The organism is Paenibacillus sp. FSL R7-0048, from assembly GCF_038004505.1.
Lineage (GTDB): Bacteria > Bacillota > Bacilli > Paenibacillales > Paenibacillaceae > Paenibacillus_AQ > Paenibacillus_AQ odorifer.
Map to the genome: position 1 here is coordinate 2,592,946 of NZ_JBBORF010000001.1, position 230,686 is coordinate 2,823,631.

Annotated in this window: 199 protein-coding genes, 5 pseudogenes and 1 riboswitch (2 of these 205 running past the window's edge); of the genes and pseudogenes, 159 read left to right on the forward strand and 45 right to left on the reverse strand. The window is 44.0% G+C overall.

Annotation, left to right across the window (positions count from 1 at the left end):
- On the reverse strand, positions 1 to 1,006 hold the 5' portion of the coding sequence (locus NSQ91_RS11290) for an SGNH/GDSL hydrolase family protein (RefSeq protein ID WP_076129987.1). It extends 737 nt beyond the left edge of the window; only the first 1,006 of its 1,743 coding nucleotides appear in the window; the start codon lies at positions 1,004 to 1,006; its stop codon lies beyond the left edge, outside the window.
- A 241-nt stretch (positions 1,007 to 1,247) separates the two neighbouring features.
- Between NSQ91_RS11290 and NSQ91_RS11295 the strand changes: the two genes are divergently transcribed.
- Positions 1,248 to 4,115, forward strand: a complete 2,868-nt coding sequence (locus NSQ91_RS11295; protein WP_076129988.1) for a glycosyl hydrolase 115 family protein — start codon at positions 1,248 to 1,250, stop codon at positions 4,113 to 4,115.
- Positions 4,116 to 4,159: 44 nt separating this feature from the next.
- Here the strand turns inward: NSQ91_RS11295 and NSQ91_RS11300 are convergent, their stop codons facing one another.
- The gene (locus NSQ91_RS11300; RefSeq protein WP_340012333.1) at positions 4,160 to 4,939 is read right to left on the reverse strand and encodes an AraC family transcriptional regulator; all 780 of its coding nucleotides are present in this window, start codon (positions 4,937 to 4,939) and stop codon (positions 4,160 to 4,162) included.
- 129 nt (positions 4,940 to 5,068) lie between these two features.
- Between NSQ91_RS11300 and NSQ91_RS11305 the strand changes: the two genes are divergently transcribed.
- Entirely contained in the window at positions 5,069 to 5,365 is a 297-nt protein-coding gene (locus NSQ91_RS11305; protein WP_038569940.1) for an ArsR/SmtB family transcription factor, read from the forward strand.
- Positions 5,366 to 5,492: 127 nt separating this feature from the next.
- Positions 5,493 to 6,515 (forward strand): NADP-dependent oxidoreductase, encoded by a 1,023-nt coding sequence (locus NSQ91_RS11310; protein WP_076129990.1) that lies wholly within the window; start codon positions 5,493 to 5,495, stop codon positions 6,513 to 6,515.
- Between the two features lie 71 nt (positions 6,516 to 6,586).
- Here NSQ91_RS11310 and NSQ91_RS11315 read toward each other — a convergent pair whose 3' ends face one another.
- On the reverse strand, positions 6,587 to 7,396 hold the full coding sequence (locus tag NSQ91_RS11315; protein WP_076129991.1) for a YheC/YheD family protein: 810 nt from the start codon (positions 7,394 to 7,396) through the stop codon (positions 6,587 to 6,589).
- Between the two features lie 162 nt (positions 7,397 to 7,558).
- Here NSQ91_RS11315 and sbnA point away from each other — a divergent pair, with 162 nt between their 5' ends.
- The 5 genes from sbnA to NSQ91_RS11340 all read left to right on the forward strand — a co-directional run bounded on the left by sbnA (position 7,559) and on the right by NSQ91_RS11340 (position 15,017).
- Positions 7,559 to 9,766, forward strand: a complete 2,208-nt coding sequence (gene sbnA / locus NSQ91_RS11320) for a 2,3-diaminopropionate biosynthesis protein SbnA (RefSeq protein WP_340917831.1) — start codon at positions 7,559 to 7,561, stop codon at positions 9,764 to 9,766.
- 24 nt (positions 9,767 to 9,790) lie between these two features.
- Positions 9,791 to 10,756 (forward strand): 2,3-diaminopropionate biosynthesis protein SbnB, encoded by a 966-nt coding sequence (locus tag NSQ91_RS11325; protein ID WP_076280921.1) that lies wholly within the window; start codon positions 9,791 to 9,793, stop codon positions 10,754 to 10,756.
- 201 nt (positions 10,757 to 10,957) lie between these two features.
- Positions 10,958 to 12,931 carry a serine hydrolase domain-containing protein gene (locus tag NSQ91_RS11330; RefSeq protein WP_256716553.1) on the forward strand — a complete coding sequence of 658 codons (1,974 nt, stop codon included), beginning with the start codon at positions 10,958 to 10,960 and terminating at the stop codon, positions 12,929 to 12,931.
- A gap of 59 nt (positions 12,932 to 12,990) precedes the next feature.
- Positions 12,991 to 13,668 carry a response regulator transcription factor gene (locus NSQ91_RS11335; protein WP_076100805.1) on the forward strand — a complete coding sequence of 226 codons (678 nt, stop codon included), beginning with the start codon at positions 12,991 to 12,993 and terminating at the stop codon, positions 13,666 to 13,668.
- A complete protein-coding gene (locus tag NSQ91_RS11340) occupies positions 13,665 to 15,017 on the forward strand; it encodes a HAMP domain-containing sensor histidine kinase (RefSeq protein ID WP_076129993.1) in 1,353 nt (450 codons plus the stop codon). Before NSQ91_RS11335 ends, NSQ91_RS11340 begins: the two co-directional genes overlap by 4 nt.
- 2 nt (positions 15,018 to 15,019) lie before the next feature.
- Here NSQ91_RS11340 and NSQ91_RS11345 read toward each other — a convergent pair whose 3' ends face one another.
- From NSQ91_RS11345 to NSQ91_RS11355, 3 genes are all read right to left on the reverse strand, one after another.
- Positions 15,020 to 15,655, reverse strand: coding sequence for a TetR/AcrR family transcriptional regulator (locus NSQ91_RS11345; RefSeq protein WP_076129994.1), 636 nt, complete (start codon positions 15,653 to 15,655; stop codon positions 15,020 to 15,022).
- A 46-nt stretch (positions 15,656 to 15,701) separates the two neighbouring features.
- A complete protein-coding gene (locus tag NSQ91_RS11350; RefSeq protein WP_175620030.1) occupies positions 15,702 to 16,901 on the reverse strand; it encodes a pectin acetylesterase-family hydrolase in 1,200 nt (399 codons plus the stop codon).
- A 150-nt stretch (positions 16,902 to 17,051) separates the two neighbouring features.
- Complete coding sequence (locus NSQ91_RS11355) at positions 17,052 to 20,198, reverse strand: alpha-mannosidase (RefSeq protein WP_076129996.1); 3,147 nt, start codon at positions 20,196 to 20,198, stop codon at positions 17,052 to 17,054.
- 250 nt (positions 20,199 to 20,448) lie between these two features.
- Here NSQ91_RS11355 and NSQ91_RS11360 point away from each other — a divergent pair, with 250 nt between their 5' ends.
- From NSQ91_RS11360 to NSQ91_RS11395, 8 genes are all read left to right on the forward strand, one after another.
- Positions 20,449 to 22,287 carry a cache domain-containing sensor histidine kinase gene (locus tag NSQ91_RS11360; protein ID WP_175617386.1) on the forward strand — a complete coding sequence of 613 codons (1,839 nt, stop codon included), beginning with the start codon at positions 20,449 to 20,451 and terminating at the stop codon, positions 22,285 to 22,287.
- Positions 22,262 to 23,836 carry a response regulator transcription factor gene (locus tag NSQ91_RS11365; protein ID WP_340917839.1) on the forward strand — a complete coding sequence of 525 codons (1,575 nt, stop codon included), beginning with the start codon at positions 22,262 to 22,264 and terminating at the stop codon, positions 23,834 to 23,836. Before NSQ91_RS11360 ends, NSQ91_RS11365 begins: the two co-directional genes overlap by 26 nt.
- Positions 23,837 to 24,118: 282 nt before the next feature.
- On the forward strand, positions 24,119 to 25,048 hold the full coding sequence (locus NSQ91_RS11370) for an ABC transporter permease (protein ID WP_076129998.1): 930 nt from the start codon (positions 24,119 to 24,121) through the stop codon (positions 25,046 to 25,048).
- 18 nt (positions 25,049 to 25,066) lie between these two features.
- Positions 25,067 to 25,990, forward strand: coding sequence for a carbohydrate ABC transporter permease (locus NSQ91_RS11375; RefSeq protein ID WP_038569957.1), 924 nt, complete (start codon positions 25,067 to 25,069; stop codon positions 25,988 to 25,990).
- Between the two features lie 85 nt (positions 25,991 to 26,075).
- Positions 26,076 to 27,593 carry an ABC transporter substrate-binding protein gene (locus NSQ91_RS11380; RefSeq protein WP_076129999.1) on the forward strand — a complete coding sequence of 506 codons (1,518 nt, stop codon included), beginning with the start codon at positions 26,076 to 26,078 and terminating at the stop codon, positions 27,591 to 27,593.
- A 122-nt stretch (positions 27,594 to 27,715) separates the two neighbouring features.
- Positions 27,716 to 29,035 carry a glycoside hydrolase family 125 protein gene (locus NSQ91_RS11385; RefSeq protein ID WP_076130000.1) on the forward strand — a complete coding sequence of 440 codons (1,320 nt, stop codon included), beginning with the start codon at positions 27,716 to 27,718 and terminating at the stop codon, positions 29,033 to 29,035.
- On the forward strand, positions 29,032 to 32,184 hold the full coding sequence (locus tag NSQ91_RS11390; RefSeq protein ID WP_076304832.1) for a beta-galactosidase: 3,153 nt from the start codon (positions 29,032 to 29,034) through the stop codon (positions 32,182 to 32,184). Before NSQ91_RS11385 ends, NSQ91_RS11390 begins: the two co-directional genes overlap by 4 nt.
- Positions 32,185 to 32,229: 45 nt before the next feature.
- The gene (locus NSQ91_RS11395) at positions 32,230 to 34,983 is read left to right on the forward strand and encodes an alpha-mannosidase (RefSeq protein WP_256716554.1); all 2,754 of its coding nucleotides are present in this window, start codon (positions 32,230 to 32,232) and stop codon (positions 34,981 to 34,983) included.
- Between the two features lie 70 nt (positions 34,984 to 35,053).
- Here the strand turns inward: NSQ91_RS11395 and NSQ91_RS11400 are convergent, their stop codons facing one another.
- Entirely contained in the window at positions 35,054 to 35,491 is a 438-nt protein-coding gene (locus tag NSQ91_RS11400) for a MarR family transcriptional regulator (RefSeq protein ID WP_076277474.1), read from the reverse strand.
- A 257-nt stretch (positions 35,492 to 35,748) separates the two neighbouring features.
- On the opposite strand from NSQ91_RS11400, the gene uvrA (NSQ91_RS11405) reads away from it, so the two are divergent.
- The 6 genes from uvrA (NSQ91_RS11405) to NSQ91_RS11430 all read left to right on the forward strand — a co-directional run bounded on the left by uvrA (NSQ91_RS11405) (position 35,749) and on the right by NSQ91_RS11430 (position 40,788).
- Positions 35,749 to 38,253 carry an excinuclease ABC subunit UvrA gene (gene uvrA, locus NSQ91_RS11405; protein ID WP_340917843.1) on the forward strand — a complete coding sequence of 835 codons (2,505 nt, stop codon included), beginning with the start codon at positions 35,749 to 35,751 and terminating at the stop codon, positions 38,251 to 38,253.
- 798 nt (positions 38,254 to 39,051) lie between these two features.
- A complete protein-coding gene (locus tag NSQ91_RS11410) occupies positions 39,052 to 39,186 on the forward strand; it encodes a hypothetical protein (RefSeq protein ID WP_256716556.1) in 135 nt (44 codons plus the stop codon).
- 128 nt (positions 39,187 to 39,314) lie between these two features.
- The gene (locus NSQ91_RS11415; RefSeq protein WP_076305695.1) at positions 39,315 to 39,632 is read left to right on the forward strand and encodes a transposase; all 318 of its coding nucleotides are present in this window, start codon (positions 39,315 to 39,317) and stop codon (positions 39,630 to 39,632) included.
- A 53-nt stretch (positions 39,633 to 39,685) separates the two neighbouring features.
- Positions 39,686 to 39,997 (forward strand): IS3 family transposase, encoded by a 312-nt coding sequence (locus NSQ91_RS11420; RefSeq protein WP_340917848.1) that lies wholly within the window; start codon positions 39,686 to 39,688, stop codon positions 39,995 to 39,997.
- Positions 39,998 to 40,507 carry an IS3 family transposase gene (locus NSQ91_RS11425; RefSeq protein ID WP_340921450.1) on the forward strand — a complete coding sequence of 170 codons (510 nt, stop codon included), beginning with the start codon at positions 39,998 to 40,000 and terminating at the stop codon, positions 40,505 to 40,507.
- 104 nt (positions 40,508 to 40,611) lie between these two features.
- A complete protein-coding gene (locus NSQ91_RS11430; protein ID WP_340917851.1) occupies positions 40,612 to 40,788 on the forward strand; it encodes a hypothetical protein in 177 nt (58 codons plus the stop codon).
- Between the two features lie 150 nt (positions 40,789 to 40,938).
- Here NSQ91_RS11430 and NSQ91_RS11435 read toward each other — a convergent pair whose 3' ends face one another.
- The 6 genes from NSQ91_RS11435 to NSQ91_RS11460 form a co-directional block, all read right to left on the reverse strand.
- Positions 40,939 to 41,508: a YdeI/OmpD-associated family protein gene (locus NSQ91_RS11435; RefSeq protein WP_076305560.1), complete on the reverse strand. Its 570-nt coding sequence runs from the start codon at positions 41,506 to 41,508 to the stop codon at positions 40,939 to 40,941.
- Positions 41,509 to 41,564: 56 nt separating this feature from the next.
- On the reverse strand, positions 41,565 to 42,080 hold the full coding sequence (locus NSQ91_RS11440) for a DinB family protein (RefSeq protein ID WP_076305559.1): 516 nt from the start codon (positions 42,078 to 42,080) through the stop codon (positions 41,565 to 41,567).
- Positions 42,081 to 42,163: 83 nt separating this feature from the next.
- Positions 42,164 to 43,075: a helix-turn-helix transcriptional regulator gene (locus NSQ91_RS11445; RefSeq protein ID WP_076305558.1), complete on the reverse strand. Its 912-nt coding sequence runs from the start codon at positions 43,073 to 43,075 to the stop codon at positions 42,164 to 42,166.
- A gap of 133 nt (positions 43,076 to 43,208) precedes the next feature.
- Positions 43,209 to 44,384, reverse strand: a complete 1,176-nt coding sequence (locus NSQ91_RS11450; protein ID WP_370510815.1) for a KamA family radical SAM protein — start codon at positions 44,382 to 44,384, stop codon at positions 43,209 to 43,211.
- A 131-nt stretch (positions 44,385 to 44,515) separates the two neighbouring features.
- A riboswitch (cyclic di-AMP (ydaO/yuaA leader) is annotated at positions 44,516 to 44,659 on the reverse strand.
- Positions 44,660 to 44,707: 48 nt separating this feature from the next.
- Positions 44,708 to 46,375 carry an AraC family transcriptional regulator gene (locus NSQ91_RS11455; RefSeq protein ID WP_076305557.1) on the reverse strand — a complete coding sequence of 556 codons (1,668 nt, stop codon included), beginning with the start codon at positions 46,373 to 46,375 and terminating at the stop codon, positions 44,708 to 44,710.
- Between the two features lie 139 nt (positions 46,376 to 46,514).
- Entirely contained in the window at positions 46,515 to 47,540 is a 1,026-nt protein-coding gene (locus NSQ91_RS11460) for an ABC transporter substrate-binding protein (RefSeq protein WP_076193795.1), read from the reverse strand.
- Between the two features lie 526 nt (positions 47,541 to 48,066).
- Between NSQ91_RS11460 and NSQ91_RS11465 the strand changes: the two genes are divergently transcribed.
- The gene (locus NSQ91_RS11465) at positions 48,067 to 48,729 is read left to right on the forward strand and encodes an HAD family hydrolase (RefSeq protein WP_076305556.1); all 663 of its coding nucleotides are present in this window, start codon (positions 48,067 to 48,069) and stop codon (positions 48,727 to 48,729) included.
- Between the two features lie 42 nt (positions 48,730 to 48,771).
- Positions 48,772 to 49,977: a mannitol-1-phosphate 5-dehydrogenase gene (locus tag NSQ91_RS11470; RefSeq protein WP_076305555.1), complete on the forward strand. Its 1,206-nt coding sequence runs from the start codon at positions 48,772 to 48,774 to the stop codon at positions 49,975 to 49,977.
- A gap of 93 nt (positions 49,978 to 50,070) precedes the next feature.
- Here the strand turns inward: NSQ91_RS11470 and NSQ91_RS11475 are convergent, their stop codons facing one another.
- Positions 50,071 to 51,531, reverse strand: a complete 1,461-nt coding sequence (locus NSQ91_RS11475; RefSeq protein ID WP_076305554.1) for an alpha-L-fucosidase — start codon at positions 51,529 to 51,531, stop codon at positions 50,071 to 50,073.
- Positions 51,532 to 51,651: 120 nt separating this feature from the next.
- Between NSQ91_RS11475 and NSQ91_RS11480 the strand changes: the two genes are divergently transcribed.
- Positions 51,652 to 52,482 carry an AraC family transcriptional regulator gene (locus NSQ91_RS11480; RefSeq protein ID WP_076193801.1) on the forward strand — a complete coding sequence of 277 codons (831 nt, stop codon included), beginning with the start codon at positions 51,652 to 51,654 and terminating at the stop codon, positions 52,480 to 52,482.
- A 66-nt stretch (positions 52,483 to 52,548) separates the two neighbouring features.
- Here NSQ91_RS11480 and NSQ91_RS11485 read toward each other — a convergent pair whose 3' ends face one another.
- Positions 52,549 to 55,659 (reverse strand): glycoside hydrolase family 2 TIM barrel-domain containing protein, encoded by a 3,111-nt coding sequence (locus NSQ91_RS11485; protein ID WP_340917863.1) that lies wholly within the window; start codon positions 55,657 to 55,659, stop codon positions 52,549 to 52,551.
- A gap of 120 nt (positions 55,660 to 55,779) precedes the next feature.
- Between NSQ91_RS11485 and NSQ91_RS11490 the strand changes: the two genes are divergently transcribed.
- On the forward strand, positions 55,780 to 56,604 hold the full coding sequence (locus NSQ91_RS11490) for an AraC family transcriptional regulator (protein WP_340012346.1): 825 nt from the start codon (positions 55,780 to 55,782) through the stop codon (positions 56,602 to 56,604).
- A 167-nt stretch (positions 56,605 to 56,771) separates the two neighbouring features.
- The gene (locus NSQ91_RS11495; RefSeq protein WP_076133480.1) at positions 56,772 to 57,677 is read left to right on the forward strand and encodes a hypothetical protein; all 906 of its coding nucleotides are present in this window, start codon (positions 56,772 to 56,774) and stop codon (positions 57,675 to 57,677) included.
- 47 nt (positions 57,678 to 57,724) lie between these two features.
- On the opposite strand, the gene NSQ91_RS11500 is transcribed toward NSQ91_RS11495, so the two are convergent.
- Positions 57,725 to 58,594 (reverse strand): AraC family transcriptional regulator, encoded by an 870-nt coding sequence (locus NSQ91_RS11500; RefSeq protein WP_076130584.1) that lies wholly within the window; start codon positions 58,592 to 58,594, stop codon positions 57,725 to 57,727.
- A gap of 137 nt (positions 58,595 to 58,731) precedes the next feature.
- Here NSQ91_RS11500 and NSQ91_RS11505 point away from each other — a divergent pair, with 137 nt between their 5' ends.
- Both NSQ91_RS11505 and NSQ91_RS11510 read left to right on the forward strand, forming a co-directional pair.
- Positions 58,732 to 61,398, forward strand: coding sequence for a family 78 glycoside hydrolase catalytic domain (locus NSQ91_RS11505; protein WP_340917868.1), 2,667 nt, complete (start codon positions 58,732 to 58,734; stop codon positions 61,396 to 61,398).
- Between the two features lie 172 nt (positions 61,399 to 61,570).
- Positions 61,571 to 63,952, forward strand: a complete 2,382-nt coding sequence (locus NSQ91_RS11510) for an alpha-L-arabinofuranosidase C-terminal domain-containing protein (RefSeq protein ID WP_076193808.1) — start codon at positions 61,571 to 61,573, stop codon at positions 63,950 to 63,952.
- Positions 63,953 to 64,024: 72 nt separating this feature from the next.
- Here NSQ91_RS11510 and arfA read toward each other — a convergent pair whose 3' ends face one another.
- On the reverse strand, positions 64,025 to 65,530 hold the full coding sequence (arfA, locus tag NSQ91_RS11515; protein WP_076187265.1) for an arabinosylfuranosidase ArfA: 1,506 nt from the start codon (positions 65,528 to 65,530) through the stop codon (positions 64,025 to 64,027).
- 150 nt (positions 65,531 to 65,680) lie between these two features.
- On the opposite strand from arfA, the gene NSQ91_RS11520 reads away from it, so the two are divergent.
- The 6 genes from NSQ91_RS11520 (at position 65,681) to NSQ91_RS11545 (ending at position 72,885) form a co-directional block, all read left to right on the forward strand.
- Entirely contained in the window at positions 65,681 to 66,583 is a 903-nt protein-coding gene (locus NSQ91_RS11520) for an ArsR/SmtB family transcription factor (protein WP_076130581.1), read from the forward strand.
- A 171-nt stretch (positions 66,584 to 66,754) separates the two neighbouring features.
- On the forward strand, positions 66,755 to 67,762 hold the full coding sequence (locus NSQ91_RS11525; protein WP_036689737.1) for a LacI family DNA-binding transcriptional regulator: 1,008 nt from the start codon (positions 66,755 to 66,757) through the stop codon (positions 67,760 to 67,762).
- Positions 67,763 to 67,941: 179 nt separating this feature from the next.
- Complete coding sequence (locus tag NSQ91_RS11530) at positions 67,942 to 68,883, forward strand: ABC transporter permease (protein ID WP_036689816.1); 942 nt, start codon at positions 67,942 to 67,944, stop codon at positions 68,881 to 68,883.
- 14 nt (positions 68,884 to 68,897) lie between these two features.
- Positions 68,898 to 69,785 (forward strand): carbohydrate ABC transporter permease, encoded by an 888-nt coding sequence (locus NSQ91_RS11535; RefSeq protein WP_036689738.1) that lies wholly within the window; start codon positions 68,898 to 68,900, stop codon positions 69,783 to 69,785.
- A gap of 55 nt (positions 69,786 to 69,840) precedes the next feature.
- Entirely contained in the window at positions 69,841 to 71,478 is a 1,638-nt protein-coding gene (locus NSQ91_RS11540) for a sugar ABC transporter substrate-binding protein (RefSeq protein WP_038569996.1), read from the forward strand.
- Positions 71,479 to 71,541: 63 nt separating this feature from the next.
- Positions 71,542 to 72,885 carry a glycoside hydrolase family 30 protein gene (locus NSQ91_RS11545; RefSeq protein WP_036689741.1) on the forward strand — a complete coding sequence of 448 codons (1,344 nt, stop codon included), beginning with the start codon at positions 71,542 to 71,544 and terminating at the stop codon, positions 72,883 to 72,885.
- Positions 72,886 to 73,084: 199 nt separating this feature from the next.
- On the opposite strand, the gene thiD is transcribed toward NSQ91_RS11545, so the two are convergent.
- Entirely contained in the window at positions 73,085 to 73,897 is an 813-nt protein-coding gene (gene thiD, locus NSQ91_RS11550) for a bifunctional hydroxymethylpyrimidine kinase/phosphomethylpyrimidine kinase (protein ID WP_038570000.1), read from the reverse strand.
- A gap of 131 nt (positions 73,898 to 74,028) precedes the next feature.
- Positions 74,029 to 74,910: a DUF4850 domain-containing protein gene (locus tag NSQ91_RS11555; RefSeq protein WP_248547999.1), complete on the reverse strand. Its 882-nt coding sequence runs from the start codon at positions 74,908 to 74,910 to the stop codon at positions 74,029 to 74,031.
- A gap of 181 nt (positions 74,911 to 75,091) precedes the next feature.
- Here NSQ91_RS11555 and NSQ91_RS11560 point away from each other — a divergent pair, with 181 nt between their 5' ends.
- On the forward strand, positions 75,092 to 76,186 hold the full coding sequence (locus NSQ91_RS11560; RefSeq protein WP_076280902.1) for a glycosyltransferase: 1,095 nt from the start codon (positions 75,092 to 75,094) through the stop codon (positions 76,184 to 76,186).
- Between the two features lie 2,028 nt (positions 76,187 to 78,214).
- On the opposite strand, the gene NSQ91_RS11565 is transcribed toward NSQ91_RS11560, so the two are convergent.
- Complete coding sequence (locus NSQ91_RS11565) at positions 78,215 to 79,825, reverse strand: response regulator transcription factor (protein WP_076305632.1); 1,611 nt, start codon at positions 79,823 to 79,825, stop codon at positions 78,215 to 78,217.
- Between the two features lie 14 nt (positions 79,826 to 79,839).
- On the reverse strand, positions 79,840 to 81,564 hold the full coding sequence (locus NSQ91_RS11570; RefSeq protein ID WP_076130368.1) for a sensor histidine kinase: 1,725 nt from the start codon (positions 81,562 to 81,564) through the stop codon (positions 79,840 to 79,842).
- A 256-nt stretch (positions 81,565 to 81,820) separates the two neighbouring features.
- Here NSQ91_RS11570 and NSQ91_RS11575 point away from each other — a divergent pair, with 256 nt between their 5' ends.
- The 5 genes from NSQ91_RS11575 (at position 81,821) to NSQ91_RS11595 (ending at position 89,465) form a co-directional block, all read left to right on the forward strand.
- Positions 81,821 to 83,425 carry an extracellular solute-binding protein gene (locus NSQ91_RS11575; RefSeq protein ID WP_076130367.1) on the forward strand — a complete coding sequence of 535 codons (1,605 nt, stop codon included), beginning with the start codon at positions 81,821 to 81,823 and terminating at the stop codon, positions 83,423 to 83,425.
- An 82-nt stretch (positions 83,426 to 83,507) separates the two neighbouring features.
- A complete protein-coding gene (locus tag NSQ91_RS11580; RefSeq protein WP_076130366.1) occupies positions 83,508 to 84,431 on the forward strand; it encodes an ABC transporter permease in 924 nt (307 codons plus the stop codon).
- A 17-nt stretch (positions 84,432 to 84,448) separates the two neighbouring features.
- On the forward strand, positions 84,449 to 85,372 hold the full coding sequence (locus NSQ91_RS11585; protein WP_076130365.1) for a carbohydrate ABC transporter permease: 924 nt from the start codon (positions 84,449 to 84,451) through the stop codon (positions 85,370 to 85,372).
- Positions 85,373 to 85,420: 48 nt separating this feature from the next.
- The gene (locus NSQ91_RS11590) at positions 85,421 to 87,025 is read left to right on the forward strand and encodes an extracellular solute-binding protein (RefSeq protein WP_076305633.1); all 1,605 of its coding nucleotides are present in this window, start codon (positions 85,421 to 85,423) and stop codon (positions 87,023 to 87,025) included.
- Positions 87,026 to 87,047: 22 nt separating this feature from the next.
- Positions 87,048 to 89,465: a glycoside hydrolase family 31 protein gene (locus NSQ91_RS11595; RefSeq protein WP_256716678.1), complete on the forward strand. Its 2,418-nt coding sequence runs from the start codon at positions 87,048 to 87,050 to the stop codon at positions 89,463 to 89,465.
- 89 nt (positions 89,466 to 89,554) lie between these two features.
- Here NSQ91_RS11595 and NSQ91_RS11600 read toward each other — a convergent pair whose 3' ends face one another.
- Positions 89,555 to 90,898: a glycoside hydrolase family 30 protein gene (locus NSQ91_RS11600; RefSeq protein WP_076130363.1), complete on the reverse strand. Its 1,344-nt coding sequence runs from the start codon at positions 90,896 to 90,898 to the stop codon at positions 89,555 to 89,557.
- Positions 90,899 to 91,031: 133 nt separating this feature from the next.
- On the opposite strand from NSQ91_RS11600, the gene NSQ91_RS11605 reads away from it, so the two are divergent.
- Positions 91,032 to 91,826: an AraC family transcriptional regulator gene (locus NSQ91_RS11605; protein WP_076130362.1), complete on the forward strand. Its 795-nt coding sequence runs from the start codon at positions 91,032 to 91,034 to the stop codon at positions 91,824 to 91,826.
- 73 nt (positions 91,827 to 91,899) lie between these two features.
- Here the strand turns inward: NSQ91_RS11605 and NSQ91_RS11610 are convergent, their stop codons facing one another.
- Both NSQ91_RS11610 and NSQ91_RS11615 read right to left on the reverse strand, forming a co-directional pair.
- Positions 91,900 to 92,868, reverse strand: coding sequence for a glycoside hydrolase family 43 protein (locus tag NSQ91_RS11610; protein ID WP_076130361.1), 969 nt, complete (start codon positions 92,866 to 92,868; stop codon positions 91,900 to 91,902).
- A gap of 157 nt (positions 92,869 to 93,025) precedes the next feature.
- Entirely contained in the window at positions 93,026 to 94,054 is a 1,029-nt protein-coding gene (locus tag NSQ91_RS11615; protein ID WP_076280331.1) for a glycosyltransferase family 4 protein, read from the reverse strand.
- A 142-nt stretch (positions 94,055 to 94,196) separates the two neighbouring features.
- Between NSQ91_RS11615 and NSQ91_RS11620 the strand changes: the two genes are divergently transcribed.
- Positions 94,197 to 94,706, forward strand: a complete 510-nt coding sequence (locus NSQ91_RS11620) for a DinB family protein (RefSeq protein WP_076305634.1) — start codon at positions 94,197 to 94,199, stop codon at positions 94,704 to 94,706.
- A 63-nt stretch (positions 94,707 to 94,769) separates the two neighbouring features.
- Here the strand turns inward: NSQ91_RS11620 and NSQ91_RS11625 are convergent, their stop codons facing one another.
- The gene (locus tag NSQ91_RS11625) at positions 94,770 to 95,570 is read right to left on the reverse strand and encodes a sugar phosphate isomerase/epimerase family protein (protein ID WP_256716679.1); all 801 of its coding nucleotides are present in this window, start codon (positions 95,568 to 95,570) and stop codon (positions 94,770 to 94,772) included.
- 95 nt (positions 95,571 to 95,665) lie between these two features.
- Positions 95,666 to 96,574 carry an alpha/beta fold hydrolase gene (locus tag NSQ91_RS11630; protein WP_076305636.1) on the reverse strand — a complete coding sequence of 303 codons (909 nt, stop codon included), beginning with the start codon at positions 96,572 to 96,574 and terminating at the stop codon, positions 95,666 to 95,668.
- A 381-nt stretch (positions 96,575 to 96,955) separates the two neighbouring features.
- Between NSQ91_RS11630 and NSQ91_RS11635 the strand changes: the two genes are divergently transcribed.
- The 10 genes from NSQ91_RS11635 (at position 96,956) to NSQ91_RS11680 (ending at position 108,140) form a co-directional block, all read left to right on the forward strand.
- Positions 96,956 to 97,456, forward strand: coding sequence for a GNAT family N-acetyltransferase (locus NSQ91_RS11635; protein WP_076130357.1), 501 nt, complete (start codon positions 96,956 to 96,958; stop codon positions 97,454 to 97,456).
- 216 nt (positions 97,457 to 97,672) lie between these two features.
- Entirely contained in the window at positions 97,673 to 99,742 is a 2,070-nt protein-coding gene (locus NSQ91_RS11640; RefSeq protein ID WP_076305638.1) for a bifunctional aldolase/short-chain dehydrogenase, read from the forward strand.
- A 40-nt stretch (positions 99,743 to 99,782) separates the two neighbouring features.
- A complete protein-coding gene (locus NSQ91_RS11645; protein WP_076305639.1) occupies positions 99,783 to 100,541 on the forward strand; it encodes a DeoR/GlpR family DNA-binding transcription regulator in 759 nt (252 codons plus the stop codon).
- 26 nt (positions 100,542 to 100,567) lie between these two features.
- Positions 100,568 to 101,296, forward strand: coding sequence for a (Fe-S)-binding protein (locus NSQ91_RS11650; protein ID WP_076305640.1), 729 nt, complete (start codon positions 100,568 to 100,570; stop codon positions 101,294 to 101,296).
- On the forward strand, positions 101,293 to 102,846 hold the full coding sequence (locus NSQ91_RS11655; protein ID WP_076305641.1) for a LutB/LldF family L-lactate oxidation iron-sulfur protein: 1,554 nt from the start codon (positions 101,293 to 101,295) through the stop codon (positions 102,844 to 102,846). The genes NSQ91_RS11650 and NSQ91_RS11655 overlap by 4 nt, the downstream gene beginning before the upstream one ends.
- Positions 102,839 to 103,567, forward strand: a complete 729-nt coding sequence (locus NSQ91_RS11660) for a LutC/YkgG family protein (RefSeq protein ID WP_076218753.1) — start codon at positions 102,839 to 102,841, stop codon at positions 103,565 to 103,567. The genes NSQ91_RS11655 and NSQ91_RS11660 overlap by 8 nt, the downstream gene beginning before the upstream one ends.
- Positions 103,568 to 103,593: 26 nt before the next feature.
- Positions 103,594 to 105,084, forward strand: coding sequence for a rhamnulokinase (gene rhaB / locus NSQ91_RS11665; RefSeq protein ID WP_256716680.1), 1,491 nt, complete (start codon positions 103,594 to 103,596; stop codon positions 105,082 to 105,084).
- Between the two features lie 494 nt (positions 105,085 to 105,578).
- Entirely contained in the window at positions 105,579 to 106,853 is a 1,275-nt protein-coding gene (gene rhaA / locus NSQ91_RS11670; RefSeq protein WP_076305408.1) for an L-rhamnose isomerase, read from the forward strand.
- Positions 106,854 to 107,013: 160 nt separating this feature from the next.
- A complete protein-coding gene (locus NSQ91_RS11675; RefSeq protein ID WP_076280339.1) occupies positions 107,014 to 107,652 on the forward strand; it encodes a Vat family streptogramin A O-acetyltransferase in 639 nt (212 codons plus the stop codon).
- A gap of 110 nt (positions 107,653 to 107,762) precedes the next feature.
- The gene (locus tag NSQ91_RS11680; protein WP_081383451.1) at positions 107,763 to 108,140 is read left to right on the forward strand and encodes a YkvA family protein; all 378 of its coding nucleotides are present in this window, start codon (positions 107,763 to 107,765) and stop codon (positions 108,138 to 108,140) included.
- 16 nt (positions 108,141 to 108,156) lie between these two features.
- Here NSQ91_RS11680 and NSQ91_RS11685 read toward each other — a convergent pair whose 3' ends face one another.
- Complete coding sequence (locus NSQ91_RS11685; RefSeq protein WP_076130348.1) at positions 108,157 to 108,549, reverse strand: winged helix-turn-helix transcriptional regulator; 393 nt, start codon at positions 108,547 to 108,549, stop codon at positions 108,157 to 108,159.
- Between the two features lie 150 nt (positions 108,550 to 108,699).
- Between NSQ91_RS11685 and NSQ91_RS11690 the strand changes: the two genes are divergently transcribed.
- From NSQ91_RS11690 to NSQ91_RS11755, 14 genes are all read left to right on the forward strand, one after another.
- Positions 108,700 to 109,374: an NAD(P)H-dependent oxidoreductase gene (locus tag NSQ91_RS11690; protein WP_076218750.1), complete on the forward strand. Its 675-nt coding sequence runs from the start codon at positions 108,700 to 108,702 to the stop codon at positions 109,372 to 109,374.
- Positions 109,375 to 109,561: 187 nt separating this feature from the next.
- Positions 109,562 to 109,972: a CidA/LrgA family holin-like protein gene (locus tag NSQ91_RS11695; protein WP_036689778.1), complete on the forward strand. Its 411-nt coding sequence runs from the start codon at positions 109,562 to 109,564 to the stop codon at positions 109,970 to 109,972.
- Entirely contained in the window at positions 109,972 to 110,658 is a 687-nt protein-coding gene (locus NSQ91_RS11700; protein WP_036689780.1) for an LrgB family protein, read from the forward strand. The genes NSQ91_RS11695 and NSQ91_RS11700 overlap by 1 nt, the downstream gene beginning before the upstream one ends.
- Positions 110,659 to 110,752: 94 nt before the next feature.
- Positions 110,753 to 110,932: a hypothetical protein gene (locus NSQ91_RS11705; RefSeq protein ID WP_076305409.1), complete on the forward strand. Its 180-nt coding sequence runs from the start codon at positions 110,753 to 110,755 to the stop codon at positions 110,930 to 110,932.
- Positions 110,933 to 111,098: 166 nt separating this feature from the next.
- Positions 111,099 to 111,278, forward strand: coding sequence for a hypothetical protein (locus NSQ91_RS11710; protein WP_076218748.1), 180 nt, complete (start codon positions 111,099 to 111,101; stop codon positions 111,276 to 111,278).
- A gap of 165 nt (positions 111,279 to 111,443) precedes the next feature.
- The gene (locus NSQ91_RS11715; protein ID WP_036689784.1) at positions 111,444 to 112,010 is read left to right on the forward strand and encodes a putative ABC transporter permease; all 567 of its coding nucleotides are present in this window, start codon (positions 111,444 to 111,446) and stop codon (positions 112,008 to 112,010) included.
- 146 nt (positions 112,011 to 112,156) lie between these two features.
- Positions 112,157 to 112,633, forward strand: a complete 477-nt coding sequence (locus NSQ91_RS11720; protein ID WP_076218746.1) for a DUF523 domain-containing protein — start codon at positions 112,157 to 112,159, stop codon at positions 112,631 to 112,633.
- Between the two features lie 49 nt (positions 112,634 to 112,682).
- Positions 112,683 to 112,829, forward strand: coding sequence for a hypothetical protein (locus NSQ91_RS11725; protein WP_155288116.1), 147 nt, complete (start codon positions 112,683 to 112,685; stop codon positions 112,827 to 112,829).
- Positions 112,830 to 112,997: 168 nt separating this feature from the next.
- Positions 112,998 to 113,447: a DUF4362 domain-containing protein gene (locus NSQ91_RS11730; RefSeq protein ID WP_076303035.1), complete on the forward strand. Its 450-nt coding sequence runs from the start codon at positions 112,998 to 113,000 to the stop codon at positions 113,445 to 113,447.
- A 30-nt stretch (positions 113,448 to 113,477) separates the two neighbouring features.
- Complete coding sequence (locus NSQ91_RS11735; RefSeq protein ID WP_076130372.1) at positions 113,478 to 113,951, forward strand: NUDIX domain-containing protein; 474 nt, start codon at positions 113,478 to 113,480, stop codon at positions 113,949 to 113,951.
- A gap of 16 nt (positions 113,952 to 113,967) precedes the next feature.
- Positions 113,968 to 114,555 (forward strand): histidine phosphatase family protein, encoded by a 588-nt coding sequence (locus NSQ91_RS11740; protein ID WP_076130342.1) that lies wholly within the window; start codon positions 113,968 to 113,970, stop codon positions 114,553 to 114,555.
- Entirely contained in the window at positions 114,552 to 114,977 is a 426-nt protein-coding gene (locus tag NSQ91_RS11745) for a hypothetical protein (RefSeq protein WP_076305410.1), read from the forward strand. Before NSQ91_RS11740 ends, NSQ91_RS11745 begins: the two co-directional genes overlap by 4 nt.
- Before the next feature lie 9 nt (positions 114,978 to 114,986).
- Positions 114,987 to 115,397 (forward strand): ribosomal maturation YjgA family protein, encoded by a 411-nt coding sequence (locus NSQ91_RS11750; RefSeq protein WP_076193850.1) that lies wholly within the window; start codon positions 114,987 to 114,989, stop codon positions 115,395 to 115,397.
- Between the two features lie 24 nt (positions 115,398 to 115,421).
- Positions 115,422 to 116,213: a lipid II flippase Amj family protein gene (locus NSQ91_RS11755; protein ID WP_036689792.1), complete on the forward strand. Its 792-nt coding sequence runs from the start codon at positions 115,422 to 115,424 to the stop codon at positions 116,211 to 116,213.
- A gap of 24 nt (positions 116,214 to 116,237) precedes the next feature.
- Here NSQ91_RS11755 and NSQ91_RS11760 read toward each other — a convergent pair whose 3' ends face one another.
- Positions 116,238 to 117,047, reverse strand: a complete 810-nt coding sequence (locus NSQ91_RS11760) for a hypothetical protein (RefSeq protein ID WP_143763945.1) — start codon at positions 117,045 to 117,047, stop codon at positions 116,238 to 116,240.
- 201 nt (positions 117,048 to 117,248) lie between these two features.
- Here NSQ91_RS11760 and NSQ91_RS11765 point away from each other — a divergent pair, with 201 nt between their 5' ends.
- Together NSQ91_RS11765 and NSQ91_RS11770 are read left to right on the forward strand one after the other, a co-directional pair.
- Positions 117,249 to 118,106: an SDR family oxidoreductase gene (locus NSQ91_RS11765; protein WP_076305411.1), complete on the forward strand. Its 858-nt coding sequence runs from the start codon at positions 117,249 to 117,251 to the stop codon at positions 118,104 to 118,106.
- A 369-nt stretch (positions 118,107 to 118,475) separates the two neighbouring features.
- Entirely contained in the window at positions 118,476 to 118,877 is a 402-nt protein-coding gene (locus tag NSQ91_RS11770; RefSeq protein ID WP_076130337.1) for a DUF4265 domain-containing protein, read from the forward strand.
- Positions 118,878 to 118,961: 84 nt separating this feature from the next.
- Here the strand turns inward: NSQ91_RS11770 and NSQ91_RS11775 are convergent, their stop codons facing one another.
- Positions 118,962 to 119,939: an alpha/beta hydrolase gene (locus NSQ91_RS11775; protein ID WP_076187003.1), complete on the reverse strand. Its 978-nt coding sequence runs from the start codon at positions 119,937 to 119,939 to the stop codon at positions 118,962 to 118,964.
- A gap of 155 nt (positions 119,940 to 120,094) precedes the next feature.
- Between NSQ91_RS11775 and lepB the strand changes: the two genes are divergently transcribed.
- The 3 genes from lepB (at position 120,095) to NSQ91_RS11790 (ending at position 122,938) form a co-directional block, all read left to right on the forward strand.
- Entirely contained in the window at positions 120,095 to 120,592 is a 498-nt protein-coding gene (gene lepB, locus NSQ91_RS11780) for a signal peptidase I (RefSeq protein ID WP_076130335.1), read from the forward strand.
- A gap of 184 nt (positions 120,593 to 120,776) precedes the next feature.
- Complete coding sequence (locus NSQ91_RS11785) at positions 120,777 to 121,814, forward strand: HD-GYP domain-containing protein (protein ID WP_076193856.1); 1,038 nt, start codon at positions 120,777 to 120,779, stop codon at positions 121,812 to 121,814.
- A 263-nt stretch (positions 121,815 to 122,077) separates the two neighbouring features.
- Positions 122,078 to 122,938 (forward strand): alpha/beta fold hydrolase, encoded by an 861-nt coding sequence (locus tag NSQ91_RS11790; protein WP_076303031.1) that lies wholly within the window; start codon positions 122,078 to 122,080, stop codon positions 122,936 to 122,938.
- Between the two features lie 82 nt (positions 122,939 to 123,020).
- Here the strand turns inward: NSQ91_RS11790 and NSQ91_RS11795 are convergent, their stop codons facing one another.
- Positions 123,021 to 123,338 (reverse strand): MazG nucleotide pyrophosphohydrolase domain-containing protein, encoded by a 318-nt coding sequence (locus NSQ91_RS11795; RefSeq protein WP_076130332.1) that lies wholly within the window; start codon positions 123,336 to 123,338, stop codon positions 123,021 to 123,023.
- Between the two features lie 97 nt (positions 123,339 to 123,435).
- Between NSQ91_RS11795 and NSQ91_RS11800 the strand changes: the two genes are divergently transcribed.
- From NSQ91_RS11800 to NSQ91_RS11820, 5 genes are all read left to right on the forward strand, one after another.
- Positions 123,436 to 124,014: an LOG family protein gene (locus NSQ91_RS11800; protein WP_076193859.1), complete on the forward strand. Its 579-nt coding sequence runs from the start codon at positions 123,436 to 123,438 to the stop codon at positions 124,012 to 124,014.
- A 764-nt stretch (positions 124,015 to 124,778) separates the two neighbouring features.
- On the forward strand, positions 124,779 to 125,528 hold the full coding sequence (locus NSQ91_RS11805; RefSeq protein ID WP_076130330.1) for a GTP pyrophosphokinase: 750 nt from the start codon (positions 124,779 to 124,781) through the stop codon (positions 125,526 to 125,528).
- A 157-nt stretch (positions 125,529 to 125,685) separates the two neighbouring features.
- Positions 125,686 to 127,311 (forward strand): glycoside hydrolase family 9 protein, encoded by a 1,626-nt coding sequence (locus tag NSQ91_RS11810; protein ID WP_076305414.1) that lies wholly within the window; start codon positions 125,686 to 125,688, stop codon positions 127,309 to 127,311.
- A 122-nt stretch (positions 127,312 to 127,433) separates the two neighbouring features.
- Complete coding sequence (locus NSQ91_RS11815; protein WP_256716632.1) at positions 127,434 to 128,183, forward strand: ABC transporter ATP-binding protein; 750 nt, start codon at positions 127,434 to 127,436, stop codon at positions 128,181 to 128,183.
- Positions 128,180 to 128,941: an ABC transporter permease gene (locus tag NSQ91_RS11820; protein WP_076193865.1), complete on the forward strand. Its 762-nt coding sequence runs from the start codon at positions 128,180 to 128,182 to the stop codon at positions 128,939 to 128,941. The genes NSQ91_RS11815 and NSQ91_RS11820 overlap by 4 nt, the downstream gene beginning before the upstream one ends.
- A 2-nt stretch (positions 128,942 to 128,943) precedes the next feature.
- Here the strand turns inward: NSQ91_RS11820 and NSQ91_RS11825 are convergent, their stop codons facing one another.
- Positions 128,944 to 129,213, reverse strand: coding sequence for an excalibur calcium-binding domain-containing protein (locus NSQ91_RS11825; protein ID WP_076187014.1), 270 nt, complete (start codon positions 129,211 to 129,213; stop codon positions 128,944 to 128,946).
- A gap of 201 nt (positions 129,214 to 129,414) precedes the next feature.
- Here NSQ91_RS11825 and NSQ91_RS11830 point away from each other — a divergent pair, with 201 nt between their 5' ends.
- A complete protein-coding gene (locus NSQ91_RS11830) occupies positions 129,415 to 129,921 on the forward strand; it encodes a hypothetical protein (RefSeq protein WP_036689814.1) in 507 nt (168 codons plus the stop codon).
- 143 nt (positions 129,922 to 130,064) lie between these two features.
- Entirely contained in the window at positions 130,065 to 130,292 is a 228-nt protein-coding gene (locus NSQ91_RS11835; RefSeq protein ID WP_143763946.1) for a hypothetical protein, read from the forward strand.
- 882 nt (positions 130,293 to 131,174) lie between these two features.
- Here the strand turns inward: NSQ91_RS11835 and NSQ91_RS11840 are convergent.
- A complete protein-coding gene (locus NSQ91_RS11840; protein WP_081391977.1) occupies positions 131,175 to 132,032 on the reverse strand; it encodes an alpha/beta hydrolase in 858 nt (285 codons plus the stop codon).
- A gap of 171 nt (positions 132,033 to 132,203) precedes the next feature.
- Between NSQ91_RS11840 and NSQ91_RS11845 the strand changes: the two are divergent.
- Positions 132,204 to 132,791: pseudogene (locus NSQ91_RS11845) on the forward strand (cupin domain-containing protein); the annotation flags it as partial.
- A 300-nt stretch (positions 132,792 to 133,091) separates the two neighbouring features.
- Here NSQ91_RS11845 and NSQ91_RS11850 read toward each other — a convergent pair.
- Complete coding sequence (locus NSQ91_RS11850; protein WP_076305417.1) at positions 133,092 to 134,087, reverse strand: acrylyl-CoA reductase family protein; 996 nt, start codon at positions 134,085 to 134,087, stop codon at positions 133,092 to 133,094.
- 139 nt (positions 134,088 to 134,226) lie between these two features.
- On the opposite strand from NSQ91_RS11850, the gene NSQ91_RS11855 reads away from it, so the two are divergent.
- The 7 genes and pseudogenes from NSQ91_RS11855 (at position 134,227) to NSQ91_RS11885 (ending at position 140,871) form a co-directional block, all read left to right on the forward strand.
- On the forward strand, positions 134,227 to 134,802 hold the full coding sequence (locus tag NSQ91_RS11855; protein WP_076305418.1) for a hypothetical protein: 576 nt from the start codon (positions 134,227 to 134,229) through the stop codon (positions 134,800 to 134,802).
- A 323-nt stretch (positions 134,803 to 135,125) separates the two neighbouring features.
- Positions 135,126 to 136,544, forward strand: a complete 1,419-nt coding sequence (locus NSQ91_RS11860; protein ID WP_340917915.1) for an NAD-dependent malic enzyme — start codon at positions 135,126 to 135,128, stop codon at positions 136,542 to 136,544.
- A gap of 116 nt (positions 136,545 to 136,660) precedes the next feature.
- On the forward strand, positions 136,661 to 137,206 hold the full coding sequence (locus tag NSQ91_RS11865) for an AAA family ATPase (RefSeq protein ID WP_076303026.1): 546 nt from the start codon (positions 136,661 to 136,663) through the stop codon (positions 137,204 to 137,206).
- Positions 137,207 to 137,252: 46 nt separating this feature from the next.
- Positions 137,253 to 137,798 carry a histidine phosphatase family protein gene (locus tag NSQ91_RS11870; RefSeq protein ID WP_076305420.1) on the forward strand — a complete coding sequence of 182 codons (546 nt, stop codon included), beginning with the start codon at positions 137,253 to 137,255 and terminating at the stop codon, positions 137,796 to 137,798.
- A 26-nt stretch (positions 137,799 to 137,824) separates the two neighbouring features.
- Positions 137,825 to 138,268, forward strand: coding sequence for a GNAT family N-acetyltransferase (locus NSQ91_RS11875; protein ID WP_076305421.1), 444 nt, complete (start codon positions 137,825 to 137,827; stop codon positions 138,266 to 138,268).
- A gap of 31 nt (positions 138,269 to 138,299) precedes the next feature.
- A pseudogene (locus NSQ91_RS11880) lies at positions 138,300 to 138,791 on the forward strand (DinB family protein).
- Positions 138,792 to 138,879: 88 nt separating this feature from the next.
- Positions 138,880 to 140,871 carry a CotH kinase family protein gene (locus NSQ91_RS11885; protein ID WP_076187352.1) on the forward strand — a complete coding sequence of 664 codons (1,992 nt, stop codon included), beginning with the start codon at positions 138,880 to 138,882 and terminating at the stop codon, positions 140,869 to 140,871.
- A gap of 68 nt (positions 140,872 to 140,939) precedes the next feature.
- Here the strand turns inward: NSQ91_RS11885 and NSQ91_RS11890 are convergent, their stop codons facing one another.
- Positions 140,940 to 142,634, reverse strand: coding sequence for an ABC transporter substrate-binding protein (locus NSQ91_RS11890; RefSeq protein WP_076305423.1), 1,695 nt, complete (start codon positions 142,632 to 142,634; stop codon positions 140,940 to 140,942).
- A 112-nt stretch (positions 142,635 to 142,746) separates the two neighbouring features.
- Between NSQ91_RS11890 and NSQ91_RS11895 the strand changes: the two genes are divergently transcribed.
- From NSQ91_RS11895 to NSQ91_RS11940, 10 genes are all read left to right on the forward strand, one after another.
- On the forward strand, positions 142,747 to 144,258 hold the full coding sequence (locus NSQ91_RS11895) for a DUF4153 domain-containing protein (protein ID WP_076280880.1): 1,512 nt from the start codon (positions 142,747 to 142,749) through the stop codon (positions 144,256 to 144,258).
- Positions 144,259 to 144,282: 24 nt separating this feature from the next.
- Positions 144,283 to 144,807, forward strand: coding sequence for a hypothetical protein (locus tag NSQ91_RS11900; protein ID WP_076130648.1), 525 nt, complete (start codon positions 144,283 to 144,285; stop codon positions 144,805 to 144,807).
- Between the two features lie 94 nt (positions 144,808 to 144,901).
- Positions 144,902 to 145,600 carry a Crp/Fnr family transcriptional regulator gene (locus tag NSQ91_RS11905; RefSeq protein WP_036683474.1) on the forward strand — a complete coding sequence of 233 codons (699 nt, stop codon included), beginning with the start codon at positions 144,902 to 144,904 and terminating at the stop codon, positions 145,598 to 145,600.
- Between the two features lie 160 nt (positions 145,601 to 145,760).
- A complete protein-coding gene (locus NSQ91_RS11910; protein WP_076305424.1) occupies positions 145,761 to 147,455 on the forward strand; it encodes a methyl-accepting chemotaxis protein in 1,695 nt (564 codons plus the stop codon).
- Between the two features lie 267 nt (positions 147,456 to 147,722).
- Positions 147,723 to 151,649, forward strand: coding sequence for a galactose-binding domain-containing protein (locus NSQ91_RS11915; RefSeq protein WP_340917924.1), 3,927 nt, complete (start codon positions 147,723 to 147,725; stop codon positions 151,647 to 151,649).
- Positions 151,650 to 151,796: 147 nt separating this feature from the next.
- Complete coding sequence (gene cysK / locus NSQ91_RS11920) at positions 151,797 to 152,717, forward strand: cysteine synthase A (protein WP_076187365.1); 921 nt, start codon at positions 151,797 to 151,799, stop codon at positions 152,715 to 152,717.
- Between the two features lie 20 nt (positions 152,718 to 152,737).
- The gene (locus NSQ91_RS11925) at positions 152,738 to 153,631 is read left to right on the forward strand and encodes a hypothetical protein (protein ID WP_076193885.1); all 894 of its coding nucleotides are present in this window, start codon (positions 152,738 to 152,740) and stop codon (positions 153,629 to 153,631) included.
- Positions 153,632 to 153,917: 286 nt separating this feature from the next.
- On the forward strand, positions 153,918 to 154,691 hold the full coding sequence (locus NSQ91_RS11930) for a sensor histidine kinase (protein WP_254857126.1): 774 nt from the start codon (positions 153,918 to 153,920) through the stop codon (positions 154,689 to 154,691).
- Entirely contained in the window at positions 154,688 to 155,347 is a 660-nt protein-coding gene (locus NSQ91_RS11935) for a response regulator (protein ID WP_076130654.1), read from the forward strand. Before NSQ91_RS11930 ends, NSQ91_RS11935 begins: the two co-directional genes overlap by 4 nt.
- A 63-nt stretch (positions 155,348 to 155,410) precedes the next feature.
- Complete coding sequence (locus tag NSQ91_RS11940) at positions 155,411 to 156,052, forward strand: DUF1775 domain-containing protein (protein ID WP_076130655.1); 642 nt, start codon at positions 155,411 to 155,413, stop codon at positions 156,050 to 156,052.
- A 112-nt stretch (positions 156,053 to 156,164) separates the two neighbouring features.
- On the opposite strand, the gene NSQ91_RS11945 is transcribed toward NSQ91_RS11940, so the two are convergent.
- Genes NSQ91_RS11945 through NSQ91_RS11955 form a run of 3 tightly spaced genes read right to left on the reverse strand, consistent with a single transcriptional unit; the run spans position 156,165 to position 159,573 of the window.
- Complete coding sequence (locus tag NSQ91_RS11945; RefSeq protein ID WP_076305425.1) at positions 156,165 to 158,099, reverse strand: CotH kinase family protein; 1,935 nt, start codon at positions 158,097 to 158,099, stop codon at positions 156,165 to 156,167.
- 29 nt (positions 158,100 to 158,128) lie between these two features.
- A complete protein-coding gene (locus NSQ91_RS11950; RefSeq protein WP_076219841.1) occupies positions 158,129 to 158,857 on the reverse strand; it encodes a DUF4956 domain-containing protein in 729 nt (242 codons plus the stop codon).
- 2 nt (positions 158,858 to 158,859) lie between these two features.
- Positions 158,860 to 159,573 carry a polyphosphate polymerase domain-containing protein gene (locus NSQ91_RS11955; protein ID WP_036683495.1) on the reverse strand — a complete coding sequence of 238 codons (714 nt, stop codon included), beginning with the start codon at positions 159,571 to 159,573 and terminating at the stop codon, positions 158,860 to 158,862.
- Positions 159,574 to 159,799: 226 nt separating this feature from the next.
- Here NSQ91_RS11955 and NSQ91_RS11960 point away from each other — a divergent pair, with 226 nt between their 5' ends.
- The 4 genes and pseudogenes from NSQ91_RS11960 (at position 159,800) to NSQ91_RS32020 (ending at position 165,991) form a co-directional block, all read left to right on the forward strand.
- On the forward strand, positions 159,800 to 161,041 hold the full coding sequence (locus tag NSQ91_RS11960; protein WP_076305426.1) for a purple acid phosphatase family protein: 1,242 nt from the start codon (positions 159,800 to 159,802) through the stop codon (positions 161,039 to 161,041).
- A gap of 220 nt (positions 161,042 to 161,261) precedes the next feature.
- The gene (locus tag NSQ91_RS11965; protein WP_076278106.1) at positions 161,262 to 162,020 is read left to right on the forward strand and encodes a DUF6612 family protein; all 759 of its coding nucleotides are present in this window, start codon (positions 161,262 to 161,264) and stop codon (positions 162,018 to 162,020) included.
- A 350-nt stretch (positions 162,021 to 162,370) separates the two neighbouring features.
- Positions 162,371 to 165,256: pseudogene (locus NSQ91_RS11970) on the forward strand (X2-like carbohydrate binding domain-containing protein); the annotation flags it as partial.
- Positions 165,257 to 165,991: a X2-like carbohydrate binding domain-containing protein gene (locus tag NSQ91_RS32020; protein ID WP_445670809.1), complete on the forward strand. Its 735-nt coding sequence runs from the start codon at positions 165,257 to 165,259 to the stop codon at positions 165,989 to 165,991.
- Positions 165,992 to 166,455: 464 nt separating this feature from the next.
- On the opposite strand, the gene NSQ91_RS11975 is transcribed toward NSQ91_RS32020, so the two are convergent.
- On the reverse strand, positions 166,456 to 167,196 hold the full coding sequence (locus NSQ91_RS11975) for an SDR family NAD(P)-dependent oxidoreductase (protein ID WP_076305297.1): 741 nt from the start codon (positions 167,194 to 167,196) through the stop codon (positions 166,456 to 166,458).
- A 128-nt stretch (positions 167,197 to 167,324) separates the two neighbouring features.
- On the opposite strand from NSQ91_RS11975, the gene NSQ91_RS11980 reads away from it, so the two are divergent.
- From NSQ91_RS11980 to NSQ91_RS11990, 3 genes are read left to right on the forward strand one after another with little or no spacing between them, the layout of a single operon-like run.
- Positions 167,325 to 168,218, forward strand: coding sequence for a LysR family transcriptional regulator (locus NSQ91_RS11980; protein WP_076305296.1), 894 nt, complete (start codon positions 167,325 to 167,327; stop codon positions 168,216 to 168,218).
- Positions 168,219 to 168,268: 50 nt separating this feature from the next.
- Positions 168,269 to 168,568: a hypothetical protein gene (locus NSQ91_RS11985; protein ID WP_076129917.1), complete on the forward strand. Its 300-nt coding sequence runs from the start codon at positions 168,269 to 168,271 to the stop codon at positions 168,566 to 168,568.
- 38 nt (positions 168,569 to 168,606) lie between these two features.
- Entirely contained in the window at positions 168,607 to 169,317 is a 711-nt protein-coding gene (locus NSQ91_RS11990; protein ID WP_076305295.1) for an SAM-dependent methyltransferase, read from the forward strand.
- Between the two features lie 77 nt (positions 169,318 to 169,394).
- Here NSQ91_RS11990 and NSQ91_RS11995 read toward each other — a convergent pair whose 3' ends face one another.
- Positions 169,395 to 170,609 carry an MFS transporter gene (locus tag NSQ91_RS11995; RefSeq protein ID WP_076305302.1) on the reverse strand — a complete coding sequence of 405 codons (1,215 nt, stop codon included), beginning with the start codon at positions 170,607 to 170,609 and terminating at the stop codon, positions 169,395 to 169,397.
- A 174-nt stretch (positions 170,610 to 170,783) separates the two neighbouring features.
- Here NSQ91_RS11995 and NSQ91_RS12000 point away from each other — a divergent pair, with 174 nt between their 5' ends.
- From NSQ91_RS12000 to NSQ91_RS12030, 7 genes are all read left to right on the forward strand, one after another.
- The gene (locus NSQ91_RS12000) at positions 170,784 to 170,945 is read left to right on the forward strand and encodes a hypothetical protein (RefSeq protein WP_175618940.1); all 162 of its coding nucleotides are present in this window, start codon (positions 170,784 to 170,786) and stop codon (positions 170,943 to 170,945) included.
- The gene (locus tag NSQ91_RS12005) at positions 170,942 to 171,904 is read left to right on the forward strand and encodes a phosphotransferase enzyme family protein (RefSeq protein ID WP_076305294.1); all 963 of its coding nucleotides are present in this window, start codon (positions 170,942 to 170,944) and stop codon (positions 171,902 to 171,904) included. The genes NSQ91_RS12000 and NSQ91_RS12005 overlap by 4 nt, the downstream gene beginning before the upstream one ends.
- 60 nt (positions 171,905 to 171,964) lie before the next feature.
- The gene (locus NSQ91_RS12010; protein ID WP_256716614.1) at positions 171,965 to 172,450 is read left to right on the forward strand and encodes a DUF3888 domain-containing protein; all 486 of its coding nucleotides are present in this window, start codon (positions 171,965 to 171,967) and stop codon (positions 172,448 to 172,450) included.
- Positions 172,451 to 173,239: 789 nt separating this feature from the next.
- Positions 173,240 to 173,575: a hypothetical protein gene (locus NSQ91_RS12015; protein WP_235219526.1), complete on the forward strand. Its 336-nt coding sequence runs from the start codon at positions 173,240 to 173,242 to the stop codon at positions 173,573 to 173,575.
- Positions 173,576 to 174,718, forward strand: coding sequence for a DNA polymerase III subunit beta (gene dnaN, locus NSQ91_RS12020; protein WP_076305293.1), 1,143 nt, complete (start codon positions 173,576 to 173,578; stop codon positions 174,716 to 174,718).
- 1,143 nt (positions 174,719 to 175,861) lie between these two features.
- Complete coding sequence (locus NSQ91_RS12025; RefSeq protein ID WP_076305291.1) at positions 175,862 to 176,746, forward strand: EFR1 family ferrodoxin; 885 nt, start codon at positions 175,862 to 175,864, stop codon at positions 176,744 to 176,746.
- Positions 176,747 to 176,749: 3 nt separating this feature from the next.
- Positions 176,750 to 177,370 carry a hypothetical protein gene (locus tag NSQ91_RS12030; protein ID WP_076305290.1) on the forward strand — a complete coding sequence of 207 codons (621 nt, stop codon included), beginning with the start codon at positions 176,750 to 176,752 and terminating at the stop codon, positions 177,368 to 177,370.
- Positions 177,371 to 177,480: 110 nt separating this feature from the next.
- Here the strand turns inward: NSQ91_RS12030 and NSQ91_RS12035 are convergent, their stop codons facing one another.
- A complete protein-coding gene (locus tag NSQ91_RS12035) occupies positions 177,481 to 178,098 on the reverse strand; it encodes a nitroreductase family protein (RefSeq protein ID WP_076129923.1) in 618 nt (205 codons plus the stop codon).
- Positions 178,099 to 178,319: 221 nt separating this feature from the next.
- Here NSQ91_RS12035 and NSQ91_RS12040 point away from each other — a divergent pair, with 221 nt between their 5' ends.
- From NSQ91_RS12040 to map, 6 genes are all read left to right on the forward strand, one after another.
- Positions 178,320 to 179,162, forward strand: a complete 843-nt coding sequence (locus NSQ91_RS12040) for a DUF2785 domain-containing protein (protein ID WP_076305300.1) — start codon at positions 178,320 to 178,322, stop codon at positions 179,160 to 179,162.
- Positions 179,163 to 179,362: 200 nt separating this feature from the next.
- The gene (locus NSQ91_RS12045; protein ID WP_036685888.1) at positions 179,363 to 179,806 is read left to right on the forward strand and encodes a DUF1641 domain-containing protein; all 444 of its coding nucleotides are present in this window, start codon (positions 179,363 to 179,365) and stop codon (positions 179,804 to 179,806) included.
- A gap of 40 nt (positions 179,807 to 179,846) precedes the next feature.
- Positions 179,847 to 181,025 carry an NAD(P)/FAD-dependent oxidoreductase gene (locus tag NSQ91_RS12050; RefSeq protein WP_036685891.1) on the forward strand — a complete coding sequence of 393 codons (1,179 nt, stop codon included), beginning with the start codon at positions 179,847 to 179,849 and terminating at the stop codon, positions 181,023 to 181,025.
- Positions 181,026 to 181,189: 164 nt separating this feature from the next.
- A complete protein-coding gene (locus NSQ91_RS12055; RefSeq protein ID WP_076278065.1) occupies positions 181,190 to 181,816 on the forward strand; it encodes an SGNH/GDSL hydrolase family protein in 627 nt (208 codons plus the stop codon).
- Positions 181,817 to 181,984: 168 nt separating this feature from the next.
- Positions 181,985 to 182,971 (forward strand): hypothetical protein, encoded by a 987-nt coding sequence (locus NSQ91_RS12060; protein ID WP_143761996.1) that lies wholly within the window; start codon positions 181,985 to 181,987, stop codon positions 182,969 to 182,971.
- Between the two features lie 32 nt (positions 182,972 to 183,003).
- A complete protein-coding gene (gene map / locus NSQ91_RS12065; protein ID WP_076183207.1) occupies positions 183,004 to 183,750 on the forward strand; it encodes a type I methionyl aminopeptidase in 747 nt (248 codons plus the stop codon).
- A gap of 196 nt (positions 183,751 to 183,946) precedes the next feature.
- Here map and NSQ91_RS12070 read toward each other — a convergent pair whose 3' ends face one another.
- Together NSQ91_RS12070 and NSQ91_RS12075 are read right to left on the reverse strand one after the other, a co-directional pair.
- Positions 183,947 to 185,035 (reverse strand): hypothetical protein, encoded by a 1,089-nt coding sequence (locus tag NSQ91_RS12070; protein ID WP_076183209.1) that lies wholly within the window; start codon positions 185,033 to 185,035, stop codon positions 183,947 to 183,949.
- Positions 185,036 to 185,068: 33 nt separating this feature from the next.
- A complete protein-coding gene (locus NSQ91_RS12075) occupies positions 185,069 to 186,055 on the reverse strand; it encodes a hypothetical protein (protein WP_076183212.1) in 987 nt (328 codons plus the stop codon).
- 221 nt (positions 186,056 to 186,276) lie between these two features.
- Here NSQ91_RS12075 and NSQ91_RS12080 point away from each other — a divergent pair, with 221 nt between their 5' ends.
- From NSQ91_RS12080 to NSQ91_RS12260, 38 genes and pseudogenes are all read left to right on the forward strand, one after another.
- The gene (locus NSQ91_RS12080; RefSeq protein ID WP_256715848.1) at positions 186,277 to 187,080 is read left to right on the forward strand and encodes an electron transfer flavoprotein subunit beta/FixA family protein; all 804 of its coding nucleotides are present in this window, start codon (positions 186,277 to 186,279) and stop codon (positions 187,078 to 187,080) included.
- Positions 187,077 to 187,163: pseudogene (locus NSQ91_RS32025) on the forward strand (4Fe-4S binding protein); the annotation flags it as partial. The gene NSQ91_RS12080 and the pseudogene NSQ91_RS32025, both read left to right, overlap by 4 nt.
- A 3-nt stretch (positions 187,164 to 187,166) precedes the next feature.
- Positions 187,167 to 188,279, forward strand: coding sequence for an FAD-binding protein (locus NSQ91_RS12085; RefSeq protein ID WP_438357257.1), 1,113 nt, complete (start codon positions 187,167 to 187,169; stop codon positions 188,277 to 188,279).
- Complete coding sequence (locus NSQ91_RS12090; protein WP_036685905.1) at positions 188,276 to 188,971, forward strand: hypothetical protein; 696 nt, start codon at positions 188,276 to 188,278, stop codon at positions 188,969 to 188,971. The genes NSQ91_RS12085 and NSQ91_RS12090 overlap by 4 nt, the downstream gene beginning before the upstream one ends.
- Positions 188,972 to 188,997: 26 nt before the next feature.
- Positions 188,998 to 189,855, forward strand: a complete 858-nt coding sequence (locus tag NSQ91_RS12095) for a hypothetical protein (protein ID WP_076129929.1) — start codon at positions 188,998 to 189,000, stop codon at positions 189,853 to 189,855.
- 12 nt (positions 189,856 to 189,867) lie between these two features.
- The gene (locus NSQ91_RS12100) at positions 189,868 to 191,016 is read left to right on the forward strand and encodes a DegT/DnrJ/EryC1/StrS family aminotransferase (protein WP_218641646.1); all 1,149 of its coding nucleotides are present in this window, start codon (positions 189,868 to 189,870) and stop codon (positions 191,014 to 191,016) included.
- The gene (locus NSQ91_RS12105; protein ID WP_076129930.1) at positions 191,013 to 192,020 is read left to right on the forward strand and encodes an ABC transporter ATP-binding protein; all 1,008 of its coding nucleotides are present in this window, start codon (positions 191,013 to 191,015) and stop codon (positions 192,018 to 192,020) included. The genes NSQ91_RS12100 and NSQ91_RS12105 overlap by 4 nt, the downstream gene beginning before the upstream one ends.
- The gene (locus NSQ91_RS12110) at positions 192,017 to 192,808 is read left to right on the forward strand and encodes an ABC transporter permease (RefSeq protein ID WP_038570104.1); all 792 of its coding nucleotides are present in this window, start codon (positions 192,017 to 192,019) and stop codon (positions 192,806 to 192,808) included. The genes NSQ91_RS12105 and NSQ91_RS12110 overlap by 4 nt, the downstream gene beginning before the upstream one ends.
- Before the next feature lie 5 nt (positions 192,809 to 192,813).
- Positions 192,814 to 193,608: an ABC transporter permease gene (locus NSQ91_RS12115; protein WP_036685913.1), complete on the forward strand. Its 795-nt coding sequence runs from the start codon at positions 192,814 to 192,816 to the stop codon at positions 193,606 to 193,608.
- Positions 193,609 to 193,620: 12 nt separating this feature from the next.
- A complete protein-coding gene (locus tag NSQ91_RS12120) occupies positions 193,621 to 195,102 on the forward strand; it encodes a class I adenylate-forming enzyme family protein (protein WP_076129931.1) in 1,482 nt (493 codons plus the stop codon).
- 8 nt (positions 195,103 to 195,110) lie between these two features.
- Complete coding sequence (locus NSQ91_RS12125) at positions 195,111 to 196,025, forward strand: NAD-dependent epimerase/dehydratase family protein (protein WP_179088803.1); 915 nt, start codon at positions 195,111 to 195,113, stop codon at positions 196,023 to 196,025.
- Positions 196,022 to 197,218 carry a glycosyltransferase gene (locus tag NSQ91_RS12130; RefSeq protein ID WP_076129933.1) on the forward strand — a complete coding sequence of 399 codons (1,197 nt, stop codon included), beginning with the start codon at positions 196,022 to 196,024 and terminating at the stop codon, positions 197,216 to 197,218. The genes NSQ91_RS12125 and NSQ91_RS12130 overlap by 4 nt, the downstream gene beginning before the upstream one ends.
- Positions 197,219 to 197,221: 3 nt before the next feature.
- Positions 197,222 to 198,391, forward strand: coding sequence for a peptidase U32 family protein (locus tag NSQ91_RS12135; protein WP_076129934.1), 1,170 nt, complete (start codon positions 197,222 to 197,224; stop codon positions 198,389 to 198,391).
- 14 nt (positions 198,392 to 198,405) lie between these two features.
- Positions 198,406 to 198,672, forward strand: a complete 267-nt coding sequence (locus NSQ91_RS12140) for an acyl carrier protein (RefSeq protein ID WP_036685924.1) — start codon at positions 198,406 to 198,408, stop codon at positions 198,670 to 198,672.
- A gap of 2 nt (positions 198,673 to 198,674) precedes the next feature.
- Complete coding sequence (locus tag NSQ91_RS12145; RefSeq protein ID WP_076305289.1) at positions 198,675 to 199,868, forward strand: glycosyltransferase; 1,194 nt, start codon at positions 198,675 to 198,677, stop codon at positions 199,866 to 199,868.
- 10 nt (positions 199,869 to 199,878) lie between these two features.
- Positions 199,879 to 201,612, forward strand: coding sequence for a hypothetical protein (locus tag NSQ91_RS12150; protein WP_143763938.1), 1,734 nt, complete (start codon positions 199,879 to 199,881; stop codon positions 201,610 to 201,612).
- Positions 201,605 to 204,190 (forward strand): excinuclease ABC subunit UvrA, encoded by a 2,586-nt coding sequence (gene uvrA, locus NSQ91_RS12155; protein ID WP_076305287.1) that lies wholly within the window; start codon positions 201,605 to 201,607, stop codon positions 204,188 to 204,190. The genes NSQ91_RS12150 and uvrA (NSQ91_RS12155) overlap by 8 nt, the downstream gene beginning before the upstream one ends.
- Positions 204,184 to 205,836 carry a carbamoyltransferase family protein gene (locus NSQ91_RS12160; protein WP_076129938.1) on the forward strand — a complete coding sequence of 551 codons (1,653 nt, stop codon included), beginning with the start codon at positions 204,184 to 204,186 and terminating at the stop codon, positions 205,834 to 205,836. The genes uvrA (NSQ91_RS12155) and NSQ91_RS12160 overlap by 7 nt, the downstream gene beginning before the upstream one ends.
- Before the next feature lie 27 nt (positions 205,837 to 205,863).
- A complete protein-coding gene (locus tag NSQ91_RS12165; protein WP_076129939.1) occupies positions 205,864 to 206,151 on the forward strand; it encodes a hypothetical protein in 288 nt (95 codons plus the stop codon).
- 38 nt (positions 206,152 to 206,189) lie between these two features.
- Complete coding sequence (locus tag NSQ91_RS12170) at positions 206,190 to 209,531, forward strand: non-ribosomal peptide synthetase (protein WP_076305286.1); 3,342 nt, start codon at positions 206,190 to 206,192, stop codon at positions 209,529 to 209,531.
- A gap of 18 nt (positions 209,532 to 209,549) precedes the next feature.
- Positions 209,550 to 209,810, forward strand: a complete 261-nt coding sequence (locus tag NSQ91_RS12175; protein WP_175617289.1) for an acyl carrier protein — start codon at positions 209,550 to 209,552, stop codon at positions 209,808 to 209,810.
- Positions 209,803 to 210,810 (forward strand): hypothetical protein, encoded by a 1,008-nt coding sequence (locus tag NSQ91_RS12180; RefSeq protein ID WP_076189799.1) that lies wholly within the window; start codon positions 209,803 to 209,805, stop codon positions 210,808 to 210,810. The genes NSQ91_RS12175 and NSQ91_RS12180 overlap by 8 nt, the downstream gene beginning before the upstream one ends.
- Positions 210,807 to 211,979 (forward strand): NAD(P)/FAD-dependent oxidoreductase, encoded by a 1,173-nt coding sequence (locus tag NSQ91_RS12185; RefSeq protein ID WP_076129943.1) that lies wholly within the window; start codon positions 210,807 to 210,809, stop codon positions 211,977 to 211,979. The genes NSQ91_RS12180 and NSQ91_RS12185 overlap by 4 nt, the downstream gene beginning before the upstream one ends.
- A 21-nt stretch (positions 211,980 to 212,000) precedes the next feature.
- On the forward strand, positions 212,001 to 212,744 hold the full coding sequence (locus NSQ91_RS12190; RefSeq protein ID WP_036685943.1) for a hypothetical protein: 744 nt from the start codon (positions 212,001 to 212,003) through the stop codon (positions 212,742 to 212,744).
- Between the two features lie 18 nt (positions 212,745 to 212,762).
- Positions 212,763 to 214,187, forward strand: coding sequence for a B12-binding domain-containing radical SAM protein (locus tag NSQ91_RS12195; protein ID WP_076305285.1), 1,425 nt, complete (start codon positions 212,763 to 212,765; stop codon positions 214,185 to 214,187).
- A 56-nt stretch (positions 214,188 to 214,243) separates the two neighbouring features.
- Positions 214,244 to 214,834: pseudogene (locus NSQ91_RS12200) on the forward strand (4'-phosphopantetheinyl transferase family protein); the annotation flags it as partial.
- A gap of 377 nt (positions 214,835 to 215,211) precedes the next feature.
- Positions 215,212 to 216,039: a hypothetical protein gene (locus NSQ91_RS12205; protein ID WP_076305284.1), complete on the forward strand. Its 828-nt coding sequence runs from the start codon at positions 215,212 to 215,214 to the stop codon at positions 216,037 to 216,039.
- A 349-nt stretch (positions 216,040 to 216,388) separates the two neighbouring features.
- The gene (locus NSQ91_RS12210) at positions 216,389 to 216,811 is read left to right on the forward strand and encodes an Rrf2 family transcriptional regulator (RefSeq protein WP_076100677.1); all 423 of its coding nucleotides are present in this window, start codon (positions 216,389 to 216,391) and stop codon (positions 216,809 to 216,811) included.
- Between the two features lie 175 nt (positions 216,812 to 216,986).
- Entirely contained in the window at positions 216,987 to 217,511 is a 525-nt protein-coding gene (locus tag NSQ91_RS12215) for a hypothetical protein (protein ID WP_076279845.1), read from the forward strand.
- A gap of 494 nt (positions 217,512 to 218,005) precedes the next feature.
- Positions 218,006 to 218,740 (forward strand): metallophosphoesterase family protein, encoded by a 735-nt coding sequence (locus tag NSQ91_RS12220; protein ID WP_076279843.1) that lies wholly within the window; start codon positions 218,006 to 218,008, stop codon positions 218,738 to 218,740.
- An 81-nt stretch (positions 218,741 to 218,821) separates the two neighbouring features.
- Entirely contained in the window at positions 218,822 to 219,424 is a 603-nt protein-coding gene (locus NSQ91_RS12225; protein ID WP_051491425.1) for a GNAT family N-acetyltransferase, read from the forward strand.
- A gap of 5 nt (positions 219,425 to 219,429) precedes the next feature.
- The gene (locus NSQ91_RS12230) at positions 219,430 to 220,188 is read left to right on the forward strand and encodes a Type 1 glutamine amidotransferase-like domain-containing protein (RefSeq protein ID WP_081387708.1); all 759 of its coding nucleotides are present in this window, start codon (positions 219,430 to 219,432) and stop codon (positions 220,186 to 220,188) included.
- Positions 220,185 to 220,736, forward strand: a complete 552-nt coding sequence (locus NSQ91_RS12235; RefSeq protein ID WP_076129949.1) for a GNAT family N-acetyltransferase — start codon at positions 220,185 to 220,187, stop codon at positions 220,734 to 220,736. The genes NSQ91_RS12230 and NSQ91_RS12235 overlap by 4 nt, the downstream gene beginning before the upstream one ends.
- Before the next feature lie 36 nt (positions 220,737 to 220,772).
- Complete coding sequence (locus NSQ91_RS32030; RefSeq protein WP_076279842.1) at positions 220,773 to 221,117, forward strand: low molecular weight protein tyrosine phosphatase family protein; 345 nt, start codon at positions 220,773 to 220,775, stop codon at positions 221,115 to 221,117.
- 68 nt (positions 221,118 to 221,185) lie between these two features.
- Positions 221,186 to 221,467, forward strand: a complete 282-nt coding sequence (locus tag NSQ91_RS12245) for a GNAT family N-acetyltransferase (RefSeq protein ID WP_256715847.1) — start codon at positions 221,186 to 221,188, stop codon at positions 221,465 to 221,467.
- A gap of 154 nt (positions 221,468 to 221,621) precedes the next feature.
- The gene (locus tag NSQ91_RS12250; RefSeq protein WP_076129951.1) at positions 221,622 to 222,488 is read left to right on the forward strand and encodes a VOC family protein; all 867 of its coding nucleotides are present in this window, start codon (positions 221,622 to 221,624) and stop codon (positions 222,486 to 222,488) included.
- 67 nt (positions 222,489 to 222,555) lie between these two features.
- A complete protein-coding gene (locus NSQ91_RS12255) occupies positions 222,556 to 223,449 on the forward strand; it encodes a beta-1,6-N-acetylglucosaminyltransferase (RefSeq protein WP_139329833.1) in 894 nt (297 codons plus the stop codon).
- Between the two features lie 18 nt (positions 223,450 to 223,467).
- A complete protein-coding gene (locus NSQ91_RS12260; RefSeq protein ID WP_076305283.1) occupies positions 223,468 to 224,103 on the forward strand; it encodes an NAD(P)-dependent oxidoreductase in 636 nt (211 codons plus the stop codon).
- 77 nt (positions 224,104 to 224,180) lie between these two features.
- On the opposite strand, the gene NSQ91_RS12265 is transcribed toward NSQ91_RS12260, so the two are convergent.
- Complete coding sequence (locus NSQ91_RS12265) at positions 224,181 to 224,942, reverse strand: MBL fold metallo-hydrolase (protein ID WP_076305282.1); 762 nt, start codon at positions 224,940 to 224,942, stop codon at positions 224,181 to 224,183.
- 249 nt (positions 224,943 to 225,191) lie between these two features.
- On the opposite strand from NSQ91_RS12265, the gene NSQ91_RS12270 reads away from it, so the two are divergent.
- The 4 genes from NSQ91_RS12270 (at position 225,192) to NSQ91_RS12285 (ending at position 229,614) form a co-directional block, all read left to right on the forward strand.
- Entirely contained in the window at positions 225,192 to 227,210 is a 2,019-nt protein-coding gene (locus tag NSQ91_RS12270; RefSeq protein ID WP_076129954.1) for a Na+/H+ antiporter, read from the forward strand.
- Positions 227,211 to 227,212: 2 nt separating this feature from the next.
- Positions 227,213 to 227,737 carry a GNAT family N-acetyltransferase gene (locus tag NSQ91_RS12275; RefSeq protein WP_256716609.1) on the forward strand — a complete coding sequence of 175 codons (525 nt, stop codon included), beginning with the start codon at positions 227,213 to 227,215 and terminating at the stop codon, positions 227,735 to 227,737.
- 2 nt (positions 227,738 to 227,739) lie between these two features.
- The gene (locus tag NSQ91_RS12280) at positions 227,740 to 228,201 is read left to right on the forward strand and encodes a DIP1984 family protein (protein ID WP_076280857.1); all 462 of its coding nucleotides are present in this window, start codon (positions 227,740 to 227,742) and stop codon (positions 228,199 to 228,201) included.
- A 528-nt stretch (positions 228,202 to 228,729) separates the two neighbouring features.
- Positions 228,730 to 229,614, forward strand: coding sequence for a DegV family protein (locus tag NSQ91_RS12285; protein ID WP_076189809.1), 885 nt, complete (start codon positions 228,730 to 228,732; stop codon positions 229,612 to 229,614).
- Between the two features lie 108 nt (positions 229,615 to 229,722).
- Here the strand turns inward: NSQ91_RS12285 and NSQ91_RS12290 are convergent, their stop codons facing one another.
- Positions 229,723 to 230,151 carry a threonine/serine exporter family protein gene (locus NSQ91_RS12290; protein ID WP_036685970.1) on the reverse strand — a complete coding sequence of 143 codons (429 nt, stop codon included), beginning with the start codon at positions 230,149 to 230,151 and terminating at the stop codon, positions 229,723 to 229,725.
- 28 nt (positions 230,152 to 230,179) lie between these two features.
- Positions 230,180 to 230,686, reverse strand: partial view of a threonine/serine exporter family protein gene (locus NSQ91_RS12295; protein WP_076129956.1) — the 3' portion only. 258 nt of this gene lie beyond the right edge of the window; only the last 507 of its 765 coding nucleotides appear in the window; its start codon lies off the right edge, out of view; it ends in the stop codon at positions 230,180 to 230,182.

Sequence of the window (230,686 nt, forward strand, 5' to 3'; positions counted from 1 at the left end):
CTACTGCCGGTCTATTATCGGCGGAAAGTATTTTTAGGCATAAGCTTTCAAAACAGTTGCCTTTCGTTTCATCCCCTTCGTCGTTTACCGCAAATTCTACCACCACGATATCAGGTGTTACAGAACCTTCCCGGAGAATATCCCTTTCATAACGGATGACCCCAAGCTCGGACGGTGTTCCACCTACCCCAGCCTTCACAAAATGGATGTTCTCACCACCATTCGTACCGAATAATTCCTTAAATCTCAGATACGATTGGTAGGCATAACATTCTGTATGGATCGGCTTAGCACCTGCTCCCTGAGTAATGGAACCCCCAATATAAGCAATCGTGACATCCTCACCTTTTATAGCCTTATGGATGGCCGTTTTTAATCTTTTATTATTGCCCGGATGAAGCAAGGATTGGGTAATGATCTCCCGGTATTCGTTAGAATCAAACGCTACAGGCGGTTCAATGATTAGCTCTGGTACAGAATAACCGTCATGCAAATAAAAAATTATACTCGCGATGGCCAGTTCGCCTTCATGTTTAAATTCAAAAGCGAATTTGCCGAGCACCGCATCCTCTTCAGACCATTCCAAATCCTCTAACTTCAAGAGGACTTCGGAACCGTCGGAGGGACAGGGCACACGTATGCTGCTGCCTGTTTCGTATTTGCTGGTTTTGCCCCAGTTCTGCAATAGAAAAGAGATGGGCTCGTTCTGCTCAGGATCCCTTCTCACAGACACTCCGATACTATGGACTAATTTGCGAAATCCAACGCAGTTTCCTAGCAGCTCCAGTATTGTCTCATCAGTGACGCCGCCAATATATCTGGCCTTGTCGATTAGATAGTTACCTTCCAGATAAACTTCCTGTGAAGGTGGACCTTCGGCCCGGGCTGTCGCCTCAATCGCGGTTTCGTAGACCACAAAAAAACCGTTCCTGCGTTCAGCCGGATCCTTGGGCGCCTTTGGACCTTCAATCTTGCCTCCTGTAATGATCCCGTTATTGTTTTTCATATTGATCATCCTCGCTTTTTGTATAAGCTTTTCTTGTTATGGATGCGCTTGCAAAAAACATATTTTTATTAGAAGGAATACCTGTTAACAGTAACACCAAATATCCAGATTGTTCAACCGATAAACAAAGTTTCATTTAATAATTACAAAAAGTTGCTAGTTTACACATGGATGTTGAAATCGCTTACTTATATAATGTGCCTAGTCATACGAAAATAGGATGCTTAAGGGGAGAATTATCATGCCTACGAAGGAATTGCACCTTGTGAAGCAGGGCAGTGCTGCCAAGATTTACGTGGACCCCAAGGGGAAAGATTATGAGGGATTACGCCGGGTGGCACAGTCTTTTGCAGCAGATGTTAAACAGGTAACAGAGGTAGAACCTGAGATATATACACAATTGAACAAATTGGATGGAACAGTCATAATCGCTGGATCGATAGGCAGCAATGATTTTATCGATGATTTAATCGCGGAGGGAACCGTTAATGTATCGGCCATCCAAAATAAAAGAGAATGTTATAAAATTCAGGTGGTTGAACAACCCACAGCGGGAGTGGACAAGGCGCTAGTCATTGTAGGAAGTGATAAACGGGGGACGATTTACGGGTTGTATTCGATCTCCGAAAAGATTGGAGTTAGTCCTTGGGTGTACTGGGCGGATATTGTGCCGGAGAAGAAGCCGGCATTGTCCATTCCTGATAACAAGCTTCATGTGATCTCCAAGGAGCCTTCGGTTAAATATAGAGGTATTTTTTTGAATGACGACTGGCCGTCTTTAGGTTCTTGGGTAACTCAAAGATTTGGTGACTTTAATGAAGATTTCTATGACAAGGTATTTGAACTCATTCTTCGCTTGAAGGGGAATTATTTATGGCCGGCGATGTGGAGCGCCGAATTCAGCCTGAATGGTAAAAGCAGCCCGATTGCCAACGCCAAGCATGCACAAGAATACGGAATTATTATGGGGACCTCCCATCATGAACCCTTATTCCGGGCAGGCAGTGAATGGCAGAAGGTATACAGCCAATACGGAACAAGTAACCTATGGGATTTCGCCCTTAATAAACAGGCGATTACAGATTTCTGGGAAGACGGAATCAAGCGTAATCAGGACTTTGATAACTTGATTACCCTAGGCATGCGGGGGGAAAGTGACTCTGCGCTGGAGGGCTCCGATCAGGAGAATATTGATCTGCTTAAGGACATTATACTTACGCAAAAAGAACTATTGAAGAAATACAATCTTGAACATGCGCCGCAAATTTTGGCCGTTTATAAGGAAGTTGAGAAGTACTGGTATGGCACTGCCGGGGCGGAAGGGTTGAAGGACTGGGATGTTCTGAATGACGTTACGATCCTGCTTGCTGACGATAACTTTGGCAATCTCCGCAAAATCCCGACAAAAAACGAACGTAACCGCAGCGCAGGATGGGGGATGTATTATCATTTTGACTATCATGGTGGTCCGCATTCCTATGAATGGTTAAATACGACCCCGCTTGAAAAAGTCTGGGAGCAAATGTGTATGGCATACGATTATGGCATCCGTGATGTATGGATTGTGAACGTCGGGGATTTGAAGCCTATGGAATTGCCCATTTCCTACTTTCTGGATTTGGCCTACGATTTTGAGGCTTGGGGGACAGGTGCAATCAATCGGACTGTGGAATACACCAACCGTTGGGTAGAGCAGCAATTCGGATATGTGCTGGAACAAGAGACATGTCTGGGAATCGCACAATTGTTAGGGGATTATATCCGGATGAACGGTCGGCGCAAGCCTGAAATTATTTATCCGTCCACCTTCAGTCCTATCCATTACAATGAGGCGCACAGAGTTCTGGAGCAAGCGGTGATGATCGAGAAGGCTGCCGGCAAATACGATGAGCTAATCCCGGAACAACTAAAGGATGCTTACTTCCAGCTCGTATATTTCCCTGCTGTTGCCTCGGCCAATGTGGTCAAAATGCAAATTTATGCTGGACTGAACCATCTATACGCTAAGCGAAATAGTATGTTGGCAAATACTTACGCTGCTCTGACCCGCGAAACCATCGAACGGGATAAGTATCTGGAGCTGGTTTATAATAGCGGAATTTCGGATGGAAAATGGCAGGGAATGATGAGTTCCCCTCATGTAGGGTATATACATTGGAATGCAGAAGGGTGGAAATATCCGGATGTAAACACCTTGACGCCCGCCAGAGGTTCTTTAATGATTGTCGATGTGGAAGGAACGGAACAAGCGTATGTTTCCGGCACAGCTAATCTTCGGGTATTTACAAATCTCCAAAAAGAAAACTATCGCATCACAATCAGTAACGGTGGAGAAGCGGGTTTTGAATATCAGGTGCGGAGCAGCGTAGATTGGATCAAGCTTGAGAAAATACGCGGCTGGATTGAGGCAGGGGAGACGCTTCAGGTTTCCGTAGATTGGGAGAAGGTCAAAGAAGCATCGACGGGCGAAATTACGATCTCCGGTGCCGGGAATATAGTTAAGGTGAAGGCAGCCGTGGATTGGATAGACATTCCGGATATGCCACCGATGACATTCATCGAGACCCATAATATCGTGTCCATTGAAGCGGAGCATACCATAACTCGTGTTTCGAAATCAGGGGTGGTATGGAAGACCATTGACAGCTATGGACGTTCTTTATCCTCGGTTAAAATGTTTCCGGATGCTGTATCTTTTGAACAACCGGAGGATGCACCTTGTCTGGAATATCGGATTCTAGTGCAGCAGGACACCGATTATAGCTTAACCGCGTATATTGCGCCGACAAACAATCTGTCACAAACTAGCGGGTTAAAATATGCGATAGGTTTCGATGATCAGGCACCCGTGATTAAGGATGCTTTACCAACGAACTTTGAAGGCGGCAATCATGATAATGAACCGTGGTGCCGTGCGGTTATGGACAATATTCATGCTGTAACCACCAGCCATGCTTTAACGAAGGGTCTTCATACCCTCCGCTTTTACGGATTCGATGCGGGTCTGGTTCTGCAAAAGCTTGTATTGTCCGCTGCCCAGCTTCCTTATTCCTATTTAGGGCCGGAGGAGAGCTTTTATACTAGCGGGACGGCGTCCATTCTTAGTTAGGTTGAATTAATAGGGCGAACAACAGGGTTGCTTCGGATCCTCCGTTATTTCAGGGCAGATGACGGAGGATAACCCTTTATATTTTTGAAAACGTTGCTGAAGTAGGCAACATCTTGATAACCACAGTGCGCTGCCACTTCGGACACATTAAAACCACCTGCCGATAGAATCATCTCAGCATTGTTCACCCGCACCTTGTTTATAAATTCTTTACAGGTGGAGCCAGTGTTCTGCTTAAATAGCTTACCAAGATATACGGGATTTAGGGCAACCCAATCTGCCAGCTCCTTGATCGTAACTTCCTCCGAATAATGATCCATGATATAGGCCATCACTTTTTGGATTCTTAGATCTATCAGAGGTGTTTCTTGATGGTGGGCGATACTTAATAAGCGGTACACAATCAGTTGAAAGATGGCCCGGGCCTTCATTTTGTAGAAAGGTTGTTTGCCCATCCAGACATGTGAGAATTCTTTAATATCCTCTAGAATCTCTTTAGTTCTCCAATTCCTAGTTACAGTCTCAAAAGGGAGCTGCACATGATTGTCCTCACCCTCCCAGAAGAAATTGAAGGCAAAGGAACGCATGGGTGCCTCCTTGAAAGTCTGAGCTTCCCGAATGCTGCCAGAAGGGGCATAGAGCATATCCCCGGCTTCAACCGTGAATTTCTCTCCATTAATAAAATAGTCAGACTTTCCTTCTACGATGAAGGTAAGATCATGGAAATCAATTTTACTCCTCGTAATCTCCCAATCCGGGAAGGATCGGCGATCAACGAACAAAAAAACACGGGGAACAAGATTTTCGTATTTGGTAATGTCCATTTTTACCACCCCTCTTTCCTTATAAATAGATCCGCGCTAATGCCGATTGGTATATTATACAAAAATGAATCCGATTAAGAAATGGGATTGTAAATTGACTTTGCGCAATCAGAAGAATACAATAGTTTTATGACTATCGAACAATATTCCTTAAAAGATGATGAAAAGCGAGTGAAGATTTTTAAAGCATTAGCAGAAGTGAAACGAATTGAAATGATTCGTTATCTTCATCTCCATAAGGAGAACAATACATGTGGGTCCATTGGTGAATCTATGGGAATGGATAAATCCAATGTGTCGTACCATCTGAAGATTTTGTATGAAGCTGATTTAGTAAGTGTCACACGTATGGGGCAGAATAAGATTAGCCAGCTTCGAGAGGATACGTTTAGCGAATTATTACCGGGTTTCTTGGACAGTTTATAATATGTCCGGAAACCTATAATTTTTTCTTGATAGTTTGATAGTTTTATAACTATTTGATAATCATGTACAGGATTTGGTTAATAGTTATAGGTAGCAGCAAAAATAAATATTAATGGAGTAGTGATCTATGAATCAGTTGAAAAATAAACAGGTCCTGTTAATTTCACGTCCTGTAGGCATGCCAACCCAGCAAAATTTCGAGTTCAAAGATATTCCTGTAGTTGAAGCAAAAGAAGGACAAGTTGTTGTACGAACGTTGTATTTGTCAGTGGATCCTTATATGCGCGGAAGAATGAATGATTCTAAATCGTATATTCCTCCGTATCAGCTTAATGAAGTCATCGCTGGAGGACTTGTGGGAGAGATCGTAGAATCCAAATCGGAGCGATTCAAAGCTGGAGATAAAGTCATCGGTATGCTGGGCTGGCAGTTATATAATACTGTAGATGCTAAAGCAGTAACCAAAATCGATGATTCGATTGCACCTGTATCGGCTTACTTAAGTGTTCTAGGTTTAACAGGGCTCACTGCATATTTCGGTTTACTTGATATCGGGCAGCCGAAAGAAGGAGAGACTGTCGTAGTGTCTGGAGCAGCGGGTTCAGTGGGGATGTTTGTTGGACAGATTGCCAAAATCAAAGGCGCTCGTGTCGTTGGGATCGCAGGTAGCGATGATAAATGCGACTATTTGAAAAAAGAACTTGGCTTTGATGCAACCATTAATTATAAAACAACGGAAAATTTAGGCCAGGCTTTGGAAGAAGCATGTCCAAATGGTGTGGATGTTTATTTTGACAACGTGGGTGGATCGATTTCAGATGCTGTGATGAGCTTGCTTAATGATTATGCACGTATTCCCCTATGTGGCGCTATTTCTTCCTATAATAGTACAGATGGAGATATGGGTCCACGTATTCAGAGCAGATTGATCAAAACCCGCTCCCTTATCAAAGGATTCGTTCTTAGTGATTACGCAGCCCGCCAGTCAGAAGGACTTCAAGAGCTTGGAAAATGGCTAACAGAAGGTAAATTAAAATATGAAGAAACAGTTGTTGAAGGATTCGACAATGTGGTTGAAGCATTCCTGCAATTGTTCCAAGGTGCGAACCTCGGGAAGATGCTTGTTAAGGTGAGCGACTCCGAATTCTAAAACAACACAAACAGCTCTGGTAGAGATTTTTATATATCAGGGCTGTTTGTATTATTACCAATCAAATCCGTTCAGACCATACCCTGTTTGGACTTCATGCATTTAAGATTGTATGTGCGGCCATAGGCTTTTGCATATTTGACGATTCGCTCAATCATGCTGGTGTCATTCAGTTTGGTAAACGGGCACGGATCGGGGGCAGTATTTACTTCCAAGATCCATGGTTTAAGGCGTCGATCCAAAGCAATATCCACACCGATTTCCTGCAGGCCGGGATAGGCTGTGCTCAGCTGTCTGGCGGAGTTCACTCCGATTTGTTGCATGGACCGGATCAACGCGCTACTATTCTCTACGTTTGTGTAGGATTCTAATAATGCCTCTACCGGATAAATCGTTCCCCCTTGGCTCCCATTCGTAACCACTTTGCGAGGATGAGCTACGCGACCCGCAATGCCTGTAGCTTCCCACCCACCCTTAAGATTTCTTTGCACCATAACCCGGATATCAAATGGCCTTCCCTCATAAACCAAAAGCCAAATCCCTTTTTGCACCAAATAGGACTTTCCTTGGGTCTCGCTAGAGATTGCCCGATAAGCCATCTCGTAATCAGAAAATGTATGTTTATGCGTACCGGACTGATAGCTGTAGGCTGGTCGTTTTTTGGAGGAATGATCTTGCGATCTTTCAATCCGGATTACACCCTGTCCCAAAGATCCACAGCAGGGCTTAATGTACACCATTTTATGTTTTTGCAACATCTCATAGAGTACGTTTTTATTCATTTTTTTCGTTACCGGTATATACTTCCTTAGCTCTTGTTTTCTAAGCAGTACCCTTGTTTTCGTCAGCTTATTGGATATCCGCCGTATTGGCTCCTTCATTTTGTTCCTCCGTTCTATATATCTATAGGCTATATTACGGGAATACGCAGTTTTTGCTTGGGCAACCACAGAATAATAGAACACATGCAAAGAATTCTACATATGAATATTGGAGGCATTTATTAAACTTGGGCTGCAGCATGCGGTCAACGGGAGGCGGCTATGATGCTGCTCGGGAAATTGCAGAATAAGGTGCAAGAAGTAATGGACGAATACCCTTGGTACAAGGGGCTGATCGATGGGGAGAAAACGAATTATAACCTGCAGAACTTACCTCTTATGTCTTCGAAAACACTTGAAACCTTCTATTATAACCAACCCATCGATCCTTCTTGGACTGTCTATAGGACGTCTGGTACAAGCTCAGGCCGTAGAAAAGCAATCCTTTACTCTGAGGAAGATGACAAACACTATGTGGATATTAAAACGAAGCTATTCGGCGAGCTTATTGCGGGAAGCGGATGTAACAGAGCGTTGGCGGATATGGGCACTGGACATGCAGCAAATACTGCGCTGACCATTTTTGAAAGGTTAGGATTGGAGAAAAGTTCAATACCCTTTGAACTGCCAATCGAACAGCATATTGAACAGCTTAAAGCTTTTAAACCTGACTTGCTCTATACGATGCCGTCCATCCTTGACCATATCGTATATGCTGCCGGAAACCCGCGTGAATTCGGAATTCGCAAGATTATTTTGGTAGGGGAAATTGCTCCGCCTGAGTGGCAGCGGAATATGGCTGGCTTGTTTGGTATTGATCCTAGAGATATCATCGATACTTACGGCTCCATTGAAATCGGTACGATCGCTTATTACTCCCATGATCACGGCAGGTACATTTTTGCCGACGGAATTTTTGCGGAAGGAATCGGGGTTCAGGAGTTAGACGAAGAAGTAAGGCCGCTTCGGAACAATGAAAGTATTCTGGTGCTTACCTCAACTGTCCGCAAGATGCTGCCAGCTCTTCGTTTTGTTACTTATGACGTTGTAAGGGATTTTAGGCCTGTGATGATAGACGGGGTTGAACAACAAAGCTTTGAGTCCATTGTAAAAAGAGTGGGTCAAGAACTGAAGCACGGTGAGAAGATCAGCCTGTACGATATCGAACAGGTCGTATACCGTCATATTGAAGATGCAATCATTCGGGTCAAAGTAAAAAACAATGCGCTCTCTATTTATATCATGAGTAAATCTGTGAAGCCCTCTATTATTCCGGTAATCAAAGAGGAAATCAGGGAGTGTATTCCGGAAATCGGGATGATGATTCGCAACCATCTGCTTGATGATATTGAGATCATTATAGTAGCTAAAGGGGAGTCGCTGGCCAGCGGGCAGGTCAAGAACAAGAAGTTATATTATCAGAAGGACAAAGCTAAGGTGGACATAAATATCCAAGGCGGTATCTTGTCGACTATCGGAAAAACGCCATTAATCAAGCTGAATAATCTGTTCCAGAACAGTGAGTTCGAAGTCTACGCAAAAATGGAACTGCTAAATCCGGGAGGAAGTGCGAAAGACCGTCCAGCTCTGCGGATGATCCATGAGGCATGGAAGGAAGGGAAAATCGGGCCGGGAACTACTATTATTGAGTCAAGTTCGGGAAATATGGCGATTAGCTTGGCGATGATTTGCCAATATTTAGGGCTGCGGTTTATTAGCGTGGTTGATCCAAGAACTACCACAACAAATCTGCAGATTCTGAAAGCATTAACTGCAAAAATTGACTTTGTTAGCGATCCCGACCCCGAGACCGGTGAATATCTGCCTGCTAGACTGAATCGAGTGCAGCGACTCTTGGAGGAAATACCGGGCAGCTACTGGCCGAATCAATATGCAAACGCAAATAACTATTTGTCCCACTACCATACGACCATGAAAGAAATCGTGACTGAGCTTGGCGAAGTAGATTATTTGTTTTGCAGCGTAAGTACATGCGGCACGATTCGAGGTCTCGCGGAATATGTAAGGGATCATGGTCTGAAGACTAAGATTGTTGCCGTCGATGCGGAGGGAAGTACTATTTTTGGTGGCAACAAAGAGAAACGGCGGTTCCCGGGACTGGGTGCTGGCATCGTACCCCCTTTCTGCAGAACGGATTTAATCGACCGTATCGTGCATGTCTCAGACTTGGATATCGTAAAAGGATGCCGAGCACTCGCTCAGAATGAATCGATTCTGGCCGGTGCATCCTCAGGGGCTAACCTTGCCGCTGTTAGGCGTATGGAGCAAGAATTGGCTCCAGGATCTGTCTGTGCGGTGATCCTGCATGACAAAGGGGAGCGTTACCTCGATACGGTATACTCTGACCCATGGATTCAGAATGAATTTGGGCAGGAGTTCTCGGCTGACGGTGGAGATGTCCTTGCTTAACGAACGGCAAAAGGAGGTTGTGGAATGCTGTATTTAAACGATCGGGACATCCGGGAGGTGGGGCTTGATTGGCCTTCTCTCGTGGAATCAATAGAAACTACGGTGCGCATACTTGATTCTGGAGATTACGCGCAGCCCGTAAAACCTTATCTAAGGTATAAAAATCCTCAAAATCGTATTATTGCAATGCCCGCATACGTAGGGGGGAACGTGAACGCAGCAGGGATCAAATGGATTTCCAGCTTCCCGGATAATATCCAGGTTGGTCTTCCCCGCGCGCATAGCATCATTGTCTTGAATGATCCCATTACGGGCGAGCCTATATCCGTCCTAAGCTCTCCGCTCCCCAGCATCGTAAGGACAGCTTCCATCAGTGGACTGATGATTGGCTACTTTTTGCAGGCACGTTCACTTGAACGGATTCATCTTGGCATTATCGGCTGGGGACCAATCGGGCAATATCATTTTCAAATGGTTATGGCATTGTACGGAGATCGAGTTGAACGTGTCCGCATTTTTGATATAAGGGAAGTAGATTTGTCAGACATCTCATCTATATATAAGAATAGGATAGAAGTGGAGGAGACGTGGGCGGACGTTTATCGAAAGTCCAATATCTTTATCACCTGTACCGTATCCAATCATAGATATATCGATATGCTTCCGGCGGAAGGTAGTCTTCTACTGAATATTTCACTGCGTGATTATAAACCTGAGGCATTAGCTTCGGTGAAGTCTATAATCGTCGACGACTGGGATGAGGTGTGCCGCGAAAACACTGACATACAGCAGCTCCATCTGAAACATGGGTTAACTCGTGCCGATACCCGAATGATTACCGATGTCGTCTCGCGCCATTGCCTGAATGAACTCAGAGCCGATGAGCCGATTTTCTTTTGTCCGATGGGGATGGCGGTTTTTGATATCGCAACAGCGGTATACTTCGTGAAGAAGGCTAGAGAAAAAGGGATCGGGACTGAGCTACAGTAAGGTTGTAGGCATACGTTCGCTATGGGATTTTTTATAGATTTTTCTGATGTAACTAGACTATGATCCGTCACTTTTAAGGGTGGATTGCTGTCTAGTTTTTTTATTGTCTTGTTAACGTTCCATTCATAATACTCTGATAATCTCTATAAGTGTTAGGCGGATGATCATCCACCCCAATAAATGATGACTCGGAGGATAATAATGTTGACACCTATGAAAAAAAGGCTGATCGCTGGTCTGACCCTATTGGCTGTGATTAGTGCCGGCTTTGGCGCAAGCTTGGTATTTCCCGGGAAACAGGCCTCGGCTGAGAACCAAACGGGTCAAACCGCGCTGCCGGCAGCGCAAATTGAAGCATTTGCCAATCTCGATGATACCGCGGGACTGACTAGCTTCGTTGATGGAATTATGGAAAAAGATATGAACCGGCTGCAAATTCCGGGAGCGGTTATCTCCATTGTAAAAGACGGCAAGATTATTTTGACCAAAGGTTATGGCAGTTCCAATCTGGAAGAAGCGGCACCGGTTAATCCGACAACCAGCATGTTTCGAATCGCTTCAACAACAAAGCTGTTCACCTGGACAGCGGTGATGCAAATGGTCGAACAAGGTAAGATAGATCTGGACACTGATATTAACACCTACCTGAAATCAGTGGAGATCCCTGCTACATATCCTGAGCCGATCACGATGCGCCATTTGATGACACATACAGCGGGGTTTGAAGAGGGTGGAGTGGGTTATCAAATCACTACCGACCCTGCCAAATTGCCGGGATCAATCTCGGAAACACTCAATAAGCATATGCTGGCACGGGTAAGACCCCCCGGAGAGATGAGTTCTTATTCGAACTTCGGGGCTACTCTCGCGGGTCTGATTGTGGAGGAAGTCAGCGGTGTTCCTTACAATGACTATATACAAAAGTATATTTTCGATCCGCTCGACATGAAATATTCGACGGTGGTAGAGCCTTTGCCGGAGTCATTCATACCCAATCAAGTTGTAGGGTACACGAGTGAGAACGGTAGCTTTATTCCTGGCACACCTACCTTCGAGGGCGGCTTTCGTCCTGCCGGCTCGGGTACAGTATCAGCAGTAGACATGGCGCACTTTATGATTGCCCATCTGCAGAACGGGAAATATGGTGACCAGCAGATTCTTAGAACGGAGACTGCAGAACTAATGCATTCAACGGCGTACCAATTCGATAAACGTATGCCGGGAGTAGATCTGGGGTTCTCTGAGAAACGCATCAATGGTCTTAGACTAATCACTCATGGTGGTTCCGACCCCATGTTTAATACAGAGTTTTATCTTGTGCCTGCCAAGCATGTAGGTATCTTTGTTTCCTATAACGGCGGTCAGGGCGGTGATTCCGCGGCAGGCCTAGTCCATGCCTTTTTTGAGCGCTATTATCCCGATCCTGAAGCGAAGCAGCCTGAATTCTCCACTTCTGCAGAATCTGTTCAGAAATATGCGGGAACCTATCAATTCACACGCCGTAACCACAGTGATATTGATAAATTTTTCAATTTTTTTGCCCAGCTAAATGTTAAGGTAAAGGATAATAAGCTATCTTTGGGAAGTGGTAGTGAACAACAGTTGTATAGAGAAATCGCTCCGAATCTGTTCCAGCTCGAGGGAGGCACCGAACAAATCGGCTTCCGCACAAATGATACCGGTAAGGTTACACATATGCTCTTAGGTATGGCACCGGAAATGCCACTGGAGCGTACGCCACTCTTGAATCAGAATAAGTTTTGGCTTATCGTACTTGGCGGCTCGGGGTTGATTTTCATCACTGCATTGCTTGGACTAATCTTCTCCAGACGCAAGATCAAGGCGATGACGCCTCCGGAAAAGTGGGCCATCCGCTTATCTGCGGGAACTGCTGGGTGGGCGCTGCTATCTTTCGTTACGATATTTATGGTGGTTATGTCCATGGATACGATGCAGAAGTTCAGCGGTATCAGTCTTTCGCTTTCTCTCAGTTTAGTTATGCCAATCCTTTTGGTTGGACTGACTTTAGCTTTGCTAATCTCGGCTATACTGGTTTGGAAGAATAAATACTGGACAGCTTTCAAGCGTGTGCATTATACACTAGTGGCACTTTCGGCTGTAGTGATGACTCTGTTTTTCTACTATTGGAACCTGTTGGGTTGGCAGTTCGGATAACTTCGTTTCTTGTCAAGAATATATCATATATAATGTAAGCTTAAGAGAGGAGGACAATCGTGGCTACTATACTTATTGCTGATGATGATGATAACATCCGAAAGCTAATGTCTTTGTTTTTGCGAAAAGAAGGTTTTGACCTCAAAGAAGCCAGGGATGGCACCAAAGCGCTGTCCATTATAGAGAACTCGCGAGTCGATCTCGTCATCCTAGATATTATGATGCCAGGATTGGATGGTTGGGATCTGTGCAGAGAAATCAGGCGCTCTGATGCCAACATTCCCCTCCTCATGGTGACGGCTAAAGGAGAATCTGCACATAAAGTGAAAGGTTTTCAACTCGGCACGGATGACTATTTGACCAAACCGTTTGATCCGCTTGAACTGGTGATGCGAGTAAAAGCTTTGCTTAAACGCTCGCTGGTTGTTTCTTCCCAGTCTGTGCAGTTGGGCAATGTGGTGCTTAACCGCCGCACTTTCCAGGTTACGCGTGATGAAGAACCGGTAACGATTCCTTTGAAGGAATTTGAGCTACTGTTTCTGCTGGCTAGTCACCCTAGGCAAATCTTCACAAGAGAACAGTTGATTTCTCAAATCTGGGGATTGAACTATGAAGGAGACGGCCGGACTGTAGATGTGCATATAAGCCGGTTGAGGGAGAAATTCTGCGGTAACGACGAGCAATTTCAAATCGAAACGGCCCGCGGCCTAGGATACCGGCTGATCCCTGCGCTATGATCAAGACATTGTATGTACGCGTCGTTCTCACGTTTTTAGGCATCATTATCTTTAGTCTGATTTGTTCCTTTTTCATTGGTTTGTATGTCTTTCAGAAACAAATAAGTTACGAGGGACAGAATGAAATGATCACAGTGGGGAAGGAGATCATTCACCGTTATGATGACGCCAAGCCTGAGGATACAGACGAGTTCTTGAATAGTATGGTTAAGGTATCTGCATACCCTATCCACTTGTATAATCATTCCGGGGAATATACCTTTTATGGGCTCAAGGATAGTCCGGCCGTCACTATCACCCCCGAGGCTGTGAAACAAGTGCTGCAAGGAAAACTCTATCGTTCCTCCGCGAAAGATAAGGATACCTTTATCGGGATGCCCTTTATGTTTAACGGGGAGTGGCAAGCAATGTTCTTGCAGTATTCTGCCGAGAACGAAAATATCGTCAATCGGATGCTGCTCTTTGTGCTTTTACTCGTGCTTTTACTGGGTAGTCTATGCATTCTTATTGCCGCCAGATATTTGGTGGAGCCGATCAAAGCTTTGACGAATGCGACAAGAAGGCTGGCCAAGGGTGATTTCGAGGTAGAGCTTAAAGTAAACCGAGTAGACGAAATAGGGGAACTGACACAAAGCTATGTGGAGATGGCCGGGGAGCTGAAGCAGCTGGAACAGATGAGGCAGGATTTCGTATCCAACGTTTCTCATGAAATTCAGACACCGCTTACGTCTATTTCCGGCTTTGCCAAGGCATTGCAGAACAATGATCTAATTGTGGAAGAGGAACGTTCTGAATATCTTGATATCATCATTGCAGAGAGTGAACGTCTGTCGAGGTTAAGTGATAATTTGCTGAAGCTCGCTTCCCTGGATTCTGAACATCATCCCTTTAATGCAGGTTCCTTCAATCTTGACGAGCAGATTAGAACCATCGTTGTGACCTGTGAGCCACAATGGTCAGCCAAAGGCATCGTTATCGATCTTGAGCTGCCGGAAGCTGTCAAAATTAAGGGTGATGAAGATCAGCTGAAACAAGTATGGATGAATTTGCTGAGCAACAGCATCAAGTTCACACCTGAAGGCGGGAACATCCGCATTAGTATAGATGACAGTGCAGCAGATGTATCGGTCACCATCAGTGATAACGGGATCGGGATTTCCCCGGAAGAGTTCAACGCCGTATTCCAAAGATTTTATAAAATAGACAAGTCACGGAATGGAAACAACAATGGCAATGGCTTGGGACTTGCAATCGTTAAAAAAATTGTCTCCCTGCATCAGGGAAACATAGAAGTGGACGGTGCGGTTGGAGCGGGAACGACGATTATCGTCAGGTTGCCCCATAAGTGAAATTAAGGGTTTGTCTGATTCTTGGATTGCCGTACGCCAAACATAATGAAATCCTTGAATTGCCGGTCCATAACCCGATCTTCCTCCGTAACCACACCCCCCCGCTGATGAGTAATAATGACGGCTTTTTGTAAATACATGAAATACAGGTGGGTGGACTTGTGCAGAATGTCCAGCCACTTATTTTTTTCCTCCGGAGCGACTGATATGGACTCAAGGAGAATTAACCGTGAATACCAGCCTTCCATAGCCTGCTTAAAGTCAGGAAGTTCCGCGGGATTTTTGGAAAGCGTGCTGTAGTAAACTCCAAAAATGGCATCATAGTAGATCAGGGCTTCCTGCTGATCTCTTAATGCCAGATATTTATCGAGAATGTTCTCCAATGACTGTACAGGGTGTTCAAAATCAAAATCAAACAGCAGCTGTCCAAACATCCGCTCCAGATTAAGGACATAGATTTGAGCGGCTAACTCTTCCTTGTCCTTATAATGATGATATAAAGTACGCCGGGAGATGCCGGCTTGTTCCGCAATCTGTGCCATATCCGTGCGCTCAATACCTTGAGCACAGAATAAGCTAAGCGCTGTATCCTTAATGATCTCCCTTGTCATTTGCATTTGCTTTTCCCGCAAATTCATTGATTTTCTCTCCTGTCTTGTTGCAACTCTTCCGCTGCTTCTAGCACTATTTCTGAGCTGGCTTCGAATTCATGAGGAATTTGCTGCCCACTGAATAGGGGTTCTGCCGGTTGATCGCATCACCTAACCAATTCAGAAGCTTCACACCATCCTGTTCAGCCTGAAAGAAGGTCTCTCTGGTGGCAAAAGTGTGCAGAGTTGTACCCGTCTTAGCGTTCAGTCCATAGTCGGTGAGATAGTAATAATAATTAGGTAAAGTGGCTGCCAAAGAAGAAACAGATTGCCGCATTTCCTGTGACCACTCATTAATGATGCTTTGATCTCTTGGCCCCTTGTAATCGTTGATGTTGTTCTGAAAGTGGATTAGAATCTCGTCAAATACCGAGTAGGATTGCAATATTATCGCATTCGCAGGAAGTAGATGGCCGTTCGCTTTAAAAGCTGCCCCGATGATATCCGCTTCAGGGGCATATCCGAAGTTCTTCACGAAGTCTGCCTGCCATTCCTGCTTCACAACATTTGGCCACTTGTCTGATTTCAAGAAGGAACTGTCTGAATATTGGAAAATCTCGGAGTTCTTGTAATGAGAGGCGATCTCGGGAGCCCAAAAAGCGGACCCGAAGCCACCAGCACTTTCGCCAGCAATCAGTAGTTTGCCGGGTTTATCCACGTTGGCATATATCCAATCGAGGCTGCTTCGCACATTATTGCTGCCGTTATAACGCATAGTAAAGGGGCTGCCGTCATCTTTTTTATATTCAACTGTGCGGTTGCCGATATGGAAGTCACCGGTTGAATAGGGAAGGTAGACCACATTCCAGCCATGAAAAGGATTGGCAGGGTTATCCGTATCCATCATGCCTCTCAGCAATGTCAACATATAGAAGGGGATGTTCTGGAAATAGTTGCCTGTATCTCCACCTTTAATAAAGTTCATAAGCTTGATGGGGTGTGCGGCACTTTGGGCATCCCAGCTGGCTCCGCCACCGGAAAAAAAGATGATCCAGTTATTATTTTCACCCTTTTTATTCCACAAAAAATACTCTGATCCATCACTTGATATGACATTTCCGTCTAGCGTGACTTTATTCCACTTGTAAGGCTTCACTTCCGCGATTACGGGGGTGGTAGTCGCCGGTCTTTTGATTACAAAAGCGCTGATTGCAAACATGGCAATCAAAACAAGGCTGAATAATCCAATACCTGTGAATATTGTGATTTTCCTCATTTTCCTCATTTTTCTCATATCCATCTCTCCCTTACTCGGAGTATACGTCAAGATCACTCATTACACAAGGTGTATACCTAAAATCATAAAACAATCGTGAGAAAATATATAAAGAGGTGTCCTCGTAGCCTTTGATCCATGGCTACAGGGACACCTCGATTGTGTATGTTACTTTATTAATTTTGCTGCTTCGATTTCAAATGTTTTTAGTTCGTAAGGTTCAAGTATAAAAGTAATGACAGGTTCAGTGTGGACTTCCCCTTCAGGACGCTCCATTAGATTACACTCTTGCCACGAAATAATATTCAAGTCGCTAGTCATATCAATTTGCTGGCGGCTTCCGGAATAGTCGTGCACACGTACGATTAATTTTTGACCATCCTCAGACTTCTTGATCGCAGAAACCATAACCTTTTGAGTAGAAAGGCGAATAAGCGACTTGGATGCTCCTTCTGCTTGACCCATGGTGCTCCGTAGAGGGTTGTTGACGGACCAAGCTTGACGGACGGTGTCACCCTGTAGCCAATCCCCAGTATGAGGCAGGATAGAGTAGGTGAAAGTATGTTCACCTTGATCCGCTTCAGGGTCAGGGTGCGTTGCCGATTTGATTAAGGATAGACGCATCACATTATCCTTGATGTCATAACCGTATTTGCAGTCGTTCAGCAAGCTAACGCCATAACCACGATCTGATAAATCTGCCCACTGATGCCCCACAGTCTCGAATCTAGCATAATCCCAGCTAGTGTTCCAATGTGTTGGACGCGTAACATTACCGAACTGGATATCATAAGTGGCTTCGGTAGCTCGTATTGCAACAGGGAAAGCTACTTTCATTAGCTGTTGTCGCTCATGCCAGTCTACCTTTGTCACGAAATCGATACGACGATGGTGTGCATGTAAGATCATTTGCTGCTTAATCGTGGAATCCATATAACTCCATGTGAATTGTACAACACATCGCAGTGAACCCTTTTCTATGACTTCAATGCTGCGGCAGTCGGTGACTTCACGTTTCTTTTGCTGATAGTAGATGTCAATGTCCCAAGCTTCATGGGCTAGGGGTTTATCTTCAAACACTTGGAACACGTTACCGTGACTTCCGTTTGCTAATACTTGTCTTTGTTCATTTATATCATAGACGGATACTAATTGACCTTGTTCGTTCCATTCAATTTCGAAGTGAGGCGTTGAGATTCCTGATTCATTTAGCTTGAATGGAGCGCTTAGTGACTTAGAATTCACATCTTCTACGAAGGAGATCGTTGTGTATCCGAGAGAAGGAATGTTAGATACTTCAACGATCCAGCGGTCACCTTCACGCTGAGCTTGTAGTTGTTTTCCTTCTGAGCTTATCCAATGTCCTGTTTCCATCCCGGCTTCAACAGTAATTTCTACGAGTTCTGTCAGCTCCCAAGCAGCATTGTTCCAGATGGTATATTTACCGGCTTCATTTCCGCTCACAAGTGCCTTACTGGATTGCTCCCAGACAGACTGACCTATTGCTTCTGCTTGTGCATACTCAATTGTACTGTCTTCATACACTTCACGAATCGAAGAGCCCGGAATAATATCATGGAATTGGTTGCGCAAAATAATTCTCCAGCCCTCGTCTAAATCGGTCTGACGATAGTTCGACCAGTCACCTGTCATCACACTTTGCAGTGTATTTAGCCATTCCGCCTCACGGTATAGCAATTCAAGCTTGCGGTTCATCCGCTTATTGTAGGCTTGGCTTGTGTAGGTGCCACGGTGATATTCTAAGTAAAGCTCGCCATCCCATACATGGACATAACGATCTGTATTTGCAACAGTTTCTTGCAGGGTACGGAAGTAGTCTCCCGCTGTTCCTGTTTCAATCTTCGGCAGACCGGGAAGATCGTTTAGCCGACGGCGCATCTCTAGCATTTCACGGTTCACACCCCCGCCACCATCGCCATATCCGTAAGAAAGTAACAGATTGCGATTCACTTCTTTATCCCGGTAAGTATCCCAAATTCCTTTCACAGTCTTAGGAATAATCCGGCCATTATAAGTGTAGAACCAAGAATCTTCTTCGGACCAAGGCTCAGGCGTTGTAATAAAGTGTGTTAACACCTCTGTGCCATCAATCCCACGCCATTGAAAGGTATCATGTGGCATCCGGTTATATTGATTCCAGCTAATTTTTGTGGTCATGAAGGTATTAATTCCTGATTTTTTTAGAATTTGTGGCAAGGACCAGCTGTAGCCAAATACGTCCGGCAGCCATAAATAGTCACATTCAACCCCAAATTCATTACGTAAGAAGCGAGTTCCATAGAGTAATTGACGGACTAGAGACTCCCCTGAGGTCAAGTTGCAATCTGCCTCAAGCCACATGCCGCCGCCAGCTTCCCAGCGTCCTTCAGCTACACGTTCACGAATATTTTCATAGATTTCTGGATAGTCATTTTTGATATATTCATAGAGTTGCGGCTGAGTCTGTAAAAAGGTATAGTCCGGGAACATTTCCATCAGACGTAGTACGGTTGAGAAGGAACGCGCACATTTCTCACGGGTGTGTTTCAATTGCCACAACCAAGCCACATCAATATGGGTATGGCCAATACAGGTAACTGTGACGGGTGAGGATTTCTCCATTTTGTTAATTTCATCACGCAAATAATTGCGGGCTTCCCCGATCGAAGCGTAGAAGTTGTCTGAACCTGGACGAGACCAGTCGATCAGAAGAAAGGAGCGGTCTACTGTACTCATAAGTTGTGTATATTCTGGAGTTTTGGCATCGAGTACGTTCAGCGTCTCAACTACAGCAAGCGCGGTAAAATAGAAATCATCCGTTGCTTCATCCAGCCAACAAATTTCAGCCATGCGAATCCCATGTGTCTGATCTTTTTTAGGGCCGCCACCTTCGAGTCCCGACCATAACCGGAAGGTCAGTGGAAGCTGAGTGCCTGCCGTTTCATTTGGCAAGAACACTTCGGTATGATTGGAATCTACACCTTGATAGGGTTTGCCGTTGAAAAAGAATAAAGATTCAAATCCGGAGTTGTTTCCAGCACCCGTCTCGCCAAAATCAAATCGACCCAGTACTTTACGGCCTGCCCAAGTAGCGGGTACGTCTATATTTGTCGTTAGCCATAAATACAAATCGCGGCCTTTCCAGGTATCGCCAACTCGTAGCTTAGACCATTCTCCATCCACGGGCGGTTCGGCTGCAATTTCACCTTGTTCGTCAATCATTGAGTTGAAAAAAGGAATGTGTATACGATCCCTGTAACGATATTCGGAAATTTCGTTTAGTTGGGAGTTGAGTTTGCGTTTGGTTAGAAACATGAGTAATAGCCCCTCCAATATGTTGATGGGGGACGAGGAAATTAAGATCTATTTGGGTTATTATAGGTTTGTTTGGGGGGTAGAAATCAACTATAGACGATTTTGTGTGAGTTGTAAACTCTCGGTGGAGAGAAAAGGTGGGGCGCTAGAATATATAAATAAAAAAATGCATGCGCTTCCATTGCAGAAAAAGAAGTGTGATGTTAAGCTTCTAATCCTAAAGGTGATATTCAGAAAGAAGGTGGCTTTGTTGAATGTAAAGAAATTTTATCAAAACCATTTGCAGAAAAAACTGTTCAATAAAATTTTAGCTATATACTCTTCGATCATTATAATTACGTTAATTGCCTCATCCATTACCGTATATAAATACTATGAACAGACGATCACTCGCCAACATGTAGATGCCAATCGGGAGGTGCTGGATTATGTAAGTTTGTATATGAATCAGCAGTACGAAAGCATCCAAGTGGCTATCCAGCAAATTTATAGCGATGCCTCTGTCAGTGAGGATTTGTCCTACTTTTTGCAAAATGATTATGGGGATTATCTTAAATACCGTTTAGATCAATATGCAGACATAGGGAGCTCCGTTCCTCATACGTTCGATACTTATTTCAAAACCTATTTGAATCAGAAAAACGGGATTTATGACGTTATTTTATACAGTACAGAGAAAGAATTTTATTATTTATATAAAAATAATACCCGACAATTCTACTTGAGCGACATGGACGGTTCTAAGCAAAAGTTATCCTTACCGAAGAATGGCTGGGTCTCGCATGAAACCAAATTAGTGCTTAAGGAAATAAGAGAAGACAATAACAATTTGTATACAATGACTAGGGAAATTAAAGATCCGATTACACTGAAAACGATCGGTATGCTCATAGTAGATTTTGACGCAGAACTTATTTCAAAATGGCTTGGCACAAAAGTTGCAGAAAATAATGGTCAATTGTTGGTCTTAACCCCAAGCGGTGACGTTATATATGATTCATTGGGAAGGTACATGGGACAGCGATATCCACATCTCGATGCGCTTCATGCGGATGGCTGGACAACACTGGATGGGATCTCCAAGGTTAACTTAAATACAACGAATAGCTCAGGTCTTATTATGGCAGGGATCATTCAGAAGTCACAGGTCAACAACGAAATGAAAACGGTTCGAACTTGGATTATCGGGATTACCACAGCGCTTATTATTACTGCAATGTCTTTTACATACGGAATTATTTTACGTTTTTCTAAAAAAGTGAAGATCATTATCAAATCTATGAAGCGCTTACAGGAAGGTGATTTAAGCACACGTATTCACCTAAATCGAGAAGATGAATTGCAGCTAATTGCCAACAACTTTAACTATATGTGTGAAAGGTTAGAACTCTATATTAATAAAGTGTACATTTCGGAGCTTACGCAGAAAAATGCAGAGCTAGTTGCACTTCAATCGCAGATTAATCCACACTTTTTATATAACACACTTGAGGCGATTAGGATGCGGGCAATTACGCAAGGAGCGAAGGATGTAGGTCAGATGATTTACATTTTATCGACATTATTTCGAACGATGATTAAGAAAAGCATGGTCGTTACAATATCTGATGAGATTGAATACTGCAATTTGTATCTGGAGCTGTTTCAGATTAGACATAAAGATAGGCTCCAAATCATATCACAAATAAGTCCAGTTGCCATGAATTGTTCTATCGTTAAATTGCTCATCCAACCGGTCATTGAAAATTATATTGTTCACGGATTTAGACCTGACCGTTTTGGCAATCTCATCCGTATTGAAGTTACTGAATCTGGCGGGGAAATTCAAATTGCTATAAGTGATAACGGGAATGGAATTACTGCCAGCAAGCTGACAGAGCTACAGCAAATGCTTCAAGTCAGTATGAGAATGGATGAACCTCCTTCTTCGGTAGGCCTATGTAATGTGAATGAACGAATTAAACTTTATTATGGGACTGAATATGGATTAACGATCGCTAGTGAAGTAAATAAAGGAACAATAGTCATCATGAATATACCAGTAGTAAGGGAGAGTACTAATAATGCACAATATACTTATCGTGGATGATGAACCTCTTATTCTTGAAGGATTACGTTCAGTGATTGAATGGGAAAAATATGGATTGAGAATCGCGGGACAAGCGTCTAATGGGGAAGAAGCTTTAGAATTTCTACGCAATCATAATGAAGGGATCGACATATTAATTACTGACATTACGATGCCAAAACTTACGGGACTTGAACTGATTCAGCAAATAAAGGTTTTTGATTCAAAAATGAGGTTTATAATCTTGAGCGGGTATGAGCAATTTGAGTATTTAAAAGCTGGAATGAGTCTAGGCATTGAAAATTATATTCTCAAACCCATTAATATACATGAGTTGGAATCAACCATTGAACAAATTGTTGAAGTGCTGAATCAAGAGGATGTTGAACAATTTCATGCTAAAGAGGATTGGCAAGTTCTACACAATAATATTCTAAACCGCTGGGTAACTGGCAATATAGGCCGGCAGGAGCTACAGCACCGTTCAAAAGTCTTAAATATCTCACTGGACTGTTCATTTTTTACGGTGGCTGCGATTCGGCTTATCACCGAACAGGATGACGATGAGGGCCAGGATAAACTCCATAGGAATCAGCTTATGGATGAATGTTATCGTATCGCTGTGAAATCATTAGAGCAACTTGGAACCGTTATTGTATTTATAGATATGGAAGGTGATCTTGTTCTTATTATTGCTGAGCGGGCTGAAGCTGAGAACAAAGAAGAGCTTTATTGTGTACTGGAGCAAGTGCAATGTGAGATTATGCATGAGTTAGAAAAGTCTGTCTGGATAACGATAGGAAGTAAGGAGCATGCTTTTCAGGAAGTCCCAAATAGTTATAAAAAGGCGAAGAGTTTATATGTTGATCATCTTATGCTACCGGGTTACCCGATTATAGATGTGGAACAACTATCAAAGATGGTTCTGCATGAGGAGAAGCTCGAAATTGATTATGAGGAATTCACCAAATTATTATTATCTGGAGACCGGGAGGCTACGAACCAATTTATCGCAGAAACGTTCGAAAAGCTGTTTGGCTGTGGCATGATTACCCGCATTGATAATTACAACGTAGCGATTGAGTTAATGTTGATTGCTAAGAAAATGGAGAAAAACTCTAATTTTAGTGCCGTGTTTAATCCATTGCTGCGCATACATACTATTGAGCAATTGGTGCACCATGTGCAGGAAAGTGTGAAAGAAACACTGGACCAATTATCATTAGTAAATGATGAGCTCAGTCCGAATATGAGATATATGGTTGATCAAGTAAGCAAACACTATAGAGAAGAGCTATCCCTGAAAACGCTCAGTCAGCGTATGGAAATGCATCCTAATTATTTGGGCCAGCTATTTCAGAAGGAAATGGGCCGTAGTTTCTCTGATTATGTTAATCAATTTCGAATTGAAAAGGCAAGACAATTGCTGCTTCAAACTACGTTACTAACCAACGAAATTGCAGCTGAAGTAGGATATCCGGATCCAGCATATTTCTATCGCCAGTTTAAAAAATCAGTAGGTGTATCGCCGACAGAGCTTCGGAATATGTACAAAAAAGCAAGATCCTAAAATAAAGGAAATGTTCCTGAGTATCACGTTCAAGTACGGGCTTCATGGACGTTGATAACGAGAATGTTTCCTTTTTTTTTTGCTCAAATTTAAGGGGAAATAGACTTTTTAAATGTCCTTTCTGCTGTGGATCTTTAATTTTTACATCTGATTCTGGAGTTTTTCAACTTTATGAAACCGCTTTTATAGCGCAGAATTAAGGGTAGTTAAAGGGGCGAGGGAAAAAGATCGAAGGGATATATAGGGGTTGTTTGGGGATAGAGAGAAGGGGGATGTGGAATAATGCCTGCATTTTTCAAAAGTTTAATTAAGGATAAAGTACTCTGGTTTATGGTATTACCAGGGACATTATGGTTCCTGATCTTTTGCTACTTACCGATGTTTGGAACAGTAATTGCATTCAAGGATTTCAAGATTCATCGGGATGGATTCTTTGCAAGCGTTTTAAATAGTAAGTGGGTTGGCCTTGAAAATTTTAACTTTTTGTTCTCAACGGAGGACGCCTATATCATTACAAGAAATACGATTCTTTATAACTTGGCGTTGATCTCTCTCGGTTTAGTTCTTGCGGTGGGCATTGCGATCACCTTAAATGAACTTGTGAACAAACGGATGGCTAAAGTTTATCAAACGGCGATGTTTATGCCTTACTTCCTTTCTTGGGTCATTATTAGTTTCTTTACCTTCAGCTTTCTGAGTGTAGATAAAGGAATATTGAATCAAGTGGTTGTTTACTTCGGAGGCGATCCTATTTCCTGGTATGGGGATACTCGCTTTTGGCCATATATCCTAATTTTCATGGGGATTTGGAAATCAATTGGTTATTCAAGTGTTGTTTACTTAGCGGCTATAGCGGGTATCGACAAGTCCTACTATGAAGCAGCTATGATTGATGGGGCCAGCAAATGGCAGCAGATTAAGTTTATTACACTTCCTTTGCTTAAACCTTTAATGGTAACGCTAACGATTTTAGCGATTGGTGGTATTTTTAGATCGGACTTCGGTTTATTCTATCAAATCCCTCGGGATTCAGGTGTTCTATACTCCGTAACGAATGTTATCGATACTTATATTTATCGCAGCATGAGTACGACAGGTAATCTAGGGATGAGTACAGCAGCGGGTCTATATCAATCGATTGTTGGATTTATCATGGTGCTTGTAACGAATTCTATTGTGAAAAAGATCAGCAAAGAGAATGCGATATTCTAGAAAGGAGTTAGTGACGTTATGGCAGTATTCAAACGTAAGCCAAAAGAAATCGACAACAACGCCATTACTCCTTTATGGAATGTGGTACTCAATATTATAATTGGCATCTTCGCTTTTACTTGTGTGTTTCCGTTCTTGTTTGTCATAGCCATTTCTTTTACAGATGAGAAAGTACTTGCTCTAAATGGATTTAGCTTGTTACCCGAAAAATATAGTTTAGCAGCTTATCAGTTTGTTTTTAACACAGGTGATCAATTGCTTCGTTCCTTTGGAGTTACTTTGATGGTTACTGTACTAGGTACGCTCATTAGTTTATTTTTAATAACAACTTATGCGTATGTTCTCTCTCGAAGATCATTTCGCTATCGTAATTATTTCAGCTTCTTCGCCTTCTTCACGATGTTATTCTCAGGCGGAATGGTTCCCAACTATATCGTGGCTACGCAGTTTTTACATTTGTACAACACGATATGGGCTTTAATATTGCCCATCGCGATGAATGCATTCTTTATTCTAGTAATGCGGACCTTCTTCCAGACTAGCGTACCTGATGCACTCATTGAGGCTGCCAAAATTGATGGGTCTGGTGAGTTTCGGACCTTCCTGCAAATTGTACTTCCAATCTCTTTACCGGGGATTGCAACGATTGGATTGTTCTGTACGCTGGGCTATTGGAATGATTGGTTTAATGCCCTGCTGTATATAGATGATGCGAGTCTTGTTCCACTCCAAGCGATGCTGATGCGAATTCAGAATAATATGGAGTTTGTCATTCAGAACAGTATGCAGATGGGATCAAGCTTTGAGATTGCTGCAACCTTGCCAACAGAAACCGTTCGTATGGCGATGGTTGTACTGGCGACCTTGCCTATAGCACTAGCGTATCCGTTCTTCCAAAAGTATTTTGTACAAGGCTTAACCGTGGGCTCTTTAAAGGAGTAACACTACTAAGATGTATTTATTCGAATCGCTAGGACAGGAATCGATATAAATAAAGCGTTCATTAATCTAAAGGGGGAAAATAGAAATGAAAATGAAAAAAGGCTTAACACTCGCTCTTGCAGGGACAATGCTTTTTTCTGGCCTTCTAGCTGGATGTGGTTCGAATAATAATACAAATGCTGCTAAAGAAACAAACAATTCAGCGGCAGCAGGGAATTCAGCAGGGAACACATCAGAATTAAAGCCATATGAGTTGAAGATGTATTTAATTGGTGGGCCTCAAAAGGATTTAGATCTTGTCTTAAAAGAAGTTAACAAATATACCCAAGAAAAAATTAACGCGACGTTGAACATAACGATGTTCGATTGGGGCGATTACGATAAGAAGATGCAAGTCATCACCGCTTCTGGTGAGCCTTATGATATTGCCTTTACCTCTTCTTGGACAAATGACTTCCGCCGTAACGCAGCTAATGGTACGTTCTTGGGTCTGAATGATCTGCTAGATAAGTATGGTAAGGAAACGAAAGAAGTTTTGGACCCTCGTTTCTTAGAAGGAACTAAGATTAAAGGTGAGATCTATGGTGTTCCTGTAAATAAGGAGCTTGGACAGCAATGGGTATGGCGCTTCAATAAGAAATATGTTGATAAATACAACATGGACATTTCCAATATCCGTACATTGGATGATCTAGAGCCACTTCTTAAAACGATTAAAGAGAACGAGCCGGCTGATATTACACCGCTAGCTGTTCCTAAAGGCTTTAAACCATTTATGCCATTTGACTATGTACTAGGTGATGAGCTACCTATCGGGGTCTATATGGATTCCACAGATGGCAAGGTTGTTAATATTCTGGAGACACCTGAACTTGCAACATCGTTAGATACGATGCGTAGACTTTACACAGCAGGTTACTTACGCCCAGACGTTGCAACACTTGAAGGTATTGATAACATTAAGACCGGTAAATGGTTTGCCGATCGCGAAATTACACAGCCTTATGCAGAAAAAGGTTGGTCTCGTTCAGCAGGTTATGAAATTGTAACTTCGCCTATGCATGAGCCTTATGTATATACACAGTCCGCCGCTGGTTCGATGCACGCGATTTCCGTAACCTCAGGTGATCCTGAGCGCGCGATGATGTTCTTGAATCTTTTGAATACAGATAAGTACTTACGCAATTTGCTCAACTATGGTATTGAAGGAACACATTATAAGAAAATCTCTGACAATGTCATTGAAGATCTGCCAGCTATGCAAGATAGCTATGCAATGCCAGGCTTCACACTTGGAAACATGTTACTGACTTATCTGCATGCTGATGACCCTGCTGATAAATGGGATGCTTTCAAGAAGTTTAATGATTCTTCAAAAGAAGCCCCTACTTTCGGTTTTGCATTTGATCCTACACCTGTAAAAACAGAAGTAGCGGCTATCAACAACGTAACTAAAGAATTTATGCCAGCGCTATACACAGGTTCTGTTGATCCTAAAACATATCTGCCAAAAGCAGCGAAGAAATTTAAAGAAGCTGGACTTGATAAAGTCATTGCAGAAGTTCAAAAGCAACTTGATGAGTGGAACCAGACAAAGAAATAAGCTAATGAACGTAACACGCCTAAGATTAATCACTAAAGGTAACACAAATAGGATTAGTGGAGACGGGCAGCTATGCTGCCCGTCTCTCTATCTATCCCCATTTATTATGAAGGAGTGAGAATATGGAACAATTCCGACTTCCCGCCATCTCTATGCCGAAGCTGCCGCTTCCTCAAGCGGTTCAAGAAGTATTGAACGAAGCAGAGGAGAAGTTAGCTCATCGGCCAAAGCTGTTGCAGCTTTTTAAGAACTGTTTTCCCAATACGCTTGAGACAACGACTAAGCTTATGGATGATGGGACAACGTTTGTAATTACAGGAGATATCCCGGCTTCTTGGTTGCGAGACTCTGTGGAGCAGGTTATGCACTACGTGCCCTTTGCTAAAAAAGATCCCGATCTTCAGCGGATTATTGGCGGGTTAATTAAACGTCATATCGAGTATATTCATATCGATCCGTACGCCAATGCGTTTAATGAGACAGCGAATGATTGGCATTGGAGCACTAGCGATATTACGGAAATGTCCCCCTGGGTGTGGGAGCGTAAATTCGAGATCGATTCTCTTTGTTTTTCCATGCGTCTGGCTTATGCCTATTGGAAAGAAACCGGAAAGGCTGATATATTCGACGCTGGATTTAAGGCAGCAATGTTCAAAATATTCAACCTGTTCAAAACTGAACAGCGCCATAGTGAATTATCTCCATACCGCTTTACGCGTAACAATGGGATTCCTGAAGATACACTGCGTAATAATGGTCTAGGTATGCCTGTTAATTACACGGGTATGGTCTGGTCGGGATTCCGCTCGAGTGATGATGCATGCGACTTTCATTACAACATCCCGGGGAATATGTTCGCTGTTGTTGCATTACGTCATATGCAGGAATTTGCTGAATGGGTATTCCGTGATCTTGAATTTCTGGAACAGCTTAAAGCATTAGAAGCTGAGATTGATCACGGAATTCAATTGTATGGTATTTATCGTCATCCGAAATTCGGTCCAATCTACGCCTACGAGACCGATGGTTATGGCAACTACTGCTTGATGGATGATGCGGGAACACCAGGACTCCTGTCGATTCCTTATCTCGGCTATGTTACCGCAGAGGATGAAATTTATCAGAATACGAGACGATTTGCTCTGAGCAAGGAGAATCCTTTTTATTTTGAAGGAACCGCAGCGAAGGGAATCGGTAGTCCGCATACTCCCAAAGACTACATCTGGCATATGGCATTATCGATGCAAGGTTTGACGGCTTCAACTAAGGAAGAAAAGCTGGAGATGCTTGAGATGTTAGAAGCTACGGATGCGGATACTGGCTTTATGCATGAGGGATTCCATGTTAATGATCCGAATACGTTCACTAGAAAATGGTTCGCCTGGTCCAATAGTCTGTTCTCCCAACTTGTCTATAAAATGATGAAGGAAGGACTACTATGAGCAGCCTGAGCAGACCTGTAATCATATTTTATGATTCTGATTTTCCAATTTCCAGTCCCATTCCTAGCGATGCGATTACATCCATGAGTGAGTTCGGATCTATTGTAAGTGAGAATCAGCTTGCACAAACGCTATGCGAAACGAAAGGCGGCTGTTTCATCAATCTGCATGCACCCTATTTCCCGAAAGCGGCCTGGATAGCCATTCTTGAATACCTGCAAAGAGGTGGCGGGTTGATTAGCATTGGAGGCGCACCCTTCAAACAACCTGTTCGTTGGGAAAATGGCCGATGGCATGTCGAAGCGGAGCAGACTTCCTATCATCAGGAGCTGTATATTCATGAGGCACTTCGTGTTGAATGCTCACGCAACCATTCATTGCTTGCCTTGGATGTCATTCCTCTGCTTAAGGGTCAAGAATCTCTTTTTCTAACGAGTGCGGACACATGGAACCTCGTGCCACATACGACAAAGACGAGTGATTTACCACATCAAATGGGCTCGGCAGGTCCGATGAGCACACGGATTTACCCGCTCTTAAAGGGAATTACGTCCGAGGGTCGAGAAACCGCTGCCCCAGTGGTTCTTTGGGAGAATACGAGCGGTTTGTATGCAGGTTCACGCTGGCTGTTCGTAAATACACCTGCAACAGCTTCTTTTTGGGAGCAAAAAGGTCCTTCCGCGATATCCAATTGGGCGCGTTTCTGCAGCAAGGGTGTTACGGAAATGTGGGTTAAGCCCAATTACGCGTCTTATGAATCAGGAGAACGTGCTTCCCTAACCCTTCAGATTCAGCAGCTTGAACGAGTGAGACCTTCTATGCGAAATGAAGATACATGGAATTTCACAATTCATGTAGAGCATGAATCAGATACCTCTTTGAAGTGGTCTCAGAGTTTGGAAATGAAGGCGAATGCAGAACTAAACATGGTGCGTCTGCCTATTCCTTTGGAGATAAGTAGGGGCCTCTACCAGATTGTCTGTGAAGCAGAAGCCAGTGATGGTGAGGTTCGCATTCTGCGCCAAGGGTTCTGGGGTCATGCTCCTGAGCTGCTGGCAGCAGGCCATCCGGTAACGAGCGGCAGAGATTATTTTATAAAAGATGGGCGTCCGCTACCAGTGGTCGGCATGACTTATATGGCGAGTGATGTGGCGCGAAAATTTCTTTTTCTGCCGAACGTCGGAGTTTGGGATCGTGATATGGGCCAGATGCGGAAGGCCGGGATTAACTGGATCCGTACAGGGATCTGGACAGCTTATCGCAATGTGATGCAAGACGATGGACATGTCTCGGAAGAAGTATTGCGGGCGATCGACGCCTTCATCATGACGGCGAAAAAGCATGATCTTCAGGTGACGTTCACGTTTTTCTCCTTCACACCGGAAACGTGGGGAGGGGTGAACCCTTATCTGGACCCACAAAGTGTGGAAGCTCAGAAGCGGTTCATTCGGTCTATTGTATCTCGTCATAAAGATTCTTCGAATGTAGACTGGGATCTTATTAATGAACCGTCGATGTTTGATCCGGACCGTATTTTCTCGGACGGCCCGAGTTCATGCCATGATCGCTTTGAGCGACAAGCTTTTAGGGAATGGCTACAAGAAAGACATGGTGTAATCGAAGTGCTGCAGGAACGCTGGAATATGACGCCCGCACAGCTTCCGGACTTTGCTTCGGCAGGGCTGCCTGAAGCAAAAGAGATGAACTTCGACGTACAAGATATGCACAGTGCTAAGAGGGGGACACGCTGGTTGGATTATTGTTTGTTCTCTATGGAAATGCATAACCGTTGGGTGAAGCAATTATACGATACCATTAAGGAGCAATGTCCAGCTCAGATGGTTACGGTTGGCCAGGATGAGGGACTAGGAGCGCAGCGTCCTTCGCCGTTTTTCTATGAGGAAGCGGTAGATTACACTACTGTGCACTCCTGGTGGTTTAACGACTATTTGATATGGGATGGCATTTTTGCCAAAACCCCCAATAAGCCAAACCTAATTCAGGAGACTGGCGTCATGTATGTAGAAACTCCAGATGGCCGAGCCAAACGTTCAGAACAAGAGCTGCGGAATTTGCTGGAACGCAAGTATGCTTACGCTTTTGGAACGGCAGGTGCGGGAGCTATTCACTGGATCTGGAATACGAATTTCTATATGGATAATGCGAATGAGTCCCATATCGGAGCGCTGAGAGCGGATGGAACCGAGAAGCCTGAGGCAGACGTATCTTATGATTTCGGGAAGTTTATAGAAGGTATCCGTGATATATTTGGTAATCGGAAATTGGAAGAGATTGCGGTGGTGTTCCCTTATTCGAATGATTTCTCTAATCGAAAGTTGGCTTTTGCGTCTACAACAGAGCTTACCCGCATTCTGTCTTATGAGCTCAAGATGTCTTTTCGGGGGGCATCCGAATACCATCTAGATGATTTGGAGAAGAACCCTGCGAAGCTGATTATACTGCCAAGCGCGCATAACTTCGCTGATGCAGCGATGGAACGGTTGTTACATATTGTTGAAGAGACAGGAGCGGTGTTGCTTGCCACTGGACCGTTAGGCATTGATGCCTACTGGCGTTCTTCAGATCGGTTGAGTGATATTCTTGGTAAACGTGAATTGCGTAATGTTCGCCGCGAAGAAGTGCTTAGCCTTCAAGGCCAAGAACTCCCCGTCTCCTTCGGTCACCGACGGATTGCTGAGGTGTCGAAGGAAACGATCATTCAAAAAAATGGTGGAAGTTCTACTATAGACACTGTCGTGAACCTTCCGCTGGGCAAGGGTCGACTCCTATGGAGTCCACTGCCAGTTGAATTGAGTGAGCGTAGGGATACTACGGCTGCACTTTACCGCTACGCGGTTAATGCTGCTTTTGTGGAACGTGATTTTGAATGGATTAGTGGTGGGGACTTAGCGGGTATCTACGGACGAAAACTGAGCTTTGCTACGGGTGCACTTTTTACCTTCGTGTCGGAATATGCCCAAGATGCAAAGATCGAGGTGAAGGATTCAGCCACTGGCCGAACTTATTCGTTCGTGTTGGAACAGGAACGTTCTGTTCTTTTTGCTACGGATAGTAAAGGAGATTTGCTTGGTGTTTATCGCCCGCAGGAAGTCGAGATTCATGTCAATTATCCACATCTTCTACATTAAGCATCTTGGTAGATAGAACGCATTGCATATAAGGAGGTCTTCACTTTGGAAAGTTCAAAACAATCTATTAGCCCTCAGACAGCCCATATCATTTCCCATACACACTGGGACCGGGAATGGTATCTTCCCTATGAGAAGCATCATGTACGCTTAGTGAAACTGGTTGATGAATTACTGAACCGGTTGGATGAGGATAACGAATTTAAGAGTTTCTATCTGGATGGACAGACGATTATTCTGGAAGATTATCTTCAGGTACGTCCAGAAAATCAAGAGCGGCTACAGAAATATATTGCGGAAGGTCGCCTTCTAATAGGACCTTGGTATATTTTGCAGGATGCGTTCCTTACCAGTGGGGAGGCCAATGTTCGTAATATGCAAATTGGCCATCAGGATTCGAAGCGTTACGGGGAACCCTCCAAAATCGGTTATTTTCCGGACACCTTTGGTCTAGTCGGCCAGACTCCACAATTAATGCTGCAATCCGGCATCAATAATGCCTTTTTTGGAAGAGGTGTGAAGCCCACTGGATTCAATAATACGGTGTCGGATGGAGGTTACGAATCCTCATTCTCGGAGCTGATTTGGGAAGGTCCTGATGGATCAAAAGTGCTCGGCATCTTATTTGCCAATTGGTATTCTAACGGAAACGAAGTGCCTGTAAATGAAGCAGAAGCCAAAGTGTTCTGGGAGAAAAAGCTGGCAGATGCGCGGAAGTTTGCCTCTACAGGTGAGCTGCTGTTCATGAATGGTTGTGATCATCAGCCGGCTCAACTGGATTTGCCAGAGGCTATCGAAACTGCGAAGCGGTTGTATCCAGATATGGAGTTCATTCATTCGAACTTTCCTGATTACCTTAAGGCCGTAGAGGGTGTAATGGATCGCAGCAATCTGTCGACTGTAAAGGGCGAACTGCGGAGCCAGCATACCGATGGATGGGGTACGTTAGTGAATACCGCGTCTGCTCGTGTCTATTTGAAACAGAGGAATCAGGAAGGGCAAATCTTGCTTGAAAAGTTGGCCGAGCCACTTGCTTCGTTCGCACATTTACTGGGCAAAGAGTACCCCCATCATCTGTTCACCTATGCATGGAAGACATTAATGCAGAATCATCCGCATGATAGTATTTGTGGATGCAGCGTGGATGAGGTACACCGTGAGATGGTCACCCGTTTTGACAAAAGCCGTCATGTGGCAGAGACCATTGTTGAGGATAGTAAACGAGTGATTGCAGAAGCTGTGGATACGTCCGGGTTTACAGCATATGGTGAAGACGTGCTTCCACTAGTAGCGATGAATATGACGGGTTGGAGTCGCACGGGTACTGTGAGCGTAGAACTTGATGTGGCGCGTCTATATTTGCGAGAAGGATTCTCTCTGGAAGAAACGGCTAGCCGTATGATTGGAATTGACTTGCACGGTCGTATGTTAGTAGACGATCAAGGGAATAACATTGCCTGCCAGCTGAAGGACTTGGGGCTTCAGTTTGGTTATGATTTGCCAGATGATAAGTTCCGTCAGCCGTATATGTGCCGCCGGGTAAGACTTACCTTTGAAGCCGTAGAAGTTCCTGCGCTAGGTCTTCGATCATATGCTTGGGTTCGCCGAGCAGATGCAAAACTGGCAATAGCCGCTGAATCTTTGCTATATGGAGATCGGGTGCTGGAAAATGACGTTATCAAGGTAGTCATTAATGATGATGGTTCGTTTATGCTAAGTGACAAAATTAGTGGAGTGACCTATCAAGATCTTGGTGTATATGAAAACACCGGGGATATCGGCAATGAATATATGTACAAACAGCCAGAGGCTGAACAAGCTTTGACGACTAAAGGACTGAAGGCTAACATTTGTGTACTGGAAAATACATCGTTTCGCGCCGCTATAGAAATTAACCATAACTGGGAGATTCCAGCCTCGGCAGATGATAAGCTGGATGAGGAGCAGCGTGCACTGGTTTATTATCCGGAGCGCAAAGCTCAGCGCAGTAGTGACACAGTCATTCTGAAACTTCGTACTGTAATCTCCTTGGAGCGGGGCGGAAAGGGATTGCATATCGAAACGACAATAGATAACCAGGCCAAAGATCACCGGATTCGTATACTGTTTCCAACAGATTTGAACGCTGCCACGCATCGTGTAGATTCGATGTTCGAGGTTGCTGAGCGGAATATTGAACCAGCCACAGAATGGAAAAATCCGAGTAACACGCAACATCAGCAAGCCTTTGTTGATGTTAGTGATGGGAAAGCGGGTCTAACCGTCGCTAATTTTGGATTAAATGAATATGAAGTGCTGCGAGATGGGCGTAACACTATTGCGATTACGCTGCTACGTTCTGTTGGCGAACTTGGTGACTGGGGGCTATTCCCAACTCCAGAAGCGCAGTGTCTGGGAGAGCATGTTGTTCGTATGGAGCTTATCCCGCACCCTGGTGAGGGTATAATTTCTGGTGCTTATGCTGAAGCTTACCAATTCCAGGTTCCGTGGATTGTATGTCAGACAGATGTACATGCAGGTGTGGTTGCGCCGGTGTATACTCCATTCGATTGGGAGAGTAAGGAACTCGCATTTTCTTCACTGAAAATGAACGAGCAGACTGGAGATATACTGATGCGTTGGTACAACATGAGTCAGCAGAACACCAACCTGGCCTTCCATTCGTCTATTCCACAGCAGTATTTCTATAAAACGACGATTCTAGAAGAGGAGAGCCACCCAGTTTCTAGGGATGAGAAAGGTAGCTTTGACTTACTGATCGGTCCATGCGAAATTGTAACGATTGGTATTAGAAAATAAATGAAAAAGGACGGTGTCCAGAGAGTCGTATGACTTTTGGATATCGTCCTTTTTTGTATAAATACGTATCTTAGGAAGAAGATTTGCCGCGCGCAGTGGATCCAAGATGATCAATCTGCTCTTCCAGAACCGCACTTGCTTGGCCTAAAAACTGCGAAATAAGGGCGAGCTCTTCATCCGTATAAGAAGCTGCGAGCTTAACCATGGCGGTATGGAGCGGTTGGTACGTATTAATGACATCATCTTTATTCTCATATAATGGCACAATAATCACTTTACGGCGGTCATTCGGGTCATTTTGTCTGCGGACATAGCCATTTTTTTCGAGCCGGTCTATTAATGCCGTAACACTGCCTGTGGTCAGACCGGTTAATTTAGACAGTTCTCCAGCAGTGATAGGACCTTTCTCCCGTAGAATATCTATAGATAAGAAATCATTATTGTATAACCCAAGTGAGGCGGCTACATTTTGTTGGTACAATACCGTTCGGTTTCCCAAACTGCGCATAAGCAAGGTGAATTGTTCCTGCTCTGGTGTAGGTTGTTCGTGGCTTGACAAAAGATAACGCTCCTTTTAAAATAATTATATCTTGATAGTCAAGATATTAGATTATAAAGTTATTCTAAAATTTTGTGATTTATCAAATACATTCTATCGAAATTAGAAATGTTTTGCAAAATAATTGCAATCCAACAACTTTGGGCAACCATATGGATAGAAGATATAACTACGAACCAGTGGGTTGAATTGAGAGGGGAATAGATGTGAAAGAGACTATTGTTATTAAAGGGGCAAGAGAGAATAATCTGAAAAATGTCTCGCTCACGATTCCTAAGTATAAGCTAGTTGTCCTGACAGGACCTTCGGGATCAGGGAAATCGACGTTAGCTATGGATACACTTCAGCGGGAATGCCAAAGACAGTATTTGGATTCCATGGGCATGACGTCAGATACGATCAGCAAACCAAAGGTGGAGTCTATTATTGGACTGTCTCCGTCCATTAGTGTTGGACAACATGTCACCAATCGTAATCCCCGTTCGACAGTTGGGACAGTCACCGACATCTATACGTTTGTCCGGTTTATCTTTTCCAGATTAGGCGAGCGGGTTTGCCCTTCCTGTAGTGGCAGCATTCCACCTTCTTTTGAAGCGAGGGGATTGCTGATCGAGGAAGACGAGGAAATGCATGGTCAAACGATGGGTTGTCCGCATTGCGGAGCTGAGCTTGAGAAGCTGGGCATGTCACACTTTTCTTTTAATAAGCCGGAGGGAGCTTGTGAAGCCTGCGGTGGTGTTGGATCTGTGGCAACTATAAATGAAGCGGCAGTGTTTAATCCAGAGCTTAGTATGCGTGAGGGTGGGGTGGCCTCGCTGAATGGTGTTCATCGTGATATACAGATGCGTATATTAGTGGCCGCTGGCAAGCATTTTGGTTTTGAGTTTGACCCGGATCAGCCCTTAAAAAATTACGGCGAAATTCAGCGCGACTTGTTATATTACGGAGTGGAAAGTGAGGCGTTTAAGCGCCATTTTCCCAATGTTAAGCCGATTCAAGGCACCAAATTTGAAGGCGTCATTCCTGGTTTGTGGCGGCGATACAAGGAGAAGGAAGGAGAAGCTGGTACACAGGAAAAAGACGGCGGATTTTTTCATGAGCAGCAATGCCCGGAATGCCTTGGCGCTCGCCTAAAAAAAGAAGTTCGTCTCGTTCGGGTAGCTGGCGCATCGATTACGGAGGTATCGGATTGGCCATTAAGCGATGTTTACGAGTGGACGAAAGGCTTGGAGGCGGCTTTGCCCACCGAGGGACTTCATCTGCTTGAACCCATCCTTCACGATATGCCTACCCGACTAAAACGGATTATCGATGTTGGTCTTGGTTATCTTTCCATGAACCGTCAGACGGTCTCCCTCTCTGGTGGAGAGGCACAGCGGCTGCGCCTTGCCTCATTGCTGGGGTCAGGTCTGACTGGAGTGTTATACATTCTAGATGAACCGACGACCGGGCTTCATCCGCGGGATACTGTTGGCCTCATTCGTGTGCTTCAGGAGCTGCGCGATTTGGGTAATACGGTGCTCGTTATCGAGCATGATATTGAGATGATGCGCGCTGCCGATCATATTATTGATATGGGTCCGGGTGCTGGTTTGGACGGAGGGCAAGTTGTTGGCGAGGGCAGCATTGAGGATTTGATGGCAAGCGAGACTTCTGTTACGGGAGCCTATCTTAGAGAAGAGCGTAATAAGACTGCTGCATACGTTCGCCGGAAAGGTGACGGAAAACAAATCACCATCCGACAGGCACAGTACCGGAATATTGATATCCCGGAGGTTTCATTTCCTCTAGATTGTCTAGTTTCTGTAACTGGGGTTTCGGGTTCAGGCAAGTCGACACTAGTCTTTGATATTCTTGCGCAAGGCAGTACGAAAGAACATGAGCAAATAGGCTGTGCGGAGATTGCGGGCTTAGATCAGGTTGGAAATATAGTGATCTTTGACCAATCGCCCATGGGTAGAATGTTGCGTTCTAATGTAGCGACATATACAGATGTATTCACACATCTGCGCCAGCTGTTTGCTGCTTTGCCGGAGGCGAAAAAAAGAAAACTGACCTCCAAGCATTTTTCCTTTAACACACCGGGTGGACGCTGCGAAACCTGTCAGGGTCTTGGGGTGCTGACTGTAGACATGAATTTCTTACCCGATCTGGAGGTTAAATGCCACGCATGCAAGGGGAGAAGATTTACGGATGAGGTTCTCCAGGTGAAATATGATGGATATTCCATCTCGGATCTGCTGGACATGTCCGTACAGGAAAGCTTGCCGATTCTTAAGTCGGAAGCCAAAATGGCGGGGATTATCGAGACATTGTGTGAGGTGGGTCTCGGTTACCTTAAATGGGGACAATCTGTCAAAACCTTATCCGGTGGTGAAGGGCAACGGATTAGACTGGCTAAAGAGCTGAGCAAACCTTCCAAAAACCATACGCTCTATCTGCTTGACGAACCAACAACAGGCCTTCATCCGTCAGACATCAAGCAGCTCCATACCTTATTGAGCAAATTGGTTGATACGGGAAATACTGTCGTAGTTGTGGAGCACAGCTTAGAGCTGATTCGGGAGTCCGACTGGGTGATTGATATTGGCCCTGAAGGTGGCGTTGTGGGCGGTAAGCTTGTAGCTGAAGGTACACCGGAGCAGGTTGCTGAAGTGCGGGAATCCTACACAGGGATGTTCCTGAAACGGATTCTGGCTGAAGGGCTGTAACTTAATAAAAGAGGTGCCCAAAAGCCATGAAAATGGCTGGGGCACCTCTCTTTTTTTGAACTTAAACCAAACCTCTGCTCTCAACTCTAAACTTTGCCTGAACGTCTGAACCAATCCCATTCGCGCGTACTTAGCACTTTGGGATTAACTGATGAATTATACTTACGTAGAACTGTAGGATTAACAGATGATCATGAGTCAATGGTGTTTGATCCGCAGATGATTAGGATACGGTAGCAACAGACAGCGAAAGACTATGCTTCGGCGGTATGGGACTCAGCAGACCAGCGAATGATTATTCTTCGGCGTGTCGGACTCAGGAGTCCAGCGAATGATCATTCTTCGGCGTATCGGACTCAGCAGACTTTATAAGCAGGAAAATCCGCCAATTGGAGTATTATCGGACCGCATAGCTCCTAATGGCGGAAAAATCACCGTATAAGAGCCTGATTCTAAGAAATAGCTGCGCTGGAGTCCGATGAGTTGCTGAAAAGGCGATAAATTAGTAAATAGCGTCATTGGAGTCCGAAAGCCTCAGCAGGAGATCATGGTAGCAGTAGCAGTAGCAGTAGACCCAGCGAAAGACTATGCTTCAGCGGTATCGGACCCAGCGGACCTTAAATGTAGGAAAATCCGTCATTTGGAGTATTATCGGACCGCATAGCTCCTAATGGCGGAAAAATCACCGTATAAGAGCCCCTTTCTAAGGAATAGCTGCGCTGGAGTCCGATAAGTTGGTGAAAAGGCGATAAATTAGTAAATAGCGTCATTAGAGTCCGAAAGCCTCAGCAGGAGATCATGGTAGCAGTAGCAGTAGCAGTAGTGGTAGCGGTAGCAGTAGACCCAGCGAATGACCATACTTCGGCGGTATCGGACTCAGCAGACCTTATAAGCAGGAAAATCCGCCATTTGGAGTATTATCGGACCGCATAGCTCCTATTGGCGGAAAAATCACCGTATAAGAGCCCATTTCTAAGGAATAGCTGCACTGGTGAAGCTAGAATAAAAAGTGGACAGTAGTTAACAGACTGGCGATAATGAGTCCACGGAGGTGTGTTCACATGGGAGAACATCGACAACGGTATAACGAAGAATTTAAAAAACAGACAGTGCAGTTCATTCAAGAGCAAACAAAGACAGTGGGCGACTTGGCGGAAGAGCTCAACATCCCAAAAAGTACCCTGCATCAATGGATGAGCCAGTATCGAGAACTAAAGAATGAACCGGCAGCTAGCGTGGATCGAGTACGGGAACTCGAGGCACAGTTGAAGGAGATGCGTCGGCAACTTCAAGAAAAAGATAACAAGATTGCCGATGTGGAAGAGGAATTAGCGATCGTAAAAAAAGCAGTGCACATCTTCAGCAAACCAAGGAACTGAGATTCCAGTTTATTGAAAAACATCGCTCCGAGTTTCTCTTGGAGAAGATGTGCATGACCCTACATGTGTCACGGAGCGGGTACTACAAGTGGCGGACAGAAAAAACCAGTACGCATATGCTTCGTAAGGCTGCGATAATGAAGCGAATTCAGTATCATTTTGCAGACCATCAAAAGCGGTATGGGAGTCCGAAGATCACCCGCCTGTTACATCAAGAAGGTTATACCGTTACCGAACGCACGGTGAGTGTGTACATGCGACATATGAAGCTTCGCTCCATTGTCTCCAAAACGTATCGGGTACAGACCACCGACTCCAATCATGACCATCCGATTGCCCCGAATACGCTGAACCAGCAATTTTAAATACTCAAACCCAATTCAGTATGGGTTACCGACATTACGTACATTCCTTGCCGGGGAGGGCGGTTGTACCTGGCTAGTGTGATGGACCTTTGCACGCGCGAAATCGTGGGGTGGCGTTTGGAGAACCATATGGAAACTAGCTTGATTTCGGGTGCTTTACAAGATGCTTACGAAGCTAAACAACCGGAAAAGGGTCTATTACATCACTCCGATAGAGGTTCTCAATATACTTCTCATGAATACACGAAGCAGTTGAAGGCGTATGGCATGGAGTCCAGCATGAGCCGCAGAGGTAACTGTTATGATAACGCCTGTATCGAGTCGTGGCACAGCATTTTGAAAAAGGAGCTCATTTATTGTAATCCACGATTCAAAACTAAGGAGCAAGCCTACCAGACACTTTTTCAATATATTGAGTTTTACTATAACCGCAAGCGAATGCATGGCGCGCTGGGGTATCTTTCTCCAGTTCGTTTTGCTGAGCAATTGACTAGAATGTCTGTTGCGTGACTGTCCACTTTCTTGACAGAGATCCATGGGGTCCGATAAGTTGCTGAAAAGGCGACAAATTAGTAAATAGCGTCATTGGAGTCCGAAAGCCTCAGCAGGAGATCATGGTAGCAGTAGCAGTAGCAGTAGCAGTAGCAGTAGCAGTAGCAGTAGCAGTAGCAGTAGCAGTAGTAGTAACAGTAGTAATAGACCGAGCGAATGACCATACTTCAGCGGTATCGGACCCAGCACACCTTAAATGCAGGAAAATCCGCCATTTGGAGTATTATCGGACCGCATAGCTCCTAATGGCGGAAAAATCACCGTATAAGAGCCCATTTCTAAGGAATAGCTGCACTGGGATCCGATAAGTTGCTGAAAAGGCGACAAATTAGTAAATAGCGTCATTGGAGTCCGAAAGCCTCAGCAGGAGATCATGCATCTAGCGCAGCTTAATAATCTAGCAGACGTCCATTATCATGCCATTGCCCGTACATTTTATTTTCTTTAGTGTTTGCAATGAATTTGTCTAATTTACTCTTAAATAAATCTGGCTGATGTTTATTGCTTTGGATCGTGTCGATCCGAACTCTTTTATAAAGGGGGGGAAAGGCCCGGAAATTCTCATATACTTGACTGTCCTCTTTTAGCCTTTGCTCTATAATCTTATCTACTATAAAAGAATCAGGGTTCATATCAGGAAGTACCCGTTTTCCTTCAGCACTCATTAACCCCAGCTTTTCGAGGCGGCGGACACGCTCTTTATTCAATTCAGTCCAAGAGCTTCTTTTGCTTCGGGGAGAGAGTCTTTGCGCCAGCTCCGTTTCCGAAATTTTCTTTTTCACTCCATCGATCCATCCAAAACACAAACATTCCTCAACTACGTCCAAATATAGCAACGTTTCTGGGTTTGGCGTCATACTAACGAGTACCCAACAAGATTGTTCAGTCTTACAATTCTCCTGCAGCCAAACTCTTAAATCTTCTCTCGTTTTTACTGTAATTAGATTTTTAATCTCCATAATTAAAATACAATTTCCTTTCTAGGTATGGAGTGGAGCGTCTTGCCCATCCGAGATTAAATTGCTTTTGCAGGAACCTGATACCAAAAAAGAGCATAGTCATTCATGGTGGAAGCATGGCCTAACTGCCGTAACATAGTAGATACATTGCCTCTATGATAAGTCCCGTGATTGGCGACTTGCAACACAATTTCTGATAGGCGTGTTTGGCGGATTCCGGCGAATGGATTGTCAAGCAGAATGGTTTGCTCCAAATCGGATTGGTTGTGTAACCATGCTTTGTATTGTTCTGATAGATGGGCAAAGATATTTACGTATTCATCCACAGAATCTAGAATGCTCAAATTTAGCGGGATACTTTGTTGAAAAGCCTCTGGCATGGCAGTGCCTGTTAATACAAGATACCACATCGTATCAACCGCATAGATATGGCTAAGGGCATGAGCGATGGTGGGAAATGAGCTGTTCACTTCTTGACTTAGCACAGAAGGCGGGAGTTCCTTGATTCCCCCCAGGATAGTTTGGTTTGCCCATGTGTGGTATTTAAACATTTCTACTGGATAATTTGTCATTCGTACATTCTCCTTTTGAATGGTCATGGATTTGTTTTTTGTTACTGTAGTTAATATAAAAGAAGAAGTATGACATCAGACTGTCATACTTCTTCATAAAGTTTGAGTGTGTTTTGAAGCTGCTCTTTTAAAATACCTCGCAATGCAGGGGGTTCGAGGACTTCGGCGCCGCTGCCAAAACTCAGCAGAATGGACCAAAGCCAACGTGCTTCCAATGGCTTATACACAGGAATTCGCATCGTCATGCTTTTATCGGAATGAAATTCCTTGTCGACTTGATGAAACTGATCCAAAGCTTCTGCCAAAGCCTCAGGGTCTACCCGGATCACTATTTCCTCCACCTGATCTGCCCTGTTTGAACAGCCGGCCTCTTTGGGTACCTCATGTTGCGAATGAAAGGTATCCTGCGTCAGGAACAAATTCAGCATCCGGGAAAGTCGGAACTCCCTATAGTCCTGCCGAGCCCGGCAATAACCATAGATGTACCAGTTGCTATATTTAAAATGAAGCTTTACTGGTTCCATTTCACGGGTTGTACGTTCATTTTTTACACTGATGTAATCAAAACGGACAACATTTCGTTCCGCTATAGCCGCACGTAAAAGAGGAAGTGCGTCAGGATCCGTACGCCGGGTTTCAAGATCCACCGCGAGACTAGAGGTCTGTGGCTCCGTTCCAATCGTTTGCAGCCGTTCAATGGTTCCTTGCGTATGCTCATCTTCAAACACGGAAGAAAGACTGTTCAGTACAGTAATCAGAGAAGTGACATCATACGAACGGAGCAGGCTTTTATCCATTTTATATCCGTCCATAATGCCATATCCACCTTTAGTTCCCTGATACGATACGACCGGGATGCCAGCGGCACAAATCACATCGATATCTCTATAGATCGTTCGCTGGGAAACCTGAAACTCTTCAGCCAGCTTGGAGGCAGATAAAACTTCGTGGTTCAATAGCTTGTAGATCATAGAAATCAATCGTTCCAATTTCATGTGTGCATTCCCACCCATTAGTCCATTTCGTGTTACAGCGTGATTATATCATAGAATTTTTCGGGCAAATTTTGGGCGGGAGGAGTTTTGTTGTTGGCGATGAAGAAATATTCTATGACAGAGTCGATTAAATCTATTTACAGATTAAATCCGCAGGCTCGCCTGATAAATCATTAACAGAAATAATAGCATCGTTTTTTTTCACAGGTGGGGTCCAATATTGCTCATTCCCAGGCAGGTCATCGAACCATTCGGCGTCCTTTGGACAATCTAGAATCATAAATTTTCCGTATTCCTGATCTCTGGATTGATGGTATTTGAGATAGGCTTTTCCGTTATCAATGGCGAGAATTTCTATTTTTCCTGAGGTGTGGCTCATGGATAAGCGTACTCTTTTGCCAAGTCCTGAGGTTCTGGCTTTGGCTTCTTCTACAATTTGATAGACTTGCTCGAGCGGTAATACGAAATCCCGGTTTCCGGCTACGGGCCGGTTCACAAAGAAGTAGTAGGGTGTAACGCCAGCCCATGAAAGCCGGTCCAGTAGTTCCCCTAAAATAACGGGATCATCGTTGATGCCTTTGAGGATGGGGGTCTGATTTACGACAATTGCCCCTGCGTTGTGGAGAGCTTTAAATGCTTTTTTGGCTTCAGGTGTGATTTCACGAGGATGATTGATGTGCGCCATAACATAGATTCGTTTGTCTTCGGTAGAGTAAGTACGAATCAGCTCCAGCAGTTCTTCGTCTTCAGAGATCCGCATTGGATTAAATACGGGAATTTTGGAACCCAGTCTAATGATCTTAACATGCTCAATGCTTCTTAGATTTTCAATAATGGATCTTAGCTTCGGTGTGGAGAGAATTAAACTGTCCCCGCCCGTAAGAAGTACGTTGTTAATCTCCGGATTATTTGCGATATACTCCAAGCCCGGAGAGACATCAGCCATCGCCTCTTTCACGTCATTTCGGAACAGACGCTTACGGAAACAGTAGCGGCAATAAGCCCCGCAGACCTCGGATACAATCAGCAGTGCAGTTGTTCTATACTTGTGCTGACAACCAGGTACCACATAATTCGTGTCCTCATCGGAGGCGTCCCAGCGCCCATACTCCAGCAGTTCACCTTCGTTAGGAATAACCAGCTTACGGATGGGATCATTTGGATCATCCCAGTTAATCAAAGACAGATAGTAGTCATTTACACGAAAAACAAATTTGTCCGTAATTTCTTTCAGATTCTCTTTTTCCAGCTCAGACAACATAGCTATTTTGTTAATATCCGTGAAGTACTTTACCTTTTGCACGTACATCTCTCCTTTGTCTCGTAGTGTGAGAAATGAGGGAGCCTTAGTGTCAAAGGCCAATCTACTGCCAGCAGGGTCCAAAAAAGCACAAAAAGAGACCCTTAGCAAGGGTCTCTGGTTATGTAAATAACATGAAAAGCAGACCCATCCACTGCTGACGAGGTTAGCTGACGGACTCGGGTAAGATGGTACCCTACATTCTAATGCTCAATGATTCGCCCCAATTAACTGGTTCCCCCGCTTTTCAACTGTAAAAGTTGGAAATTAAGCGTAGATAAAGTATACCCTATCAAGTTTTGAAAAGTCAAAAGAGAATCCTAGATTCACTTTCAATTGCTAGCGCTACTTCCGCCGAGTAGTTTAGGCAACAGCGTTAGCAGCTTCTCCCGGGTTAACGCATCACTAGAGTTCCATTTGCTTCCGTCGAGCAGATAAACATGTCCCTGACGTACTGCTGGGAGATTGTTCCAAAGTGAACTGTCTAGTAATCGTTCCATCGCAGCTCGCGAGTCTTTGCGTTCCGGAATGAGCATGAAGATATGATCTCCGGCGTAGGCAGGCAGTCGTGTTGGATCAACTTCGGCGAACCCTAACTCTTCGTCCAATATGGCCTGGATCTCTTCGGTCGGTTGTAAACCACATGGGGCATAAAGCGCAGTGGAGAATCCGGACATTCCCATAGCATACAGATGATCTCCATGATCATAGACCAAAGCAGAGGCGGTTTCTCCAACTTGGAGGGTTGTCGTGTAAAGCTGCTGCCACATGGCAGCGTTTTTGATTGTGAATGACTCCAGCCATGCTTCGGCTTCGCGCTGTTTACCTAGCCAACTGCCTAGTGTCCGCATTCGTTTGTCGAGAGATGCAAATGAATCAAAGGTGAGTGTCGGAGCGATACCAGAAACTGCTCTGTAGGCTCTTTCATCACTATTTGCCAAAATGATCAAATCTGGGTTTAGGGAAGCGGTCAACTGCGGGTCCAGTGGAAACCCGACGTTGGCGAGCTTCTTAAGCCGATGTTTATAGACGCTGTTCCGGGCGAACGCTTCATCTCCACCGATAGGCTTTACGCCTAACGCGAGAAGGTCGCCAAGTGTTTCGCCATGATAGACAATACGTTTCGCTCGCTCTGGAATCTCCACCTCATGACCCGTCCAATCCTTGACGGTAAGCTTACGACCTTTCTGATGTGCATATTGTCCGGGTGTAACTCCGGTTTTTTGCCGAAAGCGGCGGCTAAAATAGTATTCGTCCGAGAAGCCGACCAGTCTGGCGATTTCCCGCAGTGGTTCAGTCGATTCCTGCAGGAATCGTTTGGAATGATTAATGCGCAGATCCGTCAGGTATTCAAGCGGCTTTTTACCCGTAAGCTGCTGAAAGATCGGTGTATATTGCCAGATTGATATTCCCGCCAGTTCAGCTAACTGCTTCACGGTGATACTCTCTGTATAATGCTCCTGAATGAATGTTATGGTCTTTTCTACGGATTCCGTAGGACTTGGCAGGTGTTTGGAAGGGTAATTATGCTCAAAAAGTAGCAGCAGCAATTCTTGGAATTTTAATTGTCGCTTGAATTGTTGTACATCATCGGTGTTATTCCTGTTCATGAGCAGGTCTTCGACTAGTCGGATTACCTTGGTGAACGGGTGCACAATTAACTCCCGTCTGCCGGAAAGCAGCTCTCCAGAATATCGTTTAGGATCCTCGGTTGTATAAATTGCTGTAAAGGTGATGAGGTAATAATACAACGTCAGCTCCTGGTTGTCCGTACTATAGGAGATTCCAGGAGATAGTAGATAACATTTATCCGTACTTAGTATCACGCTTTGATCATCGAGGTTCAATTGTCCGTTCCCTCCAGTAAATATGAGAAGGGTATAGTCCTGGGTTGTACGCGTTATAGAGCTTGAATCGGCAGCTTGAATCATCAGTTCGGCCTCGTTTAGCTGAAATAGCAGAGAGTGGAGTGGGGGGCAGGACGATGATGTATGCAGCATGGGTTCAGCCTCCGTTCATTTGGTGAGAATGATTATCAATGAATTCATTGTATATAAAAAAAAGAAGCATATCAACAGCTGTTGACATGCTTCTTGCAGTTTTTTATCAGCCTTGTGTTAAACTCTTCATCACAGAAGGTTAATTCATATTCAATAGCTGTGGAATTTCGCCAAGCAGCCATTCTCTTGTTGTCGCATCACTTGAAGTCTTCATGATGTCTTGTGTATAGACATATCCGTTCTTGACGGCAGGAAGGCTCTTCCAGATAGGGCTCTTTAATAGATTCTCTGTGGATTGTTTTGCTTCTTCTGCCACTGGAGTCAAGAGGAATATCCGGTCTCCGGCATATTCTTTCAGGACTTCCATGGATACTTCCTGGAACCCTTTACCTTCATCAAGGATCGTTTGAATAGCTGGAGTTGCCTTGAAGCCATTCTCCCCATAGAGTACCTGGGAAAGTCCGGTTGCAGCCATTATAAACAGTCTGTCTCCTGGATAATAAGTGAAGACCGCAGCCGTTTCGCCCTCTTTCATGCCTGCGGATTTCAATTGCTTCCACATGTTCTCTTCAGCGGTTTTATACTGCGCAAGCCATGCTTCTGCTTCAGTCGTTTTCCCAACAATTCCACCAATGTCCAGCATACGTTCCTGGAGTGGGGCAAAGGTATCAAATATTATAGTGGGTGCAATTTTGGAGAGCTGTTCGAAATCAGCTTCATCTGTGCCCGCATAGATGATCAGGTCAGGCTGAAGCTCCAATGTTTTTTCCAGATTGATAGGGAAGCCTACATCCTCCACACCTTGTAATTGATCTTCAAAAACCTGGCCTTCACCCATAGAAAGAGGATAACCTACCGCCTGCACACCAAGTGCGAGCAAATCGCCATAAGTTTCTCCAGAATAGATAATTCGCTGCGGATTCACCGGAATCTCTACAGTATGCCCTATGTAATCTGTATAGGAGCGGGTAGTCGCTGCTGCTTCATCTGTACTGCTATCTGAGGGTTCTGCTGAAGGTACCGCGGTTGCAGCGGAAGAGTTCCCGGTTTTGTTCACCGTACTATTGGCAGAGGATTGTTCCTTTGAGTTTCCGCACGCCAGTAGCAATGTACTCAGCAAAAATAGTACACATACCACAGCGAAGGACTGTCGTACCTTGTTCATATCTTATTGCCTCCCTATTATATGTAACGACCACCAATAATGATAATCATTCTCGATTAAAATATATCATAAATTAAAGCCTCTTTTTACTCAATGGACAAAAAATAACCCCGTAATTTGATTTGTACAATCAAGTAAAAAGGATGTGTTTAAAATTATTTTGAATTATTTTTAGCTGCTTGGAAAAATACTCTAAATAACAGCAATCGAGAGAAAGAGAGGGAGCTTGTCTTCATAATAAACTTGGCAAAGGAATCCCTTGAAGCACATAGGATTGTGGTGTTTTTTTGAATCTGATTACTGTTATGTATTAAGAAGTTCAGGTGATGAAAAAATCCAGGTTTGTCCACATTGATTGTAATCGTTATCATTACGTGGCATGTTATCTACCGTGCTTGACGTCAGTAGAAGGGCTTTGTTATGGTTTTTATAGTCAAACGCAAGCCGAAATAGCTTTTTGTAGAATATGCAGAAGGTTTTGCGTAAGATATTCTAACCAAACATAATACGAGGGAGATGGTTGATTGTGATCAAAGGAATTATTTTTGATTTTGACGGAACGATTATCGACACGGAGACTGCTTGGTACACCGCATTTAACGAGGCTTATGCAGAATATGGAGTGGATCTGACGCTTGAACAATATTCCACCTGCATCGGCACGAGCTTGAACAGTTTTAATCCTTATGAATATTTAATGACTGATCTTAAGCTAGCGATTGACAAAGAAGAGTTCAGTAAGGCTGTTAAACAGAGACACAGCAAACTTATGGAGCTTGAAACAATACGACCAGGCATTCAGCATTATCTTGATTCCGCCAAAGCAGCTGGACTGCGCATAGGGCTGGCCTCAAGTTCTTCACTGGAATGGGTGGGAAAATATCTGAATCAATTGGGTATTCGCGAGTATTTCGAATGTGTTCGGACTGCCGACCATGTGGCAAAAGTGAAACCAGATCCGGAGCTATATAACCAAACGTTAGCTTGTCTTGGAATCACAGCTGATGAGGCGGTTGCTATCGAGGATTCACCGAATGGATCTAAGGCAGCGGCAGCAGCTGGCATCCGTTGCATTGTGACGCCTAACGAAATTACTAATTTTCTTGAATTCGATAAGCAGCACCATAAAATTGATAATCTAAGTCTTCTTGAATTTGATCATGTAGTTACTCAACGTTGCTTCGTATAGAGAAACCGAGAAACTAAGTTCAAATTAAAGGGGGATACCAAATTGAGAGCCGTACATTTTGGAGCAGGCAATATTGGCAGAGGTTTTATTGGGCCTATGTTGTCGGACTCCGGTTACAATGTTTGTTTCGTCGGAAGAAATAAGAGTAAAATTGCCCAATTGCAAAAACGTGGGCAATATCCTGTCACCCTAGCTAACAAGAACAGGGACAGCTTTATTGTTGATAATGTTACTGCAATCAATCTGAATGATACTGAGGACGTTACTAGAGCTATAGCAGAAGCTGAAATTGTGACAACTGCCGTCGGAATATCCGCTTTAAAAGATATTGCTGAGACCATTGCGCAGGGCATCGAACGAAGGCTTGAAAATAGCAGAAATCTCAACCCTCTTCATATCATTGCCTGTGAGAATGGGATTGGAAGCAGTCAGAAGTTGAAAAAATCAGTTTATCGGCATATGAAGCAATCCTTCAAGGAACTTGCTGACCGCAATGTCGCTTTTCCCAATGCGATGGTTGACCGGATTGTACCTATGCAGAAAAATACAGATTCACTTGAAATCCTCGTTGAACCCTTCAGTGAGTGGGTTATTCCCCGCAGTGGGATGATTGGTAACTACAATGAAATTAAAGGCGTCCATTATGTGGATTCGCTGGCGCCATACCTCGAACGGAAGCTATATACTGTGAATACAGGTCATTGCAGTGCAGCCTATTTTGGATACCTGGAAGGTTATACTAGCATTCAAGAAGCGATGTCTGATCCCGAAATCAGAGCTCGTGTTCACGGGGTGCTTAAGGAAACAGGGGCCTTATTGGTGCATTTATATGGCTTCAAGCCCATAGAACATGACCGGTATATAGAAAAGATGATGGAACGATTCACTAACCCCAACTTTAACGATAAAATTACACGTGTCGCCCGCTCCCCGCTTCGCAAGCTTTCACCTAATGATCGACTCGTAAAACCGGCAATGCTTGCTCATGAACTTGGTTTTGAGACTTCACATTTAGTCTCAGCTATTGCTTCTGCACTTTATTTTGATCATGAAAAAGATCCAGAAGCCTTACAGCTTCAAGCGGACATCCGAAACCACGGGCTAAGTGAAGTCATTGCTGCACAACTAAAAATCCCCACGGAGCATCCGCTTCATGGTCGCATTATTTTGGAGTCCAACAAATTACGCGCGAGATATCCTCATAGGACTAGAATGAAGACAATAAGCGTCAGGGTACCCTACTTTTAATATAAAACGATGGTTATAAACCTATAAAAGAGTGTTCTCTGCTGGATGGGCAAGAACACTCTTTTTATAGGTTACGAAGTTCTGTAAGTGTCCCTAATCCAATTCAATACGCAGAACAACCGGAGTCTCACTTCGAACCGAGGTCGTTTTTATAACCAAGGCTTCATCGGTTCTTTCCCATGCAGGTTGTTCCTCAAAACCTAAGATTTTGATCTGTTTAATCATCCCATGGAAGTGCGCAGAGTTTTCTTTAAGGGATTTGATTTGCACTATTCCGTTGTTTGGATAGACAAGAACAGTAGCGTAAAGATAACTGCCTTTTACCGTAAAGCGAATATCTTCATTGGTGAAAATTTTTGTGATCCCATCTGTAAACTGACCTTCAACAATCTCCGTAGGGCCTTCCCCGAAGGTGCGCCAGTAGGTCGTATCATAGATTGCTTCACCATTCACCTTTAGCCATTCTCCGATGCCAAGCAGAATCTCCTGATCCTGAGCTGGAATGCTGCCGTCCGCTTTAGGACCTATATTCAGCAGCAAGTTGCCGTTTTTGCTTACGATATCTATTAGATCTCTGATAATTTCTACGGCAGATTTATAATCATTTTCCGGAGTATAACACCATGAATTTTTAGCAACTGCTGTATCCGTTTGCCAGAAATAAGGTTTAAGCCCGGAGAAATGACCTCTCTCAATATCTGGGATTGCTGAGCCAAACATGAAGGCATCATGCTTATAATTGATTGCAACCGGAGTGCCCCATTCCTCTCCCTTATTGTAATAGTAAGCGGCGAACTTTTTGAGATAGGGTTTGAAGGCAGCTGTATGAATCCACCAGTCAAAGTAAAAGATTTTCGGCTGATAATTGTCTACCAGCTCGCAGCAGCGAATCAACCAATCCTCCAGAAATTCTTGATTAGGTGGGGAGCCGAATAAATCGTGATGATCGGGTTCGGGCATAGATGGCCAATAGAAATCTCCACATACAAGCGGTTCATGGATATCGGAATCAAATTCCTTGCCATGAGACAGGAAGAACCAGTGCTCAGCCCTATGGGAAGATACACAAAACTCTAATCCCTGCTGCTCAAAAGCGTCTTTCATTTCCCCGACTAAATCCCGCTTAGGACCCATCTCATATGTGTTATAGTGAGAGTAAGCGCTCTTATACATTTGAAAGCCGTCATGGTGCTCTGCAACAGGCATCACGTATTTGGCACCAGATAATTTGAAGAGATTGGCCCATTCCTCAGCATTGAAATGCTCAGCCTTGAACAAGGGGATGAAATCTTTATAACCAAAGGTTTTATGCTCGCCATAGGTAGCAAGATGATGTTCATATTCCCGTGAACCCTGGATATACATATTTCGGGGATACCACTCATTGGCGAAAGCCGGAATAGAATAAAGGCCCCAATGAATGAAAATACCAAACTTAGCGTTCTCATACCACATAGGCACTTGAAATTGACTTAGTGAATCCCAATCGGCTTTGAATCTTCCAGTTGCGATCGTATCTTCGATTACTTTTAAATATTTGTTTTTATCCACCATTTTGCAATCATCCTTTCAAACGTTTATTTCTACTTCATTGTAGTGATTGGAGGTGGAAATCAAAATGTAGGACATTAACTTTTAGATGTACAAAACTAACCTGATAAGGCGGAGTAAGGGATGGATAACCATGTTTTGCTTACAAATTATTTATCCAATTTAAAGGTTGATTTATTTATGGCTGATTACAATCTTTGTGGCCGTGACTGGAGAGATCTTGACTACACACCTGACTATAGTAAATTTTATTTTATTTGCGATGGGGAGGGTTGGTTAAAGATTGGGGATCGAGAATATTATCCGAAGCCTGGTCAGCTTTTTTTGATGCCTGAGGGAGTTAAGCAATCTTATTCTTGCATAAGTGATCAACCCTTTGAGAAGTATTGGTGCCATTTCAGCGCAAAAGTCGGAGACATTAATCTATTCAAAATGTTAGAGTTAAGTCATGTATGCAGAGAAGTAGATCCTCATGTAATCCAAAAGATTTTCAGCAGCCTAACGAGTCATATGAAATCTGATGCGGTGTATGCTCATTTATTAGCCAAAAGTAAGTTAATGGAGTTATTTTCTTATTTTATTATGAACATAGAAGTAGACGAAATCACCTTTAAGAATCTGAGCTCGATCGAAAAATTAACGAAAGTATTAACGTACATAGACGCTCATATCGAGCGAAATATCACCATACACGAGCTTGCCGAGATTGCGTACATGCATCCCAACTATTTTATCCGGCTATTTAAACAGCAAATCGGAGTTCCACCCATTCAGTATATCACCAGAAAAAAGATAACTAAGGCCAAGGAGCTATTGAGGGGGACGCAAAGTTCTGTCGGTGAGATTGCCCATGATCTTGGTTTTAGCGATCTCTATTATTTCTCCAAACAGTTCAAAAAAAATGTAGGTTTAAGCCCTTCGGAATTCAGACAAGGAACAGTAGCTGTGAAATAAATAGAAGAAGGCCGTCCTGTGTGGTAGAAACCAACCAGAGACGGCCTTTTTTATAAGTGGAAGAGATTAGAGCAGTGAGACAGTGAAACGGAAGATGTACGGGCGATTAGCCGGCAGAGTGAACTCTTCGTGGGTTGGTGCGCCCCAGCTGTCGTCCCCGCCAACACCCATTTGCTTGTAGTTGACTCTCAGTACGCTTTTGTTTGAGACTGGCAATTTATAGACGTGGTCATGGGCTTCCAGTTCCTCAGGCTTCCAAGGCAGGGCATTAATTTCGATAGGGTTTGCACTTTCAAAATAGAACCCTGATCCATCGTTGCCCTCTGTAATTGAAGCGAATCTGACATCAGTCTTGTTGCCGCACTCTTGAGGTTTGAGATAAGGCGTGAATTGATCACTGACCTTACCTGTGTAACGTCCAAGTGGGGCTCCGGTTTGCCGATCCCAATAATTCTCATGAGGTCCGCGGCCGTACCAAGACAGGGTATCAAGACTTCCATCTAGAACGAACATCATTCCGAACTCAGGGATTTCCGGCAGTTCGCTGCTGCCTGGACTCAGCTCTTGCGTGATCTCTAAAGTCCCGTCAGCGCGAATCACATACTGGACCCGAAGCGTGGAATCCGGACTTGTAGCCAGAAGGTAGCTGGCATAGACGAAACAGAGAGAGCCTTCGGTTCTAAATGTAAAGCTGATTAAGTGTTGTTTATGCGATGCCTGCTTCCATACTGCACACCGCTGTGGCAATTTATTGCCACAATCATTATCTGTGACTGCTCTCCAGAAGTTAGGTCTTACAGGCTCAAGCAGACGTTCTTTGCCTGAGGAACGATAAGAGTTCAGAGCACCCATAGTGGTACTAAAGCTCAGTTCGAAATTATCACCTTGTACATTCAAAACATTCTCAAGCTCGCTGACACGCAGTGTTTCTGCGGTTGTCTTTGAGGTACTGGTTACGAAACGAGGTGACAGAATGAACTGTTCCCAAGCGATTTCGTGATTGGCTTCTGCCCATATAGTTGCTGAAGGCTGAATAAAGGAAAGATTCAGAACTGCTTCATGATTGCCACGCAGTGAATCCAACTCGTAAGGAACTTTGCATGAAATGCTCTCACCTGGTGCACATGAGATCTTCAGCAAGCCTTCTTGCGCAGTTACTCCGTCTAAACGAACTTCCCATTTGAGATCGTATTCCTTTAAGTTGGTAAATAAGAAGGAATTTCGAATCTGGAAGAGTCCTTCTAGGATATTTTCAGCCGTTACTTTAATATTCTGATAACATTTTTTGACCTCAAAGAGCTTAGGAGTAACCGTACGATCAGCAAAAAGTAATCCGTTGCCACTAAAATTGCCGTCATGAGGCGATTCACCAAAGTCCCCGCCATAAGCGAGATATTCAATTCCTTCGGAGGTGTGGGTCCGAATGGCTTGATCTACCCAATCCCAAATGAATGCACCTTGAACAATGTCATATTTGTCGAACAAGTCACAGTATAAGTGCAGCCCACCGCATGAATTGCCCATGGCATGACTGTATTCACAGAGGATATAAGGCTTCTTAGGATTATTAAGCGCATATTTTTCAACATCCTGCGGTTTAATGTACATAGTAGATTCTATGTCACTTGCTGCTTCCGATTCTCTACAGTGAAAGATTCCCTCATAATGAACCGGCCGCGAAGGATCGATTTCTCTCAGGTAGTCGTGCATAGCGATAAAATTGTCGCCTCCGAAAGATTCATTGCCGAGAGACCATATGATGACTGAAGGGTGGTTTTTGTCCCTTTGCATCATGGAGTTGCAGCGGTCAATGACATTGGCCCGCCATTCCGGTTTGCTTCCAGGGACATTCCCGTCATTCAATCCTTCTTGGCTGTATGCCCAGGTGCCGTGCGTTTCCAGATTGGTTTCGTCAATTACATATAATCCGTATTCATCACATAACTCATACCAGACAGACTGATTCGGGTAATGGGAGGTTCGAACGGCATTAATATTATGTGTTTTCATTAATTGGATGTCGCGCAGCATATCTTTTTTGGCTAAAGCACGACCTGTGTCGCAAGAGAACTCGTGGCGATTGACACCTTTGAGCACGATTCTTTTGCCATTGATCTTCATAAGTCCGTCTTTAATCTCAAACTTGCGGAATCCAACCTTACAGCTGACCGTTTCTTGTGTACGCCCTTCGCTGTCATTTATAGACAGGACTAAGGTATAAAGATAAGGGGTTTCAGCACTCCATTTAAAAGGCTGTTCAACCGGGGCAGAAAGCTTGAGCTGTTGAACGCCTTCTTGCTCAAAGGAACCAGTAGCGGAGATAGGAGTCTCCCAAACAGGCTGGCCCTCTTTATTGTAAAGCTGCATTTGCAGTGTATATGGGCTTTGCTCGTTAAAGTAATTTTCCACCTTGATATCTACATTTAAATCCGCATGTACGAAGTTTTCATCCAGATCTGTGTGGACGAAATAATCAGCAATATGAACGGAAGGAGCCGAATAAAGATAGACTTCCCGAAAAATACCGCTCAGGCGCCAGAAATCCTGATCCTCTAGCCAGCTGGCATCACACCAACGATAAACCTCGACAGCTAGTTTATTGTCCCCTGCAACTAAATATGGGGTGATATCGAACTCTGATGGAGTAAATGTATCTTCACAGTACCCGACAAGTTCACCGTTTACCCAGACGTAGAAAGCGGATTCAACACCCTGAAAGCTTAGGTACACCGGTTGACCGTTCCAAGACTCAGGTACAGTAAAGGTTCGCAGATAAGAGCCTACTGGATTATATTTTGTTGGGGCAAAGGGGGCTTTAAGCTCTGGCTCGGATTCCGCCCAAGGATACCGGAGATTTGTATACTGAGGATAGTCATAACCTTGGAACTGCCAGTGAGACGGTACAGGAATGGTATCCCAAGTACTGCAATCGAAATCGGTTTTATAGAAATCCACAATTCGTTGATCCGGTGTTTCGGAAAAAGCGAATTTCCAAAGCCCATTGAGGGTTTGGTAGAAAGGTGAGGTTTCTTTATCGTTAGTTAGCGCTTGGGATAAACTACGGTAAGGGATCATGGAGGCATGTGCATCCAATCGATTTAATTCAAAAGTCTCTGGGTTGTTATTCCATTCCGGATAACCGTTAGCAGGTGGCTGGTAGACAAACTTTGCTCGCATGAGTTGATCTCCTTTATAATCATTGTAATGTTATTATATTCATATTATAAGTTGAAGTAATATTAGGATAAATAAAAGAATTTTAGTCCCAGATAACAAAATATGAAACGAGGACTTTTTATGGAGAGCAAAATTATTTTTTGCCAAACAGAAGATGTAATCATGCTGCCGCTTTATGCTACAACCCTTGGATTTTGGGAGCATCAGCCAGAAACTATACGTCCTGCAGGCTTTCCAGACTATCAAATACATCAGATTCACGAAGGTAAAGGCGAGCTTATCATTCATGAGAGCCGATATCTCGTGGGTCCAGGGGATGTGTTCTTTTTGTTCCCGGATATTCCTCATTCGTATGCCCCTATCAGTGGGAAGGAGTGGAAGGTATCATGGGTCTCGTTCAATGGCAGAGAGGTTGGTCAAATGCTGCTCTATGCGGGCATCCGCGAGTCTGGTCCTGCTAGATTAAAAGAAGATCAATGGCTCAATCCTCTAAAGCAAATCCTTATGCTGCCAGATAGCAATGAGCTGGAGACTAATTTGGCACGTTCTAAACATCTTTACGCATTGCTTCTGGATTTAAAAAGAAAGCTAGTATCGCCTCTGAATGAGGCACATGAATTGGAGCGAATCAAACCGGTGCTGCGTTATATAGAGAGCAATCTGCATAGGACGCTTCCTTTAAAGGAGCTGGCGGAGATTATTTCTGTATCGCCACAGTATTTATGTAGGCTTTTTCAAAAAACAATTCATGATCGACCTGTAACCTATATCAATAAGCAACGTATCAATTTGAGTAAACAGCTTATGTTTAATGGACGCGATAAAAAAATGTATGAAATTGCCCAGCTAGTGGGCTTTGATAATGCTAGTTACTTTTGTTTGGTGTTTAAAAGATTGACAGGGATGAGTCCTGAGCAATTTAAGCAGCTGCATGGTTTGGATTAGATAAACGCTTACTTGTTACCGTCTAGCACAACATGATATAGTTTACTTGAGTTCCTGCGATGTTTTTTTTGCGGCTTAGCCCATACTTTTACTGCCACAAGAATTCAATACATAGAACCAAATTAACAATCTGAAATGACGAAAAGCATCAGGAAGGAGACATCATTTTGAATGAGAAGCTAAAGCAAGCCTATGAGCGTTTGAACTTGCCTGAAGACGTTACCCGGGAGGAATTGAACAAAAGGTTAGATATTCATTTGAAACGCCGTCGATCGAATTCTACTGAAGATGAGGTCGCAGCTTATGAAGAGGAATTCCGCGCTTACAAAACCATCCTAGATGGCTTGGATCAGAAGGAGATTCAGGAAGCAGAGGACAAGCGGCTGGAGAAGTGGGGAGCCATGTCCGGCGTAGCACGAAAATCGGAGAATTTCTTTCGACTCTACAAAACGCACACTATTATTTCTATTATCGTGCTGCTGGTAGTTATCTTTGGGGGGAAAGCGCTCTATGATCAATGGCAGGAAAGAAAATATGAAGCTACGCTTCCACCGGTAGATGTTCGAATCATGTTCCTAGGCAACTATGAATCTCAGGACTCGTCAGGTAAGAATGAAGAGCTAAAACAAGAAATTATCAATCGTTACCCGGCTTGGAAGAGAGTGGAGGCAGAAATCGTTTATCTACCCTCAACAGGTGGGACGGACGGTGGAGCCTTGGATATGAGCTATATGCAGCGGGCTATGGCGATGCTGGCAGCCGATCATCCGGATATCCTCATTATGGATGATGCTACTTTTGAATGGATTGGCCAGCAGTCGGGACTGCAAAATCTGGAGTCGTTTATTAAATCCGCAGGACTTCCTCTTGATGATAACCGTTTGAAACGTATGACTAACCCGGAGAGTGGTCAAGAGCTGATTACTGGCATAGATATCACAGATACGGATTTTGCTACAGAACTCCCTATCCATTCAAACCAGATGATCATCGGAACGTTAGGACAAGATGACAGTAAGACTAAATCAACTGATTTTGTTGAGTTTTTACTTAAACAGATCACTAATCAATAAATTAATAGGGCCGATGTTGTATGGATGTTCATACGACATCGGCTTTTTTATGATCTGTAGAGCTTGCGGTACGCGATGGGTGTCTGGCCGACTATTTTTTTGAATACAGCGTTAAAGGAGTCGATGTCACGGTAACCAACTAGCTCGGCAATCATATTAATTTTATGTCCAGAAGTACGCAGCAATTCACAGCTTTTATGCATTCGCAGATTCTTCAAGTAGGTCCCAAAGGACTGGCCAGTATGCTTGTGGAACATGCGCTGAAGATGCCTGCTGCTCCACTGTGAAATACGGGCTAATTCGGCAAGTGTAATCTTCTCCGACAGATTATGCTCTAGGTATTGAATTACTTGCGTGAAGTCTGCCATATCCATCGTAGATTTGTCATCTTCTCCGTATTTTTGCCTGTACACTGCTATGATTAATTGACTTAAGAGGGTGTAAAGCATTGTTTTGGAGCCCATACCGGATACCGACATTTCATGATATAAATTCAGCATTAAGCGCTCAATAGAGCCATCTCGATCTGAGACGGAAAAGTAAGATGAGCTGCTACTCCCAAGAGTGGCTAGGTGCTCCCGGATAGATGGCTCTTGAAGGACGATATTTAATTGCTCCACCATTTGCATATCAAAAAGGCAGTTATAGACGATCAGGCGATTCCCTAAAGTATCAGAAGATGCTGGACGGAACACATGGGGGGCACCTACAGGAATCACGAACAGCATTCCTTTTCTAACGGGAAAGATCTCATTTTCAAGGTGATGAAAACCTCTTCCTTCAGCTACATAGCAATACTCAATAAATTCATGAGCATGAAAAGGGGCGTGGAAGTTCTCTGAATAGCGGTTAACGAGCAGATGCAGATCGTTTTGAAAAAAGATTTCATTTTTGAACAACTCGGTGGTTCGTTGCATATTGAATTCCCCCTTCCAGATTCATGGCATGATTGCAGGGATATGATGTCCTTTTTACCGGGTGATGAAAGCGGTAACCCAGCTATAATTATAGGGCAAAGACTAATTTGTCGCTATAGAAGGAGGTTTTTATCTATATGTTCGCAATGACTAAGCTTCGTTGTGAGTACAAAGAAAATCCGCTAGGAATTGATGTGATCAGACCCAGAATCAGTTGGCAGTTAGTTTCAGATGACAGGGACTGCATGCAGTCTGCTTATCAAATTCAAGTGGCGGAGAATATGCTTTTTCAAGGCAAGCTATGGGATACAGAGGAAGTAAAGTCTTCTCAATCGATCCATGTTGAGCTTGAAGGTCTGCTGCTGAAAGCTCGCACGCGTTATTATTATCGGGTTCGGGCATGGAATCAGAATGCAATAGACTCGGGTTGGTCTGAGGTTGCATTTTTTGAAACCGGACTATTAGATGCAGGGAATTGGCAGGCGGAGTGGATCAGCGCTCCTACAGCCTCTTTTTCACAAGATTCTGAGATTTGCCCACAGCTTCGTACATTCGTGGATGTAAAAGGTCCAGTGGAAAGTGCAAGGATTTATGCTACTGCTTTGGGCTTGTATGAACTGCAGCTGAACGGAAGTCGGGTGGGAGATCATTATTTTACTCCAGGCTGGACCAGTTACAGTAAGCGGCTGCAATATCAAACTTATGATGTCACAAAGCTTCTGCATGAAGGTGCGAATGCGTTAGGCGCACTGTTGGGCAATGGCTGGTACAGAGGGTATTTGGGCTGGGATAATCAAAAGGAGATTTATGGATCAAAGACTTCACTTCTACTGGAGCTTCATATCCGGTATGCAGACGGTTCAAATGAGCTTATTAGCTCAGATCAGAATTGGCAGGCTGCAAAAAGCGCAATTATGATGTCTGAAATTTATAATGGTGAAACCTATGATGCTCGGCTGGAGTTGGATATCACTGATCCTTCATCAGAAGGTTGGCATCCAGTGGAGATTATTAATTATTCCAAAGCGATCATCGTTGCCCAGGAAAATGTGCCAGTGACACAAGTTGAAACCTTGAAGCCGATTGCACTGCTGACTACCCCGCAGGGAGATAGAGTGCTGGACATGGGCCAGAACATGGTAGGGTGGCTAAAATTTAATGTAAAAGGTCAATCTGGTCAGGCGGTAGAACTTCAGCATGCTGAAATATTAGACCGGGACGGAAATTTCTACACGGAGAATATGCGTAAAGCGAAACAGTGCATCCGCTATACTCTGAAAGGTGGAGAGCAAGAGACGTATGAACCGCATTTCACCTTCCAAGGCTTTCGGTATGTGAAGCTTAGTGGGTTCTCAGCAGATCTTCAACTAGAGGATTTCACAGGAATTGTGATGCACTCTAATATGGAACGTACGGGTGATTTTCAGTGCTCAGATCCACTTGTGAATCAACTGCATCACAATATCCTGTGGGGGCAAAAAGGGAATTTCCTCGATGTGCCCACTGATTGTCCACAGCGTGATGAGCGGCTCGGCTGGACGGGGGATGCTCAGATGTTTGTCCGAACAGCCTCCTATTTGATGAATACGGCACCTTTCTTTACGAAATGGTTACGGGATTTGAAGGCAGACCAAACCCCTGAGGGCGGCATTCCGTTTTTTATTCCAGAGCTGAGAGCAGCGCCTCCTGGCGACGGAGATACTAACCATTCTTCTGCAGCCTGGGGAGATGCAGCTACGATCTGTCCATGGACAATCTATGAAATGTACGGCGACAAAAGGCTGCTTGCAGAGCAATACGAGAGCATGAAGCAATGGATTTCATATATCTATGCACAGGGAAGTAACCCTTATCTGTGGAATACTGGCTTTCATTTCGGCGATTGGCTAGCGCTTGATTCCAAGCCAGACAGCTATGTGGGAGCTACAGATCGGGATTATGTCGCCACCGCTTTTTATGCCTATTCCGTTTCGCTTACTTTAAAAGCGGCAATAGCCTTAGAAAAATCGGAGGACGTGGACTATTATAGTGAGCTGCACGCCAAAATTATAAAAGCATTCAGTAATGAGTTCATAACACCTGCGGGAAGGTTGTCCGTCTCTACCCAGACTGCACAGATATTAGCCCTACGTTTCGATCTTGTAAAAGGGGTCGCCAAAGAACGTGCAATTCAGAAGCTCACTGAGCTGCTTGCTGAAGCTAAGGATCATCTGACTACTGGATTCGTGGGCACACCATATCTGAATCCTGTGCTCAGCGAGATTGGAAATAATGAACTCGCGTATAAGCTTCTTTTTCAAAAGGATTATCCATCCTGGCTGTATCAGGTGACGAAAGGTGCGACTACGATTTGGGAGCATTGGGATGGGATCAAGGAGGACGGCAGCTTCTGGAGTGCAGATATGAATTCCTTCAATCATTACGCCTATGGCGCAATAGGTGAATGGTTGTATCGATACGTTGCAGGAATCGGAACAGATGAGTTGGAGCCTGGTTTCAAAATCGTTCATATCAAGCCACAGCCAGGCCCCGGTTTAGATTACGCAGAAGCAAGTCTTGAAACCATGTACGGAAAAGTGGAGTCAGCGTGGCGGAGATCAGAGGATAATGGAATGATGATTCACGTTACGATTCCTGCCAATACCAACGGTATTGTCGTTCTGCCTGGAGCCAATCAACTAGGGTTATTAGAAAATGAAGTTCCTGTAGAGCAGTCCAGAGGCGTGCACAGTATCAGCTTGGTCGATAACGGAGTGAGACTTCAATTAGGTTCGGGCAGCTATCAATTTACGTATTCTTTATAACCTTTACTAGGGGGCTTCCTAGTGTGAACTGACATCGAGGGGTATTCGGTGTCAGTTTTTCGTTTTCGAATTGACGAATGTAGAGAGGAGTTATTATAATGATTTATATTGATATGAACTAAGTAATATAAATATAAATTAAATTTGGATTCACAAGGAGGAAGACAAAAGAATGAAGACAGAAGGAAAATTGACGATACATACGCAGCAGCGGGGGGCGGAGTTAGGCGATCTATTCGGTATCTTTTTCGAGGATTTGAATCATGCGGCCGATGGTGGGCTTTACGCTGAACTAGTTCAGAACCGATCTTTTGAATTCGACCCGATTGACCGGGCAGATTATCATGCGCTGATGGCTTGGGAGCCTGTAGAACGTGGAGATGGAAAGGTAAATATCTCTGTAGAAGACAGCAAGCCCTTAAATGATCGTAACCAACATTATGTTGCCATCGATATTGTGGCTGAAGGTGACGGCGTTGGCCTGATGAATCTAGGCTTTAACAGTGGTATTCCGGTAAAAGAAGGCGAGAATTATAACTTCTCAGTGTATGCCCGCCGGGAGACAAGCTTTGATGTGCCGCTTACCGTAAACATCGAAAGCACAGACGGCACCATTCTTGGTGAAGCGAAAATAGCCGTAAGCAGCTCTGAATGGACCCGATATGAAGCCGTTATTACAGCTAATAGCACGGACACAAGCAGTCGTCTTGTAATCGTTACCAAAGGTAACGGGAAGGTATATCTGGATATGGTTTCCCTGTTTCCTGAGAAGACCTTTAAGAATAGACCCGGAGGCATGCGTGAAGATATTTCGCTGCTGCTCGCTGATTTAAAACCTAAATTTATGCGGTTCCCAGGAGGATGTCTGGTGCATGACGGTTCCTTGGATCCAGATGACAGAGACTCCATGTACAGATGGAAGAATACGATTGGGGATGTTGCACAAAGACCGGCAAGACGCAATAACTGGTCATATAATCAGACGCTTGGGTTAGGTTATTATGAATATTTTCAGTTCTGTGAGGATATTGGAGCTAAGCCGATCCCCGTTCTTCCGGGCGGCTACGACCCGCATCATAAACGGATGGTACCGCTGGATGAATTAACGCCTTGGATTGAGGATGCTTTGGATTTAATTGAATTCGCCAAGGGGGATTCTTCCACGAAGTGGGGAGGCATTCGTGCAGAACTGGGTCACCCTGAGCCTTTTGGGCTGGAGTATGTCGGCATTGGGAATGAAGAGGTAGGTGCACCCTTTTTCGAGAGATATCCTTACTTTCATCAAGCCATCAAAGCAAAATATCCGGAAATCAAGGTCATTAACTCTAGCGGTCCGTTCTCTGCCGGCCAGGAATATGAACGGGGCTGGACGTCGGCAAAAGAGAACAAGTCTGACCTCGTAGACGAGCATTATTACTGTACACCTGAATGGTTCCTGGCTAATCATCATCGTTATGATGACTTCAAAGCCGATGAGCCAAAGGTATTCCTCGGTGAATATGCTTCATGGGGCAATACCTATTACAATGCATTGGTGGAAGCAGCATTTATGACAGGTCTGCAAAATAATGCGCATGCCGTTGGCTTAGCTTGTTATGCTCCAATGCTCTGCAATGTGGATTATATTAACTGGAAGCCGGATATGATCTGGTTCAATAATCATGAAGTGTACGGAACGGCAAACTATTATGTGCAAAAGCTATTTATGAACCATCAGGGAGATCATTTGCTGAAGATGGAAGCAGATGGCTTCACGGCACCGAAGGAAAGCAGAAAGGAAGCGATCACTGGAGCCGTCAGTTTCGGTGTGGATGCCTCTGCTGCTCGTTTCTCCGAGATCACCTTAGTCAACAATCTTACGGGAGAAGTGAAGACGTATTCTGACTTATCAGAGGAAGTTTCAAATCTGCCTGACCCTGCTCAGAACAAAACGGCTAATCGGACACTAGAGCTTGGTGAGACAGAGTGGGAAAACTATACTTTGCATTTTAAGGCTAGACGAACCGCAGGAAATAAAGGGTTTATCTTCTATTTTGGTAAAGCGGATGATCAGAATCATTTGTACTGGGAGCTGGGTGGCTGGCAGAATCAGGATTCGATTGTGGCCTCAATTATCAACGGAAGAAATTCTGTTCTGACGCATGCTATGTTTACGGTTGAAACAGATGTAGAATACGATCTTAAGCTAGAAGTAGTGGGCAGACAGATCCGTACTTTTATTAACGGAGAACTGGTGAATGAGACAGAAGATAAACTTCCGGTCATCGAACCGCTGTATTACACGGCAAGTGTGGAAGATTTAACGGGGGATATTATCCTCAAGACTGTAAACGTACAAGAGAACAGCGTTTCTGCTGAGGTTGTACTGGAATCTTTGGCAAAAGAAGCACTGACCATCGAAGTCTATGAAATGTCGGGATACCCGCTTGAGGACGAAAATAACTTCGAGAATAAGCAGCAGGTCTCTCCGAAACAAACCAGCTTTAAGACAGAAGGAAGCAGCTTTAGTTATGAGTTTCCGAAGCAATCCGTGACAATTTTCAGAATAAAATAACGAAGACGCCCCCATGAATCGATGGCTTATTAAAGATTCATGGGGGCATTTCTATGACTATTACAAGTTAGCTTAGCCGTTCACCCGCAGACGAATCACATTCCAGGAAGCTTTTGCGAGAAGGGCTTTTACATGTCCACTCTCAACAACGGCTTTGCCTTGGCTAGGCATCACGTTATGAGGATTGGATTTGGTATTTACAGCTTTTATATCTTCATGTTCCAGTACAATATGTTCAATAATGTTTACGGAACTGAAGCTGCGCAGATCCACGTCGAGCTCTAGTCCTTCGGATAAATGGCGGTTTACAGCGAAGACGGTTACTTCATTCAGCTCTTCGTTGTATACACTAATGGCTTCCAAGTAAGGCACATCAGTGAAATCTTTGGAATCGTATTTAGGGCTGGAAATCAGCGGGTGAAGTACGGTTCCACGACCATAAAGGGAAGCATGCAGGTACGGATAATAAGTAGTCTGCAGCCAAAGCGGTCCGCCATTTTCAGTCATAATTGGGGCGATTACATTGATCAGCTGCGCTAAGCAGGCCATTTTCACACGATCAGCATGCTTCAACAATGAAATAAGACAGCAGCCCACAACAAGTGCATCTTCAAGAGTGTACACATCTTCGAATTCTGGCGGTGCGATCTGCCAATGTTGTTCGGCACGGCTGCTGCCTTGTGATTTCCATACATTCCATTCATCGAGCGACAGATTAATTTTCTTTTTGCTCTTTTTCTTCGCTTGAACATAATCACAGGTGGCAGCCACACTGCTGATGAAATGATCCAAATCCATAGAGCGGGCTAGGAAGTTAGGCGTGTCGTCATTGTTGTTATTGTAGTACGTATGCAGTGATAAATAGTCCACATTATCATAAGAAAGATCAAGCACGGTAGCTTCCCACTCGGCAAAAGTGTCCATGCCGCTGCCGGAGCTGCCACAAGCCACAAGCTCAAGCGTTGGATCGACCCAGCGCATAGCTTTTGCAGTTTCGTTCGCTAACCGTCCATATTCGACCGCGGTTTTAGCTCCAATCTGCCACGGACCATCCATTTCATTTCCGAGGCACCAGGTCTTAAAAGCGTGAGGCTCTTTATACCCATGAGAGATCCGCAGGTCACTGTAGTAGGAGCCGGAAGGATGATTGCAGTACTCTACTAGATTTCTAGCTGCATCGATGCCGCGTGTTCCAAGGTTAACTGCCATCATGACTTCGCTGCCTACGAGCTTAGCCCAATCTGCAAATTCGTTGGTACCCACTTGATTGGTTTCCGTGGTCCACCAAGCTAATTCAAGAGATTGCTTGCGTTCATGCTTGGGTCCAACCCCATCTTCCCAATTGTAACCGGATACAAAGTTTCCTCCAGGATAACGGATGATAGGAACGTTTAGGGCACGAATAGCTTCGATGGCATCGTTCCGAAAACCATTCTGATCCGCAGTAGGGTGACCCGGGTCATAAATCCCACCGTAAACTGCTCTTCCTAAATGTTCGATAAATGAGCCGTAGATCCGCGGGTCTACTTCAGCTAGTCTGAAATCTTTGTCAATAATCATTGTCGATTTAATCGGCATGAGTGTACAGCTCCCTCTAGTTGAATTAATGATTTCACTAATTAAGTAATTGTTTTATGATTACATGATACTGATTTTAGCTTATAATAAGCAATGAATTAATTTAGGATTCGTTAAAATACTAATTCAATAAGCATTGGAGACGTTGAAATGTACTTAACCACAGATTCTGAATCCTTGCAGGTGTATGAAGCGCTGGCAAGTGAAGTTAGGCTGCGAATTATTGAACTTCTGGACCGCAGAGAGATGCACATCAAAGAGCTGGCAGCGGAGCTCTACCTTAGTAGTGCAATTGTCAGTACTCATGTAGCAAAGCTGCAAAAAGCAGGCCTGATCAGTTCTAAAATGAGACGAGTAAATGGAGGGACCTATAAATATTGTTCTTTGTCTGCGAATTACCTGCAGATTAAATTATCGGGCTCCCGTGGAGTTGCCAGAAAGGTGGTTGAGGTGTCTATCCCTGTAGGGCAATATACCGATATTCAGGCTTTACCTACCTGCGGGATTGCTACTACTGAGAAGCTGATCGGCTATTATGATGATCCACGTTATTTTCTGGACCCGGAACGGGTGAATGCCGGCATTGTATGGTTTGCGAAAGGTTCTATCGAGTACAAGATTCCAAATTATCTATTTCAAGATCAAGTGGTGCAGGAAATTGAGATTTCGCTAGAAATAGGTTCCGAAGCTCCACATGTAAATGAGAAGTGGCCGTCGGATATTGGCTTTATGATGAATGGTCAGGATTTAGGAAAATGGACCAGTCCGGGCGACTTTGGCCTCACTAGAGGACGATTAAATCCCATTTGGTGGCGTTCAGATGTTAACCAATATGGTTTGCTGAAGGTTCTGCGGATTAATACAGGTGGAACCTTTGTGGATGGGCAGCAAATCTCAGATATTACCTTGGAGGATGTACGAGTAGAGCAGGATCAGTGGACCTTTCGTTTAACGGCAGAGAATAGCGGACGGAGAAGAGGCGGACTAACCATATATGGCCGTGGGTTTGGGAATTACGAGCAAGACATTATGTTTAGAGTGTATTATGAATGATTTCGAGTTTGCAGAAGAGGTGTTTTATAAGATTCTGTAGAAAATTTAAGCTTGTGTACCAATTATTACCTCTGATAAAATAAAAATAAAAAATATATTGTAATGAAAACGTTTTTATGTTAATTTAAATCTATAAAAACGTTTTTATTCGTAAAGGAAGATTGAATCATTATGGAAAAGGTAACGATCAAAGATGTTGCCAGAGAGGCTGGAGTCTCCATTTCTACGGTTTCCAACGCGCTAAATGACGTAGATGTATTGAACCCGGAGACGAAATCACATGTTCTTAAGGTTGCGAAGCGATTAAATTATGTTCCTAACCTGAACGGTAAGCTCCTTAGGAATGGGAAAACCAAAATGCTGGGTTTTTTCACAACAAGTGTGTCGGGTCCATACTTCTATAAGCTGGTTGAGTCCATGTCGCGTGAATGTGATCGGCTAGGTTACGGGCTGAATGTATTTGTTACCAAGGATAAACAAGTGATTATGAGCAATATTCTAGGCCGACGAGTGGATGGTGTCATTATCTACGAAGAGCTGAGAATAGACGAAGAAGAAATTGCTGCAATGGTGAAAGACAAGATCAAGGCTGTATTTCTGGATCGGCCGCTTAAGAACGACACGATGGGAAGCGTGATATTTGATTCCTTTGAAGCGGGGTTTGAAGCGACCAAATATTTAATCAGTCTAGGGCATAAAAAGATTGCTTACATATCTGGTGTGGATGAGATGTACGACAGTGTTCAGCGGAGAGAAGGATACTTAGCTGCTTTGCGTCAGTATCAGCTACCCACGCATGAAGAGTATATTATACAAGGATATTTTGAAGAAGAAAGCACTTACAACGCTATAAAATCTTTTCTTCACTATAGTCCTGATAAAATACCTGATGCCTTCTTAGCAGGGAACGACTTGAGTGCAATTGGATGTATTCAAGCTTTGAAATCGCATGGATACGAAGTTCCGCTAGATGTTAGTGTTATGGGGTTTGATGATATTGATATTGCGCAATATTTCTCACCGCCTTTAACTACTGTAAGAAATCAAATTGCTAGACAAGGTATTTTGGCTATTAATCACCTCGTTCGTATGATTCAGAAGAAGGAACAGGGCGAGATGATGAAATTGGCGGGTGAATTAGTTGTAAGAGGTTCTAGTCAAGTAAAGATTGGTCGGTAAGAACACATATATGCAATGGGTTCAAGGTTTCACCCGATCATTTTTTAAAATTTTGTTGTTTTGGGAGGGTTTTTTTTTCGAAAAAATAAAAACGTTTTTATTGTTTGGGGATCATGATTTGGAGGGGAGAAGAAAAAGTGGATAAATTAGCCGTAGTGCCAACAAACGGAAAGAATCCAATGAGCGGGAAAAAGCCTATGGGGCAGAGGGTCAAAGAATTTGTAATTGATTATAAGAGACAATGGGAAATTCAATCCATGGTCATCCCGGGAATTATTTTTATGATTATCTTTTGTTTTATTCCGATTTACGGATTGACGATTGCTTTTAAAAGCTACACCGTAATTGATACGCTCGATTCTGCACCTTGGGTAGGGCTCGATAATTTCAGAATTATTTTATCTGATAAATATTTTTGGGACGCTGTAGTCAATACATTAGGGATCAGCTTTCTGAAATTAGCCATAGGGTTTGTTATTCCTATTATTTTATCCGTTATGATTTACGAATTAAGTGGTGGACGTTTTAAAAAGATAGTGCAAACCATCTCTTATTTACCACACTTTTTGTCCTGGATCGTTCTCGGCGGGATGCTGATTGCCTGGTTTTCCTCATCCGGTATGTTTAATGAGATTATGCTCAGTTTGGGACTGATTTCGAAACCGGTAAATATTTTGCTTGATGCGAATAAATACTGGTGGATTGCAACGTTATCCGATATTTGGAAAGAGGCTGGTTGGGGAACGATTCTCTACTTAGCCATTATGTCGAAAATTGATCCTACTTATTATGAGGCTGCCAAAATAGATGGCGCAAGCCGTATGAGACAAATTTGGAATATCACGCTTCCTAACATGAAACCGATTATCAGTTTAAATCTGATTCTCACTGTAAGCGGTTTATTAGGATCAAATCTGGACCAAACCCTGGTATTGATGAATTCTCAGAACCGCGTTAAGGCGGAGGTCATTAATTCTTATGTGTATCGTATGGGTATGACGCAAGGTGACTTCTCTTATGCTACTGCTGTTGGTTTAGGTGTCTCCATCGTTTCAGTCATCCTACTGATTAGCGCCAACAAAGTATCCAGTAAATTAAATGATAATCAATCAGTTCTGTAGAAGGAGGCATTTCTGTGAATCGTACGGTGGCTAAAGAAGATCTCGATAGTCGAATCTTTAATACCTTAAATATTATCCTGCTCTGTATTTGTACAATCATTATTGTCGTTCCTTTATGGAATGTAGTCATTTCCTCTTTAAGTTCGGGCAAGGCGCTTGCGGAAGGCGGATTCATATTTTGGTCTCCAGAGTTCTCCTTGGAAAATTATCGTGCTGTATTTCAAGATGAGACCATTGGTTTAGCATTCGTAGTATCGCTTGCCAAAACATTCATTGGTGTCATTACCCACGTATTCTTTTGTGCCATGATCGGTTATGGCTTGAGTAAGAAATACATACGTGGACGTAAGCTGTATGTTGCCATGGGTGTAATCACTATGTTTTTCTCTGGTGGAATGATCCCTACGTATTTATTGATTAAATCATTAGGCCTCTTAAACAGCTTCTGGGTTTATATTATCCCGGCCTTGTTCAGTTATTATGATGTAGTTATTCTAATGAACTTCTTCAGAAATGTACCGGATTCACTTGAAGAGTCAGCCAAAATTGATGGTGCAGGTGACTGGCGCATTTTCCTAAAAATCTTTATCCCTCTTTCCATGCCGGCTATGGCCACCATTGCGTTATTTAACGGGGTTGGGCAGTGGAACGACTTTATGACTACCAAGTTATATATTACCGATCAATCGCTCTACCCGCTGCAGATGAAGCTCTATGAAATCATTGTTCAGTCGCAAACACAATCCATGCAAAATGTTGGTGGATCTGCGATTATCGAAACTACGACTAAAGGGGTTCAACTAGCAACAATTGTCATTACAACTTTGCCGATTGTTGTGATGTATCCAATATTACAGAGGTACTTTATCTCAGGCATGATGATGGGGGCGGTGAAGGAATAGTAAGTAAATCTCCAAGTAGTGAATGCTTACAAAACATTTTAGGGGGAAATAAAAGATGAACAAAGCATTTGGGAAAAAAGGACTCAAACTTTGTACGGCACTTATGGCTGTTGTATTAGTATTTACAGGTTGTGGATCGAAAGGTAATTCTGACAGCTCCAGTAAAGAGTTAAGCTCCATTGAAGGCCGTTATACTATAGATCCGGAAACACCGGCATGGAAGCTGGATACAAAAAAAGAGACAACAGATCTGACTTGGTACGTGAATGCAGACTGGTGGAATACTGATTTCGGAAAAGACCTTGTCACCAAGAAAATTAAAGAGGATTTAAACATCAACATTAAATTCATTACAGGCGATGACACTAAGCTGAATACGATTTTTGCCGGCGGTGAAATGCCAGATCTGTTGACTATTTTTGATTCCAACTCTCCAGTCGTACAAAAAGCTGCTACCTGGGCATTGCCTTTAAATGATCTGGCAGATAAATATGATCCGTATTTCAATAAAGTTGCAGAAAAAGATACGATGAACTGGTTCCAGTTAGCAGATGGCAAGACCTATGGATACCCTAACTATTCCAATACGCAAAACGATTATGATAGCGGTAACATCCCTGCTAAAACAGCCTTTGTCATCCGCAAGGATGTTTACGAAGCCATTGGAAAACCAAGCTTTGGAACTCCTGAGGAATTCAAGAGCGTTATGCAACAAATCAAAAAACAATTCCCGGACATGATTCCTTTTGGTTTTAACTCCATTGGTTCAGGCACTGGTTCTTTGGGAGATGTATTGGAGGATTTCATCGGAGTGCCGATGGAAACTGAAAATGGCGAATTCTACAACCGTAACCTGGATGAGGATTACTTGACTTGGTTGAAAACGTTAAATGAAGTCTACAGAAATGGTGATATCAGTGATGACAGCTTTGCTGATGACGGTACTGCCTTTGAAGAAAAAGTGAAATCCGGTAAATATGCAACAATACTTTTGGATGGAACCCCTCAACAAAGTGGTAACCTGCAAATCTTCATGACAGAAAATCCAGGCAAGGAATATATCGCTATTGATGGCCCACAAAGTACTGTTGGACATGAACCAACGTTGAATCAATCCGGAATTACAGGTTGGATGATTAGCTATGTTACTAAAAAGGCTAAGGATCCTGCAAAAGCGATTCAAATTTACACTTATTTGCTCAGCGACGAAGGACAAAAGCTCATGAACTACGGTATTGAAGGAGAGACCTATAAAGTTAACGACAGCGGTAAAATTGAATTCTTGCCTGAAATCAAAGACCTGCAATTAAATAATGCCGATAAATTCAAAAAAGATTACCGGATGGGCGAATTTATGTTCTTTGGACATGACCGTGATAAAGCGCTGAGTAATGACGCATTCGCAGATTCCATTAAACAAATGCAAGAGTGGGGCAAAGGAAAGCTAAAACCACACTTTATTCTTGAAAACATTAACCCGGCTCAAGGAACGCCTGAAGCTCGCAGTCTTACTGCAATTGATACTACTTGGAACACTACGCTTGTAAGTATGATCCGTGCTAAAGACGATGCTACATTCGACAGCACCTTGGCTGCTTACAAAACATTTTTGAATGATAACAACTGGGATAAGATTGTAGAAGTTCGTTCTGAAAAAATGAAAAACAACAAAGAAAAATTAGGCCTTAAATAAGTTAGATAATAGAATGTGGCCCCTTCACTGGGGCCTCTTCATAGAAAGATGGAGGGAAACAACATGCCAGAGCTTAAAATTTATCAATCCACCGGGGAGAATACATTGTTTGTAGAGCAAAGTCTGCAACAATTAACTCCAATTGCTGACGCAGAGGCGACCACTACTGTAACTATTGACGAGAATCAAACCTTTCAGGAAATGGATGGCTTTGGAGCATCCTTTACGGATTCATCCGCTTATTTGATTAATCAAGTCCTGGACAACGAACAGAAAAAGGAAGTCATGAGCAAGCTTTTTGACGCACAAGATGGAATTGGTTTGTCCGTATTAAGAAATCCAATGGGGGCATCGGATTATGCTAGAGATATTTATAGCTATGATGATAGACCTGCACAGGAAACGGATACGGAATTGACCCACTTCTCTATCGCACATGATGAAGCAGACATTATCCCTTTGTTGCAACAAGCTCTGGAAATTAACCCTGAGATCAAACTGATGGCTTCTCCATGGAGTGCACCAGGTTGGATGAAGACTAGCGGATCGATGATTGCTGGAGAACTTAAACAAGAATATTATCAGGCTTATGCCGATTATTTTGTTCGATATATTCAAGCTTTTGAAGGGCACGGATTGCCAACTTATGCTGTAACACCACAGAACGAGCCTTTGTTTGAACCCAAACACTACCCTAGTATGTTAATGTTGCCTGAGGCGCAAAAAGATTTCATTAAAAACTACCTGAAGCCGAGCTTTGTTAAGCATAACATCGCTACAAAAATTCTCTGCTACGACCACAACTGGGATCGTCCAGATTATCCGTTAACCGTGCTCGATTATGCAAAAGATGAAGTGGATGGTGTAGCTTGGCACTGGTATGGTGGCAATGCGTCAGCGCAATCAGAGGTTCTGAAAGCTTTTGCTGATAAAGAAGTGCATTTTACAGAAGGTTCTGGTGGAGAATGGATTCCTCCGTTTGAACAAGCCTTCTCCAATGTAATGAGAACAGGGATTGATATTCTTAGAAATCATAGTAAATCCTTTGTGTTATGGAATATGGCCTTAGATGAAAAGAACGGCCCAACCGTACCGGGTTTTGGCAAAAGTACTTGTCGTGGTGTTGTGACAGTCAACCAAGAGACCAAGGAGCTTACGTATACGCTCGACTATTATGCGCTGGCCCATTTCAGTAAATTTATTCGTCCGAAGGCTGTGCGCATTGACGCCTCCACCAATCAAGAAGTGATTCGTTCCGTAGCTTTTAAGAATACAGATAACTCTATTGCAGTTGTTCTGTTCAACGATAGTGAAAAGGCTGAGAATGTGGCTTTGAACTTGCCGGGAGCGGATGAATTATCTTTCCGTTTGGCGTCAAAAAGTGCTTTATCCATTTTGATAAAATAATTAGAGGACGTAGCTCAGAAGCACTCGAATCTTGATTCGGGTGCTTTTTTTATGAAAATAATCGTATAAAAAATCAATGTTCGTAAGCATAGTTTTGAATTTACGGATTTTCAATAATAGTAAATAAAAATGGCAGTCCAAAGCTGAAGTTCAGCGTCTGGACTGCCATTTATTTTTTTGTGTAATTGGATTGCGAGTTCTAACGTTCTAAACGGTAACCACCGTGAAATACAGGACCCACATATTCATTAAACGCAAATCCATTACGAATGGCTGCGGAGACAAAATCTTTAGCTTTTGCAACAGCTTCATGAACCGTTAAGCCATTAGCTAGACCGCCTGTAATTGCTGCGGCAAAAGTACATCCAGCTCCATGATTGTGAGCGGGTTCGATTTTGGCTGTTTGGAATACAGTGTACTCAGAACCGTCGAAGAAGATATCAATCGCTTGATCGCCGCCGAGTGCTTTGCCGCCTTTAACCACGACATTACGTGCACCGAGCTTATGAATCAGACGGGCAGCTTCTTTCATTTCCTCAAGGGTAGTAAGTTTGCCAAGACCTGAAAGAACACCTGCTTCAAACAAGTTTGGGGTGACCACAGTTGCTAGTGGTAGCAATAAGTCACGAATAGCCTCAGCGCTGTCAGGGTTCAAGACTTCATCTTCACCCTTGCACACCATAACTGGATCAATAACTACATTAGTCTGAAGATTTTCTTTGATCGCTTGCTCTGCAACGCGCACAATTTCAACACTTCCAAGCATACCTGTCTTCATGGCATTAACCGGGCCACCAGCGAAAATAGTTTTTAACTGCTCAGCAACAATGGAGGCATCAATTGGATAAACATTATGGTGCCAGCCGTTGTCCGGGTCCATAGTAACGATAGTGGTCAAGGCACTAAAGCCGTAGGTACCATACTCTTCAAATGTTTTTAGATCCGCTTGGATGCCTGCGCCACCACTGGAGTCGCTGCCTGCAATAGTTAGAGTTTTAATAATTTGAGTCATGGTTACGTCCCCTTTATATATGTCTGAATTCATAAACAACGCATTGCATTGATTATAACAAAAAATAGCACCTACGTCTTTCTAAAAGCAAGAGCAAGGTTGAAAATACCTTTCTCTAAAAATTCCCACCCTTAGTCCAGCTTCTCTGCGTTTGGGTCAGCAATGAAGAGCGGTCCATGATTATCTGTAAAGAACTTCATGAGGGTCTCCACTACTTCCTGCTGTGGGGATGTTTGAGCTTGATGTATTCCGATACTGCGGAATAAATAACCCCATTCTCCCTTATCGTAATAGGCAGCACCCTCATCCTGAAAGCCATTCGCGTCTGCTTGAAGCGTATATCTGACCGTTCTTGCTTCAGCTCCTGCAGTACCTAAAATATGCTGCTCGCTAAACTTAAGCGGATTATTAATGGTAAATCCCAGCGCTTCAGCCCATTCGGCTTTTTCCGGGAAATAGGCTCCGATTGCAGTAATGGCACAGCCTATACAAGTCCAAGCCGTATCTGAATAGTGCATGTTTTGTTCCGGATGGTTCGGATCCTGAAAGGTAACTCCATAAGAACCGTTAGCGCCGACAACCGCGGTAGCCTGCCATCCGGCAGGAGCGAGTAGAAGATAACCTCCACCGATATCAGGGCGGTAGACCAGCGTTGCTTCTACTTGGTTTTTCATGTCTTGAGATAAAGCAAAGGTCATTTCAGGTATGGGGGGGATTTCTGTATTTACATATTCGTCACCACTATCAATATGTAGCTGCGCGAGCGTAGTGTGCAGTGGAATGATGACCTGCCCATTATCGGGATCACTGCTAGGAAATTCGAGCATTTCTTGAGTGGAGCTGGGTTTGTTATCTGCTTCATTATTAGTTTGTGCGTTGGTGGATGTGGGTGGTGTGGTAGGTGTACCCCAGTCGAGCCCTTTATATCCAATCAGCAGCACTAGTACAATTACGACGCACAATATTGAAGTTAAGATCCAGCCGTTTCTAACTCCTCTTCGTTTGGATTTCATATATGTTGTACCTCCTTTGATCTTACTTATATAGACCTAAGAATGGAGTGGAAAGTTTCTTAAATAACCTTTATATTTCTGAAGTTCTTCATGATCGGGCGGGATATAGAGGGAGTCCGTTTCTTAAACTCTGCATATCAATATAGAAAGAATTTCAAACAAAGCGTGTAGGAGGGCGAGTATGGTTACGATTAGTTTATGTATGATAGTACGAAATGAAGAAAAAAGCTTACACAGATGTTTGTCTACCATTACAAGTCTCGTAGATGAAATTGTTATCGTGGATACAGGCTCGACGGATAAAACGAAAGAGATTGCGTTGTCCTTCGGAGCTGTAATTTATGATTTTGAATGGATTGATAATTTTAGTGCCGCACGTAATTTTGCCTTTAGCAAAGCTACTCAGGAGTACATTTTGTGGCTTGATGCGGATGATTATATAAAGGAAGAGGATCAGATTCTTTTTAAAAAACTAAAAGAAATCCTGCCAGGACATATTCACAGTGTGAACATGCAATATAATCTGGCTTTTGACGAAGCGGGAAATGTCACAGCTAGTTTACGCCGCAACAGGCTGGTTCGGCGCAGCTGCAACTTTCAATGGATTGGGCCTGTTCATGAGTATTTAGAGGTAAGTGGTCCTTCTTTTAGTAGTGATGTCTGCATCACACATGAGAAAGATAAGGAATACACAGATCGTAATTTGCGGATTTATCAAAAACGTGTTGCACAGGGTGAAGTATTTTCGCCGAGAGACCAGTATTATTATGCGAATGAATTAAGGGATCATGCTATAAATGAAGAGGCTTGCAAATACTATGAGATTTTCTTAGCGGGTGGGCAGGGCTGGATTGAAGATAATTTCCAGGCTTGCCTAAAGCTTGCCGAATGCCGGGAACGGCTGGGGGATAAAGACGGTGCTTTTGAAGCGTTATGTAAAACCTTGCAGTATGATAAACCACGGTCAGAGTTCTGTTGCCGACTGGGGGCACTTCTGCTGGAAAAAGGCCAGTTGCATCCAGCCGCATACTGGTATGAGCTAGCGATTCAGCTACCGCGGGATAACGATTCGATGGGGATGAAGAATGGGATCTTTTATACCTGGCTGCCGCATCTTCAATTGGCACTTTGTTATGATCGTCTCGGCCAACACGAGAAGGCGAATCATCACAATGAAACGGCGTTGAGTTTTTATCCATCCCATCCTAGTATGTTATACAATCGCACCTATTTTAAAAATCTGCTTGGCGATAAATATGTAGCGCTTCAGGCTTAATTTAGTAAAAGAGATGCCCCAGCCGTTCTGATTATGACTGCTGGGGCATTTATGTTTTTTTTGGAGCTTGCAAGATTACTGGCAGTGGGGAACCTTCCCGTGATCCCCGGCAAGCTTCGCGGATTTGCTCCAGATTTCCGCGTAGGAAGCAGCTATCGGACCCAGCTGACCTTAAACGTTGCTTTATGCCACATTTGGAATTCTAACGGACCGCATAGTCGCTATTGACCATAAACACACTCGATTTGGAGCAATATCTCAGGAATAGCTGCACTGGAGTCCGAAACTGTGCTCAAAAGGCGATAAATGGGCAAATAGCGTCATCTGAGTCCGGAAGCACCTGAGGCGAGAGTGGGGCGGGTGGTTACTGGATGTAAGAGTGAGGCGGATAGTTACTGGTAGTCTTGGGCTTTTCTATGATCCCCGGCAAGCTTCGCGGATTAGCTCCAGATTTCCGCGTAGGAAGCAGCTATCGGACCCAGCTGACCTTAAACGTTGCTTTATGGCACATTTGGAATTCTAACGGACCGCATAGTCGCTATTGACCTGAAACACACTCGATTTGGAGCAATATCTCAGGAATAGTTGCACTGGAGTCCGAAACTGTGCTCAAAAGGCGATAAATGGGCAAATAGCGTCATCTGGGTCCGGAAGCACCTGAGGCGAGAGTGGGGCGGGTGGTTACTGGTTGTAAGAGTAAGCTCGGCGTAAATGACTCCGGTAGTGTAGGAGAAAAGGCGTGGCGGATGATTACTGGGTGTAAGAGTAAGGTATGAGGTGTAAGATTCCCGGTAGCGTAGGAGTAAAGGTGCGGTGGATGATTACTGTGTGCAAGAGTGAAGCGGATAGTTACTGGCGGAGTTGCGCTGTCCCCTTGATCCCCGGCAAGCTACGCTAATTAGCTCCAGATTTCCGCGTAGGAAGTAGCTATCGGACCCAGCTGACCTTAAACGTTGCTTTATGGCACATTTGGAATTCTAACGGACCGCATAGTCGCTATTGACCTGAAACACACTCGATTTGGAGCAATATCTCAGGAATAGTTGCACTGGAGTCCGAAACTGTGCTCAAAAGGCGATAAATGGGCAAATAGCGTCATCTGGGTCCGGAAGCACCTGAGGCGAGAGTGGGGCGGGTGGTTACTGGTTGTAAGAGTAAGCTCGGCGTAAATGACTCCGGTAGTGTAGGAGAAAAGGCGTGGCGGATGATTACTGGGTGTAAGAGTAAGGTATGAGGTGTAAGATTCCCGGTAGCGTAGGAGTAAAGGTGCGGTGGATGATTACTGTGTGCAAGAGTGAAGCGGATAGTTACTGGCGGAGTTGCGCTGTCCCCTTGATCCCCGGCAAGCTACGCTAATTAGCTCCAGATTTCCGCGTAGGAAGTAGCTATCGGACCCAGCTGACCTTAAACGTTGCTTTATGGCACATTTGGAATTCTAACGGACCGCATAGTCGCTATTGACCTGAAACACACTCGATTTGGAGCAATATCTCATGAATAGATGCACTGGAGTCCGAAACTGTGCTCAAAAGGCGATAAATGGGCAAATAGCGTCATCTGGGTCCGAAAGCATCAGAGGGGAGAGAGTGAAGCGGATAGTTACTGGCGGAGTTGTGCTGTCCCCTTGATCCCCGGCAAGCTTCGCTAATTGGCTCCAGATTTCCGCGTACGAAGTAGCTATCGGACTCAGCCGACCTTAAACGCTGCTATATGGCACATTTGGAATTCTAACGGACTGCATAGTCGCTATTGACCTGAAACACACTCGATTTGGAGCAATATCTCATGAATAGATGCACTGGAGTCCGAAACTGTGCTCAAAAGGCGATAAATGGGCAAATAGCGTCATCTGGGTCCGAAAGCATCAGAGGGGAGAGAGTGGGGCGGGGGTTACTAGATGTAAGAGTAATGTTCGGCGTAAATGACGCCCGGCAGCGTAGGAGTAAAGGTAGACAGTAATTAATATTCAGAAGATATCCCAAAGAGGGTAACCCAGCATCCATGAACTAGATGCTTGGTTACCCTCTTTTAGTAAGCTGGATTGTATTGTTGTTCCTTCTTATAATCGTTTGGAGGGAGACCTACCTCTTGTTTGAAAAGCTTGGAGAAATAGGAGTAGTTGCTATAGCCGACTTTGTTCGCGACGGTATATACAGACATATTTGTGGTTTCTAATAGATGTTTCGCAGCAGCGATTCGGACGTGGATGACGTAGCTTCCTAATGAAACCCCAGTTTCTCGTTTGAATATCCTTGCCAGGTAATCAGGATTGAGATAAACAATTTCAGCCAAATCATTTCGGGTCAGGTCATCGCCGTAATGTGAATGAATGTATTGTTTGATTTCTTCTGCGACGGACTTAGGCTGGGCAGCAAAGTCACGATATTTCATGGCTGTAGTGACAAGGTATTTAAGATATTCTTCCATATCCTCGATTGAATCCAAAGAGTGCATAGATAATTTATCATTAGTTTTGCCAGAGTATAATTTGTGCGATCGTATCCCTTTCAGGTTGAGAAATGAATAGACTAGCTGAACTACATCTAAACGGAACAAGCTAAGGACAGAGGTCTCAAGTGTTCTATTGTTAAGCATGACCTTTAAATATTGTGTAACTTCTACAAGAAAAGCAGTGAATTTATTCTGGTTCAGCAGCTCTTCCAAATAGGCAAGATCCGGTGGTGCATAGCCCGGTTTATTTTGCTGCAGATAAGCCTCCACCAAAAAGGTCTGATTTCTGCATCTCGTAATTTCCTCATCCATAGTCAGGGATTGTTTTAGAACATTCCCTACATTACTCAGTTTATCGTATAAGCCAATATTGCAGCAGACATCACATTTTAAATAAGGATTCGCCTTTTGAATAAAAGAAGAACATAATGCTTCAAGCCGTTGCGTGTCTGGTGCCTGGTTCCATTTTAAAATGGCGATCCAGTTATAATCTCTATATTCCAGAATGCTTTCGATGGTAAAACAAGGGTGCTGAAACAATTCGTACAATACATTTAGCAGGGCAAAATCAAACAGATCCTTTTCTTCTTTTCCCATGCTGCCATTGTAAGGGAATAAGTTAAATATCAAAGGCTGTAGAGTATCGCTCATTTGATAGGAGAGGTTTTGTTCTTCAATGGCATGTGTGATGTCTGCCAACTTAATCGGAAATGATGTACTGCCACTAACTAGCTTCCGCCAAAAATGTTCAAGAATCTTCGCCTGATTTTTTTGCCAAAAGTAACCGCCCTGAATGGCTTTTTCGTTTTTTTGCTGCTCTTTTGCTTGGGTGACCGCCTTTTGGATGATCAACATCAGCTTGTCAAATTCAATGGGCTTGAGGAAATATTCAAAGCTCTGCAATTCGATTGCTTTCTGCGCATAGTTGAAATCTGCATAATTGGTAAGAAGAATTGTCTGAATACTATAATTTCCCTCGCGAATCCATGCTAGTAATTCCAGTCCGCTGCCCTGCGGCATTTCAATATCTGAAATCAGAATTTGAACAGAATGCTTTTCTATTATTTCACGTGCTTGAGCGACATTATTAGCCGTATAAACAGTATCAATGTGGAGTGATTCCCAATCTATTTTCTTTTGCAATGCGGCAATAACATAAAAGTCATCATCAACAAGCAGTACATTCATAGTTTGCTCTCCATTCATTTAGATTTATTAGGAAGCTTCGGAAGATATAAGATTACACTAGCACCGCCGCCCTCCAAATTGGAGAAGGTGACGGTTGCTCTTTTTAAATATAGGTACTCTAGTCTTTTAAGCGTATTCATAATGCCGATTTGCGTACCTTTACTTTGATCCAAGGGCTCTCCAAGATTAAGTTTCTCTAACACCTGAGGTGGAAAACCGGGACCGGTGTCGGTGAGCTGGATAACGAGCATTTCTTCTTCCTGTTCCATCTGTAATCGTTGTACTGTAAGTCTGATCTCGGCTTCATGTTCGCGTGAAATCGCATATTTAATTGAATTTTCGATAAAGGTTTGCAGCACTAACGGTGGAATTTCCACACTGCCTGCCTGATCCTCTTGTTCGATGTAATAAATAAATGCGTCCTGATAACGTTGCTTTTGAATCTCCAAGTAGGTTCGGACATGCTCGATTTCATCCTCCAACCGGACAAAATTCTCGCCATTCTGAAAAATGTAACGGAAATACTTAGAGGTAGACAACGTCATATTTTCAATTTCTTTATACATATGAATTTGCGCCATGCTATAGATGCTAGTCAGACAGTTTAAGAAAAAGTGTGGTTTAATCTGTAGCTTCATATAGTCCAGCTGTATTCTTTGTTTCTCCAGTTCCTGCTCGTACATAGCGATTTTAAAGGTTTTGATTTGTTCAACCAAGCCTTTAAACTGAGTGTTTGCTTGTTCCAGCTCTATAATCTCACTGCTTTTGAAATCTGCGGGTTGCCCAGACTCATTAATGAAAGCAAGGTTATCGGAGAAGCTTTGAATCGGACCTAACACTCTTTTTTTGAAAAAGAGCAGAACAATGCATAACGTGGAGGTCACAATGAAGAACAATAACATAATAAGCAGCTGGGCAATCATGATTTTTTCGAATATGCCATATTTAATGACCATTTTGGTGCTGAAGGTGGTGTCTGAGAATGCGCTGTTGATTGTTGTACGCGATTGCAAAAGATTAGCGAATCCCTCATTTTCCGTTATTAACGTTCCGCTATTGGAGATCGGACTGGTTAAAGGCTGTTCATTCTCATCTACTAGAGAAACATAACCATTGGCGCCAAGATTAATTTGGCGTAGCGGCCGGATCAGATTATCTGCGGAGATCAGTCCAATTAAATAGCGATTGTAATAGGGCACGATATTAATTACATAATAATGGTTGTTCACAAGAATAGGCGTCCATTTGGAATAAAACTTCTCATACATCTCCTTATCATCAATATAAGAAATAATCTTCTTTTTCAGCTCCCTGTAATCCGTATAGGTTACGCTGATCGGTGCGCAATTCAAAAAATAGGTCTCATTTTTCAAATAGTAGAAGAAGTTATACTCATGCCCGTAGTTTTTTTGCAGCTCGGTAAAGCGTTTGAACAGATTATCATTTGCCTTTAAGAACTCGATACTGTTGACCCCGTAAGTATTCATCGTTAGTAAGCTCTCATCGTTCCCAAGCGTCCAGCCCATATAGTGATTAATGTAGGCAAAATCATGATTAATACGATTGATGTAAAGCGCCGCAGTATCCTGCAAATTCCGAGTGGACTGCTGCTTAACGATGGAAATGGAAGCGATGCTGATTCCTAAATCCAGAATAAGGACTGTGAATGAAACCAACATCATGACTTTTATATAATGGCGAATGGGGTAGGTTTTATGTTTCGCTGTTTTTTTGATCATAAAGTCATTATAAAACCTCTGCGTGAAAAAAACATAAGAACTCGCTAGTGATTTCCCTCAAAGTCCGGATAGCACATACAGAAGTCGGGATACTGTTATTAAATCTCCCCAAGTAGAGCATTTAGCTTTTGTATTTTTTGTAAGCGAATTCAAAGGTCTGGATAACCGTCTTAATGTGTCCGGAATACGAAAAAATAAGAAGTTATTATAAAGCTATTCAGATGCATTTTGATAAATTGAAATGGGGGATTAAGAGATGAGTCAACACAGTAAGAAAAAAACTGCAAAGAAATGGACTGTGGGTCTGCTGGCGGCTGCGATGGTATTTGGAATTGCTGGCTGCGGCGGTAACAACGGGAATAATGCAGCGACAAATGAAACGAGCAGCTATAACAAAGAAGGTCTGCCGATTGTGAATGAGCCTGTGACACTTAAAGTGCTGACTGTCCGTTGGGGGAGTATGGGGGACACCTTTACGCAAAACCAATGGCTGAAGGATCTGGAGAAAAATACGAATGTCAAAATCGATTGGCAAGTAATGTCCTCCAATGACTGGGGTGAGCAGAAGTCGATTATGCTGGCAAGTGGCACGCTTCCGGATATCGTTTTGGGAGATCAAACCTTTGGGGATGCCGATATCGTAAATAATCTGAGCTTTTTCCGGCCGCTTGATGATTATATCGAGCAAAATATGCCTAATCTCAAAGCAGCTATGGAAGAAACCCCAGAAATGAAAAAAATCAGCACATTTCCTGACGGGAAAATCTACTCCCTGCCAACAAGACTTCCTGCACGTCCAAAAAGCTCACGTCAGCCTGTGATTAACAAGACCTGGCTGGACAAATTGGGCTTGAAGGTGCCTGAAACGATTGATGAGCTTTATAACGTGCTCAAAGCTTTTAAAGAACAAGATCCGAATGGGAATGGAAAACAAGATGAGATTCCTTTTATTGAAATTGGTAATGACTTGATTAGTCCTTTCGGAATTGCCGATTTAAATAACAATAATATGATCATCAAGGACGGAAAAGCGATATATTTCCCTATTTCGGAGGAGTTCAAAGAAGGTCTCAAATGGGAAAATAAATTGTATGCGGAAGGCTTGCTAGATAAAGAGGTATTCACTCAGGACGATACGATGAGATCGGCTAAGTTCCAGAATCCGGATGCTCCAATCGTAGGCTTTACGTACCAATGGACTCCAGACGCCGTGTTTGGGAAATGGAGCGATCAATATGTGACGATTCCACCGATTGCCGGACCAGATGGTAAACGTTATACGATCGGGAATCCGATTGGGATGAATCTTAACCGTAATGAGCTGCTGATCACCACGTCCTGCAAATATCCTGAGGTTGCCGCACGTTGGGCAGATCAGTTCTATACTGACGAAGCGAGCATTCAGAATTTCTGGGGTGCGATTGGAACGGTTATTAAGAAAAACGATGATAGCACTTATACATTGATGGATCCACCAGCTGGAACCAGCGCAGATGCTTGGTATTGGGATCAATCGCTACGTGATTTTGGACCGAAATATGTGAGCCCATCCTTTGAATCGAAAATTGTCCTGAACCCTGAAAGTGGAGATGGACTGAAGCTGCAGCTGGATAAGCTGGGCAGTGAATATGTAACCACACCTTTCCCTAACGTAATGTACACTTCTGAGGAGTTCGAGGAGCTGCCAACCTTGACTACGGATATCGACAGCTATGTGAATACTATGCGGGCGCAATTTATTAGCAAAGGCGGAATTGACGAGGGCTGGGATGCTTATGTGAGCAAGCTTAATAAAATGGGACTTGAAAAGTTAGTTAAGATTCGCACGGATGCTTACAGCCGTTATATGAACGTGAAATAACCTATTCGTCTTTCGAAAAAGGTGCTGCCCTGCAGGATAGCTGTGGGGTAGCATTCTCTATTTTAAATAAGGAGGGGATGTCATGAAATCTAGTCCACTTCATTTCGGGCGGAAATTCGGACAAATCAAACAAAATTGGGGTCTCTATCTATTGCTTTTTCCTGCTGTAGTTCTGACGTTATTATTCGCGTACAAGCCAATGTACGGGGTGCTGATTGCTTTCAAGGATTATAGCCCGGCGTTGGGAATTGGAGGCAGCCCTTGGGCTGGATTCAAGTACTTCGAGAAATTTTTTCATTCCTATCAATTTTCATCAACGATTAAAAACACATTGATCATCAGTGTGTACAGTCTGATTACCTTTCCGATTCCAATTATACTGGCGCTGATGGTTAACCAGATGAGACCTAACCGGTTCAGACGTTTTTTCCAGACGGTGTCCTATATGCCGCACTTTATCTCCACAGTAGTAATGGTGGGTTTAATGATGATTTTGTTCTCACCTAGCACCGGACTGCTGGGCAATATATATAGTCTTTTTGGAAAAGAGGCTCCTGATCTGATTGGCTCCGCTGGATTATTCAGCAGTGTATATGTTTGGTCGGATGTGTGGCAGCATGTCGGCTGGGACAGCATTATCTTTATCGCTGCGCTCTCCGCAGTTGATCCTAGCTTGTACGAGGCGGCAACCGTAGACGGAGCAAGCCGGATGCATAAAATTCGTTATATCGATATTCCGATGCTGATGCCAACAGCGATAACCTTGCTTATTTTGCGGGTCGGTGGATTGCTTGGGGTTGGGTTTGAAAAAGTGTACTTAATGCAAAATGACTTGAACATCACTTCAAGCGAAATTCTTTCTACTTATGTCTACAAAATTGGCTTGCTCAGCAGTCAATACAGCTTTTCCTCGGCGATCAACCTGTTTAACACCGTTATTAATTTTATTTTATTGATCATGGTCAATCAGATTTCTAAAAAACTAAGCGAAAATAGCTTGTGGTAGAAGGGAGGAGAATTGAAATGGGAGGTTTAGAGACAGTTACTAAAGGGAATGTGGGGAAAATAAAGAAGAATCGTTCTTCGGATACTATAATGGAAATAGTGATGTATGTTATATCAGCAATTTTTCTAGTTATCTTAATCTATCCGCTGTATTTTATCGTCATTGCTTCGTTCAGTGATCCTTCCGCGGTGGCGGGGGGGCAGGTTTGGTTATTTCCTAAAGGGTTCACCTTCGATGGTTACAAAGAGCTGCTGCGTCATGAAAATATTTGGATCGGTTACTGGAATACCATCATGTATACGGTGGTAGGGACGGCAATCGGTTTAATTGTAAATATTTCTGCGGCCTATGCGTTGTCCAGAAAGGATCTTGTGGGGCGAAAATATCTTTCCCTGTTTTTCATCTTTACGATGTTTTTTAATGGAGGGTTAATTCCGACTTTTCTAACGATCCGTGATTTCCATCTGTACGACACATTTCTGGTGATGGTACTGCCTTTCTCCGTTGGGGTGTTTAACATTATCGTTGCCCGCACCTTTTTTCAGTCGAGTATTCCGGGAGATTTATGGGAAGCTGCACAGATCGATGGTTGTGGAAATCTTCGATATTTTGTACAGATCGTTTTGCCACTATCGAAGGCGATTATTGCCGTGCTGGGTCTATGGATCGCCGTTGGTTACTGGAATTCATATTTTAATGCCTTGATCTATTTGAAAAATCCTAATATGTATCCTTTGCAGCTGATTCTGCGAAATATTCTGATCACCAATCAGATGCAATCGGGGATGGGAACCGGGGAAGCTGCGCAAATCGCACTACGACTCGCCAATATGATGCGGTATTCTGTTATTATCGTGGCAACGGTTCCGATTATGTGTGTGTACCCCTTTGTACAAAAATACTTTAACCAAGGGGTAATGATCGGCGCAGTGAAGGAATAGTACATTCGGCTATTCTACTAACATTCATTCGTAAGGAGCAAGAACGTTATGAAAAAGCAACAAAAAAACAGGATATATAGAACAATCACCGTCATTCTTTTAGTGACAACGTTGCTTGCTAGCCTTACTGCCTGTAAAGGGAGCAATGGGGTTAATTCTGTTGAACCTGAGCCGGGCGAATTTAACAAAGAAGGATTGCCGATAGTGGATAAGCCTGTGACGCTGAAAGTACTCACTGTCCGGTGGGTAAGCATGGGAGATTCTTTTACCGAGAATCAATGGCTCAAGGATTTGGAGAAGAACACGAATGTCAAAATCGAGTGGCAGGTGATGTCCTCCAATGATTGGAGTGAACGGAAGTCTATTATGCTGGCCAGTGGCACACTTCCAGATATCATTTTAGGGAGTCAGACCTTTGGAGATGCGGATATCGTCAATAATTTAAGCTTATTTCGGCCGCTAGATGATTATATTGAGCAAAACATGCCTAATCTCAAAGCAGCTATGGAAGAAACACCGGAAATGAAAAAAATCAGCACCTTTCCTGACGGGAAAATCTATTCGCTGCCTGCAAGATTACCCTCACGTCCTAAAAGCTCACGTCAGCCTGTGATTAATAAAACCTGGCTGGACAAATTGGGTTTGAAGGTACCGGATACGATAGACGATCTTTATAACGTGCTAAAAGCATTCAAAGAACAAGATCCGAATGGAAACGGAAAACAGGATGAGATTCCTTTTATCGAATTAAGTAATGATCTAATCAGTCCCTTCGGAATTGCAGATTTGAATAATAACTTCATGGTGGTCAAGGACGGAAATGCGGTTTATTACCCGATTTCAGAGGAATACAAAGAAGGGCTCAAATGGGAGAGCAAATTATTTAAAGACGGATTACTTGATAAAGAAGTATTCACTCAAGACGAAACGATGAGATCGGCAAAGTTTCTAAATCCGGATGCTCCAATCGTAGGCTTCTCTTATCAGTGGACGCCAGACGCTATGTTTGGCAAATGGAGTGATCAATATGTGACCATTCCGCCAATTGCTGGACCAGACGGGAAGCGCTACACCGTTGGGAACCCGTATGGGATGAATCTGGAACGCAACGAGCTGTTGATCACCACATCCTGCAAGTATCCAGAAATTGCAGCACGCTGGGCGGATCAGTTCTATACCAATGAAGCCAGCATTCAGAATTTCTGGGGTGCCATTGGAACGGTGATTAAGAAAAATGACAACGGTACGTATACATTGATGGACCCTCCAACCGGCACCAGTGCGGATGCTTGGTATTGGGAACAGTCACTCCGGGATTTTGGGCCGAAATATGTAAACCCAGCTTTTGAAAAGACTATCTTTCTAAATCCTAAAACCGGAGATGGACTGAAGCTACAACTCGATAAGCTGGGAAGTAACTACACAACACCACCTTTCCCCAACGTAATGTACACTGCAGAAGAGTTTCAGGAGCTACCGACCTTGACCACCGATATTGATAGTTACGTCAATACAATGCGTGCTCAATTTATAATCTCAGGTGATATTGACGAGCAGTGGGATGACTATGTGAAGCAGCTACGGGGGATGGGCCTCGAAAAGATGGTGAAAATTCGGACAGATGCTTTCAGCCGTTATATGGGCGTTGAATAACAAGAAATGAGGTTTTTACTTGATGGGAAATATAATGAAAGAGCCAACCCCTTTGGCGGCCCAATTAAAGCTGCATTCTGAACCAGGCAGTAATGCTGACGCGATTATTCAGGGGGAGTGCTATCGGTTCACTGTCTTAACTCCGGAGCTTATCCGGATGGAATATAGTGAGGAAGGTTTTTTCGAAGATCGGGCGTCGCAGACCGTTGTGAATCGCAATTTCCCGGTTCCAGAGTTCCGCGTAATGGATCTGGGGAATAAACTTGAGTTGATTACGGAGCGCCTGCATTTAACTTATGACAAGCAGCCTTTCTCCCGGCATGGTCTCAGTGTTCGGGTGAGAAACGAAGCGGGTCACCTAATGAGTGTCTGGAATTATGGAGATACAGTCCAAGATTTGGGAGGAACAGCACGTACACTGGATAATGCAGATGGTGCCATTCCGCTGGAGTACGGACTACTTTCACGTGCGGGGTATACGTTAGTTGATGATAGCACCTCCCTAGTACTGGAAGAGGATGGACGGGTCGAGCTACGGGCGTTGGCTGGCCTCGATGTTTATTTTTTTGGATACGGTCATGATTATTTGCACTGCTTGAAGGATTTCTATCACCTTTGCGGTCGTACGCCCCTATTGCCACGTTATGCCCTTGGCAACTGGTGGAGCCGTTATTACCGATATTCAGAAGAAGAATACAAAGCGTTAATGGAGCGGTTTGAGCTCGAGCGAATTCCGTTTTCCGTCGCTGTTATAGATATGGATTGGCATCTCGTCGATATTGATCCGCAGTATGGCAGTGGTTGGACGGGTTATACCTGGAACCGGGAACTGTTTCCGGAGCCTCAAAGATTTTTGGCATGGCTGCATGAAAAAGGTCTTCGAGTAACGCTCAACGTACATCCAGCAGACGGTGTACGGGCGTTTGAAGATCCTTATCTGGCCATTGCTGCGGAGATGGGGATGGACCCGGAAAAAGGGGATGCTGTGGAATTTGATATTACGGACCCGGATTTTTTACAGGCATACTTTAAGTTTCTGCATCATCCGCTAGAGGATGAAGGTGTGGACTTCTGGTGGATTGATTGGCAGCAGGGTGGAGTGACTAAAGTACCGGGACTAGATCCGCTTTGGATGCTGAACCATTATCACTATCTGGATAGCGGCCGGCGAGGCAACCGGCAGATTACTTTTTCCCGTTATGCAGGTCTTGGCAGCCATCGTTATCCTGTGGGCTTCTCTGGAGATACCATTGTTACTTGGGAGTCGCTGGATTTCCAGCCATACTTCACAGCCAACGCCGCTAACGTGGGATATGGTTGGTGGAGCCATGATATCGGGGGCCATATGAATGGTTATTTAGACGATGAGTTGGCAATGCGCTGGGTGCAATTCGGTGTGTTTTCACCTATTCTGCGGTTACATAGTTCTGCTAGTGCCTTTAACAGCAAGGAGCCATGGCGATTCAATAAGATTGCGGAAGATGTGATGAAGGATTGCCTGCGCTTGCGGCATAGTTTACTTCCCTATCTGTACACCATGAATCGCTACGCCAGCCGCGATAGTCTTCCGTTAATCCGACCGATGTATTATCATCATGCGTTGTCGAATGAAGCCTATGAAGTGCCCAATGAATATTATTTCGGAACGGAACTTATTGCCTGTCCGATTACACAGCCGGTCAACCCAAAGGTAGGCGTTGCCGAATTTAAGGCTTGGTTACCTGAAGGGATTTGGATAGATTTTTTTAACGGAAGAGTGTACGACGGTGGCAGAAAGCTTTCTCTTTATCGCAATCTTGAGAATATCCCTGTATTAGCTAAAGCGGGTGCTATTGTGCCTATGGCAGATCTGACGCAATTTACCTCTTCAGTGGATAATCCGAAGCATATGGAGGTCCGTGTATTTGCGGGAGGAAGGGGTCATTTTCATCTTTGGGAGGATGAGGGCGATACTGCGGAGGATCAGGACGATCAATGGTGTGATACAGAAATGATCCTGGAAATGGGGGATAGAGCGAGCTTCAAGATCCTCTCTGCTAAGGGAAATACAAAGGTTGTGCCTGAGCGGAGATCGTGGAAGCTGTCCTTTGTTGGTTTTGCTGATACGAAGGTACAGGTATTCGCTGGCGGCACAGAAATCGAAGCAAACATGGACTATGATGAGGCTACACATACGCTTACGATCATGATTTCGGATCAAGCGGTAGAGCATTCATTGGAGGTAACGTTCACAGATGCCCGGATTGCGGTGAATTCGGTAGATGATGAGGTGTTCAGCCTTCTGAACCGTGCGCAAATTCTTTTCCAATTGAAAGAACAAATTTACCATGTAGTCAAAGCAGCAGTAACGCCGATGGCAGCCCTGGCTTCTCTTGCCTCGTTGGATCTTGAACATACACTGTATGGAGCGTTATGCGAAATACTGTCGGCAAGACTTTAAGCACTATTTCATTTAATTTAATAAAAAAGGAGGTTCTCTCTGTGCGCTGGCATAAAGAGAACCTCTTTTTTATTAGGAATGAACCGCTGCTACTTAATTAGCAGGGTTTGAATGGCATGAGCCGGAATCATGTTCTCAGCCAGTTCGTCATGGAAGCGCAGGGTGAATGGAAGCTCTTGCTCTGTGCGGTTCATAACGATAACAGCAATAGTGCCATCAGGGTTGCGGAAAGCTGTTGTTTCAAGCTTATCTGTATATTTGGAGAAACCAATGCGTTTAGCACCCGGACGAATATATTTACTGAAGTGCCCGATGTAATAGAATGAGCTCTCAAAAGTAATTTCATCGTTTTTGGTATCTCCGATAATTGGAGCGTCGCAGTAATTTCCTACATGATTAGGTCCACCTTGCTCATCCAAGACAATGTTCCAGTCTGTCCAGCTCGACATCCAGTTGTTCAGATTGCCAATGATATCATGTCCGTAACGTTCACCGGTGTTCCATGAGCCGAGATGAACGCCACCTTCTTGGCAGCCTTCGCTGAAGAACAGCTTTTTATCAGGGAAACGATCATGTACAGCAGAGAGGGCTTCGAAGTGATCACCGGAATACCAGTGGAAGCAGATTCCCCATATGTATTTGGACGCTGCTTGATCTTCAAAAGCAACCTTAGCACGGTCATACACCCGTTCTTTGTTATGATCCCAGATCATAACTTTTACATGGCCCAAGCCCGCTTGTTCCAGAGCAGGTCCCAAGTAGTCACGCACAAAATCCTTTTCTTCTTCGGCGGTATACAGGCAGGAATCCCATCTTTGTACAGCTTTGGCTTCATTCTGAACACTGACAGCCCAGATATCAATCCCTTCTGCAGCGTACGCCTCAATATATTTAACGAACATGTTAGCCCAAGCCTCACGATATTCAGGCTTAAGAGCTCCGCCTCCGTTCATTTGCCCGTTTGTCTTCATGAACGCTGGAGGACTCCATGGGGAAGAGAACAGACGGAAATCTTCACCTACTGCTGCGGCAGCATTTTTTATGAGGGGGATAATTGATTCGTGATCTCTGGAAATATCGAATGAACGTAGCTCCGCATCGCCTTCCTCTACATAAGCATAGTTGCCCAGTGAGAAGTCGCAGCTTTGGATGTGTGAGCGGCAAAGGGTGTATCCGATGCCGTGCTCAGGATGAAAATAAGCGTCAATGATTTCTTTTTGTTTAGCTTCACTAAGTTTAGCGATAGTAACGGCAGAGGACTCTGTAAGGGCTCCACCAAAGCCTTCAATTTCTTGATACTCCAGATCATCATAGATATTGATTAGCTCTGATTCGACTCCTGACGTATCGGGAAGGAAAATCAGAGGGTCCTTTTCTGTTAAACGATCCGTGGTTTCTTTAGCGGTTTGAATGACGCGAATAGTTTTACTCATAATGGTTGATAACCTCCTACATATGAATTCTGTCTTTATTATAGAAGGAGATTCACTGCACTTTGAAGAAACTATATGGCTAAGAACCTCAACAATCTGGTCATTGATTACTATAGAAAGAGGAGCAAATGCGATGGAAACAAACAGCGTTCAAATTAGTTTGTGTGGATTTATCCGCCATACTCAGCCTTTTCGGCAACTATATCGCAGTGGGTTGGATACCTATATCATCAGGCTGCAAGCCGAAGGGGAATGTGAAGTCCTCATTGATGGAGAAATGACTACCGTAGTACCTGGGGATCTACTATTATTTAAGCCCTATGATATATATGATCTGAGAATCGGTGAAAAGAAAAGTCCTCTGGGACATAGTGTGGACTATTTTGTAATGTGTACAGGGGAATGGGTGGACCACTGGTGGAACCTGCGTGAGCGACCCAAAAAGGTTAGAATTGCGGATGATGGTAAGCTGCAAAGTATATGGCAACAGCTTGATCTGGAGAATAGAAGACTAGACGGGGGTAGCCCTGAAATACTAGAAGCGCTATTTAAAGCTTTATGTTTGCTGTTAGATCGGGCTATGGAAGAGGCACCTGCATCATCTTCGGCTTCACTTCTACACGGACTTAAGATGAAGAGTTATGTGGAGGAGCATGCTACTTCAGAGATCAGACTAAAGGACGTAGCCGCTCATGCTGGAATTAGTGTGACAAGGGCCGTGCATGTATTCAAAATCCAATTCGGTTATTCTATTATGCAATATGCGGGGCAAATCCGGCTTGCGATGGCACTGAGATTAATGGACAATACCAATTACACCTTAGAGCGTATAGCAGAGGAGACGGGGTTTGGAAGTTATACCTATTTTCACAGGGTGTTTCGGGAGCGTTATGGTGTCTCGCCAGGTATTTATCGAAAGAGAGAGTAGAAGGTTTAGCAGTAAAAAGAAGCTGCCCCATAAATCACAGAATAGGGCTTAGGGGCAACTCCTCGATTAGACGTTAATTATAGTAAGGCCAGCCAGCTGAATCCCATTCGAGATCACTGATTAACAATTTGGGTGCACCATTCTCGGCGACACTGTAAGCATGGCGGACGATAACGTTGGTTCCGTATATATCCTGTCCACCAGGACCCGCCCAAAAACTGTTGCCGCTATCGATGACCGTAGCCCCGCCATTTTTCATATCAGTACCGTCCTTTGCATAGAAAGGACCCAGTACGCTGGTTGAGCGTCCCACTGCAATTTTATAGGTGCTGTTTACGCCTGAGCAGCATTGGCCAATGGATACGAATAGATAATAATATCCGGTATTTGGATTGTAAACCATGCTGGAGCCTTCAATCCCCCCGGATTTAGTGGCAATGCGATAGGAGTTGCCCGTTGGCTTCATGGTTGTTTTGTTGATGGAGGTAATGTAAATCCCGTTGCTCCAGGAACCGAAGGTCATCCATAGGTTTCCGTTAGCATCTGCCGTAATGTTAGGATCAATGGCGTTATAATTGGAGGCGTCATTTGACGAGATAACGACACCTTGGTCCGTCCATTTTCCCCCGGAGATCGATTTAGTAGTTACTAAACCAATAGCAGACACTCTTGAGCCGAATGTGGAGATAGAATAATAGAGGTAATAGGTACCGTTATAGTAGAAAATTTCTGGAGCCCATACATCTAGCCCTTCTTGATTGGGAACGTAAGAGCTCCACCAGGAGGGTTTCGAGTTATAAATCGGGAGGGAGCGAATATAGTTCGTTCCATCGTTTGAAAACATCACTTGGAGACCTGATCCCGTGCTGAATACCCAATGTGTGTTTCCCTCTTTGATATATGAAGGGTCGTGTACATTGGTATCTCCAGTCAGATTCCAGGTTGCTGCATAAGCTTGCGATCCTGCTGAAAAAACAGTTGTAAAAAGCATTAAAAAAGACAACAATAACAACCGATAACCTTGCCTACCTTTTTTCGCCATATTCCTTCTCCTTTTAGTTTAGATTTCCCTAAAGTGTTTCATTATTTTGCAATTGATAACGCTTACATAATATCTTGTATTATTTCTCTAGTCAATGATTCTTTTGGATCAATAAAAAAGCAAATCTCGGCCACCGGAGACTTGCTTTTTTATATTTTTATAATAAATCTGTGATCGCTTGTTCAAATAATCTGACACTATTTTCCCAAGTCCATTTGCGCGAATATCTTTCCCCCTGCTCCGCTAATTTAGTTCTTAAGTTGGGATCACGTATTAAGCGGATGACATCTTCACCGAGCCGGTTCTCATATCGATAAGAGAGCAAACAGTTTTTCTTGTGATGGGCGTATTCCATATTCCCACCCGAATATACACAGACTAACGCTGCTCCACAACGCATGGCCTCAAGTCCCGGTAAAGAGCCTGTATCAAAAATACTTGAGCTAACAAAAATATCCGCACCGTTATAGTGATAGCAGAGCTCCTCATCATTTGCTGGCGTAAAGAACCGATATTTGCCAGTAGCTTTCATTCTTTGGAGAATTTCTGAGGTGTTGAACTCGTCAGGCGGACTGATGAAGTTAATATTTACATCGGGATATTGGCTTTTTACGTAATCCAGCTGTTCTATAAGATAATCTTGCTCACGGTGCCAGGAGAAACCTCGTTCTGTTTTTCTTAATATAGCTGTTATGTTTAAAGGCTCTTGAAGACTGTGACGGATATTCATATTTTTAAAAGAGGAGCTAATGCCAATGGGCACGATACTGCCGGTGATGCCATGATTTAAACGGATCAGCTCCTGCTGCCAACGTGATAAAACGATTAGATGCTCAGTGATGTGATAGGAGGGGAAGGAGCGTCCGTTATCCGGTAAAAAAGGTGGCTCATAACATAAAGATAAACGTACATGAACCCCTTTTCCTTGTTGGCTTGCTGCTTGGGCGATGGGGACAGTTGTATAATAATTAGAAACAATGACGTCTCCGGGAGGAAAGTCATGCTCGTGAATATTCATATGTGAGGAGCGGATTACGTTTGCGCGCACATCATAAGAAATAGCGCCATCCACAGGCAAAAGGAGATTGACCTGATGACCCAAGTCTGTCAGCCCATTGGTGAGCTCTACTAGCATACGTTGTGCTCCGCCATGAGATAAGGTCAGAATAGGGAATGTGAATCGCATTGATAATCCCGTCCCTTCCAAGTTAGAGCTATAATGGTGAAACAATATGATTCAATCGTTCCTTTTTTTATTTTATTCAGCTCCTATAGAAAAGTACCATTTATCAAGCTTATAAACAAAAGGAGAAGGAAGAGGGGTTAGTATGAGTGAAATCATTATCGAATGTATGAGAAGGCTCGATCAATCCTTGGGGTATGTGGAGCAAGCTGTAAATAAGCTAACGACCGAAGAGATCTGGTTTCGTCCAAAGTCAAAAATGAATGCCATTGGTAACCTATGCCTGCATATTGCGGGCAGCGAATATCAGCATCTGGTCAGCGGAATCGGCAATAAGCTAATAGAAAGAGATAGACCTAATAAATTTTTGACCAGAGGCGGTTATTCATCACAGGAATTATTGCAGTATATGCTAAAGGTCAGGGAAGAAAGCCGTTCGGTGGTGGGCAATTTGACGAAGGCTGATCTAGAACGGGAGGTCACCATTAGTTTCCCTGAGGGGGCTGGAATGGAGAATTATACTTGGAGTATTCAAAAGATTATGATCGGAGCGGCAGAGCATTATTCCTATCATACAGGTCAAATCGTATATGCCTCTAAATTGCTGCAGAAAGAGGATGATCATCTGCTCAATAACTGGAAGCATTATTTTTGAGCATAGATAAAGCTGGGGATAGATGCGCAGCTGCTGCTAACACCTATCCTCAGAAATGGGTTTTTATTGTGTTATAGGTGCAAGCTTCTTCAGTAAAGCAACGGTTTCATTAACCTCCAGATCCTTGATATCTTCTAATGACACATCGATCATTGGCTTATATTCTTGGAGTTTGCGCAGGAAAGCCTCGGTATGGAATACTCCGCTGCCTGCTTTTCCGTGGTATGCTTTTTCACCATCTTGATAGATATCTTTTAAATGCGCCAGAATGATACGGTCGCCGAATAATCTGAAGGAATCATCGACAATTTGATCCTGCAAATGCGCAGCCGTGCCAATAAAATTACAAGGGTCCAATACAACACCTATACAGCTTGATGGGACTTCATCTAAGATGCGGCGCATCTTGTCTGGTGTAGAAAGTGTATGTGTGCAGACCCCTTCTAGTCCTAGAAAAACGCCCCATTTTTCAGCTTCCTCTGCAAGTTCTTCTACAGTTGCCCTTAACGTATCCCAGCCGATAGCTTCGTAATGGATCGGATCTTGTGCTTGAAAAGTAGTCAGCGCACCTGTTTCTGTTGCCACCATAGGTGCGCCGAATTGGCGGGCATAACGAAGATGCTCTTTAAAACGATTGATCTCAGCTCTCCGGATGACAGGATCCGGATGAACAGGGTTGATGTAACAGCCCAAAACACCGATACGTATTCCTGCTTTGTCAAATTGTTCGCCAATATAGCTGGCAAGACCTGGACTTAGTTTACCGGTAGAAGTGTCGATGTCCTGAATGGCTTTGGATAATGCAAGCTGAACAAAATCGATATCATAATTCTGAAGGGTTGCAGTTAACGACTTGAGCGGCAAGCAGCCAAATGTGTGGGCCAGAGTTCCGTATCTGATGAGTAACCTCTCCTTTAATAGAGTAAGTATGAGTAATAACCTTCATAATAGTAACGCTTTCATAAGGATGCAAGTGATTTATCATTATCGCGGGTCAGGAAATTGATGATTTCAGTGTTGACTCTATCTGGTTGCTCATGATTAATGCCGTGTCCCGCACGGGGGATCACTTGGTAATGAAACTTTCCATCCTCTAAAATATCTATGAAGTCCTTTGATTGTTTTAACGCGTGTTCTCCTACTAAAAAATAAAGCTTATCTCTGACGGCAACTGCGGCGTTTTTATCATATTTTTGAAGCTTATGAACAAACATAGCTTGCTGATTATGAGCTCGCATTAAAAGAATTAGATGAGCAGCTACTTCTGGGTGATTGTCAAATAAAGGGGAGTCAGGCGCACTTAACTTCTTCAGCACTTTCAGTAAATTGCGATCCGTGGGAATCAGAATCTCTGGGAACATCATCATTAGCGTTTGCAGCATGGCTTTGATGGGTGTGGTGACCATTCCGCCTTCCAAACAAATCACACGGTTCACTTTGTCCGGTTGCTTGGTTGCATAATTAAAAGCAATATAGGCGCCATTTGACACCCCTGCAATATTAAAGATGTCTATGCTCAGATGTTTGGCTATTTCATTAATCCATTCCACCTGCTCAAACTTTTGTTTATTAAAGTGCGCATTAGGAATGCTTTTTCCGGGTCCGCCCAGAGTATCAATAGCAACGCAGTAAAAATGCTGCGACAATTCCTCGATGTTAAGGAGCCACATGACCGCCGAGTTATCACCAACGCCATGAAACAGAAATAAAGGGGGATTACTCTTTTGCCCGGTAAGGATACAATGCGTCAGCCCATATGTGGTTGGGAGATCGAGCTCTTCAAGAGGAATAGGCCACTGATCAACTAGCTGTTGGTAGGATTGCCACACTCGTTCTTGCACCTTGGCATTCTTAAAGCTATTTACCATCACAAACCTCCTTAGTGAAAATACAACATCTGTATCTTATTCCAATAAGTATACTACGAGAGTGGGGAAGGAGGAGCGCGCAATAGGAACATTCCTGTGAAAAGAGGGGTGCAGACCAGATAAGTGTATTTCATACAACTAAATTGCTACTTTACTCTCACTACGGTGAAATAGATGTACTTCGTACAACTATTTCTCTCGTATTTAGCTGATTCAGCCAAATTGGGCGAATTTAATTGCACAAAGTACACTTAACACATTAGGCGTGAGCATTGAAGTTCATTTTAGTTGTAGAATGTGCAATTAGATAATGCATGCCGGTCTCTTTTGCGGTAAATTTTGATAGGGAAGTTATTAATAACGTTCTAGGTGGGGATGATTATGCTCGTTGAGCTAAAGGAAGCTAGTGTTTCAGATGGACGCGATATTTTTGAGCTGATTGTGGAGATAGGTCCGGGGGAAAATGGATTCGTCAATAACGGATTTGATCTGGCTTACAGTCAATTTCCTGATTTCATCCGGGATCGGATAGCACTTTCACAAGGTGATAATCTTCCGCCACAGTATGTAGCACAAACCAACTACTGGTTACTGATTGACGCTTATCCTGTTGGTGTCGGAAAACTAAGACATTCCTTAAATGATCAATTGAGGAAGTCCGGTGGACACATCGGTTATAGTATCAGACCCAGTGAAAGAGGAAAGGGTTATGGTACGATTTTTTTGGCAGAGCTGTTAAAAAAAGCTGCGGACATGGGGATTGATAAGGTCATGCTGACTTGTGAGCCGGATAATATATCTTCGAGAAAGGTTATTGAAGCGAACAAAGGAATACTACATGGCATTGAGAATGAAAAATGTAACTACTGGATCACCCTTTAAGCTGGTGTGAAAAATAGGGGAGGAGTTGCCAAGAGGCAGCTCTTTTTTGTTATTCGCGATGTTATTGTAGTTCATCCAATGGAGATTCGTCTAAAATGTGAAAAAAAATTAAAATTTTGATGAAAGCGCTCTATTCAAACACAAACAAATAGTTTAAAATCAAAACAAACAAAAATAAACAAAAAAACAAACATTCAAAAACGGAGGTATTCACAAATGGTACAAAACTTATGGGATTCATCTCGGAAAACGAAATTAAACGGGGGATTGGATGCATTAGTGTTCCGCTCTAATCTGCTGGGCGAAGATCGCAGAGTCTGTAACTTTGGCGGAGGGAATACCTCCAGCAAAACGATAGAATTGGATTTTCGCGGGCGTGAGGTAGAAGTAATGTGGGTAAAGGGCAGCGGCTCTGACCTTGCTACGATGAAAGCAGGCAACTTTACCGGACTAAGGCTTCAGGATATTGCCCCGTTATTTGAACGTGATGAAATGCCAGATGAAGAGATGGTAGCTTATCTCGCAAATTGTATGATTGATCCTAAACATCCGCGTGCTTCTATCGAGACGTTGCTGCATGCATTTTTACCTTTCAAGCATGTGGATCATACGCATCCAGATGCCATTATCAGTTTATGCTGCGCTCATAACGGTAAGGAAATTGCCCGTGAGATTTATGGGGATCGTTTCGTATGGGTTCCATACATCCGTCCAGGCTTCACTTTATCCAAAATGATTGCCGAAGGTGTGCTCGCAAACCCGAAAGCTGAATTAGTGCTGATGGAGAAACACGGTCTCGTGACTTGGGGGGATACACCTGAATCTTGTTATGCCAAAACAATCTCCATAATTAACGAAGCGGAAAGTTATATTGAAGAAAGAATTGAAGATCAGAACCTATTTGGCGGCCGCAAATCGGAAGCACTTCCGGAAGCAGAGCGGCGGGCTGTAGCGGCGGCAGTGATGCCACTGATCAGAGGCGCGGTCAGCGATGAGCATAAAATGATTTTGACCTTCGACGATGCGGAGGATGTGCTGCGTTTTGTAGGAGGGGCTGACTCGGAGAAGTTATCCGGTGTAGGCGCAGCTTGTCCAGATCATTTGGTACATACCAAAATGAAGCCGCTTTTTGTTGCGTGGGAGCCAAATACCAATGATATCGATGGCTTGAAGGCGAAGCTGAGCGAAGCGATTAGCGCTTATAAGGAGCAGTACAAAGCGTACTTCGACCGTAATAAACATGAAGGCGATGTAATGTTCGAGGCTGCGCCACGTGTGATCCTGATCCCTGGCGTGGGCATGATCAACACAGGTAAAAGCTGGAGCAATTCTAAGATCAGCGGAGCCTTGTATCACCGGGCGATTGCTGTTATGCGCGGAGCTACTGCGCTGGGAGATTTCGTCTCTCTTAGTGAGAATGAATCGTACAATGTGGAATATTGGCCCCTGGAATTATATAAATTATCCTTGGCTCCGGCAGAAGCGGAGTTCTCCCGTAAAGTTGCCTTTATTACAGGTGGTGCCGGGGGAATTGGGAGTGAGACGGCTCGTCGTTTAGTATCAGAAGGAGCGCATGTTGTATTGGCAGATCTCAATCTGGAGGGTGCACAAAAAGTAGCGGAAGAGATTAACGCTAAGTTTGGTGAAAATCGTGCATTCGCCGTTAAAATGGACGTAACTCAGGAAGAGCAGGTAACCGCAGCTTATGCGGAGACAGCCCTTTTTTATGGCGGGGTCGATATTATTGTTAATAATGCTGGGCTTGCAACCTCCAGTCCGTTTGATGAGACTTCATTGAAAGAGTGGAATTTGAATATCTCTGTGCTGGGCACAGGATATTTTCTCGTTGCACGCGAAGCTTTTAAAGTGATGAAGGAGCAAAAAATCGGAGGCAGCATGGTATTCATCGGCTCCAAAAATTCTATTTTTGCAGGTAAAAGCGTCTCGGCTTACAGTTCTGCCAAGGCGCTCGAAGCCCATCTGGCCCGCTGCATAGCAGCTGAAGGTGGAGAGTTTGGCATCCGTGCCAATACGATTCTGCCCGATGCAATTCTACAAGGATCAGCCATCTGGAATTCGAACTGGCGTAATGAACGGGCGGCTGCTTACGGGATTGAGCCGGATCAATTAGAGGAGCATTACCGTAAACGCACGACGCTGCTAGTTAATATTTATCCACGTGATATTGCCGAAGGCGTTGCTTTTTTTGCTTCTTCCAAGTCAGAGAAAACTACGGGTTGTATGCTGACAATCGACGGTGGAGTGCCAGCAGCTTTTACTAGATAAGAAGTAGCTTGAATATAGATAGGGATAACGGAGGGAAATCATGCTGATTGCAGATAGATATGAACGAATCGTAGAACTAGTGAATGAACGCGGCAGCATCCGTGTCTCAGAATTGAGTACATTATGCCAAGTGACGGAAGAAACCATTCGCCGCGATCTGGATCGATTGGAAAAAGCGGGGCGGCTGCTGCGTTCGCATGGCGGAGCAGTTAGCCTGCGTGACCGGCAACCGGAGACTCCTTATGCCGAACGAGAAATCATGAATGCAGCGGAGAAACAGCGGATTGCCCGTGAGGCGGTAATGATGATTAAGCCGGGCGATCGGATTTTACTGGATGCCAGTACAACGGCTTGGTATATGGCTTCGCATTTGCCGGATATGCCGCTCACTGTGTTGACCAATTCTACTAGAGTGGCAGCAGAGTTAAGCGGGAAGGAGCGGATCGAGGTCTTTTCTACAGGCGGGCAACTGAGCCGCAGATCAATGTCCTATGTGGGTCATTTAGCAGAACGTTCGCTTGAATTGTATCACGTGGATAAAATGTTTTTTTCCTGCAAAGGATTTCATCTCGAACGTGGCGCTAGTGAATCAAATGAGCTGCAAGCTATGGTGAAACGAAAGATGATTTCTATAGCGGAGCAAGTGATCTTATTATGCGATTCCAGTAAATTCGGAATTCAAGCGTTCACACATTTTGCGGCTCCTAGTGATGTGAATGTCCTAATAACGGATTACAGCCCTGTTGAAGAACAAATGAAGCAGTTGCAGAAGCTGAACATCGCAATAACGACGGTGTAGTAAATAGTTGTGCAGGAGGTGAAGGCATGAAGGTATCGATGTTTATAACTTGCGTCAGCGATGCCGTGTTCCCGAAGGTCGGGGAAGCCATGGCTCGTCTGCTGGCCAGATATGGCGTACAGCTGGAGTTCCCTGAGGTGCAGACCTGCTGCGGACAGCCTGCGTACAACAGTGGATATTGGAATGAAGCGCGGCAAGCTGCACTTACGATTCTGCAGGCCTTCGATGACAGTGATTTTGTCATTGCACCTTCCGGATCCTGTACGGGGATGCTTCATCATTACCCTAAGCTGTTTCAGGAAGATCCGGTTAATCTGGTCAAGGCGCAGAATTTGCAACGCAAATCCTATGAATTCAGCCAGTTTATGGTGCAGGTGCTTGGCGTAACTGATCTAGGAGCAGTGTTTCCGCATAAGGTTACCTATCATCCTTCCTGTCATGGCACAAGGATTCTAGGGATTCGCGACGAACCTATGCAGCTTATGCAAAATGTGAAGGCGATGGAGCTGGTACCACTGCCTTTTGCTGAGGACTGCTGTGGGTTTGGTGGAGCCTTTGCCGTGAAAATGTCTGATATCTCCGGGGCGATGGTCACTGAGAAATCAGATCATGTGCTGGAGACGGAAGCAGAAATCCTAACGGGTCTGGATATGGGTTGTCTGATGAATATTGCCGGGAATCTGCGTTACCGCCGCGAACCCGTTCGAGTTATGCATTTAGCAGAACTGCTGTATGAGGGGGTGACTGATAAATGAGTCAAACCACCACCAATCTAACGGCGAAATCAGAGAACGGGAAGCCAGCAACAGTAAAAGAGCGTGCAGACTTGGCACTGAATAATGACTTTTTACGCAAGGCTGTTCGTTTTACCACGGAGAGACTGCGTGATGGAAAACAAAAAGCAGCTAACGATCATGGCCACTGGGAAGAGTGGCGTGAACGTGGGCGGCAAATCCGTCTACACACGATCGCCCATCTTGATTACTATTTGAATCTTTTTGCAGACAAGGCAAGAGCAAACGGCACACATATTCATTTTGCAGCAACGGGTGAAGAGGCTGTGAAGATTGCCCTTGAAATCGCGCAGCGAAAACAGGCAGCTTCTGTGGTCAAATCCAAATCAATGGTTACTGAGGAGCTGCATTTAAATAAGGCGCTGGAATCCATTGGTGTGGAGACCATAGAGACGGATCTGGGGGAGTATATTATCCAGCTTGCCGGGGAAACCCCGTCACATATCATTATTCCGGCGATTCATAAGAACCGCTACCAGATTGCCGAGCTGTTGTCCAAAGAGGCAGGGGAGGAGCTTTTGCCTGAAACTACTATCCTTGCTGGATTTGTACGGCGAAAGCTGAGAGAGAAGTTCCTTGATGCGGATATCGGAATGACTGGCTGTAACTTTGCTATTGCAGAGACGGGTTCGATGGTGCTGTTCGAGAATGAAGGCAACGCTCGTATGGTCACCACTTTACCGAAAACACAAATTACCCTGATGGGGATGGAGCGGATTATTCCTTCGTGGAGTGATCTTGAAGTGATGGCTACATTGTTGCCTCGTTCGGCAACAGGGCAGAAGTTAACGGTATATATGTCGGGTATTTCTGGTCCCCGCAGAACCAACGATGGTGATGGGCCGGAAGAGCAGCATATTATTATTCTTGATAATGGCCGATCTGAGCAGCTAGGCGATCCTGAGTTTCAGGAGCTGCTGAATTGCATCCGCTGTGGAGCTTGTCTGAATGCTTGTCCTGTCTACCGTCATATTGGCGGTCATGCATATGGGGGAACGTATAGCGGACCTATAGGAGCGGTGTTGACCCCGGCGCTGAATAAAAATGTAGATCAATGGGATGACATCGCCTCAGCCTCTAGCCTATGCGGAGCATGTTATGAAGCCTGTCCGGTCAAAATTCCTCTGCATGATATGCTCATCTATTTACGGCGGCGGAAGGTTGAACGTGGTTATGGGGATAAGGCAGAAGGTCTCGGCATGAAGGGTTTTGGGGCGATTATGGCGAAGTCACAGCGATTTAGTAATGTGATGAAGGTAGGTAGAATCGGGCAAAAGCTGCTCGTGCGAGACGGAGGAATTCCGTCGAAACTGGGGCCGCTGAAAGGCTGGAACAATTATCGGATCGCCCCGAAGCTGGCAGATCAATCCTTCCGTGAGAGCTGGAAGGGGCTGCAACAGGAGCTAGACAAGAACAGTCGCGAAATGGACCCGGCGATACAGAAGCGAATGGAAGATTTACTAGCGAAGCGGAAGCGGGAAGAGCTGGAAGGAGGGGCCGGACATGACTGAAGAGACGCACAGTAACTGGTTGGAACGTATGGAGCAGGATTCACGTGAAAAGCAGCAGGGATTCATGAATGATATCGCTCGCCGCCTGAAGCGGCCGAGAATTACTGAAGCTCCCGCACACCCTTTTCGCGGCGCACCGCAGTACTGGCAGCAATTCAAGTGGAGTCCGGAGGAAAGGATTGAACAATTTACGGCGAATTTTCAAAGTGCCGGTGGCCATGTATTTCGTGTGCAGGATATGGATGAAGCCAAGGCTTTTATCGTCAGCAAAGCGGATGAGATGCTCGCACGGTATATTCTCCGGCAAAATGTCACCGAGCTAGCAGCACTTCGACTAGAGGAGGAACTCACAGATACACGGGTGTCTGTCTGGAATACGGATGATCAGGAGGCATGGAAAGCTAGGGCGGCCGAGGCTGATATTGGAATTGTGATTGCGGATTATGCAGTTGCCTATACAGGCTCCATTACTGTGCTGTCCTCTGAGAATAAAGGCCGTTCAGTCAGCTTATTACCTACCGCATTAATTGCCATCGTTCCATTGGAGCGGCTGAAGACTCGTCTCGGTGAGGTGCTTATTGATTTTGATGAAGCTGGGCCATCGGGGCTGCCGGCGGGCATCCATTTTATCTCCGGACCTAGCCGTTCAGCGGATATTGAGAATGATCTGACGATAGGCGTGCATGGTCCAGGAATCGTATTCGCTTTGCTAGTAGGCTGATAGGAGATAAGGAGTGTTGTATAGGGATGAATACACAAGCTCATAATCAAATGCAGAATCATATTGCTGTTGATATCGGAGCCTCTAGTGGGAGAGTGGTCTGTGGAACCTTGCAGCAGCCGGGAGGAACCCTGTCTATAGAAGAAATTCATCGCTTCAGTAATGGATTCGCTGAACAAAATGGTAATCTTTATTGGGATATAGATTATTTAGTTGCTGAAATCGTCAAGGGCTTACAGCAGGCCAAGGCTAGAGGGATCGAGCGCTGCACCGTGGGCATCGATACTTGGGGTGTCGATTATGTACTTCTCGATCAGGAGGGGGCGCGGATCCATGAGGTTTTTTCTTATCGTGACTCCCGAACAGATGGAGCGATAGAGAGGCTGCATCGTAATATCTCAACTGAAAGCGTTTACGAAAAGGTGGGGATACAATATCTCCCGATTAATACGTTGTATCAGCTGTTTGTGCATGATCAGGCGGAGCTGGAAGCAGCACATTCCATCCTCCTGGTCCCTGATTATCTTTATTATCGGCTTACGGGTCGCAAGATTAGTGAGGTGACGATAGGTTCCACCTCTGGGATGCTGAATCTTCACACTCGTGATTACGATGAGGATCTTCTGTCGGTGCTTGGTCTTTCAAAAGAGCAATTCCCTCCCTTAACAGAACCTGGGGAACCCGTTGGGAGGTTGACGGAGGACTTGGCGGCTCGCGGCGATCTTCCAGATTGCGAGTTCATAGCAGTAGCCTCTCATGATACAGCATCAGCTGTACTAGGGGTTCCGGCAAACAGCGAGAAATGGGGATTTCTCAGTAGTGGTACTTGGTCACTCATCGGGGTGGAACGGAGTTCAGCCATCACAAGTCCAGAGGCTATGTTACGCAACTATACGAATGAATGGGGAGCCTACGGATCATTCCGGTTTCTTAAAAACATTATGGGCATGTGGTTGATTCAAAAGGTTCGTGAGGAGTACGGCGGACAATACAGCTTCGGCGAGCTGGTAGAGCTGGCAGCACAAGAAATCCCTTTTAGATCGATCATTTATTGCAATGATGAACGGTTCATGAATCCACAGAGCATGATTGACGAGATCCGCAGCTATTGTGTGGAAGCAGGACAGTTGGTCCCTCAAACACCTGGGGAAATGGCTCGATGTGTATTTGATAGTCTTGCTTTATCTTATTATTTCTACATTCAGGATCTCCAGCAATTGACGGGTGACAACTTAGAGAGGTTGCATATCGTTGGCGGAGGTGCGAATAACGGCCTGTTGTGCCAGATTACGGCAGATCTGCTGGAGATGGAAATTCACGCCGGACCAACAGAATCTACGGCTTTAGGCAATCTGGTGGTGCAGATGATCAGCACAGGTGCTGTAACTGATCTTCAAGAGGCGAGAGAAATTATAAGTCGTTCATTCCAAGTAACATCTTATATACCGAAGGGGATGGACCCCACGACCAAAAAAGCGGCTTTGGCACAGTTCGCCCGGCTGCAGGTCGTTAATTAGTAGCTAAGTTTAGTGGAAAACGAGCCAAAGAGAGGCAAAAGTGCCTCTCATCGAGCGCGATACGCGGAACACGAGCTAAAGAGAGGCAAAAGTGCCTCTCATCGTGCGGCGTATGCGGAAAGTGAGCTAAAGAGAGGCAAAAGTGCCTCTCATCGAGCGCGATACGCGGAACACGAGCTAAAGAGAGGCAAAAGTGCCTCTCATCGTGCGCAATACGCGGAAAACGAGCCAAAGAGAGGCAAAAATGCCTCTCATCGAGCGCGATACGCGGAAAACGAGCCAAAGAGAGGCAAAAGTGCCTCTCATCGAGCGCGATACGCGGAACACGAGCTAAAGAGAGGCAAAAGTGCCTCTCATCGAGCGCGATACGCGGAAAACGAGCCAAAGAGAGGCAAAAGTGCCTCTCATCGAGCGCGATACGCGGAACACGAGCGAAAGAGAGGCCAAAATGCCTCATCTAAAACACACTAAGTTAAAAATCAGGAGGCTCAAACATGGAGCAGAGTAAAGAGAGCTTACAGAGCGTTCAGAACAGCTACAATGAAGCGAAAAAGCTTTACGCACAGCATGGGATCGACGTAGATAAAGTGTTGGAGCAGCTAGCGGAAATTAAGATTTCTTTGCATTGTTGGCAAGGGGATGATGTGAAGGGTTTTTTGAATAAGGAAAAAGAACTGAGCGGCGGGATCGCAGTCACCGGAAGTTACCCGGGGCGGGCCGGGAATCCGGAGGAGCTGCGCCGGGATTTGGAACAGGCTCTAGCACTCATCCCAGGGCAACATAAAATAAATTTACATGCTATTTATGCGGATACAGAAGAGACTGTAGATCTCGACGCGTTAGAGCCTAAGCATTTTGAGCGCTGGGTGAGCTGGGCCAAAGAGCAGGGACTCGGATTGGATTTCAATCCTACCTGTTTTTCTCATGAAAAAGCAAATGATGGCTTCACACTGAGTCACCCAGATCCTGAGATCCGCAACTTCTGGATCGCTCATTGCAAGGCCTCACGTCGAATCGCCGAGTCCTTTGGTCAAGCATTAGGTCAGCCTTGTGTCACTAATTTTTGGGTTCCAGATGGTTATAAAGATACGCCGATCGACCGCTTGTCACCAAGGGTACGGCTTCAGCAGTCACTCGATGAAATCTTCAGCGAGGAAATCGATCAGCAATATAACATTGATGCTGTAGAAAGTAAGCTGTTTGGTATTGGTTCGGAAAGTTACGTGGTTGGCTCACATGAATTCTATATGGGTTATGCGCTAAGCCGGGGTAAGGCGGTGTGCTTCGATGCTGGGCATTTCCATCCAACCGAGACGATTTCGAATAAGCTGTCTTCCTGGCTGCTGTTTGGGGATCAATTGCTGCTGCATGTTAGCCGTCCAGTACGCTGGGATAGTGATCATGTGGTTACTATGGACGATGAGCTGCTCGAGATTGCCCGTGAACTGGTTCGTGGTCAGTTTCTGGGCAGAACGCATATTGGATTAGATTTTTTTGACGGAAGCATCAATCATGTTGCTGCTTGGGTGATCGGAACACGAAATACATTAAAAGCTTTGCTTCGTGCTATGCTGGAGCCAATCGAGCAATTGAAGCAAATTGAGCTGGATGGAGATTACACTTCAAGACTTGCCTTGGTCGAGGAATTTAAATCGTATCCGTTTGGAGCCATTTGGGATTATTATTGTGCGAAGAATGGCGTACCGGTCCGGGAAAGCTGGCTAAATGAAGTAAAACAGTATGAGGCTGAGGTTTTATCGAAAAGATAGAGGTAGAAGTAGAAGTAGAACGAGCTTTAACAATATAAGTAGATAAAAGATAGGCGGTTACCGGCAGGTAGCCGCTTTTTTATGTTTATGAATCGTGCATGATTTGAATTCAGCTCTGATCTCTGCTATGTTTTATCCAAAAGAGAGCGAGGCGCAAACTATGAAACAATATGGACCGAACCCGAATACGCTCTATCCCAATGAACAAATTAAAAGTATCTGTTATATAAAAAATGCGATTACAAGAGACAATATCATTGTTGGCGATTATACCTATTATGATGATATAAACGGTGCAGAGAAGTTTGAGGAACGTGTGACTCATCATTATGATTTTATTGGCGATAAGCTTATTATTGGAAAATTCTGCGCGATTGCCAAAGGCATTGAATTTGTCATGAATGGTGCCAACCACCGGATGAATTCGGTTTCGACCTATCCGTTTAATATCATGGCCCATGGCTGGGAACAGGTGGTCCCGGATTTAAAAGATCTGCCGCTAAAAGGTGATACAGTCATCGGAAACGATGTTTGGATTGGACAAAATGTTACGGTTATGCCAGGTGTGCATATTGGAAACGGAGCAGTTATCGCAGCCAATTCTACAGTTGTAAAGGATATCCCGGCGTATAGTGTAGCTGGAGGAAATCCCTGCAAAGTGATCAGACAACGTTTTGATGATGAAATGATCGAATATCTTGAAGCGCTGAAGTGGTGGGATTGGGATGCTGAGCGAATCTTTAAGAATCTTGAAGTGTTATGCAGCAGCGATTTAACGAAAATCAAAGCGATCAATTAATCGTAAGTAGGTTCAGGATACGGACTTTAGTTTATCTTAAAGATATAAACCTCAATTGAGGGAATACTTTAGGTATGTACGTCATATGAACCTTTCGGAGGGAACCGGCAATGAAGAAAGATAAGGTCAAGAATAGCATGGAGCTCACTGCAGAGGAATTTCCATATAGCAAAGAAAATGAGGAAATGGTAACGCAAAATTTTTGGACGAAAACTAAAAAGTTCGCAGGCAAAATTCCATTTACTAAAGATGCTATCGCAATGTATTATTGTGCCGTCGACGCTAAAACACCTTTATGGGCGAAAGGAATTGCTTTCGGTGCATTGGCTTATTTTATTTCTCCTATAGATGCTATACCCGATGCGATTCTAGGCCTTGGATTTACAGATGATGCAGCGATTATCGCAGCAGGCATTAAAGCGATATCCGGTCAGGTAACCAACGAACATAAGGAAAAAGCTGCAGCGTTTTTTAATGGGGAAAAATAAAAGGTGCAGCATTGAGCTACACCGTAATATCTGTACCTTCAGGACAGCTTTCTGCGGAAAGCTGTTTTGTTTTGTACACCTCGCCCCAATCTTTCATGAGTTTAATAATAGGAATCAGTGTCTTGCCGAATTCAGTTAAAGAGTATTCGACTTTTGGGGGAACCTGATGGTAGACCTCACGGTGTACAACCCCATCCTCTTCCAACTCTCTTAGTTGCAGGGTCAGCATACGTTGGGTAATGCCCGGGCAGATCCGGCGGAATTCGTTAAAACGTTTCGTGCCATCAATCAAGTGATAGATGAGAATTCCTTTCCATTTGCCTCCTATAACGTCCAGTGTAAATTCTACAGGGCAAGCTTCTTTGTTGCTTTCCGGGAAATTTCCAAAGCCACCTTTTCGGTCACGCATAGCTGTTCAACTCCCATGGTATCATTTTGTATACTACATAACATTATTGTGCGTACTTTTAAAGAAGTGATATATACACTAATATTAAGCATGTGATCGGCAAACAGTCAAATGCTCGTCGATGCTAACCAAGTAAAGGGAGTGTTACTCATGGATACTTTATCGTTAAACAAGAATGAAATCCTGTCTGCATATCAGTTCAGACATGCAACTAAAGAATTCGATAGCCGTAAAAAAATTAGTGAATCGGACTTTCAATTTATTCTGGAAACTGGACGATTGTCACCAAGTTCATTCGGATTCGAGCCTTGGCGTTTTGTGGTAGTACAAAGTCCGGAAGTACGTGAGAAATTACGTCCTTATGCCTGGGGCGCACAAAAGCAATTGGCAACCGCAAGCCATTTTGTGCTTATTCTCTCACGTCTTCCTAAAGATATGGCTGCTGACTCCGATTATATTAAAGGGATCATGGAGAATGTGCAGGAGTTGCCTCCGCAAGGAATGGAAGGAAAACGTAAAGTTTTTGATAAGTTTTTGAAGGTTGATTTCGGACTGATGGAGAATGAGCGGGCAATGTTCGAATGGAGCTGCCGGCAGACTTATCTGGCGCTTGGGAATATGCTGACTTCAGCTGCGTTAATCGGGATCGACTCCTGCCCAATGGAAGGTTTTGATAAAGCTAAGGTTGAGCAGATTCTGGAAGAAGAAGGGATTTTGGACGCTGAGCATTTTGGAATCTCCTGTATGGCAGCTTTCGGATATCGGCTGAACGAACCACGTGGTAAGACGCGTCAAGGTGCAGAGCAAGTAATTCAGTGGGTTTAACGAAATTGAATCTTAATCTTTGAGCCTGTAAAGTCTCTGTATTCTGGGGATTTTGCAGGTTTTTTTGCGATATTTCTTATAAGATTCAAAAAGTAATTGAAAGTTTCATGAAAACTCTGATACCCTTATGAAGGTGACTCCATATTAGCGCTATCGCTTTAACTTAATAATGAAGGGATCCTGCATCATGAAAATCATTCGCATTATTATCCAAGTGTTCCTGCTATATTTGTTCTACTTGGCTGGGGACTATCTGCAAAAGCAACTGCATCTCCCCGTTTCCGGGAGTATCGTAGGATTACTGTTACTTTTTGTTCTATTGCTATTCAGGGTCGTGCCTGTGAAGTGGATTGAAGAGGGTGCTACAACGATATTAGCTTATCTTCCGTTATTTTTTATTCCAGCGACAGCTGGGATCGTGAATCATATGGATATCTTTAGTGGTAGAGGTTTACTATTAATCCTAATCCTTATCGTTAGCAGTGTTCTCACGATTGCCGCAGCTGCACATTCTAGCCAATGGCTTACTAGCGTAAACAACAAGCTGAAAGCGGGATGGAGCGGCAAGAGACTAAGCGAAAAGGGGAAGGAAATATAATGTTTTTTATCGCAACAGGTATTGTACTGCTTAACGTAGCTATTTATTTGATGATGTCAGTAGTATATAGACGATTTCGTATTCCTGTACTTATTCCCGCGCTTACAGCAACAGTGATTGTTGTAACTTTACTACTATATTTTCATATTCCGTATGATACATATATGATAGGCGGCCAATGGATTAATCAGCTGCTCGGTCCTGCTGTAGTATCGTTAGCCTACCCATTATATAAACAACGTAATGTGTTGATTGAGAATCTCCCGGCAATTCTGGGCGGAGCCATTGTAGGTCTGCTTATAGGGATGTTTAGTGGACTGCTTTTGGCGGCAGGTCTAGGCTTCTCTAAATTATATGTTTTATCTTTATTACCTAAATCGATCACTACACCTGTAGCGATACAGATCTCGAACAGCTTAGGTGGGGACTCTTCTTTAACCTCTGTATTTGTTATGATTGCTGGATTTACAGGTGCGATTGGCGGACCTTTTATCATCAAACTGTTTAGAATTCGTAGTGAGGTTGGAATCGGAATTGGTCTAGGAACCGCTTCTCATGCTCTAGGAACAGCAAAGGCCTTGGAATATGGTGAACAATCCGTTTCGATGAGCTCGGTTGCGATGACTGTTTGCGCCATAGTTGGCTCTTGTATCGGCCCACTTGTAGCGTGGATGATGTACCCTTAAATTATTCTTTTAATTGGACTATGTTTGCAAAACACTCCATCGGGTAACTATAACTAAGGAACAAAAAAAGCAAAGCACCTGAGGAGGATTTCACATGTCCAATCACACACAAGATGAAGCGGAAATCCGCAACAAGGAAAATAAAGAAGGCGATTCATTAGCTGAAATTAAGAAGATGGAGAACGGTGTAGACATCGAGCCAGAGGCAGATGAGTGGGTAGCCAAACCTGCTGAATCCTCACACCCAGATCCGCTTCCCGATAATTTGGAGTAAATGATTCGGAAGACAGGCTGTCCTTTAGGGGACAGTCTGTTTTTGTTGATGATATACTTAAGTATTGTATAATAAATAAAAGTACAACCTCATCAGAGTGTTTTCTCCAAGTTCGTCTTAGCTTTTCGCAAATTTCACAGATCTTTGCCAACAGGGAGGAAATGGAATGCGTAGTCGGAATGAGAACAGCCGTTACCGGCAAAAACGTGGTGAGGCTCTCGCAGGAAACTTTGAGAAAAAGTACGGTTCAAACTTTGGCGTACGCAGTGAGCTTAAGATGGATGCACTGAAGAAACCAAACGACGATCAGTTGCTGACGACACCTCATGAAGAAGAGCATAAATAATTAGAAGGTAACAAGCGGGAGACTTTTACTCCTGGAATTCTGGAATGGAGGCATAACCTTTTGGGTTATGTCTTTTTTTGTGCGCATATTTCCAGAACGATCAAGACATAATAGGGCCGGATGGACAACTAAGAAAATAATGACAACGGGAGGCGAGATTAGGTCATGATTATTCCTATATTTTCGTTAAGTGGAGATATAGCAGTTACTGTGGTGGGCCAATACTTTTTTTATTTTATGGTCTATTCCTTTTTAGGTTGGGTATTGGAAGGGACCTATAATTTATACAGTAATGGAAGCTTTCGCAAAGAAGGATTTCTAAAAGGTCCATTTAAGCCGATGTATGGCTTTGCTCCACTATTGCTATTGATTGCTAGAGATTTGACGCTGCCACTTCCGCTTTTCCTATTTCTTGCGCTAATCATTCCTTCTGCTGTTGAATTTATAAGCGGTTGGCTGTTAAAAACGGTATTCCATAAGCAATGGTGGGATTACTCAGGAATGTCTTATCAACTGCAAGGGCATATTTGCCTGCGTTTTTCTCTATATTGGTGGGGGCTTTCAGTAGCTAGTGTGTATGTAATTCAGCCGCTTATGGAGCTTTTATATTCGGGTGTTCAGCCTATTTGGAAATTCGTGCTTCCGATCGTGGGGTTCTACTTTATGGCGGATTTATTATGGACCTGCTGGAGCCGGTATCGGATGGAGAAAACCCCTCAATATCAGAAATAATGGTTTTCTATATGTGTACTACGAGTCTTCTTTTGTGTATCAAGCACAAACATTTCGTGGACAGGCATTTCGATATTGCATATCCGTTTCTAGTCATAAATAATATAGCAATATATTAAATACTAGACGGACTGGTGGCGATAACGATGACAGGGAAGATTCTAGTGAGCGCATGCCTGTTAGGGCATAAAGTACGTTATGATAATGGCGATGTTCCGTGTCTCGATGCCCGATTCCTAAAGTGGTATGAGGAAGGGCGTTTTGTCCATATTTGTCCAGAGGTAGTGGGAGGTTTGCCAACCCCTCGTCCTGACGCACAGCGGCAAGGAGATCGGGTAGTGACGGGGGCAGGCGTCGATGTTACGGAGCCATTTATGAAGGGGGCTCAAGCCACACTAAAGCTGGCTAGGGAGCATCAGGTTGCATTAGCTATTTTAAAACAAGACAGTCCTTCATGCGGAAGCCTGTATATTTATGATGGAACCTTTAAGGATACGAAAGCACCGGGAGAGGGCACCACTACGGAGCTGTTGAGGAAAAATGGGTTTAAAGTATTTGGCGAAGATCAGCTGGATGAAGTCGAGCAGGAACTCGCACGTACGGACGGGCAGGGCATTCTTTAAGTAATAAATAGGCTGTAGGATACATAGTGTGTATAAGGGGAACGAAGCAGTGTCCTTGGGAGAGGAAATGCCGTCCGATGAGCCATCCTTCATTTGGGATAGGAGGCGGACGCAGATGAGTATTGATCAGCTCATTGCTTTGCTCGTTCTTGTCATTATGATCGTACAGCTTGCTGGCACAAAAGGTAAACACTAAGTCTCACCTCATTGTAACTGCTTCCGGAGCTCAGCATTTTTTGAGTTCGGAAGCTTTTTTTGTCCACGGCTATGCATATTGTGAAATGTAAAGGATTCCTTCATAGTGATGTCTAATATACATATAGTGGGTTTTTGGGAAGTCCAAGGAAAGAAATTAGGGGGAACTATGAAATTTAGAACATGGATAATCATTGTGCAGTTATTTATGATTGCTGTGCTTGTAGGCGTGTTGGCGGCCGATCTAGGTGAGACAGGCTCAGATGAGTCTAAACATGATGATATTTTAATACATTTTGATCAAAAAGATTTAAACAGGATGAAAGAAACCGTTCAAAGGTTTAGTGAAGGTAAAGGAGATAACCTGATGTTGATTGAGCCCACCACGGATAGTGGACGGTTAATTCATGATTTCTATTCTAATGGTAAAGAGCTTCATTGGGTAAAGGATGATACAAGAGATGCATGGAGTAGTAGTCCTAAGAAGATCGAATATGTATGCCAAGCGATTGAACTAATAGAGACAGATGAGCGGTTTAATGTTGAGTTATCTCAATGTAATGTTCAGCCAGACGGTGAGAAAATAAACGTGATCAGCTTTTTAAAAGAAAGATTATAAACCCATTTACGGAGAGGATGGATGATCAATATGCCGATGTCTGAGTACTATCAAGGGATTCGTGGGAAAGTGGGCTCAGAATTATTAATGATGCCTTCCGTAGCTGCAGTAGTAAGAAATAAAGAGGATGAGATTCTGTTCATCCGCAAGCCAGGAGAATCTTTGTGGGGATTGCCTGCGGGAGCGATTGAGCCAGGGGAGCGTCCCGGAAGAACCTTACGCAGAGAGGTATATGAAGAGACAGGGTTGATGGTTCATCCTACGTCGATTTTAGGTGTTTTTGGTGGAGCGAAATATAGATACGAATATAGTAATGGCGATCAGGTAGAATATACGGTTATTGTATTTGAGTGCTCTATTATCAGAGGAACGCTTAGAGCTATAGATGGGGAGATCGAAGAATTTAAATTTTTCAAAGAGAACGAGCTGCCAGAGATTGCAATTCTTTATCCTAGAGAGATTTTTATAAAAGACCGAGAGAAGACTGCAACGATATTTGAGTGACTGAGAGGAGTGCCTCATGAAGACATACATTTATATGGTTAGACATGCAGTGTCACCTTTTGTATTAGGGAACGAGCGGGAACGGGGATTATCCGAAAAAGGACACGCAGACGCTTATAGAATCAAAGAACTTTTGGCGGAGGAGAAAATTACATATTTTGTATCCAGCCCATATAGACGAGCCGTAGAGACAATTAAATATTTGGCAGAAGCTTCGAACCAAGAGATTGAACTGTATGAAGAACTCAGAGAACGAGCAATCGGAAGTGTCGAGATTGAAATCAGTGAAGATGATTTTCTGCAGGGCATTCGGACATCGTTCAACGACAAGCAATATAAAATGCCGGATGGAGAGAGTACCCAGGAAGCACAAGAGCGTGCAATTCCTGTCATCAAGCAATTAATTCAACAGCATAAAGGCGGAAAAATCGCATTAGGTACGCATGGGAATATCATGACCATTATCCTGAATTACTTCGATAAGAAGTATGGATATGAGTTCTTTGAACAGACGTCCAAGCCGGATATTTATAAGCTGGAATTTGAAGAATTGGAGCTTACCCATGTGGAGCGGCTGTGGGACTCCGAAGTGCTGAACAGATGAAATATTTTATAATGCTGAATGCACTAAGCGTACTTTATGCCTTTATGTTGTTTGTTGTAATAGAGCTGCCATTGAATATTTATCGAATCAGCAGAATTTCCGGCTTGGAGCTGGGAAAAGTAGATACCTTGCTGTTTATCTTCAAGCTTGTTTTATTTTTATTATCTTCTATAGTATTTATTTGGCTTACAAAAAAATATTTGAGCGGAAAAAAATCCATGTATTTCACTACGATCCTATGGTTTCCCTATTTGATTCTGTTCATTAGTTTATTCGCAACCTGGTTCCCAATTACAGAACCTGCAGATAAACCTGCACCGGTAACAGGACTGATCATAATAGGGGCCGTGTTTATTTATCCGTTTTATATCGCAATGATTAGTATTATCGCAAGCATCAATTTTAAGTCAGAAGCTGGATAGAGGTTGGAAATGAGGATCAATGATCTGAAAGAAAGAATTTTTTATATTTGTATCTGCCTCGTTGTTATTGTATTGGGGTTAAGCACTAGAGTATTCACGGATCAGCTGCCTTTGTTTGTATCTAGACATTTCGGAGATGCGCTTTGGGGCAGTATGGTTTATTTTATGTTTCGGGTTCTACTGGTAAATCAAAAGCTAAGGCTCGCCTTTGTATGGAGTTTGGTGTTTAGCTTCGGCATAGAATTTAGCCAGCTGTATCAAGCGGAGTGGATCAACAGCATCCGTTCTACAGTATTGGGTGGTCTAATTCTCGGAAAAGGATTCCTGTGGATCGACCTTGTTAGATATTTAGTGGGCATTGCCCTTTGTTATGGATTGGATCAATACTTTCACCAAAAGGTGCACCGAAATAATAAATAGTGTTTATTGGAGAGGAACCTTTAAATGGTAAATAGTTTGATTGTGGTATGCTTGCTTACGATGATTATTCACACGGCAGAAACCTTATCGTATTCGGTACGATACGCCGGAGTGAAGCTGAACAAGATAGCCATTGCGTTATCTCTCACAGGCATTATTGTTCTCGTCTCAAGAACTGCAAATATGATCCAAGCTCCACTGACGGCTAAATTCGTAGATTATGCCAAAATACATTCCGATTTTCCACTTCTTAATTACTTGAGAATTATATTATTGGCTTCTTCATTAGGGACTTTAATTGCCATTGCTGTGTTCCCTACCTTTGTAGGCTTGTTTGGGAGAATCATCTCTAAGCTTGAAATCGAAGGTTCTATCCCAAAACTGCTTACCAGTGTGACGATCGGGCAACTAAAGAACACCAGAAAATACATAAGAAAACCAAAAGTGAATCTATATAACTTCAGATACCTGGGGATTCCTAAACGTTTTATTGTGATGAATGTTTTTGTGACAGCCTTTTACACCGTAGGTGTCATATCATCTTTGTACGCTGCTCATCTAATGCCTCAATATAGCACGACTGCTTCTCAAGCTTCCGGACTGATTAACGGTATGGCGACTATTCTGCTGACCATATTTATCGACCCACAGCTTGGTCTTATTACCCATAAGGCTACTGAAAATGTAGAATACCGTGATCAGCTAGGAAAAATATATGTGGTATTGATGGGTTCACGATTTGTAGGCACTATATTTGCTCAGCTCCTAATTGTGCCTGCAGCCCAATTAATTAGTATGTTAGTGAAGCTGATTTGAGCCGGTGGGGGCGAATCATAATCATTAGGGAAGTTTAGATTCTGCTGCTCGTAGTGCTAGCGAAGTCTTCTGTTCCCAGCTGTAAATATTCTGCTGCATGGAATGAATTCGTTTCATTTGCTCATAGGATGATTTCAATTCTGTGGCGGCTCTAACTGCATCTCCTTGCTTAACAGCTGCTTTATATTGTTTGTCAGCTTCCGCGCGTACTTTCTGCGTGGCAGCGAGATTCTTACTCTCGGCAGTTATTTGTTTCTTTAAAGCAGTGATGGGTGCCAACGCATCTTTGACGGGTTTAAGCTTAGCAGCGGTTTGCTTGCGAGCGGCTGCCAAAGCGCTTGTCTTTGTCTTAATTTCGGCTCGGGCGAGGGTTACAGCAGCCTTTAGTTTATTACGCTTCAGGTCCAGCAATGTGACTGTTTTCAAGTCTTTAGCTTTCTTGGCTGCGGTAGACTGTTTACTGAGTGTGCTGTATTGTTCCAGAAGGGGAGCATGTTTCTTCTGAACTGAGCTAGCTTCTGAAGATAAGCGGCTTAACAGTGCTTGATCTGTTGACTGTATGACGGTACGAATAGATTTCAGAGCGTCATTATTCTGTTTGCGTAACTTCTGAATTTTTGAGTTATCTGTCTTGAGGGTGGCTTGAAGCGCGGTATAATTACCATGAAGACTGTTAATGTCATCCAGCGCGGAATCCCAGCCAGTAGCAGCAGACACAAGTGTGAGGTTACAGGTTAAGAAAGCTGCTACCAGCACTACTTGAGCCATCCATTTTAAATCCCTAATTCTGAAAATGTTCGTTCTACATCTGACGGTGTTTTTTGGCTTAAACATTCCTCTCAGCTCCTTAATGGATTAGTTAATATACGCAAAAAAGCACCTCCAAGATAGGCATTGACGCCTGTCTTGCGAGGTGCTTCTCCCGCACAGAAATATAAAGATGCTCTTACTATAACTTGAAATTAATGGATAGTCAATGAACAATAGAACATTTGTGCTTGTTTTTATAATTGTGAAATACAAAGGGGAGTAAATATGAGTTCACATCTAGAGTATGGGTACGATCGAGTGGCCCTGATTACCGGAACCTCCAGTGGATTTGGACTGCTGACAGCGCTCAAATTAGCTGGACAGGGGTTTAAGGTGATAGCAACCATGCGTGATTTAAGCCGTAAAGGTGAGCTGGTGCAGCAGGCAGAACAGGCAGGGATTTTAAAGCAGCTTCATTTAATGACCATGGATGTAACTGACAGCGATTCTATAGAGATAGCAATATCTTCAGTACACGAAACATTTGGAAGAATTGATGTTCTAGTCAATAATGCAGGTTTTGCCATTGGCGGTTTCATAGAAGAAATATCTATGGAGGAATGGCGGCGGCAAATGGAGACGAACTTTTTTGGATTAGTGGCTGTGACAACAGCTGCCCTGCCCATTATGCGAGAACAGCGGAGCGGCACGATTATTAATGTGGGAAGTGTAAGTGGATTATCCGGATTTCCAGGTTATGCGCCTTATGCAGCTTCTAAATTTGCTGTTGAAGGCTTCAGCGAAAGCCTGCGTCATGAAATGTCCCCTTATGGAATAAGGGTGGTATTAATTGAACCGGGCTCCTTCCGTACACCGATATGGGGAAAAGGCATGGAGCAAATTCGACGTAAGGAGGATTCTCCGTATAAAGCACGTCTTGACGCTGTGCTACGATATTCCAAACATACTGCTGAGACAGCGCCTGACCCTAGTCAAGTGGCTAATCTTATCGGTCGTATTACCGAAATGAAAGCACCACGGCTACGTTATCCTATCGGCAAAGGTACGCGAATCTTAATCTTAGGCAAAACGCTGCTTCCATGGAAGTGGCTGGAGAGAATTATTGCGAAAGAATTGAGGTGATAGGATGGAGGCACCCATAAATTTAATAATCATTAAACTAATAGGTTATGTGTCCAGTTTGATGACCGTTTTTTTATGGCTAATTTTTATATTCATCAATCCTTATGCTGAGATTACGAATCGCTCCACTCTTGTGATTAGTATAATCATGTTGTTATTACCGGCGGGGTTATTAGCAATAGGTGTCTTTTTAAACAGAAGTCGGCTAATGCTGCTTGCATTTATCTGGAGTTTTCCCTACAGTTTATATATGTTATTAACACCGGGAATCTTTAGGTTGTTCGGGATTACGAGCCTAATGTATTTACTTTGTTTTGTGTTATTTAGAATGAACAAGATTAGATATTGAACAAGGATAGAGGTGTGCCGATGCTAGAATCGTCCGGAATCCATATCTGCTTCAACGCAGATGGCCGTGAAATAGAAATCCTCGATGTTACTCCATTTGGCAAAGATAAATTTCGAATTGAAGAGACACCGATTTTTAATCCGGCTGTTACAATGGGAGATATTATACAGGTGAAGGAAGAAAATGGAGTCTATTATTACCAAGAGACTGTTCAAAAATCTCCTTTCAAAAGATACGCTTGGCTGCTTAGTAAAGAAGCTGTTGATTCAACGGCCATTGCAGCTTTTAAACATAGAATTATAGAGAATGAAGGCAAATGTGAGTTGATCTTTGGCGGTTTGTTCGTCATTCATATTCCTAAGAATACTTCAATTGATGTTGATGGGGAAATGAATCGAATTATTGAGCGGTTCGAGATTTAAATACTAAGAAAAAAATGCTGCGTCATGAAATGCAAGGAAACTTGCACATGATGACCGCAGCATGGAGAATAGAAGAAACGCTTTTTATTTTATTTCTTCCATAAATGTCTTAAAATTTTCGGCGATTTCTTTTGATTTGGTATGGTGCAGATAATGTCCTGCATCAAGTTTTACCAATTTTCCTTGTACGGAATTTTTGACTTGCTCTTCATGCAATGATATCCAATCTTTTAAGAGAGTATCATCCCCTTGAACAAAGAGCAAAAGGGGGAGATCCTTTGGAAAAGTTGAATTTAGAGCCCCTTTATAATTAGAAGACATATGTTCCACTTCATTTAAGTTAGTGTAATTATAAGTGTTTCTAAGCGTAAGCAATCTCAATTGTTCTTTAGTTTCATCATCAAACGGCAATTCAGCATAGGGATTTCCACTTGATTTAAATAACAATCTGCCCAACCCTGATTCTCTAAGTAGTTTTAATTTTCCTGTTGGTATTTTAACACCTATTCTGTCTTCCGTTGCAATACTATTATCAATCCCGACAAATGCACTCACTTCGTTTGGATATTTGTTCACATAATTCAAACTGTACATACCGGAAATAGAGTGTGCCATTAGAATATAACGGTCAATATTAAGCTGCTTTACAGCTTCATGAATTTCACTCACAATGTTTTCTGTGGTTCGCTCTTTTTCAGTTCTATCACTTAATCCATAACCGAAAGGCTCAATCACGACAACTTTGTAAAATGGAGATAGTTCATCTATTAACAGCTTAAAATCAAGTCCCGGTGCCACCGTTCCATAACCAGGTAAGAGCACGACTGTCTCTTCACCCTTTCCTTGAATCAAAACGTTCATATTTTTACCATCGACGCTTACAGACTGACCATAGGGTTTTATTTTAGCTTGGTCCGATTTATTGAGGAAAATATTAGCGACAAAAACAGTCACTAGAAAAAGTACTATTGCAGTAGCTAAAGCCCCTAAGGAAATAAGTATAATTTTCAGCGGTTTATTCATCCTTTTTTTTATAACCTCTTCTTCTGGTTTCAATCGCATCTTCTCCTGTTCTAATCGCTTTATTCTAGCTACCTTAATGAGTTGCTAAAGAAAGCTTACCCGATGAAGATGAACTATACATGACGACAATATGAACTGAATATGAACCAGCTAAAAAAGTTTGACTCTATAATATGAATGTGAGGTGAGCAATAATGTTGAAATTTATGAAGCAATGGTTGCCGAGTATTGTGATCGCAGTGGTTATTTCTTTGTTTGTTAGAACCTATGTTGCTGAAGCCATGAGAGTTCCAACGGGCTCTATGATCCCAACGATTCAAATCAATGATCGCTTAATTGTTGAGAAAATGTTATGGATGACCACACTGGAGCATGGAGATATTGTTGTATTTACGCCACCTGTAGCTGGTGATGAGAATAAAAGATATGTAAAAAGGCTAATGGGGCTGCCTGGAGATACCTTGGAAATTAAAGATGGCGCACTTTACCGAAACGGAGCGAAGGTTAACGAACCTTACCTCAATGAACAGATGGATTACACTTTTGGACCGGTTACGGTACCCGCCGATCATTATTTTTTTCTCGGAGATAACCGGAATATAAGCTATGATGCTCATCTGTGGGATACTCCATTTGTGTCGAAGGATAAGCTGATTGGGAAAGTAATCGCTGAATTTAGCAATCCCTTTTAGGTAGTGTGTAAGACGGATAAATGTAAGGCTTAATCTCTAAAAATAGATTTAGGGGTGCTGAAGTCGCGGGGGTCTTTTGAACTAACCGAGTGCTTTAATGAGTCTTTAACCATATTGTTACTTTGGAAGAATTTAGCTATCCTTAAGGTAAAATATACCTACATATAGTAAGGGGTGCTGAATTTTGAAAGCTCATGTCACAGATCTCAAACATGGCGATTGTCTAATCACAGATACATTCAATAGTGTTGGCCTACACGTGCTTCCGAAGGGGACAGTGGTCTACGGAGAAGAAATCACCATCCTGATGAGGCATCAGATTGATTATGTCGATATTGAACCACGCATGATGGTGCTGGATAATGAAGAAATGAATGTGACACAAGGGATAGATGGTAATTTTGATCAAGCCATCCAAAACTATGAATCTATATTTCTGGAAGCACTCAGCAAGGGTAGCTTTACGCAGTCGGATGTTGATAATACGCTGCAGCCATTGCTGGAGAAATTGGATGAACAAAAGGATGTCGTTTCTTTATTATTGCTGCTGGAACGTGATGATATCAGTACATACAATCATTCATTGCAGGTCGGACTGTTATCGTTTTACATAGCGACTTGGTTAGGTCATACAAAAGCCGAAAGATTTGAGATTAGTAGAGCCGGTTATTTGCACGATATCGGAAAAAGCCAGATTGCTCCACATATCTTAAATAAGACGGATAACTTAACTCCCGAAGAATCAGAAGAACTAAAACGTCATACTACGTATGGATACGATATTATCCTTAAATCGATGAATGACGAAAAGACCGCACTAGTGGCGCTTCAGCATCATGAATTCGAGGATGGTACAGGTTATCCTAACAATCTCCGTAAACAGGACTTGCATCCGTATACGCAGATTGTTGCTGTCGCAAATACTTATGTAGGCATGACCTTAGGAAGAGCGAATCAACCAAAACAAGGCCTGATTAACGTTCTGCGCAAGGTACATGAGCTTGGATTTGGCAAGCTGAATGGAAATGCGGTACAAGCTCTGATCGGACATTTATTGCCGAATTTTGTGGGTAAGAGCGTTCAGCTTAGCAATGGTGAGCAAGGTACGATTATTATGAATAATCCGTTGGATATTTTCAAACCTCTGGTAAAAATAAATGAGACTACGTTTAGAGACTTATCTAAAGAGCGTAATTTGACTGTTGAAGAAGTATTTATTTAACGAATATTTTTGTGGCGATAAATAGGAGGCTATCTCCCTGATCCGTAAAATCAGGGGATAGCTTTTTTGTGTTATAATCGAAATTGGGTTAAAAACCCTTCAATATGGAATAGGAGAGTGCTTATCGTGATTATCAAATTCATTCGTTTACGTTAATTTGAGGTGCAATTCAATGATGACATCATCCATTTTTTTGAAAATGTATTGAGTCTTATTTAACTGTGCATTCATTGATAAAATTCGAATGAAATGAGGAATGAACAATGAGCGAAAAAATAGTAAAAGTAAACGGAATTGATATATGTTCGGAAAGTTTTGGAAATCCTAGCAATCCTGCGATATTGCTGATTATGGGTGCCACCTGTTCTATGGTTTATTGGGATGAAGAGTTCTGTCAGCGATTAGCAGATACCGGACGTTACGTTATTCGTTATGATAACCGGGATGTCGGACGTTCCGTTGTTTATGAGCCTGGGAGTTCCAATTATACCGTGATGGACATGGCAAATGATGCTGCTGGGTTACTAGACGCCTATAATATAGAACAGGCAAATATCGTTGGAATGTCCTTAGGCGGAATGATTGCGCAAGTCCTTGCTACACGTCATCCGCAAAAAGTTCTAACCTTAACCTTGATCGCATCAAGTTTTTTCGAATCTGACGATAATGATCGGAACTTGCCTCCTATGGATGAGCGGATCCTCGCATTCCATGCAAATGGAGCAACACTGGATTGGTCTAATGAGGAAGAGGTAGCCAATTATTTGGTTTCAGGTTCCGGCATACTCTGTGGTTCAAAACATAAATTCGATGAGAAAAGAGCGTATAAACAAGTAAGGCTGGAAATAAAACGTGCCAACAACTTGCTTAGCATGTTTAATCATTCTCTTCTTACAGGGGATGACGGCTACGAGGGCAAGGCAAAAAATATCATGGTTCCTACCTTGGTTATCCACGGCACAGAAGACACGGTGCTTCCTATAGAGCATGGCTTGGCGCTTGCGGCGGAAATTCCTGATGCGTCGCTTCTAACCCTGGAAGGAACGGGCCACGAAGTCCACCCGGATGATTGGGAAACAATAATCAAAGCCATTTCGAATCATACTTTAGGCGGTAAAGCTTAACAGGGCTTAAAGAGTAAAATAAAGAAGGGCTACAATTCGGTCTTGCCGATTGTAGTCCTATTTTTTTAGGATTACTTCGTCCCTAGGAATTAAATCGTTTCACTAATTTTTCTTTATGTGCAGTAAAAGCTTCTTCTAATGTGATGCCATATAAGTCAGCTAACAATGCGATATTTCCGAGAACATCCCCGATTTCCTCAATCAAGTCGTTTTTCAGTTGCTCTGGAGTACGAGTCGATTCATCCGGTCGATCTCTGCCGATTTCATAGGAGCGTACAGCTCGAGCGACTTCACCTGTCTCTTCCATTAAGAATCCGACTCTTATAAAAGGACCATAAGTAGTCCAGCCTCGTTCTCCATAAAAATGATTAATCCATTTCTGCACATCGTTAATTTCCATATTATGTAGCACTCCTTAATCTTTCACATGATTTATACTCCAACATATAGTATATTAGATAGCGGACATTATCAATATATAGTTTGGAGATGAGATTTTGAAATCAATATGTGTTTTCGCAGGATCGAATTTAGGGGTGCATGAGGATTATAAAGCTAAAGCTGTTGAACTTGGTAACTACATGGCTATGCATAATTATCGTTTAATTTACGGTGGTTCAAAAATCGGATTAATGGGTGAGGTCGCTAATGCTGTTTTGAATGGTGGAGGCGAGGTAATCGGGGTAATGCCTAGAGGATTATTTAATGGGGAAATGGTACATAGAGAGTTAACGCAGTTGATAGAGGTAGAGGATATGCATGGCCGTAAAGCAAAAATGGGAGAGCTGGCAGATGGCTTTATTGCTTTGCCTGGAGGGTTTGGAACGTATGAGGAGCTCTTTGAGGTTTTGTGCTGGTCACAAATTGGCATACACAAGAAGCCGGTAGGGGTTCTAAATATCAGGAATTATTTTGATCCTCTGATGAATCTGATACATAACAGTATCCAAGAAGGCTTCTCTAATTCTTCGCATCTAAGTCTGCTAAACGTATCCAACGAGCCGTTGGAACTCTTAACTCTATTGAAGGAGTATGTTCCGCAAACGCTTGAGCAAAAGTGGAAACAGCTCAACTGAATAATGAACTATTAGTTTAATGATCGGGTACTCGGGTACACTGTGATCTGGACGTAAACCAACCGAAATCAGGCATTAGTTTCTCCATGACCTTTACCGCTGAGCGTTCGGACTCAGAAGGCGTTATTTGCACTTAGGTTACTTTGGGTTCTCGCGCGATTTGAACTATCCCCCATGCTTGTGAACACACTTTTCCGATGGATCGGACTCAGATGACCTTATTTCTCCATTTCGAACGTTTTAGGCGAGCTATCGGACTATATTGCAGCTATATACTCATAACCACACCGATTCAGCACTGTTACATGGTGATAAGAGCTATACGGTCCGATACTTCTGTAAAAATGACCAAAAAGCGCAAATAGCTGCAATACGGTCCGTAACATATTGAGGGTCTTTGGCTAGTTTGGTTATTTGGGTTACTTTAGTTTCTTGGGCATCATGGGTTTGGTTCTTAGGTTTATCTCCGTTTGAGCAGGGTTTCGGACTCCAGTGACGTTATTTCTTATGAAGAGGTTCATATTTTGTGTTTTTTTTGCCAATAGCGATTATGGAGTCCGATAGCATCCCGATTATGGGATTATACTGTGTATAAGGTCAACTGGGTCCTATAGCGACTTCGCAAGCGGATTCACGGCGCAAAAGGTACGTAATCAAACGAAGTGTAGGTTTGGATTATGGCTACATTACCGCTGAATTTGAAATTCACTAGTGGATTGGCTATGATAAATATAGAGAAACGCTACAAGAGGAGAAATGAGATAATGACCCCCGAGAATCAAATCGAACAATTTAAGAAGCTTAAGCACGATATCACTCGTTTCATGTTAATTTATAAATTTGCATTGGATGAGATGGAAACGAAGATTGAGATCCTAAAACAGGAGTTTCAGTCTCTGCATGATTACAGCCCAATTGAACATACCAAATCGCGTATTAAGTCTCCAGAAAGTATCATGAACAAGATGCTGCGCAAAAATGGTGAATTATCGCTGGATTCAGTGAAAAATTGTATTAAAGACATCGCTGGTCTGCGGATCACCTGTTCTTTTATCTCTGATATCTATCATGTTAGTGAGATGCTTCAGAAGCAGGATGATCTAACGGTCCTTGAGGTAAAGGATTATATTAAGAACCCTAAACCTAACGGATATCAGAGTCTTCACTTGCTGATTCAAGTCCCTGTTTTTATGTCCGATCGTCAGGAGCTTGTCTGTGTAGAAGTTCAAATTCGTACCATTGCTATGGATTTCTGGGCAAGCCTCGAACATAAAATCTTTTATAAATATAATAAATCAGTACCTGAGAGTATGACTCGTGAACTGAAAAATGCGGCGGATGCCGCTCATGCCCTTGATCTGCAAATGGAGCGTCTGCACCGGGATATAAAGGAAATTAAAGACGATGATGAAGATGATCTTAGCTCCTTCGAGGAAGAGCTTCGCCGTATAGTGGTTCATAATAAGCAGTTCACACTTCCAGCTAACTTTATTAAACTGCTTGACGACAAATAAGCTGTTTTGTCCGCCTAGAGTTATCCGTTTCCTTTCGGGTGACTCTAGGTTTTTTTCTTGTATACATCATTGCCATAGATAACTAGAATAGAGTATTCTCAACTAGAAGGGAATGGTTACTTCAGCTTCATCATTTTTACATAAAAGGAGAATGAAGATGAGCGAGCGTACACTTCGCACCATTACTGTGAATCAAATCGGATATCCGCTGGATGGACAAAAGATCGCAGTATTTACAGGTACTGAGCATGATTTTCAGGTAGTTGATGTTGATAGTGGGACTATTGTGTTCAAAGGTAGTTCAGATGCTGGAAGATTTGATAAAGCCAGTGGAGTAACTTTGCACACAGGTGATTTCTCGGAGGTCAATACTGAGGGGAGATATCGGATTGAGCAGAGCGAGGGTGTAGCTTCGGCATCCTTTACAATCTCAGATCAGCCTTATCATGAGCTTCAACAGGGCTTGCTGAAAGCTTTCTATTATTATCGCTGTGGCGTTGAGTTGACTGAAGAATATGCTGGAGATTGGAAGCACAAGGCGTGCCATACCGCAAAAGGGATTGTATATGGGCAACCGGATCTTCAACTAGACTGTTCGGGTGGCTGGCATGATGCAGGTGATTATGGAAAATATAGCGGTCCCGGAGCGAAAGCTATCGCGGATATGCTGCTTGCCTATGAATTATATCCCTCGGCTTTTGTAAGCGCTATCCCATTGCCTGAAAGTGATGGATCTACGCCAGATGTGCTGCTGGAATGCAAGGTGGAGCTCGATTGGTTGTTTAAAATGCAAGACTCCGCAACAGGTGGTGTATACCATAAATTGACTACGTTTAGCTTTCCTGGTCTGGATGTTATGCCTGAGGACGATACAGCAGACCTGTACTTCTCACCAATATCTGCTACTGCAACTGGGGATTTTGCTGGTGTTATGGCTATGGCTGCAAGAGTGTACAAGCCTTTTGATGCTGCTTATGCGCGGAAATGTCTGGATGCTGCGGGGGCAGCATGGGAATGGCTTGTACAGCATCCAGATGTACCCGGTTTTACGAATCCGCCTGAGATTAGCACTGGAGAATACGGGGATGGAGTCGATAAGGACGAGCGGTATTGGGCAGCGGCGGAGCTGTATCGTACGACAGGGAAAGAGGAATATCATCAAGCTGTTCTGCAGCTAGTGCAGCTGGCTTTTCCAAAATACAGTTTAGGCTGGGGTGATATGGGGGGCTATGGCACTATTGCTTATCTGTTAAATGGTGAGGAGCAGGCAGACCGTGCTTTATATGCCTCGTTAAAAGAAGGGCTTGTTGCTGAGGCACAACGATTAGCGGAACAGAGTCGTGAGGAGGGCTATAGGATCTCCTTAAAAGAGGAGGACTATATCTGGGGCAGCAATATGCTAGTAATGAACAATGCAATGCTGCTGCTGGCGGCTGAATATTTTAGTGGAGACTCCGGTTTTGCGGACTGTGCCTTAGATCATCTACATTATCTGATGGGGCGTAACGTTCTGGATTTCAGCTATGTTACCGGGTTTGGGGATCATGCCGTGATGAATCCGCATCATCGCCCTTCTGTAGGTGACCATGTGGCTGATCCGGTGCCGGGATTGGTGTCAGGGGGGCCAGATCGTGGGCTGCATGATGAATATGTAGTTGAGCATTTACAAGGAAAACCAGCTGCGCAGTGCTTTGTCGATCATGAGCTTAGCTATTCTACGAATGAAGTGACGATCTATTGGAATTCACCTGCGGTGTTTGTTGTGGCCCGTTTTAATCAATAAAAAGCAATAGTTCGAATAGGGAAAGACGTCCTGAAACTGGATGTCTTTCTCTTTTTTATAGCTGAAATGCTATAATACTAGACGGTATGCTATTTTAGCGGATGGTATTAGGAGGTAGGGGATTGAGTAGTATTTTTGAGATTCAGAGACTTGCAAAACTTAATTGGAAAAGTAACGAGCAAACTTCGAAATATCTTTTCTCGGAGATCTCCGCAGACATAGCTGAATCGGACCGCATCGCATTGATTGGTGCCTCTGGCCAAGGGAAAAGTACACTCCTTAGAATCCTGGCTCTCTTGGATGCTCCGGATGAGGGAGATATGTTGGTAAAGGGGACTTCATATAAAAGTATGGATGCGAGATTATGGAGGATGAAAATAGGATTTGTAGCACAACAAGCGGTCATGCTGTCTGGCAGTGTGGAGGATAATTTAAGAACTGTCAGCAGACTGCATGACAAACCTTATGATCTTAAACTAGTGCAGCGACTAATTGGGCAATTGGGGCTGGAGCATTTGGATTTAAGCAAAAAAGCGGCAGATTGTTCGGGTGGTGAAAATCAACGGATTTCTTTGATTCGCTCCTTGCTGCTCCGACCTACGGTATTATTGCTCGATGAAATCACCGCTTCGCTCGATGTCAACAGCACTCAAATGGTTGAAAAGCTACTAGAGGATTGGCATAAGGAAGAAGGCACTTCGATGATTTGGGTCACTCATGATCTTAAGCAGGCGAGCAGAATAAGCACAACTACATGGTTTATGGGAAAAGGCAGGTTGGAACAGCATGTGAGCGAGTCTTTTTTTGCTGAATCTGCGGAAGAATTGGCTAAAAGGTTCGTTCGGCCTTCGGAAGGAGCGTCGTTGTTATGAGTTATACAGCACTAAGTTTCACGCTTCTGTTTGTATTAGGGACAATGTTGGTCTCCGTGTGGCAAAAGCTCGGACTGGAAAAAGATATCATTGTAGGCACAGTGCGGTCGGCCATTCAATTGCTTGCGGTGGGGTATGTGCTGCAATTTATTTTTAAATCGGATCAGGTCATTTATGTAATTGTGATAATACTCTTTATGATCAGTGTAGCCGCATGGAATGCAGCCAAAAGAGGCAAAGGCTTGCGCGGATTAGTCTGGAGAATTGGACTGGCGATTGCTACTATGGAACTGCTCATGATGGGCATTCTGCTCAGCTTACATATCATTGAGGCTACGCCACAATATATCATTCCGATTAGCGGCATGACCATTGGCAGTGCTATGGTGGTTTCAGGGTTGTTCATTAACCATATCAAGCATGAAATTCAGCAGAGCAAAGGGGAGATTGAAACGTTGTTGTCTCTTGGCGCAACGATCCCACAGGCGATCCAGGAAGTTAGAAAAAGATCTGTAAAATTCAGCATGATTCCTACCATCGACGGTATGAAGACGGTTGGGCTTGTTCAACTCCCTGGAATGATGACCGGAATGATCATCGCGGGCGCTGATCCTGTAGTAGCTGTTCGTTATCAGATATTAATTGTGTTCTCGTTCACTGCCTCTGCTGCCATAACGAGTATGCTGCTCAGTGTACTGAGCTACCGACTCTTTTTCACGCCGGATCTAAGGCTCAAGCAAATAGTGGAGCAAGGCTAAGCCTATTTCTCACAAGCGATTCCGTCTTTGTCACGGTCGCTTTTTTTATTGGCATTATAGAGTTCTTTCGATACGTAGGGTTTGTATTTCGTTTTGCCGCCTTTGTTCTTGGTTGAGCTGGAAATCGCAACTCCACCTTTGTAATCTTTGTTTAGCTCCGTGCAGTTTTTGTAGGTTTTGACCTTGGATTCAGCGCTTGCTGTATTCAAGGTAGCGACGGATAGAGTGAGTAGCAGACCTGCTGCTAGACAAATGTTTAAGATTTTTTTCATGGGAACACTCCTATAAAAATCTAATGGAATTAATGATTGTGTAGTATCGTTGTATTTTATATTACCAGTTTAATTCATTGAGGTATACATTATTGGTGGATTTGGAAACCGTGTACATATTTATGAGTGAAGTGGGGGAATAATTAGATTCAATTCACATGTAGTGAACAGGCTACGAATGAGGTGATTCTAATTAGCAAAATGAAAATGGCGACTGCCCTAATTGCGGGATTGTTGCTTCTGCCGGGAATGGCTATGGGTGCATCAGCTCCCGTTACTATGACTCACGTTAATGGAGAACTGTTATCGGCTATGCCCAAGCCAGCTCCGGAGTCTAGGCGCATTATATTACCTTCTGCAATTCAAGCATCAGAGCTATACGGGTTCGGATTACAGCATCGGAATGCCTCGATTCAGTATTCGATCTTCTCTAAAGATTTCAAAAAGATTATGTATCCGCGGTTTGTTGAACTAAACTGGGTGACGGGTGTCTCCAGCCCTTGGATCACGAACTACGAGGTCACTAAAGAAACGATAATTAACAAGAACTCAGAGGTCATAGAAATGCGTTTGGATACTGCGACTTCAAGTGGACCAGCACCTTCTATACTTTTGACAATCTCACTTGTGCAAGAGAAGAATAGCTGGGTGATTACCGGAGTGACATCGGACCCCGAGCTGCCGCGTGGCGGATTGCCTAGGAAGTAGGTTGGTTATGGATAGGAAAAAGAGCAAGCGTAGTAGGGGGGGCCCATACGCTTGCTCTTTTTTTGATTCGAAAGCACATCGTTCAGTCCACGTGGTCTGTTTTTCTACAAATGATCAGTGACAATGTTCAGCCCAGGGTGGCAATGCCAACTCAGCGTCACAAATCATCAGCTTACGTTGGTGATTATTTAAGAAACCTCGCTTCACAGATCGTTACGGACCGTATTGCAGCTATTTTTGCTGCACTGCACGATCGTTACGGACCGTATTGCAGCTATTTTGGCATTATGGTCGTCCTGGCGAGAGTTTCGGACTGTATGGCTCTTATTCCCCTGAAATCACGCATTATAGGAGTACATTTGGGTGAATAGCTGCATCTGAGTCCGATAGCAAGGCTAAATCGCCGAAATTATGAAAATAAGAGCTCCTCGGTCCGATCACCGCCAAACTCTAGTGTATTTAAAGTCGCAATGTTCAGCTCAGAGTGACAATGCCAGCTCAGAGTGACAATGCCAGCTCAAAGTGGCAAGGCTAACTCAGAGTGACAATGCCAGCTCAGAGTGACAATGCCAGCTCAAAGTAGCAAGGCTAACTCAGAGTGACAATGCCAGCTCAAAGTAGCAAGGCTATCTCAGAGTGACAGTGCAGCTTAAAGTGGCAAGGCTAACTCAGCGTCACAAATCTTCAGCCTACGTTGCTGATTACTTAAGAGACAGCGCTTCAGACATCGTTACGGACCGTATTGCAGTTATTTTGGCATTATGGTCGTTCTGGCGAGAGTTTCGGACTGTATGGCTCTTATTCCCCTAAAATCACGCATTATAGGAGTACATTTGGGCGAATAGCTGCATCTGAGTCCGATAGCAAGGCTAAATCGCCGAAATTATGAAAATAAGAGCTCCTCGGTCCGATCACCGCCAAACTCTAGTGTATATAGAGTCGTAATGTTCAGCTCAGAGTGACAATGCCAGCTCAAAGTAGCAAGGCTATCTCAGAGTGACAGTGCAGCTCAAAGTGGCAGGGCTAACTCAGCGTGGTAATGTTCAGCTCAGAGTGACAATGCCAGCTCAAAGTAGCAAGGCTATCTCAGAATGACATAGCCCAGCTCAGCGTCAGTAGTCTAGCTTGCTCACAAAGCGCAGCTCGAGCCGCCAGCCCAACTCACATCACATAGCTCAGCTCAATCACCAGCTCAGTGCCAAAAACCCCAGCCAAGCCACAGAAGCTACCTAGATTATCCAGCTGTTAAGCGACTAATCTCTTCCCGCCTTCACCATTAATTCCGCCAGCATTTTGGGTTCGGTTCGAACGGTGGTCATGTGATCTCCTTTGCCCTCGATGAAGCGGAAGATGCCTAAATGACTGGATTGTGTAGGGTGGAATCCGTATGGACCTTGCGGTATCGCGGTGTCCTCCGTTAGATAAAGGTAACTTTTAGGGATCTGGAGACTGTAAAATTTCTTGAGATCAAGCTTTTCGAAAAGTGGACTTGCTGGCTCAGGAGGAGCTTGTTTATAAAAAGCTTGCGCTTCCGCAAGACTGGCGGTGTTGACGAATGTATCCCGGAAAAGAGGGAAAGGGAGCGTTATGGTGTTATTGCCGGAAGTATCTCTCAGCTGTTCAAAGTACTTCAGCGAATCAGCTGGAAATTGGTCCGCCACACTTTGCCCATCCAGCGGTACGAAGGCGTCGAAAAATACCAGACGTTTGATTCGATCCGGTACCTGCTGAGAGACGGTTTGGATCACCGAACCACCAAAGCTATGTCCGAGCAGAATGATATCCTTTAAGTCTTTTTGCTTGATATAGTCGACAACAGACTGTGTGATTTGCGCATGCGTTACATTATTGTTTTTGTCCCCGCCATGTCCGGCATATTCCGGAGTATAGACGGTGTGCCCTAAGCTGCGAAGTGCGGCGGCCGTTTGATCCCAAAAACCAGCAGTAGCCCAAGACCCATGAACTAGAACGAATGTAAGAGGCGCTTGTTTCGCTGCTGTTTTGTTATTGGCGGCCTCAACTGTGGAGCTAAGATTCATAGGCTGGAAACCCATAATTGTAAAGACAGTGATACATAAAGCTAACACTATTTTTGTGCGAATCGATTTCATACTGTGCCTCCTATGTGGGGTGAGAGTGTAATACTTAGAGGATGCCCCGTTTAGAAAAGAAAGATGAATTTTTATCAGGAGTAGTGAATCTCCGCACCTAGGCATAGGCAAACGCATATCTTGTGTTTAGGGAAAGCAAAAATTTATAGCAACAGAAAGGTAGGAAAAAAAGTGACTTCATACATGGACTATACGTCCCCCAATACAGAGTTTACTTTTGATGTGAACACTAATACACTTTTTAAAAAAGATGCCAACAACTTCATTAACTTGCTGTCGGTTAAACAATTGAATACGCTCGAGAACATATCACTGCTGGATATTTTTCTTAGTAAATCAAATGTGGTTGAACCTCATTATCATCAAAATGCTGCAGAGCTTGTATATTGTATCTGCGGTTCAGCGGTAGTGTCTTTAATCAATCCGTTCACAAATGAACTTCTGCATTTTCCGATTTGTCCGGGTCAAGTGGCAAATGTGCCGCAAGGCTGGTGGCATTATGAGATAGCTACTGTCGATAATACACATCTGCTCGCGATTTTTGACGCACCTATTCCTGAGGTTATCTTAGGTTCGGATATTCTTAGCAAAACCCCGGCAAATGTATTAGCCCATACTTACTGCTTAAATGAAGCTAAGGTAAAAGAAGCTTTAGCTCCAATCAAGCCTGGAACCTTCATCGGCCCTCCTGCTGACTGCTGCGAAGAAGATAAAGTAATGGGCAGCAGCAATATGCCTCCTAATATGGCCCCTAACATGGCTCCAAATATGCAAGCCAATGTTAAACCAAATATGCATCCTAATATGCAGCCAAATATGAATCCTTACGCTCATATGCAGGCGCAACCCATCCCGATATCTTCACAAATGCCTCCAGCTACACAAGCCTTTAATTATCAGCCTTACCCGATGCAAGGGTACTATACGCAGGGTTATGATCAGCATTATCGCCAACAACCCTATGTACAGCAGCAGCCGCATTACCAATATCCGAATAACCAAGAGTAAACTAAAAAAACCTCCCGGAACTCTAGATTCCGGGAGGTTTCGTAATTAAACCTAGGATAAACGGACAAGAACTCTTCCTCTAAGGTTTCCTTGTAGAATATCTTCCAATGCTTGCGGTAGCTCATATAACGTGACTTCACGATCCACGAGGTTCTCCAGCTGACTTGGCTTCAGATCGCTCGCCATCCGTTTCCAAGCCTGCTGGCGAAGGTCTGCAGGACATTCCACAGAATCTATGCCGAGAAGGTTAACACCCCGAAGAATAAACGGAAGTACTGTAGTTGGAACTGAAGTGCCTCCGGTTAAGCCACTTGCAGCTACAGAACCTCTGTAGGTGATTTTACTCAGAACTGCGGCAAGGGTGTCACCACCCACCGAATCTACTGCGCCTTGCCATAATTGTTTGTCCAAGGGTTTGCTGGCGCCGCCAATGACCTCTTCACGTGAGATCACGTCTTCGGCTCCTATACCTCTAAGGTAATCGGCAGCTTCGGCGTTACCTGTGCTTGCCACTACGCTATACCCTTTTGCGCCAAGCATGGCAATAGCAGATCCACCTACACCGCCGGTAGCGCCTGTTACAAGTACTTTGCCTTTGTCCGGGGAAACGTCATGATCTTCCAGGGCTAGTATGGACAAGGCTGCTGTCAGTCCTGCAGTACCGTAGATCATAGCTTCTTTAAGCGTCAGGCCTTCTGGAAGGGGAGTGATCCAACCTGCGGGAATACGAGCGTATTCGCTAAAGCCACCAAAGTGTGATACGCCAACACCATATCCTGTCGCAATGACTTGCTGCCCTATATGAAACCGCTCGTCTGTGGAAGATACCACAATACCGGATAAATCTATCCCTGGAATAAAGGGATATGTTCTTAGAATTTTACCGTTTGGAATACTGGCTAAACCGTCTTTATAGTTTACACTGGAGTATGCAACCTTAATTACAACCTCTCCAGCTGGCAGATCCTCTAGGGTAACCGGTTTAACAGCTACGGAGAAGGATGATTCTGTTTTGTCGACAACTAACGCTTGAAATGATTCTGTCATAAGTGTGAGCTCCTTCAACTACGTTATAGGTAAGACATGTATATAATATTTATTCTGCCCGGTCAACTTGTGATTGTCTATGATATAGCGCAATTGTTTATTAAGGTTCCGTTAAATCGCGTGATAGAGGGTGAAACTTATGAAATGGAAAAATTTAAGGGTTACAGTCTTAGTGGGTATCACATTAGTCTCACTTGGTTTTAATGGATATTCTTTTTACAACAAGCCACCAAAAGAGACTAACCCAACTACCAAGGAGCTAGTTCAAACTATGGGTGTGATTTCAATCCAATCTAACTCTGAGAGCGGAGTGCAGGGTGAGAGTGTGGAGGAACTGAAAAAAATTATTTATAAGTTACCGCAAGTGGAGAAAAAATTAGCTTTTATAAAGGGCGTTATCACAGAAGGGAATACGGTTTATCTGGATCTGGATGAGGTGGAATGGTTCGGTGGAGCGGCGGCAGAAATTGCAGCTAAAGAAGATGGTGTACTAGAACCCGAATCATTGCCTAATGGATTCTATATCCGAAATGCAAGCGAAGAAATCAAGCGGGTTAAGCTGGAGACTGATGTAACTATAGCTGAACTAAACGGGGCGAGACATCAGCAAGGGGACTATACGAGTTTTATTAGCGAAGAGCTAATGGATAGATTATTCCATCTGACATTTGTAGAAGGTAAGGTTGTTTTGCTAGAAGAGCAGTACAGACCTTAGTGAAGGAGAACAACTAGAAAGGGTTAGTGGAGAAAAGAAATCGGCAGGATGCTCTACAGCATGCAGAAAAGGTAATGAAGAGTAGAAGAGCTTACGGTTTGTTTATGCTTACATACACTTAAGATTATGATGAATTTTATTTTTATGGGAAAAATGGCTCTGTGCCCGTAGCTGTCATACCTGATGTATTTGGACCGGGTGCGGATGGGAATACTGTAAGAAGAAAAATTTTTCGTTGATCTAGTTAATAGGCGGAAGATATGTTTAAATGGGAAAGTATAGTATTTTTTAAATAATAGGATTGAAGAAAGAGAGGCTAATTCATGTCGATTGCGACTACAATGATTATCAGGCTCGAAATTCGGAAATCGGTTGCATCTTTTGGCGATGTTGCTTCAGGAATTGCCGCAGCTGGCGGAGATATTGTTGCTATTGACGTGATACGTGCAGGGAAGGATGTCACTACCCGAGATATAACAGTGAATGTGCAAGACGCAGCTAATGGAGATATTATCTCAATATTATCGAAGATGCCGGGAATTAAAATAATCAACGTGTCGGATCGGACCTTTCTGGCTCATCTTGGCGGAAAAATTGAAATCACACCTAAAATGCCGATTAAAAATCGGGAGGATTTATCCTTAGTGTATACGCCGGGGGTAGCCCGGGTATGTACGGCGATTGCCGAAGATCCCAGAAAAGCTTATTCTCTGACGATGAAAAGAAATACAGTTGCAGTCGTTTCGGACGGCACTGCTGTGCTTGGACTAGGGGATATCGGGCCGGAAGCCGCTATGCCTGTCATGGAAGGTAAGGCGATGCTGTTTAAGCAATTGGCGAACATTGATGCTTTTCCGCTGTGCTTAAATACCAAAGATCCGGATGAAATTCTCAATATCGTAAAAGCAGTTTCTCCTGGCTTTGGAGGGATAAACTTAGAGGATATAAGTTCGCCACGCTGCTTTGAAATCGAACGCCGGCTTGCGGAAGAGCTGGACATTCCGGTATTTCATGATGATCAGCATGGAACATCCGTGGTGGCTTTTGCAGGACTTTTGAATGCGCTTAAAGTTGTAAATAAATCTATTGAAAATGCACGGATTGTTGTTGTGGGTATTGGGGCGGCTGGGGTGTCCATATGTAATCTGCTGCTGGCAGCGGGCGCGCGTTATATTTATGCGGTTGATCGTGAAGGCGTTCTCAGAAAAGATCTCCAGTATGATAATCCGGAATGGCAGAAGCTTGCTGCCGCAACCAATCCTGAGGGAATTGAGGGTGGAATAACGGAGGTTATACGAGGGGCAGATGTCTTTATTGGGGTGTCCCGTGGGGGGATTCTAACCGTGGATCATCTCAAAAGCATGGCCAGTGATAACATCGTTTTTGCGATGGCTAATCCTACACCGGAGATTGAACCGGATTTGGCAGAACCTTTTGTTCGCGTCATAGCGACAGGCAGAAGTGATTATCCGAACCAGATCAACAATGTGTTATGTTTTCCGGGTATTTTCCGTGGCGCACTTGATTGCCGGGCTAGAACTGTGAATCTCGAAATGAAGCTGGCTGCGGCAAAAGCCATTGCATCGGTCGTTCATCCGGATGAACTCAATGAGCAATATATCATCCCAAGTATTTTTAACGAAAAAGTAGTTGAACAGGTCCGCCTGGCAGTAATCCAAGCAGCTATATCCACGGATGCAGCACGCCGGATTCCTAAAGACGTAGCAGCTATAACGGAATAAGATCTATACGATAAATGGACTGCTTTGCTTCATTAGAGAGCAGTCTATTTGTTTTTATATTTGGAGGAAAATTGCCCGAATTGCAACTTTAAATCCACTTAAAGGTGGGGGAATGTATGAGAAGAATTCATATTATGGGAGCCTCAGGCGTAGGAACGAGTACATTAGGTTACGCATTAGCTAAAGTGTTGCCACATGTACAGTTAGACAGTGACGACTATTTTTGGGAGCATAAATTCACTAAGCAGCGTGAGGTCAATGCGCGATTAGCGAAACTTACAAGCGATTTGACCCATAAGGAGCCTTGGATTTTAAGCGGTGCGGTATGTGGCTGGGGAGATGGCCTTCGACCATTATTCGATTTGGTTATTTTTCTAGGACTTCCACCGGAAATTCGTTTAGATAGATTAAGAGCCAGAGAGTACGAGAGATATGGTGATCATATTTTGCCTGGAGGAAGTAAATACGAAGCATATCAGACCTTTATGGAGTGGGCGGCATTATATGATGTTGCTGGAGTTGAAGTCAGGAGCAAAGTGCTGCATGAGGAATGGATGTCCACACTGGAATGTCCTATTTTACGAATAGAGGAAGATTTATCGGTTGGAGAGCGCGTTGAGATCGTGCTGAGATATTTACAAATGGATATAAGCGATACATAGATTTAAAAGGGGCTCTGAATGTCTAAGCAAATAGGAGTGTAGTTCAATGAAGATAGGTTTAGTGAGGCACTTTAAAGTGGACAATCAAACGAGGCGCGGACGAATATCTGGGGAGAATTTTAACGCTTGGGTCGAAGCATATGATCAATCTGATATAAAGTTCGGGCAGTTTAGAAGCTCTGAGCAAGCTTGGGATGTGTGTCTCAGTAGTGATCTGCCTAGAGCCATACATACCGCGAATCTGATCTACTCTGGTAATATTATATATATGGAGCAGTTAAGAGAAATCGAGATTGCTGCAACTTGGCTGAAGGGAATTAAACTGCATCATTTTATGTGGTTAGTGCTGGGGCGGATGGCTTGGTATTATGGGCATTCCTCACAGTCAGAGAGTAGAACCGCAACATTACTCCGCACACAAGCAGTTATCGAGCGCTTAGAACGCGATTTTGGATCAGCAAATGTGTTAGTAGTTACCCATGGAGCTTTTATGAAGGTGTTGGCGCAGCAGTTGATCCAAAGAGGTTATAATGGAAAGCGTATATCTCATCCACGGAATGGTGGACTGTATGTGTATGAGCAGGGCTGTTAATTTAAAAGAAAGCAGGATGAACAATCATGGTTGTTATTAAAGAAATAGAAATGGAATCCCTTTCTGAACTGGGGAATTTATATCAAGAGCTGATGAATAAACCGTCTGACCTTAATAGGCTTGAAGAAGTATTTAAAGGGGTCAAGGCGGATAACCGCTACATCCTGTTGGGTGCTTTTGTAGAGGGTGAGTTACTAGGGTCTTTGATGGGCATCGTGTGTCAGGATTTAGTGGGGGACTGCAAACCGTTTATGGTGATTGAGAATGTGGTGGTTTCAGCGCGGGCACGCCGTCAAGGCGTTGGCAAAAAACTTATGAACGCCATTGAACAAGCAGCCCGGGAAAGAGACTGCTATTATATCATTTTAGTCTCCGGTGAGCAGCGGAAGGAAGCGCATGTGTTCTATGAATCGTTAGGTTATAGAGATGAAAAGGTGGAGGGATACCGAAAACATTTAAGCTCCCATTAAAAAGCACACAACTTTCTAGGAGGTTTTTAACCTGCATACATTTTTTAAATATAACTGGATGGTCCGTGAACAATGGTATGAGTGGTGTGGAGATATTTCTGAGGCGGAGCTGCTTGCAACACGTATAGGTGGTGTAGGCAGTATTCTTAAGACGCTTTTTCACATTGTTGATGTGGAGTGGAGCTGGATTCAAGTATTGCAAGGAAAGCCGGATTTCCAAGAGGATTTTGAGCAGTACAAGACTTTGTAGCAAGTAAGAGAATTGGATGCAAAATTCCACACAGAGGTGGAACCCTTTGTAACGGCTTGGCATGAGGGTCTGGAACAGAGGGTTTTAGAGGATCACCTTCCGGATGGCAGGATCGTGACCGATGCTTGGGGTGAGGTAATGCGCCATGTGATTGCTCATGAGATTCATCATGTCGGGCAATTATCGGTCTGGGCTAGAGAGATCGGAAAACCGCCGGTTTCAGCTAATCTGATTGGCAAAGGGCTGATAAACAGCCTACCTGGCAAAGCATAGACAAGCTATTCAGCGTATATTCAGATTCATATTTTACAATCTCCTTGAACTGCGAAAACATAAATCTGTACTTCAAGGAGGATTACACATGGTGAAGAAGAAAAATTTGCTGAGAAAGTTCATGGCAGCTACACTAAGTCTTGCTATCGTCTCAACGGCGTTTGGTGTTGCTGGAAACACGCCCGTAGTTAGTGCGGCGGATGCAGGTGTAACGAAAGCGTATGAATCCCTGTTCGCGGGTGACAGAATCATTGATGTTAAAGTAACGATTGATGATGCGGATTGGAAAAGTATATTAGCAAGTCCCCTCGAAAAAGAATACAAAAAAGTTAAGGTTGAAGTTGACGGGAATGTTGTTGAAAATGTTGGATTTTCTACTAAAGGGAATCTGACGTTAAAATCGGTAGCCAGTATGACAGACTCGGACAGATACAGCTTCCGGCTGAAATTTGATAAATATGATAAGAAGCAAACGTTACTTGGTCTTGATAAAATGGTACTGAACAATAATTTCTCGGACCCTTCGTATATTCGTGAATATTTACATTACGAAGCGCTTCGTTCTGTTGGTGTGGATGCACCTTTGACTGTGTTCACCAATCTGTATATCAACGGAGAATTATATGGTTTTTATGTAGGTGTGGAAGCAATAGATGACAGCTACTTAGAACGTACCTATGGAGAAAATTATGACGATGGTGTTCTGTATGATACAGAAGAAAAAAGTTATCTGCAGTACAAAGAAGGCAGTGACTACGAAACGATAACTTATGATACAGGTAAAGAAGATGATAAAGCTTCGTTAAAGAACTTCATCAAGGTGCTGAATGAGATGCCTGCCGGTGAGAAGGGTTCTATTGAAAGTGTGCTAGATGTGGATTCGGCACTGAAGTATATTGCCGCTAATGCTGTATTGGGTAACTATGACAGCTATAACGGGGATAAAGGTCATAATTATATGTTGTACGGGGATGCATCCGGTAAATTTAGTGTACTTCCATGGGATATGAACATGTCCTTTAACGGGTATTCTGGTGGCGGAGGCGGCAGAACAGGGACAACAGATACAACAGCTGCTGCGGGCACAACTTCTACTTCGGCAACAACCCTTGCAGCCAATACCAACGCAGTAACTGCATCAATTGATAATCCAACGCTTGGGATAAGTTTAGATCAGGTCCCAATGATTGCTAATCTGTTGGAAGTGCCTGAATATAAGACTAAATACCTGAAATATGTATCTGAGCTGGTTGATTATTTGGAAGGAATTCAGAGCAGAATTACTGAATTGGCTACCTTGATCAAACCTTACGTTCAAGCAGACCCAACCAAATTTTATACCATGGAACAATTTGAAAGTAATGTTACTTATTCAGCAACAGGTGAAATGGGTGGTAGTGGAGGAATGACTCCGCCAGCTGGGATGGAAGGCATGACTCCTCCTGAAGGGATGGAGGGTATGACACCTCCGGATGGAACGACACCGCCAGCACGTCCTGATAATACAGCGACTGCGACTGATGGTAATCCTACACCTCCAACAGGTAACGCTGGAGGCGGGGGACAAGGTATGGGCACAATGGCTGCAGGTTCGATTATGACCTTTGCGCTGAACAGACTCGCTAATCTGCAAGGCCAGCTAGGACTTAACGTCACACCTCTTCCCTCTGTAACTACAACACCATCAACAACGAATCCGAACACGACGGGCACTAAGGGAATATCCGTACTTTTAAACGGAACAGCGGTCAGCTTTGCAGATCAGCTTCCTGTGAATAAGGATGGCCGGGTGCTGGTGCCAGTGAATGCAATCTTTAATGCTCTGGGTGCTACAGTAACCATGGATCAAACGACTAAGAAAATCACCGCAGTAAAAGACAATACAACGATCGTAATGGCCATTGGCAGCAAGACTGCTTACATCAATGGCAAAGCACTCACACTCGACGTTCCTCCGCAAATTATCGGAAATCGGACACTGGTTCCGGTAAGATTTATTTCCGAGGGATTGAACATGGATGTGAAGTGGGATGCAGGGACTTCTACAGTTACAGCTACGACTAAAACAGCAGCTTTATAATTAGCTTTATCGCAAATGCGGAAATCCTGGGCAAGCTCTGGATTTCCGCATTTTTTAATTCAAGCAGATCAACTCGTGCTGCTGCTAGAGAGCAGTGGCGGAAACCAGACATGACGAAGATCGACCCAACCCTGGCTATTGAAGCTAACTCCACGGACAGAAGGGAGATAAGCAGTCTGAGTAGGTTTTTCATACAAAATATGTAGGTGGTGCTCTTCAATCAGACGGTTCTCGATGATACTGAAACTTTCCGCTCGGGCCACCGGATTAGGTTCGCGCGCGATGGTATATAACCAGCCTTCAATATCCGCTCTAGTATGCGGTTCAATATGCTTAGAGAGTGTGAGGTATAGATCAAACAAACGAAGTTGTTCATCCTCGTCACGGAATAATGAGAAAACAATCAGGTCAGATTCCAGCCGAATCGGACCTTTAAATTCCTCTGGAGACACGGAAATGACATTGCATTTATAACCTTGTTGCTCTAGTCTAGTGGCAATAAAATCAGCATCGCCAGCATATTGTGGAATCGTAGAGATTTGCAACGTGATTTCTTGATCTATTATCGCTTCTTGCTCGATGGACGCTGAATCGTCTTTTAAACAGGAGACTATTTTTGCCCGAAGCAGGGGATCGCTTAGCGGTCCCTTTTTTTGCGTATTGCAGGTGACGAATTTCCGAATGGAAGACTCCGAATGAATTCGGCTCCAGGTCGAAGAACTGGCGGATGAGGGATTCTGAATCACGTGAAAAGCAGAACCCGTATCAGAGGATGACGTTTCGGTATCCCACGGGACATAAAGGATTTCAACCCGATCTAAATGAGCCCGTCCTTGAAAATAATAAGGAAAAACCTCCAGCACACAAGTGTCCTCGGTCATATCCACAACCTTAAAGGGGCCAGTCCCCACGGGTCTACGGCCAAAGCTCTGCTCATCCATTCCTTCTAAATCACGCGGTACAATTGCGGCTCTGCTCGTACACAAAAATGGTAGAAATAGTTCATTAGGTTGCTTAAGCGTAATTTGAACGGTAGATGGATTTAATGCGGTGACCCGCTGGATTTCTTTGAAAATATAGCTATAGAGTGTCCGTTTAGAGGTTTGCATCAACCGTCCCAGGGAATAGACTACATCCTTGGCTGTCAGCACTTTTCCATGATGGAATAACACCTCTTTGCGTAGAAAAAAAGTCCAGAGCGTCCGGCTCTCATCGACTTCCCAGGCGTGAGCCAGACAGGGAACAATTTTGTCCTGTTCACCACTTCGTTTCACTAACCCGTCGAAAACATGGCTGGAAACAAATGACTCTGCCAGCAAATTCATATAGAGCGGATCGAAGGTATGGAGTTGCTGGGTAATAGGCAGCCGGAGAGTATCAATTTGCTTGTCACTACGAATTTCAGAATGATGCCCAAAATAGGTCAGCAGCCAACCCTGCAGTGTATCCTGCAGTGAGGTGGAGCTGGCATGGGTTTTGATACCTTCTATAGCGTTGTGGACATCTTTGCGGCTAATCGCCTGCATCATGGATTGAAGGGCAATTTCTTCGGAGGGAACAAGAAATTGCAGCAAAGAGCGGCTTCCCCGCCCACGCTTAGGCGTCCATTTGATCCATTCCTGCAACATCATTTTATTCACAATATGCAGGGCATTGCGGTGTGTACAGCCGAAAATCAATGCCAACTCATCCATCGTCACTGAGATTTCTGTGGCTCCCCCAAAATGAGATTGCAGCTTTAAAAATTGACTATGCAGCTTCATTGTTTTGGTTCCTTTCGGAAAATAGGAAATTATAAATAAATTCTTTCTCTTTTTTTTCTTATTTTATCACGTAAAATAAGGATGAGAAAGTAAGAAAATGGGGGTAATTACCATGACCGAGGAAATGGAAACGGGAACGGGACTTAGGCTAAATCGATCGCTTGCTGCTTTGCTTGCCGCGTTCTTACTGGCAATAGTTCATCAGTATTTATTTTATGGAAAGCTGGCGGGCCTATCGTATCCAATCTTTGTATGTCTGTTCTATGCGTTCATGCTTTATTATGCCAAGGCTAAAATCCGCAAGCTTAACAAATTCAGTTACTTCTGGTTTGGAGCGATTTTTCTACTTTCATTAACCTATTTATTCTTTCATAATTTTTTCTTCTTTGGGCTGAACCTGCTGGTGATCCCGGTGTTGATTTTATTACATATGACTTATTTGCTTAGTGATAAACGGCCGGCTTGGAGCCGGCTTGGATTAGTGGGGAACACGCTGGAGCATGTGCTTCCACAGAATTTCCGCCATTGGAGCACTGTGTTTACGATCATTAAAAGGTCTGGCGGCAGTAAAATGAAGGACGAGCGTAAGCAGGTTATGGGGAAAGTGCTGATAGGACTTGCGATCTCTTTTCCAATATTGCTGGTTGTGGTGACTCTGCTGTCCTCAGCGGACGGAGTGTTTCATCATGTACTGCTGGCGCTGCCGAATGTACTGGATCGGATTTCATTTGGGGAAGGTTTTGTGCGGGTGCTGTGGATTATCCTGCTGGGCATGGGCTTGTTCGGCTTAGTGTGGGGGTATGTGGATTCGAAAATCTATGACTGGAATATGCAGCCTAAGGAATATGGTCCAGTGCTGGCGCCTGTAAGCTTTAAAATGGATCCGATAATTATGACGACGATTCTTATAGCCATTAACACGGTATATGTATTGTTTGTTTTCGTACAGTTTTCTTACTTGTTTGGAGCATGGGAAGGGATTTTACCAGAGGGCAGCTCATATGCTGATTACGCACGTAGTGGATTTTTTGAGCTGATTATGGTGGCTGCGATTAATTTCGTGATTTTACTGCTGGCTTTGGTATCGGAAGGAAAAAGAAGTGGGGGGCTGCAAAAATTCATTAATGTCCTGCTCTACATTCTGGTTGGTTGCTCGACAGTTATGTTATATTCCGCCTATACCCGTCTGACTCTCTATGAAGAGGTGTATGGCTATACCACGACTCGGTTTTTAGTGCATGCATTTATGATATTTATGGGCTTATTGTTGGTGGTTGCAGCCTTACGGATAGCTGTTCAGCGTGTGCCATTGGCGAAATGTTATATTGTGCTCGGCTTGATCTCCTACGTCGTCATGAACTATATCGGGATGGATGTTATTATCGCTAATAAAAATATGGATCGCTATGCAGCGAGTGGTAAATTGGACGCCAATTATTTGGTCCGTTTATCTCCGGAGGTCATCCCTTCTCTGATAAAGTTTAGTGAACAGGAAGATGGGATGCTGGATGATTTTTTAAAGAATGAATGGAGAGAACTCAATAAGCGTGAGCAGGCATGGCAGTCGTTTAATTTCCCGCAATATCTGGCGCAGCGTGAGCTGGCTGAATATTTTGCACAGTAAAGGTAAGAAGAAGGTGTGAGGTCAGTGAGGAAAAAGCCATTTAAAAGAGGCTGGTCATTTATCATTATTTTTATTACGGTAGGTTTAAGTTACGGGATCTATCATATCTATTTATACAATGCGCCCAAACAAAATCATTACTCGCGTGTTTCCAGCACCCATCTTGAACAGGAAAGTCTGGGCGGCATTCAGCTGCTTCAAAGCCTTGATTCAATCGCTAGGGAACCTAAGCCAAATAATGATATAGAGCGGTATCAGTATTATGATCTGGGTCACGAGACAACAATAGCCACAGCACGTGGTGATGATAAGATCATTCTAATCAGCGTCTATTCCGATCATACGATGAGTACGGCAAGAGATATTCATATTGGAGCTTCAGCGGACGAAGTGATCAAGGCTTATGGCACTTCTTATTATAAAAGAGGGGAGCAAGGGGCTGAGATTATCGGATACGTGGATAAAATCAACCATCGGAGTATTGAATTTTGGCTGCAGGATCAGAAGGTAGATATGATTCGTTATTGTGTGGATTCTGTTGTAATGTAAAGTGTCATAGGAAAACCTCATTAAAAAGGACATATGTCCTTTTTTTGTGGGGTATTCTAAATTACACTGGAGCAAACAATAGAGGGGGCACTACATGCAGACGATAAATGACCGTGAGGCTGTCCGTGCCTTGGCAGTGAAGAACGGTCTGGACGGAATATTTAGCCCGCTGGTAACGCATAAAATGGAGTTGAGACGTTACGCGGATGAAGAAAAGCTGTGTCTGGTTGGCGATCAATTGGATGGGATGTTCATATTGGTTGAGGGCAAGCTCAAAATCCAGACCTTGCTGCCAAATGGCAAATCTATGCTGGTGCGGTTTACAAATCCGATATCTGTGATTGGGGATGTAGAGCTGCTTCACCGGTTCCCTGTTAAGAATCAAGTGGAGTCTGTGGGTGAGAGCTTGATTCTTTTTGCAGGGAGAAGACTACTCCTGAGAGAGCTTGAGGAAAACACAGCGTTGTTACGTTTTCTCGTCGGAGAACTTAGTCACAAATTGCATACGCTCGGTCAAGCCTCTGCACTTAACCTGTTGTATCCTGTGGAGAATCGATTTGCCAGTTATTTAATGTCTTTGTTCGCGGATAAAAATGGTGACCGGCGGGTGGAGGAGATTCGGACCTCAAGTCTTATTGAGACAGCAGAATTGCTTGGCACAAGCTATCGGCATCTTAATCGAATTGTACGGCGTTTTATTGATGAAGGAATCATTACACGAAATCGTGGACGCTTAAGTGTACTGGATGAATCGAAGCTGGCAGAGCTGGCTAACGGAAATTTATACGAATAAAAAGATCTCAAGAGACCATTAGTTCCTGCCTCGGCCGGAAATAGGGGTCTTTTTGTTTTTTTAAGCAAACATTCAGTTCAAATTCAGAGAGGCTTAAGGGAGAGCTAGTAGGATAAAAGTACCAAATAGATCTACATACATATAGAGATGAGGAAAACCGATGGTGAAAAGTATCCGTGGGAAAATAGTCTTAGGATTTACTGCTGTGATTATAGTCTTTCTAGTGGCGATAGCCGGAAACACATTGTTTCAGGGGAAGGTTACCCAATTGACAGATCAGGTTAATCGTAACTGGGACAAGCTGTCACTTGTTCAAGGCTTAACGGATAAGATTCGTACCGCAGATGAGCTGGGTGCTCGTTATGTGATGAGCAACACAGATGATGAGCGAAATTCATATCTGGCGCAGTATGAAGAAATGCTCCCATTGATTGAAAATGCTATTACAGAGCTGGAGAATGCCCGATTAAGTGAAGCTGAGTTAAAGGGTGTAACTGAGCTGAAGAGCAAATGGAATGATTATTTGATCGTTCTGAAGGAAGCTTTTGCCTTAGCTAAGGAAGGAAATTTCCCGGAAGCGCAGAAGAAATTCACGGACCTGTCATTAGACGCTATGATTGAATCTCAGATTGTGTTTCAGAACATGCTCATGGAGGAAATAGAGAATGGACAAAGCCTGGCAAATTCGCACCGTAACAACGCTTTGATTACTAGCTTTGGTGTGACCGGATTGTCGGTAGTGCTCGCGGTGATCCTTGCGCTGCTAATTTCTGGACGGATTATTAAACCGCTTCGTGATGTGAACACTCAGTTGAAGGAAATTGCAGATGGGGATGCCGATCTTACGCGCAAATTAAGTGTTCGTTCTAAAGATGAGATTGGTGAACTGGCGTTTAACTTTAATAAAATGACAGATAATCTGGGCACGATGATTGAACAGGTGAAGTTATCGGCGAATAGTCTCGCGAGTTCCTCTACAAAGCTTAGGTCAGATAGTGGAGTGACGGCAGGCGCCACAGAACGAATATCGGATATTATGGGTGAAGTCGCTTCTGGAACAGCCAGACAGATGAATGATTTGCAGACCAATACAATTACAATCTCAGAAATATCACTAGGAATCGGCCAAATTGCTGCCAGTGTCCAGGACATCTCGGAAGCCTCCCATCGCTCTGCGGCATTTGCCATTACAGGAGATGAATCCCTTCAGGCCGCAGGGCAGCAAATGGAATCGATTAATCGCTCCATACAATCTCTATCACAGCAAGTCCAAGGTTTTGTGAATCGATCTCAGGAGATTGGCAGTATTGTAGGAGTCATAAAAGGAATCGCTTCGCAGACGAATATGCTGGCCCTAAATGCGACGATTGAGGCAGCTCGTGCTGGTGAACAAGGTAGAGGTTTCGCTGTGGTTGCCGATCAGGTCCGTAAGCTGGCAGAGCAGTCCGCGGAATCCGCCAATCAAATTGCAGAAATGGCGACTGGGATCCAAAGTGAAGCAGATGATGCTATGAAGGTGATGATGAGCAGCATGCGTGAAGTAAAGGGAGGTACGGAGATTATCGAGGAAGCGGGACGTTCCTTCGGTGAGATTCGATTATCTATAGATTCACTTGCTGAACAGGTTCAGGAAGTATCTGGAGCCGTGGAGGAGATTACGGCAGCTGCGGATGAGATTGTAGAGTCAATTCGTAACGTTACGCAAATCTCGGAAACAACCGCTGCGAGTACTCAGCATGTGTCAGCAGCCTCACAAGAGCAAATGGCTTCAGTCGAACAAATTGCATCCTCTGCAAGTGAATTAAGTACAATGGCGCATGGACTGCAAGGGTTGGTAGCTAGATTTAATGTATAACACGAAGCTTCGGAGAGTTAAGGGGCAATATAGTCCCCTTGGCCTCTCTGTGGCTTTTTTTGGTTGAACGTAATATCCCACATACAAAGCATAGAAATCGCCATCGACGGCCATCTACCTATAACTTATATTATTAGCGTTATTAGTTAGCTTGTATCCGTAATCCATCATTTCAAATGTAGGAGGCGAATGTCTATAAAATTACTGTTTTGAAAGCGCATCCTTTCTGCTGCATAGCTCCACAAAATTTTGGAAGGTGGTTATTCAATGATAGCAGCTTCTAAAAGATTTACCGGGAAGACGTCAGTACTTTATTGTTTGATTGTTATATTATTTGTAGGTCAGTTAGGATTATATCCCTCGGTGAGTTTAGCTGCGGGGAATTTAGCCCAAGGGAAGACTATTACTTCAAGCTCCTTCGGTGATGTATACGTAGCAGCCAATGCTAATGACGGCAGCCAAGGAACGTATTGGGAGAGCGCAAGCGGTGTTTTTCCGCAATGGATTAAAGTGGATTTAGGGGCAGCAAGCAGCGTGAATCAGGTTGTGCTAAAGCTGCCTACGAATTGGGAAACAAGAACTCAAACATTAGCGGTGCAAGGGAGTATAGACGATGCAGCTTACAACAACTTAGTAGAATCCGCCAATTATACATTTAATCCAACGAGTGATTCCAATACAGTGACCATCAGCTTTACAGCTGCGAATATCAGATATGTTAAACTGAATTTCACATCCAATACGGTCTGGCCAGCAGCACAGTTAGCGGAATTTGAGGTTCATGGTAATACAACTACAACTCCATCCTCAGGATATGAAGCGGAGAATGCCGCATTATCCGGTGGTGCCAAGGTTAACACGGATCATACAGATTATACAGGTACAGGATTTGTTGATGGTTACCTAAATCAAGGTGCTGCAACTGCATTTAGCGTTAATGTGGCTTCTGCTGGTAACTATGATGCTACATTAAGATTTTCAAATGCATCAGGCAGTACAAAAACCATTAGTGTTTATGTGAATGGAACTAAAATTAAGCAAACCTCACTTGCGAATCTGGCCAATTGGAATACTTGGTCAACAAAGATTGAGACGCTGGCTCTGAATGCTGGTGCTAACACGATTACTTATAAGTACGATGCAGGAGACACTGGAAATGTGAATCTAGATAATTTGAACGTCACTCCAGCTTCTGCGTCAACACCTACATCAACGCCGACGGCAACTCCGACACCAACGGCAACACCTACCCCAACGCCGACGGTAACACCGACCCCGACACCGACACCGACAGTAACACCTACGCCAACACCGACAGTAACACCTACACCAACTCCAACTCCAACTCCAACGGTAACACCGACCCCGACACCAACAGTTACACCAACGCCTGGGGCGGGTTCCAATCTGGCTTTGAACAAAAGCATCAACGCTTCCTCTTCCGTCTTTACCTTTGTTCCTACAAATGCGAATGACGGTGATGTAACTACTTACTGGGAAGGAGCAGGAGGAAGTTATCCCAATACATTATCTGTAAACCTGGGTAGTAATGCCGATATTACATCCATTGTCCTCAAACTGAATCCATCATCGGCCTGGTCCACACGTACTCAGACTATTCAAGTGCTTGGGCATAATCAGAATACAACAGCCTTTACTAGTCTTGTGCCAGCAACCGTGTATACTTTTAATCCGGCAACTGGCAATACGGTCACTATTCCGGTAACGGCCACGGCTAGTGAAGTACAGTTGAAGATTACCACCAATACTGGTTCAACCGCTGGACAAATCGCTGAATTCCAAGTGATGGGTGCACCAGCTGCTAATCCGGATTTGGCGATAACCGGTCTTACATGGTCACCTTTAGCTCCAGTAGAGACCAATGCCATTACTTTAAATGCAACGGTAAAAAACCTTGGAACGTTAGCTTCCATAGCGACTAATGTGAATTTCTACTTGGGCAGCACACTTATAGGCACTAGCCCAGTGGGGGCATTAGCGGCTGGCGCATCTACGAACGTCACTTTAAATATGGGCGCAAAGGATGCTGCTACCTATACTTTAACTGCAAAGGTTGACGAGAATAATACGGTTATTGAATTGAACGAAGGCAATAACAGCTTCACTAGCCCAAATTCTCTTATTATAGCTCCCGTATCCAGTTCTGATCTAGTAGCTTCCCCTGTTAGCTGGACACCAAGCAATCCAGCAGGCGGCAATATGGTCAGCTTCTCGGTGGCAATCAAGAATCAAGGGACAGCAGCATCCGCAGGGGGTGCGCATAACATAACCTTGAAGGTTCTGGATGCTACTACGAATGCTGTACTCCAAACCTTAACTGGAACCTATAACGGCGTGATTGGCAGTGGAGTAACAGCGCCTCCTGTTAGTCTTGGCACTTGGACAGCAGCTAATGGCAAATATACTGTGAAGACGGAAATTGCCGTAGACACTAATGAGCTGCCAGTTAAACAGGCCAATAATATTCAAACACAGTCTCTTTTTGTAGGTCGTGGAGCCAATATGCCTTACGACATGTATGAGGCTGAGGAGGGTGTGATTGGTGGCGGGGCTGTGAAGCTTACTGCTAATCGGACCATTGGAGATCTTGCGGGTGAGGCTTCAGGCAGAAGAGCAGTCACACTGAATACTACAGGCAGTTATGTAGAATTCACTACTAAGGCTGACACTAATACACTGGTCACCCGCTTCTCCATTCCAGATTCGGCGAGTGGAGACGGTACGAATGCTACACTGAACATCTATGTGAACGGAGTTTATACCAAGGCGATTAATCTGACCTCTAAATATGCATGGCTGTACGGTTCAGAGATAAGTCCCGGCAATTCACCAAGCGCGGGTTCTCCGCGGCATATTTATGATGAAGCTAACATTATGTTCGACAGCACGATTCCGAAAGGTAGTACGATTCGACTGCAAAAGGATGTGGCAAATACCTCGCAGTATGCCATTGATTTCATCAGTTTGGAGCAGGTATCACCGATTGCCAATCCAGATCCGGCCAAATATACGGTCCCAGCCGGCTTTACACATCAGGATGTGCAAAATGCGCTAGATAAAGTACGCATGGATACGACCGGAAATCTCGTAGGTGTGTATTTGCCGGCCGGTAACTATCAGACCTCCAGTAAATTTCAGGTCTATGGAAAAGCAATGAAGATCATTGGTGCGGGCCCATGGTATACCAGATTTTACGCTCCAACGAATCAGGAGAATACGGATATCGGTTTCCGGGCAAGCGATACCGCTAACGGCTCTACTTTTGCGAATTTTGCTTACTTTGGGAACTACACATCACGTATTGATGGCCCGGGTAAAGTATTTGATTTCTCCAATGTGGCAAATATTACGATCGATAACATCTGGACCGAACATCAGGTGTGTATGTATTGGGGAGCTAATACGGATTACATGGTGATCAAAAACTCCCGTATCCGCAACACCTTCGCTGACGGCATCAATATGACGAATGGCAGCACGAATAATCTCGTATCCAATATTGAGGCACGGGCAACAGGGGATGATAGCTTTGCATTGTTTTCGGCTATTGATTCCGGTGGTGCAGATATGAAGGATAATATTTATGAGAATCTCACTTCAATCTTAACCTGGCGGGCAGCAGGTGTAGCCGTCTATGGCGGATATGCCAATACCTTCCGCAACATTTATATTGCCGACACGCTTTGCTATTCTGGAATTACGATCAGCTCACTTGACTTCGGGTATCCAATGAACGGCTTTGGCGCTTCACCGACAACGAATTTTGAGAATATTTCCATTGTTCGTGCAGGTGGACATTTCTGGGGGGCACAGACCTTCCCGGCAATCTGGGTATTCTCAGCCTCTAAGGTATTCCAAGGCATTCGTGTCAGTGATGTGGATATCATTGATCCAACCTATCATGGCATCATGTTCCAGACCAACTATGTCGGCTCCACGCCGCAATTCCCAGTGACAGATACCCTCTTCACGAATGTCACAATTTCCGGTGCGCAAAAGAGTGGAGATGCTTTTGACAGCAAATCCGGAGTGGGCATCTGGGTAAATGAAGCGGCTGAGGCTGGGCAAGGTCCTGCCAGAGGGTCAGCCACCTTTAACAATCTGAAGATTACCAACACGGTAACGAATATTAAAAATAATACGTCTACTTTTACGATTAACGTTAATCCTTAAAAATAAATGCTGCCAGTACTGAACAGCCGTCTCCCGCTTTCGTGGGGGGCGGTTGTTTTCAGGTTGCAGAAAGTAAGGTTCTGAATCGACAGGAGGTGCTGCTCACGTTACAATAATGGAAGGTACAGAAATGAAGGAGGCTCTAAAATGACATCCTTAGTGGTTAACAATATAACAGAGCTGATTGGGAATACACCGGTTGTAAGATTAAATCGGCTGACTAGCCCCCAAGATGCAGAACTATACGTGAAGCTGGAGCTTTTTAATCCAAGTGGCAGTGTAAAAGACCGGGCAGCTTATAATCTAATCCTGCAAGCCGAGCTAGCAGGTTTGCTGAAGCCGGGCGGGACGATCATTGAGCCGACTAGTGGAAATACAGGGATAGGCTTAGCGATGAATGCCGCGGCAAAAGGGTATAAAGCGATTCTTGTCATGCCTGATAATATGACCAAGGAACGAATCAATATTCTAAAGGCTTATGGTGCGGATGTTGTGCTGACGCCCGCAGCAGAACGGATGCCGGGAGCTATAGCAAAAGCGATTGAGCTGGGAAAAGAAGTGGAGAACAGTTTTATTCCACAGCAATTCGAGAACAAAGCCAACCCGGATATTCACCGGACAACGACCGCTCTGGAAATCCTGGAGCAAATGGAAGGTAAGCTGGACGTGTTTGTTGCTTCATCAGGAACTGGGGGCACGATAACTGGAACCGGTGAGGTTTTGCGTGAGCATCTACCTGATATCCGGGTTCTTGTGGTTGAGCCGCAAGGCTCGCCCGTATTATCTGGAGGAAAGCCAGGACCACATAAGCTGGTAGGAACGAGTCCGGGCTTCGTACCCGCCATTTTGAATACACAGGTCTACGATGACATCGTTCAAGTTGCGGATGAAGCTGCCTTGGAGACGGTAAGAATGCTGGCTGCAAAAGAAGGAATTCTGCTGGGTCCATCCGGGGGTGCCACTGTATGGGCGGCGTTGCAGGAAGCGCGTCGTCTTGGGGCTGGCAAACGCGTGCTTTGCATTGCACCTGACACAGGGGAACGGTATCTTAGTATGGGAATATTTTAGTTTCGTCTGGAGGAATGGGAATGAATAAGCTCCGTGTGAGTTTCCTTATTGTTCTACTGCTGGCGGGCTGCTCAGGCTCTAACAAGCCAACCCCTTCTCCAAGTGCAGAGCCGACACCAACGGCAAGCATGCAGCAGCCAGCAGCTTATCTGGAAGCTGAAAAGCTGAAGGCGAATTTTGGTTTTGCAGATGAGTCTGGCAAGAGCATCTTAGTCACCGGGCAGGAAAAAGGGCTGGATGCGCAAATGCAACAATTGAATGAGGCGATCGGCGATCATGGGCAAGTGCTAAAAGTGAAATTGAATAAATGGCAGGAGGGTACGGAGAACAGTAATGGCCGGGAGATGGCTCACAATTTTGTGAATCTGCCAGGGTATCTTTATACGGTTGAAGCGGGGAATGCGACCCCTGATGAGACCTATTACCTGACGGATCAGGCAGAGTTTAATGCGAATGCGTTAATCTCTGTTAAGCCTACGGAGGTTAAGCAAGCCTCGCTAAATGTTGCAGAAAGTGTGCGGCAGAATATTGTTTCTGCGAAAAATCGTGAAGTAGAGCACATTTGGAAACTTGCTGACCTGTCTGGTGATCGGCAGCTGTATCTCGTTCAATTCATTAGGCAGGATCAGGAGATGTTATTTAGTCTTGTGCTGGAAGATAAGGCCGGGCTTACCTTTATGGATTATCCGGCTGTCATTCAAGGCGATGAATTTTCCGTCTGGAGAGTGGATGATGGAGGGGAAGTGATACCTGAGATGTTCTCTATTCTTTTTGCGGCGGAAACTGCTGAAGGTCCATTACTCGGTATGGAGTGGTGGGGAGCGGAAGGCGTAAACACATTTTTCCTGAAAAAAGAGGGAGATGTTTTTAAAGAAATGGACATTCAATACGGACGCTACACATCACCACTATAACTGGGATGCAGATACATCGAAGGATGTATCTTTTTTTTGCTACAATATAAGAAAGTATAAATTTTCACTATATATTGCTTATAATATTATGAAGGATAGCATTATTTTTTTAAAATACTTAAATTTGTAACAATAAGAACTTTAAATAGCCCGATCGAGTCATGTAGCAGAATTGTGACGGTGATATTGTTAATCATAAGATGTACGGGAGGGGACAGCAACGTATAACCGAATCAAGTATATGATCCTGTTACTGCCAACGCTAATGGTAGGGATCTGGGAGGTCGTGCGCCATCAGTTTCTAATGCCTTATATCTCGATGGATCTGGGGAATTATTTGACACCTGTCCTCGTATTTTTGTTCACTCTTGTATTGCTCGTCCCTTTGTTTTCGCTGATGGAGCGGAATCAGCGGGAGCTGGAGCAGGAACGTGCGCTCAAAGAGGCAATGAAAGCCCGGGAAGGGCTAGCTAAGGAACTGCATGATGGGATGGCGCAATCTTTATTTCTTCTATCTGTCAAAATAGATCGTTTGGAAGCAAGCCGCAGGAATGGGGAAGTCAGCGAAGAAAATGTGGATCAGATCAAAAAGACCGTCCACGAGGTGAACCGTTATGTTCGGCAGGCGATCGCCAATCTGAAGGTACCAGTGTCTGAGCAGCACTCTTTTTCATTGGAACAGTCGGTTAAAGATCAGCTTGCTCAAATGGCTAACGAGATTATGATTGAGGTTTCCTTGGATTGGAGTCTACAGGATGAAGCCCTCTCTCCTTCGGAAAAAGCAGAACTGCTATCTTGTATCCGAGAGGCTATTATTAATGTGCGTAAGCATACAAGAGCGGCGAAGGTTTCCATCACAGGTGCAGGCACTGAGAAAAACTGGAGCGTGGCGATTGTCGACAATGGCGAAGGATTTCAGCATGATCCCTTTGAGGTGAACGGAAGTTACGGCCTTCAGATCATGAAGGAACGTGTCGAAGGAATGGGATGGAAGCTTCAGGTGAGCTCCGGCAATACGGGGACAAATGTGGAAATTACGAAAGGAGGGGGAAGTTTATGAGCCGGTACCGGGTTTTGGTTGTGGATGATCATGCGCATGCGCGTGAGGCGATGTGTGAGATTTTGTCCATGGATGATAGTTTTGAGGTCATTGGAGTAGTGGAGAGTGGTCCTGAGGCGATCGCGTTCACGGCCCAGTGGATGCCTGATCTCATTCTTATCGACATTCAGATGCCGGAGATGGACGGGCTGGAGACTACTCGCCGGATCAAGCAGGAATATCCCTATGTCAAAATCGTTATCGTTACGGTATCGGACGAAATTTCCCACCTCCTCGAAGCATTGAAGCAAGGCGCACAAGGGTACTTATTGAAGAATCTGGCACCTTCCACCTGGATTGAATATTTGCAAGCGATTGTGAATGAAGAAGCACCGCTAAGCCGGGAGCTGGCTTTTCAAATCTTGAAAGAATTTACCGTTCCTTCATTAACGGATGAAGGGGAGTCTTTGACGGCGAGGGAGAAGGAGATTTTAAGCTGTGTGTCTTCCGGATCGACGAATAAAGAGATTGCCATAAGCCTGTCGATTTCGGAGCATACCGTAAAAAACCATCTGAAAAACATCCTTCAGAAGCTTCAACTCCAAAATCGTACGCAGCTGACGCGTTATGCTCTGGAGCAGGGGCTTGCTTCACGTAAACGTGATTTTCCGCGGTAAATATGAGGATAGAGATGAAAGTGAAAAATGATAAAATTACTTAAAGAAAGAGGCACTCTAACTATGAACAGATTATCTCGCAAAATAATGACACTCTTCGCACCAGCCGCTGCAACACTTCTGTTGTTCGCAGCCGTGGCTAGCGCGCACGTAACCGTAGCACCAGCACAATCCAGTACCGGAGCATGGGAGACTTACACACTTAAAGTTCCTTCAGAAAAAGATGTGGCGACTGTACAAGTCGATCTACGAATCCCGGCGGGTGCCGAGTTCAAGCAATATGAGGCTACACCGGGCTGGGATGTTACCATTGAGGGGAACAAAGTTAGCTGGATAGCTAATGGAGAAGGAATTAAAGCAGGGCAATTCCAACGTTTCTATTTCACAGCAAAGAATCCTGATACTGCAGGCGACATTGCTTGGGATGCTTATCAGCATTATGCCGATGGCAGCTTGGTGCAGTGGTCTGGTGAGGCAGGAACAGAAAGTCCGCATTCTATTACTTCGATTGTGCAAGCCTCCGGTGGGGATGAACATTCTCATGGTTCCAGTGACAATGGCATGAGCATGGAAGAACATAATGCCATCATGGAAAGCGAGAACAACTCCACCAGTGTCAACCCAATGGTCTATATCGCATTAGGGATCTCTTTACTAGCCTTTTTAATAGCAACCATAAGTATATTGCGCGGGCGAAAAGAGTAAGCGGGAACTAGTTGTGATACAAGAATATAGTGTTCATGCAAGAAGCCTCCGTCGTTTATTGGCGGAGGCTTCTTGCATGAATTAATTGGTGATGAGGATACTTTTTACTTATCTACAGCCGTTTGCGTTTGTAAAAGGTTACGAAAGCAGCGGTTAGTATTAGGAGAAGGATGGCGACGCCAGTTGTGATGGCTTCACTCGTGCTGCCTTTTTGCTGCATAGTACCAGCACCACCAAAGTCGCCACCGCCCATACCACCAGGCATACCGCCACCAAAGCCACCGCCGCCCATGCCGCCACCACCAGGACCATTTCCGCCGCCTTCAGGGAAAGCGGGTCCGCCCATAGCACCAGGCTCACCACCCGCGCCGCCGTCAAATCCACCTTGAGCAGCTTGGCCGTTAGTGTTGGCCTGTCCCTCTTGAGCAGCTTGGCCATTAGTGTTGGTTTGTCCGTCTTGAGTAGTTTGGCCTGTTTGTGTAGTCTGCCCACCCGCAGCTGCTTGTGAGTTACTGCCAGGCCCCTCGCCGGCATTAGGGATAGCCGGTCCGCCCATGGCACCAGGTTCACCACCTGCACCGCCTTGGGCAGTCTGTCCACCCGTAGCCGCTTGTCCTTCGGTATTTGGTGCAGCTGCATTTGCGCCAGTATTACCAGTAGCGCCATCCGCACCTGTGGCCTGCCCAGCACCCGCAGCGCCTTGAGCTGCGCCATTTTTAGCGCCGCCACCAAAGCCACCGCCGCCCATGCCACCACCACTTCCTGATCCGTCACCGGAGGAAGGAATGGTACCGTCGAGTTGCTGCTGGATACTTGTGGCCATGTTCGACATGAAGGTCTCAACAGCCTTTATCCCATTTTCATACTGTTCGAAAGTGTAGAAGGCGGATGGATCCGCTTTGACATAGCTGGAAATCATCGTGTTCAGCTCATCCATCCGAGCCTGGAACGTATCGTCCGCTAGATAGCCAGTAATCATCTCACTAACAATCTCATGATATTTCGTTTTGTATTCATCATTAGCGAGCAGTTTCGCAATCAGTGGTCGTTCTGCCAACGCACCTTGGGTAGGCTCGTCAATTAACACATCTGCGCTTCCCATGCCGCCAAAAGCCATATTGTAATCCCACGGCAGAATCGAGAAGACCCCATCGTCTTCATATAAGTAATAATTCTGCTTATTTCCACCTAAATAACTGTCCATATTACCCGTGACCGCATTTAGAGCGATATACTTCAGCGATTCCTCTACGTCGATGTATTTTTCATAATCGGTGCCGTTGTTTAGCTCATTCAGCATGTCGACAAGAATATCATCGTTAGACTTATCGGATTTCATTTCTAGTCCAGTATAGAGGGCTGGATCATCGCCCAGCCAAGTCAAATCACTGCCCTGACCGGTCATTACACCTTTATAAAGTGCACCATAAGTGTTGCCGAAATTGCGTTCCAGATAAGCATCACTGATCTGTTCTACTGCAAGATAGAAACCCTTCAGTTCATCATTTACATACACATTGACGAAGGAATATTTCGGCGTCGGGAGACCGACACTTTCAGCGAGCTCATAGGTCAGAAATTCACGCATATAAGAAGCATCGCTGTAATTATTATTCAGGTTGATCTTAGTAATGCCGAATAAATTCTGGTTAACATACTCATCAAAAGAAATTTTGAAGCTGTAGCGGTCAGAGTCTGTCATCTGTACTACGCTTCTGAGACTGAGATTTCCTTTGGTCCGTACAGCTACATTATCGTATTTCATACCGTTGTACTCGACGGAAGCCATTTTATATTCTTCAGCACTGGCATTATCCAGCATATCCTGAAAATCGTCCGGGTCCAAGGTGATTTTGACATCCACGACCTTATCTTTTGGAAAGACCTGCTCGTCTAGCTTTTTCTCATCGCTCGAAATGACCTTGTCCTGAGCATCAGACGTTGGATTATTTATTGCAGACGGACTTGCATTCTGACACCCGGCTACGGCGATGACCAGCAGCAGGCAGCAAAAACTCAGCAGGATTGACTTACCTCTGGTTTTCATCTGGGGCACCGCCTTTCATCTCGTTGTAATTAAGATACATAGTCACCGCTATAGCTGATCAAGAGTGCATTTTTGACACCTTTTAGGTCAGAGACTGTGTTGACAAAGCCGCCTACTTTATCATCCAGACGAAGCTCCAGCGTCAATTCAATATTGTTTGCGGAGACTGTTTTTTGCTTCACATTGTAGCGTTTTACGGATTTGGTGATATGGCTGTGTACTTCACGTTCGCTTTCATCACTGTCGCAGTTAATGACCAGTAAGTATGGCGTTTCGATAGAAGAGTGTTTAATGAACAGGAACAAAATAAGGCCGATAATGATCGAACCGATAATAGCCAAGGTGAAAAATCCTGCTCCAGTTACAATCCCTGCTACAGCTGCCCAGAACAAGAAGATCAGATCAGTTGGATCTTTGATTGGTGTTCTGAAACGAACGATGGACAATGCGCCGACCATACCGAGGGACAGCACAAGGTTAGAGTTAATCGCGATAATGACAGTAGCTGTAATCATGGTCATGCCCATGAGTGAGACGTTAAAGCTTTTGGAATATAAAACGCCGCTAAAGACACGTTTGTAGAGCAGGTAAATGAAGTATCCGATCAGAAAAGCTACGCCCAAGGTAATCAGCATCTTGGAGATACTAATATCAGATACAAAATTGTCGATCACCGAGTTTTTAATAATGTCTGAAAAATTATTTGTAGTATCTGTATTCGTTGTTGTAGCTGCTAGCGGTGCTAGTGATGCATTCATAATCAATAATCCTCCCAAGTGTTAGTTTTTAAGAATTTGCGGCAGATCACGTATTTCGAAGCGGACTGCCTATTCAGTCCCTCCAGCTGCAACGCGATTTTAATGTACTCCGGAATATACTCATCGAATTTCACTTCGAAAATTATGAAGTTCTCATCAATCGCCCGAATCGGATGCAAATCCTTATCGAAAATATCCGTAGAGTGCAGGCCCGTACGTAGTTCTTTATCGAACGTTATTCGCACATTTCCGTTGTGGCAAACATAAGGCTCGCGAACATAATCCACGATGACCTTGGGTCGCAGCAGGTTATGGCGCATCTGATCGTATAACTCCATGAACAGCGGACTGTCCGGGACGTTCAGCACTTCGTAGTTGCCCGCCATAATCTCGTCGTACATTTGCCGGGTTAGTGGTTCTTTGATTTTAGCGATATAATCGTCCATTTTAATTTTTTTCTCAAAGTGAATGATGTTGTCTTGAATGTTGTAAATGCGAATCCGGTATTTGGCCCGCTCTCTGAGACCGCCGAGCTTGTCTGCAAGTGCCGTGTTGTTGATATCGTCAAAATACAAACTCCGAATGTGGTATTCTCCACTCTCATTAGCGTGTTGATCTTTATCAATCAAGCTTTGCAATCGCTGGCGCAATATAAGGTATTGATGATAGTTAATGAAAAATTTAAGTTCATGCCGGAATTGAAGCTTCTTATTCATTTTCACACCTCGTTTCTCTCTCTATCTCTGGCTAACCTTCCTGCTTGACTAATTCTAGGAGACAGACCTTATGCTTAACTTAAAATAGACTGAATGTTTGCTGAATGTTTTACACTGCGTTAACAAAAGTCTGTATAAAGATTCGTGTGCAAATTTGACTTCTGACTTTGCAGGGGGCTATCTTATTTAGAAGGCTAGAGAGAAATTTTCATAAGGAGGTACCGTGATGAGAGACTATAAATTTGCCATAATCCTAGGAGTGCTTGTGATTGTGGTTATTTTAGTGGCTTATGGGTTGGAACGATCGAAAAGCGGAAGTAATGCAAATTCACCAGCACCGTATGATCTCGTGACTACCTTTAAGGGAGATGCGAGCACAAGCCGCGCGTTTACTTGGTATACAAGTGATTCGAGTGCAGCAGGCATTCTGGAGATTGTAAAGGGACAAGTGTCCTCTTTTGCAAATACGGATGTACAAAGGGTAGATGCGAAAAGTAGTTCCATCAAAACAGACAATGGCACCAAAGGTGTTCATAAAGTGGAAGCTACGGGTCTTGAACCCGGGACGTTATATACTTATAGAGTGGGTAGTGGCGTTGAAGGAGAATGGAGTCCGGCAGCGGAATTTACAACGGAAGAAGATGGACTGGACAGTGTGTCTTTTATCAACGTAACGGATTCTCAAGGGGAAACGGCAGAGGATTTTAAGCTGTGGGGAAATACACTGAACAAGGCTTTTCAGACATTTCCTGAAGCCAAATTTATTGTGCATAACGGGGATTTGACGGAGGATCCGGAGGATTCGGCAGGCTGGGATGATTTTTTTGGCAATGTGCAGGGCTGGATTTCAGGGATTCCGTTAATGCCGGTAACAGGCAATCATGATGAGGTGGATGAGGATGCAACGTATTATACTTCACACTTCAACCTGCCGGATAATGGGGCAAAGGGTTCAATTGCAGGCACCTCGTATTCCTTCGATTATGGACCAGTGCATGTAACGGTACTGAATACAGAGAGCAATCTAAAAAAGCAAACGGAGTGGCTGAAGGAAGATCTGAAGAACACAGACAAGAAGTGGAAAATCGTTGCGATGCACCGACCGGCTTACGGGGGGAACTCCTATAAGAAAGTTGAAAATTGGACGGATATTTTTGATATGTATGAGGTTGATTTAGTGCTGCAGGGTCATAATCATGAATACTCCAGATCCTACCCGTTACGTGGCGGAAAAATAGTTCCAGAAGGTGAGATTTCCAAAGATGCTAAACGAGGGACAGTCTATGTGGTTACCAACGCTTCTGGAGGGAAATTTAACGAGAAAAAAGAAGATCAGTTCTATCATGCGGTGCATTTTCAGAACTATAAGCAAATGTTTGCGGGCATTAACGTTACCGGGGATACATTAACCTATCAGGCTTATGATGTGGATGGAAAGCTGCTGGATGAGTTTGTGTTGACACATTGAGCTAAGAGAATTGGATAATATTATTTAAATACCTTCTCTGCTGTAAAGTCGGGGAGGTATTTTTTGATTTGCATTAAAACACTAAATTCAGCGCAACAACTGCGTATCTTAAGCCGTTTTTTCACATGTCTACCTTTTCCGTCATATAAGCTGTTAACTTTATAATGATAAAATAGATTTAGTTATATTTGGATTTCATTTGAAGTGAAGGGGAAGTAATATGTTTATCAGAAAAATGGTTTTTATCGGTATCATTTGTATGTTAGGTTTGACAGGTTGTGCAACGAACACTAAATCAGGTGCTGAAGGAGAGGGAGATAAGCGTGCAGAGGAGCTGCTCAGCATGTCTCGGAGTGAACTGGCTAAGCAGGAGAGCTATACTATAGAAATGGAGAAACAAGAAGAAACATCCAGCAAATCGGAAAAAAGTGAAGATAAACATTGGTCGAGCGCTGTTTCATTTCATGTCGACTATGTTAGAAATCCTTATACCGTATATCTAAAATCGGAGACTGCGGAAGGAAAGGAACGAGAAGAATACATATCGGATACTGAATATCATACAAAGGTAATGGATGATTTATTTATTAAGCAGGACGATTATATTCCAGCGAAAGAAAAACAAATCGCACAAAGATTTATTGACCCGTATGATTATATAGACATGTACCGGATAGATTCTCAGGGGATCGTTGTTTCTGAGGAGGAACAAGAATACATACTTTCGATAGAGATATCGTCTCATGATGCGAGTAAGGAAACGATGAAATTGATGAAGCAGAATTTGACAGACAAGATTAAACTAAGATATACGCTGGATAAAACTACACTTTTGCCGCATAAAGTGGAGGCAGAAATATTCACTTCATTGAAATCAGAAAACTTAAATTCAGAGTCAGTGCTCACGTTGCAAACAACTATCAGCAATTTTAATGGTATAAAAGAGATTGTTATGCCTGTAGATACTAGTGAAGAATAGTTATATCAGAAGCCTCTGGGATTTATTCCGGAGGTTTTCTTTATCAGCAGAATTATTTTCAATCAAAATTTAGTGAAATTGTATCCAGAAGTGTGAAAATGGTACGATTTTTAGAGACAATCTTCTGCAAAATATAACCATTTTCTCTCGATAATGAAAAACCTTACCATTATAATGAAAGCGTTATCAGAAAATGGAGTCTAAGTTTTGAAGGTATGGATTAAGGGGGAGGGAGGAGCAGGGATATAGAGTAAGAAGAAGGCATAAACAAACCAATTATATCGTAGGAGGCGTAAAACGTGATTCGTAACCGTATCCGGAAAACAGGACTTTTGGTCCTGCTTGGCGCGATGGTAGGCTCTTTATTCTCTGCATTCCCAGCTACTACCCATGCAGCCTCAAGTGAACCTTACACCTGGAAAAGCGTTGTAACGGGAGCTGGCGGGGGCTTTGTACCCGGAATTATTTTTAATCAAACTGAACCGAATCTGATTTATGCCAGAACAGATATTGGCGGGGCCTATCGCTGGAATCAAGCTACATCTAGCTGGACATCAATTAGTGACTCGGTAGGCTGGGTAGATTGGAACAAGAATGGTGTTGATGCTCTGGCTACAGACCCAATTGATCCTAATAAAGTCTACATGGCAACGGGTACGTATACTAATCATTGGGATAATAATGGCCAGATTATGCGCTCTAATGACCGGGGGAACACCTGGCAAACTACTCCACTGCCTTTTAAAGTAGGTGGCAATATGCCTGGCCGTTCCGCTGGTGAACGTCTAGTCATCGACCCCAATAAGAACAACATTCTCTATTTTGGAGCTAGAAGTGGTAATGGTCTCTGGAAGAGTATTGATTCGGGTGTAACTTGGTCAAAGGTAACCTCTTTTCCAAACGTAGGAACGTATATTCAGAATCCGACACTTGATTATGGGAATGATCTTGTCGGATTGTCTTGGATCACGTTCGATAAGAGCACAGGTACACTTGGCAACGCTACTCAAACGATATATGTCGGTGTGGCCGATACGGCTAGCAGCGTATATCGGAGTACAGATGGTGGAGTAACCTGGACAGCTCTGGCTGGACAACCTACGGGGTTCTTGCCACATCACGGCGAGCTGTCATCCACAGGTGATCTCTATATTACTTATAGTAATGGTGTAGGTCCCTATGATGGCAGTAAGGGTGAAGTTTGGAAATACAACAAAACTAGTGGGGCTTGGACCAATATCAGTCCTACGACCGGTGAAGATAACTGGTATGGCTTTGGTGGATTGGCGCTGGATGCTCAGCACCCTAACACATTGATGGTATCCAGCTTAAACGCTTGGTGGCCTGATGAAGTTATTTTCCGCAGTACCAATGGTGGGGCTACTTGGAGTCGCATTTGGGATTGGGGCAATTATCCAGAACGGACTTATAAGTTCAGCATGGACATCACCGCTGCTCCATGGCTCGATCATGGAACCACTTCAACATCCCTGGATCCTTCACCGAAGCTAGGCTGGATGATGGGTGATTTGGAAATTGATCCATTTAACTCGAATCGAATGATGTACGGCACTGGAGCAACAATTTATGGGTCGAACAATTTGACCTCATGGGATACCGGAGGCAAGGTAAATATCTCTGTCATGGCAAAAGGTGTGGAGGAAACTGCAGTGCTGGGGCTAATTAGCCCGCCAACGGGAACCTCCCATTTGATCACTGCACTTGGTGACGTTTCCGGTTTCCGTCATGAGGATTTGTCGGTAGCGCCGACTAAATTCCAGACCAGTCCTTCATGGGCAACGACGATGAGTATTGACTATGCTGAACTGAGTCCGTCCTATATGGTGCGGGTAGGCAGTGCAGATAAAGAAAAAACGCCAAGTATGAAGTCCATTGGTATCTCTAACGATGGTGGAGTGAACTGGTACATGCCAAACTCCGAGCCTTCCAATGGAACCAAAACAACGGTTGGCCATGGACAAGTAGCTGTCTCTGCAAGTGGTAATTCCATTCTGTGGAGCACCTCAGATATCGGGGTGTATTATTCCAAAACCTCAGGCAATTCTTGGACAGCAAGTGCAGGATTACCGGCTGGAGCGAAGATAGCGTCTGATCGCGTGAATCCTAACAAATACTATGGATTTTATGCAGGAACCTTCTATGTAAGTGTGGATGGTGGAGCTACATTTACTGCCACCGCAGCTTCGGGCTTCCCGACCAATAATGTGGCTGGATTACAGCCGAATGAAGCCCAAATCAGTATGAAGGCAGTTCCAGGTATTGAAGGTGACATCTGGTTCGCCGGAGGGAATACGGTTGAGAATAAATATGGTCTATGGCACTCCACTAATTCAGGTGCGAGCTTCACGAAGTTAACGAATGTAGAAGAAGCTGATCTTATTGGATATGGGAAGGCTGCTCCGGGCCAAACTTATATGGCATTGTACACCGTAGCTAAGATTGATGGTGTACGGGGCGTATTCCGTTCCGATGATGTTGGCGCAACTTGGGTTCGTATTAATGACGATGCTCACCAATACGCTAAGATCAATATGGCGATTACTGGGGATCCAAGAATCTATGGACGTGTATATCTCGGTACGAATGGCCGAGGCACCTTGTATGCTGATCCTGTAAATCCACCAGCTACAGGCTCGACCATTACGCCAATAACTGCAAGCTTTGATAAGAAGACAGCGAATCAGACAGACGTCGCAGTAACTATGACGTTGAACGGAAATACGCTGAGCACGATCAAGAACGGAACGGCAACCCTCGTAGCCGGAACGGATTATACGGTAAGTGGATCAACAGTGACGATTAAAAAAGCGTATTTAGCGACGCAAGCGGTAGGAACGACAACGCTGACGTTCAGCTTTAGCGCTGGAGCTACACAATCCTTGGCGGTAGCGGTAACGGATACTACAACACCGGTATCCAACTCCACGATAACGCCAACAAGCGCGGGATTTGATAAGAAAACAGCGAATCAGGCAGACGTGGCAGTAACTATGACGTTGAACGGAAATACACTGAGCACGATCAAGAACGGAACGGCAACCCTCGTAGCCGGAACGGATTATACGGTAAGTGGATCAACAGTAACGATTAAAAAAGCGTATTTAGCGACACAAGCGGTAGGAACGACAACGCTGACGTTCAGCTTTAGCGCTGGAGCTACACAATCCTTGGCGGTAGCGGTAACGGATACTACAACACCGGTATCCAACTCCACGATAACGCCAACAAGCGCGGGATTTGATAAGAAAACAGCGAATCAGGCAGACGTGGCAGTAACTATGACGTTGAACGGAAATACACTGAGCACGATCAAGAACGGAACGGCAACCCTCGTAGCAGGAACGGATTATACGGTAAGTGGATCAACAGTCACTCTCAAGAAGGAGTATTTGGCAACTCAAGCGGTAGGAACGACAACGCTGACCTTTGAGTTTAGTGCCGGAGCGGCACAATCCTTGGTTGTCACTCTCTCAGATACGTCAGTAGCTCCTACAGCAGCACTGAAAGTGCAGATGTATAACGGTACAGTGACTGCTTCCGGAAATACGCTAAATCCAAAGTTTAAGCTGGTGAACACAAGTACAAGTGCCGTTGCACTTTCTGATGTGAAATTAAGATATTATTACACAATTGACGGAGAGAAGGCACAAAGCTTCTTCTGCGATTGGTCACAGGCTGGAAGCGCGAATGTAACGGGCACGTTTGTGAAGCTGCCAACGGCTAAAGCGGATGCGGATTATTATCTGGAGCTTGGATTCTCGAGTGCAGCAGGTTCACTAGCTGCGGGTGCGAGCATCGATATCCAAGTGCGAGTAGCTAAAGAGGATTGGTCAAATTACACTCAAACCGGAGATTACTCCTTTAATGCGGTTGATACCAATTTTGTAGACTGGACAAAAGCGCCCGCCTACATCTCAGGTAGCCTGATCTGGGGTAATGAACCTAACTAAGAATCTTCACCAATAGTTATGCTGAAGAGGCTGTCCTAAAAGTAGAAAATTCTACTTTTGGGGCAGTTTCTTACTTTAACCCTCAGCTATAGGTGGTATGTACGCTATGTGCTACGTTCTATGAATCATGCGATATGTGGTATGTCGGATGCATTTATGGTTCCTATAGTGTTGCTATATAATAATTAGGGAAAACCTCCCTGAAAATAGCCGATATTTGCTTTAAATCAACGAAATCAGGGAATTATTCCCTGAAAATCAGGCGAATTCGTTAGTTTCCAGCAAATTAGCCAATAATTAGGGAGGTTTTCCCTAATTATTGGCTGGATGACCAAAAAACTTAGAATTTTAGGGAGAAATTCCCCAATTATGCTATCAACGCTTCACTTCCTCCTGTACGGTACGCAAAAACCAGCTAATGATATTTAAAAGTAGTTCTGACATACCATTTGCTGTTTTGGCTGTTACAATGTTTGTCCGCTATCTATGGTAATGATCTGTCCAGTCATTGCTTCCTGTTCTAGCGCAGCGCAGACGAACTGGGCGATATTCTCGGCGGTTGAAATATGCGGAAGCAGCAGATTAGGGGCTAGTTTATGCATTTGTTCTTCTCGTCCAGACCACCATCTAGTAGCAACGGCTCCCGGTGCTACACAGTTAACTCTAATATGGGGAGCCAGCGCGTGTGCCAGCGATTTGGTAAGACCGTGGACAGCCGCTTTGGAGACGGCATAAGGAAGGGATGAGCCTAAGCCTGTCTGTCCAGCGATGCTGCCGAGATTGAGGATGGCTCCTGAATTTTTTTGGTTCATATACGGTGCAACCGCTCTGGCGCAAAAAAACATTCCTTTCACATTTACATCATATAACTCATCCCATACTTCCTCTGTTGCCTTTTCCAGATCTCCGAGAGCAATATGTTTAGTTATACTGGCGTTATTCACTAGCAGATCAATTGTCCCGAAATGCTGAATAATCGAATCGACCATACTTCGCACATCCTGATCTTTAGACACATTCGCTTGTATTGCTATAGCCTGCCCTCCTTGATTCAGAATCGTCTTTACGGTTTCATTGGCTTCATCCTCAGATCTAGAATAGTTCACTACGACGTGGGCTCCGCGTTTGGATAACTCCAAGCTTACAGCTTTGCCAATTCCAGTCCCTCCACCGGTTACTAATACGACTTTATTGTTGAGATCCACCCTCAATCACTCCTTAAGTTGGCGTATGTTGTTATAAAGTATTCTATAGAGAAAAGTGGATTTCGTATAATTGAATATAATGAAGGTTTGGTTCAATTAATTTGAATTGAATAGGGGAGGGCCCTAGGATGGATCTAAAAACAATAAAAACCTTTCAAACGATCGTAACTTCCGGAAGCTTTAATCGCGCAGCAGAAGAATTGAACTATGCCCAATCTACAGTTACGATGCAGATGCAAAGGCTTGAATCTGATCTGGGATGTCAATTGCTTGAGCGGGGGAAGCAAATCAGCTTAACAGAAGCAGGCAGATTGTTTTATGAAGAGAGCTTACATATCGTTAAAGATATGGAACGACTAGAGAGCCGTTTGGCTGATTTAAAAATAGGGGAAGCTGGCAACGTGCGATTAGGGGTAACGGACCCTACGGCAAGCTGTCGTTTGCCGCAGCTTTTAAGTAGGTTTATGGTGCAATTTCCTAAAGTGAAGGTCTCCGTGGATATTGCGGGAACCGCCGCACTTAGTGAACTACTCCTGCGTGGTGAAATTGATTTGGCAGTGTGTTCGGCACCAGAGCTCGGTAAGGAGCTGTATTTTGAACCCTTATTTGCGGAGGAATTCTTGTTACTTTTGCCAGAAGAGCATCCGCTAGCATCCAAGGAACGTATCACCCCAGAGGATCTACAGAGTCATCGCTTACTGATTACGGCAGCGAATTGTCCTTATCGTAAAAAATTAGAAAGTGTGCTGCAGGAATCAGGCGGGCCGCCACTAGATACAATGGAGATTGGGAGCATGACAGCGCTGAAATATTTTGTGGGAAGTGGTTTAGGCCTGGCACTTGTTCCTGAGATTGTGCTGAATCCAGCCCCGGCAGGAACTATAGTACGGAAGCTGGAGGGGAAGGTTATTGATATGACCTGTGGGATCCTATGTAAACTTTCAGATTATCCGCTTAAGCAAGCGAGCTCCAGATTGTATCATTTTTTAAAACAGGAACTAACCGTGACAAGGATATTTTGAATTTTAAACGAATTGTTAAGAAATAGAAAAAATAGAAAGGGCGGTGTTTGATGTTTTTTAGGAGGAAATTCAGTTTCTGGCTTTCGATTATAAGTATCATCATCTGTCTGAGTGACTATCTGGGGGTGGGGATCGCGAATATTATTCTTGTACGTTTGAACCCTATTATAGATACATTGATCTTTACAGAACCTTTTGAAAGCTTCATGGTTGATGTAAATAATCCGAGATGGGGAACCAATAGTGCGTTAATCAGCGTCAGATTCCCAACGTATATTATTCATTTTGGAACGTTTTTGATTTTGGGTATTCTAATGGATTACCTTATTCGTATATTAAAACAGAAGTAGAAGTGTAGATGAGCCTAGAAGAGGAAAGGTGAGCTGAGATGAGCGGAGCAAAGGGAAAACTTGATTTGGAGAGAATTGTTTTTATTGGCAGAACCTATGAGGAATATATACGTATGTTTGATTTGCTGGAATCAGATCTTATCGGCCAGAGCATTCTGGATTGTCCTGCGGGTGCTTGCTCTTTTACAGCAATAGCGAATCAGTTGGGTGGTGAAGTAACGGCTGCTGATATTGCTTACTATTACTCTGAAGATGAGCTGGCAGACAAAGGGGCTCAAGATATTGCACATGCGATGTCCGGAATGGAAAAAGTACAGGATAATTTCGTTTGGAACTACTTTAAATCAATCGAGGGGCTGACCGAAGCGAGGAACGCAGCGTTAACCGCCAGCACTAAGGATCGAAGACAAACCCCGCAGCGATATGTTCCTGTGATACTTCCGGATCTGCCATTTGCGGATGAAGCATTTGATCTGACATTATCTGCTCACTTTCTATTTATGTACAGCGATCGGCTGGACTATGAATTTCATTTAGAGACTGTTAAGGAACTCATGCGGGTGACGAGAGGCGAGCTTCGAATCTTTCCACTAGTCGACCTCTCTTGTAAAAGGTATAAGTATTTAGACCGCCTTATTGATGATTTGGTGAGGCAAGGATTTACTGCAGAGGAACTAGAGGTTCCTTATGAATTTCAAAAAGGTGCAAAGCAGATGTTGAAGATTAGAAGAGCAGAATTGTTCCTCTGAAATATAAAAAACGAGGGTGCCTCAAGCCATGATGACTTTGGGAGCACCCTCGTTTTTTGTATAAATATCTATAAAGCTTACGCTACAGTTTCTTTCCGTTCTGCTACAAAACAAGCTATGCCTAATACCAGACCAAGGCCCACTAGAACCGCACCGACCCAAGGAAGCGAAGTGATCGCTAGATGAGAAATAACCCAACCGCCAATAAAGGCACCCGCTGCGTTACCGAGATTCCCGGCGGAGTGGCTGGTCGTTGAAGCAAGTGCAGGGGCTGCCTGAGCCAGACTCATAATCCGTATTTGCAGACCTGGCATGACCGCAAAGGACACCATACCCCAGAAAAATATTGTGATTACCGCAGCTATTGGGCTATGCATCGTGAAGGAAAAGATCGTTAGAATCATACTGACTGCAAAATAAAGTCCCACGATAGAAGGCATCAGCGTCCAATCCGCAAGCTTTCCGCCAACGATGTTCCCGATGGTCACCCCACAGCCGAATAAGACTAGAATCCAAGTCACACTATGTTCAGCAAAACCGGTCACTTCTTCAAGCAGTGGAGTAATATATGTGAACACGGTGAACAAGCTGGCGTTCCCTAACGCCCCGATCAATAAGAATAGCAGCAGCTTTGGATTAGCCAGCGCAGCAATCTGCTGGATAACACTCGCTGGTTTCTCTTGTTTAAGCTTTGGAATAAAAATGAGGATGCCGATCAGCGCGGCGACTCCCATGACAGCAATCGCTGCAAATGAGGCCCGCCAGCCCATACTTTGTCCAATAAATGTTCCTAGAGGAACTCCGACAATATTGGCTATCGTTAAACCTGCCATCATAATAGATACGGCTCCGGCCCGCTTATTGGGTTGTACAAGATTGGATGCAATGACTGCGCCAACCCCAAAAAAAGTACCATGAGTTAAAGCTGTAATTATACGAGCTACCATGAGAACGGTATAGTTTGGTGCAAACACAGAGATTCCGTTGCCCAGTATAAAAAGAATCATGAGAAGACATAACAGTTTCTTTTGCGGAATGCGCTGCGTGAGAATGGTCAGGATGGGTGCGCCAACGGCCACTCCAAGTGCGTACATTGTAATGAGTTGGCCAGCAGTCGAAATACTAACCTGTAAATCGTTGGCCACATTTGGTAAAATACCCATAATAACAAACTCAGTCATACCAATTGCAAAAGCGCCTACCGTAAGAGAGAGTATAGAGATGGGAAAGGGCTCTTTCCCTGCTCGCTCTTTGCGTGTTTGTGCCTTGTTGAGGTTTGGAATTGCATTCATGATGCCGATGTTCAACCTTTCTTCTGCCTGTAATGAAGCTCCACCTTGGTTAAGATGATAGATCCGACATGTAAGTATTGCTTTTCTATTATTTAGTTTTCTGAAAATATTTTCAAGATAAATATTTTTTCAGATAGTTTTCATTTTTATAGATCATTGAAGGGATGGTTATTTATGAATGATGAAGGCCAAGTCCAAGTGCTTGAATTGCCGGAAATGAAGCGAGAATTTAATAGCAGTTTGCAGAGTAATGATCGTGGATTGGTTATAGAAATCTATCAATTTGCGAACCCTTCCTGGCCCGATGAGACTGAATTGTTCCTTCCTTTGCGATGAGAAAAAATTATAAGCAGGCAGCTTTAATAGCGCTTCAGAACTTTGACCTGGATTGGACGCAGATTCGTTTTAACCAGCTATCGGATACCTGTACCTTTGTTATCGAAACTAATAAAGAGGGAACTTTTTTACTGCGCCTTCATTCGGGGAGATCTAAAGAGGAAATTAACTCCGAAATCGCGTGGCTGGAGCTTTTGAAGAGCAAAATTGATGTCCCCCTGCCAAAAGGTGTTCATGATCGCACGGGTGCTGTAACGTTCAGAGTGGAACAGGGAAATGGAGAAGGTGTTTATGCCTCTTTAATGCGCTGGGTTGAAGGGGAACATGCGAATGAAAATCTTACCGAAGAACAAATTTACAAAGAAGGCGTTCTATTAGCCAAGCTACATAAGGCGGCACAGGAGCTGGAGTTACCCCCTGGCTTTAATCGTCCTGTTTGGGATGAACATAGCTTTCGAAAAGCAATGCTTCGTTTAAAGCTGCATTATCATTGTTTTCTTACGGATGATGAGTTTGTGCTGTATCAGTCGGCAGCTGAGAAATTATACAACTGGTTAAGCAAGCAGCATAAAAATAAGAACAGAAGGTCTTATGGCGTTATCCATGGAGATCTACATCAAGGCAACATCATATTTAAAGAGGGCGAACCTCGGCCGATTGATTTTGGGAGATGTGGTTGGGGGTATTATCTTTATGACGTAGCACATACCCTTCTTGGACTGTATCCATTGCAAAGAGAAGGGGTCATTAAGGGGTACGAAAGTATCGCCAAGCTTGATGGGGAGTGGGTTCAGACTTTAGAGAATTTTACGGTCATGGTTATGATCGAAAATTATTGCCATCACGCATCCGATCCGAGGGAAACCGAGGGTCTAAAAGCAGAACAGCTGTATGCGTTAGCGATCCTAAGAAATTATCTTAAGGGAGAACCCTTTCTTTTTAACAGGATTGAGATTTAACGTATAGAAATAGGGTCTCTTTGGGGAATTTATATAAAGTTCCCTAAGGAGGCTATTGTGATGAAAAAAAGCTGGATTGCTCCCCTTCTTGTCGCAGTGATGCTCGTTCTGACGCCACAACCTTGCTCCGCAAATAGGTTAATTCAACCTCAGTCTGTAACACCTTCCAGGTCTGATTCGGGACTTCAACTGCCAGATCAAGATTCTCGCGAACTTAAGTTTCAAGACATGCTGATGTTATTTCTTTTACCCCATATTGAGAAAAAGATTGCAGATATTTATTCGCCGCTTTTGCGAGAATCGCCAATGGTTTATCCTTACTTTGTGGATGTGACTGAGGTGAAGCGGACCAATGGTTTCCGTGGGTTTGATTTCTTGATTACACTTAACGTATATCCTACAGTTGGTCCACATATTTCAGTTGGAGAAGATACCATGACTTTTAGGATCTCTCCTGGTCCTAAGGTGAAGCTTGAATCGTTCAAGCATCTAAAAGACCCCCAAAAGTCAGACTTCCCACCAAATTATCAGAACATCCTGAGATAGTGTAGTTTCAGTAAGGCGCGTGGGTGGAAGAGTAGATATTAATATGTGCCACACGTTGAGTTATGAGGCGAGCTATTTTTACATGAGCAGGGAGTTCTGAGGTAATGATGATGGGAGTTGTAGGGAAAGGAGTCTTTGGGAGAGGGTGTATGAGAGGGGAGGAAGGTTGGGTTAGTGGCGTGATGAGGGTGTGTGAGGGGATGAAGGTTGGGTTAGTGGGATGATGAGGGTGTGTGAGGGGATGAAGGTTGGGTTAGTGGCATGATGAGGGTGTGCGTGAGGGGATAAAGATTGGGTTAGTGGCATGATGAGGGTGTGTGAGAGGGAATGAAGGTTGGGCTAGTGGCGTGATGAGGGTGAGTGCGTGTGTCCGGGAGCGGGTAAACGGGATAGTTGCAGTTTATACACTTATTTGCAGGAGATAAGAAGCTTAGTCACTTTTAGTTGCATTTGGTGCAGTTAAAAGAAGTCTTTTCACACTAATTTGTTAATATCGTTGAATTTAGTTGCAGAGAATACACTTATTTCGCTCGGGCAGCACAATGTATTGTTTATAGTTGTATAAAGTGCAATTAACTCATACATTCACAAACGATTTTAAGCAAAATAAAAAGACATGGGTCAATGTTGCAATACCAAACTCATGCCCAGCCCACCACACACACTCCGATCTTTGGGGTGTTTTTTTTTGTGGTTAGACTTGTGGTGGATTAATGGCGATTATGGTATTATGAAATTAGTGAATGTATTGATTTGAGTTACTAAATTCAAATACGGAGGTGCGAGGGATTGGGTGATCATAAATTCGAAGGCGTACACAAGAGGAGCAATTTTAGCGAAATTAAAGATAAAGTCACTAGCGATAGCGCAAGTAACAACGAGGATAAAGTTAAAGTAGGTGTAGCTACTAAAGATGGGCAGTTGGGGTTTCTTTTTACAAGGGGAGGTCTTCGGGAGGGTGCGGGTAGAAAAAGCACTGGTGTAACTAAAAAGGTATCTTTGACGTTATCTGAGGACGTTTGGCAGGAGATAGAGCAGGCTTGTGCGGATCAGAACGCATCTCGCTCTCAAGTATTTCGGAACATTATTGAGGCGCATTTTGTAAAGGAATCTAAGGAGAGTTAGGTGAAGTCTTTGCTAATCCATGTATCAAAAGATTCTCTTAGTACCGCATTACAGGCAGCATTAAAAGCCATATCCGCGAATAGTTCCTCACGTGTTCTTTCAGGAATACTTATTCAGGCGCAAACTCAGGGTCTGATATTAACAGCCAGCAATATAAGAATGACCATTGAATATAAGCTCCCTGTGAAGATGGATTCGATGGTTGTGCACAACACAGGTGAGATCGTAGTTCCCGCGCGTTATTTTTATGAGATCATTCGTAAGCTTGATCCTGGACTAATTAGGCTGGAAATCGAAGAGGCATTGATTCTAAACATTCAATCAGGGAACACTCAATTTCGTTTATGTGGAATGGATGCGGCAGAGTTTCCAAGAATCCAATACATAGATCATCCAAACATTCAAAAGATAAGCATGAAGAACACTCTCCTGAAGCAAATATTTAAAAGAGTGGTTTTTGCGGTCTCTTCATCGGAAACCAGACCTGTGCTCACAGGAGTTTTGCTTCAAATAGATAAGCGAAATATTCGTGTAGTCGCCACTGATGGCATCCGCTTCGCCCAACATATTGTTGAAAGCATAGAAGATTACGGTGCAATTCCTTTAGATGTTGTAATCCCGGGCAGCAGCCTGGAGGATCTTTTAAAAATATTAAGCGATGATGCAGACAGCAGCACCGATTTAGAAATAGGCCCCAAGCAGATCAGATTTATTTCTAATGGATTGAGGGTTCAGTCTGCCCTTCTAGAAGGAACTTATCCCTCTGTCAATAATTTAATCCCAAAAGCGTATCTCTCCGAAGTGATTGTTAAGACAGACCGTTTGTTACATGTGGTTGAACGTATTTCTATATTGGCTGGTGAGAGTGTTATGCTCAGCGTACTTCCTTCTAACACGCTAAGTTTAGTGTCCAAGACTGCAGAAATTGGGGATGTAAAAGAAGAGATTCCTTTGGAGCATCTGGAAGGTGATCATTTTCGAGTAGCATTTAACGGAAAATATTTCAGGGACATCCTTCGGGCGATCGATAGCGAGACGCTTAGAATCAGGTTCGCGGGAAAAGAAAGGGCACTGGTGATCCTGCCTGTGGACGTATCTTCGTCCACACTTTTTTTAATTACTCCTGTGAGGACGCATGATTGAGGATTTGTTAAGTACAGTATTTGAGTAGGTTTGGGTGAATAGCTGCAACTGAGTCCGATAGTGTGATAAAACGAGCGAAATTATGGAAATAGCAACTGAGTCCGAACAGTTGGTGGAAAAAACGTCGCCTATCAAATTTGCTCCTAAACGTGCTGCCCAGTGCTTAAACTAGCTGCTTATAGCTCAACCTATCTACACCGTGCGGAATTAGCTCCCTATAGATCAACTTAACTACTTCGTGCGGAATTAGCTATCTATAGATCAACCTATCTACACCGTGCGGAATTAGCTACCTATAGCTCAACCTATCTACTCCGTGCGGAATTAGTTCCCTATGGCTCAACCTATCTACTCCGTGCGGAATTAGCTACCTATAGCTCAACCTATCTACACCGTGCGGAATTAGCTACCTATAGACCAACCTATCTACACCGTGCGTGGAATTAGTTCCCTATAGCTCAACCTAGCCGCCTACATCTCGAAACCAACTACCTTATGCTCGATTGAGATCGTAGCGGACCGTATTGCAGCTATTTCAGCATATGGGTTCATTTTGCGAAGGTTTCGGACTGTATAGCTCTTATTACCCATGATTTGTGCAGAAAAGGAGTGCATCTGAGCGAATAGCTGCAACTGAGTCCGATAGTGTGGCAAAATGAGCGAAATTATGGAAATAAGAGCAACTGAGTCCGAACGGTTGCTGAAAAGAACACCGCCTGCCAAATTTGCTCCTAAACGTGCTAGCCATTGCTTAAACTAGCTGTCTGAGACTCAACCTATCTACTCCGTGCACGAAATTAGTTACCTATTACTCAACCTTGCCGCCTACGTCCCAAACTTAGTCGCCTACATCTCGAAACCAACTAACTTTTGATTGAACTTGATCGTATCGGACCGTATTGCAGCTATTTCAGCATATGGGTTCATTTTGCAAAGGTTTCGGACTGTATAGCTCTTATTGCCCCTGATTTGTGCAGAAAAGGAGTACATTTGAGCGAATAGCTGCAACTGAGTCCGATAGTGTGGCAAAATGAGCGGAATTATGGAAATAAGAGCAACTGAGTCCGAATTAGCCAAAACCCATCTCAACTTCACAGCTTTCCCAGACGGGAATGAGGTATATTTGATCTGGGAGGGGATGGAATGCATAATGCAAAGACGGCCATATTTTATTTCTCAGGTACGGGCAATACGGAGATTATTGCTAAGCAATTTGCTGAAAGGCTAAGAAGTAAAGGGCAAGATGTAGATTTGTTTAGAGTGGAAGATGTTTTTAAAGGCACTCGTTCTGTAGAATATGAAGCCTATGATCTTATAGGTATTGGTCATCCGGTTCTAGGCTTTGGCGCTTCCGGTTTTGTTGAACGTTTTGCAGAAGGGCTACCTGATTGTAATGGAACCCCGGCATTTGTATTCAAAACGGCATCCTCTCCACACTATATCAATAACGGTGCTTCGAATACGGTGCTTCGTTCTTTGCGTGGGAAGGGATATAATCCCTTTCACAATTCGATTTTGGCGATGCCATGTAATTTTTATATTAAATATGATGACAGGTTGAATAAGCAATTGTATCAAGCCGCACAGCGTAAGGTGGAATTGTTTGCAGAGGAAATCGTAAACCGGACACCACGAAATCTGCCGATTCACCCTGTGTTGGAGCGGGTTCTGAGAACAGTATATTATTGTGAGGAACACCAAGGGGGAAAATACTTCGCCAAAGGATTGCGTACAACCGACGCTTGCACACTATGTTTAAAATGTGTCAGAAACTGTCCAACATCCAATATTAGTAGCGGCGTAGAAGGAATTGTTTTCAGTCAAAATTGTTTATTATGTATGCGTTGTGTTTATTCTTGTCCTCAGAAGGCAATCCAAGCGACACGACTTAAGGCTAGCGTAGTAGATCCCTATACTGGAGGTCCGAAGCTTCATAAACTAATGAAGGATTCTGCGAATGATGGACGGTTTGTTACTCCCAAATCCAAGGGCTACTACAAGCATTTTATTAAGTATTTGGAGGAATGACATATGAATCTGTTTCGGATGGGATCGAAGCCACTGGGGATTGAGCGGATCAGCACATTTTTGGAGGATAATTATGTGAGTATCGGCTACCCCGGAATAGGGGATCTGGAGAATCTAAGCACAGAGGAACTTCGTGATCGATTGATTGGCACATACCAATATAGTGAGTTGGAGCTTACGCAACATCTGCAAGCCCTTCAGCTATTTGTACATACGATGCAAGATGGAGATTATGTGCTGGTGGCCGATGGAGATTGGGTACATCTCGGGGACCTCGGAGATTATTTTTACAACGAGTTTACTGATAATGTTGACGAGGGTACATGCCATCGGCGTGGTGTGACGTGGTTGAAAAGTGTGCCGATTTCTGAACTAAACACAGGCGTGCGGGAGTTATTTAACCAAAGTGCACCGGTTGTACAATATAAGGGTCCCAAACCAAGTGCTCGCTTGGATCTGTGGATTACAGGTGTTTCTGCTAATGAACAAGAAGTGAATAGTCCGCTGGAATTGGATGAGGAGACACTCTCTAAGGCGCTTAATATTTTGAAAGATGCTTTGATTTGTGATGACTCCGAACGACGGGAACGAGCAGCGATAGCCATTTTACAATATGCGAAGTAGAGCCCCTCTTGTATATCGGGTGTACGGTTCATTATCTTCATGATGAGTTCCAATTAAAAAACGTTCCACCCGCTACTTGCCTCGGATGGAACGTTTTGCTGTATCTATAATCAGATGAATTCAACGAATTCGTTGACTGGCTTACGGTAGCCGCGGGGTCTGATTTTATGTTTTTTGTCTTTGCCGATCGTGATCAGCATAACAGGTACCATATGATCCGGCAGATTCAAGGTGGATTGGATAGCATCAGCATCGAAGCCGATCATCGGGCAGGTATCCCAGCCTTTATCTTTGGCGATCAGCATAAAGTGCATGGCAGAGAGAGAGGCATTACGTATTGCTTCATCTCTTTGAAAAGCATCCTTATCAATGTAAGCATTGTTAATCATCTCTATTTGCTCATCATATTCCTCTTGTGACATCGCTCCTAAAGCTTTAAGCCCGCCATAGATTTCTGGAGCCTGCTGATAAGCATGCTTATCTCCTAGCACTACAATAACTGCTGAAGCAGTATGGATTTTATATTGGCCGTAAGCTGCTTCGCGAATTTCTTCTTTTAAGCTCTCGTTAGATATCACTTTGTAATTTGTATGCTGTAGATTATAGGCCGATGGTGCCAATCTGGCATAAGAGAACATTTCCTCTAATTCATTCTGAGGGATGATAACCCCTTCCACAAAATTCATAGCGGATCTGCGTGACTGAATCAAGTCTGTAAAAGCGCTCATAAGTATTCCTCCGTTGTGTATGTATTCGGTTGTAAAATATCAACACCTGATATTTGTAAATAAACTAACTAAATGTTACTAACTCAAAATAACACAGCATATAAAATTCGTCAATGATAAAATTTATTGAAGTTAATCTTGAACACCCTGTTGTCAAAAAATAGGACATAAATTAGGATATTAGGATATGTAGAAACACAGTGAATGAAAGGGTGGATAAATTGATTAATAGTAGAGAACAATTGATGATAGATTTGCAAAGAATCGAAGAGAATGACTACGAGCTTAGAAGTGGAGAGGACATAAAGGATTATGGGAAGTTGATGCTTGAGCATATAGGAGATCCCGAGCCTGTACTGCGTGATGAATTGATTTATTCCACATTCTACAAATGGATTAATGAGAAACATTGGTTTAATGATGCGGAGCTTCGTGAACTGCTGTGGATACTTCTTGACGAGCAGCATCTTTTTTATCACATTGGGAATAAAGAAGATCTGACGGTGTATACAAGAACATTTTCTGTATTGGTTGTTGCTCTTATTCTCCAGAGGCATAGGGAAATGGCTATATTGGATAGCTCTGAATTTATAAAGGTGAAGCAGGGTTTGATTCGTTTTTATGAGGAAGAACGGGACTTAAGAGGTTATATGGAAAAAGAAGGCTGGGCACACGCAGCAGCCCATGGCGCCGACGCCTTGGATGAGCTGGTTTTATGCTCGGAGAGTGATGCCGCGGTGCGGGAAGAGGTTCTGGTAGTTATTCAAAAGATGCTTTATAACGATCAATACATATTCAGGGACGAAGAAGATGAAAGGATTGCTACTATTATAGTTACAATCATCGATCATCATTTACTTCCACAGCAGTCTATAACCGATTGGATTCTCAACTTGGCGCAATGTGGCAGTTGGCCTAGAAGCCACAGCCAGTACGTTACTCGAATAAATACAAAGAACTTCCTGCGTTCTCTTTATTTCAGGTTACTTCTAACAGAGAAGAATATGGACATTGTGGATGTTTTATTGAAAACTGAGAAGAATTTGAATGAATTTGTACATTAATTCACTCAAACGGTTTTAATTAACACTAGTAATTTAAATAATTTATTATAATGTAATAAAAATCACAAATGTTTATGGAAATTCAAAAACTTTGTGACATTTATAACTTGATAAGTGCTATAATAGAAATATGGCGTTAAAAGTTCTTATGTTTTTTATTACTATTAAGCAGCAAAGCTTATTGCAGAGGAGATTTGGATATGTCAGAATCAATCACTCAAACACAACCTGAACAAGAATCACCAAAAGTAGCTGTTAGCAAGGAACAAATGGATGTTCTTGAGCAGCTCTTGAAACCAGAAGTTCAGGAATCATTAACAGTCTTGGTGGAACAGTTGCCAAAATTAACTGAGCTTGTTGGCGTGCTTACAAAGTCCTATGACTTTGTGCAAACTGTCGCAGCGGATGATGTCTTGAAAAGTGATACGGTAAGTGCAATTAAAGAACTTGCTGAACCTGTAGTGCATTCCGCGAAGAATATGGCAGCTACAGTGATCGAAGCAAAAGATCGTGCGAATGAAAGTAACGAAGTTATTGGTCTTTTTGGTCTTATGAAGTTGTTGAAAGATCCACAAGCGCAAAAGCTTTTCCGTTTCGTAAATGCATACCTTCAAGTTGCTGGAGAACGCAGTAAGCAGAAATAATCATTTTCATATCTTATACGTAAGGGACGGAGGAAACATCATGTCTAAACATATTGTCATTCTAGGAGCAGGTTATGGTGGTCTACTAAGCGCCTTAACCGTACGCAAATATCTCAAAAAAGATGAAGCTAAAATTACTGTAGTTAATCAGTATCCTACCCACCAAATCATTACAGAATTGCATCGTCTTGCAGCAGGTAGTGTTGCAGAGGGTGCTGTAGCTATGCCTCTAACTAAGCTTTTCGCAGGGAAAGATATTGACCTGAAAATCGCGAAGGTTAATTCATTTTCTGTGGAGAACAAACAAATTGTTCTTTCTGATGGTGTGACACTTACTTATGATGCGCTTGTTGTAGGTCTTGGCAGCACTACAGCTTATTTTGGCATTCCAGGGCTTGAACAATACAGTATGGTATTGAAATCAGCTGCAGATGCTAACAAAATTCATCAACATATTGAAGATCGTATTCGTGAATATGCGAAATCGAAAAATGAAGCAGATGCAAACATCCTGATCGGTGGCGGCGGCTTAACAGGTGTTGAGCTTGTTGGTGAAATCGCGGATGTATTGCCTACACTTACTAAAAAATATGGCGTTGATCCTAAAGAAATTAAGCTAATGCTCGTTGAAGCAGGTCCTAAAATCCTTCCAGTATTGCCAGATGCATTAATCGAACGTGCTGTAGCAAGCTTGGAAAAACGTGGTGTTCAATTCCTGACAGGTCTTCCTGTTACGAATGTAGAAGGCAATGCGATTGACTTGAAAGACGGTCAAAAAATTATTGCTAACACATTTGTATGGACTGGTGGCGTACAAGGAAATCCACTCATCGGCGAATCCGGTCTTGAAGTTAACCGCGGTCGTGCAACGGTGAATGAATTCTTGCAATCCACTTCCCACAAAGATGTATTCGTTGCTGGTGACAGCGCGGTGGTCTTTGCAGAAGACGGACGTCCTTACCCTCCAACTGCGCAAATTGCTTGGCAAATGGGTGAATTGATCGGATACAATCTGTATGCCTTCTTGAAAAATAAATCGTTTGAAAGCTTTAGCCCAATCAACTCTGGTACACTTGCTAGCTTAGGCCGTAAAGACGGTGTTGCCATCGTTGGTGCAAGTTCTACTCCGTTAAAAGGCTTGCCTGCAACTCTAATGAAGGAAGCAAGTAATATCCGTTACTTGTCCCACATTAAAGGATTGTTCAGCCTAGCTTACTAATATAGTTTAACCCTAAACCCTGCTCAAATCTGAGCGGGGTTTTTGTTATTGTTTTTTTAGTGAAATGTTTGCATTATTGATGTTTCACAGTAGGCTGTATTCATTGTATTTGATATAATAGATTGGGTTATATTAACAGAGGTAGTTAGAGGAGGATTTCATTTATGATATTCCAACAAAACGATGTCATTCTGTTTCAAGGGGACAGCATAACAGACTGGGGGCGTAATCATGAAGACGCTTCATCACTTGGAGTAGGTTATGCAATGATGGTCGCCGCTCGACTGGGGCATTTATATCCAGAGAAGAATCTTACTTTTTTTAACCGTGGTATTGGTGGCAACCGTATTGTTGATTTACAGGGACGGTGGGATAAGGATTGCCTGGATTTGAAGCCGACGTGGGTGTCCATTTATATTGGAATTAATGACACTTGGCGGCGTTTTGATTCTGGTGAAGAAACCACTCCCGAGCAGTTTGAAGCTTCATATCGGGACCTGATCGAACGCACTCGGAAATCTTTGGATGCTAAATTAGTGCTTATAGAGCCTTTTGTTTTGCCTGTACCGGAAGATCGTAGAACTTGGCGTCAGGATCTTGATCCTAAAATTCATATTGTCCGCGAGCTGGCACGTGAATATGGGGCACCGCTGGTTCCGCTAGATGGACTTTTTGCAGCGGCTTCCGTAAAAGCAGAACCGGCTTACTGGGCATATGATGGAGTACATCCTACTCCTGCAGGTCATGCACTTATTGCGGATGCTTGGCTCAAAACGATGGGAGCAATCTAATCAATTGCCATTTTAAGACTAGAACCACGCTTTAATAAGCAGGTTGTAGTCTTTTTTTAATCGCGTGTTCATAAAGTCGTTTTTATATATTTATAGACACTGTTATAATTGGAATATGCTTATGTATTGGAGGCGATTCGCATTAGGCGGTTAATATGGATAGCACCTTTGTTATTGGTCGTAGTGTTAAGCGGATGTAAAAGTGATTTGGGCTTCATCAATGCCAGATGGATCGAAGGCGTGTCGTTGACACCCGTGGCAACGAGTGATCAGAAACAAGCGGATCGTCCTTTGCACTCAGAGAGCTTAACGCTAAAGGATTCTGTTTTGATCAAGACGCTTGCGGAGGCTATGAACAAGAGTAAGAAATTTTCTGATGATCTGGATTGGGGTCCGGAATTTGAAATGAAGCTTGTTTATGGGGACGGCTATTCGGAAGATTATTACATAGCGCTTGGAGATCAACTTGGACATGAAGGGATGTTTACTACAGCAGAGAACAGCAGTCAGGGCTACACAATTCCTGTAAAAAACTCTGACCAGTTAAGAAAGCTCATTTATGGAACAATCGATACGGAGAACATTGAACAGGCAGACCCTGTGGAGACTTCTGTCGAGGTAACAGGTCCAGTAACCCTGTCACATAATGAACTGTCTCCGGTCACAGGGAGAGCGGGATTTTTAAATCTGCAACTGCTAGAGGGGACATATAGCGAAGATTGGACTACACCGAGTCCGTTAGCGGGAAGAAACTGGAGTGGCCGATTTAGGCTAGTAGTGACTGACGAGCATGGAAAAACACTGAGTAGCTATCCGTTAAATGATCAATTTGCCCAGACCTTTAATGATTTTTTCCAGCTTCAGTTTGAGGATTATAATGGAGATGGTGATCCCGATTTTACGATCGGACAATATGGAACGAGTAACGGTTATTTCTACAAGCTTTTTACACTCAGAAGAAATAACGTGATAGAAGAACTGCCTATTAAACCTGAAAATCAGCTGTTTATCAGCAGTCCTGAGCGGTATTCCATAAAACTGGATAAAGTTGATGAGCATAGCTTCAAGAGAAGTTACTACGATAACGCAGCAGGCAAACAAGTGGAAGATACTTTTCAGTGGGTAGGGAGTGCATTTCAGAGGCTGGACAAATGATTAATTCATGAAGTGAGAGGAATGTGTGTTGGATGACAAGTGATACGGTACAAGATTTAGAAGGGTTAAAAGCTATTGGAAAAGTGGTGGGCCACACCATCGCCGAGATGAAAAAGAAAGTAATCCCTGGGATGACGACTGCGGAGTTAGATCTTATTGGAGCTGAGATTCTGGAAAGCTTCGGAGCATCCTCAGCCCCGAAGATAACTTATAATTTCCCGGGCAGCACCTGCATCAGTGTGAACGAAGAGGTTGCTCATGGTATTCCGGGTCCGAGAGTGATTAATGCTGGCGATTTGATCAACATTGATGTCTCTGCTGAGCTAAATGGGTATTATGGGGATGCTGGCGTTTCTTTTCAACTGCCGCCCTATAACGATGATATTCTGCGTTTATGCCGGAGTACAGAGGAAACCATGATGAGTGTGATCAATCATCTGCGGGCAGGAATGAAGGTTAACGAGATCGGCAGAATGATGGAACTTGAAGCTCGCAAACGCGGTTATAGAGTGGTGCGTAATCTGTGCAGCCATGGAATTGGCAAATCACTGCATGAGAAGCCTTTTGAAATTCTACCCTTCTATAATCCAAGAGTGACCACGGTGCTAAAGGAAGGACAAGTAATTACGATAGAGCCCTTCCTCTCGACTGGAGCGGACTATGTGGAGCAGCAATCGGATGGCTGGACGCTAAGTGTTGTAGATAACGGTCGGGTAGCACAGTTTGAACATACGATTATCGTGACTAAAGGTGAGCCTATTATTCTGACTAGTGTGTAAGCTCGAATAGCGACTTAAAGGGGTGGAGGATGGAGGGGGATATGAGCAAAAGCCCTTACCCGGACCCTCCGTTCCTTCCATGTCGTTAGCGAAGTTGTTATTAGCCGTGATAAGTGGCAATGCGGTAAATACTTTAAAGAGACCTGTCTATTTGACAAGTCTCTTTTTTTCTAGGATGAGGCGTTACGCTTATATCCTATATTTGGCATAAGTTATCGATGTTTTTTTCAATGGAATGATAAAACAGGTCTTCCGCATGAAGGACATAGGCCATGTATTCTTCCATCTGGTCAGTAAGTGTAAATTCATTCATGATATACTGCCTGGTCATAACATTCCTTAAAAGTTCCCATTGTTCGATGCTTTGCCGAGCATAATGAATGACATCGCTGAGAGCATTAGGATTCGCTAAGGAATTCAGCAGCAACAGCAATACTTTTTTTCTATCTGAATGACGGGTGAGCGTCGTCCGGGTTAAAGAGTAAAGGTCATGGGGGCGGTTTGAAATCTTTGTATTGAGGATGAAGCGTCCACTTGCAAACAGATTGTTCAGTTCCTGGATAGCTGATCGTCCGATATATTCAAGGCGCCCTTCGGTACAAGAGGGCGGCTTATAATAATTCGATAGCGCGGTTCTTAAAATGAGCGAGGCTCGGGCTGGCAATTCAGCAAGCTCATCTTGATTAGGATGCACTGTGAAACAGGAAAACTGCCGATTGTAGGCATCTATAAACGAAGTTTTGGCATCTTGACCGATATTTTTGTTATGCGGATAAGGCTTGAAATACTCTTTGTTGTAATTTATATAATTGTCCAAGAAATAAAAATCAGTTGCCGTCTGCCCTAGGATCAAAAATATATGCCCATCCACAATATGATCTGTTTCCAGAGCCGGGTTTAATTCAAATGTTCTATAAAAGGGGACTCGTTTCATTAACGTATTGACAAATACGACTTCGTTATTTGCTAACAGTGTCTCTATCGTCTGGATGGCTGCCTCTGCATTGTTGCTAAAAGTATGTTTATTAGCGACTGTTATATAATCCTCGGGATCTTTGATCTCGTTCAAGCTTAATTCAAACTGGTCACTGTCAGTATGGGTAACTAATTTCAGATTAAAATCATCTAAAAACATCTTGTACAATACGCTAGAGTCATTGACATACCTTTTTAGCATGAAAAAAATATTACGGGTATAGCAGTTTCCCAGTGACTGTACCTCTGCAATAGGCTCCCCTGCAGAATTATAGTAATATTCCATTTCTAACGTCTGCAACGTCTGCATAATTGTCCCTCCAACTGCTGCTAATTCTCCAATTCATCCCTTGGAGCCGAGTGCGCTTATTATTTCGCCCAATAATTTGGCTTCGTCTGTTTGTATGGTCAACAGAGAATGTTTGAGTGCGTCTAGCACCTTGGGGTCCATGGACAGATTATACCGAAGCACCATATTTCTGTTCAGAAGAGAACGTTCTTCAAGCTCAGTACAACGTTCAATCCATCGGTTGCATTGCATCAGGAGTTCTATTTGTTGGAGATATTTAAGTCTTAAAACCATAAGCTTCTTATGCTCCCACAGCAAATGATAAGCTCTAATGTCAAGCTCAGGGTCATCCTCTTTAGGGTGCTCCATTTGATAAATGAGGTGTTGGTACACACTTTGTCCATAAATGCTGGTAGTGGTATGGTTAATAAAATCAAATGTGCGCTTGGAGGATAGATATCGCTGCAAGCTGTCGACAATCTGTTCGACGTTTAAATCAAATTCTGCATCGATTTTGCTAAGCAAAGTTACACGCGTAATAAAATTTTCTTCTCTGCACAGATAGTCAAAGGCAGATTCCAGTTCGGAAAAGGTGCATTGAGCGGTCATAAATTTACCGCCCGTAATATTGTCCCGAATGCAGACTGTTTGGCGATCAAGATCGTAGCCGTAAATTAATGTCTCGTGAAAACGGTGCTCTTGGCCGAACTCCTGATATGCAGATATAAAGTACCGGTCGAGATGGCACCATACATAGCAATCGCCGTTGATAGAGTCTACAACGAAATCCGTAAAGGAAGACCACTTGGAAATGATGGTTCTAGGCAATATGAACTTATTGAGAAATGGGCAATAATCAACAAGAAGCTCATGATTGTCAAAAAAGTAAGTTTCCCAATCCGTTACATATCTCAGCTGAATGAAGTTGGAATAAACCCAGGGCCATATGCGGTTATCCGAAGAAATAATAGAAAACAAAGTCCCATAAGTGTTGGAAGTATTTATTAGTGGATCGGAAACGGGTAAAGTAATTTTACTCAATTTACACCTCCATATTCCCATTATATTTAAATAAAAATGAAATAAATGACATTATTATACTATAATAATTGTTCATTCCAATTATGTGATGATAATCATATTATGATAATAAAGGGAAGTGGTAATCTGGCGAAGAATAGTACTTTTGGAAACATTTTGGCATACGTTTCTCTGGTGAAAAAGCTGCAGAATGTGATGGGGGGAGCGATATATTGCGAATAGTGGTTTGTTTAAAGTTTATTGCACACGTGAACAAATACAATGTGCGTGGCATTGATGATGGCCGTAAGATCTCGGCCTCACCGCCACCGAAGGCAACCTTTGAGCTAAACTATCCGGACCGGCAAGCCATCCATGTGGCATTGGAGCTGAAGAATAGCTGTAATGCTAATGTAACTCTTATTTCCATGGCCCCTCCCGGTTGTAAAACGGTTCTACAGGAGTTCATGGGTTATGGGATCGATGAGGCTGTCCTGCTCAGCGACGCTTCTTTTGCCGGTTCGGATACATTGGCGACATCGCTGGTACTGGCTCGTGCTGTTGAGAAGCTTGGTGGATGTGATCTGGTTCTGACCGGCAGCCATTCAACCGACAGTGATACCGGTCAGGTAGGTCCGGGAATCGGTGAGTATCTAGATATCCCCCACGCGATAAATGTAACACGGTTTGAGGATATTTCGACTGATGAGGTATTGTTCCACCGCCAGCATGACGAAGGGGTAACAACCAGACAGTCTTGCCGGCTTCCGGCAGTATTGAGTATTGGTGGAATGACAGCCGTCTCTGAGTTGAAACCGCTAACAATTGCTGCCAAATTGCATGCCAGAACCAAGGATATTCTGGTATGGTCGTGTCATGACCTTGGCCTTGACCCACAGACGGTTGGTTTGGCAGGCTCGGCTACTGAAGTAGTTTCAGTGTACGAACAGCACTCCGAAAGAAAGGGGATTTTGCTAGAAAGCGATGAATATCTACGGGTATTGGAGCCGATAATCAGCAAAATCAGCGAGGTTAGAAGTGGATGATTAGGATTGATCAGGAACAATGCACATATTGCCTCCTGTGTTTAAAACGCTGTCCCGCGGCTGCAATCAAAGATGAGGATGAGGGCTTGCGTATCGACGTTGCGGCATGTACTTATTGCTCAGTCTGCACGTCTTGCTGTCCTAACCAAGCCATTATAATGAAAGACAGGGTACAGGAGACCAGACAACCGTACCCTGAGCATGAAGGTATTTGCCTTGTTGTGGAACATGCTGAAGGCGCGCTCTCTTCATATTTTCCGGAACTGGTTAGCGCAGCAAAACAGCTGCAGGCTATGAGAGCCCAGCGCATTTGTGCTTTGGTGGTCGGAGAGCGTATAGAAGACCTAGCCCAGCGTCTGCTTCAATGGGGAGTAAATGAAGTGTGGATGGTGAACAAACCGGGCATACAGCGTTACGCCGAAGATATTCATTATAATTTGATTTCTGCGGTGCTCCGGGATCAAAGACCGTCTGTCGTGCTAGGTATGGCTACCGCATGGGGGAGGTCTATTTTCCCCAGAGTTGCAGTCCGCCTGCGGACGGGGCTATGCGCCGATTGCATCGATTTGAAGATGGGACCGGATCATGGGGATTTTATTATTACCAGACCGACGCAAATGGGCGAGCAATTCGCTGAGATAAAAATACCGGCAAGACGGCCGCAAATGGCAACTGTAAAAACCAATTTTTATTCCGCTGCTGAGACCGCACACGTCGTGCAGGGCAAGATTGTTGATCTAAGCTCCCAGTATTCTTGCTCTTCCTCAGTCCTGCAGTTTATGGGAGTAATTGAAGAAGCCGCGGGCAAGGAGAACATCGAGACTACAGAAATTATTGTTGCTGCCGGGAGAGGCATTCAAAACGCAGACAATCTTCGTTTAATCTATGCGCTCGCCGATGCGCTTGGGGGGAAAGTAGCGGTTACCAGACCGCTTGTAGAATGTGGATGGATGGATAGTATGCATCAAGTCGGACTGACAGGTAAAATGGTCAAGCCCAAACTGTACATTGCCTGCGGAGTGTCTGGGGCAGTGCAGCATAAGGTTGGGATGCATCATTCGGAGACGATAATTGCAATAAATACGGATCGCAATGCACCTATCTTTGATTACTCCACATATGGGATCGTAGGCGATCTTTTTACAGTCATACCTGAAATATTGTCGGCATTGAACACAGTACAGGAGGTTGGGCGATGATTGAGAAGGAGCTATTAAGACAACAAACGCTGCATACGATTGGCGTCATGCTCGATGAGCACTTGCTTCAGAAGGAGGATATGTTCAGGTTTCAAAGTGATGTCCACGACACATATTCTCCGGAATACATCCGGAGCGAGATGGAGAATTGGTACAGAACATTAGGAATCGAATATATCATCCAGCGAAAATTTTCACTTCGGATGCCGCAGTTTACGAGAGAAGAATTAGAAGAAGCGGACCGAAGAAACGAGATCATTTTATGTGTTCCCCAAGGCGTCAGTCGCAAGCAATTAGGCTGCTTGTTTAATATCCGCAATTGGGCGCTGGAGAGTGAACTGGTCGCAGCAACTCCGGAAATTGAGGATTTCTGGTTCACCGTTCCGCGGACAACCGAACCGGATATGCTGGATCGGACGGCTGTGGAAATACAGCGTACATACAAGAAAACCGGAAAATTGGGAATGAGTCTGGAGCGGTATCTGGTATTTGTCGCCCGCATGAGGCATCTGACAGGACAAACACCGGATATAAGGACAAAGATGTGGATTACCAACGGCAAATATGAAGGAAAGGCGATGCTTGTGGTTGGTTTCGACTCGGCTGGCGAGTTTACAGCACATGGCTGGATGCCGAATTTCCACTCGCCTATGGTGGGCGGACGTTATACCTGGATACCTGACCATATATAAACAGTAAGGAGACGGTTATTTCGGCTATGTACAATAAGTTCACTGAATCGGGGCCTCAGCCTAGTGTACACTTCACCACTGCTCGCAAGGCGGAACCGGGTCCTAATGAATTGTTCATTACCAACCGTTTTACTTTAACGGGAACGGTAAAGGACCCATCCTGCTTGCAGCTTTTTCATGGGGCATGCCATTTACCAGGGCATTATCCTTACTCCAGTGTCGGAGTAGTGACTAAAGCGGGGCTTGGAGCAGAGCATCGCGTAGGCCAAGCTCTTGTGTTTTCTCCTCATTATACAAAGGATGTATGTGTCCCTCTGCACAGTGGGGTGGATGGTCAGATCTTTATTTCCAACGACTTAGACCCTGTGACAGCTGCGTTTGTTCCTATGTTTTGTGTGGCACTAAATGTGTGTGAAGAGCTGGCAGATGAAGGCATTAAAACGGTGGAACTGTGGGGAATGGGACTGCTAGGAAAGCTTTTATTAAGGTTGCTTGAGCAGGATGAAGATTTGAGCTTCAGTGTTGAAAAGAAGGAGGCCAAGGATGAGATTTGGGCCGGGTTAAATAGCGGTGTGTGGGACTGCGAGGAGAGAGCCATTGTTGCACTTGATTCGGACCTGCTCTCGCAGGTTCAACGGCATTCGGCTTTAAAAAACGATCCACCAGACCAGCACATACAATTTATTGATCTGACAAGACCTGGAATACTTAAGGAATCCATAACGCATGACCGTATTCAGGAAATCTCTCGCAGAATTGGGAAGCAAGAGCTTGAAGTAACCAGCCTAATTGCCCAACATATTCATGCGGAACATATGGAGCAATTTATCAGGCAAGCGGCGGAAGGCTTTTTTGAAGGGAAAACTGTAGTCTATGACTGGTAGAGGAGGTTCGTCATGCAGTTGACACAAGGTGTTATGGATGTACCCGCACTCGATATTGCATTTTCTGAGCAGGAGCGGCGTATCATTATGGAGCGAATTGATGATTGTCTGTCGAGAGGAGCGTTGAGTCAGGGTAGGTATGTACAGGAGCTGGAGGAACGTTTTGCCCGGTATGTAGGAGTTACTCATGCCATTGCGGTTAATTCGGGTACAAGTGCGATTGAAGCGGTAATGAGAGTGCTCGAAGTAAAGGGGCAGGAAGTGCTGGTTCCGGCAAATACGTTTATTGCCACGGCTTCCAGTGTCCTGTTTGCCGGAGGGCATGTTCGCCTTGTTGATATTGATCCCCGTACATTCTCGGTGTCGCTGGCTGAAATAAAGAAGCAGGCCACAAGTCGTACCCGAGGGGTTATTATCGTACATATTGGCGGAATTGTTACACCGGAGATTGAAGAAATCAGGCAATGGTGCGATGAGCAGGGGCTCTGGTTATTTGAAGATGCCGCTCATGCACATGGCAGCAGGATGGCTGGAAAAGGTGCGGGAGCTTTCGGAATTGCCGGAAGTTATTCCTTTTTTGCCACGAAAATCATTACCTCGGGGGAAGGAGGGATCATTGTCACAAACGATCATTCAATGGCTGAGAAGCTGCGAATGTTCCGCAATCATGGCAAGCCCCAGCCCTGGGAGACTTACCACACCTCGCTTGGCAACAATTATCGAATGAGTGATATCACAGCTACGATAGCGCTTACCCAGTTTGAGCGACTCGACGCGATCATTGAACAACGGGAAGCGATCGCCAACCGTTATACTTCCTTCTTTACGAAAAATCTTCCTGATTTCGAGATTGTGATGCCGCAGGACAGATGCAGTTGGTATAAGTACATTGTTATAGTGCCTTTGGACGTTGATAGTTCCGATTTGAAGGACAGACTCAAGGAGAAAGGCGTTTCGCTCCAAGGGGAGGTATATGCAACGCCGCTTCATAGGCAGCCGATCGCTGCTTCCCTACAGTTCAGTGGGGAATATCCGCTAGCGGATGATTATTGTCGGCGTCATATCTGCTTGCCGATTTATCCCAATTTGACTGATGAGCAGATCGATTATGTTTTGGCTGTATTCTTAAGTGTGGTCGCAGAGTTAAGGGGGCAGCAATGAAAGAGGGCATTATTATTGATAATCTGAGAAAGGTCTATCGCGTCCCTGTAAGAGAACATGGGTTAAAGCATGCGTTTAAAAGTCTGATCAAAATGGAATACAACGAAGTTGAGGCGGTAAAAGGTATCGACCTCAGGGTTGAGCCGGGAGAAATTGTCGGGTTCATCGGACCTAACGGCGCGGGAAAGACAACCACGCTGAAGATGCTCTCCGGTATCCTGTATCCGACATCAGGCGACATTTCCGTCTATGGCTTCAAACCGTGGGAACGCCAACATAAGTTTCTGCGCAACATCAGTATGGTAATGGGGAACAAATCGACGTTAACCTGGGATATTACGGTCGAGGACTCTTTCTTTGTGATGAAGGAAATATACGGAGTCTCTGATGCTGATTTTAAACAAAGACTCAATGAGCTAAAAGAACTGCTGGATATAGGGCATCTGCTTAAGAATCAGGCGCGGAATCTCTCTTTGGGAGAACGCTCCAAGTGTGAATTAACAGCAGCGTTGTTACACCAGCCACGTGTATTGTTTTTGGATGAGCCTACTTTGGGGCTAGATGTCAGCATGCAGCTGCGGCTTCGCAGTTTTATCAAGGAGTATAACCAAAAACATGAGACAACCATCCTGCTTACCAGTCACTATATGGAGGATATTTCTTCCCTTTGTAAACGGGTTGTACTGATCAATCAAGGCAAGCTGTTATACGACGGATCTCTGGAGCAGCTGAGCGGTAAAATAGCTCCCTACCGCATTCTCAAAGTCAGTTTTATGGATGAAGACGTAACGGGCACAATTGAAGAGCTAAAGGAGAAGTTTACTGACAGCTTGCAGGTCATGGAGCTTGCGGAAAGCTACGTATTGTTTAAGATTCAGAAGGAAGCTGTACCTGAGATTGTTTCAGAAATCTTTAATAGCTATTGCATTGGAAATGTAACAATCAATGATGCTCCAATCGATTCTGTAATTGATGAAGTGTATCGAGAGGGGAGGCTCCTTTGAATTTTCGCGGAGGCTTTGCGCTGATACGTAGGACTATGTTCGGGTTTATGGCTGAGAAAGGGTTTTTCTGGACATTGACGCTTGGTTGGATGATGGGACCTATCATCTATATGTTTGTTTGGACCGTTGCTGCGGGGGATGGGAGCATAACCGGGTTCACTCAGCAGGATTTTGTGAGGTATTATATTCTGTTAATTCTTGTGAACCAGCTGACCTACCCTACCTCACACTGGACGGTCGGCGATCAAATCTATGGCGGCAAGATGTCGATTGTATTGTTGAGGCCGATATCGCCTTTTTACGATGTGGTTGCGTCAGATTTGGCTGTCAAAATCGTCTGTATGCCTTTTGTTATATTTGTTGCCGGCGTGGCTGCCATTTTTTTGAACTTCAGACTGGCTATATCCGGTCTGGACTTGCTGGTGGCCGTTTATCTTCTTCTCATGGCTCAAATAATCAGATTTATGCTGGCCTATACACTTTCCCTGTTTGCATTTTTCACCAATAAAATCAAGTCCTTGCTTTCTATTAACGACACCCTGGTATTTTTGCTGGCCGGACAGGTAGCGCCTTCGTCGTTGCTTCCGGGATTTATGCAGGATATCTCGGATTATTTGCCTTTTCAATATATGATCAGCTTTCCGATAGAGTTTTCCCTTGGAAAGTTGGATCATTCACAGCTTGTTTTTGGCATAATTGTTCAATTCATTTGGGCGGTCGTTATCATATTATGTAACCGTTTAGTGTGGAAAAAAGGGATTCGTGCATACATGGCCGTGGGAGGGTAGGGAACATGCTGAGATATATGCGTTTGCTGAGATTGTTTTTCTCTACAGCGCTTCTAAAGGAAGCGTCATTCCGCGGTGACTTTCTAATCAAAATTTTGTATACCGCAATTAATTTAACCGGGACGATTGGCGGGATCGCGATCCTCTTTTCCAACACAAATTCGCTTAACAGTTGGACTTTTGCGGATACGCTGGCATTATCGGGCGTTTACTATTTTATTTTGGCAATGAAAAATCTATTTGTTGGTCCAAGCCTTGGCTCATTAGCCGGGATGGAAGGGGAGCTATGGACTGGAGGATTTGATTTAACACTGCTCAAACCGATTGAGACCCAATTTTATGTGAGCACGAGATACTGGTCTCCGCTTAATCTGTTTGATGTTATGGTGGGAGTAGCGGTGATGGTGCTTGGCGTTTCTCAAATGCAAGAAGCGATAGGAATATCCACTTGTCTGATGTTTGTATGGGCCATTTGCAATGCTTTACTGCTGTTGTACTCAATACTGCTATTATTAAGCTCTTTGGCGTTTTGGTATGCCGGAAGTCCGATGTTGAGTATATTCGACAGTATCATGCAGATGGGTAGATTTCCGGTCAATGTATATCAGAAACCAATCCAATTGGCGCTTACCTGGATCGTTCCTGTCGCCTTTATCGTTTCTATTCCTGCAGAAGCATTAGTGGGCAGGGTAAGCCTGTCCTATTTATTCGGAGGCAGCTTGCTAGCTGCGGTTTTGCTAATGTTAGCCAGTGCGTTTTTTAAACGAGCAGTGAAAAAATATGCAAGTGCTTCAAGCTGAGGAGGATTCTAAGTGGACACTTCTTCCATATTTGATTTGATTTATTTCAATTGCTTGAATAATCCAGGGCTTACGGCCATTGATTATGAAGGATCAACGATCTCTTATGAAGAGCTACGGCAGGAACTGGAGCACAGTAGTGAGAAGCTGGATCTCGCGGGGATCCGGCCCGGGCACAGAGTTGCCTTAGCCGTTGCAGACAAATCTGCTTTTATCATGCTGTGGCTTGCATGCTGGCATACGGGAGCCGTTCCGATCCCATTTGAACCTGTGAAGAACTTACCGGAACTGGAGAGAATGCACTCGTCAAGCCATTGTCAGTATTTAATTTGCGATCCAATTGATTCGGAGGGCAGCAGTCAGCTTGAGCTCGTACTCAGAGTACCGATGTTTATTTTTAGGACTGCAACGCTTTTTTTACAGGCAGATAAGCAGTCTGATGAAGATATTGCTTTGAATTTTTATACCTCAGGAACGACTGGACCGCCTAAATGTGTACAGTTCAGCCATCGGGCCATCTACAATAATGTAATGGCTATCTGTAGAGGGCTTGAGATTACTGCAAACGACAAGCTGTTCACACCGATTTCGCCGTGGCTGCCCGCGACGCTAACCACTGTAGTCCTACCGGCCCTCTGTGCCGGTGCTACATTAATCATGTCGAAGGGAACAATGCCTGCTAGAATTTGCGAGCAGATCAATCGCAAAGAGGTAACGATTCTTTTTGCGGTTCCCTATATGTATGCCTTGCTTAATGAGTCAGTCGTGTCATCCTCAAGTGTAGCTTGGGATAAAGTGAGACTGTGCATCAGCTGTTCTGCCCATCTGGACGCAGCGACTTTTAATGACTTTTATAAGCTATCGGGCAAGTCTATCCGTTCATTGTTCTGTTCATCCGAAGGTGGGGCAATTGCCTATAATCCTTCAAATGAGCAAGAACTGATCAGAGATTCGGTGGGACAGCCACATCTGGGAGTTTCTATTCGGCTGCTTGACCCGGAGGGGCACGAGGTTGCTCATGGAGAGGAGGGAGAGATATGGGTCAGCGGCGCTCATATATCGTGCGGGTATTACGGGCAGCCAGAGTTGCAGGCAGAGGTCTTTCAACAGGGTTGGGTACGTACGGGTGATCTGGGAAGGTTGGATGAGGCTGGGTATCTGTATTTGTCGGGGCGGCTTTCTGATAACATCAATGTCGGCGGACATTTGGTAAATCCGGCAGAGATTGAACAAGTCCTGCTGCTCCATAACGGCATTAAAGAAGCACTTGTATTTGGTGTTTCCGATAAATACTATGGCAGCAAGCTGATTGCGGAGATTGTGCCGCTGGATGCCCAGGTATCAGCCGATGATATTATCAGATTCTGTTCAGCGAGACTTGCGGCATATAAGGTGCCTAGAGTAATCAAGTGGACGGATAACATTCCCAAGGGTCGCTATGGGAAGAAGCTGAGAAATCAGAATCAAGCAGCCAGTCACATCCTGACGCCATGAGATTTCTGGTGACAGGTTGCAGCGGTTTTATCGGGAGCAGGTTAACAAGCAGTTTACTGGAACAGGGACATGCTGTCAGAGGGCTTGTATTGCCGAAGGAAAAAGGCGTTGGCGAAACACTTGCAGAATTGGGTATGGAACTGTGGGTAGGCGACGTTCTGAACCCTGAAACGATGGATGGCATAGGGGAGGATATTGATGTCGTCTATCATCTTGCCGGCAAACATTCTGGTTCTGTGTCCCGGATGAGGCAGCTTTATGTAGAGGGGACGCGGAATCTGCTGGACCAACTTTTGCGCAGCGGAACGTATGGCAAGTTCATTGTGGCAAGCAATGGGGCTGTATATGGAAGCGACAACGTTTGTGTGGCCGATGAATCTGTACTGTGCCATCCCGTTCATCCATTTGGAAGAATTACACTCGAAATGGAGCAGCTGGTCCAGCAATACTGCACCCATGCGAAATTTTCTTATATCATTCTCAGGATCGCTGAAGTGTACGGCCCGCTTGAGCATAATTATATCCGGCAATTAATGCGCTGCACTCAGATGCTGGGGAACGGACGCAGTTACTCATCTAAAGTGCATATTGACGATGTTATTTCAATGATGCAGTTGGCCTGGAGCAATCTTGTTGTTCAAGAGATTTATAACGTGAGTGATGATCTTCCTCTAACACAGGAGGAATTGATAAAAGAGGTTCGGAAATATGCTCAACTGTCTGAAATACAATGGATTTCTCCTGAGGCTGTCACTGAGCGTATCAGACTAAGTATACATGGTTTACGCGCCCTTTCCGTACGTATGGGAAACGAAAAGATAAAAAAGAATGCCGATGTACGGCTGGCATACCCTACTTACGCCCATGCGATTCCTTATTTAATCGAAGAAATGTCCAATAGAAGCGAGGTGAATAGTTTGTGAGTCCGCCAAGAATTATGCTTCTTCCAAGCCCCCCTAGCTCCGGTTCTGTAGGATCAGTAAGCAAAACGCTGGGCATTGCCAAGGTTCTGCAAAGCCAAGGTTGCACGGTCAGCTTTGTGATTGGCGGCAAGCTTGCTGAATTTGTCCGAGCCAACGGCTTTCAGGTTTATGACTATCCGATTCCGCTTCCTTCAGCGAATTCCGGAGATGTTCGCAGTGCTGCCGATTATGTGGAGTGGACAGGGATGGCAGAATCGGGCTTTATCCGTCAAGCGGTTGAGGCTGAACTGAAGGCGATACAGGCTTTTAAACCCAACGCTATATTTGCCGAGTCTCGTCCGAGTGCTTCCATTTCAGCTGCCGTGGCCCAGATTCCCGCTTTGATGATTGCGAGCTGGCCAAGCCATCCAGCCTTCCCGGCCAACCTACAGTATCCGGGATCTGCCAAAGCTATCGCCGCTTTTAACGAGGTGTTGGCGGATTATTCACTGGATTCTGTTTCCAATCTGGCTGAATTATTATTTTCAAGAGCAACGATTAAAATGGCACCGACACTACCGGAACTGGAGCCGGAGCTGGCTGCGTTGAAGGAGTGCGATTTCGCCGGTTACATTCTGGATTTGGAGGCAAGACAATCTTCAAATCTGCAGTGGCATCCGGACTGGCAGGACAAGCCGCTAATTTTTATTTATTTAAGCGTTAGTGCCATTCCCCCTTTAATTTATATTGAGCTGGTCAAAGAGATCTTTGACAAGCAACCCTACCGTGTTGCCTGTTTATGCGGATTTCATTATGAGCTTAAGGCGCTTCCTGACCATACCGACAATATTCAATTCCATTGGTTTATCCCGGCTGCTGAAATTATGCCGGAAGCAGCTCTGGTAATCTTTCATGGCGGACAAGATACTATGCTTACGACAATGCTGCATGGACTTCCGAGCATAACCATTCCCGGTCAACATTTTGAACGGGACTATAATTGTACGCAGCTCCAAAATCTTGGGCTCACTTATAAACTACCCGTTCAAGCATTCAGACCAAGCCGTATCCGTAAGATTGTTGAGACAGCGTTGAACGATAATTTGGCTGAGCTTCGCGGGCATTATAGGTCCAAGCTGAGGACTTTAAGCGGAACTGAGAATTGCTGTGCTGCATTGATCGCACTGGCACAAAAAAATAGCTGGCAGGTGTAATTTATGAAGATATCTGTTCCATATAACGGCGATATCCAGCTTATTGACGAGCTGGGCGGATACGAATATATCAGCTGCTTCTTCGGTGGTTCTTCTAAGGAGGGCTGTGGAAGCGGAAGATCGGCTGCGGCAATGCCGATAAGTACGCGGAGCGATATTGAACAAGCGGTTAAGCGGGCCCATATGTACAACAAAGAGTTTAACTATTTGATGAACAGTTCCTGTCTCGGCAACAGGGAATATGAGGATGAAGGCTACCGACAAATTGTAGATCAAATGGATTGGGCTGCTGAAATAGGTGTAGACTGGATCACCTTAGCCAATCAGCTGCTTGTGGATATTTGCAGGAGAAGACATCCTGAGATCAAAGTGAGCTTGTCCTCCTTTGCGGTGGTCGAAAGTGTGGAACGGGCAAAATACTTTGATTCAATGGGCGTCAAAGAGATCACAGTGAGAGAAAATATAGCCAGAGATTTCAGGCTGCTTGAACGTATACAGAACAGCGTTGAATGTGAAATCCAGGTCATTGTCAATCAGACCTGTCTCTATGAATGTCCAATGCAGGTCTATCATGACAATGTAATGAGCCATGGCTCATCCAACCGTGGAACGGATAACCAAAGCTTTATGGATTATTGCTCCGTCAAATGCACTTACGAGAAATTTAATGATCCAGGGAATATCATGAAGGCGCGCTGGATCAGGCCGGAGGATTTGGCGGAATATGAGAAGATAGGCATACACCGTTTTAAGCTGACAGACCGGTCAAAATCTACTGCCTGGCTGTTGCAGGCGGCAAAAGCCTATCATGATAGGCAGTATCCGGGGAACTTGGCTGATATTTTGAACATCGTTCACACCAACCATCGCAGAGCCGCCGGTGCGGTTACACGAGAAAAGGCGGTTTTTTCCCGGCAAACGCAGCAGAGCCGCCAGAGCATCCGTGCCCTGACCTTATTGGATGTTTATCTTGACAATTCTAAGCTGCAAGGTTTTATTGATTTTTTCAAAGAAGTCGATTGCCGGTCGCTGGATTGTGCGGTATGCGGGTATTGCGATCAATTTGCCGTTGAAGCCCTTTCGTTTCCTGATCCTTCTGCCCGGACCAAGAGCTTGAACATGCTGCAGCAGCTGGTACAAGATACGGCAGAGCGCCAACCAAAGGTTTTCTGAGAGGAGATATAAGCATGCAGAACAAGGAGATTCTGGGTAAGCTGGCCGCTATTTTTTCAGAGGTCTTGAGCAAGGAGGTTACAATGGAGGAACTGGATGCGCAAGCGGATTTACTTGAAGCGTTCCATATGGATTCACTGATTGCTTTGCAGATTATCGTTAAGATTGAACAGCAGCTTGGAATCGTCATTGAAGATGATGACCTGGCACTGGAACTATTAAATGATACCGGAAAATTGACGGCATATATTGAGGGACAGTCGGAAAGGGTGAGCAGCTGACGATGAATCTTTTGTTTCTTTCTGAAGGTGCTTATTTTGCCTATTATCAAGGGGCCGTCAAGGCTAACCGTGCAGTATTCGAATCCCTGGCTGCCAGGGGACATCAATGTAGAGTAGTCCATCTGGTAGACCAGGAAGATTCTCTGTTACAGGTGGAGGAACAGCTGCAGGAGCATGGGGTAAACGATATTATTCGTTCCGCGCATAGTCTTCAGGGTACAGTAAGTGGTGTAGAATGCCATTTCACCACGAGTGTTATGCTGTTATACAGAACAGCAGGGGATTTGATGAAAAAAGGCAAGCCGGACGTGGTTCTTGTGAATATGGCTTACCACACCATGGTTGCTGCGGGAATAAAGCTCGTGGCTGGAAGCGCAACAAAATTGGTTGTGATTTGTCATGATGTGATCACTCTCCCTTTTGGGCCGCATAGCTGGATCGAAAATCCGCTGCTCCGACAGGAGCTTGCCCAGGTCTCCGGCTTTATTGGTGACAGTGATTTCGTAGCTCATAATATCACCGAATGGGGGAGTTATACCAATGCTGTTTCGCTACGTTTCCCAATTTATGGGGATGGTATTTTTCCAACCTTTCATAATTTCAACAGAGGATACATCGCGATATGCAACCCTACAGAGATAAAGGGTTTATCCATTTTTCTGAAGCTGGCTCAAGCTTTTCCGGACTATCCTTTTGCTGCGATAATTACATGGGGCGATTTGAAGCAGGAGGAACAATCCGCTTTACGTGCTCTGCCTAATGTGACACTGCTTGAACCGGAGCGCGAGATGAATTTGATTTTTGAACAGGTACGAGTGTGGCTTCATCCTTCCATCTGCGCTGAAGCTTTTGGGCAGACAGTAATTGAAGCGATGCTAAGAGGTATTCCTGTTATTGCAAGCGACCAAGGCGGCCTCATGCAATCGAAATGCAAGGTTGACTATAATCTTCCGGTGACGCCGATTTCGGAAACTTACAAGGATGAAGCAACAGGACATACAATGCCGGTTATTCCCGAACAGGATACTGCCATATGGGTGGAGACTTTGCAACGGCTGCTGACGGACAGGACACTCTACGAATCCATTTCTGCAGCCTCTAAAGCTGCCGCGCAGGAATTTATAACGGAGGCCCAGCCTGAAAAATTCGAACTGTATCTGGAGAATATGCTGCAATCCGAAATGTCAGCAAGGTGAGGTGAAGAGTGTGGAAAAGACATTGGGTACATCCGCCATTTCCGTTACATTGCTCGACTGTCTTCATCGCGCTTTAACAACAGGAGATATTGAACTTTGGCTGGAGACCCAGTATTTCGAAGATGAAATGGAAGCTGAATCACAGCGGGCATGGTTCCATGGGTATTTACAAAAAACAGTTCCGACTTGCATAGAATTTAACGTACGAAATGTCAGAATAAGTCTTGCTGAAATTGTTGCTGCCTGTACTTTGACCTTTACTTATGAAGAGTTTGACCAGCTAAAGGATGAGCATATTTATACTATGCGCTATGTTGAAGACAAAAAAGAATGGAAGGTTGTAACGATCGAGAAAAGCTGGCTACCGTTTGGTTCGGCCGAAGCCGATCTAATTTATTACGATACTTATTCCATGACTGATCTCTTCTGGTGGACCAATGAAGCGGAATTGGAGATTGTTAGAAACAGCAACGATCCTCTGCCGGCGAATTTATACGCTCGGGCAATTCCACGAAATATACGTTCCCGGGAAGTGCACTCTGAATTGGAATGTGCGGCCATTCTATCCAATATGCTGTCTTTGCGCGTAGCTGATCTGGCAGCATTGCTGTTTCAGCCAACCGCTCTAGGGACGCTGGAGTCCTTATATCATTTTGCAAGTGAAAATATCAATTTCCAGATTGAGCGGCCTGATCGTAACAGCAGCTGGTCAAGCAAATTTACTGCTCCAACGTTTAGTTATGATGAATTGTTGACCTTGGCTGAAGATCACTTTCCACTAACCGCTAATTGTACGCCGCTTATGTCATTTTATTTTGCGGTGCTCCGATTATGCGGCTTGGCGGCTTCGGATATCGTCCAGCTCCGTTTAGTTAATTACGATTGTTTGCTCGTCTCCATCACTGGAGAGGCATATCTGTTTTTCACAGATCGGATTGTTAAATTAAATGCAGGTACTTACTATTATCAGACCGAAATCAGCAAGCTGTTCAATGAGAGGGAGTATTGGTCTGCTGCCGGAAGTTCGAATTTATCAGACCGGATGGTGGAGCAGTTAAATAACTGGTTCAAGGATGGTATTGTATTTAAATTCTCGCGTCCGCTAACAACGGGAATTAGATATATGGATGAATGCCCAATGCCCAGTTTAAAAGAATGCGCCGACCCGCTGCAACTTCATCGGTTGCTGCGTCAAACGATGCTGAGATATAGCTGCAATCTGCCGGATTCTGTATATACGTACGCCAAATATGCTTATCAGACACTATTAGTAACAAAACCGCAGGCTTATGTTCTCGCATCTATGAATAGTCCGCTTATTCGTCAGTTCCTGAGCGACTATAATACGAGACAGCATTTTTTTGAATATGTGGATTTATTGAAGAAGAAATCCATATTTCGGGAACATGACCGACTGATGACTGCGGACCAAGTAATACGTCACGGTACCGCCGATCCTGCTTCCCTTACAGTGTTGGTGTATGTCTGGTTAAATCAAAGCCACCAGTCTCAAGGCGGGGTTTGTATAACTGATGAAGATAGCTATTGTTTTTTTGAAGGAGAAATATGGAGCGGCAAAAAACGAAAACCAGCATCAAAGATGCAAGGAAATCTGTTAGTAGCTTTTAACCATGAATCATGCTTCAGTGAGCTGATGAACATTTCTGAAGCGAAGACCGAATGGATAACATTCATACGGCAGCATATGACGATGTCTCATGAAGGAGCCGATCACATTGAATGACTGGATTAAAATTCAAGGTGCGAGAGAAAACAATCTGAAAAATATATCTCTGTCTATCCCCCGAAACAAACTAGTGGTGTTAACTGGATTGTCTGGTTCCGGCAAATCAACGCTTGCCATGAATACCTTGCAGCAGGAATGTCAGAGGCAATACATGGATTCGCTCGGTATGATAAGTGATTTTATCCACAAACCTAAGGTTGATTCTATTGAAGGGTTGTCGCCTTCCATCTGTATTGACCAGCGCCACACTAACCGAAATCCCCGGTCAACCGTTGGAACTACAACGGAATTGTACACCTTGCTTCGTATATTGTTTACCAAAAGCGGAGAAAGACCTTGCCCTAATTGCGGAAGCCAAGTCAAGGGTCCAAGTAGTGCTGACATCTGGCAGGAAAACTATGAGTCGATCGAAACAGAGATTAAAGATCTTCCTATGTCCTATTCCGATGAGGGCAAAGCCGTGTGCCCAGAGTGCAGCCATGAGCTTAGAGCATTGACCATGTCCCATTTCTCTTTCAATAAACCTGAAGGCGCATGTCCGGTTTGTATGGGCTTGGGGGTTGAACGAAAACCGAATTTACAAGAAATTTTCAATGACAGCCTCAGCTTGAAGCAGTGTGCACTTAAGGGGAGCAATCCTCATGGAGCACAGTTAATGGCCGATAATTTGGTTGCAGCCGGTAACTATTACGGATTTGTGTTTGATTCTGATAAACCCTTGAGAGATTTGGGCACGGTCGAACGGGATCTGCTGTATTTCGGTGTATACAGCCAGCGATTTATCAGGCATTTTCCTGAGAAGACCCCTCCAACTTATGCTGCAGAGGGAAGGTTCGAGGGAATTCTGACCAACCTGGAACGCAGATACAAGGAACGCGGACACGAATCGGACTATCGAGAGAAGATTGAAAAATTCTTTCATCTGCAAGAGTGTTCGGATTGTCACGGTACGAAGCTGAACACAGATAGTCGAGCGGTTACGCTAGCCGGGAAAAGTATCACCGAAGCATCTGCAATGCCGCTCTTCCATTTGCTTGGCTGGTTGCGTAAAGTGTCCGCTCAACAGCTAGGGGGAAGTCAGGATCCGCTTATGAACATCGTTTCCGAAATGGAAAAAAAGCTGGCTCGCTTGATTGAAGTAGGTGTCGGCTACTTAAGCTTGGACCGATCCACCGTTTCTTTATCTCTGGGAGAAATGCAGAGGCTTAAGCTCGTCTCATTAATCGGAGCTAGCTTAACAGGAGTTTTGTATATTCTCGATGAACCGACAATTGGCCTTCACCCGATAGATACCGAAGGCCTGCTCCGGGTGCTCCGGCAGTTGCGTGATCTTGGAAATACGGTTCTAGTTATCGAGCATGACCCGGATGTTATGCGGGCGGCCGATTACATTATTGACATCGGACCGGGTGCGGGCAAGCAAGGGGGAGAAGTGGTTGCGGCTGGCTCCGTGCAGCAGCTGATTCAGTGCAGCAGATCATGGACCGGGCAGTATTTCGCTGGTGAAGATACAGTGGTTCTTCCTGAACAGCGCCGCAGAGGAAACGGGAAATGCATTGAGATTACAAACGCCAATCGCCATAACCTTAAGGAGGTAAGTGTGAATATCCCGTTGGGCAAGCTCGTTGTGCTGACCGGGGTATCAGGGTCGGGGAAATCGACTCTTATGTTCGACGTCCTGGCTCGATCCGCACAGCTTCATTTTACCCAAAGCACCGAGACTGATGCCTATGCAGATGTTAAGGGCTGGGAGAATGTGCATAAGGTCATTAGCTTTGATCAATCCCCTATCGGTCAGACTGCAAGATCAAACGCGGCAACTTACACAGATGTGTACACGGCGATAAGGAATATTTTTGCTGCGCTGCCTGAAGCGAAAATGCGTAATCTCCAGGCCAAACACTTTTCTTGCAACGTACCCGGCGGCCGATGCGAACGCTGTCAGGGAGCCGGGCTTGTGCAAGTGAATTTGCAATTCCTACCGTCGGTTGAGACCCCATGTCCTGTATGCCGGACCAAACGATTTAAGCCGGAGATTCTGGATGTAAAGTATAAAAACCATAGCATTTCAGATGTATTGGCTTGCTCTGTAAAAGAAGGGATGAAACTGTTCGCGGATGAACCATCCGTATATAACAAGCTGGATGTGATGTGCCGTATTGGGCTGGATTATTTAATTCTGGGCCAGCCGGCAACCACTTTGTCCGGCGGGGAGGCACAACGGGTAAAGTTGGCCAGAGAGCTCTCCAAAAGCAGTAGACACCACACCTTGTACTTGCTTGATGAACCAACAACAGGCCTGCATCCGCATGATGTGATTAAGCTGATTGATATGCTTGGGCAGTTGGTCGACTCGGGTAATTCTGTCGTTGTGATAGAGCATAATACCGATGTCTTAGTCATGGCGGACTGGATTATTGACATGGGGCCGGAGGGAGGCCTGGAGGGGGGACAAGTCTTGGGTGAAAGCACACCAGAGAACATCGCGGAAATCAAGAATTCCAAAACAGGTCGAATTGTAAATCAGCTTCTCAATCAATATCAACAAAACTTAGAGGGGGAGTATACGTGTTAATTCTTGGTTTAAGCGGTGGGCTAGGACATGATTCAGCGGCATGTTTGGTTCATGATGGCGTTTTGGTGGCCTATGCTGAGGAGGAGCGTTTTTGCCGAAAAAAACATGCTTACGGAGAGCCCCCGGTTTTGTCGCTCCTCAATTGTCTGTCACAAGCGGGCGTTGCTTTTGAAGATATCGATCTGATTGCTTTATCATGGGACCCGCAAAAAGCGGAAGAATTGGGGATATTGGAGAAATTCAAGAAGCACCCGGTATTATCAGGCAAAAAAATGCCCACTATCATTTCGGTCAGCCACCATTTATGCCATGCGGCAAGTGCCTACTATTTATCCGGGTTCGATGATGCGGTGATTTTGGTCATGGACGGACAAGGAGACGATATTTCAACCACAGTAGCCTATGGGAAGAATGAGCATATTGAGGTTAAGCAAGAATACGGAATTTCACAATCGCTTGGATTTTTTTATTCCATAGTCAGTGATTATTTACAGCTTGGAGCATCGGGAGAAGGAAAGCTGATGGGATTAGCCTCTTATGGAGAGTCAGTCTATGACTTTTCTGTACGGTTGACGGAAGACGGGTACGAGATTCCTATCGGAGAACCTGATAGTTCGCTTGGTTTGGAGGATAAGTATAACAAGCTGACCCGAATATGGATGAAGGAAATGTACCGTAAATTCGGTGATCCTCCAAAACGTATCTATAGCAATAATACACTGTATGGCGGGCTCAATTATACGGTCGAATACAGCAAGAAGCACAAAGATATTGCCGCATCGGCGCAGCAGGCGCTGGAAGACACTATTGTGCATCTTTGCCAGCAGACCATCCGGCAAGGCAACAGTAAAAATTTGGTGATAGGCGGAGGTGTTGCTCTCAATTGTACGACGAATGGAAGGCTGGAACGCCTCGGAATGTTCGATGAAATCTTCGTATTACCGGCAACCAATGATGCTGGGGGCTGTATCGGAGCTGCCATGATTGCCTCTAAAGAACGTTCCGTTCTCCCTGTAAAGGGCAGACTGAAGACTCCTTACTGGGGAATTTCCTATGATGACAACCATATATCGGAGGTGTTAAAAAAGCTTGGTTTGAAGTATAACTATTCATCCGATATTTGCCGGCAGACGGCAGAACTGATTGATAGAGGTAAAGTCATTGGCTGGTTCCAAGGCGCAGCCGAGATGGGGCCAAGGGCATTGGGCAATCGTTCCATAACAGCCAGTCCTGCAAGTTATGATTCATATGTAAAAGTCAATCAAAAAATCAAATTCAGAGAATCCTGGAGACCTCTGGCGCCAAGTATTATGGATGAACATTCGGATTGGTTGGTGGAGGAGGCGCAGTATTCGCCGTATATGCTGAAAGCCTACACAGTCAAAGAAGAGAGAAGGCAAGCTGTTCCTGCCATCGTGCATGTAGATGGATCCACTAGACCGCAAACGGTCCGAAGCGAGGTGAATCCGGTCTGGCATCAGCTTATTGCCGAGCATTATAAGTTGTCTGGAATTCCGCTGATAATGAACACATCGCTTAACACACGAGGAGAACCGGTGTGTGAGACTCCATACGACGCCATCAAAACCTTCTATACCTCCGCTATGGATGCGCTGGCGGTCGGCAATTTCTTAATCGAAAAATAATACGGGAAACGAGGGGATTTGACCGTTATGAACAGAGATGAGGAATATATCCAAGCGACAGTGATGGAACTAATCCGCAAAAATGGAGCCTTACCCACAGTAGAACAGAAAGAGACGCTACAGGCTGCTGATTTGAACAGAACTTTAAGCGAATGGGGAGTTAATTCGTTTCGGGCTTTATATCTTCTGTACGATTTGGAGGAGGTCTTCCGGGTTCAGATTCCAGACAACTGTCTCACTCCGGAGACCTTTGAGTCTCCCCTGACGATTATTAACTGTCTTAAAGTGTTGCTCAATGATAAGGCAATTTCCTGATGCATGATTTTTAATTCCAAGAATCGGGAGGATGAAGTATGACTCGAGGTTTATCAAATTGGGAAGCGCTGCTGCAGGCCGAGCGAATGCATAGAAGTCTCCCTCCTATCCGTGCTGATTCCGATTTAACTGATATTCCGCTGAGCGGTGCTCAGCGCAGATTATGGTTTTTGCATCAATTGAACCCTACCAGCTCCGCTTACAATATGACGATACAATACCGCTTGAAGGGTTGTCTGAATTATAAACACTTGACTGAATGTCTGGGTATCTTGAAGGAAAGGCATCGAATTTTAGACACTGTATTTTACGAAAAAGACGGGGAACCTTACCAAAAGACGGTTCCACAGCCCGCAACGGTCAGGATTGAGCGTCTGGATTGTCTTGAGTCAGAGATGGAGAAACAGGCGCTGGATTGGTTGGTAATGGAGATTAATAAACCGTTCGAATTAAATGGAGGCTCTTTATTTGAGGCGGTACTGGTGCAGATGAGCCCAACCGAGCATTTACTGATATTTCGTTTCCATCACAGCATTTCAGATGCGTTGTCTCTGGATATTTTTACAAATGAATTCAGGGAGATCTACAACGCTTTGGAAGAAGGCAGGGTGGCACGCTTGCCTGAATTGCCGGTACAGTATTCTGCTTATGCGGTCTGGGAACAAAAATATATTGCAAATGCCGGCAATTCAACACTAATGGATTATTGGAGCAACAAGTTAGCTTCGGCAGATACGCGGCTTGATTTAAATCTTGCGGCAATGCCTGAAGCTGCTGGACCAACCGATTCGGAGTGCAATTATGGGGGAGAGTTGCCGCAGGATGCCTATAATGAAATGCTGGATTTTATAAAACGTCACCCCGAATTCACGGTCTATAACGTTATGCTGGCAGCCTACCGGGTCCTGATGTTTAGATACACCGGTCAGTCTAACCTGATTATCGGCTCAACCATGGCTAACCGTAACCGCATTGAAGTAAGGAATCTTATCGGTTTTTTTGCCAATACGTTGCCACTCACCACCAATGTGCAGACTGAAGACAGCTTCTTTGAAGTTTTGAATAAAGAGAAAGAAACAATTAATGAGGGCATTGCCTATCAACAAGTCTCTTTCGACAAGCTGGTCAGTATTATGCATCCAGATCGCAGGCCAGGGGAAAATCCGCTGTTTCAAACGATGTTTACTTATGTGCAGAGCGGCAAAACGGATTTGGAGTTATCCAACCTAACTGTTGAAGCGTTAAAGGCAGATAAAAGCTCTTCGGCCTTTGACCTGACGATTGGGCTTAATGATACCGGAAGCGGAGTGCAATTATTTTACGAATACAACAATGATAAATGGTACGCGGCCTCATTGAGGCAATTCCATTACCACTACATTAACATTCTCCAGCAGCTGCTGCAGCGACCGGAGGCTACGGTTAGCAGCCACATGTTTTTGACCGCGGAAGAAATCAATAAAGTGATCTACGAATGGAATGATACTTGTACCGATTTCGGCTGTCTGGACAGCCGAAGGTTCATAAGCCAGATCAAAAAACAAGCTGAGAAGCATAGTCATCTGCGGGCTGTATTTTTGAGCGAAGAAGACAACATGAGTTATGAGGAGCTTGATCTGGCCTCAGATATGCTTGCTTCGAGGCTGATGCAATTGGGGATCGGGCGTGGCAGCCTTGTTGGATTGGGCTTGGAGAGATCTGTTGAGCTAGTCACCTCAATTCTGGCGGTAATTAAATGCGGCGGGGCATTTATGCCGCTTGATCCACAGCTGCCCTCCAAACGTCTGGCCCATATGATTTGTGAGTCGTCGTGTGCACTGATCATCACCCAGGAACAATATGCGGCTCTGTTTAAACCGATGCATAAGGTGGTCCTCGTCGGGATTAGCTCTTATTCAGCTGACTTAAGGTGTGAAATTGTGCACAATGAGCCGGCCGAGCCCAGCGATTTAGCCTATGTTATCTATACTTCCGGTTCAACCGGAACCCCGAAGGGCGCGATGAACAGCTATAAGGGATTATACAACCGGCTTCTTTGGATGCAGCGGCAGTTTGGTTTGGATGAGACCGATAAAGTGCTGCAGAAGACACCGCTCACTTTTGATGTGGCAGTATGGGAGCTGCTGTGGCCATTACTGCATGGAGCGGAATTGGTATTAGCCCGACCGGATAAACCGCATGATCCCGAATATATTGGGAATGTGATTGTCGAAAGGCATATTACGACCATTCATTTTGTTCCGGCCATACTGCAGCAGTTTATGGACTCCGTTCCAATAGAAAACTGCATTTCACTTAAAAATGTCATTTGCAGTGGAGAAGAGCTGAGTACCACATTACGTGATTCTTTTTTCTCTAAATCCGCTGCGCGTTTGTTCAACTTGTACGGGCCCGCTGAGGCAGCCATTGATGTAACCTGCTGGGACTGTGCGGAAGGCCGAGGCCATTCAAGTGTTCCGATCGGCAAACCGATTTCCAATCTCCGAATTTACATTCTGGATAAGTATCTTCTGCCGGTTCCCGTTGGGGTTTACGGAGAAATATGTATTGGCGGAATAGGAGTGGGCCTAGGATACATCGGAAATGAAGAGCTTACTAACCGCAGTTTTGTACCCAATCCTTACTCCAGACATCCTGCTGCTGAACGTCTGTACCGCACAGGAGACATGGGCAAATTCCTCGAAGACGGCACGATTATTTATGGGGGAAGAACAGATCAACAAATCAAGCTCAACGGTGCGCGGATAGAACTGGGTGAAATCGAGGCCGTATTTCGCCGTTACAACCGGATCAAAGAGATTCTTGTCCATCCGCTGAAGCAGAATAACGGGGGGCAGCTTATGATTGCCTATTATGTGAGCGATGAAGAGATTGCTGCTGCGGAGCTGCGAAACTATGCGAGAGCGTATTTGCCGGCCTATATGATTCCTGGCATCTTTATGAAACTTGAGAGATTTCCGTTAAATCGAAATGGCAAGGTTGATCGCCAGGCGCTTCCGCTGCCTGATGTGAGATTTAAAGAAGTGAGCAGCGCTCTACTTCCTAAAAATGAGTTTCAGGCAGAGATAGAATCTATCTGGCAAGAGTTGTTAAGTTTGGAGGGCCGTGCGATCGGCGTTGCCGAGAATTTTTTTGATCTGGGCGGCCATTCGTTATTAGCTCTAAAGCTAGTTAGTATTGTCAACAAAAGATTCAATACAAACATAACCATTATGGAGTTGTACCTAGGCGAATTTACGATTGCAAGAATGGCGGACATGCTGTCTGAACCGTCCTCAGCTGCAGCCCAAGGACAGCTGACGAAATCAGTGTTATCTCAATTAGGAATGTCATTGGAAGAAATTTTGCAAGTAGGCGAAGGAACATTAGGCCAGAGATAAATGATGGACAGGGAGGATATGATGGACCAAATACAACAGCGGGTGGAGGTATTGCTGCGCCTATTTGTAAAGTGTGATATTTCCTTGGAGCCCGAAAGTGCGTTCACAGATCTGGAAATGGATTCGCTTACTTACATCAAATTTATTGTTGAAGTTGAGCGGGCATTGCAATTGGACTTTGATCCTTACCTTTTGGTAGCAGGACATTTTCCTACGGTTGGAGATTTAACGGCATATCTCTGGAGTAAAAATGGTGAAGGATGTGCCACAGATGCCTAACCTGCCGATCAAGTACCCTATGGTGAACAGCAGCATGAACAGTTCTCATCTGCTCAGTGTAGTGGAAGTCTGCTCTAGTAAGATGGATTGGCTGCATAACCATTATATTCATTTATATCTTGGAGCGAATATGGATGTGATGGATCTTGAATTTCTGTCACCCGAGCAATCTTTGGGGCATTTCCCCTATCTGAATTTTAAAGAGATCAGGCTTGGTCCTGAACGTGTTGCTGTAAAACAGATCTTGGATTGTCTTGCCGAGAAGGAGTATGTCGAAGTAAGCTTGGATGAATTTTATATAGAAGGTAAGCACTATTTTAATAAGGTTCATTTCGAAAGGAATTTTATGATTTACGGCTATGATGATCTTAGTCATACATTTAGTATTGCTGGCTCGGATTACGATAAAATCTTCGAGTTTCATGAACTTCCCGCCGATCAGATCATATCATCGCTGCGCGCTCATGCATTCGAGCGGCATTCGATTCGCTCTGTCCGGCTAAATGAAGCTGATAAGATGCATTTTGAGCCAACTACACTGATCGCAAGCCTAGGGGATTATTACTATTCACGCCAGCCGAAAACCATGGTAACCTGCCCGGAAACAGATGGAGGTTCGTATTGGGGGATGAAGGTGTATGGGGCGCTGCTAGACTATTTAGATAGGTTGGCGCGTAACGAAATTTTCTATTGTGTTCGTCCGTTTCATTTACTCTGGGAGCACAAAAAATGCATGGTTAACAGGCTTGGATATTTGTCTCAATGTGGATATAACCTTTCTGATTTCATTATGAAAGGCTATGAGGATATATACGAAACCACTCTTATTCTCAGAAACATTTTGGTGAAATATCATCTTGAGCCTGACCTTAACCTGTTGCGGATCGCTGCACGCACAGTGGAGAGTATCGATGAGCAAGAGCGCGCGCTTCTGTCAGCGCTTTTGAAAGAGTTTAGTACTGTAATCAGCAAAATAGAAGAAAAGGAGAATTCTCGGTGATACCCGATAAATGTGAAGTTGTTATTATTGGATCTGGAGCAGTCGGGGCATGTACAGCCTACTATTTAGCCAAAAAAGGGATAACCGATGTGGTAGTACTTGAGAAAAGCGGAAGTTTAGGCGGAGCAACCACATCTATCTGCGCAGGCGGGATGCGAAGTCAGTTTACAACGGAGATAAATATTGAATTGTCCAAGTTAAGTTTTCGATTGCTGGAGCAGCTTGATTCGTATAACCTTGTTCAGGATGAAATGGACCAGTGCGGATATATGTTTATTTTCACGGCACAAGATAATCTTTCCGAGTTTTATGATGCGATGCTTTTGCAGCAAAGGTTGGGTGTGCAAACGGAATGGATGGAGCCTAAGCAGATTCAAAAGAAGCTGCCGATGCTGGTTCTCGAGGATGTAGCCGGTGCAACTTACAATAAGCAGGATGGATTGATCGACCCCAATAAGATTACAAACGCGTATATTCGACTCTCCAGAGAGCTGGGTGTCAAATATTATCCTGGAGTCGCTGTAACGGACTTTATTACTGACGGTTCCGCGATACAGCAAGTGGTAACGTCAGAAGGAGCGATAACTTCGCGAGTTGTTGTAAATGCTACAGGCCCCTGGTCCAAATTTGTGGCTGCTAAAGCCGGAATTGAGTTGCCGGTAATCCCCTGCCATCAGCAGTTGTTGGTTACAGATGTGCTCCCATGGCTGCCCGCCGATTTTCCCGTTATTGTGTTCCCCGGGGAAGGTCTAGGCTTACATAAGGAGACAGGCGGTCTGTTAACGGGCTTGAATAAGCCCTTTGTTGCAGGGGTATGCGAAGATCCGGATTACAACTACTCAGACCCGGAATGGGAATATAAACATCTGGAAGCTGCTCTTCGTCGACTGCCTCGTCTCCAGGAAGCAACCATCAAATCCTGCTGGGGAGGGTATTATGATGACACGCTGGACTCCCATCCGGTGCTGGGCGCTGATAACAAAATCCAGGGGTTTTACCATGCGTCAGGATTCAGCGGACATGGTTTTATGCACAGCCCGGCCGCCGGACTCCTAATCAGTGAAGAAATAGCCGGGAATTCCGCACAAACATTAGACATATCATCATTGCGGTCCAATCGCTGGCTAACTGCAGCAGGCAGAAAAATTAATGAATACTACAAGATTTAGAAGTATAGGAGGTTTATTGAAATGGAGAACTCTAAGAACCAAATGTTAAAGCTTATAGATAATATGCTAAACGCAAATGTGCTTCAGCGGACGGATCTCAAACGGTTTACCGCAAACCTTGAGCATTCACCGGATGATCCCGAAATGCTGCGTCTGGAGCTTGAATCCTGGTATCGTGGGATGGGGGTAGATCAGATCATTGGCAGAAAATTCGAACTATCGCCTTGTCCTTTTACAAGCGAAGAGATTCGTTCATCGAGAGAAAATGGAGAAATTATTTTGTGCTTTCCCAAGGGAATTACACGGGAACAGATTGGTGAGCTTACAAGAATTTCAAGCTGGGCCTTAAAAGATCCACTTGTGACAGCCGCAACGGAGCAGGAAGATTGCTGGATTCGCACATCGGCTGCGCTGTCGCCTTCATTAATGAAACACACAGGGCTAGAGGTTGCACACTTGGTGGAAGACAGCGGGGATCTTAACTTTAGTTTGGAAAGGTATCTTCTTTTCGTGGCTAGAGTGAGATTTTTGACAGGTAATACCCCGGATTCGGAATACTGGATTTGGCTTCCAAGAGGGAGATACGACCGTTCGGGAATGTTAATTGCCGGTTTTGACCGAAATGGCTGCTTTAATGTGCATGGCTGGATGCCCCAATTCTCTGCCAGTTTTTTGGGTGCCAGATTTGGAACACTTCCCGGTTCCGCTGCCAAAGTCGGTTCTTCCATCGTCTCAGATTCAGACCTCAGTTTCACTAAAATTTAACAATGGAGGCCGAAATCAATGGCAGATCGTCAGAGTAAAAGAGTAGCCTGTGTTATTCCCCCGTTTTACCGGCTTATTGAGTCGAAAAACAATAGGATCAGTCCTGCTATGCATTACATAGCGGAGATATTGCATCGTAGGGGTCATGCAGTCACGTTAATTAATGGCGATAATGCTCCAGATGATCATGATTATACAGAGCGGTACAGTATGACTATGAACAGCTGGCTTATGCAGGAACGCTGTACTCGGGGGCATGAAAGCTTTGATATGGTCATAAATGAGCTAGAATGCTTTCAGCCTGATTATGTGTTTATTGGTGTTGGCGATGTTCTGATGCCTACTGTCGAGCTTGGAAGTACTCAGTCCTGTGCATACCTTGCAAAAGAGATAAAGAAGAGATGGGGAGATAAGGTTACCTGTATTGGTTATGGACATTTGCTTAAACATGCCAAGCTGAAGGATACGGCTGATTTGGATACGATCATTGTTGGAGAAGGCGAGGATCTTGCGGTTTCTGTAGTAGAGGAGAATGCAAGGGGAACGCTGCCTGTTAAATGGGCCCAGCAATTAAACGATCTGCCGATATTGACAGATTCATATTTAGCGCAGAAAAATAAGCCGGAAGACTGGGACTACATTATGTCTATGCGCGGGTGCCCCAAACGCTGTACATTCTGTTATCAGCCCTCGCTGCGTGGCTGCAATGTCTCCTTTATGTCTCCCGAACGTTTTGTTAGCGAAATCCGCTACCGCATTGAACATATGCATGTATTTGGATTTTATTTCTCAGATATGATCTTTCTGCCGGGCTTAGGAAAACGCACTTCAGAAATGCTTAGATTGCTGATTGAACTAAAAGAGGAGTACCCTGAGTTTCACTGGTGGGCAGAGGCGCGCGTGGACATTTGTGTGAGACAGAATATCCTTGATAAGATGAAGCAGTCGGGGTGCGTGCATTTGAAATTTGGTGTGGAAATGGCCAACCAAAGGATGCTGCAAGTGGTGAATAAAGGAATTAGATTGACGGAAGTCGAGGAAGCTTTCCGCATGGCAGCGGAGGCGGGAATCAAACGGACAGCCTATATTTTGCTGGGATGCCCTGGATTCAATGACCAAGATTATATAGAGATGTTACCTTTTTTTAAAGCCTTAAAGGCTGATAATTATGTGATAAATATTAATGTTCCTTATGTTGGCACACAGCTATATGAACAGGTGAAGGAACAGCTTTTTAATTTTGGGATTTATAAAGATGGTGAAGAAAGTTACATGCATACTTCCTTGGTGATGCAAAAATTCTGGGGAATTTCTGATGAAACACGGGATAGTTTTTTTGCACTTCAAGGTGAGAAAGATGATGCAAAAGTAAGGAATTATAAGCGGAAAATTGTAGAGAAGGATGCTTTTATAGAGAATGACGTGTTGTCCTTTCATGAATAGGATCCGCAAGTACTTATGAGCTGAAGGAGTAGCGATGAGCGATGGAGATTTTCGGGGTGAAGGTGGCTGAGCTAATATCTGAACCTGTGTTAGAAACATTAATGTGGCGCATCCCCCAACAAAAGAGAGAGCGGCTTAAACGCTTTAAAAGAGTGGAAGCGTTACAGCATTCTCTTATTGCTGAATTGCTGGTTCGTGTAAGCTTAAATAAACGGTTAAAAGTGAACAACCGCGATCTCGAGTTTGTTACAAATGTCTACGGAAAACCCTCCCTAAAAAAAAGGGAGGGTACTGTAGAGTTTAATATTTCGCATTCAGGAGAATGGGTGGTTTGCGCATTGGATGAATTGCCAATCGGTATTGACATTGAGCAGATTCAGCAAGCCGATCTTAATATTGCTAAGCGTTTTTTTTCGCAAGATGAATATGTCCAATTGACGGAATGTGAAGAGATGGGCCGGATGAGTCTGTTCTTTGACCTTTGGACACTTAAAGAAAGCTATATCAAAGCGATAGGGAAGGGATTATCTCTTCCATTGAACTCGTTTTCGTTTCGTTTAAACAACGGAATTCAATTGGAGAACGATGACACAATCGGATTGTATCACTTTAAGCAGTATCATATTGATGAGAAATATAAATTAGCCGTATGTGCGCAAAACCCTTTATTTCCCGGGGAGGTTTCAGTGGTAAACCAATGCCAATTTCACCAGGATTGCATGCAACTATTGGATGCTTTTTAACGATCTAAGCCTAGGTGATATTGAACTTGTTACAAAGAAGCGGCTTATCTACAGATAAGTTGCTTTTTGTCTTGCACGTTTTCGCTTTATCTAGATTTGAAGTTTTCTGCCAAGGTGTTAATATTCCCTCATCGGTTATATGCATAAGTCATTGATGTGATGTAAAATGTCCATGAGTGATTAATGCTGGAGATTTGATCAAATATTGATGGAACAGGAAACTCGCATATGCGATGCAAGGAATTGTTCGAATCTGAAGATAACTATCGGAGGGACCAGAGATGGCTGAGCAAAAGATGATTGAAGTGCCGTTTCAGCAATGGGTAAACGATAAGGAGCTGTGGGTACAGCTTAATGATTTGATGATGCAGGAGAGTAAACTCCCAGGACCACGAGTGAATTTGGAGCTCTCAGACCATTTTGCCAAACAATTCGCTCATCCTAATCTAACAGATACAGGCTGGGAGCTGCTCGTCTCTTGGACTGACATTACTGAAGCTGAAGCTGGGGTGAATGATCCCCGTGAGTTTCTGCCGTTTTGTGCAGTTAGGGCGTTGGGTGCTTATTACAGTTACGCTGGAGAAGAACAGCAAGTAGTGATTCAAAACAGCATTAAGACAGCTATGAATGATTCGCGATGGAGGGTGCGTGAAGCGTCTGCTATGGCGCTGCAAATTATAGGGGAGGATGATTTCACCCTGCTCAGGCAGCTGATTGACATGTGGGAGAAAGGTGCGAACAGGCTTGAACAGCGGGCTTTTGTAGCAGCATTAGCGCATCCTCCTCTTTTAAAAAAGAAAGAAAATACGCTATATTGTCTTCAGTTGGCTGCCCGAATCATGGAGAGTATAGATGGTGGGGGAGCGCAACATGAGGACGCTGAGCATTTTCGTGTATTATCTAAGGGACTTGAATACAGCTTGAGTGTATTTGTGGCGAATGAGCCTGAAGAAGGCTTTGTTATGCTGGAGAGATTTGCAAAGAGCCGAGATGCCCGAATCCTTAAGATTGTGAAGAGTAATCTTGGCAAATCGCGTCTGAGTAAAAAATATGCTGCCCAGGTGGCTGAGATCCTAAAGGAATTCGATAAGATAGGAAAAGACACTTAGGATACGAGTGCCATTTGGCAATTGTATTTAATCATTTTTTTTGTTTTTACTTATATTAGAATTAACAATTAAAGAAACAAAGAGAATTAATATAATCAAAGAAAACCACTCTATGGATTGTTCGAATATTAAACTGTAGGTTATATTAATAAATTCAAAGACAGCTATTATTATTAAAAATATGTCCCAACGATCTTTTTTCATTAAAATGCACCAACCAAATCTATATGGAGGATATTGATAGATTATAAGTTGTTCATGTCCTCAAAAGTTTGACAAATGCATGAAATGTAACTATTATAGTTGCATCTGAAGGATGTTTTGCAGCAAGGCAGAAGGAGAGATTTCCATGAATATTAGCACCCGATTTGCGGTAGCCATTCATATATTAACGTTAATTGACAGCAATAAAGAAGGCAAAAGCACGTCGGAGTGGATAGCTGGTAGCGTAAACACAAACCCTGTAGTTATCCGTCGGCTTACGAGTATGCTGCAAAAAGCAGGACTAGTAAATGCACGCCCCGGAGTCGCAGGCGCTTCGCTTACACGTAGCGCATCCGAGATTACGCTGCTGCAGATTTATAAGGCAGTTAATGCGGTGGAAGAGGACTCGTTGTTTTCTGTACATGAGCATCCTAATCCAGATTGTCCTGTTGGCAAGAATATAGCCAGTGCAATTGTACCTGTGTTCTCACTCGCCCAAAAAGCAATGGAGAATGTTCTCCAGGAGGTTACATTGGAACAGATTGTGAATGAAATGCCAGAACTATGATTCCTCCATATCACAGCTTAGAAGTAAGGCCAGAACATGTGAAAACGTGATTCTGGTCTTTTTTGGCTTAATTAGGTTTATGGTCAAAGAAGGGAAGTAAGAGAGAATATAGAATCTGTATTTAGAAGCCGGATTAAAGATAATATACATACATACATTGAGGGAGAGCTTAAGAATGTTAAAAAAATTACTGCCTATACTACTAATTATAGTAATGATTACCGGATGTAATGAATCAAGGGATACCACTAAATACGAGGATACTAATTTTGGAATCACCTTTAACTATCCGGATGATTGGGTTGTAACTGAGAAGTATGGAGCGCCATTATGGTTGATAGTCTCTACGACTGATTATAAACCTGCTGAGGGACTTAAAGGTCCGGGAGTAATGCTCTTTGGATTTAAGCCTAAGGACATGGAGCTTGTCAACAAATGGCTCGAGGATGCCCAAACGAATTACAACAACGGGGCGGAGCTGACAAAAAGTAAAGCTAGTTTAGGCGGGTTAGAGTCCATAAAGTACGAAACTGAAGTATTCGAAGAGGAAGGGAGTAAAGGGAAAGCTATCTATTACGTTATTGAGGAACCGGAAATGTCATTTATGGTGCAGTTCCCTTATAGTGTGGATGAAGTACATAAAGAAGATATGAAGAGGATAGAGGATATTTTACAATCCATAAAGTTTACAAAAGATTAAGTGTGACTAGAACGAGGTAGCTGGAATGGTGAAATGTACGGTATAAATGCCGTTGAAATGTGCTGAAGTGGCTGGAATGGTGGAATGTACGGTATAAATGCCTCAGATTTGGCTGAAATCATCCAAAGTAGCAAAAAGAGAAGCAAAAATGTCCTATAAATGAGCAACAGTCGCAGAATGAGCGAAAAGAAAGGCAAAAATGCCTTATAAATGAGCAACAGCCGCTGAAGTGTGAAAAGAAAGGCAAAAATGCCCTATAAACGAGCAAGAGTCGATGGATGAACTAAAAGAGAAGCAAAAATGCCTTATAAATGAGCAATAGTCGCTGAAAGTGTGAAAAGAAAGGCAAAAATGCCCTACAAACGAGCCACAGTCGCGGAATGAGCGAAAGAAAGGCAAAAATGCCCTATAAACGAGCAACAGCCGCTGATGCAGTACAATTAGTTTTAGGATAAGTAACTTTTTTAAAGATCAATATATACGGAGGTTCTACAGTGGAGCAAATTGCAATAATCTCAGACATTCATGGAAATATACCGGCCCTTACGGCCGTTTTAGATGACATCCAGCAGCGGGGAATCAGCAGAGTCTTTTGTTTAGGCGATATTGTTGGAAAAGGACCGAACTCAGACCTAGCCGTTGATATCATAAAAAAGAATTGTGAAATCAGTGTTATGGGGAACTGGGATGATTTAATGAATCAGGATGTTGATTTTGAGATGGCTCGGTGGTGCCGCGGGTTGTTAGGTCAAGAGCGCCTAGCTTATTTAAGCACGTTGCCGTTTTCGATTGAGTTTATGATGAGTGGTAAATTTGTACGGTTATTTCATGCTTCGCCACGAAGCCTGTATGAACGTGTTCAACCTTGGGATGATTATGAAAAGCGATTGTCTTTGTTTGATTATTCTGATCTCTGCCAGGAAAAACGACAAGCGGATATCGTAGGTTACGGGGATATTCATAATGCTTTTATTCAACATCTAGAAGGTAAGACCTTATTTAACGTAGGCAGTGTGGGGAATCCGCTTGATCTAACCCAGGCATCTTATGTGATTATGGAGGGAGAATACATGGGAGTGTCAGCAGCTCCTTTGAATATGCAATTTGTAAGAGTGCCTTATGACATCGAGTTAGCTGTTCAACAGGCCGTTGAGGCAGATATGCCAGCTGCAGAGCCTTATATTCGTGAGCTTAGAACCGCGCAGTACAGGGGAAGTGTCCGGGGATAATAAAGGAAAGGATAATAAAGGAAACAAAAAATCAAACTGCAACCTTAATCCAAGCCATCAAAAAGTAATGGAGGGAACAAATTGAAGCTTAGTCACGTATTTGAGCAATTCCCTACTTTGGAATCCGAGCAATTATTACTGAAAAAGATTGAAGTCAGCAACCTTAATGAGGTATTTGGGATATATAGCAATGATCAAGTGTTTGAGTACTGTGGAATTATTCCGAAACATAATAAAGATACAGTCAAGAATATGATCGGTCATTTCGAACGTGATTTTACCAAAGGGGTAAGAGTGAAATGGGGGATTTTCCTCAAAAATAACCCTTACATACTGCTAGGTATCATCGAAGTTATGGATTTTAATCAAAAGGTGGATATGGTGACGATTGGTTACTTTTTGGCGGAACCTTATTGGGGAAAAGGGATTGCAGCTCAGGCCATTCAGTTAGTGGTGAAATATTTATTTGAGACTGCAGAAGTCAATCGAATTCAAGCTGAGGTTATGCCCTTTAATGAACGATCGAAGCGGGTGCTTTTGAAAAATGGCTTTACGAAAGAAGGCACGTTAAGGCAGGCGCATGTATGGTCAGGTAAAGGGCTGGTGGATCTGGAGATCTACAGCATTTTGGCAGAGGAATATTTTGCAAGCATCGGTAAGCCAAGAGTGAGCAATAGGATGTAATCCTAGTGAAAGAAGGGGAAATCATGGGCACTATCGTAGTGATTGGCGGGGGAGAGTTAATCGAGCTTGAAACGCTGGAAATTGATCGTAAAGTTGTGCAGCTAACTCAAAAGGCTAAGCCGAAGGCGTTATTTATTCCAACAGCCAGTAGTGATGCGCCGGGATATTGTGATACTTTTAGCAAAGTATATGGCGATATTCTTGGATGTGAAACAAGTCACTTATTGCTTGTGAGCCAAACCTACACTCATGATGAGATTACAGATTTAATTACAGCTGCTGATTTGATTTATGTGGGTGGAGGCAATACCCGAAAGATGCTGGAGATTTGGAAAAATACAGGGGTAGATACGCTTTTGAAAGAAGCTTACTCCTCTGGAACCGTATTGGCCGGGCTTAGCGCAGGTTCCATCTGTTGGTTTGAATATGGGCATAGTGACTCTGAGGCGTTCGACGATCAGGGGGAATGGCAGTATATCAAGCTTGAAGCCATGGGGATTCTGCCGGGCATTCATTGTCCGCATTATAATGAGGATATTCGGGTTGAAGATTTTACACGCATGGTTAAAGGTGGAGGTTTGCCTGGAATCGCGGTGGATAACAATTGTGCAATCATCTATAAAGATAAGGAATATAAAGTGATGTCGACCAGAGAAGAAGCTAAGGCCTACCGTGTGATTGACTCCGAGCAAGGTGTTGTCGTAACGGAAATAGAAGAACATCCAAGCTACAGACCACTTCATGAACTGTATGGTGCGTTATGATTATTTTTGAAAAGCAAGAGATCAGACTGAGAACACTTGAGCTAAACGATGCCGCATTACTTGTAAAATGGCTCTCAGACCCCGTTGTACTGGAGTTCTATGAAGGTCGTGATCGCCCGCATGATTTGGAGCTGGTGAAGGAGCATTTTTACGACGAGCAAGCCGAAGTTACGCGGTGTATTGTGCAATACAAGGAGCGGGATATAGGTTATCTCCAGTTCTATCTTATAGATGATGAAGAATTAGAGGTGTACGGCTACGTGGGATTCGAAGGTCAAATCTTTGGGATGGACCAGTTTATTGGCGAGCCTGATTTATGGAATCAAGGAATGGGTTCGCGACTCATTAAAGAAACGGTTAATTATCTTATCGAAGCAAAACAGGCTGAAAAAATTGTCATGGACCCGCAAGCCTGGAATAAAAGAGCCCTTAGAGTATACGAAAAGATTGGCTTTGTGAAAAAGAAATACCTTGAACAGCACGAACAACATGAAGGAGAGCTAAGAGATTGTTGGTTGATTGAATACACGAAGCAGGCGAGACAATAAATATCTTTTTAACAATCGGATAAGGAAGGTGCACTTATTAAACTACTGTTTGTCTGCAGCCAGAATCGCTGGCGGAGTCTAACTGCGGAGAAGATCTTTCAAGGAATTGATGGTCATGAAGCGAGATCAGCAGGGACTGAAGATCATGCCAGAATTAAAATTTCTGAAGGGCATTTGGGTTGGGCGGATGTGGTTTTTGTGATGGAGAAGAAACATGTTCGAAGAATTCAAGATAAATTTAGAGACTGTGTAAGGGGCAAAAAAATAATTTGCCTGAACATAGCTGATGACTATAAGTATATGGATGAAGACTTGATCGGCCTTTTGGAATCCAGTGTATCCGAATATTTACTGGAATGGAGCAACAAAAATGAGAATTAGAGCAGAAACTGTGGCAGACTATAATGAAGTATTTCAAGTGAATGTTAAGGCTTTTGGTGATCGGGAAGATGAAGCGCAGTTGGTCGAAAACATTCGTTCAGAAGCAAGGAATCGGCAAGGCGCTGATCCAAGAAGGGTTAGAAAGATGTAGAACGCTCGGATATGAGCTTGTCTTTTTGATCGGGCATCCCGAATATTATCCAAGATTCGGATTTCAACCCGCAGGGCTACATGGGCTGGAGTTGAAACAATTCGCGGTACCGGAGAATGTCTTTATGGTCTGTGAGCTGAAGGAAGGCGTACTGCAGAGGATTAAGGGAGAGTTGAAATACCCGGAAACCTTTTTTTGAATTACTTATTATATGTTCCTGTGAATCATGTTTGGCTGTGAACCAGTCGACATGATTTTTTTATAGGTAATTGACAAACATATAGAAGGTAACTATACTAAAGATAGTTAATTTGTAACTAAAACAGTTACAGCATGATTGGGAGGAATTTATAATGACGACTAAAACAATACTTCAACCAGACACTCAGATCGGTCTGGTGCAGATTAGAGTAAGCAATTTGGAGCGTTCGCTCACCTTTTATCAGAATGTTGTGGGGTTAAGCGTTTTGCGGCAGACTGGCCGCGAAGTTGAAATGACCGCTGACGGTCAGAATGTGTTATTGATTTTGCGGGAGATTGAAAATGCGCGGGTGATCCGTCCTAATTCTGTGGCTGGGTTGTATCATTTTGCTATCCTTGTTCCAGATCGTCCTAGCCTTGGATTGGTTGTGCGCAATTTGATCTCTTCGGGGATTGAAGTGGGGCAGGGGGATCATCTGGTCAGTGAAGCGTTGTATATTCAGGATCCAGATAATAATGGGATTGAAATCTATCGAGATCGTCCTAAGAGTGAATGGAAATATGATGCGGAAGGGCATGTAATGATGTCCACTGATCCAGTGGATGTAGATGGACTATTGGCGGCTTCTGAAGGTTTATCATGGAACGGGCTGCCAGCGGGAACAGTGATTGGGCATGTACACTTTCATGTGGGGAATTTAAATAAGGCGAAAGCCTTCTACGTCGATTTGCTTGGTTTTGAACTAACAGCTAATTATGGAAGTGCTGCTATGTTTATCTCTGCTGGTGGCTATCATCACCATATCGGGCTGAATGTTTGGGCCGGACAGGGCGCACCTGCGGCTCCAGCTGATACTGTAGGGATTGATTATTTTACCTTAATTCTTACGAATGAAGAGGAACGCAACGCTGTGGTGGAGCGAGTTCGGCAGGCTGGTTACGCAGTTACAGAAGTGAATGGAACTCCTACATTCCAAGATCCATGGAACATTGGAATCAGACTTGTTTTAGAGAGATAATTATATATCCATTTTCGTCCATTTATTTTATAATATTGGAAATAGATGGGCGGAAGGGTGAAGTTTGTTGGAAGCATTCAAAATGGCGTATATCATTCTTTGTCATAAGAATCCGGAGCAGATCAATTTGCTAATCGATAGTTTAACTAACGAGTCCGTAGAGTTTTTCCTGCATGTCGATCAGAAAAGTAATATTGAAGCTGACATTATTCATCGTAACGATATTCATTTTGTGGAAAAGCCTATTGATGTGCAGTGGGGGCATTACAGCCAGATTGAATGCATTTTGAAGTGCTTTTCGCTGATCAAAGAACATGGGGATTTCAATTATATTCACATTCTAAGCGGTCAGGATCTGCCTCTGGCTTCAAATGAAGTGATTCTAGATTTCTTTAAGGGGAATGAAGGTAAGGAATTTGTGAAGTATTTGCAGCTGCCTAATGCTGCGGAAACTTGGGGATGTTACGAGCGGGTCTCAGTTTATTATCCTAGATTCCTCATCTCAAGGACCCGGCGTATGACAGCGATCCGAATGAGGTACATTAAACTAATTATGAGCGTTCCGTTTCTGCAAAGAAGATTAAGCGCTCTGCCGAACGGTTTATATAAAGGCTCAAACTGGATGTCTATTACAGGTGGATGTATGGAGTACATCTTGGATTTTACAAAAAGCTCTCCGGAATACGTCAGATTTTTTAGGAACACTTTATGTGGAGATGAAATCTTTTTCCATACGATAATTTTGAATAGTGTTTATAAGATGCATGTGCTGAATGAAATTAAGCGGTATACAGATTGGGAAACAGGACCGGATTATCCTAGAACGCTAACGATTGAAGACTATGATCGGATCACTCAACGGGGCACGGAATGCTTTTGGGGGAGAAAATTTGATCTCGATATCGATAGAACCATCGTTCAGGAGCTCCTTGATATAAATATTAAAGCGAAAACATCGTAAACTCAGGAGGACAATCATATGAAAATCGCAGTTGTTGGAGCAAGTGGAAAAGCTGGAAGCCGAATTACGCAGGAAGCGTTGGATAGAGGTCATGAAGTTACAGCCATTGTGCGGGATGCATCTAAAGTAACAAATAGTAAAGCGAATGTCATTGAAAAGGATGTATTTACACTTACCGCTGAAGATTTGCAGGGGTTCGATGTGGTTGTGAATGCTTTTGGTGCGCCGTTTGGACAAGAACATCTGCATGTGGATGCCGGGAATGTGCTTATTGAAGCGTTGAAGGCTTCGCCCGATACAAGATTGATTGTAGTTGGGGGTGCAGGAAGTCTTTATGTAGATGAAGCCAAAACGCTTAAAGTAGTGGATACGAATGACTTTCCTGACTTTATTAAGCCAACAGCGACGAATCAAGCCAAGAATCTGGAGATTCTGCAAGGGACAGATGCACTCACTTGGACCTTTGTTAGCCCATCTGCTGATTTTGCCATCGGCACAAGAACGGGTTCTTATGTAAAAGGTAAGGATAATCTTCTGGTGAACTCCAAAGGTGAGAGTTATGTCAGCTACGAAGATTATGCCGTTGCTATTGTCGATGAAATCGAACAGCCGCAGCATATTCGTGAACGGTTTACGGTGGGTTCAGAGTCTTAAGTGATAATGAAGAATAACGATTATATATAACAAGAGAAGGCAGAGCCGGATTTCAGGCTCTGTCTTCTTTTGTATCATTACAGCTTTCCTTTTCCTTCTGCTAGTTCAGCAATGCGTCTGTTTGCATCTCCGCGGTAGAGTCCGCCATGATAACAAATGACCGTATCGATCTCATACTTAGAGAACTTGTTCAGAGAGGCCGAAGCCAGCTCCATGTCAGGGGTGGCGGAAGGAGTGGGACCCTGTAGCTCGCCATCCTGAACGGTCAAGGCATCGGCGGCAATAAGTGTACGGCTATCATGATGGTAAAGACTGAGATGCCCTGGGCTATGGCCTGGGGTATGGATCACCGTAATTCCACCGGCAAAAGGTAACTTTTCTCCACCCACAAGCGTTTGATCCACTTTTCCTTTAGGAGGATGGGCTAATACAGAGAGGAAGGCACGCCGCCACTCCTCAGGTACATGAGCTGGGATCATAGCCGCTGCCGCCGCTAAAGCTTCAGGAGTGTGCTTAAGGAGCATTCGCTCTCCTTGAATATAGGGCTGCTCAATTTCATGAGCCAGAACAGTAAGCTCTAGATCTTCATCAGCCAATAGGGCAGGGAGGCAACCGATATGGTCTAAATCCTGATGCGTGATAATAAGGGTACGGAGCTTCTCCCAAGGCACATTCGCTTCTATTAGAGCCTCTTTGAAAGTAGAGAGTAGACCCGGGAATCCGGTATCGACGAGTACGGCGGCATGTTCATCCCAGAGTAGCGTGGGGTAAATCGTGTCTTTTCCACCCATAACCTGCGCTGTAATCTCGAGCATTTCTATTCCTTGAGCAATGTACATTATATCCCTCCGTGATTGATAATAAGAGCGACGCCGTGAGGCTAATGCATATATTACTCAAAACTGAAAATAAAAACAATAGATAAATATTCATTATAACACAAATAAATATTTATGTCAATATGTATCTGATGGAATTTTTGTGGAATTTGTAGGGGATTTTAATGTTAAGAATCTTTTGCTAGATTTTGCCCTTGCCTAAAGCTTTGCGATATAATAATCAAATATAAAAAAGGGAGTTGATGTGGTTTGGAGACATTTCTAGTTGTACTCGTCCTACTTGGGCTTATCGCAATATCCAACATCATAAACCGATTCATTCCCTTCGTGCCGATACCCTTAATACAAATTGGCTTGGGTGTAGTGGTCGTACTATTGCCTTTGGGAATACATATGTCACTGGAGCCAGAGTTGTTTTTCGTGTTATTTATTGCTCCGCTTTTGTTCAATGACGGAAAGCGAACACCAAGAAATGAGTTATGGAACCTGCGGGCTCCAATCTTAATGCTGGCACTAGGCTTGGTATTTGCTACAGTGCTTATCGCTGGATATTCCATTAACTGGATGATCCCCACCATTCCACTCGCAGCTGCTTTTGCGCTGGCAGCGATTTTATCGCCGACAGATGCTGTGGCGGTAAGCGCAATCGCTGGGAGAGTACATCTTCCCAAGAGTATTCATCGTATTCTAGAGGGCGAATCATTGATGAATGATGCCTCTGGCCTTGTTGCGTTTAACTTCGCTATTGCAGCAGCTGTTACAGGCATATTTTCTTTGCCGAAAGCCTCCATTAGCTTTGTGATTATCGCTTTAGGTGGGCTAATTGTCGGAGCAATACTCGCGTTCCTCCTGATTCGGTTCAGTGTATTTATCCGCAGACTGGGGATGGAGGACATCACAGTACATGTGCTGCTGCAAATCCTGACTCCTTTCATTGTGTATCTGATTAGTGAAGAAATAGGGGTATCCGGCATTTTAGCTGTGGTTGCAGCAGGGATAATTCATGCGGTCGAGAAGGATCGTGCAGTTTCGCCACAGTATAAGCTACAGCTGGTATCCGCCAGCACATGGTCTGTGCTGCTCTACATCTTGAATGGCTTGGTCTTCCTTATTCTCGGATTGTCGATTCCAGATGTTATAGAAGTGATCTACCGGGATACAGCAGTGGACAATCTTATGGTGATTGGTTATGTATTAGCGATAACGTTACTGCTTTTTGTGCTGCGTTTTATATGGGTATATGTATTTTCCCTGGCTGGCGCCGGCCTGCAAAAAATGGAAAAATCGTCTATTAAGTCCATGCTAATCCTGACTATTTCAGGAGTGCGAGGCGCGGTTACTTTAGCCGGTGCCTTTTCGATTCCTTTTGTGTTAGGAGATGGCTCACCTTTTCCTGAACGTGATCTAATTATCTTTATCGCTGCGGGTGTGATTCTGATGTCGCTGCTGATCGCTAGTATCTTTTTACCAATTCTCGCAGGTAAAGAAGAGCCGGTTGCCGAACCAGGGGACACTGAGGTTGAACAGGCGGCCAAATCTAAGGTCGTTGCTGCCGGGATAACGCTGCTTCAAAGTATGATGACGGAGGAGAGCAAGGATTCCGCACAGCCAGCTTTGAGTGAATTCAGAGAAAAGGTTTATAGTCTGAACCGCGAGGATCAAGCGAACGATCCGGCATTTGAGGAACTCCGTCGGCTTGGGGTTGAAGCAAGGATAGTGGGCTTGCATGCTGAACGCAAAGAGCTGACCCGATTGCTTACTAACAATGAGATTCCTGCCTCAGTGGCTCAGAAAATGGAAGAATTCTTGGATCATAGTGAAGTTTTCTTAGCCAGAAGTCTCAACTCTCAAATTAGATTATCCCTTACAGAGATTAGAAGGCTATTTGCGGGGATGTTCTCAGGACAAAACGAACGGGAAGCTAGCCAACAAATGCTGCAACAGGCTGAATGTGCAAGAAAAGCTAAGGTTTCTATGTCCCGCGCAGCAATAGCTGCTGTTAATGCAAGTATGAATGAGAACAACCGAAAAGCAGTAGAGAAGGTTGCATGCAGTTATGAGCAACTAATCTCACGCTTCGAGCAGGGTCAAGGTTGGACAAAGGATGGTCTCGTTGATGATCAAAAGCTTGAATTGAAACTGAAAGCTATTCAGGAGCAACGGGATAAGGTGCAGCAAATGTACCAGGATGGAACTATTAACCGCAAGCTAGCCGGTAAATTACGCAAGTTCGTCGATCATTTGGAAACATCCATTTGGGAGGATTAGCTGTGTTGAACAAAGTAGTGGGAGAAAGTTTGTTATTCACTGAAATTCGCGAAGAGCATCTGTCGGATGTACTCGATATTTATAACTATTACGTGCTGAACACTACGATTTCTTTTCATACCGAGCCTTTAAGTTTGGACGAAATGCGGCAATCAGTGATGAATGATGATCCGCGGTTCAAATCATACGTTATATTATCCTGGGATAATGTTATTCAGGGCTATGTTCTGATTGCTAGACATAAGAGTAAGCCGGCTTATGATAGCTCTGGGGAGATCAGTGTGTATTTGAAACCTGCTTGTGTGGGTAAAAGAATAGGACAGCATGCCTTACGCTTTATTGAAAAGAGAGCTGCCGAACTGGATTTCCATGTGTTAGTAGCTACCGTTTGCGCAGAGAATGAACGCAGTCGCCAGCTTTTCTCAAAGAATGGATATGAACAATGTGCCTACTTCAAGGAGATTGGCTGTAAATTTGGTCGAAGACTGGATATCGCCAGCTATCAGAAAATCTTAGGGGGAACTTAAAGATGAAACTTGCGGAAGCATTAGTGAACCGAAGTGATCTTACCCGTAAAATCGCGCAGCTAAAGCAGCGGCTCGATCGGGTCGTTAAGGTGCAGGAGGGGGAAGATCCGGCAGAGCAGCCGGAGGCTCTTTTGCATGAGCTAGAAATAGCTGTTAACGAGCAGACGATTTTGATTCGAGCGATTAATCGAACGAATTCATCTGTTGCCTTCAATGAGAATTGGAGTATTGCCGATGCCCTAGCCGAACGGGATAAAATGCTTCAGCTGCGGAAGCTGTTTAGCGATTTGCTTGAGCAAGCTTCGATCACTCAGGATCGGTATAGCCGCTCTGAGGTTCGTTTCCAGAGAACGGTGGATGTCGCTGAGATTCAGAAACGGATTGATGAACTGTCTAAGTCTTATCGCGAGTTGGATTTTAAAATTCAGGAGAAAAACTGGACGGTAGCCTTAATCACACCGTAAAAAGCTTTATCACAGCAGAAGGTAACTGATCTTCATAAAAGCGAGCGCAACCCGCCAACAGGGAAAGTTGGACAAATTGACAGATGCCGGGCCATATCTGACCAATCATAACTTAGCCCCGTACTGTAACAACTGTAAAGAGTACCTATTAATGTAACTACCAAGCGCTGATTTATGTAAGAACGGTGAGGGTGGGGACGGGGATATTTTTGCTGTGGTTAGGCTTTTACATAACATGAACTGTCTCTATTAGGATAGGTATATTCGTCATACATAATGTGAAATAATGTCGAATAAAGTTGAAAAAAGTTGAATAAAATTTGCATTATCGGCCTGTTTTGCCTATCTTATCGCTCGTTATCTTGTATAATTTACGAATACGCACGAGGACTTCCTAAACCGCTGATCTATTCGTATGTTGATTGTACAGGATGAGAGAGTGATTCATTGGCCGAGAAGGTTTAGTGGCCCTTGTCTCTTCAAACATTCTACTATTCCTTTCATGAAAGAGAGAAGTGACAAGTGACCATGAAATCAATTGCCTGGGTAACCGACAGTACATGTACAATCGATCCTGAATTCGCCAAGAACAACCATGTGTATATTGTTCCTTTACGTCTGATTATTAACAACGAGTGTTATAAAGAAAATATAGATATTACGATCGATGAGTTCTATGAGAAAATGCGTCAGCATGATCAAGTAGGCAGCTCACAGCCGCCAATCGGTGAGTTTATCGAGTTATACGAACGGTTGAAGGAAGAATATGATGAGATTATCGCGGTGCATCTTTCGACAGGGCTTAGCGGAACATACAATGCTTCCATGCAAGGTGCTGAAATAGCGGAAGCTAATGTTATTGGAATTGATTCCAAGGTTGGCGCTTATCCGATTCGGGAAATGATCACGCGAGGTATTCATTGGCACAAGATGGGCTTTACTGGCCTAGAGATTAAAGAAAAGATAGAGAATATCATTCAAAATATGTCCTTCTACTTAATTCCTGCAAGCTTGTCCCAGCTTCACCGCAGTGGGCGTGTTTCTGGCACACAGGTAGTGCTTAGTCAATTATTGCGGATAAATTTGCTGCTGCGTTTTGACGAGGGGAAGGTCATTGTTGTGGAAAAAATCCGCACGATGAAGAAGACAAAGCAGGCGCTGTTAGATATCTTTAAACAGGATTGTGGACTTGTTAGCGATGTGTGCATCATGCATTCCAATAATTTAGAAATGGCGCTGAAGCTAGAAGAAGACATCAAAGAAATGGCGCCTGATTTACGTACGGAGATTATGACATACATTCCTGCCGTGGCTGTTCATGCGGGTGAAGGTACCGTAGGACTTTCTTGGATTAAAAATAACCGGATCAATAGTATTTATTCGGAGGTTGAACCTGTAGCAGTACTTGTGTAGATAGGACAGTAAACAAAGAAATCGCTTCTTGGAAGAGGGATGGATGATCCTCATTATACCAAGAGACGATTTCTTTTTTTGAATCTATGAGATGACGTTGTAAGAAGGTTATGCTTTGCTTGCACGACGGCGGAACATTTGTCCGATAACTTCACTCAGTACCAGTCCAGCCGCAATTGCGCCAGAGAGCATTAATGCCCGAACAGCGATTTCTACAGCCAGATTATAGTTCTCTTCCACAAATCTACGCATAGCATCGTAAGCAAGGCCACCCGGAACAAGTGGGATAATACCGCCTACACTAAAAATAATAACCGGCATTTTGAAGGATCGGGCAAACAACTGGCTGACGATGCCCACCACTACAGTAGCCGCAAACGTAGCAACAACAGGCCCACACTCTACATCAAGGATTACATACACCATCCAGCCTACCATTCCAGCAAAACCACACTGCAGTAGAGCGCGCTTAGGCGCATTAAATAAAATACAGAAGGTTGCCGCGGCGATAAAACTGGTTATAAGTTGCAAAATCATGAAGGGCTAACCTCTTTCACATGGAAAATTAAAATAGTGATAGTACAAGCCCAATGCCTGTACCGATCGCAAAAGCAGTTAGAAAGGCATCTGCTCCTTTGGATATGCCTGAGACCAGATGACCAGCCATCAGATCACGAACGGCATTAGTAATGAGTAGACCGGGTACTAGAGGCATCACGGAGCCGATGATGATTTTGTCCATTTCTTGACCTATGCCCAGCTTTACAGAATAGAAGGCTAGAAGTCCGATCAGGAAGGAAGCAGAGAACTCTGCAAAAAATCTAGTCTGCACAAGACGATGCAGGTAGATAACCGCAGCAAAACCTAACCCGGAAATCGGCAATGCGGGGAGAGCATCCCACAAGCTGCCCTTAAACATAACGGTGAAGCAAGCGCCGGTAAGCGCCGCTGCTATGATTTGCAGCCATACCGGATACGCATGTGCGGCATCATCGACCTCTCCTAATCGTGTCCGAGCTTCCTCGGCTGTAATCTGACGCTCGTTCAGACGCCGCGAGATATCATTAACCTC

Coding starts and splice junctions, on each gene's coding strand:
- NSQ91_RS11770 (WP_076130337.1), top strand. CDS start 118,476: ATGCTAGAATCGTCCGGAATCCATATCTGCTTCAACGCAGATGGCCGT.
- NSQ91_RS12140 (WP_036685924.1), top strand. CDS start 198,406: ATGCAGAACAAGGAGATTCTGGGTAAGCTGGCCGCTATTTTTTCAGAG.
- NSQ91_RS11525 (WP_036689737.1), top strand. CDS start 66,755: ATGGAAAAGGTAACGATCAAAGATGTTGCCAGAGAGGCTGGAGTCTCC.
- NSQ91_RS11950 (WP_076219841.1), bottom strand. CDS start 158,857: ATGAATGCATCACTAGCACCGCTAGCAGCTACAACAACGAATACAGAT.
- NSQ91_RS11775 (WP_076187003.1), bottom strand. CDS start 119,939: ATGCGATTGAAACCAGAAGAAGAGGTTATAAAAAAAAGGATGAATAAA.
- NSQ91_RS11530 (WP_036689816.1), top strand. CDS start 67,942: ATGAGCGGGAAAAAGCCTATGGGGCAGAGGGTCAAAGAATTTGTAATT.
- NSQ91_RS11850 (WP_076305417.1), bottom strand. CDS start 134,087: ATGACAGAATCATTTCAAGCGTTAGTTGTCGACAAAACAGAATCATCC.
- NSQ91_RS11365 (WP_340917839.1), top strand. CDS start 22,262: ATGCACAATATACTTATCGTGGATGATGAACCTCTTATTCTTGAAGGA.
- NSQ91_RS12175 (WP_175617289.1), top strand. CDS start 209,550: ATGATGGACCAAATACAACAGCGGGTGGAGGTATTGCTGCGCCTATTT.
- NSQ91_RS11390 (WP_076304832.1), top strand. CDS start 29,032: ATGAGCAGCCTGAGCAGACCTGTAATCATATTTTATGATTCTGATTTT.
- NSQ91_RS11925 (WP_076193885.1), top strand. CDS start 152,738: ATGAATAAGCTCCGTGTGAGTTTCCTTATTGTTCTACTGCTGGCGGGC.
- NSQ91_RS12005 (WP_076305294.1), top strand. CDS start 170,942: ATGAGAAAAAATTATAAGCAGGCAGCTTTAATAGCGCTTCAGAACTTT.
- NSQ91_RS11490 (WP_340012346.1), top strand. CDS start 55,780: ATGGAGAGCAAAATTATTTTTTGCCAAACAGAAGATGTAATCATGCTG.
- NSQ91_RS11955 (WP_036683495.1), bottom strand. CDS start 159,573: ATGAATAAGAAGCTTCAATTCCGGCATGAACTTAAATTTTTCATTAAC.
- NSQ91_RS12235 (WP_076129949.1), top strand. CDS start 220,185: ATGATTATTTTTGAAAAGCAAGAGATCAGACTGAGAACACTTGAGCTA.
- NSQ91_RS11660 (WP_076218753.1), top strand. CDS start 102,839: ATGACTGAAGAGACGCACAGTAACTGGTTGGAACGTATGGAGCAGGAT.
- NSQ91_RS11855 (WP_076305418.1), top strand. CDS start 134,227: ATGAAATGGAAAAATTTAAGGGTTACAGTCTTAGTGGGTATCACATTA.
- NSQ91_RS12245 (WP_256715847.1), top strand. CDS start 221,186: ATGAAGCGCAGTTGGTCGAAAACATTCGTTCAGAAGCAAGGAATCGGC.
- NSQ91_RS12115 (WP_036685913.1), top strand. CDS start 192,814: ATGCTGAGATATATGCGTTTGCTGAGATTGTTTTTCTCTACAGCGCTT.
- NSQ91_RS12290 (WP_036685970.1), bottom strand. CDS start 230,151: ATGATTTTGCAACTTATAACCAGTTTTATCGCCGCGGCAACCTTCTGT.
- NSQ91_RS12210 (WP_076100677.1), top strand. CDS start 216,389: ATGAATATTAGCACCCGATTTGCGGTAGCCATTCATATATTAACGTTA.
- NSQ91_RS11400 (WP_076277474.1), bottom strand. CDS start 35,491: ATGCGCAGTTTGGGAAACCGAACGGTATTGTACCAACAAAATGTAGCC.
- NSQ91_RS11330 (WP_256716553.1), top strand. CDS start 10,958: ATGTTGACACCTATGAAAAAAAGGCTGATCGCTGGTCTGACCCTATTG.
- NSQ91_RS11325 (WP_076280921.1), top strand. CDS start 9,791: ATGCTGTATTTAAACGATCGGGACATCCGGGAGGTGGGGCTTGATTGG.
- NSQ91_RS11870 (WP_076305420.1), top strand. CDS start 137,253: ATGAAGATAGGTTTAGTGAGGCACTTTAAAGTGGACAATCAAACGAGG.
- NSQ91_RS11905 (WP_036683474.1), top strand. CDS start 144,902: ATGCAGACGATAAATGACCGTGAGGCTGTCCGTGCCTTGGCAGTGAAG.
- NSQ91_RS11650 (WP_076305640.1), top strand. CDS start 100,568: ATGAAGGTATCGATGTTTATAACTTGCGTCAGCGATGCCGTGTTCCCG.
- NSQ91_RS11590 (WP_076305633.1), top strand. CDS start 85,421: ATGAAAAAGCAACAAAAAAACAGGATATATAGAACAATCACCGTCATT.
- NSQ91_RS11545 (WP_036689741.1), top strand. CDS start 71,542: ATGCCAGAGCTTAAAATTTATCAATCCACCGGGGAGAATACATTGTTT.
- NSQ91_RS11350 (WP_175620030.1), bottom strand. CDS start 16,901: ATGAGAAAAATGAGGAAAATGAGGAAAATCACAATATTCACAGGTATT.
- NSQ91_RS11915 (WP_340917924.1), top strand. CDS start 147,723: ATGATAGCAGCTTCTAAAAGATTTACCGGGAAGACGTCAGTACTTTAT.
- NSQ91_RS11695 (WP_036689778.1), top strand. CDS start 109,562: ATGAAAATCATTCGCATTATTATCCAAGTGTTCCTGCTATATTTGTTC.
- NSQ91_RS11415 (WP_076305695.1), top strand. CDS start 39,315: ATGGGAGAACATCGACAACGGTATAACGAAGAATTTAAAAAACAGACA.
- NSQ91_RS11375 (WP_038569957.1), top strand. CDS start 25,067: ATGGCAGTATTCAAACGTAAGCCAAAAGAAATCGACAACAACGCCATT.
- NSQ91_RS11960 (WP_076305426.1), top strand. CDS start 159,800: ATGAGAGACTATAAATTTGCCATAATCCTAGGAGTGCTTGTGATTGTG.
- NSQ91_RS11825 (WP_076187014.1), bottom strand. CDS start 129,213: ATGAAAAAAATCTTAAACATTTGTCTAGCAGCAGGTCTGCTACTCACT.
- NSQ91_RS11760 (WP_143763945.1), bottom strand. CDS start 117,047: ATGTTTAAGCCAAAAAACACCGTCAGATGTAGAACGAACATTTTCAGA.
- NSQ91_RS11645 (WP_076305639.1), top strand. CDS start 99,783: ATGCTGATTGCAGATAGATATGAACGAATCGTAGAACTAGTGAATGAA.
- NSQ91_RS11700 (WP_036689780.1), top strand. CDS start 109,972: ATGTTTTTTATCGCAACAGGTATTGTACTGCTTAACGTAGCTATTTAT.
- NSQ91_RS11875 (WP_076305421.1), top strand. CDS start 137,825: ATGGTTGTTATTAAAGAAATAGAAATGGAATCCCTTTCTGAACTGGGG.
- NSQ91_RS11615 (WP_076280331.1), bottom strand. CDS start 94,054: ATGCGATTCACATTCCCTATTCTGACCTTATCTCATGGCGGAGCACAA.
- cysK (WP_076187365.1), top strand. CDS start 151,797: ATGACATCCTTAGTGGTTAACAATATAACAGAGCTGATTGGGAATACA.
- NSQ91_RS12180 (WP_076189799.1), top strand. CDS start 209,803: ATGCCTAACCTGCCGATCAAGTACCCTATGGTGAACAGCAGCATGAAC.
- NSQ91_RS12010 (WP_256716614.1), top strand. CDS start 171,965: ATGAAAAAAAGCTGGATTGCTCCCCTTCTTGTCGCAGTGATGCTCGTT.
- NSQ91_RS11355 (WP_076129996.1), bottom strand. CDS start 20,198: ATGTTTCTAACCAAACGCAAACTCAACTCCCAACTAAACGAAATTTCC.
- NSQ91_RS11580 (WP_076130366.1), top strand. CDS start 83,508: ATGAAATCTAGTCCACTTCATTTCGGGCGGAAATTCGGACAAATCAAA.
- NSQ91_RS11430 (WP_340917851.1), top strand. CDS start 40,612: ATGGTAGCAGTAGCAGTAGCAGTAGCAGTAGCAGTAGCAGTAGCAGTA.
- NSQ91_RS11435 (WP_076305560.1), bottom strand. CDS start 41,508: ATGGAGATTAAAAATCTAATTACAGTAAAAACGAGAGAAGATTTAAGA.
- NSQ91_RS11860 (WP_340917915.1), top strand. CDS start 135,126: ATGTCGATTGCGACTACAATGATTATCAGGCTCGAAATTCGGAAATCG.
- NSQ91_RS11445 (WP_076305558.1), bottom strand. CDS start 43,075: ATGAAATTGGAACGATTGATTTCTATGATCTACAAGCTATTGAACCAC.
- NSQ91_RS11480 (WP_076193801.1), top strand. CDS start 51,652: ATGGATAACCATGTTTTGCTTACAAATTATTTATCCAATTTAAAGGTT.
- NSQ91_RS11305 (WP_038569940.1), top strand. CDS start 5,069: ATGACTATCGAACAATATTCCTTAAAAGATGATGAAAAGCGAGTGAAG.
- NSQ91_RS11475 (WP_076305554.1), bottom strand. CDS start 51,531: ATGGTGGATAAAAACAAATATTTAAAAGTAATCGAAGATACGATCGCA.
- NSQ91_RS11310 (WP_076129990.1), top strand. CDS start 5,493: ATGAATCAGTTGAAAAATAAACAGGTCCTGTTAATTTCACGTCCTGTA.
- NSQ91_RS11755 (WP_036689792.1), top strand. CDS start 115,422: ATGGTAAATAGTTTGATTGTGGTATGCTTGCTTACGATGATTATTCAC.
- NSQ91_RS11795 (WP_076130332.1), bottom strand. CDS start 123,338: ATGGAAATTAACGATGTGCAGAAATGGATTAATCATTTTTATGGAGAA.
- NSQ91_RS11890 (WP_076305423.1), bottom strand. CDS start 142,634: ATGAAGCTGCATAGTCAATTTTTAAAGCTGCAATCTCATTTTGGGGGA.
- NSQ91_RS11945 (WP_076305425.1), bottom strand. CDS start 158,099: ATGAAAACCAGAGGTAAGTCAATCCTGCTGAGTTTTTGCTGCCTGCTG.
- thiD (WP_038570000.1), bottom strand. CDS start 73,897: ATGACTCAAATTATTAAAACTCTAACTATTGCAGGCAGCGACTCCAGT.
- NSQ91_RS11790 (WP_076303031.1), top strand. CDS start 122,078: ATGAGCGAAAAAATAGTAAAAGTAAACGGAATTGATATATGTTCGGAA.
- NSQ91_RS12285 (WP_076189809.1), top strand. CDS start 228,730: ATGAAATCAATTGCCTGGGTAACCGACAGTACATGTACAATCGATCCT.
- lepB (WP_076130335.1), top strand. CDS start 120,095: ATGTTGAAATTTATGAAGCAATGGTTGCCGAGTATTGTGATCGCAGTG.
- NSQ91_RS11315 (WP_076129991.1), bottom strand. CDS start 7,396: ATGAAGGAGCCAATACGGCGGATATCCAATAAGCTGACGAAAACAAGG.
- NSQ91_RS12100 (WP_218641646.1), top strand. CDS start 189,868: ATGCAGTTGACACAAGGTGTTATGGATGTACCCGCACTCGATATTGCA.
- NSQ91_RS11440 (WP_076305559.1), bottom strand. CDS start 42,080: ATGACAAATTATCCAGTAGAAATGTTTAAATACCACACATGGGCAAAC.
- NSQ91_RS11990 (WP_076305295.1), top strand. CDS start 168,607: ATGAGCGGAGCAAAGGGAAAACTTGATTTGGAGAGAATTGTTTTTATT.
- NSQ91_RS11685 (WP_076130348.1), bottom strand. CDS start 108,549: ATGCGTGACCGAAAAGGTGGCTTTGGAAATTTCCCGGAAAGCAACAAA.
- NSQ91_RS11450 (WP_370510815.1), bottom strand. CDS start 44,384: ATGTACGTGCAAAAGGTAAAGTACTTCACGGATATTAACAAAATAGCT.
- NSQ91_RS12055 (WP_076278065.1), top strand. CDS start 181,190: ATGATATTCCAACAAAACGATGTCATTCTGTTTCAAGGGGACAGCATA.
- NSQ91_RS12145 (WP_076305289.1), top strand. CDS start 198,675: ATGAATCTTTTGTTTCTTTCTGAAGGTGCTTATTTTGCCTATTATCAA.
- NSQ91_RS12260 (WP_076305283.1), top strand. CDS start 223,468: ATGAAAATCGCAGTTGTTGGAGCAAGTGGAAAAGCTGGAAGCCGAATT.
- NSQ91_RS11895 (WP_076280880.1), top strand. CDS start 142,747: ATGACCGAGGAAATGGAAACGGGAACGGGACTTAGGCTAAATCGATCG.
- NSQ91_RS11705 (WP_076305409.1), top strand. CDS start 110,753: ATGTCCAATCACACACAAGATGAAGCGGAAATCCGCAACAAGGAAAAT.
- NSQ91_RS11935 (WP_076130654.1), top strand. CDS start 154,688: ATGAGCCGGTACCGGGTTTTGGTTGTGGATGATCATGCGCATGCGCGT.
- NSQ91_RS11300 (WP_340012333.1), bottom strand. CDS start 4,939: ATGGACATTACCAAATACGAAAATCTTGTTCCCCGTGTTTTTTTGTTC.
- NSQ91_RS12025 (WP_076305291.1), top strand. CDS start 175,862: ATGCATAATGCAAAGACGGCCATATTTTATTTCTCAGGTACGGGCAAT.
- NSQ91_RS11555 (WP_248547999.1), bottom strand. CDS start 74,910: ATGAAATCCAAACGAAGAGGAGTTAGAAACGGCTGGATCTTAACTTCA.
- NSQ91_RS12045 (WP_036685888.1), top strand. CDS start 179,363: ATGTCAGAATCAATCACTCAAACACAACCTGAACAAGAATCACCAAAA.
- NSQ91_RS11340 (WP_076129993.1), top strand. CDS start 13,665: ATGATCAAGACATTGTATGTACGCGTCGTTCTCACGTTTTTAGGCATC.
- NSQ91_RS12190 (WP_036685943.1), top strand. CDS start 212,001: ATGGAGAACTCTAAGAACCAAATGTTAAAGCTTATAGATAATATGCTA.
- NSQ91_RS11635 (WP_076130357.1), top strand. CDS start 96,956: ATGCTCGTTGAGCTAAAGGAAGCTAGTGTTTCAGATGGACGCGATATT.
- NSQ91_RS12070 (WP_076183209.1), bottom strand. CDS start 185,035: ATGCAGACGTTGCAGACGTTAGAAATGGAATATTACTATAATTCTGCA.
- NSQ91_RS11520 (WP_076130581.1), top strand. CDS start 65,681: ATGTACTTAACCACAGATTCTGAATCCTTGCAGGTGTATGAAGCGCTG.
- NSQ91_RS11560 (WP_076280902.1), top strand. CDS start 75,092: ATGGTTACGATTAGTTTATGTATGATAGTACGAAATGAAGAAAAAAGC.
- NSQ91_RS12250 (WP_076129951.1), top strand. CDS start 221,622: ATGACGACTAAAACAATACTTCAACCAGACACTCAGATCGGTCTGGTG.
- NSQ91_RS12165 (WP_076129939.1), top strand. CDS start 205,864: ATGAACAGAGATGAGGAATATATCCAAGCGACAGTGATGGAACTAATC.
- NSQ91_RS11965 (WP_076278106.1), top strand. CDS start 161,262: ATGTTTATCAGAAAAATGGTTTTTATCGGTATCATTTGTATGTTAGGT.
- NSQ91_RS11605 (WP_076130362.1), top strand. CDS start 91,032: ATGGAAACAAACAGCGTTCAAATTAGTTTGTGTGGATTTATCCGCCAT.
- NSQ91_RS11455 (WP_076305557.1), bottom strand. CDS start 46,375: ATGCTGCATACATCATCGTCCTGCCCCCCACTCCACTCTCTGCTATTT.
- NSQ91_RS11595 (WP_256716678.1), top strand. CDS start 87,048: ATGGGAAATATAATGAAAGAGCCAACCCCTTTGGCGGCCCAATTAAAG.
- NSQ91_RS11830 (WP_036689814.1), top strand. CDS start 129,415: ATGAAAATGGCGACTGCCCTAATTGCGGGATTGTTGCTTCTGCCGGGA.
- NSQ91_RS11720 (WP_076218746.1), top strand. CDS start 112,157: ATGACAGGGAAGATTCTAGTGAGCGCATGCCTGTTAGGGCATAAAGTA.
- NSQ91_RS11885 (WP_076187352.1), top strand. CDS start 138,880: ATGGTGAAGAAGAAAAATTTGCTGAGAAAGTTCATGGCAGCTACACTA.
- NSQ91_RS11610 (WP_076130361.1), bottom strand. CDS start 92,868: ATGGCGAAAAAAGGTAGGCAAGGTTATCGGTTGTTATTGTTGTCTTTT.
- NSQ91_RS11820 (WP_076193865.1), top strand. CDS start 128,180: ATGAGTTATACAGCACTAAGTTTCACGCTTCTGTTTGTATTAGGGACA.
- NSQ91_RS11740 (WP_076130342.1), top strand. CDS start 113,968: ATGAAGACATACATTTATATGGTTAGACATGCAGTGTCACCTTTTGTA.
- NSQ91_RS12030 (WP_076305290.1), top strand. CDS start 176,750: ATGAATCTGTTTCGGATGGGATCGAAGCCACTGGGGATTGAGCGGATC.
- NSQ91_RS11540 (WP_038569996.1), top strand. CDS start 69,841: ATGAACAAAGCATTTGGGAAAAAAGGACTCAAACTTTGTACGGCACTT.
- NSQ91_RS11620 (WP_076305634.1), top strand. CDS start 94,197: ATGAGTGAAATCATTATCGAATGTATGAGAAGGCTCGATCAATCCTTG.
- NSQ91_RS11995 (WP_076305302.1), bottom strand. CDS start 170,609: ATGAATGCAATTCCAAACCTCAACAAGGCACAAACACGCAAAGAGCGA.
- rhaA (WP_076305408.1), top strand. CDS start 105,579: ATGGAGCAGAGTAAAGAGAGCTTACAGAGCGTTCAGAACAGCTACAAT.
- arfA (WP_076187265.1), bottom strand. CDS start 65,530: ATGCCGATTAAATCGACAATGATTATTGACAAAGATTTCAGACTAGCT.
- NSQ91_RS12000 (WP_175618940.1), top strand. CDS start 170,784: ATGAATGATGAAGGCCAAGTCCAAGTGCTTGAATTGCCGGAAATGAAG.
- NSQ91_RS12265 (WP_076305282.1), bottom strand. CDS start 224,942: ATGTACATTGCTCAAGGAATAGAAATGCTCGAGATTACAGCGCAGGTT.
- NSQ91_RS11765 (WP_076305411.1), top strand. CDS start 117,249: ATGAGTTCACATCTAGAGTATGGGTACGATCGAGTGGCCCTGATTACC.
- NSQ91_RS11675 (WP_076280339.1), top strand. CDS start 107,014: ATGAAACAATATGGACCGAACCCGAATACGCTCTATCCCAATGAACAA.
- NSQ91_RS11985 (WP_076129917.1), top strand. CDS start 168,269: ATGTTTTTTAGGAGGAAATTCAGTTTCTGGCTTTCGATTATAAGTATC.
- NSQ91_RS11600 (WP_076130363.1), bottom strand. CDS start 90,898: ATGAGTAAAACTATTCGCGTCATTCAAACCGCTAAAGAAACCACGGAT.
- NSQ91_RS11410 (WP_256716556.1), top strand. CDS start 39,052: ATGGTAGCAGTAGCAGTAGCAGTAGTGGTAGCGGTAGCAGTAGACCCA.
- NSQ91_RS11505 (WP_340917868.1), top strand. CDS start 58,732: ATGTTCGCAATGACTAAGCTTCGTTGTGAGTACAAAGAAAATCCGCTA.
- NSQ91_RS12090 (WP_036685905.1), top strand. CDS start 188,276: ATGATTGAGAAGGAGCTATTAAGACAACAAACGCTGCATACGATTGGC.
- NSQ91_RS11370 (WP_076129998.1), top strand. CDS start 24,119: ATGCCTGCATTTTTCAAAAGTTTAATTAAGGATAAAGTACTCTGGTTT.
- map (WP_076183207.1), top strand. CDS start 183,004: ATGACAAGTGATACGGTACAAGATTTAGAAGGGTTAAAAGCTATTGGA.
- NSQ91_RS12095 (WP_076129929.1), top strand. CDS start 188,998: ATGTACAATAAGTTCACTGAATCGGGGCCTCAGCCTAGTGTACACTTC.
- NSQ91_RS11940 (WP_076130655.1), top strand. CDS start 155,411: ATGAACAGATTATCTCGCAAAATAATGACACTCTTCGCACCAGCCGCT.
- NSQ91_RS11510 (WP_076193808.1), top strand. CDS start 61,571: ATGAAGACAGAAGGAAAATTGACGATACATACGCAGCAGCGGGGGGCG.
- NSQ91_RS11500 (WP_076130584.1), bottom strand. CDS start 58,594: ATGCAACGAACCACCGAGTTGTTCAAAAATGAAATCTTTTTTCAAAAC.
- NSQ91_RS11485 (WP_340917863.1), bottom strand. CDS start 55,659: ATGCGAGCAAAGTTTGTCTACCAGCCACCTGCTAACGGTTATCCGGAA.
- NSQ91_RS11680 (WP_081383451.1), top strand. CDS start 107,763: ATGAAGAAAGATAAGGTCAAGAATAGCATGGAGCTCACTGCAGAGGAA.
- rhaB (WP_256716680.1), top strand. CDS start 103,594: ATGAATACACAAGCTCATAATCAAATGCAGAATCATATTGCTGTTGAT.
- NSQ91_RS12170 (WP_076305286.1), top strand. CDS start 206,190: ATGACTCGAGGTTTATCAAATTGGGAAGCGCTGCTGCAGGCCGAGCGA.
- NSQ91_RS11630 (WP_076305636.1), bottom strand. CDS start 96,574: ATGGTAAATAGCTTTAAGAATGCCAAGGTGCAAGAACGAGTGTGGCAA.
- NSQ91_RS11730 (WP_076303035.1), top strand. CDS start 112,998: ATGAAATTTAGAACATGGATAATCATTGTGCAGTTATTTATGATTGCT.
- NSQ91_RS11570 (WP_076130368.1), bottom strand. CDS start 81,564: ATGATCAAAAAAACAGCGAAACATAAAACCTACCCCATTCGCCATTAT.
- NSQ91_RS12195 (WP_076305285.1), top strand. CDS start 212,763: ATGGCAGATCGTCAGAGTAAAAGAGTAGCCTGTGTTATTCCCCCGTTT.
- NSQ91_RS11575 (WP_076130367.1), top strand. CDS start 81,821: ATGAGTCAACACAGTAAGAAAAAAACTGCAAAGAAATGGACTGTGGGT.
- sbnA (WP_340917831.1), top strand. CDS start 7,559: ATGATGCTGCTCGGGAAATTGCAGAATAAGGTGCAAGAAGTAATGGAC.
- NSQ91_RS11805 (WP_076130330.1), top strand. CDS start 124,779: ATGACCCCCGAGAATCAAATCGAACAATTTAAGAAGCTTAAGCACGAT.
- NSQ91_RS11690 (WP_076218750.1), top strand. CDS start 108,700: ATGGATACTTTATCGTTAAACAAGAATGAAATCCTGTCTGCATATCAG.
- NSQ91_RS11735 (WP_076130372.1), top strand. CDS start 113,478: ATGCCGATGTCTGAGTACTATCAAGGGATTCGTGGGAAAGTGGGCTCA.
- NSQ91_RS11345 (WP_076129994.1), bottom strand. CDS start 15,655: ATGAATTTGCGGGAAAAGCAAATGCAAATGACAAGGGAGATCATTAAG.
- NSQ91_RS11865 (WP_076303026.1), top strand. CDS start 136,661: ATGAGAAGAATTCATATTATGGGAGCCTCAGGCGTAGGAACGAGTACA.
- NSQ91_RS11380 (WP_076129999.1), top strand. CDS start 26,076: ATGAAAATGAAAAAAGGCTTAACACTCGCTCTTGCAGGGACAATGCTT.
- NSQ91_RS11750 (WP_076193850.1), top strand. CDS start 114,987: ATGAGGATCAATGATCTGAAAGAAAGAATTTTTTATATTTGTATCTGC.
- NSQ91_RS12035 (WP_076129923.1), bottom strand. CDS start 178,098: ATGAGCGCTTTTACAGACTTGATTCAGTCACGCAGATCCGCTATGAAT.
- NSQ91_RS11640 (WP_076305638.1), top strand. CDS start 97,673: ATGGTACAAAACTTATGGGATTCATCTCGGAAAACGAAATTAAACGGG.
- NSQ91_RS11295 (WP_076129988.1), top strand. CDS start 1,248: ATGCCTACGAAGGAATTGCACCTTGTGAAGCAGGGCAGTGCTGCCAAG.
- NSQ91_RS12050 (WP_036685891.1), top strand. CDS start 179,847: ATGTCTAAACATATTGTCATTCTAGGAGCAGGTTATGGTGGTCTACTA.
- NSQ91_RS11840 (WP_081391977.1), bottom strand. CDS start 132,032: ATGAAATCGATTCGCACAAAAATAGTGTTAGCTTTATGTATCACTGTC.
- NSQ91_RS12280 (WP_076280857.1), top strand. CDS start 227,740: ATGAAACTTGCGGAAGCATTAGTGAACCGAAGTGATCTTACCCGTAAA.
- NSQ91_RS12215 (WP_076279845.1), top strand. CDS start 216,987: ATGTTAAAAAAATTACTGCCTATACTACTAATTATAGTAATGATTACC.
- NSQ91_RS11810 (WP_076305414.1), top strand. CDS start 125,686: ATGAGCGAGCGTACACTTCGCACCATTACTGTGAATCAAATCGGATAT.
- NSQ91_RS11980 (WP_076305296.1), top strand. CDS start 167,325: ATGGATCTAAAAACAATAAAAACCTTTCAAACGATCGTAACTTCCGGA.
- NSQ91_RS11835 (WP_143763946.1), top strand. CDS start 130,065: ATGCCAACTCAGCGTCACAAATCATCAGCTTACGTTGGTGATTATTTA.
- NSQ91_RS11655 (WP_076305641.1), top strand. CDS start 101,293: ATGAGTCAAACCACCACCAATCTAACGGCGAAATCAGAGAACGGGAAG.
- NSQ91_RS11585 (WP_076130365.1), top strand. CDS start 84,449: ATGGGAGGTTTAGAGACAGTTACTAAAGGGAATGTGGGGAAAATAAAG.
- NSQ91_RS12135 (WP_076129934.1), top strand. CDS start 197,222: ATGAAGATATCTGTTCCATATAACGGCGATATCCAGCTTATTGACGAG.
- NSQ91_RS12105 (WP_076129930.1), top strand. CDS start 191,013: ATGAAAGAGGGCATTATTATTGATAATCTGAGAAAGGTCTATCGCGTC.
- NSQ91_RS11565 (WP_076305632.1), bottom strand. CDS start 79,825: ATGAATGTACTGCTTGTTGATGATGACTTTTATGTTATTGCCGCATTG.
- NSQ91_RS12205 (WP_076305284.1), top strand. CDS start 215,212: ATGGCTGAGCAAAAGATGATTGAAGTGCCGTTTCAGCAATGGGTAAAC.
- NSQ91_RS11385 (WP_076130000.1), top strand. CDS start 27,716: ATGGAACAATTCCGACTTCCCGCCATCTCTATGCCGAAGCTGCCGCTT.
- NSQ91_RS11715 (WP_036689784.1), top strand. CDS start 111,444: ATGATTATTCCTATATTTTCGTTAAGTGGAGATATAGCAGTTACTGTG.
- NSQ91_RS11460 (WP_076193795.1), bottom strand. CDS start 47,540: ATGAACAAGGTACGACAGTCCTTCGCTGTGGTATGTGTACTATTTTTG.
- NSQ91_RS11420 (WP_340917848.1), top strand. CDS start 39,686: ATGACCCTACATGTGTCACGGAGCGGGTACTACAAGTGGCGGACAGAA.
- NSQ91_RS11745 (WP_076305410.1), top strand. CDS start 114,552: ATGAAATATTTTATAATGCTGAATGCACTAAGCGTACTTTATGCCTTT.
- NSQ91_RS11710 (WP_076218748.1), top strand. CDS start 111,099: ATGCGTAGTCGGAATGAGAACAGCCGTTACCGGCAAAAACGTGGTGAG.
- NSQ91_RS11910 (WP_076305424.1), top strand. CDS start 145,761: ATGGTGAAAAGTATCCGTGGGAAAATAGTCTTAGGATTTACTGCTGTG.